The sequence below is a fragment of the Bacteroides caecimuris genome (assembly GCF_001688725.2).
Taxonomy (GTDB): Bacteria; Bacteroidota; Bacteroidia; order Bacteroidales; family Bacteroidaceae; genus Bacteroides; species Bacteroides caecimuris.
Map to the genome: position 1 here is coordinate 3,572,754 of NZ_CP015401.2, position 212,247 is coordinate 3,785,000.

At 44.6% G+C, this 212,247-nt stretch carries 183 protein-coding genes, 2 tRNA genes and 15 pseudogenes (2 of these 200 running past the window's edge); 76 read left to right on the forward strand and 124 right to left on the reverse strand.

Going from position 1 to position 212,247, the window contains the following annotated elements; genetic code table 11:
* The 3 genes in view from A4V03_RS15360 to A4V03_RS15370 are tightly spaced (at most 17 nt apart) and all read left to right on the forward strand, a layout consistent with a single transcriptional unit that may run on beyond the window.
* Positions 1 to 751: the 3' portion of a RagB/SusD family nutrient uptake outer membrane protein gene (locus A4V03_RS15360; RefSeq protein ID WP_065539537.1), read on the forward strand. It extends 716 nt beyond the left edge of the window; the window shows 751 of its 1,467 coding nt (coding positions 717–1,467); its start codon lies off the left edge, out of view; the stop codon is at positions 749 to 751.
* Positions 752 to 758: 7 nt separating this feature from the next.
* On the forward strand, positions 759 to 1,664 hold the full coding sequence (locus A4V03_RS15365; RefSeq protein WP_065539538.1) for a hypothetical protein: 906 nt from the start codon (positions 759 to 761) through the stop codon (positions 1,662 to 1,664).
* 17 nt (positions 1,665 to 1,681) lie between these two features.
* Positions 1,682 to 4,222 (forward strand): zinc-dependent metalloprotease, encoded by a 2,541-nt coding sequence (locus A4V03_RS15370; RefSeq protein WP_065539539.1) that lies wholly within the window; start codon positions 1,682 to 1,684, stop codon positions 4,220 to 4,222.
* Positions 4,223 to 4,702: 480 nt separating this feature from the next.
* Here A4V03_RS15370 and A4V03_RS15375 read toward each other — a convergent pair whose 3' ends face one another.
* Positions 4,703 to 5,854 (reverse strand): ISAs1 family transposase, encoded by a 1,152-nt coding sequence (locus A4V03_RS15375; protein ID WP_065538162.1) that lies wholly within the window; start codon positions 5,852 to 5,854, stop codon positions 4,703 to 4,705.
* Positions 5,855 to 6,283: 429 nt separating this feature from the next.
* Between A4V03_RS15375 and A4V03_RS15380 the strand changes: the two genes are divergently transcribed.
* Together A4V03_RS15380 and A4V03_RS15385 are read left to right on the forward strand one after the other, a co-directional pair.
* Positions 6,284 to 7,507, forward strand: a complete 1,224-nt coding sequence (locus A4V03_RS15380; RefSeq protein WP_065539540.1) for a site-specific integrase — start codon at positions 6,284 to 6,286, stop codon at positions 7,505 to 7,507.
* A 22-nt stretch (positions 7,508 to 7,529) separates the two neighbouring features.
* Positions 7,530 to 8,837 (forward strand): site-specific integrase, encoded by a 1,308-nt coding sequence (locus A4V03_RS15385; protein ID WP_065539541.1) that lies wholly within the window; start codon positions 7,530 to 7,532, stop codon positions 8,835 to 8,837.
* A gap of 59 nt (positions 8,838 to 8,896) precedes the next feature.
* Here A4V03_RS15385 and A4V03_RS15390 read toward each other — a convergent pair whose 3' ends face one another.
* From A4V03_RS15390 to A4V03_RS15485, 19 genes and pseudogenes are all read right to left on the reverse strand, one after another.
* Entirely contained in the window at positions 8,897 to 9,208 is a 312-nt protein-coding gene (locus A4V03_RS15390) for a helix-turn-helix domain-containing protein (protein WP_008766701.1), read from the reverse strand.
* Entirely contained in the window at positions 9,205 to 9,498 is a 294-nt protein-coding gene (locus A4V03_RS15395; RefSeq protein ID WP_008766700.1) for a helix-turn-helix domain-containing protein, read from the reverse strand. Before A4V03_RS15395 ends, A4V03_RS15390 begins: the two co-directional genes overlap by 4 nt.
* A gap of 5 nt (positions 9,499 to 9,503) precedes the next feature.
* Positions 9,504 to 9,833: a helix-turn-helix domain-containing protein gene (locus A4V03_RS15400; RefSeq protein WP_008766699.1), complete on the reverse strand. Its 330-nt coding sequence runs from the start codon at positions 9,831 to 9,833 to the stop codon at positions 9,504 to 9,506.
* 214 nt (positions 9,834 to 10,047) lie between these two features.
* Complete coding sequence (locus tag A4V03_RS15405) at positions 10,048 to 10,464, reverse strand: hypothetical protein (protein ID WP_008766698.1); 417 nt, start codon at positions 10,462 to 10,464, stop codon at positions 10,048 to 10,050.
* A 304-nt stretch (positions 10,465 to 10,768) separates the two neighbouring features.
* Positions 10,769 to 12,085, reverse strand: coding sequence for a sigma-54-dependent transcriptional regulator (locus tag A4V03_RS15410; protein ID WP_008766697.1), 1,317 nt, complete (start codon positions 12,083 to 12,085; stop codon positions 10,769 to 10,771).
* A pseudogene (locus tag A4V03_RS15415) lies at positions 12,060 to 14,384 on the reverse strand (ATP-binding response regulator). The gene A4V03_RS15410 and the pseudogene A4V03_RS15415 overlap by 26 nt, the downstream one beginning before the upstream one ends.
* Positions 14,385 to 14,505: 121 nt before the next feature.
* Positions 14,506 to 15,864 (reverse strand): efflux transporter outer membrane subunit, encoded by a 1,359-nt coding sequence (locus tag A4V03_RS15420; protein ID WP_005809240.1) that lies wholly within the window; start codon positions 15,862 to 15,864, stop codon positions 14,506 to 14,508.
* Positions 15,865 to 18,978, reverse strand: a complete 3,114-nt coding sequence (locus tag A4V03_RS15425; RefSeq protein ID WP_065539542.1) for an efflux RND transporter permease subunit — start codon at positions 18,976 to 18,978, stop codon at positions 15,865 to 15,867. It lies immediately after the preceding gene.
* Positions 18,975 to 20,096 carry an efflux RND transporter periplasmic adaptor subunit gene (locus A4V03_RS15430; RefSeq protein WP_005809248.1) on the reverse strand — a complete coding sequence of 374 codons (1,122 nt, stop codon included), beginning with the start codon at positions 20,094 to 20,096 and terminating at the stop codon, positions 18,975 to 18,977. The genes A4V03_RS15425 and A4V03_RS15430 overlap by 4 nt, the downstream gene beginning before the upstream one ends.
* A 43-nt stretch (positions 20,097 to 20,139) precedes the next feature.
* Positions 20,140 to 20,679: a GNAT family N-acetyltransferase gene (locus A4V03_RS15435; protein WP_084081210.1), complete on the reverse strand. Its 540-nt coding sequence runs from the start codon at positions 20,677 to 20,679 to the stop codon at positions 20,140 to 20,142.
* Positions 20,680 to 20,940: 261 nt separating this feature from the next.
* Positions 20,941 to 22,734: an LTA synthase family protein gene (locus A4V03_RS15440; protein WP_032560190.1), complete on the reverse strand. Its 1,794-nt coding sequence runs from the start codon at positions 22,732 to 22,734 to the stop codon at positions 20,941 to 20,943.
* A gap of 155 nt (positions 22,735 to 22,889) precedes the next feature.
* Positions 22,890 to 25,175 carry an outer membrane beta-barrel family protein gene (locus A4V03_RS15445; RefSeq protein WP_065539544.1) on the reverse strand — a complete coding sequence of 762 codons (2,286 nt, stop codon included), beginning with the start codon at positions 25,173 to 25,175 and terminating at the stop codon, positions 22,890 to 22,892.
* 266 nt (positions 25,176 to 25,441) lie between these two features.
* Complete coding sequence (locus A4V03_RS15455; protein ID WP_007655485.1) at positions 25,442 to 25,717, reverse strand: hypothetical protein; 276 nt, start codon at positions 25,715 to 25,717, stop codon at positions 25,442 to 25,444.
* 294 nt (positions 25,718 to 26,011) lie between these two features.
* Entirely contained in the window at positions 26,012 to 26,584 is a 573-nt protein-coding gene (locus A4V03_RS15465; protein WP_007655484.1) for an Ig-like domain-containing protein, read from the reverse strand.
* Between the two features lie 204 nt (positions 26,585 to 26,788).
* Positions 26,789 to 26,941 (reverse strand): hypothetical protein, encoded by a 153-nt coding sequence (locus tag A4V03_RS21050; protein WP_167371343.1) that lies wholly within the window; start codon positions 26,939 to 26,941, stop codon positions 26,789 to 26,791.
* Positions 26,942 to 26,946: 5 nt separating this feature from the next.
* The gene (locus A4V03_RS15470; RefSeq protein WP_016270803.1) at positions 26,947 to 27,765 is read right to left on the reverse strand and encodes a hypothetical protein; all 819 of its coding nucleotides are present in this window, start codon (positions 27,763 to 27,765) and stop codon (positions 26,947 to 26,949) included.
* 43 nt (positions 27,766 to 27,808) lie between these two features.
* Complete coding sequence (locus A4V03_RS15475; protein ID WP_032934843.1) at positions 27,809 to 28,474, reverse strand: DUF5034 domain-containing protein; 666 nt, start codon at positions 28,472 to 28,474, stop codon at positions 27,809 to 27,811.
* 15 nt (positions 28,475 to 28,489) lie between these two features.
* On the reverse strand, positions 28,490 to 29,164 hold the full coding sequence (locus A4V03_RS15480) for a porin family protein (RefSeq protein ID WP_016270801.1): 675 nt from the start codon (positions 29,162 to 29,164) through the stop codon (positions 28,490 to 28,492).
* 30 nt (positions 29,165 to 29,194) lie between these two features.
* Positions 29,195 to 29,842: a hypothetical protein gene (locus tag A4V03_RS15485; protein WP_032934842.1), complete on the reverse strand. Its 648-nt coding sequence runs from the start codon at positions 29,840 to 29,842 to the stop codon at positions 29,195 to 29,197.
* 325 nt (positions 29,843 to 30,167) lie between these two features.
* Here A4V03_RS15485 and A4V03_RS15490 point away from each other — a divergent pair, with 325 nt between their 5' ends.
* Together A4V03_RS15490 and A4V03_RS15495 are read left to right on the forward strand one after the other, a co-directional pair.
* Positions 30,168 to 31,259 (forward strand): sensor histidine kinase, encoded by a 1,092-nt coding sequence (locus tag A4V03_RS15490; RefSeq protein WP_065539545.1) that lies wholly within the window; start codon positions 30,168 to 30,170, stop codon positions 31,257 to 31,259.
* On the forward strand, positions 31,240 to 31,995 hold the full coding sequence (locus A4V03_RS15495) for a LytR/AlgR family response regulator transcription factor (RefSeq protein ID WP_008766690.1): 756 nt from the start codon (positions 31,240 to 31,242) through the stop codon (positions 31,993 to 31,995). The genes A4V03_RS15490 and A4V03_RS15495 overlap by 20 nt, the downstream gene beginning before the upstream one ends.
* Positions 31,996 to 32,082: 87 nt before the next feature.
* On the opposite strand, the gene A4V03_RS15500 is transcribed toward A4V03_RS15495, so the two are convergent.
* The 10 genes from A4V03_RS15500 to A4V03_RS15550 form a co-directional block, all read right to left on the reverse strand.
* Positions 32,083 to 32,871 carry a PRTRC system ThiF family protein gene (locus tag A4V03_RS15500; protein WP_008766689.1) on the reverse strand — a complete coding sequence of 263 codons (789 nt, stop codon included), beginning with the start codon at positions 32,869 to 32,871 and terminating at the stop codon, positions 32,083 to 32,085.
* Complete coding sequence (locus A4V03_RS15505) at positions 32,868 to 33,587, reverse strand: prokaryotic E2 ligase family D protein (protein ID WP_008766688.1); 720 nt, start codon at positions 33,585 to 33,587, stop codon at positions 32,868 to 32,870. The genes A4V03_RS15500 and A4V03_RS15505 overlap by 4 nt, the downstream gene beginning before the upstream one ends.
* 3 nt (positions 33,588 to 33,590) lie before the next feature.
* A complete protein-coding gene (locus A4V03_RS15510) occupies positions 33,591 to 34,679 on the reverse strand; it encodes a hypothetical protein (RefSeq protein WP_008766687.1) in 1,089 nt (362 codons plus the stop codon).
* Positions 34,680 to 34,728: 49 nt separating this feature from the next.
* Positions 34,729 to 34,950 carry a PRTRC system protein C gene (locus tag A4V03_RS15515; protein ID WP_008766686.1) on the reverse strand — a complete coding sequence of 74 codons (222 nt, stop codon included), beginning with the start codon at positions 34,948 to 34,950 and terminating at the stop codon, positions 34,729 to 34,731.
* A 4-nt stretch (positions 34,951 to 34,954) separates the two neighbouring features.
* Positions 34,955 to 35,935: a PRTRC system protein E gene (locus A4V03_RS15520; protein ID WP_008766685.1), complete on the reverse strand. Its 981-nt coding sequence runs from the start codon at positions 35,933 to 35,935 to the stop codon at positions 34,955 to 34,957.
* Positions 35,936 to 35,966: 31 nt separating this feature from the next.
* A complete protein-coding gene (locus tag A4V03_RS15525) occupies positions 35,967 to 36,188 on the reverse strand; it encodes a hypothetical protein (protein WP_025076690.1) in 222 nt (73 codons plus the stop codon).
* A gap of 367 nt (positions 36,189 to 36,555) precedes the next feature.
* Positions 36,556 to 36,792 carry a hypothetical protein gene (locus A4V03_RS15535; protein WP_008766683.1) on the reverse strand — a complete coding sequence of 79 codons (237 nt, stop codon included), beginning with the start codon at positions 36,790 to 36,792 and terminating at the stop codon, positions 36,556 to 36,558.
* A 196-nt stretch (positions 36,793 to 36,988) separates the two neighbouring features.
* Positions 36,989 to 39,085, reverse strand: coding sequence for a type IA DNA topoisomerase (locus A4V03_RS15540; protein WP_032585083.1), 2,097 nt, complete (start codon positions 39,083 to 39,085; stop codon positions 36,989 to 36,991).
* 96 nt (positions 39,086 to 39,181) lie between these two features.
* Positions 39,182 to 39,442, reverse strand: coding sequence for a DUF4099 domain-containing protein (locus tag A4V03_RS15545; RefSeq protein ID WP_008766681.1), 261 nt, complete (start codon positions 39,440 to 39,442; stop codon positions 39,182 to 39,184).
* A gap of 40 nt (positions 39,443 to 39,482) precedes the next feature.
* A complete protein-coding gene (locus A4V03_RS15550; protein ID WP_008766680.1) occupies positions 39,483 to 41,252 on the reverse strand; it encodes a DUF3945 domain-containing protein in 1,770 nt (589 codons plus the stop codon).
* 885 nt (positions 41,253 to 42,137) lie between these two features.
* Here A4V03_RS15550 and A4V03_RS15555 point away from each other — a divergent pair.
* A complete protein-coding gene (locus A4V03_RS15555) occupies positions 42,138 to 43,379 on the forward strand; it encodes an AAA family ATPase (RefSeq protein WP_065539546.1) in 1,242 nt (413 codons plus the stop codon).
* Positions 43,366 to 44,460 carry an RloB family protein gene (locus A4V03_RS15560; protein WP_065539547.1) on the forward strand — a complete coding sequence of 365 codons (1,095 nt, stop codon included), beginning with the start codon at positions 43,366 to 43,368 and terminating at the stop codon, positions 44,458 to 44,460. The genes A4V03_RS15555 and A4V03_RS15560 overlap by 14 nt, the downstream gene beginning before the upstream one ends.
* Before the next feature lie 197 nt (positions 44,461 to 44,657).
* Here A4V03_RS15560 and A4V03_RS15565 read toward each other — a convergent pair whose 3' ends face one another.
* From A4V03_RS15565 to mobA (A4V03_RS15595), 7 genes are all read right to left on the reverse strand, one after another.
* Complete coding sequence (locus A4V03_RS15565; RefSeq protein WP_065539548.1) at positions 44,658 to 44,951, reverse strand: DUF4120 family protein; 294 nt, start codon at positions 44,949 to 44,951, stop codon at positions 44,658 to 44,660.
* A gap of 10 nt (positions 44,952 to 44,961) precedes the next feature.
* Positions 44,962 to 45,459 (reverse strand): hypothetical protein, encoded by a 498-nt coding sequence (locus tag A4V03_RS15570; RefSeq protein WP_065539549.1) that lies wholly within the window; start codon positions 45,457 to 45,459, stop codon positions 44,962 to 44,964.
* Positions 45,460 to 45,470: 11 nt separating this feature from the next.
* Positions 45,471 to 45,725 carry a DUF6926 domain-containing protein gene (locus tag A4V03_RS15575; protein WP_008766675.1) on the reverse strand — a complete coding sequence of 85 codons (255 nt, stop codon included), beginning with the start codon at positions 45,723 to 45,725 and terminating at the stop codon, positions 45,471 to 45,473.
* 11 nt (positions 45,726 to 45,736) lie between these two features.
* Positions 45,737 to 46,000, reverse strand: coding sequence for a hypothetical protein (locus A4V03_RS15580; protein ID WP_065539550.1), 264 nt, complete (start codon positions 45,998 to 46,000; stop codon positions 45,737 to 45,739).
* A 221-nt stretch (positions 46,001 to 46,221) separates the two neighbouring features.
* Positions 46,222 to 48,249 carry a conjugal transfer protein MobC gene (gene mobC / locus A4V03_RS15585; protein ID WP_065539551.1) on the reverse strand — a complete coding sequence of 676 codons (2,028 nt, stop codon included), beginning with the start codon at positions 48,247 to 48,249 and terminating at the stop codon, positions 46,222 to 46,224.
* 39 nt (positions 48,250 to 48,288) lie between these two features.
* Entirely contained in the window at positions 48,289 to 49,542 is a 1,254-nt protein-coding gene (mobB, locus tag A4V03_RS15590) for a conjugal transfer protein MobB (protein ID WP_065539552.1), read from the reverse strand.
* Position 49,543: 1 nt separating this feature from the next.
* Positions 49,544 to 50,002, reverse strand: coding sequence for a conjugal transfer protein MobA (mobA, locus tag A4V03_RS15595; protein ID WP_065539553.1), 459 nt, complete (start codon positions 50,000 to 50,002; stop codon positions 49,544 to 49,546).
* A gap of 649 nt (positions 50,003 to 50,651) precedes the next feature.
* Here mobA (A4V03_RS15595) and A4V03_RS15600 point away from each other — a divergent pair.
* The 21 genes and pseudogenes from A4V03_RS15600 to A4V03_RS15700 all read left to right on the forward strand — a co-directional run bounded on the left by A4V03_RS15600 (position 50,652) and on the right by A4V03_RS15700 (position 67,607).
* Positions 50,652 to 51,407, forward strand: coding sequence for a ParA family protein (locus tag A4V03_RS15600; protein WP_055300002.1), 756 nt, complete (start codon positions 50,652 to 50,654; stop codon positions 51,405 to 51,407).
* 5 nt (positions 51,408 to 51,412) lie between these two features.
* Positions 51,413 to 51,853: a DUF3408 domain-containing protein gene (locus A4V03_RS15605; protein WP_025076702.1), complete on the forward strand. Its 441-nt coding sequence runs from the start codon at positions 51,413 to 51,415 to the stop codon at positions 51,851 to 51,853.
* A 2-nt stretch (positions 51,854 to 51,855) separates the two neighbouring features.
* Complete coding sequence (locus A4V03_RS15610; protein WP_025076703.1) at positions 51,856 to 52,278, forward strand: DUF3408 domain-containing protein; 423 nt, start codon at positions 51,856 to 51,858, stop codon at positions 52,276 to 52,278.
* The gene (locus A4V03_RS15615) at positions 52,268 to 53,044 is read left to right on the forward strand and encodes a DUF4122 family protein (RefSeq protein WP_065539554.1); all 777 of its coding nucleotides are present in this window, start codon (positions 52,268 to 52,270) and stop codon (positions 53,042 to 53,044) included. Before A4V03_RS15610 ends, A4V03_RS15615 begins: the two co-directional genes overlap by 11 nt.
* Before the next feature lie 152 nt (positions 53,045 to 53,196).
* The gene (locus A4V03_RS15620) at positions 53,197 to 53,529 is read left to right on the forward strand and encodes a hypothetical protein (RefSeq protein ID WP_065540464.1); all 333 of its coding nucleotides are present in this window, start codon (positions 53,197 to 53,199) and stop codon (positions 53,527 to 53,529) included.
* A 300-nt stretch (positions 53,530 to 53,829) separates the two neighbouring features.
* Positions 53,830 to 54,126: a DUF4134 domain-containing protein gene (locus tag A4V03_RS15625; protein ID WP_008766654.1), complete on the forward strand. Its 297-nt coding sequence runs from the start codon at positions 53,830 to 53,832 to the stop codon at positions 54,124 to 54,126.
* Between the two features lies 1 nt (position 54,127).
* Entirely contained in the window at positions 54,128 to 54,460 is a 333-nt protein-coding gene (locus A4V03_RS15630; protein WP_032559767.1) for a DUF4133 domain-containing protein, read from the forward strand.
* A pseudogene (locus tag A4V03_RS15635) lies at positions 54,457 to 56,541 on the forward strand (TraG family conjugative transposon ATPase); the annotation flags it as partial. The gene A4V03_RS15630 and the pseudogene A4V03_RS15635, both read left to right, overlap by 4 nt.
* A gap of 559 nt (positions 56,542 to 57,100) precedes the next feature.
* Complete coding sequence (locus tag A4V03_RS15640) at positions 57,101 to 58,912, forward strand: reverse transcriptase/maturase family protein (protein WP_065539555.1); 1,812 nt, start codon at positions 57,101 to 57,103, stop codon at positions 58,910 to 58,912.
* Positions 58,913 to 59,013: 101 nt separating this feature from the next.
* Positions 59,014 to 59,457 (forward strand): annotated as a pseudogene (locus tag A4V03_RS15645) (TraG/VirB4 family ATPase); the annotation flags it as partial.
* A 20-nt stretch (positions 59,458 to 59,477) separates the two neighbouring features.
* On the forward strand, positions 59,478 to 60,098 hold the full coding sequence (locus tag A4V03_RS15650) for a hypothetical protein (protein WP_065539556.1): 621 nt from the start codon (positions 59,478 to 59,480) through the stop codon (positions 60,096 to 60,098).
* A 41-nt stretch (positions 60,099 to 60,139) separates the two neighbouring features.
* Positions 60,140 to 60,769, forward strand: coding sequence for a DUF4141 domain-containing protein (locus A4V03_RS15655; protein WP_008766651.1), 630 nt, complete (start codon positions 60,140 to 60,142; stop codon positions 60,767 to 60,769).
* Between the two features lie 19 nt (positions 60,770 to 60,788).
* Positions 60,789 to 61,793: a conjugative transposon protein TraJ gene (traJ, locus tag A4V03_RS15660; RefSeq protein WP_022140289.1), complete on the forward strand. Its 1,005-nt coding sequence runs from the start codon at positions 60,789 to 60,791 to the stop codon at positions 61,791 to 61,793.
* A 27-nt stretch (positions 61,794 to 61,820) separates the two neighbouring features.
* On the forward strand, positions 61,821 to 62,444 hold the full coding sequence (gene traK, locus A4V03_RS15665; protein WP_008766649.1) for a conjugative transposon protein TraK: 624 nt from the start codon (positions 61,821 to 61,823) through the stop codon (positions 62,442 to 62,444).
* 11 nt (positions 62,445 to 62,455) lie between these two features.
* Positions 62,456 to 62,761: a TraL conjugative transposon family protein gene (locus tag A4V03_RS15670; protein ID WP_022140287.1), complete on the forward strand. Its 306-nt coding sequence runs from the start codon at positions 62,456 to 62,458 to the stop codon at positions 62,759 to 62,761.
* Positions 62,754 to 64,052, forward strand: coding sequence for a conjugative transposon protein TraM (traM, locus tag A4V03_RS15675; RefSeq protein ID WP_065539557.1), 1,299 nt, complete (start codon positions 62,754 to 62,756; stop codon positions 64,050 to 64,052). Before A4V03_RS15670 ends, traM begins: the two co-directional genes overlap by 8 nt.
* A gap of 20 nt (positions 64,053 to 64,072) precedes the next feature.
* Positions 64,073 to 65,053 carry a conjugative transposon protein TraN gene (gene traN / locus A4V03_RS15680; protein ID WP_065539558.1) on the forward strand — a complete coding sequence of 327 codons (981 nt, stop codon included), beginning with the start codon at positions 64,073 to 64,075 and terminating at the stop codon, positions 65,051 to 65,053.
* Between the two features lie 2 nt (positions 65,054 to 65,055).
* Entirely contained in the window at positions 65,056 to 65,628 is a 573-nt protein-coding gene (locus A4V03_RS15685) for a conjugal transfer protein TraO (protein ID WP_065539559.1), read from the forward strand.
* 13 nt (positions 65,629 to 65,641) lie between these two features.
* A complete protein-coding gene (locus A4V03_RS15690) occupies positions 65,642 to 66,517 on the forward strand; it encodes a toprim domain-containing protein (RefSeq protein WP_065539560.1) in 876 nt (291 codons plus the stop codon).
* 29 nt (positions 66,518 to 66,546) lie between these two features.
* Positions 66,547 to 67,098 (forward strand): DUF3872 domain-containing protein, encoded by a 552-nt coding sequence (locus A4V03_RS15695; RefSeq protein ID WP_065540465.1) that lies wholly within the window; start codon positions 66,547 to 66,549, stop codon positions 67,096 to 67,098.
* Positions 67,089 to 67,607: a glycoside hydrolase family protein gene (locus tag A4V03_RS15700; protein WP_065539561.1), complete on the forward strand. Its 519-nt coding sequence runs from the start codon at positions 67,089 to 67,091 to the stop codon at positions 67,605 to 67,607. Before A4V03_RS15695 ends, A4V03_RS15700 begins: the two co-directional genes overlap by 10 nt.
* Positions 67,608 to 67,683: 76 nt before the next feature.
* Here the strand turns inward: A4V03_RS15700 and A4V03_RS15705 are convergent, their stop codons facing one another.
* From A4V03_RS15705 to A4V03_RS21695, 26 genes and pseudogenes are all read right to left on the reverse strand, one after another.
* On the reverse strand, positions 67,684 to 68,607 hold the full coding sequence (locus A4V03_RS15705; RefSeq protein ID WP_065539562.1) for a DUF932 domain-containing protein: 924 nt from the start codon (positions 68,605 to 68,607) through the stop codon (positions 67,684 to 67,686).
* A 57-nt stretch (positions 68,608 to 68,664) separates the two neighbouring features.
* Positions 68,665 to 68,955 carry a DUF4120 family protein gene (locus A4V03_RS15710; RefSeq protein ID WP_016270778.1) on the reverse strand — a complete coding sequence of 97 codons (291 nt, stop codon included), beginning with the start codon at positions 68,953 to 68,955 and terminating at the stop codon, positions 68,665 to 68,667.
* Between the two features lie 243 nt (positions 68,956 to 69,198).
* Positions 69,199 to 69,717, reverse strand: coding sequence for a hypothetical protein (locus tag A4V03_RS15715; RefSeq protein ID WP_065539563.1), 519 nt, complete (start codon positions 69,715 to 69,717; stop codon positions 69,199 to 69,201).
* A gap of 11 nt (positions 69,718 to 69,728) precedes the next feature.
* Positions 69,729 to 70,439, reverse strand: coding sequence for a hypothetical protein (locus A4V03_RS15720; protein ID WP_065539564.1), 711 nt, complete (start codon positions 70,437 to 70,439; stop codon positions 69,729 to 69,731).
* Positions 70,440 to 70,485: 46 nt separating this feature from the next.
* On the reverse strand, positions 70,486 to 71,508 hold the full coding sequence (locus tag A4V03_RS15725; RefSeq protein ID WP_065539565.1) for an LPD29 domain-containing protein: 1,023 nt from the start codon (positions 71,506 to 71,508) through the stop codon (positions 70,486 to 70,488).
* Positions 71,509 to 71,521: 13 nt separating this feature from the next.
* Positions 71,522 to 71,731 (reverse strand): hypothetical protein, encoded by a 210-nt coding sequence (locus A4V03_RS15730; RefSeq protein ID WP_065539566.1) that lies wholly within the window; start codon positions 71,729 to 71,731, stop codon positions 71,522 to 71,524.
* A gap of 1 nt (position 71,732) precedes the next feature.
* On the reverse strand, positions 71,733 to 72,344 hold the full coding sequence (locus tag A4V03_RS15735; protein WP_065539567.1) for a hypothetical protein: 612 nt from the start codon (positions 72,342 to 72,344) through the stop codon (positions 71,733 to 71,735).
* Positions 72,341 to 72,931 (reverse strand): hypothetical protein, encoded by a 591-nt coding sequence (locus tag A4V03_RS15740; protein ID WP_065539568.1) that lies wholly within the window; start codon positions 72,929 to 72,931, stop codon positions 72,341 to 72,343. Before A4V03_RS15740 ends, A4V03_RS15735 begins: the two co-directional genes overlap by 4 nt.
* A gap of 37 nt (positions 72,932 to 72,968) precedes the next feature.
* Entirely contained in the window at positions 72,969 to 73,898 is a 930-nt protein-coding gene (locus tag A4V03_RS15745) for a hypothetical protein (protein WP_065539569.1), read from the reverse strand.
* A 90-nt stretch (positions 73,899 to 73,988) separates the two neighbouring features.
* Positions 73,989 to 74,276, reverse strand: coding sequence for a hypothetical protein (locus A4V03_RS15750; RefSeq protein ID WP_008766248.1), 288 nt, complete (start codon positions 74,274 to 74,276; stop codon positions 73,989 to 73,991).
* Between the two features lie 17 nt (positions 74,277 to 74,293).
* Complete coding sequence (locus A4V03_RS15755; RefSeq protein WP_008766247.1) at positions 74,294 to 74,662, reverse strand: hypothetical protein; 369 nt, start codon at positions 74,660 to 74,662, stop codon at positions 74,294 to 74,296.
* A 16-nt stretch (positions 74,663 to 74,678) separates the two neighbouring features.
* Entirely contained in the window at positions 74,679 to 74,993 is a 315-nt protein-coding gene (locus A4V03_RS15760) for a hypothetical protein (protein ID WP_008766246.1), read from the reverse strand.
* Between the two features lie 13 nt (positions 74,994 to 75,006).
* Positions 75,007 to 75,504, reverse strand: a complete 498-nt coding sequence (locus tag A4V03_RS15765) for a hypothetical protein (RefSeq protein ID WP_032559782.1) — start codon at positions 75,502 to 75,504, stop codon at positions 75,007 to 75,009.
* A 225-nt stretch (positions 75,505 to 75,729) separates the two neighbouring features.
* Positions 75,730 to 78,732, reverse strand: a complete 3,003-nt coding sequence (locus tag A4V03_RS15775) for an N-6 DNA methylase (protein ID WP_065539570.1) — start codon at positions 78,730 to 78,732, stop codon at positions 75,730 to 75,732.
* 79 nt (positions 78,733 to 78,811) lie between these two features.
* On the reverse strand, positions 78,812 to 79,750 hold the full coding sequence (locus A4V03_RS15780) for a hypothetical protein (RefSeq protein ID WP_065539571.1): 939 nt from the start codon (positions 79,748 to 79,750) through the stop codon (positions 78,812 to 78,814).
* A 19-nt stretch (positions 79,751 to 79,769) separates the two neighbouring features.
* Positions 79,770 to 80,588 carry a DUF4121 family protein gene (locus A4V03_RS15785; RefSeq protein WP_055300058.1) on the reverse strand — a complete coding sequence of 273 codons (819 nt, stop codon included), beginning with the start codon at positions 80,586 to 80,588 and terminating at the stop codon, positions 79,770 to 79,772.
* A gap of 1,144 nt (positions 80,589 to 81,732) precedes the next feature.
* On the reverse strand, positions 81,733 to 82,209 hold the full coding sequence (locus A4V03_RS15795) for a lipocalin-like domain-containing protein (protein WP_065539572.1): 477 nt from the start codon (positions 82,207 to 82,209) through the stop codon (positions 81,733 to 81,735).
* Positions 82,210 to 82,227: 18 nt separating this feature from the next.
* Entirely contained in the window at positions 82,228 to 83,043 is an 816-nt protein-coding gene (locus A4V03_RS15800) for a DUF1573 domain-containing protein (protein ID WP_065539573.1), read from the reverse strand.
* Between the two features lie 15 nt (positions 83,044 to 83,058).
* Positions 83,059 to 85,152, reverse strand: coding sequence for a S8 family peptidase (locus tag A4V03_RS15805; protein ID WP_065539574.1), 2,094 nt, complete (start codon positions 85,150 to 85,152; stop codon positions 83,059 to 83,061).
* A gap of 36 nt (positions 85,153 to 85,188) precedes the next feature.
* Positions 85,189 to 87,177, reverse strand: coding sequence for a BACON domain-containing protein (locus A4V03_RS15810; protein ID WP_065539575.1), 1,989 nt, complete (start codon positions 87,175 to 87,177; stop codon positions 85,189 to 85,191).
* 15 nt (positions 87,178 to 87,192) lie between these two features.
* The gene (locus A4V03_RS15815) at positions 87,193 to 89,901 is read right to left on the reverse strand and encodes a DUF4458 domain-containing protein (RefSeq protein WP_065539576.1); all 2,709 of its coding nucleotides are present in this window, start codon (positions 89,899 to 89,901) and stop codon (positions 87,193 to 87,195) included.
* A 48-nt stretch (positions 89,902 to 89,949) separates the two neighbouring features.
* Entirely contained in the window at positions 89,950 to 91,596 is a 1,647-nt protein-coding gene (locus A4V03_RS15820; protein WP_084081169.1) for a DUF5003 domain-containing protein, read from the reverse strand.
* A gap of 20 nt (positions 91,597 to 91,616) precedes the next feature.
* Positions 91,617 to 92,519, reverse strand: a complete 903-nt coding sequence (locus A4V03_RS15825) for a DUF4984 domain-containing protein (protein WP_065539578.1) — start codon at positions 92,517 to 92,519, stop codon at positions 91,617 to 91,619.
* 18 nt (positions 92,520 to 92,537) lie between these two features.
* Positions 92,538 to 94,064 carry a RagB/SusD family nutrient uptake outer membrane protein gene (locus A4V03_RS15830; protein ID WP_065540466.1) on the reverse strand — a complete coding sequence of 509 codons (1,527 nt, stop codon included), beginning with the start codon at positions 94,062 to 94,064 and terminating at the stop codon, positions 92,538 to 92,540.
* A 17-nt stretch (positions 94,065 to 94,081) separates the two neighbouring features.
* Complete coding sequence (locus tag A4V03_RS15835) at positions 94,082 to 97,018, reverse strand: SusC/RagA family TonB-linked outer membrane protein (RefSeq protein ID WP_065539579.1); 2,937 nt, start codon at positions 97,016 to 97,018, stop codon at positions 94,082 to 94,084.
* Between the two features lie 493 nt (positions 97,019 to 97,511).
* A pseudogene (locus A4V03_RS21695) lies at positions 97,512 to 97,747 on the reverse strand (response regulator); the annotation flags it as partial.
* Positions 97,748 to 98,408: 661 nt separating this feature from the next.
* On the opposite strand from A4V03_RS21695, the pseudogene A4V03_RS15840 reads away from it, so the two are divergent.
* From A4V03_RS15840 to A4V03_RS15855, 5 genes and pseudogenes are all read left to right on the forward strand, one after another.
* Positions 98,409 to 100,067, forward strand: a pseudogene (locus A4V03_RS15840) (FAD-dependent oxidoreductase); the annotation flags it as partial.
* A gap of 45 nt (positions 100,068 to 100,112) precedes the next feature.
* Positions 100,113 to 100,844: pseudogene (locus A4V03_RS21700) on the forward strand (DsrE/DsrF/DrsH-like family protein); the annotation flags it as partial.
* A gap of 31 nt (positions 100,845 to 100,875) precedes the next feature.
* Positions 100,876 to 101,229, forward strand: coding sequence for a winged helix DNA-binding protein (locus tag A4V03_RS15845; RefSeq protein WP_065539581.1), 354 nt, complete (start codon positions 100,876 to 100,878; stop codon positions 101,227 to 101,229).
* 224 nt (positions 101,230 to 101,453) lie between these two features.
* Complete coding sequence (locus A4V03_RS15850) at positions 101,454 to 102,089, forward strand: DUF4136 domain-containing protein (RefSeq protein WP_065539582.1); 636 nt, start codon at positions 101,454 to 101,456, stop codon at positions 102,087 to 102,089.
* Positions 102,090 to 102,104: 15 nt separating this feature from the next.
* Complete coding sequence (locus tag A4V03_RS15855) at positions 102,105 to 102,731, forward strand: porin family protein (RefSeq protein ID WP_065539583.1); 627 nt, start codon at positions 102,105 to 102,107, stop codon at positions 102,729 to 102,731.
* A gap of 103 nt (positions 102,732 to 102,834) precedes the next feature.
* On the opposite strand, the gene A4V03_RS15860 is transcribed toward A4V03_RS15855, so the two are convergent.
* The 3 genes from A4V03_RS15860 to A4V03_RS15870 are packed head-to-tail and all read right to left on the reverse strand — an operon-like array spanning position 102,835 to position 107,487.
* Complete coding sequence (locus A4V03_RS15860; protein ID WP_065539584.1) at positions 102,835 to 105,846, reverse strand: glycoside hydrolase family 3 N-terminal domain-containing protein; 3,012 nt, start codon at positions 105,844 to 105,846, stop codon at positions 102,835 to 102,837.
* Positions 105,843 to 106,676: a bifunctional metallophosphatase/5'-nucleotidase gene (locus A4V03_RS15865; protein ID WP_065539585.1), complete on the reverse strand. Its 834-nt coding sequence runs from the start codon at positions 106,674 to 106,676 to the stop codon at positions 105,843 to 105,845. Before A4V03_RS15865 ends, A4V03_RS15860 begins: the two co-directional genes overlap by 4 nt.
* Before the next feature lie 25 nt (positions 106,677 to 106,701).
* Positions 106,702 to 107,487, reverse strand: coding sequence for a 5'-nucleotidase C-terminal domain-containing protein (locus tag A4V03_RS15870; RefSeq protein WP_065539586.1), 786 nt, complete (start codon positions 107,485 to 107,487; stop codon positions 106,702 to 106,704).
* Positions 107,488 to 107,644: 157 nt separating this feature from the next.
* Here A4V03_RS15870 and rplS point away from each other — a divergent pair, with 157 nt between their 5' ends.
* Positions 107,645 to 107,998: a 50S ribosomal protein L19 gene (gene rplS / locus A4V03_RS15875; protein WP_008026232.1), complete on the forward strand. Its 354-nt coding sequence runs from the start codon at positions 107,645 to 107,647 to the stop codon at positions 107,996 to 107,998.
* A gap of 256 nt (positions 107,999 to 108,254) precedes the next feature.
* Here the strand turns inward: rplS and A4V03_RS15885 are convergent, their stop codons facing one another.
* Positions 108,255 to 109,235, reverse strand: a complete 981-nt coding sequence (locus A4V03_RS15885; RefSeq protein ID WP_065539588.1) for an ROK family protein — start codon at positions 109,233 to 109,235, stop codon at positions 108,255 to 108,257.
* Between the two features lie 179 nt (positions 109,236 to 109,414).
* On the opposite strand from A4V03_RS15885, the gene A4V03_RS15890 reads away from it, so the two are divergent.
* The 5 genes from A4V03_RS15890 to A4V03_RS15910 are packed head-to-tail and all read left to right on the forward strand — an operon-like array spanning position 109,415 to position 115,150.
* On the forward strand, positions 109,415 to 110,131 hold the full coding sequence (locus A4V03_RS15890) for an ABC transporter ATP-binding protein (RefSeq protein ID WP_024987890.1): 717 nt from the start codon (positions 109,415 to 109,417) through the stop codon (positions 110,129 to 110,131).
* A gap of 9 nt (positions 110,132 to 110,140) precedes the next feature.
* Entirely contained in the window at positions 110,141 to 111,400 is a 1,260-nt protein-coding gene (locus A4V03_RS15895) for an ABC transporter permease (RefSeq protein WP_065539589.1), read from the forward strand.
* A 4-nt stretch (positions 111,401 to 111,404) separates the two neighbouring features.
* The gene (locus A4V03_RS15900) at positions 111,405 to 112,646 is read left to right on the forward strand and encodes an ABC transporter permease (RefSeq protein ID WP_065539590.1); all 1,242 of its coding nucleotides are present in this window, start codon (positions 111,405 to 111,407) and stop codon (positions 112,644 to 112,646) included.
* A gap of 56 nt (positions 112,647 to 112,702) precedes the next feature.
* Complete coding sequence (locus A4V03_RS15905; RefSeq protein WP_065539591.1) at positions 112,703 to 113,803, forward strand: efflux RND transporter periplasmic adaptor subunit; 1,101 nt, start codon at positions 112,703 to 112,705, stop codon at positions 113,801 to 113,803.
* 9 nt (positions 113,804 to 113,812) lie between these two features.
* On the forward strand, positions 113,813 to 115,150 hold the full coding sequence (locus tag A4V03_RS15910; protein ID WP_065539592.1) for a TolC family protein: 1,338 nt from the start codon (positions 113,813 to 113,815) through the stop codon (positions 115,148 to 115,150).
* Positions 115,151 to 115,389: 239 nt separating this feature from the next.
* Here A4V03_RS15910 and A4V03_RS15915 read toward each other — a convergent pair whose 3' ends face one another.
* From A4V03_RS15915 to A4V03_RS15925, 3 genes are all read right to left on the reverse strand, one after another.
* On the reverse strand, positions 115,390 to 116,457 hold the full coding sequence (locus A4V03_RS15915) for a hypothetical protein (protein ID WP_065540467.1): 1,068 nt from the start codon (positions 116,455 to 116,457) through the stop codon (positions 115,390 to 115,392).
* 104 nt (positions 116,458 to 116,561) lie between these two features.
* The gene (locus A4V03_RS15920; protein WP_065539593.1) at positions 116,562 to 117,239 is read right to left on the reverse strand and encodes a DUF4476 domain-containing protein; all 678 of its coding nucleotides are present in this window, start codon (positions 117,237 to 117,239) and stop codon (positions 116,562 to 116,564) included.
* 115 nt (positions 117,240 to 117,354) lie between these two features.
* Positions 117,355 to 118,194, reverse strand: a complete 840-nt coding sequence (locus A4V03_RS15925) for a CvfB family protein (RefSeq protein WP_065539594.1) — start codon at positions 118,192 to 118,194, stop codon at positions 117,355 to 117,357.
* 387 nt (positions 118,195 to 118,581) lie between these two features.
* Here A4V03_RS15925 and A4V03_RS15930 point away from each other — a divergent pair, with 387 nt between their 5' ends.
* From A4V03_RS15930 to A4V03_RS15975, 10 genes are all read left to right on the forward strand, one after another.
* On the forward strand, positions 118,582 to 119,817 hold the full coding sequence (locus A4V03_RS15930) for a site-specific integrase (protein ID WP_065539595.1): 1,236 nt from the start codon (positions 118,582 to 118,584) through the stop codon (positions 119,815 to 119,817).
* A 22-nt stretch (positions 119,818 to 119,839) separates the two neighbouring features.
* The gene (locus A4V03_RS15935; RefSeq protein WP_065539596.1) at positions 119,840 to 120,238 is read left to right on the forward strand and encodes a hypothetical protein; all 399 of its coding nucleotides are present in this window, start codon (positions 119,840 to 119,842) and stop codon (positions 120,236 to 120,238) included.
* A 699-nt stretch (positions 120,239 to 120,937) separates the two neighbouring features.
* Positions 120,938 to 121,135: a helix-turn-helix transcriptional regulator gene (locus tag A4V03_RS15940; RefSeq protein WP_065539597.1), complete on the forward strand. Its 198-nt coding sequence runs from the start codon at positions 120,938 to 120,940 to the stop codon at positions 121,133 to 121,135.
* Positions 121,136 to 121,165: 30 nt separating this feature from the next.
* Positions 121,166 to 122,722, forward strand: a complete 1,557-nt coding sequence (locus A4V03_RS15945) for a type I restriction-modification system subunit M (RefSeq protein ID WP_065539598.1) — start codon at positions 121,166 to 121,168, stop codon at positions 122,720 to 122,722.
* Positions 122,719 to 123,960, forward strand: coding sequence for a restriction endonuclease subunit S (locus A4V03_RS15950; RefSeq protein ID WP_065539599.1), 1,242 nt, complete (start codon positions 122,719 to 122,721; stop codon positions 123,958 to 123,960). Before A4V03_RS15945 ends, A4V03_RS15950 begins: the two co-directional genes overlap by 4 nt.
* 1 nt (position 123,961) lies before the next feature.
* Positions 123,962 to 125,086, forward strand: coding sequence for an AAA family ATPase (locus A4V03_RS15955; RefSeq protein WP_065539600.1), 1,125 nt, complete (start codon positions 123,962 to 123,964; stop codon positions 125,084 to 125,086).
* Between the two features lies 1 nt (position 125,087).
* Entirely contained in the window at positions 125,088 to 128,195 is a 3,108-nt protein-coding gene (locus tag A4V03_RS15960) for a type I restriction endonuclease subunit R (protein WP_065540468.1), read from the forward strand.
* A 27-nt stretch (positions 128,196 to 128,222) separates the two neighbouring features.
* Positions 128,223 to 130,112, forward strand: coding sequence for a hypothetical protein (locus tag A4V03_RS15965; RefSeq protein WP_065539601.1), 1,890 nt, complete (start codon positions 128,223 to 128,225; stop codon positions 130,110 to 130,112).
* Between the two features lie 2 nt (positions 130,113 to 130,114).
* Positions 130,115 to 131,791, forward strand: coding sequence for an RNA-binding domain-containing protein (locus A4V03_RS15970; RefSeq protein WP_065539602.1), 1,677 nt, complete (start codon positions 130,115 to 130,117; stop codon positions 131,789 to 131,791).
* A gap of 408 nt (positions 131,792 to 132,199) precedes the next feature.
* Positions 132,200 to 133,201, forward strand: coding sequence for a malate dehydrogenase (locus A4V03_RS15975; RefSeq protein ID WP_065539603.1), 1,002 nt, complete (start codon positions 132,200 to 132,202; stop codon positions 133,199 to 133,201).
* A gap of 98 nt (positions 133,202 to 133,299) precedes the next feature.
* Here A4V03_RS15975 and A4V03_RS15980 read toward each other — a convergent pair whose 3' ends face one another.
* The 9 genes from A4V03_RS15980 to rpoN form a co-directional block, all read right to left on the reverse strand.
* Positions 133,300 to 133,722, reverse strand: a complete 423-nt coding sequence (locus A4V03_RS15980; protein ID WP_065539604.1) for a Fur family transcriptional regulator — start codon at positions 133,720 to 133,722, stop codon at positions 133,300 to 133,302.
* A gap of 6 nt (positions 133,723 to 133,728) precedes the next feature.
* Positions 133,729 to 135,675, reverse strand: coding sequence for a heavy metal translocating P-type ATPase (locus A4V03_RS15985; protein ID WP_065540469.1), 1,947 nt, complete (start codon positions 135,673 to 135,675; stop codon positions 133,729 to 133,731).
* Between the two features lie 82 nt (positions 135,676 to 135,757).
* The gene (locus tag A4V03_RS15990; RefSeq protein WP_024987901.1) at positions 135,758 to 137,029 is read right to left on the reverse strand and encodes an ATP-binding protein; all 1,272 of its coding nucleotides are present in this window, start codon (positions 137,027 to 137,029) and stop codon (positions 135,758 to 135,760) included.
* Positions 137,030 to 137,149: 120 nt separating this feature from the next.
* Entirely contained in the window at positions 137,150 to 137,779 is a 630-nt protein-coding gene (locus A4V03_RS15995) for a porin family protein (protein WP_024987902.1), read from the reverse strand.
* 899 nt (positions 137,780 to 138,678) lie between these two features.
* Positions 138,679 to 140,517: a 4-hydroxy-3-methylbut-2-en-1-yl diphosphate synthase gene (locus A4V03_RS16010; protein WP_065539606.1), complete on the reverse strand. Its 1,839-nt coding sequence runs from the start codon at positions 140,515 to 140,517 to the stop codon at positions 138,679 to 138,681.
* Entirely contained in the window at positions 140,517 to 141,026 is a 510-nt protein-coding gene (gene purE, locus A4V03_RS16015) for a 5-(carboxyamino)imidazole ribonucleotide mutase (protein ID WP_004296231.1), read from the reverse strand. Before purE ends, A4V03_RS16010 begins: the two co-directional genes overlap by 1 nt.
* A 52-nt stretch (positions 141,027 to 141,078) precedes the next feature.
* Positions 141,079 to 141,459, reverse strand: a complete 381-nt coding sequence (gcvH, locus tag A4V03_RS16020; protein WP_065539607.1) for a glycine cleavage system protein GcvH — start codon at positions 141,457 to 141,459, stop codon at positions 141,079 to 141,081.
* A 29-nt stretch (positions 141,460 to 141,488) separates the two neighbouring features.
* Positions 141,489 to 142,160 (reverse strand): phosphatase PAP2 family protein, encoded by a 672-nt coding sequence (locus A4V03_RS16025; protein WP_065539608.1) that lies wholly within the window; start codon positions 142,158 to 142,160, stop codon positions 141,489 to 141,491.
* Between the two features lie 46 nt (positions 142,161 to 142,206).
* The gene (gene rpoN, locus A4V03_RS16030; RefSeq protein WP_065539609.1) at positions 142,207 to 143,691 is read right to left on the reverse strand and encodes an RNA polymerase factor sigma-54; all 1,485 of its coding nucleotides are present in this window, start codon (positions 143,689 to 143,691) and stop codon (positions 142,207 to 142,209) included.
* Between the two features lie 138 nt (positions 143,692 to 143,829).
* Here rpoN and A4V03_RS16035 point away from each other — a divergent pair, with 138 nt between their 5' ends.
* Together A4V03_RS16035 and A4V03_RS16040 are read left to right on the forward strand one after the other, a co-directional pair.
* Entirely contained in the window at positions 143,830 to 145,203 is a 1,374-nt protein-coding gene (locus A4V03_RS16035; protein WP_065539610.1) for an aminopeptidase P family protein, read from the forward strand.
* Between the two features lie 16 nt (positions 145,204 to 145,219).
* A pseudogene (locus A4V03_RS16040) lies at positions 145,220 to 146,528 on the forward strand (acetylxylan esterase).
* Between the two features lie 305 nt (positions 146,529 to 146,833).
* Here the strand turns inward: A4V03_RS16040 and A4V03_RS16045 are convergent.
* On the reverse strand, positions 146,834 to 148,507 hold the full coding sequence (locus tag A4V03_RS16045) for a nucleoside kinase (protein WP_065539611.1): 1,674 nt from the start codon (positions 148,505 to 148,507) through the stop codon (positions 146,834 to 146,836).
* 82 nt (positions 148,508 to 148,589) lie between these two features.
* Between A4V03_RS16045 and A4V03_RS16050 the strand changes: the two genes are divergently transcribed.
* Positions 148,590 to 150,287 carry a Na/Pi cotransporter family protein gene (locus A4V03_RS16050; protein ID WP_065539612.1) on the forward strand — a complete coding sequence of 566 codons (1,698 nt, stop codon included), beginning with the start codon at positions 148,590 to 148,592 and terminating at the stop codon, positions 150,285 to 150,287.
* 158 nt (positions 150,288 to 150,445) lie between these two features.
* Here the strand turns inward: A4V03_RS16050 and rd are convergent, their stop codons facing one another.
* A complete protein-coding gene (rd, locus tag A4V03_RS16055) occupies positions 150,446 to 150,610 on the reverse strand; it encodes a rubredoxin (RefSeq protein WP_004306971.1) in 165 nt (54 codons plus the stop codon).
* A gap of 227 nt (positions 150,611 to 150,837) precedes the next feature.
* Between rd and A4V03_RS16060 the strand changes: the two genes are divergently transcribed.
* The 4 genes from A4V03_RS16060 (at position 150,838) to A4V03_RS16075 (ending at position 156,078) form a co-directional block, all read left to right on the forward strand.
* Complete coding sequence (locus A4V03_RS16060) at positions 150,838 to 153,522, forward strand: calcium-translocating P-type ATPase, PMCA-type (protein WP_065539613.1); 2,685 nt, start codon at positions 150,838 to 150,840, stop codon at positions 153,520 to 153,522.
* A gap of 10 nt (positions 153,523 to 153,532) precedes the next feature.
* Positions 153,533 to 154,156: an HAD family hydrolase gene (locus A4V03_RS16065; RefSeq protein WP_065539614.1), complete on the forward strand. Its 624-nt coding sequence runs from the start codon at positions 153,533 to 153,535 to the stop codon at positions 154,154 to 154,156.
* A gap of 10 nt (positions 154,157 to 154,166) precedes the next feature.
* On the forward strand, positions 154,167 to 155,147 hold the full coding sequence (ribF, locus tag A4V03_RS16070; RefSeq protein WP_065539615.1) for a riboflavin biosynthesis protein RibF: 981 nt from the start codon (positions 154,167 to 154,169) through the stop codon (positions 155,145 to 155,147).
* 139 nt (positions 155,148 to 155,286) lie between these two features.
* Positions 155,287 to 156,078: a CPBP family intramembrane glutamic endopeptidase gene (locus tag A4V03_RS16075; RefSeq protein ID WP_065539616.1), complete on the forward strand. Its 792-nt coding sequence runs from the start codon at positions 155,287 to 155,289 to the stop codon at positions 156,076 to 156,078.
* Between the two features lie 71 nt (positions 156,079 to 156,149).
* Here the strand turns inward: A4V03_RS16075 and A4V03_RS16080 are convergent, their stop codons facing one another.
* From A4V03_RS16080 to A4V03_RS16090, 3 genes are all read right to left on the reverse strand, one after another.
* The gene (locus A4V03_RS16080) at positions 156,150 to 156,572 is read right to left on the reverse strand and encodes a SufE family protein (RefSeq protein ID WP_008644950.1); all 423 of its coding nucleotides are present in this window, start codon (positions 156,570 to 156,572) and stop codon (positions 156,150 to 156,152) included.
* Positions 156,573 to 156,594: 22 nt separating this feature from the next.
* Positions 156,595 to 157,590 (reverse strand): M20 family metallopeptidase, encoded by a 996-nt coding sequence (locus A4V03_RS16085; protein WP_065539617.1) that lies wholly within the window; start codon positions 157,588 to 157,590, stop codon positions 156,595 to 156,597.
* Positions 157,591 to 157,660: 70 nt separating this feature from the next.
* On the reverse strand, positions 157,661 to 158,569 hold the full coding sequence (locus tag A4V03_RS16090; protein ID WP_065539618.1) for a S66 peptidase family protein: 909 nt from the start codon (positions 158,567 to 158,569) through the stop codon (positions 157,661 to 157,663).
* 217 nt (positions 158,570 to 158,786) lie between these two features.
* On the opposite strand from A4V03_RS16090, the gene A4V03_RS16095 reads away from it, so the two are divergent.
* Positions 158,787 to 159,746 (forward strand): phosphate acyltransferase, encoded by a 960-nt coding sequence (locus A4V03_RS16095; protein ID WP_065539619.1) that lies wholly within the window; start codon positions 158,787 to 158,789, stop codon positions 159,744 to 159,746.
* Between the two features lie 25 nt (positions 159,747 to 159,771).
* Entirely contained in the window at positions 159,772 to 160,833 is a 1,062-nt protein-coding gene (gene buk / locus A4V03_RS16100) for a butyrate kinase (protein WP_065539620.1), read from the forward strand.
* Between the two features lie 594 nt (positions 160,834 to 161,427).
* Here buk and pnp read toward each other — a convergent pair.
* A complete protein-coding gene (pnp, locus tag A4V03_RS16105; RefSeq protein ID WP_065539621.1) occupies positions 161,428 to 163,554 on the reverse strand; it encodes a polyribonucleotide nucleotidyltransferase in 2,127 nt (708 codons plus the stop codon).
* Positions 163,555 to 163,750: 196 nt separating this feature from the next.
* Between pnp and A4V03_RS16110 the strand changes: the two genes are divergently transcribed.
* The 3 genes from A4V03_RS16110 to A4V03_RS16120 all read left to right on the forward strand — a co-directional run bounded on the left by A4V03_RS16110 (position 163,751) and on the right by A4V03_RS16120 (position 165,992).
* A complete protein-coding gene (locus A4V03_RS16110; RefSeq protein WP_065539622.1) occupies positions 163,751 to 164,902 on the forward strand; it encodes a TlpA disulfide reductase family protein in 1,152 nt (383 codons plus the stop codon).
* A gap of 181 nt (positions 164,903 to 165,083) precedes the next feature.
* Positions 165,084 to 165,548 carry a transcription elongation factor GreA gene (gene greA / locus A4V03_RS16115; protein WP_065540470.1) on the forward strand — a complete coding sequence of 155 codons (465 nt, stop codon included), beginning with the start codon at positions 165,084 to 165,086 and terminating at the stop codon, positions 165,546 to 165,548.
* A gap of 51 nt (positions 165,549 to 165,599) precedes the next feature.
* Positions 165,600 to 165,992: an HIT family protein gene (locus A4V03_RS16120; protein ID WP_008026146.1), complete on the forward strand. Its 393-nt coding sequence runs from the start codon at positions 165,600 to 165,602 to the stop codon at positions 165,990 to 165,992.
* A 199-nt stretch (positions 165,993 to 166,191) separates the two neighbouring features.
* On the opposite strand, the pseudogene A4V03_RS21705 reads toward A4V03_RS16120, so the two are convergent.
* Positions 166,192 to 166,380: pseudogene (locus A4V03_RS21705) on the reverse strand (MFS transporter); the annotation flags it as partial.
* Positions 166,381 to 167,200: 820 nt separating this feature from the next.
* On the opposite strand from A4V03_RS21705, the pseudogene A4V03_RS16130 reads away from it, so the two are divergent.
* Both A4V03_RS16130 and glsA read left to right on the forward strand, forming a co-directional pair.
* Positions 167,201 to 168,590 (forward strand): annotated as a pseudogene (locus A4V03_RS16130) (glutamate decarboxylase).
* Complete coding sequence (gene glsA, locus A4V03_RS16135) at positions 168,587 to 169,552, forward strand: glutaminase A (RefSeq protein WP_065539624.1); 966 nt, start codon at positions 168,587 to 168,589, stop codon at positions 169,550 to 169,552. Before A4V03_RS16130 ends, glsA begins: the two are co-directional and overlap by 4 nt.
* A gap of 212 nt (positions 169,553 to 169,764) precedes the next feature.
* Here glsA and A4V03_RS16140 read toward each other — a convergent pair whose 3' ends face one another.
* Positions 169,765 to 170,544 (reverse strand): potassium channel family protein, encoded by a 780-nt coding sequence (locus A4V03_RS16140; protein ID WP_065539625.1) that lies wholly within the window; start codon positions 170,542 to 170,544, stop codon positions 169,765 to 169,767.
* 217 nt (positions 170,545 to 170,761) lie between these two features.
* Between A4V03_RS16140 and gadC the strand changes: the two are divergent.
* Positions 170,762 to 172,452, forward strand: a pseudogene (gadC, locus tag A4V03_RS16145) (putative glutamine/gamma-aminobutyrate antiporter GadC).
* Between the two features lie 577 nt (positions 172,453 to 173,029).
* Positions 173,030 to 173,102 (forward strand) — tRNA-Phe (locus A4V03_RS16150).
* 399 nt (positions 173,103 to 173,501) lie between these two features.
* Here A4V03_RS16150 and A4V03_RS16160 read toward each other — a convergent pair.
* Together A4V03_RS16160 and A4V03_RS16165 are read right to left on the reverse strand one after the other, a co-directional pair.
* Complete coding sequence (locus tag A4V03_RS16160) at positions 173,502 to 174,485, reverse strand: ISAon1 family transposase (protein ID WP_236588617.1); 984 nt, start codon at positions 174,483 to 174,485, stop codon at positions 173,502 to 173,504.
* Positions 174,478 to 174,849 (reverse strand): ISAon1 family transposase N-terminal region protein, encoded by a 372-nt coding sequence (locus A4V03_RS16165; RefSeq protein ID WP_065537581.1) that lies wholly within the window; start codon positions 174,847 to 174,849, stop codon positions 174,478 to 174,480. The genes A4V03_RS16160 and A4V03_RS16165 overlap by 8 nt, the downstream gene beginning before the upstream one ends.
* Positions 174,850 to 174,909: 60 nt before the next feature.
* Between A4V03_RS16165 and A4V03_RS16170 the strand changes: the two are divergent.
* Positions 174,910 to 175,593 (forward strand): annotated as a pseudogene (locus A4V03_RS16170) (phage integrase SAM-like domain and Arm DNA-binding domain-containing protein); the annotation flags it as partial.
* Between the two features lie 183 nt (positions 175,594 to 175,776).
* Here A4V03_RS16170 and A4V03_RS16175 read toward each other — a convergent pair.
* From A4V03_RS16175 to A4V03_RS16205, 7 genes and pseudogenes are all read right to left on the reverse strand, one after another.
* A complete protein-coding gene (locus tag A4V03_RS16175; protein ID WP_065539626.1) occupies positions 175,777 to 177,099 on the reverse strand; it encodes a sigma-54-dependent transcriptional regulator in 1,323 nt (440 codons plus the stop codon).
* A pseudogene (locus A4V03_RS16180) lies at positions 177,092 to 179,388 on the reverse strand (hybrid sensor histidine kinase/response regulator). Before A4V03_RS16180 ends, A4V03_RS16175 begins: the two are co-directional and overlap by 8 nt.
* Before the next feature lie 4 nt (positions 179,389 to 179,392).
* Positions 179,393 to 180,772 carry an alpha/beta hydrolase gene (locus A4V03_RS16185; protein WP_065539627.1) on the reverse strand — a complete coding sequence of 460 codons (1,380 nt, stop codon included), beginning with the start codon at positions 180,770 to 180,772 and terminating at the stop codon, positions 179,393 to 179,395.
* Between the two features lie 7 nt (positions 180,773 to 180,779).
* A complete protein-coding gene (locus tag A4V03_RS16190) occupies positions 180,780 to 181,580 on the reverse strand; it encodes an META domain-containing protein (RefSeq protein WP_084081172.1) in 801 nt (266 codons plus the stop codon).
* A gap of 1 nt (position 181,581) precedes the next feature.
* Positions 181,582 to 181,926, reverse strand: a complete 345-nt coding sequence (locus A4V03_RS16195) for a DUF3795 domain-containing protein (RefSeq protein WP_084081213.1) — start codon at positions 181,924 to 181,926, stop codon at positions 181,582 to 181,584.
* Positions 181,927 to 181,930: 4 nt separating this feature from the next.
* Positions 181,931 to 182,347 carry a DUF3795 domain-containing protein gene (locus A4V03_RS16200; protein WP_236588616.1) on the reverse strand — a complete coding sequence of 139 codons (417 nt, stop codon included), beginning with the start codon at positions 182,345 to 182,347 and terminating at the stop codon, positions 181,931 to 181,933.
* Between the two features lie 165 nt (positions 182,348 to 182,512).
* Positions 182,513 to 183,664, reverse strand: a complete 1,152-nt coding sequence (locus A4V03_RS16205; protein WP_236588615.1) for a M56 family metallopeptidase — start codon at positions 183,662 to 183,664, stop codon at positions 182,513 to 182,515.
* Positions 183,665 to 183,692: 28 nt separating this feature from the next.
* Here A4V03_RS16205 and A4V03_RS21365 point away from each other — a divergent pair, with 28 nt between their 5' ends.
* Complete coding sequence (locus A4V03_RS21365; protein WP_236588614.1) at positions 183,693 to 183,875, forward strand: hypothetical protein; 183 nt, start codon at positions 183,693 to 183,695, stop codon at positions 183,873 to 183,875.
* Here A4V03_RS21365 and A4V03_RS16210 read toward each other — a convergent pair.
* The 19 genes from A4V03_RS16210 to A4V03_RS16310 form a co-directional block, all read right to left on the reverse strand.
* Positions 183,856 to 184,221, reverse strand: a complete 366-nt coding sequence (locus A4V03_RS16210) for a BlaI/MecI/CopY family transcriptional regulator (protein ID WP_065540471.1) — start codon at positions 184,219 to 184,221, stop codon at positions 183,856 to 183,858. The genes A4V03_RS21365 and A4V03_RS16210 overlap by 20 nt on opposite strands.
* A 165-nt stretch (positions 184,222 to 184,386) precedes the next feature.
* Positions 184,387 to 184,782, reverse strand: coding sequence for a VOC family protein (locus A4V03_RS16215; protein WP_236588613.1), 396 nt, complete (start codon positions 184,780 to 184,782; stop codon positions 184,387 to 184,389).
* 62 nt (positions 184,783 to 184,844) lie between these two features.
* Positions 184,845 to 185,651 (reverse strand): 4Fe-4S binding protein, encoded by an 807-nt coding sequence (locus A4V03_RS16220; RefSeq protein WP_065539631.1) that lies wholly within the window; start codon positions 185,649 to 185,651, stop codon positions 184,845 to 184,847.
* Positions 185,648 to 186,277, reverse strand: a complete 630-nt coding sequence (locus tag A4V03_RS16225; protein WP_065539632.1) for a hypothetical protein — start codon at positions 186,275 to 186,277, stop codon at positions 185,648 to 185,650. Before A4V03_RS16225 ends, A4V03_RS16220 begins: the two co-directional genes overlap by 4 nt.
* Positions 186,274 to 186,876, reverse strand: a complete 603-nt coding sequence (locus tag A4V03_RS16230; protein ID WP_065539633.1) for a TetR/AcrR family transcriptional regulator — start codon at positions 186,874 to 186,876, stop codon at positions 186,274 to 186,276. Before A4V03_RS16230 ends, A4V03_RS16225 begins: the two co-directional genes overlap by 4 nt.
* A gap of 82 nt (positions 186,877 to 186,958) precedes the next feature.
* Positions 186,959 to 187,759 carry an AraC family transcriptional regulator gene (locus A4V03_RS16235; protein WP_065539634.1) on the reverse strand — a complete coding sequence of 267 codons (801 nt, stop codon included), beginning with the start codon at positions 187,757 to 187,759 and terminating at the stop codon, positions 186,959 to 186,961.
* 148 nt (positions 187,760 to 187,907) lie between these two features.
* Positions 187,908 to 188,588: a zinc ribbon domain-containing protein gene (locus A4V03_RS16240; protein WP_065540473.1), complete on the reverse strand. Its 681-nt coding sequence runs from the start codon at positions 188,586 to 188,588 to the stop codon at positions 187,908 to 187,910.
* Positions 188,589 to 188,629: 41 nt separating this feature from the next.
* Complete coding sequence (locus A4V03_RS16245; protein ID WP_065539635.1) at positions 188,630 to 189,079, reverse strand: DUF6194 family protein; 450 nt, start codon at positions 189,077 to 189,079, stop codon at positions 188,630 to 188,632.
* A 2-nt stretch (positions 189,080 to 189,081) separates the two neighbouring features.
* The gene (locus tag A4V03_RS16250; protein WP_065539636.1) at positions 189,082 to 189,684 is read right to left on the reverse strand and encodes a uracil-DNA glycosylase family protein; all 603 of its coding nucleotides are present in this window, start codon (positions 189,682 to 189,684) and stop codon (positions 189,082 to 189,084) included.
* 23 nt (positions 189,685 to 189,707) lie between these two features.
* Positions 189,708 to 190,340 carry a hypothetical protein gene (locus A4V03_RS16255; RefSeq protein WP_065539637.1) on the reverse strand — a complete coding sequence of 211 codons (633 nt, stop codon included), beginning with the start codon at positions 190,338 to 190,340 and terminating at the stop codon, positions 189,708 to 189,710.
* Positions 190,341 to 190,349: 9 nt separating this feature from the next.
* Entirely contained in the window at positions 190,350 to 192,134 is a 1,785-nt protein-coding gene (locus A4V03_RS16260) for a DUF4303 domain-containing protein (protein WP_065539638.1), read from the reverse strand.
* On the reverse strand, positions 192,124 to 192,912 hold the full coding sequence (locus A4V03_RS16265; RefSeq protein WP_065539639.1) for a hypothetical protein: 789 nt from the start codon (positions 192,910 to 192,912) through the stop codon (positions 192,124 to 192,126). The genes A4V03_RS16260 and A4V03_RS16265 overlap by 11 nt, the downstream gene beginning before the upstream one ends.
* A gap of 66 nt (positions 192,913 to 192,978) precedes the next feature.
* Positions 192,979 to 193,611: a hypothetical protein gene (locus tag A4V03_RS21165; protein WP_201442234.1), complete on the reverse strand. Its 633-nt coding sequence runs from the start codon at positions 193,609 to 193,611 to the stop codon at positions 192,979 to 192,981.
* Between the two features lie 11 nt (positions 193,612 to 193,622).
* Complete coding sequence (locus A4V03_RS21710; protein WP_236588612.1) at positions 193,623 to 194,189, reverse strand: zinc ribbon domain-containing protein; 567 nt, start codon at positions 194,187 to 194,189, stop codon at positions 193,623 to 193,625.
* 9 nt (positions 194,190 to 194,198) lie between these two features.
* A complete protein-coding gene (bla, locus tag A4V03_RS16285; RefSeq protein ID WP_084081174.1) occupies positions 194,199 to 195,095 on the reverse strand; it encodes a class A beta-lactamase in 897 nt (298 codons plus the stop codon).
* A 19-nt stretch (positions 195,096 to 195,114) separates the two neighbouring features.
* Entirely contained in the window at positions 195,115 to 195,750 is a 636-nt protein-coding gene (locus tag A4V03_RS16290) for a CatB-related O-acetyltransferase (protein ID WP_065539640.1), read from the reverse strand.
* A 129-nt stretch (positions 195,751 to 195,879) separates the two neighbouring features.
* The gene (locus A4V03_RS16295; RefSeq protein ID WP_065540477.1) at positions 195,880 to 196,251 is read right to left on the reverse strand and encodes a BlaI/MecI/CopY family transcriptional regulator; all 372 of its coding nucleotides are present in this window, start codon (positions 196,249 to 196,251) and stop codon (positions 195,880 to 195,882) included.
* Positions 196,252 to 196,551: 300 nt separating this feature from the next.
* Positions 196,552 to 196,971, reverse strand: a complete 420-nt coding sequence (gene mobA, locus A4V03_RS16300) for a conjugal transfer protein MobA (protein WP_065539641.1) — start codon at positions 196,969 to 196,971, stop codon at positions 196,552 to 196,554.
* A gap of 279 nt (positions 196,972 to 197,250) precedes the next feature.
* Entirely contained in the window at positions 197,251 to 197,718 is a 468-nt protein-coding gene (locus tag A4V03_RS16310) for a DUF3408 domain-containing protein (RefSeq protein WP_065539642.1), read from the reverse strand.
* 409 nt (positions 197,719 to 198,127) lie between these two features.
* On the opposite strand from A4V03_RS16310, the gene A4V03_RS16315 reads away from it, so the two are divergent.
* A complete protein-coding gene (locus tag A4V03_RS16315) occupies positions 198,128 to 198,439 on the forward strand; it encodes a helix-turn-helix domain-containing protein (protein ID WP_065540478.1) in 312 nt (103 codons plus the stop codon).
* Between the two features lie 53 nt (positions 198,440 to 198,492).
* Positions 198,493 to 198,798, forward strand: a complete 306-nt coding sequence (locus tag A4V03_RS16320) for a helix-turn-helix domain-containing protein (protein ID WP_065539643.1) — start codon at positions 198,493 to 198,495, stop codon at positions 198,796 to 198,798.
* Between the two features lie 43 nt (positions 198,799 to 198,841).
* Here A4V03_RS16320 and A4V03_RS21055 read toward each other — a convergent pair whose 3' ends face one another.
* Genes A4V03_RS21055 through A4V03_RS16335 form a run of 5 tightly spaced genes read right to left on the reverse strand, consistent with a single transcriptional unit; the run spans position 198,842 to position 201,403 of the window.
* The gene (locus A4V03_RS21055) at positions 198,842 to 199,153 is read right to left on the reverse strand and encodes a hypothetical protein (protein ID WP_065539644.1); all 312 of its coding nucleotides are present in this window, start codon (positions 199,151 to 199,153) and stop codon (positions 198,842 to 198,844) included.
* The gene (locus A4V03_RS16325) at positions 199,150 to 199,524 is read right to left on the reverse strand and encodes a hypothetical protein (RefSeq protein WP_065539645.1); all 375 of its coding nucleotides are present in this window, start codon (positions 199,522 to 199,524) and stop codon (positions 199,150 to 199,152) included. Before A4V03_RS16325 ends, A4V03_RS21055 begins: the two co-directional genes overlap by 4 nt.
* A 2-nt stretch (positions 199,525 to 199,526) precedes the next feature.
* Complete coding sequence (locus A4V03_RS16330) at positions 199,527 to 200,468, reverse strand: site-specific integrase (protein WP_236588611.1); 942 nt, start codon at positions 200,466 to 200,468, stop codon at positions 199,527 to 199,529.
* Entirely contained in the window at positions 200,396 to 200,869 is a 474-nt protein-coding gene (locus A4V03_RS21375; protein ID WP_236588610.1) for an Arm DNA-binding domain-containing protein, read from the reverse strand. Before A4V03_RS21375 ends, A4V03_RS16330 begins: the two co-directional genes overlap by 73 nt.
* Before the next feature lie 3 nt (positions 200,870 to 200,872).
* Positions 200,873 to 201,403 carry a tyrosine-type recombinase/integrase gene (locus A4V03_RS16335; RefSeq protein ID WP_236588609.1) on the reverse strand — a complete coding sequence of 177 codons (531 nt, stop codon included), beginning with the start codon at positions 201,401 to 201,403 and terminating at the stop codon, positions 200,873 to 200,875.
* A 189-nt stretch (positions 201,404 to 201,592) separates the two neighbouring features.
* On the opposite strand from A4V03_RS16335, the gene istA reads away from it, so the two are divergent.
* A complete protein-coding gene (gene istA, locus A4V03_RS16340; protein WP_065539646.1) occupies positions 201,593 to 203,158 on the forward strand; it encodes an IS21 family transposase in 1,566 nt (521 codons plus the stop codon).
* On the forward strand, positions 203,148 to 203,921 hold the full coding sequence (gene istB / locus A4V03_RS16345; protein ID WP_065539093.1) for an IS21-like element helper ATPase IstB: 774 nt from the start codon (positions 203,148 to 203,150) through the stop codon (positions 203,919 to 203,921). Before istA ends, istB begins: the two co-directional genes overlap by 11 nt.
* A gap of 106 nt (positions 203,922 to 204,027) precedes the next feature.
* On the opposite strand, the gene A4V03_RS16350 is transcribed toward istB, so the two are convergent.
* The gene (locus A4V03_RS16350) at positions 204,028 to 204,642 is read right to left on the reverse strand and encodes an ISAs1 family transposase (RefSeq protein WP_065539647.1); all 615 of its coding nucleotides are present in this window, start codon (positions 204,640 to 204,642) and stop codon (positions 204,028 to 204,030) included.
* A 291-nt stretch (positions 204,643 to 204,933) separates the two neighbouring features.
* Positions 204,934 to 206,091, reverse strand: a complete 1,158-nt coding sequence (locus A4V03_RS16355) for a site-specific integrase (protein WP_065539648.1) — start codon at positions 206,089 to 206,091, stop codon at positions 204,934 to 204,936.
* Positions 206,092 to 207,565: 1,474 nt separating this feature from the next.
* On the opposite strand from A4V03_RS16355, the pseudogene A4V03_RS16365 reads away from it, so the two are divergent.
* The 3 genes and pseudogenes from A4V03_RS16365 to A4V03_RS16375 all read left to right on the forward strand — a co-directional run.
* A pseudogene (locus A4V03_RS16365) lies at positions 207,566 to 208,666 on the forward strand (DUF3945 domain-containing protein); the annotation flags it as partial.
* Between the two features lie 552 nt (positions 208,667 to 209,218).
* Positions 209,219 to 209,291 (forward strand) — tRNA-Pro (locus tag A4V03_RS16370).
* 107 nt (positions 209,292 to 209,398) lie between these two features.
* Complete coding sequence (locus A4V03_RS16375; RefSeq protein WP_065540479.1) at positions 209,399 to 211,036, forward strand: alpha-galactosidase D; 1,638 nt, start codon at positions 209,399 to 209,401, stop codon at positions 211,034 to 211,036.
* A 93-nt stretch (positions 211,037 to 211,129) separates the two neighbouring features.
* Here A4V03_RS16375 and A4V03_RS16380 read toward each other — a convergent pair.
* Together A4V03_RS16380 and A4V03_RS16385 are read right to left on the reverse strand one after the other, a co-directional pair.
* Positions 211,130 to 211,875: pseudogene (locus A4V03_RS16380) on the reverse strand (hypothetical protein).
* A gap of 21 nt (positions 211,876 to 211,896) precedes the next feature.
* Positions 211,897 to 212,247 (reverse strand): annotated as a pseudogene (locus tag A4V03_RS16385) (PstS family phosphate ABC transporter substrate-binding protein); it runs 592 nt beyond the window's last position.

Below are 212,247 nucleotides of genomic sequence, written 5' to 3' on the forward strand. Positions count from 1 at the left end.
AGACTATCCCCAAACCATATTGTATAGTGATTCTGTGATCAAAAATGCTCCCCAAAGGCTCAACAAACTTCCGGAAGAAAAGAGCAATAATAGTGTTTTCCTGTCCTACTCCAATAAAGAAATATTGTTCTCCTATGGGACTACAACCCTTGAATCATACATGCAAAAAGATTTCACTTATAAAGGAAATCTAGTAGTAACCACCGACTTGATAGCACAATATGATGAGGCAGATCTACGTCTCTCACATTACTTCCATCACACCAAAGGAAGTCAAAGGAGACCAGTTAAAAAGGATATTGAATTCTATATCCCGGCCAAATGGAGCAAAACCTCTCCTACCGTATATTCAAATGCTTTCCGATTGGCAGAAGCCTATTTGAATCGAGCAGAAGCCTACGCAGAACTAGGAAATGCAGAAAAAGCATTAGCGGATATCAACACCCTGCGTGACCACCGGATAAAAACAGGAACTCCCCATCTAACGGTTGACAATGACGGAATCGTAGCCACTGTCCGTAAAGAGCGACGTCGTGAACTGGCATTCGAAGGATTTCGCTGGTTTGACTTACGCAGATACGGATGCCCGCCTTTAGAGCATACATATTCATCCACAGAAACTGAAGGAGCAGGTGACAAGTTCAAGTTAGAGAACAAAGAATTATACATACTACCTATTCCTAAAAGTGAAAGAGACAGAAATACAATGATTGAAATTTTTAATCGTCCGACCAATGGTCCTATTAAATAGAATTATTATGAGAAAAATTATATTATTAATAAGTTTGATAGCAGGAATCAGTTCCTGCTATCAAGAAGATGCACTAAATGTACCCGACCAAGCAGATAAATATGGAGTATTGGAAGATACCCCCGCAGACCCTACCCGTCACTTCATATATCAATTCTATCAACAATATGAAACCGTAATAATAACCAATCCGACAGAAGCTGATTATAAATTCAATTTCACTTCGGACAATGGCATAAAAATCACTTCTCCCGAACAAAGCGAGGAAGTCATAAACGCAGGAATCGACTTTCTAAAAAAATCATTATTGAATTTGTATCCGGATAATTTCTTGAAAAAGAACTTACCTTTCTCAATTATCTTGGCAGAACAGGTTCAAATGGATGCATGGGGAGAAACCACTATACTAAACAGTTATGCAAGCGGCAACTTTATTGCTGTAAGCAATATAACTTCCGCTTTAAAGACAATGTCGCAAAAAGACTTTATTAAAATCAGAGCAGACATTAATGCCAGCTTCTGGGCTAAATACATGTCAGAAGTAAGAGGTGTATTTACTATTCCTGATACATTTTATAAAGAAAGCGAAACTATTGAACCAGATATCTATAGCGGTTATTTCTATCTAGGCTATCAGTCACCTGCTGAAACAGATTTTTATCATTATGGGCTGATCAGTTATAATACCGATTCTTCTTATGTCGATGAAGAAGATCCCGATTTTCCTTTCTATTCACTCTATGCACCAACCAAAGAAATGGACTTATTGCAATGGATGAACTTCGTTTTTGAGAAACCCCAGGAAGAACTTCAGGAAATATTCGACGATTACCCCATTATGAAGAAGAAATACGACATCATCAAAAAAGCCATGTTGGTCAATGGCTTTGATTTATCACAGTTAAAACTATAATTTTAAAACAATATTATATGAATAAAATTTTTAATGCATTATTTACAGGTATGTTAGCCTTAGGGATTATGACTGCAAATGCAGAGTCCCAAATCTTTAAAAAGAAGAAAAAGAAAAACAACATTTCGACGGAGCAAACCGACTCTGTCAAGAAAGACAGTGCAGCAAATTACAAGAAGTTATTGAAAGGAGCCAAAACTACTGAGGGAATGTTCAAAATACATCAAGTAAAAGACAAATACTATTTTGAAATTCCTAAAAAGCTGATGACACGAGATTTTATGATTTCATCCAGAGTCTCGAGTACAAGCAACAACAAAGACGTAGCTGCCGGACAAATGCCCCGCAATCCGGTAGTAGTAACGTTCTCTGCAGATAATAAGAAAGTATATATGCATAGAAAAATGTTACGCAATTTATGTGATACAACTTCCAACATGTATAAAGCCTTTCAACGTAACTATTCCGATCCTATATGGGAAGCATATAAAATTGAGAGCATTTCGCCGGACTCATCAGCCTATGTCATTGACATGACGCCTCTTTTCATCACGGATGTTTCTGAATTCAGTCCGTTCCGTTCCGGAAATATAATGGATGTACTAATGAAAAGAAAACCTTTGTCCGGTAGCCTGTCCCCTGCCAAATCCGCTATATTAGGGATAAAATGTTTTCCTCTGAACATTAATATCAAATCATTAATGAATTATACCGTCAATGGTGGTCCATTCACAGTGACAATGACACGAAACATCATTCTTCTGCCGGAAAAAACAATGCGTCCAAGATATAGTGATTCACGTATCGGATATTTCGACGAGAACAAATATCTATTTACCGAAAAGCAGGACGGTTTACAAGAGCTGTCATATATCAATCGTTGGGACTTACAGCCGAAACCGGAAGATGTAGAACGCCATAAACAAGGTCAGTTGGTTGAACCGCAAAAACCAATCATTTATTACGTAGACACAGCTATTCCCGATAAATGGAGAGAATATATAAAAAAAGGAATAGAAGACTGGCAGATAGCTTTTGAAGAAATAGGGTTCAAGAACGCCATTATAGCGAAAGATTACCCCAAAGATGATCCCAATTTCGACCCGGACGATATCCGTTACAGCTGTTACCGTATGATTACTACGCCCGAAGAAAACTCAATGGGTCCTTCATGTGTAGACCCTCGTTCCGGAGAAATCATACAAGGAGACGTACTCTTCTATTCGAATGTTGTAAAGCTGCTACATAACTGGCGTTTTGTACAAACTGCAGCAGTAGATCCCAACGTTCGGAAAGCTGTATTTGATAATGAAACAATGGGAAGTTCCCTACGTTATGTGGCAGCACACGAAATCGGACACACTTTGGGACTAATGCACAACTTTGGAGCCTCATATTCATACCCTGTAGATTCGTTACGTTCCGCTACTTTCACAAAAAAATACGGTACTACTCCTTCCATTATGGATTATACCCGTTTCAATTATGTTGCCCAACCCGAGGATAAAGGGGTTTCCTTGATGCCTCCCCACTTGGGAGTATATGACAAATATGCGATAAAATGGGGATATAAGCCTATATATGAAGCCACTTCACCGGAAGAAGAGAAGGAAGTTCTGTATGCATGGATCAAGGAGAAAGAGAACGATCCGATGTATAAATATGGTCCACAGCCTTTCATCAATGAATTAGACCCTTCATGTAAGGCCGAAGATCTTGGTGACGACGCAGTAAAGGCAGGCAAATATGGCCTTAAGAATCTGAAAGTTATCATGAAAAACTTATCGGAATGGACAAAAGATGATGACTTCCAATATACCCGAATGTCAGAAGCCTATAAAGAAGTAATTATGCAAATGCAACGTTATTTGCTACATGCTATGGTATCAATAGGAGGTATCTATTTGGATGAGCCAAGACGTGACAATACTAAAGAAATAATAAGATTTGTTCCGAAGAAAGAACAGAAGGAAGCCTTAAACTTCGTCCTAGAAACAATGATGGAGCTGCCGGAATGGATATTTGACAAGAAGATCATTGATTGCATAGGTCCCACCTATTCTCCCAGTACCTTACAATCAATTATTGTCAGCCGTTTATTTTTCAACTCAATTTCCTCCAGTCTTGCCTTATTTGAAGAATTACATCCACAACAAGCTTACCGTTACAGCGATTTTATGGATGATTTCTATAACTTTGTTTGGAAAAAGACCAAGAACGGAGCTAAATTAAATATGTATGACTGTAACTTGCAAGTTGCCTATGTAGAAAAGCTGTTAGATGCCGGAGGATTATCCAATAAAAAGGCCTCCATGTTCTCATTCAAGAATCTAAATGAAGTGGAAGAACAACTGTTAACGGACAATATAGAATGGCAAAAGGCTGGTTTTGAATTGAATACTTTAGGAACGATTGAGATGTTAAAAAATCCGGTAATTCACCAAAAACTTATAGACACTTACAATCTAATAAAAAGTAAAACAGGAAGCGGAGATGCATTTACCCGAGCTCATTATCGCAGTCTGGAATTTAAAATCAAGCGAGCTTTAGAAAAATAAAAAAATACTTTTTCTAGTTATAAGGTAACCTCAATTAATGCCCCTGTTTATTGTACAATTCATTAAATTAATGAATTGTACAATAAACAGGGGCTATTTTATCCATATATCGGTTTATCTAAAATGGCTCCGTAACTCCTTTAACAACAGGGGTATTGGGATTAATGCAAATATCGGAATTATTATTGATATTGTAATTGATAAGTAACTCATCAAATTTAAGCTAAAGTCAAGAGCCTGTTTAAATTCTCTTCAGTCATAATTTTATAGCTGATATTTCAACTTACCCCGGCTCTTCTTGTCGCGTCCGTCTGTAGTTGGCGGAAGGGGTATTAACAGTTGCGCTCTTGGCTATTAATAAAAAACTTCCCGCCCATTAAGTATAAAGTTCCTTCGGACAGGAAGGAAACTTTCTTTTCATTCGATGCAAACTATAAACGAAAGCTTTGATTATATAATTGCAAGCTCAGGGCAAACGCATTATATTTTTATCTTATTTAATAGTTTGAACAAATATTCATCATTCCATCCTGCGTTTTTTCTTTTGGCTGCTACACTGCCCTTTGTTTCATCTTGTTTGATGATATAAAGGGCCATCTTATTAATTAAAGAAAAATTTTGCGCAGCATTACCTACTTTCCTTCCTGCGTCTTCTCTAAACGATACGTCTAACTGCCAATGTAGCCTGTTTTCTATATCCCAATGCGATCTTATAGCCTCTGAAATTTCTTTCGGTTTTAGCCCTAGTGAAGTAATGTAATATCTTTTTTCTACGGAAAGTTTTTTAGTGGCTACCTCCAGTCTTTCGGTACTAATTCTTACGATGGACTTGACCCCCTCAAATTTATCTTTCAGCATTGATTCCATAATCTTTCCCGGGCTATAAACCAGACATTCACGAGTCTCAATTCTCCCATGAGAAACCTCCTCTGTGACATATTTTCCATAGTGTGAACGGTATACCGGCCGATCAATATCAACACCATCCATCTCGTCTAGCCAGCGTTCCACATCCATTAACCTGTTTTTTTGATTGGCCTTTAATGCCAGAATATAGTCTGCATTATTTTCTATTATTACTTCGGCAATATCTGTTTGGCATGCAATAGCATCAATTGTCACTATGCAATCCTGCAAATCCAGAGATTTTATAAGAGAAGGAATAGCGGTGATTTCATTGCTTTTATCATCTACTTTTACCTGACCCATACTGATTCCATTGGAAACAGCCCAGGCACTAACCATATGAAGCTTGAATCCTTTTTTGCCAAAGGGATTGTCTTTGCTGCACTTACTTGCTCCACGAAGCATTTTACCGTCTATAGCAACAACCCCTTCATACTTACCACAAAGCTCAGATACCCAATCACGAAAGACCAATTCAAAATAACCGGGTTTGAGTAAACTGAAAAAACGATTGAAAGTGTCATGACTTGGGATCTTTACTAAATCAGGAAAACGACGTTTAAAGAAGTCAAACTTACAAATACCGAACCGTTCTATTTCATTCCAGCTTTCACTTCCACAGATTACAGCACACAAGGCTATATAAACGATGACTTCCAAAGAGTGTTCTTTTTTTCGGTCAATACGAGGATCTTCAAGTTGTTTACAAAGACTAATTAAGCTCATTTTAGGGTTTATTTTTGTTTAAATTCAATACAACAAAAATACGAAAACTCGCTCACATACGGATGGATTTCGCAGGAATAATGCAAACTATTGGAATAAAAGGGAGATATGTAGGTTTTACCTATATTCGTCCATTATATGGTTTTGCCCCGTTTTGGAGGAGTTAGGAAAATAAATTGCTACTTATCCGTTGCCTGTTCAAGGTCGAAAACAATATTGGAAAAAGGTCTTTGTATTATCCTCTGACATCACCGTAAAGAACGCTGTTTCACTCATATTTTGCGAGTACAAAGTTAATACTTTTTTCGCTAAAGGGAGAAAATATAGGTTCTGGATGTTACGCATGGAGCTTCTTTCCATATTCCGCTATATTCGTCATGCCGTTCATTTGCTCGATATCCGGTAATTTTGCAAACAAAGTAAAAGGTTATGGAACAAGCGAATGTAAAGGTGTCGTTCTACCTCAAAAAGAGCGAGGCGGATGCCGATGGTATGTGTCCTGTAATGGCAAGGCTGAACATCGGCAAGTATTCTGAAGCGGCTTTCAGCGTGAAACTCCGTGTGCCGCAGGCAATATGGAGTTCGGGGCGTACTTCAGGCAAAAGTGTGAAGGCGAAGGAAATCAACAACCGGCTGGATGAAATCCGTGCGATGGCATTGGGAATCTATGCTGAACTGTCAGCTGTTCGTGACAGTGTGACTGCGGATGATGTCAAAAGTCTGCTGCTGGGTATGGCCGGTGAACAGACAACGTTATTGAGCTACTTCCGCACGTTTATTGAGAACTTCGCGAAGCGCGTGGGTGTAAACCGGACCGAAGGCAGTTTGAGAAGCTATCGGAACGCCTACAACCATGTGGAAAGGTTCATGCGGGAAAAGTACAACTTGTCGGATATCCCGTTTTCGGCATTGACCCTCTCCTTCATACTGGATTACGATTCGCACCTTCGGACGGATTGTCGCCTCTCTCCGGGAACGATTATCAACCTGACCGTGCAGTTGAAAATCATCGTTGGTGAAGCCGTAGCGGACGGCATCATCACCACCTACCCGTTTACCGGCTATGAACCCGTACGCCCGAAACAGAAACGGAGGTATCTCACATCCGAGGAACTGCAACGGCTTATGACCATGCCTCTTCACAGACCGAACCTTTATCTCACACGGGATTTGTTCCTCTTCTCATGCTACACCGGCATCCCGTACAGTGATATGCGGCTTCTGTCGAAAGAGCATCTGTCACTTGCCGATGACGGCACATGGTGGATCAGAAGCTCGCGCCGGAAAACCGGAGTCGAGTTTGAAATCCCCCTGCTAGACCTGCCGTTACATATCATGGAGAAATACAGGGACACAGCGCCGGACGGGAAACTGCTACCCATGTATTCCAACAGCACGATGAACCTTAACTTAAAACGTATCGCAAAACTCTGTGACATAGACTGTCCGCTGGTTTTTCATGCCGGTCGCCATACCTATGCGACCGAAATCACGCTCGGACATGGGGTTCCACTTGAAACGGTCAGCAAGATGTTGGGACACGCCCGGATTGAGACGACCCAAATCTACGCCAAAGTGACTGATGACAAGATAAATGCCGACACCCGTGTGCTGAATGAGAGGATAGCGGAACATTTCTCCGTGGTTATTTGACAAACGATAAAAAGCCAACGACATGAAAAAGAAATCAGAACATACAGACAATACCATCAAGCATCGCAGCACGTTCGCGATATTGTTTTATATCAACCGTACCAAAATGCGCAAGGACGGAACGTGCCAGTTATTGTGCAAGGTGAGCATTGATGCCGAATGGGAACAGATTGGCACGAAGGTATCCGTCAATCCCGACATCTGGAATCCGGAAAAAGGCCGTGCCAACGGACGCAGTGCGAATGCCGTGACGGTGAACCGTGCCATAGATGAATTGACGGAAGAGATTACCGGACATTACAACACAATCAAACATAATCTCGGCTTCATTACAGCAGAACTGGTAAAGAACGCTGTCATGGGTGTCGGCCAGAAACCGCTTACCTTGCTGGCCCTGTTCAGGGAACATAACGAGGATTTCAGCAAGCGGGTCGGATTGGACCGCATCAAGGAAACGCTTGATTCTTACTTGAGATCGTACAAGCACCTTTCCGCTTTCATCAAGGATAAGAAAGGCGTGGAAGATGTCACGCTGCGTAGCCTCGACAAGAATTTCTATGATGATTTTGAACTGTTCCTTTGCAAGAACTGCCATATGATGCCCAAGACCGTGCATGAGCATCTGTACCGCCTGAAAAAGATGACCAAACTGGCAGTCAGCCAGGGAACGCTCCGCCGTGACCCGTACTGCCGTCTCCACCCTGCGTTGCCACGACGGAAGAGCCGCCACATGAAGCTGGAAGACCTCAAGAAACTTATGGAGACTCCCGTGGAGAAACCTCAACTGCAATTCGTGAGGGACATGTTCCTGTTTTCGACCTTTACCGGACTGGCTTACGCGGACTTGAAAAGGTTGAAGACAAGTGACATCACACAGTCCGAAGACGGCGCATGGTGGATTCACATACGCCGTCAAAAGACAGACACGCTTTCATCCGTCCGCCTGTTGGATATTCCCTTACGAATCATTGAAAAATACCGGAACCAGCGACAAGGGGATAATGTGTTCAATGTTTACCGCCGCGGCTATTTTATCCTGCTGACGCGGGAACTGGGAAAGGTGTACGGTTTCGATTTGACCTTCCACCAGGCCCGGCATAATTTCGGAACCCATGTCACACTCTCACTCGGAGTCCCGATAGAGACGGTTAGCCGCATGATGGGACACATGTCGATTTCTACAACGCAACTTTACGCGCAGGTGACGGACAAGAAAGTGGACGAGGACATGAAGGCTTTGAAAGCAAGCGGTTTCAGCAGCACGACTGAACTTTGCGAGGAGGATTTCACCGCTCGGAAAGGCAGAAAAAGGCCCCCCCGCGCTATCTGAAAATCAAGAACGGAGAAACGCATGTCCCTATGAACGGGCCGTTTCTCCGTTTTGTCATGTCACACCCACCGCATATCTTCCTTGCACCGCTTGTAGGAATCTTCCAATATTTTAAGGATGTCCGATTCCTTGTAGAGAGCCTTGCCCTGTACCAGATAGTAAGGGACAACACCAAGTGTGCGGTATTCCTGCAATGTCCGTCTGCTGACCCTCAGAATTTTGGATAGTTCCTCGTCCGTCAGGAAACGTTCGCCGTGGAATACGGATTTAGGGGTGTCCTCCATCGCTGCGATTAACCGCTCCATATTGTCAAGTCCCTGAAACAGGACATCGACACGCGGGTCTTTCCGTTCTAAAAAATGATAGCTCATAGTTCTCGTTTTAAGTGGTAGTAATTCGATTCCAATAGTTTGTGTACGTCTTCGGTTTTGAAGAAAATCTTGTGCTTGATGCGTGAGTAAGGCAGGATACCCTTGTCACGGTACACCTGAAGCGTCTTTTTGGATATGCGCAATATCTCGCACACCTCCTGGTTGTCAAGCCACTTTTTTAAGCCGAGGTCTTCCACCGGACGGCACATACCCATTACCTTTTCCTCCAGTTTGCCGAAACGTACCCGAAGTTCATCGAACGTCTGTTTGTCGATACATACTATTTCCATACCAGTCATTTTTTGAGTTGAACATCCATCCGATTTTTCAGTTTTGGGGGCAACACCTTCCCTTTTTGGTTGAGGAACGCTTCCACTTCGGAGGCCTTGTAGTAAGTCCGTCCGTCAATCATGTAATAGGTGACATACTTCTTCTGGCGGTAACGTGCCAGCGTGCGTTTGGTGATACCGAGCAATTGGCAAAGGTCATAGTTATCCAGAAGTGTGTCGCCTTCCAGACACTCTTTCAACTTGTTCATCCGCTCCAGGGTACGGTCGATCCTATCAAACCGTTCCATGATTTGCATGAGCATTATTTGGACACTTTCGCTGTTTATCTGTAGCATAATGCATTCTGTCTTTAGTGTAAATAATAGTTTTGCTTACACCTTGTCGCGCAACAGGTTATACTACATATAGGGCTAATGGCGTACCAATGACCATGTATTTCACTGAATGGCATTGGCATTCCATTGAAATACAGCGGAATAAAAATTTTTAGTATGAAAAGTGGAGATGAAAATGTTCTTGCAAAATGCAAGTTTTTTCGCAAAATGCAAGTTACATCTTGCAAGATTTGCGGTAGATCAGACGGCAGATGCCGTTGGAAAAAGAGGTGGTTTTATGCAGTTCCCAATGTTGTGGTCGGAATGTATTCAACACGGGAATCCCTTGTCCGGCAGAAAACGGCAGCTGGTAAACCACAAGTTCATCAACAAGATCATAGAGGAAAAGCCCGCGAAGCAGCTCCACCGATTCCGGTTCTATGATTTCAGCAAGGTAAATGAATGAATCGTCCCTGTTGTCTTTCTCGCAAAGCAAATCAAGGATGGAATGGGGCAATATAAGGGCCGAGCAGCGTTCACGCCAAAAGGGGAAACCCCGCCTGTCGTTTCTTACCCAGGACACAAGTGCTCCGGCCGGTTCCGGAAGGAAACCGTCCAATGTTATTGCCGTCACAACTTGAATCCTTGCCATAGCTTTAATTCTTTTTCAACCGGAAACTGTAAAAAAGAAGCGTGCAATCCACGCTATTTCTAATGGAGGCTCTGGAATGCCCTTAACAGGAATAGGTGAATGCACGCTATGCCAAGGCATAGCATAAGCAATCACGCAATAGTTCCTGTTAATGTTCATTTTCCAGATTCCCATTAGGACGCTTGCGGTCTTATGTCTATATATAAACGGCAACTGCCCATTAGACAGCACGCCGCATTTTTCGCTATTTAAATGCAAAAGTACACATATTCAGTGACATTTGCACTATTTTTAGTCGTCAAATTCATTTCAGCCCGTATTTCTTCATCTTCCTGTACAGTGTTGCCGGGTTGATGTTCAGCATTCCAGCCGCTTGTTCCCGGTGACCGTTGCAGGCTTTGAGAGCCCTGATAATGCTTTCTTTCTCAAATGCTTCACCTTTCAGAGGCAGGATTGCAAGTGTGTCTGTTTCTTCATTTCTACATACACAGACAGTTATTTCCAATCCATCCACGTCAAGCATCGGAGACTCAGAGACCAGTACGGCACGCTTGACACGGTTTCGGAGTTCACGCACGTTGCCCGGCCACCGGTAGGCAAGCATCCTCTGTTTGGTCTCTTCGGTAAATCCTTGCGTAGTCCTTTTCAGTTCTTTCGAGAAACGTTCACGGAAAAACTCCGCCAACGGAATGATATCTTCCGGGCATTCCTCCAGGGAGGGCTGCCGGATCTCAAACTCGTTCAGACGATGGTAAAGGTCTTCCCTGAACCGTCCCTCCTTGATGGCCTGTTCCATATTCTCGTTTGTCGCGGAAATGACCCTGACATCCGAAATCCGTTCCCTGCCGCTTCCTATCGGGGTATATACATTCTCCTGCAATACTCGTAACAGCATGGATTGGATTTCATGCGGCATCGTGCCTATCTCGTCAAGGAACAGTGTGCCGCCTTTCGCCAGGTCAAAATATCCGGTCTTTGCCGTGTCCGCCCCGGTGAACGCGCCTTTCTCATGCCCGAAGAACAGCGAGGCTGCCAGCTCACGGGGTAACGCGCCGCAGTTTACGGCGACAAAAGGCTTGCCGTATCGTTCGCTATTGTCATGGATGGTCTGCGCCACCGACTCCTTGCCGGTCCCGTTGGCCCCGAGTATCATCACGGACATATCGGACGGGGCGACCAGTCTGGCGAATTTCTCCACTTTCAGGATCATGGGACTTATACGGCGGAACAACTGCCGTTCCTGCTTTCTCACGGTGGCTACCGGGTGGAACACATCTTCCGCCAGTTCCAACAGATGTTCCCGGTGTACCGGTTTGGGCAGGTAGTCCCTGGCTCCCAGTTTGATGGTACGCACAACGTCCGGGACGGAAACGAATTCGGTCGTTATGATGAACGGGATGTCTTTCTTCTCCTTGCGCAACCATTCCAACAGGGAAATGCCGTCGCCTTCCGGCAACCGCACGTCCGACAATATAAGGTCGAACTGCGTTTTGCGTATCAACGAGCGGGCTATCGGCTCGCTCATGGCTGTCACAGCGTCATAACCGGCCCGGGAAAGCCAGTCTTTCTGTATTTGCGACAGCCCCACGTTGTCTTCAACTATCAGTATCTTCCGTTTCATTTGTCAGTCTTTTTATCTCGGCTTCCGCCGCCTTGATGAGCATGGCGGTGCTGTCTATTATCTGCCGGGTATATTCTTTTAACTCTTTGTCGCTTGTTTTACTGTCTTTCAACAAAGCACGGTAAGCCAGCAGGGGCTCTTCCATCCGTAGGAACTCCCACATCGGTTGCATACGGTGGGTGATTTCACGCAACTTATGCCTGTCGCCGTTTTTCATGGCGGCATCAAGTTCTTCTCGGTCTTTCTCTGATTGGGATATAAGAGAAAGCAGTGCCTTGTGCTTGTCATTGACCTCTGAAAGGACCAAACTGAAATCAACCTCCGGTTTTTTCTCCCGCCTGTCTGTCTTCATCCTCGAAAGCAGGCCGAGCAGTTCCGAGGATGAAAACGGTTTATAGATGTAGTCCGTAAATCCGGCATGGAGAAAAGCTTCCTTGTCCCTGTCTCCGCGTGCGGTCATGGCTACAATAGGGATGGTACGGGAGTTTCCGATGTTCGAGTTGCGCAATAGGGTTAATAAATCAATACCGTTGGTACCCGGCATTTGAATGTCGGAAAGCAGCAGGTCATAATCCTTGCCCCGCATCGCCTTGACCACGTCCTTGGAGGTTACGCAGGTAGTACAATTCATCCCGTTACGCTCCAGCATTTCCTTTATCACATTCAACAGCATCGTGTCGTCATCAATGACAAGTACATTCCGAGGCAAATGTGCCGGATGTGGAATTATCAAGTTCTCGCTCTCTACCGTTTCATCCGTGGTTTTCAATGGAAGTGTAACACGGAACGTGCTACCCTGGTCAATGCCGCTCGTCACGTCTATTGTCCCGCCAAGCAGGTTGACAAGACCTTTTGTTATCGGCAGGCCCAATCCGAAACCCTCCGCGTTTCTGACGGAACCCAATCGTTCAAACGGGCGGAAGATACGTAAAAGCGCATCTTCACTCATGCCAATGCCGGTATCCTTGATTTCCAACACCAACTCCCCTTTGTTATAACGAGCATTCAAGCTGATTGTGCCGGTTTCTGTAAATTTGACGGCATTGCTAAGCAGGTTGTCCAGAATCTGTTCGATACGGTCCACGTCACCGCAAAGCTTGACATCGGTACCGGTAAAATCGTGATTGAATAGGATGCCTTTGTTATTGATTACGTGGGAGAAGCCGAAGGCAATGCGTTCCAACAGGGCATTCAGGTTGAACGGCACATCGTTGCGGGTTTCCTTGGCCTCGTTCAGGCGGTACACGTCCAGCAGGTTGTTAAGCAGGTGTACAACGTGCCGGCACACGATCCTGATGTTGTTCAGGTGCGTGTTCCTGCGTTTCTTTTCACGGGTATCCACGGCAAGTTACGCACTGCCGCTGATTACGTTCAGAGGGGCGCGGATGTCATGAGAGATTGTCAGGATGATATTCTTCCGCATTTCTAACAGCGCGATGTTCTGCTCTATCGTTTCTTCCAGATGCTTCCTGTTTTTTGCCTTGACCTTAATATCCCGTTGTATGACAAGATACGAAATGAACAACAGGATGATTGAGAATATAATCAAGCCGGTAATGACCAAAGTCGAATGTTCGTAGGAAGCTTTCAGACGCTCTTCCTTGCTCCTGAAGGCGTTCCATGTCTGCTCATCCAGACTTGTAATAAGTAAACGCAATTTCCGGTTGAGTTCCCTATTGCACAACCGCAGGCTGTCCGTATAAGTTTCTATGTCCCGTTTCCGTTTATTCAACAACGAGATCAGTTCCTTATCCGGTGCGGTTTGCCTGGTTGTAACAACCGGCATCTGTACGGTTTCCTTGCCACCGAAGAATCCGGCGATACCTTTCTTCTTTCGGGTAACGGTCCGGGTGGTTGTCTGTGTCGTTACAGTCGGTTTTTGATGAAATAGAAGGCTATCCGTTTTCTTTTGTTCTCGGGTCGCTTCCATTATTTGAAACAGATGGTCTTCTTTAGCTGCTAACAATGTACGAAGAGAATCTATCTGTTCGGGTTGTATGAAATCCTTACATTGTGTACGTAATGTTTGCAGCATGGAATCAGTCCGTACACGTCGTTCCCGGTAAGCCCCAGAATCCTCATCATTCCATACCATGACGGATTCACCATAAGTTACTAACGTGGTCACATAGCGGTGTGTGGTATTGATATTGTGCTGGGTTTGAAAAATAGCGATTGATTCATTCTCTATTTTCTGTACACGACTACGCTCGTGCAGAACAATAGCGACCATGCTGCCAATGATCGCCATTAAAAGAAAGTATCCTATAAATATTTTATGCTGCAAAAGTATTTTCATTGGCTTGATATTTTACAATCCAAATATTGCTTTCGTACAATATCTACATGCGGCAGAATCACGAAAAATATCCAAGATGAATAACACTAATAATAATTTCAAATTTTTCTATTTATTGCAGTTACATTCCTCCTCCCAACACATGATAAAGTTTGATTACACTTTGTATGCGTTCAAAACGAGTTTGTAGCTGTTGCACTTCCGCTTCGAGAAGAGACTGTTGGGCGGTCAACACTTCCAGATAGGTGGCATTGGAATGACGCATAAGCGATTCTGTCTTTCGCACAGCATCGCATAATGTTTCAACCTGTCGAGCATTGATTTCAATTTGCGATTTTGCCGTCTGCCATGCAGTCAGAGCATCGTTCACTTCTTTTCCAGCGTTCAGCAATGATTGCCGGAACAACAGTTTGGCTTCTTCCTGACGGCTTTTGGCTATCTTCAAGTTGGCGATGTTTGTGCCCCGGTTGAATAAGGGCTGTGTCAGGGAACCGATGGCATTGAGCAACCATTGTCCGGGATTTACGATTACGCCACCGCCGTTATTAGTCCATCCAAGAGTCCCCGAGAGGGTAATATTGGGATAGAAGGCGGCACGAGCCGCATTGGTGGCGTAGAACGCCTGCGCCAGTTCCATTTCAGCCTGACGCACGTCGGGACGGTTGGAAAGCAGTTGCAAAGGGACTCCAATCGAGACAGTATCGGGGAAAGCAGCCTCGGCCAGATTACTTCGTCCAATCGAGTGTGACGGCATGGCAAGTATCGCAGACAGGGCATTTTCTGTTTCGGAAATACTCTTGCGTATGGATAACAGGGATGCTTCGAGTCGCATCACGTTCGCCTTTGCCTGCAATACGCCGGCTTCGTTTGATTTCCCCACTTTTTTCAACGCTTCAAGAGTACGTACGGTAGTCCGCCAGTTCTCCAAAGTCCGGTTACTTATTGCCATTTGTGCGTCAAGCATGGCAAGGGTGTAGTAACTGTCTGCAATAGTGGCGACAAGCTGTGTCTGTACGGCCTGCCGGTAGGCACGGCTTCCTTGTAACGCGGCGGCTGCACCACGCTTTGCCGCCGTAAGTTTGCCGAAGATGTCCAGTTCCCAGCTTGCCGACGCTCCCACATTATATGTCTTTGCCGTTGCTCCGTCATGTTTATTGGCATTACCTTCGGCAGTCAGTCCCAGTGATGGAAGATATGATAGTCTGGCAGTCATCAGGACGGCTTCTGTCGCTTCCACGCGTAACCGTGCCACATTGAGGTCTGTGTTCCGTTCAAGTCCGGTTTCAATCAAGGACTGGAGTTTCGGGTCGGTAAACATTTCCCGCCACGACAGGGACGCGATGGTCGTTGTATCAATGTCCGCCGGTACGTCCCGATACAGATTCTCCGTTGAGAGGTCAGGACGATGATACCGGCTGTATGTGCCACAACCGGCAAACATCCATCCCGACAATATGATATATATTACTGTCTTCTTCATTTAATTATGCTTAACACGTTCTTGAATATATTGGAATACAATAAACAATGACGGCACAAGGAACAACAGAGCCAAAGTACCGACAATCATTCCACCGATTACACCTGTGGCAAGCGAACGGCTGCCGTTGGCACCCACTCCGTGCGCCATCATCAGCGGGACAAGACCGAACACCATGGACAGCACAGTCATCAATATAGGGCGCAGGCGGACTTTTGCCGCACTGTATGCTGCCTGTGCCAGCGTCATGCCTTCCGACCGCCGCTTGCCGGCGTATTCGGTAAGCAGGATGGCGGTCTTGGCAAGCAGGCCGATAATCATGATTAATCCGGTCTGCATGTAGATGTTGTTCTCCAGACCGAAGAGCCACGCAAACAGGAAACTGCCCATTAGTCCGCAAAGCACCGACAACAGAACCGCGAAGGGTATGAACACGCTCTCATACAAGGCGCACAGAATCAGATAGACCAGAACCATGCAGAGCAGGAATATAAGCGTGGCATTGTTGGTCGTCTTGCTTTCCTCACGCGAAATGCCGCCAAACTCGTATGTGTAATTTGACGGAAGCACTTCACGTGCCGTCTCGCCGATGGCTTCGAGCACCTGCCCTGAACTGTAACCCTGCGCCGGCGACCCGCTAATCGAGATGGCGTTGAACAGGTTGAAACGGGTGAGGTCTGACGGGCCGTTGGTCTTGGTCAGGCGCACGAACCGGCTCAAAGGCGACATGCCGCCATCGGAGGCGCGCACATACATGTGGTGCAGGGATTCCGCATTCACACGATATTCCGCCGGAGCCTGCATGGTCACATGGTAGAGCTTGGAGAACCGGTTAAAGTCGGAAACATATTGTCCGGTATAATAGCCCGACAATGTGGAAAGCACATCTGCGGGCGACACACCCGACTGCTCACATTTGGCGGCATCGATATCCACCCAGTATTGCGGATAGTCCGTGGCAAAGGAGGAATAGACTTCGCCGATTTCGGGTCGTTGCGACAAGGCTTCGACAAACTTGTCCGCCTCTTCCTTGAAAGCGGCGATGTTTCCGCCCGCCTTGTCCTGCAAATAAAGCTCGAAACCGTTTCCCATGCCGTACCCGGCAATCATCGGAGGCGACATGGCGAACACCGTGGCATCGGGAATATCTGAAGTGGCGGCATAAATCTTTCCGATGACATCATTCACCGACTGCCCCTCTCCCTTACGATCCTCCCAGTCTTTGAGTGTCACGAAATACATCGCCTGCGAGGGACCGGAACCGCTGAAAGAGAAACCGGCTACCGCACCGCTGTATTCAATCTCGCCGATGCTGTCGAGACGGCTGTTGATACGCTCCATCACCTTACTTGTCTGAGCCATGGATGTGCCGGGCTTCGTGTTCATGCTCACCATGACCGTCCCGGTGTCCTCTTCGGGAATAAGTCCCGTCTTTGTGACATTGACCAGCAGCACCAGCAACCCGAAAGAAATGCCTATGATGCTCCACAACAGCCATCGGCGATGGATAATGAACATCACTCCACGTACATAGCGTCGGCTCAGACTGTCGAAGACGGCATTGAACGCTTTACGGAAACGGGCTGCAAAATTGTTCTTAGTGTTGCCCTGCTCATCGATATAGGGTTTCAGCAGCAGCGCGCAAAGTGCCGGTGAGAGTGTGAAGGCATTGACTGCCGAGATTCCCACGGCAACAGCCATCGTGATACCGAACTGCGTGTAGAACGCTCCCGAAGTCCCGCCCATCATGGCTACGGGGAAAAACACTGCCATAAAGATTATGGTAGAGGTCAGGATAGCCGACGAAACGCCTTTCATGGCATCATCAGCCGCGAGAACTGCTGATTGATAGCCCTCATCGAACTTCGCCTGCACCGCTTCCACCACCACAATGGCATCATCGACCACGGTTCCGATGGCAAGCACAAGCGCGAACAGGGTGAGCAGGTTGATGGAGAATCCAATCATGGACATCACGGCAAATGTGCCGATGATGGAAACGAAGATGGATATGGTAGGGATAAGCGTTGACTTGATGTCCTGCAAGAACACATACACCACCACGATGACCAGAAGTATCGCTTCCAATAAGGTGCGGAGGACAGAGTGGATGGAGGCATACAGGAACTTGTTGGTATCGGTAAGCACCACGAATTCCGTCCCTTCGGGCAAGTCCCGGCTAAGGTCGTCAAGCACTTCGTGAATCTCCTTGATGGTGCTTGATGCATTGGACCCAGCTTTCTGGTTGATGAGCATCATAGCTGCCGGATGCCCGTTCACCTCGGAGGAATAGTTGTAGTATTCATCGCCCAGTTCCACATCGGCAACCTCTTTCAACCGAAGCACATTGCCGCCCGGCAGTGACTTGACGACCAGCTCACCGAACTCTTCCGCTCCGGACAAGCGTCCGCGGTATTTCATCGTGTATTCATTGGCGGTAGGATGATTGGCACCGAAGGAGCCGGTGGCGGCCTCGATGTTCTGTCGTGCAAGTACGGCAGAGATGTCATCGGGGATAAGCCCGTATTGCGCCATCTTGTCGGGACGCAGCCAAAGTCGCATGCTGTAGTTGGAACCGAACAACTGTGCCTTTCCCACGCCGCTGATACGTTTCAGCCTCGGCTCGACATTGATTTTCACGTAATTGTTCAGGAAGGTCTGGTCGAAGCGGTCATCGGGCGAATAGAGCGCGAAAGTCATCAGTTCGGCATTCTGCTGCTTTTCAGTGGTGACACCGGTCTTGGTGGCTTCCGCCGGAAGTTGGCTCAGTGCGCCGTTCACGCGGTTCTGCACGTTTACCGCCGCCATGTCCGCGTTGGTTCCCTGTTTGAAATAGATGTTGATGGAAGCATCTCCCGTATTCGATGCCGTGGAAGTCATATAGGTCATGTCTTCCACTCCGTTGATGGCTTCTTCCAGAGGGGTTATCACTGCCTTCTGCACGGTTTCAGCGTTTGCTCCCGGATAAGTTGCGAATACGTTGATGGTCGGAGGTGCGATGTCGGGGTATTGTTCCACCGGCAAGGAAAACATGGAAATCATGCCCAACAGTACAATCACCACCGAGATAACGCCCGAAAACACCGGGCGGTCTATAAAAAATCGCAGGTTCATTTCGTTTCGTTTTTAGGGGTTATGCTCATGCCTTCTCTCACCAGTCCCACGCCTTCGGCGACAATGGTGTCACCGACCGAAAGACCTTCTTTTACGATAAACCGGTTGCCGTCGTTCAGGCGGTCCACCGTGAGATAGGCGGCTTCCGCCTGTCCGTTTTTCAGACGGTAAGCGATAATCTTGTCCTGCAGTTCCACGGTGGCGGTCATGGGAATGGTTACGGCCTCCGTTTTCGGGTTTTGAAGGATGACATTGCCGATGCTGCCACTCAACAGTTCGCGGTCGGGATTGGGGAACAGGGCTTTGATTTGTACCGTTCCGGTAACAGGATCCACCACGCCGCTTACGGTTTCAATACGTCCTTTCGCCTTGTACAGGCTGCCGTCGTTGAGTTGCAGGCCCACTTCCGGCGTCCCGGCTATCATGCTGTCAATCGAGCCATAGCGAGCCGAATATCGCCGTAGCATATTCTCCGAAATGGAGAAATAGGCATACATCTCCGCATTGTCGGACACGACCGTGAAAGGCTGTGCCATATTGGGACCGACAAGCGCACCGATGCGATAGGGCAATGTGCCTACTACTCCGTTGCTCGGGCTTTTGATTTCCGTATAGGAGAGATTGTTGCGTGCATCCGATTCTTGTGCCTTTGCCTGTTCGAGTTCAGCACACGCCACTGCCAGTTGGTTCCGGGCGAGAGAAAGCTCGTAGTCGGATATGACCTTCTCGTCAAACAATGCCTGCTTGCCCCGCAGCTCGATTCTTGCCGTTTCCACTTTTGCCTGTGCCGCGCTGACATTGGCCTGCGCCGTGCGTAATGCCGCCCGATAGGGCACTTGGTCAATTACAGCCAATACTTGACCGGTCTTCACCCGTTCACCCTCTTTCACTTTCAGACGGATAATGCGCCCGGATATTTGCGGCAGGATGTCCACATCCTGCCGTCCGCGTATGGCGGCGGAATAGGACTCGGAGATTTCCACCGGACTTGCCGCGACCTTTATGACCCGATAACTCTGCACCGCATCCTGCTTGCCGTCCGCCTGCCTGCATCCGGTCGGCAGGAACAGCATGAGAGCAAATGCGGCGAAATTCGTGATAATGAATTGCTTGTTCATATTTTCTTCTTGTTTTGTATTAATTCATAATAGGTTTGGTGTGTCACCACTGACGGATGGTATTCCACTCTTTTTCGAGAATGGCATAAACACAGGTATCTTCATATTTTGGGGAGCCGTCAGGATTGTTTACGAATGTCACAAACTCTTTGAAACATCCTTCGCGGCGCATACCAAGACGTTCGCATAAGCGTTTGGAGTGGATATTGTCATCTTCCACAAATCCATAGATACGCCGTGCGCCCGCCTCCCGGAAAAGATAATCCAACAATCCGGCTGCCGCTTCACAAGCGAATCCTTTGCCTTCAAAACGTTTGTTGAAATGCCACCCCACATTATAAGTGTCCTCATTCTCACGCAAAGCAAACACGTCACCGATAATAAAGTCATCTTTTTTCAGACTCACCGCATAGCGCAGCATGTCTTTCGGGGAATACTGCATATATGCCCATGCCGCCTCTTCGGAACAAAGGCGGTCTCCGGCAAAGCAATTCACACGAGGATTAGAAAGATACTCCAACAATCCTTCGGCATCCTTCTGCTTGAAATTTCGAATGATAATTCGTTCGGTTTCGATATATATTTCCTTTTGCTCCATGTCCTGTGGGATTATTTGCAAAACGTACCAATCAAAAGCGACAAAGCGATTGCCGCAATGACAATTGCTTCAATCGCCATGATTGCAATGAACATATCTATTGACAGCCGTTTAATCGTTTCGATAATCATGTTATTCATTTTTTAGGTGCAAAATTATTTCGTATCCGAGGTCGTAGCAATCGGAATACAATCGAAACAGAGAAAAACACGCCTGAAACAACAAAAATGACTTCCGAAGTATCGGCTATCGTAGATCTTTCAATTTATCGAATCGTATTATCCGGTCAGAGATTACTTGAGATTGCTGCATCCGTAAAAGTTCATCCGCAGATATATGCAAGGTATCACCTTCTATTTTTCTTTTCGGACTGATGGCAATGCCCGGCTTTCGAGGGTCAAGAATGCTTTGACCAATACCGCTCCATCGGAATTTTTCCAGACCGAGTAAATTCAGAAGAGTAGGATATATGTCAATCTGTCCCATAACTTTGAGATAGTGCATCGGAACAGGAGAGTTCAATACTATGAATGGTGTGAACTCGTCTTCGGAAATTATTCCTTTCCCAGCCTTTGTATGGCACAGTTCTTTCCGGTGGTCTGCCAAGCCCTCGTGGTCACCGGTTATTACAACCATTGTACGTTCATATTCGGGACGGTTTTTCAGATATTCCACGAATTTCCCGATAGCTTCGTCTGTATAATGCGCCACTGTCATATAGTCTGCCATGATTTCGGGAACCCGATTAGAGAAATGAACGGTTTTAAGCGATTCGGGCATCTTGAACGGTGAATGACCGGAATAAGTGACCATCTGGATAAATACGTTTTCACCGGAGTGCCAAACTTCTCCTTTTTCAATCTTTTCCATGCATTGGGCAAAAAATGCCTTATCACCCAGTCGCTTCCGATTTCCGAATGTTTCTGTCATTCGGAAATCGGGATAAGAGATAATTGTGTCTATCCCGAAACTCCGTGCCACTGCTCCTTGGTTCCATGTCTTTGTCTTGTCCACCGTGAGAAGATAGTTACGTGCGCCTTTCAGCTCCTTCATAGCTTTGGGCAAAGTGTGGTATGTATTGAAAGGGAAACGGCAACTGTATGCGCCGGTCTGCAATGGCAACAGACCGGCAAGCATAAGCAACTGGGCGTCAATGGAACGCCCTCCGTTGACTTGTGTAAGCACATGGGGCGCATACAGCGTGGATGGCTCTTTGAGGAGCTTGTTAAGGTAAGGTGTGATTTCCTGATTTTCGACCGTAAGATTCAACACCCAACTTTCCAGTGATTCAGCCAAAATAAGGATGCAGTTGTCCCTGCATTCAATGTCCGGTACGGGAACAAGCGGCGGTCTTCCGGAGAGCCAGATATGAATCTCACGCTCCTGTTCTTCTGTAAGTTCGGGCAACTCCTCCGCATAATCAAAATAAAGTGTGCCGAACAGCGTGTAGAGTGGCGGGCCACTGGCGTGTTGATGTGCGGATGACCTCAATGCCCTGTATATCGCAATGAAACCTCCCCGGACGGATAAATTGATACTTAACAGGGCACATGAAAAAATCAGCAATACGAAATATGTCCGTCTGCTAAATCGCAATGTGATTTTCTGCCGGCAACCTATCCGAAATGTAAGGAATACGGTGACGACTGTCGAAATTGGGAACAATAAATCACACCATCGTAACGAAGCGGTCACGCTTGGCAGGAAGTCTGCAAGATTTCCCGCCAACATATAACTTGACAGAGGAATGGCTGAAAAATAGGTACGGTAATACATCAGGTTGGCAACCATCCATATATCCAGCACAGACATGACAAGCACGCCTGCCGCAATATGCCTTGTCAATATATAAGGGACAGACAACAGAAGGGTTGCCACAAAAGCAGTGGCATACGATTCCCAGCATGAAAAAGGTGTAAAGGTGGTGTAATAACACCATATTGCATTGAACAGGAGAAACTTGAAAAATATTCCTGCTACTGGAATGACGGACAGCATCTTGTTGTCCGTGACATCCCTTTCTTGTTTACCAACAGTCATTGGCTAATTCAGTTTAGCGATTCTTCCTAATTATTTTTCACTACACAGAGAACGATAATATCTTGTCTCATAAGATAAAATATATCACCATCAATTATTTTAATCTGGGTTGCTCTCAAAACAGTCCGGATAGTTGCATTCATGCTAAATACGATTCATAATTTTCCTCTTCGTTTTGTCTGCTGTTTTACGATACGACTGTCCCCCATTTCAAATGAATCCGATACGGTTTTTTCTGTATATTTCCTACTTTTTCCACCAAACGTATAAGTGATACCTATGGTGATGTCCTGCATGGGTTCAATGAATCGTGATATATTCGTGAAGTCCTTGGTGCGAGATACCGACTCCCAATACATTTTACCACCATGACCTAAACCGCTCATGCCACTGATAGCCACATCCAGTTTGTCATTGAGGAAGGAGCGTGCGAGTGTTGCGCTTATCATCATCATACCCGAATCGTAACCTTGGAGAGAGTACCGACGCGACATCCATTCCAGATTACTGCTCCATTTCAACTGCCAAGGCAGATTCTGTTGCCACCCCAGATTCAGGTTACCATGCCAACCATAGTTACGGGCATCAATCTCCCGGCTTCGCATGTCACTATAGCCCACCTCTCCATTCAGCATCAAGCGGGTTGAACGTGTCGCATTCCATGAGGCATAAGCATTCAGCGATGTCTTGCGATTTCTGGCTATATTGCCAAAGGTGGTATTTATACGCCCGTCCTTCATTGATGAATACCGGACAATACCATCGTTACTCCATGAATGATTGAGGCTGATTCGCATTGCTAACGTATTTGCCCTCAACGTATGTACAATAGCCAGATTATTTAGATGTTGTGCTTTCAGGTTGGGATTGCCATACGAAAGCTGGGTAGGGTCGGACTTATTGACATATGGGTCGAGTTCATTGATTCTTGGCCGACGTATACGCATGGTGTAGCTCACGCCAAATGTGCTGTTCTCCTTAGCTTTGGCAGTAAGAGAGACGGATGGTACGAGGTCGCCATAGTGAAGCGAGAATTTACTCCCTTCTCCCTTCAGATAGCGTGATTTCTGCCAGGTATGTTCATAGCGAAGGCCCTCCTTCAAGCCCAGCCATCCCCATTGAGCCTCCCATTCGGCATACAGGGCGGCTATGTTTTGAGATTGTCGGTAGTGCATGGCAGCCGCCTTTTGTTCCACGAAACCGCCATTCAAAAAGCGCATTTCGGTAGCCTGACTCTCTCCACGGTCGAAGGAGAACTTCACACCGGTGTTGAGTTGTTGATGCCGGGTAAGCGGAATGGTAAGGTCGGTGGATAGGTGGTGTTGTGTGGTGCGATCACAAATTTCTGTCCGGATGTCCTTCACAGTGGAAGTGATTTCGGGGTGCAAGGAGGTGTCAAGACCATCGTATCTGTTCTCTGTATCATTTCGGTTGGGAGCATGGCTTATCTGATAACTCGCAAACAGCCTGCCCCTGTCACCCCACTGACGTTGGTAATCGATGCCTCCATCTACCGAAATCTCGTTCATATTCATCTTCTGACTACCACTGAAAGCCATCTCCTGTCCCCACATACCGCCTGAGTAAAGATAGGAGGGACGGCTCTTTTCTTTTGTAGCAAACCAAGTCGTGGACATGGAAACATGGAGTGATTGGACGGAATCAATCTCGTATCCCACACCAACTTCGCCCATTGAGAATGGCATTTTCGATGAGGACTTTTGTCGCATCCATTGACGTGTCCCGTTGCCGGTCACCTCCGATTCTACAATGATACCCGTTGAATACATATATTCTCCGTTCAAATTTACGTCATACGACCATTTGCTTTGTTGACCGGAGAGACTGGCGTCAACTCCGTTGCTCAGAATACCTGTCAGAAGGTGTACGGAGCCACTTGTGGCTCCGTCATACCCGTCATCTTCTAATGCCAATGCTTGTTTGGCACCACCTTTCTTGGTGGTGATGCAAAGGACACCTCCAGTTCCCTCTGCATCATACTGGGCACCTGGATTGGTGATAACTTCAATGTTCTTCACGTGACTGGCAGGCATACTGCGTAACGTCTGTTTTGGATTGCGAGTGATGACAGTACTCAATCTTCCGTCCACATAAACCTTGAACTGTGCGGAGCCGTTTACCATGATATTGTTTCGTCCGTCCACGGTCACCATAGGAACCTTGCGCAGTATGTCCAATACACTGCGTGTCTTTGACTCCACATCATTACTCACCTGATAAGTCACCTTGTCGGTTTTTAGTTTGACTATCGGGATCTGATGCACGATGACAACCTCCTCAAGGTGCTGTGTCGGATAAACAACTATCGTATCTGCCTTTTCCTCGATTACCCCCTGTGCACTTACCCCCATAGGTAATCCTATAGCTGTTAGCAGGAATGCCTTTGCCGCCATGCCAATATTTGATTTCTTACTATGCATTTTTGCCAAAATATTTATGTTATCAAAATAACGAACCGTATCCGATTGTCAGCCATATTCTTTCCCCATTTGCTGCTGCCATTAATGTTTGCATTCCAGTAATTTATCCCCAGATAAAACGCAAGATTATCCCACTTCATAATAATTTTCAGAAAACATAAGGATGAAGTGAATACACCGAGCCCACATGTAAATGCAGTCATTAATAATTAATTGGGGGCAACATGATGATCTGAATAAAGACAACGCCTCACAGTATGTCAATATTACTTATTATCCTCTCCGTTTTTATTGACTTTATTTGCTTTTCCTTTGAGGATCTCAGGTTGGTTGGCAAGTATCCACAAAAAATGAGGGAAAGGCAATACCAATTTTACAGTGTTCCCATCTTTTGTTGTTTCCATCTTTTTCTTAAATATAATGTAACTATTATCTTTTGAAAATCGTCCTTTGGGAGAATGCGTTGATAAAACCAGAAGTTCCAACAGTTTTTCAAATAACTCTTGCTCTTCTATGAGTTTCAAAGGAAGTGGATTTTCCATTTTGAACTATTGACGTTATTTAATAGTATATCCAAAACTTAGGTAAGGATACAATAACGGGGTCTTATATAATCCATGTTTATCTCCAAAATTATTACTGACCCTTATCCGTAGCAGCATGAACGGCAATTTGTCATGCAAATAACTAATAAAAAGACAATTGTCAATACGACTCCTTTTTCGATATCCCATTACTCCATTCATTTTTGTTAGCAAACCATAATACATAACAATCCTATTGGAAAGAAAAAATACATGCGTTTCTTCTTCCTTCCCAATAGGATTTTTAACACTTTATTTTACTGTAACTGAAATAGTTCCAGCTTTCTTATCCTTATCAGTAACAGTCACTGAAGTGCTGCCAGCCTTGACACCTTTGATAATAATCTTTCCATCTTTGATTGTGACTGTGGCAATTTTCGTGTCCTTGGCGGTTGCTGTAAAAGGAGCGGAACCACCTTTTACAGTGACAGTCTCTTCCTTCCCGGCAGTTACGGATATAGACTTTTTATCGAAATCAAGTTCGGATGCCATATCTTTGACCATCACAGGAACCTTTCCTGTAAGTTTCTTTGAGTCGGAGATGAGTATGGTCGCTGTACCATTTTTGACACCGGTAATTGTAATAGTGTTCTTGTCTGCTTTAGCTGTTGCAATCTTGCTATCACTTGAGGTCACTGTAAATGGAGCCGTGCCACCGCTTACAGTCACCGTTGCTGTTTTACCGGGAGCCACTTCTACCTTAGAAGGGGTGCACTTGAGATCTGGAACTTTGGGGTCATCGTTCTTATCGCAGGAACCCATGGTTACTGCAAGAACACAGGCGAAAAACGCCATAGTGAATTTGATAAATTTTACTTTTTTCATTGTTCTTTTTTTTAAACCTTGTTGTTTTGTTGAACGCTCTTTTATGCAATTGCAAAACAAAAGTAGTACTTCAGTGTAAGCTCTTCAATTACATTTTATCTAAAACGGCGAAAACAGCATCCGAAACGCCGTATTCATTATTTGAAATAACTTTCTTACGGGTTTTGCAATCTTGTTTTAGATTATCACATAATCATATGAACTTTATTTTATGGGCTGTTTAATAGTCACCGTCACTTGTTCTGCCTTGTTGGACGGATTGTATAGCAAATGGCTGCACGAACTCATACATACCACGCACCCGCATAGCAGAATCCATACTGCAATAATCGTTATTTTGCTTTTTTTCTGTTTCATACTTGTCAATGATTAAAGAATAAACCTTTCAGGATTTGCTGGAACATCCCACCAAAATCAGCGTTTATTTCGCTGCCGTTATGCTTATACGACGGACGTATAATCGGCACAGTCCATTGCTGGTGGAACAAGTTGTTTCCATAACGTCTCATGCCCACATCCATTGACCATCGTTCTGCCAAATCAAAAGACAGATAACCGCCATAATGATAGCCGTCTAAACACCTCTTCGGTTTCATATCCAACAGATAGTATGTACCAAAGAGATGAAGCGATGTTTTGGGATAGAATTTATAGGAAACATCGGCTCCCATTCCGAATGTATTGCTACTCGAACGAGGAATACTCAGTTTGTGCGCATAGAGGCTTATGCCCAATTTCCATCTCTCGTTTGGAGAATATGCCGTTTTAACTTCAGCATAGTTCGATACGCCAACTCCTATGATGTTCTCCTGTCTGCCACGACCCCAAACATTCACCTTGTCAAACCGATGAATAACTCCGCCAACGCGATATTCGCCTTTATGTAAGGATGAACGGTCAACAGGGATTCCTAACGTGTAATCAGGGCGAAAATTCAAAAGCATTTCAGGCTTCTTGTGAATGATACCAAAATGTGGAGACAGAAATGACTTTCCATATTCAAAAGACGGCAGTTTGGTGGTGTCAATGCCCGGTGCAATCCGTTTGGTATGTTCAGGGGACAACATTGGTTTTTCTTGCCCGTACAATCGGGAGCAAACGGACAACATAGCCATGATAATGAGAACCACAATATATGCCGCCAGATTAATACCGCAAATTTTCAATTTCTGTTTCCACATAATGATACTTTAAATCTTAAAGCTAAACTTGAATAGTTTTATATTAAAATTCATATTCAATGGAATCTTTTATTTCTTTTTCTTCCAAATGAAAGACTAAATTGAATTGGAATTTTCCTTTATTCTCTGGCTCTTTTTTGAATTTTAAAACAAGGGTTGGTGCAATAAGCTTCGTATTTCTATTATTTATTTTCGTAAGTTCATCTTTCAGCATCTTTGCTCCTTCAATTCCCCAATATTCTGTCATATCTATATATTGTCCAACATCTTTATCTTCTTTCTTATAACCACTTTGTATGTAATCATAATAAGAAATATACCTACATTCTATCAAATCTGAAATATCACTTCCAGCAGGATGCGATGCATCAAAATTCTCGACAGTGTAGACTTCAATCTTGTATATACTATCATTAATTGCCGTACGTGGTCCATCAATAGTATATCTATTATAAGATAAATCATTGTAATATATTGATAAAGCATCAAAACTCCTACCAGAAGTAATCAAATCCCCCTTAAACGTGATTTTAATTCCTGAATTCATTTTTGATATGACAATAGATTCGGGTGTCAAATAACCAGTAACAAATGTTTTATTGAATGTAGCACCTGTTGGTGCATCTTCTTTTTCTTTAGAGTAGCAGAACAAACAACAGAGTGCCCCAACCATCATGATATACGTGAAAACTTTCATGGCTTTTGTCATTTGCGAATACCTATTTCAGAACATATAAGCGCAAGATGCCACAAATGTCCTGTTCTTGTTGTCCACACCACTCTTGTTTATATTCTTCATCCCCCAATCATACCCAATGGAAAGCTGGATATGGCGGGCAATCTCCGTTCCGGCACGGAATCCCAGCCCCCAATCGAAGCGATTAAGCATCTTGTCACTGAACACATTGCCTACCATCTCTTTTGTCGTGGCAGTTCCCTTATCGGGAGTGATGGTTTCTTTTGCTTTACCAAACAGGCCGATGTTAAAATATGGTCCAGCGTTGATGAACAAACTGACGTTCCGTCCTACGGGAAACTTGTAACCGATATGGATGGGAATATTCAGGTAGTAAGGGGTACACTTATTGTCTGAAGTATAGCCAGATGATGGTTTGTCCGGTTTTTCGCCTGCAGAGGGGTTATAGTTACCGTCGTAATAGTATCCCGGACTCTTCCAGCCATGTGAAGAGAGCATCAATCCGAAGTCCATGTAAAGGCCTTTTGTCACTATAGGAAGACCAAGTTCTCCCTTTACACCGACATGAAAACCGGACTGAGATTTGTAACCACTTGGAGAACTGAGATTGTAACCTCCCGTTATTCCCACTCTGAAATCTTGTGCTTTCGCCACCATGCAGAATGGCAGGGCGAGAAGCAATGTCAATAGAATTTTCTTCATACAAAAATCATTTATAAAAAAACAAATAAGTTACTTTTCATGCCTCATGGTCTCATTATGTGCCAATATGTACATACAATATAACTGGCCGAATGTACGCTTGGACAAACGTAAATCATCTTCGTTCTCAACATCTAATTTATGGAAGCCTTGGCTATCTTTTACTATATGCTTTATAAAGCGTCGTTTTGCGATTTCCCATTTAAGGAACAGGCCATCGTCCAAAGAAGGGGGCAAACTCAATTTCTTCTCAATATTCCAAAAATCAATATCAATATAGATGCTATCATTCTTTCTGATACGTTCTTGGAAACTGTGATTATGTATAGCTATTGCTTTCTTCTCTTTCTCTTGTGACGTATGAGGATAATGTAAAGTTATGCTATCTCCTTTCTGGATAGAATACAGATCAAAATCATACCTGTCATCCAACAAATAAATTTTCACCTCATCATCACTAAAGCTGTATCCGACAATCGCAGACGTTGCAATGTTCCTCTCTTCATATTTTTTTTGCAAATCCGTTGTTAAATCGACATTTGCAATAGCTAACACATAGCAAGTATCTAAAGAATTGTTTTCAAACAATTCTTTAGATTCAGCTCTCTGATAGACAAGACACAAAAGTAAGCAGAATACTATATTGGCATGTCTTCTCAAAAAACTTAAATGTTTCATGCTACTTAAAAATTTGGTTGATTCAGACTTTATCATGCGGTATTTACCCTATATGGATGCAAAATTACCCGTGTTGCTTTGGCTGTAACAGTAAAATTCGGCTGAAACGGATAAATTTATATCTGAACCGCCCAAATAGGCGGTTTATTTTGAAAAACAGATTTTCTAAATGGTATTTCGGCAAACATAAAGTGCAACTCCATCCGTTTCAACATTCATTTTCATCACTTCAATGGTGATTTTATCCGTTTCAGTCGGTTTTATCCTATCAACTAAAGATGTAAATCCCTATTTTTGCGGAATATGAAGTAACTTTGTATCTGATATGGCCAACGAGAATATAAAAATAATGAATTGGAAGAACGGTCTGTTGTTATCAACCGTTTCCTATATGCTCTACCTCATTCTGTGGTTTATACTCGATGATGAAACCGCCGGCCAATTACCGGAGATGGCAATAGCCGATTATATCATCGATTATCTGTTGTGTATGCTGTTTACCTACATCTCTTTAGGATTTTCCTTTTTGGTCTTTAGGGTATTGCCATTTAGGACATCTTATGTGTGGGTGATTGTCTATGCTTCCTGCCTTTTTACCCTGAACAACGTTGTCGCATTCGGCATGATTTCTTTGTTCAACTTCTTATGGGGTGAAAACGGCAACGGGCTTCTTGACGAGCTCCTCAACATGAAAGGCGCATATACTTTTGCCATGATTTCCACATTCTTGTCAAGCGTCTATGCCAACACGTTCTATCTTCAGTCTTACATCAAGGCACGCAACGAGAAACAGGCACTTGAAATGGCACTGATGAAAGAAAAGGAGATAGCCTTGCAGTCACAGCTCAATTCCCTGAAACTGCAAATCAATCCGCATTTCATGTTCAACAACTTCAACAATCTGCTGGAGCTGATTGAGGAGGATAGCGGACTTGCCGGAAAATTCCTGAGCAATCTGTCGAAAGCATACCGATACATCATCACCAACTTGGACCGAAACCTGATACCTGTCGCGGACGAAATCAAGTTTCTTGATTCATACTTGTACTTGATGAAAGTGCGCCACGACGAAGGTGTCATTGCAAAAGTAAGTCCGGGCGTCAGACAATGCAAAGGTTTTCTTCCACCGGCTGTATTGCAGCTTCTTGTGGAAAACGCAATAAAACATAACAGCTTTTCATCTGAACATCCGCTGGTCATCGACATAAAGCTGTCCGATGATTATATAACAGTCAGCAATCTTAAGTCACCTTTGATGTCCCCAATCGAATCAACCGGTTTAGGACTTAAAAATATCACAGAACGATACGCTTTGCTTTGTGATAAAAAGGTCAAGATAGAGAATGCCGAAAACTTCTATTCGGTAAGTCTGCCCATCATAAAAAACACCATCCCCTATGAACATACTGATTCTTGAAGACGAGCCACGCAATGCCAAACGCCTCATAAGGCTGCTGAACGACATTGACAGAACATTTATTGTCGAAGGCCCTCTTGCCAGCATCAAAGAGACGGTCGAATTCTTTCAATCCGGCAAAACCACAAACCTCATTCTGGCGGATATCCGTTTGACTGACGGTTTGAGTTTCGAAGCTCTAAAATATGCCCCGGCAACCATACCCATCATATTTACCACCGCATACGACGAATATGCGGTACAAGCATTCAAGTTCAACAGTTTCGACTATCTTCTGAAACCGTTGGATTCGGATGAACTTGAAGCGGCCATTGACAAGGCGGCCAAAGCCGGTAAGAATTACACCGACGAAAACCTACAGCAGCTTTTCGATGCCTTACAGAAGAACAAGTTCCGTTATCGGGAGCGTTTCTTGCTTCCTTACCGTGACGGATATAAGACCGTGCGCGTTTCGGACATCAACCACATCGAAACAGAAAACAAGATTGTATATCTCCGTCTTAACAACGGCACTTCCGAAGTGGTCAATGTGTCAATGGATGAACTTGAACACCAACTGAATCCCGACTATTTCTTCCGGGCAAACCGCCAATATATTATCAATGTAGAGCACGTTTTGTTCCTCGGTAATTATTTTGGAGGAAAGTTGATTGTCCGTTTGAAAGGTTATCCGAAAACGGAAATACAAGTGAGTAAGGAAAAGGCGCAGAGGCTTAAGGAATGGATTGACAGGTAATTATTAACATGTGCGTAAAGTGAAATTATGTTCGTTTAGATTTGATTCTTACAAAATTTGCATTTGGCTCATCCTCTTTTAAACAAGTTATATCATTATCGGATTCACTTTCATCGTTTCTAAATTAAGGAACAGCCCGTGATGTTCCAACATCCCGTTACGGAACATCTTCCAAAGGATATTGCATCCGAGTTGTGCCAGTGTGGAGTTGATGAACAAGTCCTGCTTTTCCAACGCCTCCGCCAAGGAGCAGCTCGGTCCTGAATCCGCCTCCTTCACCCTCGCGTATTTCACGAACCGGGTAATGACCTTCAACGAATCGACAGTCTTGTACAACTCGGAAGCGGGCTGTTTTATTTTCTTGGGTATGGTTCCCAACACAACCTGACCCGTACTTTGTGTGTTCCCGAAATCCATCCAGTAAAGCGGTGTTTCGTAATCACGGTAATTCGAGGTGGGCACGGCTTTCAATACGTTCCATAAGTCAAGCCGTGACTTGATGTTGTCGGTACAGGTGACGGTGATATTCGCCATGTCATCCCGTCTGGCATCTTTCAGCACGGTCGGGAAAATATCCGGTACCGCTTTCCAGTCATTGCCGAAGAAATTGTTCACTCGGGTAATCAGGCATTGCGCCTTGTTCAGTCCAAGGTCGGAACAGCCGAAAAGCTGGCGACCGATGTTGGCATCCGTCACTATGTCCGGGTCATAAAGTGTCACGAACAATCCCGGATGTCCGAGTGCCCGCAATGTCACGTCCAGCCGTGCCAGACAGGTCAATACCTGCGAGCCGGTTCCTCCCGCGCCGATCAGGTTCACCGTGACCGGGTGCTGCGGGTTCAGCAGATAGTTATCTATGTAGTGTACTCTTTTCATTTCAATATATCTTTCAATTTCAAGTTATTCAAAGGTTTCAGTTCGTCGAGGTTGAAAGGCTTGTCCTTTGCGGCCTTTGTCACCAATATCAGGTTTGATCTGGTCGGGTTGCCCCCTCCGCCCAGGTGTGAAAACTCCGTCAGCCAGAACTTCTTCTCCCAATACTCCAACAGGTTTTTGTAGGTCAAATCTCTCGGCTTGTCTATTTTAGCGGAACCCAGACAGACATTTGCCCCTGTCACGTTGAAGAACGGTGCGGCATAAAGCTCCGTCTTTTCCGTCAGTTTCTTGTCCTTGTAAGCATATATACTCAACGAACTGCCACCTGCCACGTAAATGACTCCCGGCAGGTTGTATTTTGCATTCTCTACTTGAAGGGATTCCTTGAAAAACATCATCCGTTTCTGTGGGGAGTTGTACCAGATATACCTCTCACTGCCCTTGCGCGGGTCGCACCACAGCATATTGGGCGGAATCCTTCCGTATGGCGTGGTGCTGTGGCTTTCGGAATAACCGCGCACCAGTTCGTTCATGAAATCCACCGTGACGGGCCGGCCTTCTCCCATCATTCCGTTATCGTCTATATCCCTTATCTCAACAAAATAGTTGTTGTCAGAGGCATAAGAGTTGTCTTTCTCGCCTGAATAGGCAATCAACGCCGCCCTCGGATGGAGCAGCGTCCTCAATTTTTGGGTAAGTTCATTCGTTTCCAACATAATTCAACTGATTAAAGATATGAATTCGTCCGCCCACCGAAAGAACCGTTCCGGGTAATCGTCCATGCTGAACAGTTCTTCGGTATCGGGCGACAGGTCAAGGGCAGTCACCGGAGTGATGTCGTAGGTCTCCCTGCTACAGGAATTGTAATAGTCAACGAGATAGTCGGATACAATGTCGTTGATGTCATACACGACCCTTATCTGCTGTTGCAGGTACATCGGGTGGAAGTCCGGATTCTCCGAGTAATAGGCGTCATAAGCGTATTGCATGATGCCCCGTGCAGGCGTCAGAAACGGGAGACCCCGTTTCATCGCATCGACCAAAGGCTGTTCAAACCCGTTTTGGGGTTCGTATGTATCCAGTGCTTTCGGCAGGTTCTTGTAGTAGGATTTCGATTCCACCCGTTTGAGCAGCCTGCCGATTTTCCCTTCCTGATAGGAGTCCAGCAGTTTCATGCGTTCTTTCCACTCCTCCGGGTCGCTGCCGTCATCCTCCGAAAGCATTTCAAACAAAAAGTCCGATTCTTCGTAATCCACGAATGTATCAATGCCGTTTGCTTTCATCAGTTTATGGATAAAGGTAATGGCAATCCTCCTTAAAATGGGATTGAGCGATTCCAGAAACTTCACCGGGAAGTAGTACAGCGTGAAACTTCCCCACTTGTGGTATTTCCACAGCCGGAAGAAAAGCCTGCCGGCTTCCTGCTCGATGTTGACATGCAGTTCGTCACCGACAAGCGTGTTCATTTCATCGTACAGATTGGCGATGCCTTCCCCGATACTGTTTCCTGGCATGTGTACGCCCTCCTTCTGCAATAGCAGGGAATACCTGAAATACGAATCACGCAGGAATTCGTAGTTATCCCGCGTGATTACGTTTATACTGTTGCATTCGCCGCTGTCGTAACAATCCACGGTAAGATTATTCTGTGCCAGCGGTATGAAGGCTGTGCTTAGAAAAGAATTACGGCCCCGCTTGGAGCCGCAATCCGTTCTTCCCTGTTCACGCCGTACCGTACATTCCTCCGCGTCTGGCCGATGATGAGCCTCGCCAGCTGCCTTGACTGTTGTTCGTCCAATGGTACACATGGTTTCCTTTTCTTGTTGTTCTTTTTCTTTCGTTCCTTCTTCATGCTTCCTATCCTTTGGTCCCGATGGTGGTCTTGAACTCGTACACGGCTTTGTCGTCCTTGATGACCGGTCCATGTACCGTTGCCGTTGTCAGCTCCGGGTAGAAGTTGGAGTAATAGCTCATGACCATTTCGGGGCTGTCCGACGGGTTGGGATCATCGAGCGTTACCATTCCGCTGCCTTTCTTGAATGTGAATGAGCGTGCCATTCCTGTTACTTCGAGTGCCATAATCTTATACTGCTTGATATTGTGAGACATGATTTTCTAACATGGACTGCGGAAAATCGGGATATTCCTCGTAATCCTCCGGACGGTAATTGGGTTCATCCTCTCCGGCGTGATAATGTGGGGAGAGTTCTTCAGGGTGCTGTACCGGCTCCTGCCAATGTGTCCCATGGTATCCCCCGTGTGCGGGTTGTGGAGCCTGTTGCGGTACTGGCTGCTGTCCCATATAGGGTTGCGGTTGTGGCTGGGCGTAATATTGTGCCGGTCCCTGCGGCGGTTGTTGCGGTGGCCACATTGTCTGCTGTTGCTGAGGATTGGCTGCCGGTCTCTGCTGTCCGCCAGGAGCCTGAGCCGCCATCGGTCTCTGTGCCTGCGGTTGCTGAGGATACTGTGGAGCCTGCCGCGGTTGTTGGACTGGTGCGGCTGCCGGTTGTGCCTGCGGCTGTTGTGGCTGCGGAGCCGGTTCTTCCATCAGTTCAAACAGACTGCCCTTGTTCATCGCCTTTGTCTGTTCCGCCACCATCTCGTCAATCTTCTTCTGGTCCTGCGGTTTGGCGTAAAGACGTGCCTGTCCGAGTGCGGTAACCGCCTCCTTGTGGTTCTTGGCAGCGATCAGTTCCTCCGCTTTCTTGAAATGTTTCTCGTACTTCTCCCGCTTCTCCTTTTCCTCCTTCGTCTCCTTCGCTTTGGTCTCCTTTGCCGCCTTGCTCTCGGACGCTGCCTTCTCAGCCTGCGCCTCGAACTGCGCCATGTTGGAAATCAGTCCGGTAGTCTTCTGTATAGGACGTGCTACGGCTTGTAGGAAGCCTGCGTCCAGTTCCTGCGGATGCCCGCTGACGGTCAGTGGTACGAGGTGGTTCTGGGCTTCGTCCTTCAGCCCGTTCGACTTCGGCAGTAAGGATACTGTCAGTTGTCCGTTCGCTTTGCGGATGACAAGCGTGAGATCCACGCCTTCGGTCATCATCTGGTGGATTGCTGTAAAAAACATAATTTGATGTATTAAAAGTTATTACTGGGTTTTATTCTTCACTGAACAGTTTGGCCAGCAGCCTGTTCCTGTCGGGATGGCGGCTGATTTCCAGAATCGGGTTCAACAGGGTGGAGATGTGTACCGGCCCTGTCGTCCCCCGTGGCGGGAACTTGACGGCAGGTTCGGGTTCCACCGTCCTTTTTCTTCTCGTTACCGGCATGGGCATCCTCATGGGAGCCGGCGGTGCGCTTGTTGCAAATGCTTGGTTCATGTCTCTTTATTTTTTTTAATTGTGAATATTCGGGCTTTGGCAGCCCGTGAACTACAAGGGCCCGACGGCAGATGCCTTCGGTAAGGCAAGGTTTTCGGGAAAAATACCGCAAGCCTCCGGCGAGGATGATTTTTTCCGAAACCGCAAGGCTTGACCTTGCCGTCCGAACAAAGGCATTTGCCAACTTTGCCCGGTAGTTTCCGGTATGCCAAGTCTGTGTTTTCATCCCTTTTCCTTTTATTCCTGTCGTTATGGTTTCCGGTTCCACAGAGGGCGGAAAACAAAAAGAGCCGTCCCGGAAGACAGCTCTGTTCTGTAAGGTTCCACTTGATTTTGTATGGCAGTTATGTTTCATGGTCAAATATTGTCAGGATACCAGAAAACTGAGTATGCAGAAAAGTATGGCCGCAGCCACCAGAAGGCAAGCTATCCGGTACAGGAACCTGAAGAATCCCCTAAAACACACGATGGCTACCGCAGCCCACACGGGGGATATGCCCCGTGTGTACATATAACTGAACACGATGAAGGCTGCAAAGCCCAATGCGATGGTCCGTACCCATCTGTTCGCTTGAATCTTGTCGATATATTCCCTTGTTTTCATGACATTCCGGTATTAACGGGTGAAACAGTCTTTTCCAATTTCAAGGGCCGGGATGCGTACCGCCTCCACAGGCAAGGTTTTCGGAGGAAAATACCGGAGCGGCGCGAGGATGATTTTCCCCGAAACCCGGAGGGCCTGACCTTGCCGGTGGAAAAAGGCGGTGCGCTACCTTTGCCCGCGAATTGGAATGACGGTGTTATTTTTTCTTTCCGTTCCCGGTTTTCGGGAACGAGAATACCGTGTTGTATTCCGCATCGAAGGTGACGGCGGCATCGAACGGTACACCTTTCTTTCCCTTGAACCCCTTGATGAGTCTGGTGGTGCCGGAGGAGAAAAGCTGTTCCATGTGGGTGTCGGTCAGTTCCTTGTTCAGAATACGGCGGAACACCAGCAGCCCGCACCCGTCATGGTCGCACCTGGCCACTTTGGAACGGAGGATGATTTTTCCCGTCTTGCACTTGGGGCAGGTGAATGCCCTTTCCTGCATCGCCGGAAAATCCAGACGCAGGATCTCTTCGGTTGCCCTGCGGGTGTAATCCAGGATGGACTGCATGAAGGTTTCCGTATCGAGGGTATGCCTCTCCACCTGCGCCAGGGTCTTCTCCCAGCTTCCCGTCAGTTCCACGTCCGCCACACGCATGTCCTTCACCGCCTCATAGATATACATCCCTTTTTCGGTCGGGATGATGCTTTTGCCGGAGCGGGCGATATAGTCACGTTTGATAAGGGTGGTAATGATGGCGGCACGGGTGGCGGGTGTGCCTATGCCCAATTCCTTGATAGCCTCCTTTGCCTGTTCGTCCGTGATGTTTTTCCCGCAGGTCTCCATCGCCGCCAGCAGGGTGGCCTCCGTGTACAGCGGCTTGGGTAGGGTCTTCTTCTGCGCCATCCCGTGTCCCATGACCGGAACAGTCTCGCCTTCGGCAAACTCCGCCGTCCCCCCGTCACGTTCCGGCTCGTCCTTCTCCCTGTCCTCCTTTCTGGCGAACACGCCGCGCCAGCCCGGTCTGACAATGGAGGAAGAGCGGGAACGGAACGCCATTCCCTCGCAGGCACATTCCATGACCAAAAGTTCCTTCTCGCAGGGTGGCGAGAATGCTTCCAGCATCCTTCCGGCTATCAGGGTGTAAACGGTAGATTCCGCCTCGGACAACCCTTCGGGTGAAATGCCCGTGATAATCAGGGCATGGTGGTCGGTCACTTTCGTGTCATCCACGCTGCGGGTATTCAGATCGGACATGTCGAAAGACTGTCCGTATTCCCTGAATTCCGGCATGGAAACCACTTTTCCCAGCAAGGAAGGAATGTGCCGCATGACATCCTCCGGGATATGGCGGCTTCCCGTCCTCGGATAAGAAATAAGCTTCTTTTCATACAAGGATTGGGCGATGGAGAGGGTCTTCTCCGCTGTCAGGTCATAATGGACGTTGCAATCTTTCTGGAGCGTGGTCAGGTCGTACAGAAGCGGGGCCTGTTGGAAAGTCCTCTTGTGTTCCGACCCAGTGACTGTCGCCACAGAACCGGAAGTGATTTTCCGGTATGCCGCCTCTGCCGCATCCTTTTCCTTGAACTCTTCCGTGTGGATGAACATGCGGTGCGCGTCCTGCCGTTTCAGCGTGAGGTGCAGCTGCCAGTAAGGGGTGGAGACGAAATTCCGGTTCTCCTTGAAGCGGGCACAGACCATGGCGAGCGTCGGGGTCTGTACACGTCCTATGGAGTTGTTCGCCGAGCCGGAGGCTACCGCCAGGGCACGGCTCGCGTTCATGCCCACCAGCCAGTCCGCCTTTGCCCGGCAGTCGGCGGCGGCATACAGGCTGTCGTAGTCGCTGCCGTCCCGGAGGTTCGCCAAACCCTCGCGGATGGCCTCGTCGGTGAGAGAGGAGATCCACAGGCGTTTGAACGGTTTGGTATAGCCTAAGTAGGAATATATCCAGCGGAAGATAAGTTCCCCTTCACGGGCACAGTCGGTAGCCACGATGATGCTGTCGCACCGGTCGAACACGCTGTCGATGATTTTCAGTTGTTTGGCGGCGGCGATGTCCGTCACCATCCCTTTGTCCGTCCTGACCTGGCGGGACACCAGACGGAACGGGTCCGGCAGCATCGGGAGGTTTTCGGCGGAGGTTTTCGTGTAGCCATACGCACCGGGCATGGCGAGCGACACCAGGTGTCCCAACGCCCACGTGACCATATACCCGTTACCTGTACAGTAGCCGTCTTTCTTGTCGGTAGCCCCGACCACACGGGCTATATCCATGCCGACACTCGGTTTTTCTGCAATGATTGCTTTCATGTTCGGATAAAATTTAAGCCGTTCCCCGCTACCGGAACCGGAAAACGGGAAACGGCGGTTTGACATTTTTTACTTGTTATAATGGATGAGCGTTTGTCAGGCCACCGGCTTGACACCGAGGATTTCAATCAGTGCCCCGTCGTCCTTGCGCACCAGTTGCAGGGTGGCGTCCATCACCACGTCCACGCCCAGCAGCACGAGGCTGAGTGACATCACTCCTGTCTTTTCTCCCTTGAGCAACGTATCAAGTTCCCCCGACATTTCCAGCTCGTCCTTCAGGATCCCGATTCCCGCGAGTTCTTCCCAGTTCACGTCTTCCGCCTTGAATGGCGTGTTGTTTTTATTGTTTACGTTCATATTTCTGTTTTTTTGATTTGACATTCATTCTGATTCACGCTCAGGCAATGCTTGCCCCCTTGGACTTGCGGCCAGCCTGTTCCTGTCCCTGCTTCTGGGCGTTCGCCACCACGTTGCGCTGCGATGCGTCACGCTTGCGGTCCGGGTTCTCGTTATAGAAGTCCAGCCTGCCCTGGTTGAAGTTCGCCTTGACATACTGCGAGATGGTCTTTCCATCGTAGCCTTTGATGCCCTCGACCAGTACCGCCTTGCCGCTCTGGAGGTCGGCACGCTGGTTTCTCGTCAGTTTTACGTCCCATACCTTTTCCGGTATCTTGAACTCGGCACGCTGCTCGAAGCCGTCCGGCGTGCGTGAGTAGCTCAGGCGTCCCGTTTCCAAATCCGCCTTGATGAAGGAGGAGAACTCCTCGCCCTTGCGGTTCACCATGTCGTTGAGGAAGATGACTTTGCCCTCGCGCAGTTGTTGCTGTTCCTCGGCGGTGATTTTCACGCCGCCTATTTCATTCGGGATGTAAATTTCACGCGCTCCCTCCGGGGAATCGGGATTGTAGCGTGTGTAGGAAGGTCTGCCCGTGGCCTCGTCCAGCTTGACATACGAGGAGAACAACTCACCGTCCTTGCGCTCCATACCCTCCACGAAGATGGCCTTGCCCGCGTTGAGGTCTTCAATCTGCTGCTTGGTAAGTTCCACTCCGCCCAGCGACTGTCGGTTGAAGAGTTTGTCGTTCTCGAAGATGTATTCGATGCCCCTGCGTTCGGCGTTGACCTGGATGTGGGCGTCGAACTCCTTGCCGTTATTGGAAATCATGCCTTCGATGAACACTTTCTTGCCTTCCCGCAGGTCGTTGATTTCCTGGTCGGTCAGTTTCACACCTTTGATTTCTTGCGGGATGTAGGCGTTTTCCGCGCGCATGGCGACCACCTCGTTGGTGAGCTTGTCGATGCTGATGAAAGAAGGGATGTATTCGCCGTTGCGCCCTTTCAGTTCCACCACACGCCCCATGTTGCCTGTCTCCAACAGGTTCTTCTTGTCCTCTTCGGAGAAGATGTGACCGAAGTACGGGCGTTCGAGTTCGGGTTTCTGGCGGATGCCGTGGATACCTAATACGATAGGGCCTCCCACGGACTGCTGGAATGACAGTCGTGCATCGGTACGTAATACGGCGGAGCCGAAATTCATGCTGATGGGTACCACCTGGTTGGTCTTGTAGCCCCTGAGCATCTGGTCAAGGAGACCGCGCTCCATGAGGTATTCACGGGAAAGTCCGAAATTCTTCAGTTCCTCCCAGTTGATCATGGACTCGTTGTAGCGGTACTTGGGTTGCTGCGTGCCGTCACCTTGGGTGGCCTGCTGCTGTGTCTCATTTTTCTTTGCCATTTCTTCTTGATTTTGATTGTTGATACTTTGGTTTTCCTTGTCGCGTGGAACGATTTCGTATTTTTTGAGGAAGTCTTCCACGGCTTTTGTCTGCTTTCCGGCGGCGAGGTCTTCGATGGCCTGCTTCACTTCCGGGCTGTCCAGCGTATCCGCCTTGACGGAGAGGATGCCGAAACGGGTCGGGTCTTTGAGCTGGCTCCAGAAGTTTTTCACGAAATTCTCGAACATGTTGGCGTACCGGTCGATTTTCAGGAAGGAGTTGCTGTGTTCCTTGTCTGCCGGAACGGTGCTGTATTTCCCGTCCTTTCCGATTTTTGACACCGCCTGTAAAATCAGTTCCATCTTGTCGAGTATGAACACGATGTCACTCATCTGTTCGTTCTCGCTCACTTGCGGCTTCAGGGGTTCGTCCCTCACATTTTTCTTTGCCATAACTTTGAGTTTTTAGAGTTGATAACTACTATTGTCACCGCAAATATATATAGCAAAATTTGATAAATAATTGGTTTACAACACGTTGTACTACACATTACATCGCTTGTCATCACGTTTCACCGCAGGGGTGACAGCACGAGGACAAAAAAAGGGAAAAACGGAAGAAAAAGGGCGGAACAAGGTACGGGGAGGCATAGAGAAACCGAGGCAGGGAAAGGGGACGAAGTAGAAAAAAGGAAACCTGTATTATGCAGAGTTGAGAGCGAGCTGCTTTTGTCCCCACTTCCTTGTATTTTTCATAAGACAGGCGGCTGAAAGGAAAATGATTTAGTAATTAGAAAAATGTTCCAATTGAGACGGCCTGATTTTGTAAAATACCGCCATCAGTTTTTGTCTTGACCTTGTCCTATGCGTCGTAGGTCGCTTCGCTTGCTAAGTCCCGACCTTTTCACCCAACTCGGACGGCGATACCGGAACGTTTTTTCGAAGAAAAATTACCGCAGGGAATTTTTTGCGCGAAAACCGGAGGCCTGAACGTGAAAGGTATCGTCCTCCGAGTTATCTTCTCAAAGGGACTTAGTGAGTGAAGCGTGACTTAGGATGGTTATTTATAGAAGAATATGGAAACAAGCTCTTGCATGATATGGAAAAGTGTAACGGGTGCATATAAATAGTCAGAAAATCATTACTTTCGCATAATCATTGCATGGAAGCGGTACTTTTCATGTTCATTTTTATGGTATAGTTCATTTTTAATGAACATGGCTTAGAAATGAACATCCCCGATTTAAGTCTTATTTTTACGGATTATCCGTAAAAATCGGATAAAAAAGTTGTCCATGAGAAATTAAAACGCTATTTTTGCAGAAAAGTAGCAGAATTATGATATTAAACTTAGAATTTAAGAATTATCGTTCGTTCAAGGGCACATGCTCGTTTACAACCGAACCGACCTCTTCAAAAGCAAAGGTCGAAAATCTGTGTGAGGTTGAAACTAAAGCGGAGGGTAACAAAAAGGCATTGAAAATTTCCTTGATTTTTGGTGCCAACGCTTCAGGAAAGACCAACATTATAAAATTCCTGTACGGTTTCAGGCGTTGGGTATTGAATCTGGATAACCGTGTCGGTGAAGATATCGCTTTGTACCAGCCTTTCAAGTTCGACAGTGCAACGGCAGACGCACCGATAGAATTCTCTATGGAGTTTATTGCACAAAGAGTAAGGTATAAGTATGAAGTCTGTTTTTCCAGACTGCAAATCGAATCTGAGTCATTGATATCCTATCCTAACGGCAAGCAGACGTTACTTTATGAACGCGCATTGCTTCCGAAGGATAAGGAATCGGACACCATCAAGTTCGGTTCAAGTCTTTCCACGTCCAAACCGTTCAACGTATTCAAGAACCAGCTGTTGATTTCAAAGTTCTTGAAGGATACGCCCTGCGAGCCTATAACCAATGCCGCAAAGTATTTGGCGGATATGGTTATTTCCAACGGTTTCCATGAAGATACCGTACTTGGGGAAGACAAGGAAATACTCAGGTGGCTCTATTCCCGTCCTGACAACAAGAAGATGCTTGCTGAATTTCTGGCTTTCGCGGATACCGGACTGGCAGATTTTCAATTGGAAAAGCGAAGCGGCGATGTGGAAGTAACAAGCCAGCATGGGTTATACAAGGATGGCGAAAACATCGGAAAGACTGATTTGCCATTGAAGGAGGAATCCTTTGGAACAAGGGCGTTGTTCATCATCGGTTGCCATATATTGCAGGCGTTGCAGAGTGGCAGTCCGTTCTTTGTGGACGAGATGGACTCCGGTCTTCACTCTTACATTACACAGTTGATTGTTGATATATTCAGGAATGGACGGATAAACAAGAAGGATGCGCAGTTGGTTTTCACTACGCATGATGTAAACCTTCTTGACCAAAATACCATCCGTAAGGACCAGGTCTGGTTTACGGAGAAAGACAAGTTCGGCGTATCGGAAATGTTCACACTTTCGGACTTTGATGATGTGAGGGAAGATACCCTGTTTGCCAAATGGTATTTGAACAACAAATTTGGAGGAGTGCCTTCATTGCAATCATTGGAAAAACTCTTTGTGGAGGATGGCAAGAAATAACGAAAATACACGTCACAGCAACTATGTAATCAGGATAGTGTGCGAAGGGGACAAGACCGAGCCGCTATTCTTTACGAGCCTGTGCGACCTGTATTGTAAAGACAATGACGGCATGGATGTCCGCACCATTCCACAGCCTCACATTCCACAGGATGAAGAAACGGATAATTCCCCCAGAGGCAGTTACAAAGGGAAAAAACGCAAAATCAAGACAGACGGGAAAGACGCCGCTGAAGATGTGGTAATAACCGGAGCCCCACCGTTAAAGTGGGTCTTGTACGCACGGCAAATCTTGTCGGAAGGGGTTGACGAATCTTGGGCTGTCTATGACAAAGACAAGCATCCGAAGCATGAAGAAGCCTTGGCTGAAGCCGATAAGGTAATTGACGGGAAGAAAGTCAATATCGCATTTTCCAGCCGCAGCTTTGAATATTATCTGCTTCTCCATTTTGAGTACATTTACTATTGTTTCAATGAGACGGAATGCGGGGAAAAGATCCGGGGCAAGAAACACATATTTGAATGCGGCACTGGAAAAGAGCCCGAAAAAGACTGTGGCGGCAAGAACTGCATAAACGGTTACGCAAGAAAACAAGGATATTGGCAGGAAACCAAATCTTCAGAATCAACATTCCCTCTTGTCAAGGATAATCTGTTGAAAGGGATGGTCAATGCTTGCAGGTTAAGGGCTGAAAGTGACGCGAACACGGAAGAACCTGTTTACAACAGAAATCCATATACAAATGTGGATATCCTTATCGGCAGGCTGATTGGCAAGGAAACCGTCAGTTATGACAGCACATTTGAATATAAAGAACATGGCTGTGACTGGTCTGTCAGGTTCGGCAAAGATGGTTTGATTGTGACAAATAGCAAAGACGGGGTTGAACTTTTTAGAAAGGGAATGTTCGTCATATATGATTGGGAAGAAAAACTTGGACGTGAATTAAATGACAATGCGCTTTTGATTCAATCTGGTGAAATGAAACTGCTACCTTGCCAACTGGAACCTACCCAAGTCATTTCCATCAAAGTCACACCCGAGAAAGAGATATTGCTGTTACCTAAATTTGCTATATAGGAATTTAATAGTTGAATTTTGTGGTTTTTCTGCAAAAATTGAATTTTAATTTCGTTAATAAGAATTTTTGGTTTTCTGATTTTTGAAATCATGAAACAGCCATTAAAAATAAAGCGAGTCAAAAAAGTGCAGAGGTAATCAGTTTATGATTACCTCTGCACTTTTTTGACTCAATACTGTGTATGGTACTATACAATTTAGGTATGTATGCTCCACCCGTGAAACGGTCCTCCAATCATTACGGCAAAGGATCGGTCCGGCTTGCCATGATAGAGCAGCCCTCCGACAATTCCTTTTGTCCCATCTTTCGCCACTTCTGCGAAACCGAATGAATATGGCGAGGAATCATAGTACAATTCTATTTCGCACCTGCCATTGGAATTGGCTTCCCATTGCTTGAGCCGCTCGATACATTTATTCAGCGTTTCGTCACCGATGCTCTCAGCATACTTGACGGTCTTTTCATAATGTCCCTGACATTCGATTCTCATATCCGATGTTTTAAGTTGTTAGTAACAGTTCTTCGTATATCCCGAAACCAATGCATCCGGCTATGATGAAATCCTCCTTACCTTTGTCCGCCAGTGATTTCAAATCTTCCAAGCTGTCGCAGTAGAAGAATATCTCATCATCCTTCTCGTTGTCGGAATCCATCACCAGCGCAATCCTCACTACTTCCGTTTCCAACGTGTCGCACCACCGGATAATGCAGTCCGCATAATGAGGTTCACATTCTTGCTCGCTGTAGAATTTCAGGTAATGACTACCTATTTCTTTCTTGACTTCCTCCGGCTTTTTCCAAGTGCTATCGTCTACGATTTCAAATCCGAGTCCTTCCACCAACAGGCACGTTCCCTTGTCATACACCATCATGGTGCGCTTTCCCATGTGTTTTTCGCGTATTTCCCCCCAATTGGGTAAGTCCCAACGCTCCACAGTCCAAGTCCCGCGATAATCCTTCGGGATAGAATTGTATTCGCTTAATGTTATCTTTCTCATAGCAGGTAGTTTTAGTTTGTTACAAAAGTCACCTTGTGAGTCTTGCACGGTTTCCCGAATGCCGGACGTGGGTTGAACTCCGTGCATGATTCCCAATCCACACTCATCGTGTAGCCGTTCGGGAAATTCTCGCCGATGAACCGGCTTATCATTTCCAAATCCTCGTTCGGCAGGAACAATTCTTCCTCGATGCCGTACTCCAATGCGAAAATCGCCCATTCAGGAATGTTATCCCAAACGAGCGTCTGTCTGTTTTTCTTGTGCATAATGTCAATGTTTATTGCGGTGATACCATAAGGCTGTTGATGATTCCTTCCAGTTCCGTTTCCCATTTGTCCGTACCGTCCATGACCGACGGATAGGTCAGTTGCTGCCACTGCCGGTAATCAAACAGTTTCATTCTCAGCGGATAGTAGTCGAACAATTTCCGGTTGCCAAAAAATACTCTCAGGTGGTTGGTTCCCACCTCCATCAGTTTCAGACCATAATTGTCAAGAATCTCATGGAATCTTTTCATCGGTGTGAAGTTGCTTCTGCCCATAATTTCTTTTTTTAAGTTAAACATCCACGGCTCGGCGAGCCGGTATTTTATTTCTCGCCTGCCTTACCGTTCCGTGTCGGATTGTGCAAGGTTTTTCGGGAAAATACCGCAAGCGAAGCGCGGAAGATTTTCCTCGAAAACCCGTAGGGCTCGACCTTGCTCAATCCAAAAGGCACGGGACGACCTTTGCAGGCTGAAATAAAAAAGCGGCCTTTCAATGGCTATTCATTATCCTTGTCATTTTCTTCCTGTGGTATCAGGTGTTTCAAATCAGGGTCGTTCTTTATACGGGTTATCTCATCCTCGATTATCCGCACCACGTCCGCTTTTATCTGGGAATAGTTTCGGTCTATCTGCTGTTGCATGATGTCGTTGCCGTCCGCATCCCTGAATTCGTTGATGACGGGTATTTTCTTGTAGGCTTTGGTTTCCGCCGCTACCTTCTCGTTATCGACAATAATGCGGGCATGGAAAATCTTCTGGTCAATTTCTTCCCCGAAGTTGTCCGCTACGCTGCCCACGAACGTACCCTGTGAGAGGTTGGCGATTTTCGATGCCGGAATGAGGGAGTCCATCTGTGTGTTGATGGAGGTGGAGGTGTCCTGCCGGTTGATGGAAATGGACTGCCGCTGTTGGAGTATCTTTCCGAAGCGTTCCGAAAGATTCTTTGCTGTTTCTCCCACAACCTGACCGCTGAAGATATTGCCCACTGTGTTTTGGATGACCTTCGCTTCTTTCTCACCGTAGTCACGGGTCAACTGCGAGAAGTCCTGAAAGCCGAGACAGACCGCCACCTTGTTACTACGGGCGGTGGCAATCAGGTTGTCGATGCCGCGAAAATATATGGTCGGCAGCTCATCTATGATGATGGATGATTTGAGTTGCCCCTTCTTGTTCACTAATTTCACGATACGGCTGTTATACAATCCGAGGGCTGCGGAATAGATGTTCTGCCTGTCGGGATTGTTGCCGACACACAGGATTTTGGGGTGCTCGGGGTTGTTCAGGTCGAGTGTGAAATCATCGCCGGTCATCACCCAGTAAAGCTGTGGGGAAATCATTCTTGAAAGCGGGATTTTCGCACTTGCTATCTGGCCTTGCAACTGGTCTTGTGCGCCCCCTTGCCAGGCGTCCATGAACGGGGATAGGTAGTTTTCCAAAGACGGATACGAGGTAAGAATAGTGAAAATATCGGCATACGGCTTGTTCAGAAATTCTATCGCGTGAGGGAACGTGCAGTATTTACCGTCCTGATAGATGCGCAAATACCATATAATAGCCGCCAAAAGAATAATCGGGGATTCCACGAAGAAATCACCTTGTTTCTGTATCCAGGTCTTGTTCAAATTTAAGAGTATGGTGTATGCCGATTCGTAGGCATCACTGATATCCACCATGAATTTCGGGTTGATGGGATTGCACCGGTGGCTGCGTCGCGGGTCGTCGAAATTTATGACATAAAATTCCGGTTTGACCTTGTATTTATCAAGATTTTTCAGCAGTTCGTTATAGGCTATAATGGAAAGGTCATCGAATTTATAATCATACAGATAAAGAGAGAATCCTTTGGAAATCTGCTGTTTGATGTAATTGTTTACTACCGCGTAGCTCTTGCCCGAACCGGGCGTTCCAAGCACGATGGTAGCGCGGAAGGGGTTGATTATATTGATCCATCCGTCCCATTCCCTGCCTTGATAGACAAACTTTGTCGGCAGGTTGACGGAATACTCATTCTCCATGAGCCGTGTCTCCTGCATGAAGCTCTCATTGGCCGTGTTGAACACATCTTCCATGAGATTGTTCTTCAGCATCCGGCTTATCCACACGCCGGACATCAGCAGCAGGATATACCCGGCTGTAAGTGTTGCCGTGTACAAGGCGGCATTGACCATCGGACTGAGCGGCAGGTCGAGCATCCACCAGTTCATGAAAAACAGCACCAGTCCGGCAAGGAAAGAGGCATATATTTTCTGCCATGTCATCTTTTGGTTCTTTACGCCTTTTGTACCCAAGCACGAGAGGGCGAGGAATATGACGGCAAAGACCTTTGTTATGAGCAGGTTGCTGAAAAGCCCTGCCGTCCGCTGGAAATTCAGGAGTATCCTGTCGACTACCCCGATATTGATACCCATATCCACGAATGAACGGTAGCAGTACCAATAGACGTGGATGACAATAAACACGATGGATATGGCACGCATGAACTCCATGACCTTGGCCAGTCCTCTCAAATCATCTTCTTGTTGCATAATGATATAATTTTAATGGTTCGTTTATAAATTCTGTAATCAGGATACTCCACGGGAGCGGCGCTTCTTTTTCTTCTTGCGTTGCAGCCTGCGGGCAAGAGCCTCTTCCTGCGGGTCGGGACCGTTGGTTTCAATGCCGAAGATTCCGAAAGCCTGCTCGATGGAACTTTCCATATCGGAGGAGAAACCGCCTTGCCGGTCAAGGTCAGGCACAGGCGCGTCCAAATCGGGAATATTGACCGGACTGTTGAACAACCGCTCGAAGGCATTTGCCGAGAACTCCTTGCCGAGCCGGGAGCCGTTGTACACCTCCCGGTTCTTGTGGTCGATGAAAGTCGCTCCATAGATACGTCCCTCGTCATTTTCACGGAATACCGCATCAATGCCTTTTCCGGCAAGCAGACGGACGAACTCGTCCCTGTCTCCACGGCATCCGTGCATGGCAAGTGCCACCTCGTTCCGTATCTTCGGTTGCCATTTCTTGTTCCTGTATTCACGGGCGTTGTACCCGATACGCTTTTCCAGTCCCTCGTAACCGTACCGTTTCCCGATAAGGGAAGACTTGACAGGAGTACATACCGGCTTTCCCGTATCGTCAGTCATGGTATAGACGATGCCGTTATAGGGTGTACCATCGAACTCGCCCCTGACCTGTTTCGCCTCGATATTGAAACAGGAAAGCAAGGCGCTGAATTCGCCAAAAGACTGGAAACGGTACGAGCCGAACACGCTCTTCACGATATTGGAAACCTGCCGTTTCACATCACCGCTTTGGTAGTCCGCCTTCTTCATGTACGGCTCCAACAACTCCTTCCGCTTGTCCTCCACCTGCTTCAACCCGAATTTCTTTTCCAGCTCCCGGCAGGCTTTCATCGAGCGGTTCCACTCGTAGGTGTCGTCTATCTTTTCCCCTTTCTCGTTCACGCAGGTAGAAACGATATGGATATGTCTCCTGTCTATATCCTCGTGTACATATACAATGTAGGGCTGGTCACCGTAGCCCATTCGCTGCATATACTCTTTTGCCAATTCCGCGAATTGGGCATCAGTGAGGCGGTCATCTACAGAAGGGTTCAGGGAAATATGCAGGATGGGCTTTTCCGTGTTCTTGTTGGCGAGGAGGTAGTTGTCAAACGCCCAAAGGGTCTGCTGCATGACACGATCCGGATTGCCTGCCACATCGGTAATCATACGGTTTCCCGCAATGATACGCGCGGTGGTGTCATTCACTTTCTGCTGGTTGTAGGTGATTGCTCCGTAGAGCGAGACACCCCTGTTGATTTTCGCCACCATGTCATTCCTCCTCCCTTTTCCTCTTTATCAGATAGGCATCTTCAAATTCACGGGTGAGCATGATAATCCGCTTGCTCAGCAGCACCAGGTCTATCGTTGCCTTTTCAAGATTGCGGAGCAAGGCGTAGGCCCGTTTCTCCCCGAAGTTGGTCTTTACGGCTTTTACCGTCTGGTTGTAATTGTTTCCGATACTCTGGAACTGATGGTAGAAATTGGTCAGACGGATGTAATAGTCCATCGTTGCCTTGTCGATTTTTACTACCTTGATTTCTTTACCGAAAATCATTGTCTTGATAAACTTGGAGCGTTCCTTTAATCCTGATTTTTGGAATTGAATGTCAAAACGTCCGTTCTCTTCCGAGTTCAACCGCACTACATAACGATGCACGGCAGGGTCGGATTTTGGTTTTCTACCCACTCCTTTTTTTGATTTTTTCCTCTTGTTTTCTTCCATATGCATTGATATTTTCTGTTTCTGATTTTCCGTCCCGGATTCACGACTTTGGAGTGAATCCCTCCCGAGCCGTCAGGCGAGCGGCAAGTTGTTTTGAGTGCCCGAATTTATTTCGGGTGCCTCAAAACACAACTTGCTATGTTCGCTTGAACATGAATTTTCCTTCCGTCAAATTGTGTTTGACCCTCCGGCCTCATTCTTCGGCTTCGGGAAAGCCCCGCAGCGGTGTCCGTTCCGTTGTCGGTGCAAAGTTACGGCGGTATATACTACTGTAAAATAGTGAGTTATATGTAATGTGATGACAAACGATGACACAGGTCGTCACCTCCCTTGAAACATGATGCCGGTATGAAAAAATACCCTTTTATTTGCAGCGTGAACGACGGGATATGTGCAGTAAAGAGTGCCTGAACCACTTACTGACTGACTGTCCGAATGGGTGAATGGATGACTGGAATAATGCACGAATGGAGTACTGCACACAGGCAGTAAGGAATGTATGAGTGACAGACTTGTGACGTGCAGTAATGACCGTCGGACTGAATGGAGTAAAGACCGTATTACGGCACATGTCCGGTCATTCATTACTGACTGAAAGACTGAAACCAATTGATGTTTAATATACAATTGATGTTTAATATAAAAAAGAAAAGCAATGAAAAAAGACACAGTTTTAGTTGCCGTTTGCAACCAGAAAGGCGGAGTCGGCAAATCGACCATGACGATTATGCTCGCCGGGTATTATCATTACCTGAAAGGACTGAACGTGGCTGTCATCGACTGCGATTATCCGCAGTACAGCCTGGTACGTATGAAAGAAAGGGATATGCGCACCGTTGAGCATAGCGAGTATTTCAAGCAACTGATGGTTTCCCAATATGAGCGCATCAATAAGAAAGCCTACACGATTGTCGGCTCAAAAGCGGAGAACGCCCGTGATGCGGCTGAAAAACTGAAGAAAAATGGTGACTACGACTTGATTGTCGTGGATTTACCCGGAACCGTGAACTCTTCGGGCGTGATCAACACCATCGTGAATATGGACTATGTGATTACACCGATTATTCCCGACCGTATTGTAATGCAGAGCAGCCTCTCGTTCTCCACCACTGTTTGGGACTATGCCAAAGCGAATAAGGATACTCCATTGCAGAAATTCCTCTTTTTTTGGACCCGTAAGGATACCCGTGCTTCCACGGAGGTCTTTGATGCATACAATATCATCCTGCAAAAATTGGAGTTTACGGTATTAGATACCGTCATCCCGGAGACCAACCGCTACAACAAGGAACTGTCCTTGGCTACCCGGAACTATTTCCGTTGCACCCTGTTTCCGCCTCCCGCCAAACTGTTGAAGGGAAGCGGACTGGCAGAGCTGGCAGAAGAACTATTGACAAAATTAAAACTATAAATACCATGGCAAAGAAACAAGTAACCGTGAATGAAGAGATGATCAGAGGCATTATGGCCGGGGATATACCCAATTATGGGAAAGAAGACATATCCGTGGATGATGCAATGACCACTGATGAATCCGACAGGAATGAGTGCGGATCGGGAAATCCCGAACCTGTACCTGCCGAGAAAAGCACTGGCAGACAAAAGAGACGGAAAGACGGTACGGATTCGTACCGCAAGCAGTTCCTCATGGGAGGAAATGTTCTGCAAAGGCAGCAGGCTTATATAGGTATCAACAATTACCTGTTCATACAGAAGTTCCTGTCGGTTGTAGCCCCCAAGGTCAGTATGTCAAAATACATTGATGATGTACTTACCGCCCATATAGAACAATACCAGGAGGAAATAGACAGCCTCTATCACAATCAAATCAATAATGAACCTTTATACAAGAAATGATTATGGAACAGTCTTTTGACATTTTGACTACCGTTGTCAGCGGTACTGCGGTATTCCTTTTAGTAGTAACAGCCATTCATGCTTCTGCAAGGCTTTTACAAATGACTTTCGGCAAAAAATCCGGTTTGAACCGAAAGGATACAAAACCGGAAAATCATCCTGAAAAAAAGGAAGAGCCACCCGGCATTGATAAGCAGTGTGCCATTTACAAAGAAAAATACCTTACTTGTAAACCTTTGGCAAAGCGGGCACATGTCTGTATCGAGCAGGAGAATGTCAGCCTGATCAAGCAGTTGCTTCTGGTCATCGAACCCAAAGCGAGCATATCCGGCTATATCAATAATATAGTGAACGAGCATTTGGAAAAGTGCAAACCGGAGATTATAAAGTTGTACAAAGAAAAGAAAGCTGATTATGGAAACTAAAATTCATTTCACTGTCAAAGCCTTGTGCGCAGCCTTTATCTTTTACCAGTTGTGGATATTCATCTTCAGCCGGCAAATGTATGACGCATGGGAGAAGGTCTGCCGTATGATGCGTATAGCCCGTATCAAGTTATGGAAATGCCGTAAAGAGTATCGGATATACCGGGAAGAGAAGGCTGAAAAAGCCAGAAAAAAGGCAAGGCGTAAGAAAAAGATGGCAGAAACCAAAGTGGCACAAGAGAGCCACGGAACAGTAATGCAGCCCTCTCCGACGGACGATAACGATGTTATCGGCAAGACCAAGATTGTCTATTTGGAAGACCCGGAAGTGGCAAGAAAAAAACCTACACGTTCCGAACCATTGGTTAAGGAACCCATAGAGGAAGATGAAGAAATCAGACCGGAAGATGTGGCGCATGAGGACAGGGGGCTGGCCAAAGAGGAGATGGAAGCATTGATGGCTCCTGTTAATTCCGAACCTGACCCTGAATTCAATACGGCAATGACATTCGAGGAAATGAACAATGTAGTGGAAGTGCTGACTTCTGAAACCGGGGATGAACAGAAAGATTTCCGTGCGAGCATGACAATTTATCACAAGTTATCCGGTACGGAAATATTGAACCTTTTGGAAAATGAAATCGGCTGTCAGCAGAAAATAGAGTCTTTGCTCAACGAATATCTGGATGAAACGGGCAGACCGTTGGCAAAACGAAAGGCCGCATCCAAGAAGGTGGAGGCTTTCAACATAGATAAATTCGTTTAATTGTTTCTTTTTGCTGTCATAGTTTTTGAAGGCACGTCGATGTGATATCGGTGTGCCCTTTTCATTTTCAGAGAATATCACCGGATAAAATTCAAACAGTCATATCGTTATCATAATGGCAAGATTCGTACCTTTGCAAAAAATGAATGATTATGGCAGTGACAAAAGCGATATTGGAGAAATGGATGGTGGCGCAGAAACGTCACCGCCTTTCCGACAAACAAGTGCAGATGGCCCGTGAGCTGGGATTGAACCCTGACAAGCTCGGAAAGATAGACAACCACAAGCAGGAACCGTGGAAAGCCCCGCTTCCGCAGTTTATAGAGCACATCTATTTCAAGCGGTTCAAGCGTGAGAAACCGGAAACGGTCAAGCCGCTGAAACAGATTCTGAAGGAAATGGAGACCAAGAAGAAGCTGCAAAAAGAGAAAAAGGAGGAACGGAGGAAACAGCGTGCCCTCTCTTCCGATTCCGCAGCAGAGTAAACAGCGTTCACATGACATGAAGCGAAGTCTGAAAGCCGTCCGGTTTTCAGGCTTCGCTTTTTTGGTGATTCGAACCAATTGTCGCTTTTTCATTCCTCATGAAGAGTGCCCGTTTTTATTTTCTGTTTTTCCCATCCTTCCCTGCCCAAAATCCTCTTTTTTATCGTTTGGAAAATCCTTGCTGATGTAACGTGATGACATACGATGACACGCATCGTAAGGTTTGTAAATCAATGAATTAAACGCTATATATTCGCTGTCGAAATGATTTTTTGTTTCACCAATTAAAATTTTCGACACATGAAAAAAAGATTCTTTTCGGCAGCTTTCATGCTGCTTGCGACAGTCGGGGCTTTCGCCCAGGGTAACGGTATCGGCGGCATTACGGAAGCCACCAACATGGTCACTTCCTACTTCGACCCCGGCACCAAGTTGATTTACGCCATCGGAGCCGTTGTCGGCCTGATCGGGGGCGTGAAGGTCTATTCCAAGTTCTCGTCGGGCGACCCTGACACCTCGAAGACCGCCGCCAGCTGGTTCGGAGCATGTATCTTCCTTATCGTGGCTGCTACCATCTTACGCTCATTCTTCCTGTAACATGGCGAAGTATCCGGTCAATAAGGGGATAGGCCGCAGCCCGGAGTTCAAAGGGCTCAAAAGTCAGTACCTGTTCATCTTCGCGGGCGGGCTGCTCGCCCTGTTCGTGGTGTTCGTCATCATGTACATGGTGGGTATCGACCAGTGGGTCTGCATCGGTTTCGGTGTCGTTTCCGCTTCGGTGCTTGTCTGGGCAACATTCCGAATGAACGCGAAGTACGGCGAATGGGGGCTTATGAAACTCCACGCGCTGCGCAGCCATCCCCGCTACATCATCAACCGGAGGAAGTTCCTTCGGTTGATTTCTCCAACCTCAAAAAAAGGAAAAGTATGAGAAACGTAATGAAAACAGCGACGCTGGAAAGCAAATTTCCGTTGCTCTCGGTAGAGCACGGGTGTATCGTCAGCAAGGATGCGGACATTACCGTGGCCTATAAGGTGGAACTGCCCGAACTTTTCACGCTCACAAAGGCGGAATACGAGGCCGTCCATTCGACATGGGCGAAAGCGGTCAAGGTGCTGCCGAACTACAGCATCGTGCACAAGCAGGACTTCTTCATCGAGGAAAGCTACCGTCCCGACATTTGCAAGGACGACCTGAGTTTTCTCAGCCGCAGTTTCGAGCGGCATTTCAACGAACGTCCGTATTTGCAGCACACTTGTTACCTGTTCCTGACCAAGACGACCAAGGAGCGTAGTCGCACTACCAGCAGCTTCAACGCCCTCACGCGGAATTTCATCATCCCGAAGGAAATGACGGACAGGGAGACTGTCACCCGTTTCATGGAGAGTTGTGAGCAGTTCGAGCGTATCGTCAACGACAGCGGCCTCCTTCGCATGACACGTCTGACGGATGAGGAAATCACGGGAACGGACACCTCTGCGGGAATCATCGAGAAATACTTCTCGCTCTCGCAGGAGGACACCGCCTGCTTGCAGGACCTGTCACTCGGTGCCGGGGAGATGAAGATAGGCGACAACTACCTCTGCCTGCACACCCTTTCCGACCCGGAGGATCTGCCCTCAAACGTGGCTACCGACTGCCGCTACGAACGGTTGTCCACCGACCGGAGTGATTGTCGTCTCTCCTTCGCCGCACCAATAGGCATCCTGCTCACGTGCAACCATGTCGTGAACCAGTACCTCTTCATTGACGATTCGGCGGAGAGCCTGCGCAAGTTCGAGCAGACCGCGAGGAACATGCACTCGCTTTCCCGTTACAGCCGTTCCAACCAGATCAACCGCGAATGGATTGAGGAATACCTGAACGAGGCGCACAGCAAGGGGCTGACTTCCATCCGGGCGCATTGCAACGTCATGGCATGGAGCGATGACCGGGAGAAACTGAAGCGCATCAAGAACGATGTCGGCAGCCAATTGGCACTCATGGAGGCGAAGCCGCGCCACAACACGGTAGATGTCCCGACGCTGTTCTGGGCGGCGATACCCGGCAATGCCGGTGATTTCCCATTCGAGGAGAGTTTCCACACCTTCATCGAGCAGGCGTTGTGCCTGTTCATCGGGGAAACGTCCTACAAGGATTCGCTATCGCCGTTCGGCATCCGCATGGTGGACCGGCTGACGGGCAAGCCCGTTCATCTGGATATTTCCGACCTACCGATGAAGAACGGTACAATCACGAATAGGAATAAATTTATACTCGGACCCTCCGGTTCGGGCAAGTCTTTCTTCACCAACCACATGGTGCGCCAATATTATGAACAAGGGACCCACGTGCTTTTGGTGGATACCGGAAATTCCTATCAGGGACTGTGCAACCTTATCCATGCGCGGACACACGGTGAGGACGGCATCTACTTTACCTACAAGGAGGATGACCCGATAGCCTTCAACCCTTTCTACGTGGAGGACGGTGTGTTCGACATTGAGAAGAAGGAATCCATCAAGACGCTTATCCTCACTTTGTGGAAACGTGACGATGAACCGCCCACGAGAGCTGAAGAGGTGGCGCTTTCCAATGCAGTGAACCTCTTTTTAGCGAACATCCGCAACGACAGGGACAACAGACCTTCCTTCAATACCTTCTACGAGTTCATCCGTGACGAGTACCAGGACATTCTGAAGGAGAAGCGCACCCGCGAGAAGGATTTCGATGTATTCAACTTCCTGAACGTGCTTGAACCTTACTACCGGGGCGGCGAGTATGACTACCTTCTGAACAGCGACAAGCAGCTTGATTTACTCGGTAAACGTTTCATTGTATTTGAGTTGGACAATATCAAGGACAACAAGGTACTGTTCCCGATTGTGACCATCATCATCATGGAAACCTTCATCAACAAGATGAGAAAATTGAAAGGAATCCGCAAGATGATATTGTTGGAGGAGGCCTGGAAAGCCATCAGCAAGGAGGGCATGGCGGAATATCTGAAGTACCTCTGTGCGCCCGTAAAGGTTGCATCGTAAATATCTCTTTGGCAAGAGATTAGGAACGTATTCTTTGAAAAATAACCTATCATCAGCCGACTTATCTGTTTCGGGAAAACTTAACCGAGCAGGGAGTGTAGCATGTCGGAAAAGTCATAAGTCAGTTAGTTACCAAACTGCGACTGAATGGCGAGATGAAAAGATAGATATGAGGATAAAGTCCGAATTGATTGAACGATAGTCTGAGTGGTCCCCCTTGAGGCTATGGCGTAAGGTAACTATCAACCGCCATATCGTGATACTACTTCAGTGAATAGGTATGAATGTAGCAAGAACTTATCACGACACAACCGCAGTAAGCGAGTAAAGGACGGAAGTCGTATCCGACAATCTATCATGCCAACAGTTACGATGTGATAAACGGGGATTACCTATCCCGAAGTGCCGAAAGGCTATTAGGTTCGACCTATGAAAATTCGGAGTGGTAACGGAGCTTCCATAGTAGTTTGAGCAAGGTAACGCCTTGTACATGGCGAAGGGAAGCAGCTAATTATTAATACAATTAACGGAAAATGTGAGAGACATTATGAGAAGTCCAGAAAGAGTATTAAACAGTCTATCAGAACACAGTAAGGATGCAAGCTATAAGTTTGAACGTCTTTACAGAATTTTGTTCAATGAGGAAATGTTCTATGTTGCCTATCAGCGTATTTACGCTAAAGAAGGTAACATGACTAAAGGTTCGGACGGTCAGACCATTGACAACATGAGCCTGAAACGAATTGAAAAGTTAATTGATATGTTAAAAGACGAAACGTATCAACCCCAACCGTCAAAGAGAGTGTACATACCGAAGAAAAACGGTAAGAAAAGACCTCTTGGCGTGCCGACTTTCAATGACAAGTTGATACAGGAAGTGGTAAGAATGGTATTGGAAGCCATATACGAGGGAAGTTTTGAATATACCTCGCATGGGTTTCGTCCCAATCGAAGCTGCCATACTGCATTAACTCATATCCAAAAGGAGTTTAGCGGTGCAAAATGGTTTGTAGAGGGAGATATAAAAGGCTTCTTTGACAATATAAACCATGATGTATTGATAAACATTCTCTCGGAGCGCATTGCGGATGAACGATTCATCCGACTGATACGCAAGTTTTTGAAAGCTGGATATGTCGAGGAATGGCGATTCCACAATACTTACAGTGGCACACCGCAAGGGGGTATCATCAGCCCGATATTGGCTAATATATACCTTGACAAGCTGGATAAGTATATAAAGGAATACATAGCCAAATTCGACAAAGGGAAGAAACGAAGATTCAGTAGAGAAAGTATGGACTTTGGCAATGCAAGAAAACGTATTGTGCGAAAATTGAAATCCGTAAAAGATGAAAGGCAAAGGACAAAGCTAATCCTTGAACTGAAAGCAATAGAAAAAGGACGGGCTAAATATCCCAACGGCGAAGAAATGGACGCCGATTACAGAAGAATGAAATATGCAAGATATGCAGATGATTTTCTTGTGGGAATTATCGGAAGCAAGCAAGATGCACAACAGATAAAGGAAGATATTAAAAACTTCCTTGCTGATAAACTGGCATTGGAGCTGTCCGATGAAAAGACACTTGTCACTCACACGGAAAGACCAGCCAAATTTCTCGGATATGAAATCACTGTAAGAAAGTCCAACGACCAAAAAAGGGATAAACGGGGTAGATTAAGAAGAACCTATGGTAAAAGGGTCTGCTTAAATGTCAGTATGGAAACTGTCCGTAAAAAACTTTTCAATTTGGGAGTCTTAGAACTGACAAACCGTAACGGAAAGGAAATATGGAAACCGAAATGCAAATCGGGACTGATATTCAATGACGACCTTGAAATCCTTGATAGTTATAATCGAGAAATCGTGGGTTTCTATAACTATTACTCCATAGCCAACAACTGCGCCCATGCCTTGAATAATTTCAAGTACATCATGGAATACAGCATGTACAAAACGTTTGCAGGCAAATATAAATGCCGTACACGTGAGGTAAACAAAAAATATCGTAAGAACGGTAGGTTTATCATAAAACACATGACTAAAACAGGTGTAAAGGAAAGATTCTTTTACGATGGTGGCTTCAAACGAAAGAAACCCACCTATAAATCGGAATGTGACACTATGCCACGAACAATTTATACTGCGGGACGGACAAGTCTTGTTGAAAGGCTGAAAGCCCGTGAGTGTGAACTATGTGGAGCGACAGACGACCTTGTTATGCATCATGTAAGGAAGCTAAAGAACTTGCAGGGAAAGGAAAGCTGGGAACGACACATGATTGCCCGCAAACGCAAGACGATTGCAGTGTGCAGGAGTTGTCATAAGAAGATACATGACGGAAAGATAGACTGAAATTAGTGGAGAGCCGGATACGCTGAGAGGTGTAAGTCCGGTTCGGAGGCGAGCATTTGGAAACCTGCCATAGAAATATGGTAAGGCGCCGGGTGCTTAGCCTACTTAAGACCGTCAGAAAGTTCTTCGGCGAGGCCGTTGTCGTAACTCAGGAGGTCGAGGACATCATCTCATCGCCGATTGTGAAGGGTACCATCATCAACAACAGCGACTGCAAGATTCTCCTTGACCAAAGGAAATATGTCAACAAGTTCGATGAGATACAGGCGTTGCTCGGTCTGACCGACAAGGAACGTGCGCAGATCCTTTCCATCAACATGGCGAACAATCCTTCCAGAAAATATAAGGAGGTCTGGATTGGTCTGGGCGGTACACAGTCGGCGGTATATGCCACCGAGGTATCGCTTGAAGAATATGTGTGCTACACAACCGAGGAAACGGAAAAATTGGAACTGTTCCGTCTTTCCGAAAAGTTGGGCGGCAATATCGAACTTGCCATCAAGCAGTTGGCGGAGAGCAAGCGAGAAATGAAAACAATAATATAAACAATTTAAAATCAATAGCTATGTATAGTGATTTGGAATCAGACCAACGGAAACGCGAGGAGATCATTACCGTCCTTTACGATTCCTTGATGATTGGCTGGGACATTCCGAAAGGCATCCGTGATTATTTCGGATTCACAGAGGATTACCGGCTGTTCCACCAGCTTGAAGATATGGACGACAATGAATACAAACAGAAAAGACAGACAGGAGAAATACCTGACTGTCTGGAAGTCAATGCCAGGCTGACACACCGTGCAGAAGAGCTTCTTGAGAAGCTTTGCCCCCATCCACCTGTGGACTATCTTGAAAAACTGAACGAGGAGTTGGAATATTTGGGATGGATTGCAGCTTCACCGGATACAGTTCACGACATTATCCACATAAGTCCGGCATTTCTCGTCAAGTACGGCATAGACAAAAATGCCTCTGCCACGGAACGCTCCTGTCAGGCGGAGAAAGCATATCGGGAACTGGATGCCAGGTTTGTGAAGATGACAGGACGCGAACCGTATGCCAATGAGTTTTTCGCTTCCCTCAGACAAGGGAAGGAAAAGACGCCGGAGGCGAAACGTCCGAAGCAGGTACACAAGCCTATCCTCCGCAACCCGCCGTCCAAGGGGCGGAAAATGGGACTTTGAATTTCAACAGAATTTTATTCACCAATTAAAACAGTTACATCATGAAAAAGAAAATCCTCATGCTGTGTATGGGCTGTTTCTTCATCAGCCTTACAGCGAAAGCGCAATGGGTCGTGAGCGATCCCGGCAATCTTGCCCAGGGTATCATCAATGCCGCCAAGAATATCGTTCACACATCTTCCACCGCGAGCAATATGCTCAACAATTTTCAGGAGACCGTGAAGATTTACAAGCAAGGCAAAGAGTATTACGACGGGCTTCGCAAGATCAAGAACCTTGTCCGTGACGCGCGTAAGGTGCAGCAGACCATCCTCATGGTCGGTGACATCACGGACATCTATGTGAACAGTTTCGAGCGTATGCTCAGCGACCCTTATTTCACGCCGGAAGAGCTGAGTGCCATCGCGATCGGTTACACGAAGCTGCTGGAAGAGAGTGCACACCTGCTGAACGACCTGAAAACGGTGGTCAACGAGAACGGACTTTCGATGAACGACAAGGAGCGGATGGATATCATCGACCGCTGCTACACCGATATGCTGCAATATCGCAGCCTGGTGCAATATTACACCAACAAGAACATCGGCGTTTCCTACCTGCGTGCCAAGAAACGGAACGACCTGGACCGTGTGATGGCCCTTTACGGCTCACCGAATGAACGTTACTGGTAATTCCTAATCCGATTCGCTTATGGTATTGTTGGCAATAAATTTCGACAACCTGCATCAGATCCTGCAAAACCTCTACACGGATATGATGCCGCTTTGCTCGCATATGACGGGTGTGGCGAAAGGACTCGCGGGGCTTGGTGCCCTGTTCTATGTGGCCTACCGGGTATGGCAGTCTCTGGCAAGGGCGGAGCCCGTGGATGTCTTTCCCCTTCTCCGTCCGTTTGCGTTGGGGTTATGTATCATGTTTTTCCCGACCATCGTGCTGGGCACGCTGAACAGTGTCATGTCGCCTATCGTGAAAGGTACACATTCAATACTGGAGGCACAGACCTTCGACATGAACGAGTACCGGGCGCAGAAGGACAGGCTGGAGTTCGAGGCGATGAAGCGCAATCCCGAGACGGCCTATCTGGTCGACAAGGAGTCCTTCGACAACAAACTGGACGAACTGGGGGTGATGGACGCGATAGAGGCCTGCGGGATGTATGTGGACCGGGCAATGTATAACATGAAGAAGGCGGTTCAGAATTTCTTCCGCGAACTCCTGGAACTCATGTTCAACGCGGCCGCCCTTGTCATCGACACACTGCGGACGTTCTTCCTGATCGTGCTTTCGATACTGGGACCGATTTCGTTCGCCCTGTCCTGCTGGGACGGTTTCCAGGCCTCGCTCAGCCAATGGTTCGTCCGTTATATCAGCATTTACCTGTGGCTTCCGGTGAGTGACCTCTTCAGCAGTGTGCTGGCACGGATACAGGTGTTGATGCTCCGGCAGGACATCGAACAGCTTTCCGACCCGAACTTCATCCCGGACGGCTCCAACGGGGTTTACATCACTTTTCTGATTATCGGTATCATCGGGTATTTCACCATCCCGACAGTGGCCAACTGGATTATCCAGGCAGGAGGCGGTGCAGGCAATTACGGCAAGAACGTGACCCAGACGGCATCCAAGACCGGTTCCGTGGTGGCAGGAGCGGGCGGTGCGGCGGTAGGCAACATCGCAGGAAGGCTTATCAAATAGTAATAACCATCTTAAAACGACATTGGAATGGAATTCAAATCATTAAAGAACATCGAGACCAGTTTCAGGCATTTGCGCCTGTTCGGTATCGTCTATCTCTGCGCGTGTACCCTGCTTGTGGGATATTCGGTGTGGAAGGCATACGGCTTTGCCGAGGCGCAGAGACAGAAAATCTATGTGCTGGACGAGGGGAAGTCGCTCATGCTCGCCCTCTCGCAGGACCTGGAGCAGAACCGTCCCGTGGAGGCGAGGGAGCATGTCAGACGCTTCCATGAGCTATTTTTTTCGCTGGCTCCTGACAAGAGTGCGATAGAGGGCAATATCCAGCGTGCCATGTTCCTGAGCGACCGCTCTGCCTATGCCCATTACCGGGATCTGGCGGAACAGGGCTACTACAACCGGATCATCTCCGGCAACATGAGCCAGCGCATCGGGATTGACAGCGTGAAATGCGACTTCAACAGCTACCCGTATGAGGTAGTGACGTATGCCCGCCTTTCCATCATCCGGGAGAAGAGCGTGACGGAGCGCAGCCTCGTCACGCGGGGCAGGCTGCTCAATTCCACCCGCAGCGACAACAATCCGCACGGCTTCATCCTCGAAGCCTTCCGTGTGGTGGAAAACAGGGACATCAGAGTATATGACCGTTAAATTTTGAATGTATGAAAAAGATGCTTGTAAAAATCAGGGACTTGGCCGAAGAAAAACTGCGCGGTGTCTGCGCCGGGCTGAGTCCTGAAAAGAGAGTGATAACCATCGTCGTGCTGACCGTCCTGTTCGCGCTTGGGAATTTCTACATGATTTTCCGCGCCATATACGACATTGGACGGGAGGATGCCAAACGTGAGGTCATCGAGATAACCCCGCTGGATATCCCGGACTTTATTCAGGCGGACACCCTTACGGACAGTAAAATCCGCGAGATGGAAGAGTTTTTTAACCAGTTCAACAAAGAAGACAATGAGTAACGATGCAAACAAATTGAGACAGAGGCAGGAAATCAGGAAATACCTGGTCTTTGCCGGAATGTTCCTCCTGTTTGTCGGCTGCATGTGGCTGATTTTCGCGCCGTCCAAGGAGGAACGGCAGAGGGAGGAAAGGAATGCCGGTTTCAATTCCGAACTGCCCGACCCGAGAGGGGCAGGTATCGAGGCGGACAAGATTGCCGCCTACGAGCAGGCGGACATGAAACGCAGGCAGGAAGAGAAGATGCGCACGCTGGAGGATTTCTCCGCGCTTGCCGATGAAAACAGGCAGAATGAAACAAGCAGTCCTGTCGTGGAAATACCGCAGGAGCGGGAATCCGAAAGTGCATCATCCTATCGTGGCAGCGGAAACCGCAGGAATGGGGCCATATCTTCGTCCACATCCGCCTATAACGATATCAACTCCACGCTCGGCAGTTTCTATGAGGCACCGAGAGAAGACCCCGAAAAGGAGGCATTGAAAGCCGAGGTGGAGCAGTTGAAGCAGGCTGCCGCGGTACAGCAACCCGCACAGATGACCTACGAGGAGCAGGTAGCATTGCTGGAAAAATCTTACGAACTGGCCGCCAAATATACGCCGGGCAAGGATGGCGCAGGTACGGAAAAACGGGAAGAAACCGAACCTGCCGCCAACGGCAGGAAGGCAAGAGCCGTTCCCGTGGGACAGGTCTCCACACCGGTGGTGTCATCGCTTCCGCAACCCGTCAGTGATTCCGTACTGTTGGCACGGATGGCACAGACCGGACATGCTGGATTCCATACCGCCGTGGGAAAGACGGCTGACGGGCATACGAGGAATACCATCCGTGCCTGCGTGCATGGTGACCAGACCATAAGAAGCGGGCAGAGCGTTAGGTTAAGGCTTTTGGAACCGATGCGTGTCGGCAGGTATGTCCTTCCACGCAACTCCCTTGTCACGGGCGAGGGGCGCATACAAGGCGAAAGGCTCGGCATTGGAATCATACAGGTGGAGCACGACGGCATCATCATTCCCGTGGAGCTTGCCGTGTATGACAATGACGGACAGGAGGGCATCTTCATTCCCGGCTCGATGGAAGCGAATGCCGCCAAGGAGGTAGCGGCCAACTTGGGACAAAACCTCGGCACGAGCATATCCATCACCAACCAGTCAGCCGGAGACCAGCTGCTCTCCGAACTCGGCAGGGGTGCCATACAGGGAGTGTCGCAATACATATCCCGGAAGATGCGGGAGGAAAAAGTACACCTCAAATCCGGTTATACCCTGATGCTTTACCAGAACGATAATCAATAACCCATTAAAATTCACAAAGTATGAAAAAGATTTTTGTAATGTTTGCCCTCATGACGGGCGCAGTGAGTGCTTTTGCACAGAATGCAGCCGATTCTATATCGGCAGAAACAGGCAGAGTCACAATGACCAGGGAACTCTATCCCGGGCAGGAGGATGGCGACCTCTACCACGGTCTGACCCGGAAGCTCACCTTTGACAGGATGGTTCCCCCGTATGGGCTGGAAGTGACCTACGACAAGACCACGCACATCATCTTCCCCTCCGCCGTCCGCTATGTGGACCTCGGTTCCCCGAATCTTGTGGCGGGAAAGGCCGACGGTGCGGAGAATGTTATCCGCGTAAAGGCGGTGGTCAGGAATTTCCGTGACGAGACGAACATGTCGGTCATCACCGAAAGCGGCAGTTTCTACACGTTCAATGTCAAGTATGCAGACGAGCCGTTGTTGCTGAACATCGAGATGAAGGACTTCATCCATGACGGCAGCAAGGTGAACCGTCCGAACAACGCCCTTGACATCTACCTGAAGGAGCTGGGCAGTGAATCCCCCAAGCTCGTGCAACTGATCAACAAGAGTATCCACAAGGAGAACAAACGCCATGTCAAGCACATCGGCAGCAAGGCTTTCGGCATACAATATCTTTTGCGTGGAATTTATACCCACAACGGGTTACTCTATTTCCACACGCAGGTACGCAACCAGTCGAATGTGCCTTTCGAGGTGGATTTCGTGACGTTCAAGATTGTGGATAAGAAGGTAATGAAGCGTACAGCCATTCAGGAGCAGATTGTTTTCCCTCTCAGAGCCCATAACTATGCCACAGTGGTAGCGGGAAACAAGGACGAGCGTACCGTGTTCACCTTTGACAAGTTCACCATCCCTGCCGACAAGGTATTGGTCGTGGAACTGAACGAGAAAAGCGGCGGGCGTCACCAGTCGTTCACCGTGGAGAGCGAGGACATCGTGAGAGCCAAAGTGATCAACGAACTTAAAGTGAAGTAGCCATGCGTAAGGTCATCTGTATGTTAGTAGCGGTCGTGTCGCTTGCCCTGTTTTCAGGGCAGGCATACGCCCAACGCTATCTCCCCGGCATGAAAGCCGTGGAGTTGCGGGGTGGGTTTGCCGAAGGCTCGAAATCGCCCTTGAACCATTATGCGGGATTCGCGGTATCGGGATATACCAAAAAAGCCAACCGCTGGGTTGTCGGCGCGGAATACCTGCTGAAGAATTACGGGTACCGGAACGTGTCCGTTCCGCGCGCGCAATTCACCGCCGAGGGCGGTTATTACCTGAAATTCCTGTCCGACCCATCCAAGACACTTTTCCTTTCCATCGGCGGATCGGCTTTGGCCGGTTACGAAACCGTGAATTGGGGCAATAAGATGTTGTATGACGGCTCTAAGTTGCTCGCCAAGGATGCCTTTATCTATGGCGGGGCGATAACACTGGAGCTTGAAACCTATGTCACGGACCGTATCGTGCTGCTCGCCAGTGTCAGGGAACGTGCCCTGTGGGGAGGTTCATTATCCGTGTTCACTACGCAATTCGGGCTGGGCGTGAAATTTATCATCAATTAAAACATCACGGATTATGAATATAGAAGATATAAGGAAGATTCCCATTACGGATTTTCTGGCACGGATGGGACATGAGCCGACGGCCCGGAAAGGGAATGAATGGTGGTATTCCGCCCCTTATCGGGAAGAACGGACACCGTCGTTCAGGGTGAATATTCTAAAGAATGTGTGGCAGGACTTCGGCATCGGGCGTGGCGGGGATATATTCTCGCTTGCAGGAGAAATCATTGGCAGCGGTGATTTCAAGTCGCAGGCTAAATTCATTTCGGAATCATTGGGTGGTATTGTTCCGGAAATAGTTTTCCGTCCGAAAGAAAAATGTTTCGACACCACACTTGGTGAAGAGAATTGCTTCGTGAATGTACGCATTGAGCCATTGAACAACAAAATCCTGCTCAATTATCTGAAAGAGCGTGGCATTTGCAGCGATGTGGCATTGCCAAACTGTGAGGAAGTCAGATATACCTTGCATGGCAAGCGGTATTTCTCCATCGGATTCAGAAACATCAGCGGTGGGTATGAGTTGCGCAGCCGCCTGTTCAAGGGCAGTATGTCGCCGAAGGACATATCGCTCATCGACAACGGTTCGGACACCTGTAACATTTTCGAGGGGTTCATTGACTATCTCTCATGGATGGTGCTCGGCCTGGGATGCGGCGATGACTACCTCGTGCTGAACTCGGTGGCTTTATTGGAACGCTCGTATGGTTTCCTTGACAAGTACGACCGGGTCAATTGTTACCTGGACCGTGACGAGGCGGGGCGAAGGACACTGGAAGCCCTCCGCAAACGCTACGGCAACAAGATAGAGGACTGTTCCTCCCTGTACAAGGGATTCAAGGATTTGAACGAATACCTGCAACATTGGGAAGGAATTATTGAACAATAGAAGCAACAACCATTAAAATGACAATGAACATGAAAAAAAGAAATAAACAAAATGCGTTTGCCGCTATCTTTTCGGCAATGCTTGCGACTGTAGTGGCAATAGCCTTGGTATCCTGTGACAATGAGCTGGATGTGCAGCAGGGATATCCCTTCACGGTGGAAACAATGCCCGTACCCAAACGTATCGTGAAAGGCGAGACCGTGGAAATACGGTGCGAACTCAAACGTGAGGGACGGTTCTCCGATGCACGGTACACCGTCCGCTATTTCCAGCCTGACGGCAAAGGCTCGCTCCGCATGGACGACGGGATGGTGTTGCTGCCCAACGACCGTTATCCGCTTGACAGGGAGGTGTTCCGGCTGTACTACACTTCCGAGTGCGAGGACCAACAGAGTATTGACATATATTTCGAGGACAACAGTGCCCCTGCACAATTATTCCTGCTTAGTTTTGATTTCAACAACGAGAAAAAGGATGACGCGGAAGATGATACGGGAGGAACCGGCAGAATTCCCCGAACCGGTGGGGAACTTGTGAAAAATCCTTTGGTGAACATTGAAACGGTTACGGTATGCGAGTGATTGTTGCGGCTATATGCCTGATTCTAACCTGTAACTGTCTGGTGGCTCATCCACGGGGAGGCGGTGGCTCGCCTCCCACTGCCACGGAAATCCCTGATTCGCTTTTCGAGAGGGCCATCGCCTGCATCAAGCGGTTCGAGGGTTGGCATGGAAACCATCTGCCCTATGTAGGTTGGGGTCACAAACTTTTGCCGGGAGAAAAGTTCAGACCGGATATGAGCAAGGCACAGGCGGATTCATTGCTCAGAGCGGATTTGAGGAAATTGTGCAGGATGTGCAGCCGTTTTGGAAAAGATGCCCTTTTAGTCGCCACCTTGTCTTATAATGTGGGATATTACCGTGTGGTCGGCTATGGCAAGATACCTAAGAGCAGGCTTATTCAAAAGCTGGAAGCCGGGGATAGGGATATTTACAACGAGTATGTCTCATTCCGCTGCTACAAGGGGAAAGTGGTACCGAGCATTGAACGGAGAAGGGAAGTGGAATACATGCTGCTGTTTAAGAAGTAAAAAACAAGAGGGAGAATCTTTCGGCACCGGGCCGTCAGGTTCTCCCTCTTTTGTGATTTCAATGGTATCCATCCGCTCAGCCTACCGGTATGACGCCCACGATTTCCGCCTCTTCGGGCAGGCGTGACAACAATAGCTCCGCCATCGCACCGTTCTGCGGAATCAAAGCCGGAAAGTCCGTCTTACCGGGTTTGTATATCTCCGTAGCGACATTGTAGAGATCCCAGGCGGTAATCTGTCCCTTTGTCATTACCAGCTTCAGCACCTCTTCCGTGAATACCGATATCTGCCCCTGATTCAAAGGATAGGTTTCCACGGAAGAAGAAAGGTTCTTGTCCGCGCTGTCGTGGGAAACACGCAATGCCGTCAACAGTCCTATATACATATATATTTCTTCCAAAGAGATAACTCTGCGTTTCAATCTCTGTATCCGTTCGATGTCCTCGTTCATGTTCACCTCGAAGTTTGCCATCCAGCCATCCACGGTGTCGAACAACTCTTCTGTAGTCACCTTTTTCTTTCCATAATTGCATACGCTTCTTTCCGGAGAAAGGATGCACTGGTTATGGCAGATTTTCACACAAGGGCCTATGGCCGCCTGTACCCCGTCCTGGTGGTAGGCTACGACAAGCGTGGTCGTCAGCTCGTCGGTTTCCCAGTCCTTGATGCGGATGGTGGTGAAGATACGGCGGAGTATATGCGCTTCCACCGCCTTTTCCCCGTGGATTTGTTCTACTTGCGGGAGTATGCTCACGCCGGGTTGTGTCTTGTTCCGGTTCTGGGCGGCGAAGATTTCTTCCACTTCGAAGTCAAGGTTGTGCTTCTCGCAGATATCCATCATGCGTTGGATGACCTGGTAATGGTAGATGCCCTGTACCGGGTTGTTGTAGATGTCGTTCTCCTTGTAGGTACGCTGCAATGTATCGAAGTCCATCACTTCGATTCCGTTCTGCTGGAAATCAAACTGCTGTTGTCTTTCCAATACTGCCAGATTTGCCATAATCTTGAAGTTTATTAAGTTAATACTATGTTGATGTTACTTTTCCTTTTGTTCCGGTCAGGTATGTATCTGCCATCCGTGGAACGGTTCCAGTGTGACGGCAAAAGACCTGTCCGGTATTCCGTGATAAAGCAGGCCTCCCACGATGCCGGTTCTTCCATCGGGATAGCGTTGCGTGAAGCCGAACGAATACGGGGCATGGTCGTAGTAGAGCGATATTTCATTGGGATGGTCGGGATTCTTCTCCCAGCTTTCCAGCCTGTCCAGGCACTTCTGGAATGAGGTGTCACCGATGGACTCGGCATAGCGTTTTACATTCTCGAAATGTTCTTCATTCAGGATTTTCATGATTTTTACTTTTTATCTGTTAAACACGTCCGGCTCCGGGAGCCGGTATTTTTATTTCTCGCCTGCCTGACTGTCCCGTGCCCGTATCCGGCAAGGTTTGGCGAAAGAAAATACCGCAGCCGCAGCGAGGATGATTTTCTTTCAGCCAACCCCGCAGGGGCCTGACCTTGCAGGATACACAGGGCACGGGGCTACCTTTGCAGGGTGGGAAATAAAATAATAGCCCCGTTGTTGCTTGTTCTGTCAGGTTCTATTCAATTTTTGCATGAATTCCACCTCAGAACGGATTTTATGCTCCAATGCCGTGTATTTTTCTTTTTTCATCCGCAGTTTTTCACGGAACCGTACCAACTGCTCATCCATGCTTTCATCAAAAAACAGATTGTTTGTACGTTGGTATTGAATATACTCCCGTTCTTTCCGCTCAGCGATGGAGATTTGGGCTTTGGTGGCTGACAGCCTTGACAGAGCGGAGTTGAAATCGGTACGTAGTCCGGTGCGCCTGTCATAATAGCTGTAATAGGTATTGATTTGTCTTTTGGGGTACAGGCATTGTAACCTGGCTTCACGCCAGCGGACTACCCAACGGTAACGCTCGTGCAGTTCCCTCGGGAGGTCATAAGAATGAAGCCGGACAGGGTTGCCGGCATCATCCTTGCATTCGATGGAAATGAATACCCAGCGTTCAACCCGCAGTTCACGCTCGGCACGTGCCAGTTCCCTGGCATATTCCATCCAGTCGTCCATTCGTTCCTGTGCCATATCGAGAAAGGTCAGCTTTCGGTAACTGTTTCCAGAAATGTCAGGTAAGCGGCAATAGCCTTGTGGCAGCCGGAAAAATCAGGCGTGCGACAACCGCTCTTCTTGTAGAAACGAATGCTCCCGGACTTATTCAACCCGCATACATGACGGTTCAATGTCCCTTTGGTCCGTATATGGATTTCAAAGCCGTCTCGTTTGGTTATTTCAAGGAACATATTTGCCGGGATATATTCCCCGTTCAGAAATTTCAGTTTCTCCCCGTCCAGTTCCTGTTGCCACTTCACTTCCTCCTGTCTGCGCTTCTCTTCTTCCTGTTCTTTTTGCTCCAACCGTCTTTGTTCCTGCTTCTTTTGGTACGCTTCACGGGCTTGCAGCAAACGAGCTGTATCAAGTCCGAGCTCTTTAAAAACACGGATAGACAATAGGGTGACATGGTTCCCGTTTTCCGCATCCTGAAGTGTGTTCGCGATCCAGTTTTTGCAATACCCGACAAGTCTTTCTTTTTGTTCCTCCCTGCCAAGCGTTTCCCGGGAATACTGTCCGCAAGAGAAATAGACGTTCTCGACTTTGCAGACCACATGGAAATAATCATAGTTTTCATTCCCGTATTCATTCTTGTCCGATAACGAGAGATAGACGTTTTCCGCAAACGCTTCCAGCTCCATATAAGGAGCCACGACGGTATTCCCGTCAAACTTGTATTTCAATACTTTTGCTTTCATGACTCATTCTTTTTTTTGACTATTCGTATATACAATCGGTAGTGTTTTAATTGGTTTGTATTTGCTTTGCCTGCCATGCCTGATGCGCGATAACGACCTCTTTCCGTTCCTGTTCCAGCAAAGCCTCCGTCTCCGGGGTATATCCGAGGAACCGGATGTAACCGCCATTATACCCCGTGAGTTTGCACCTCACTCCGGCCTGTTCCAACTTGTCAATCCGTTTTTGTGCGTTTTTTGCGCTTGAATACTCTTTCGGCCAGAAATAGTGCTCGCCCTGTGAGCCATAATGGTCTTCCCCGAGTATCATCTCGCCGATATGCCTCCTGTGTTCGATGAAGCCGAACCGTGCCGTACCCAATGCCTGCCGCAGAGCCTTGTGCGCCGTGCCTTCGGGATGCTTGAACACATCCGGCTTGTCCTTTCCCTTGCAGGCGAGTTTCGGCAGTTCCACCTTGTAAGGCTTCCGGTAGCTGCCTATGCCCAATGTCAGGTAGAAATTGGTGTGGAAATAGTCCGTCATGGCATCGCTGTCATCGAAGTTATACGACATGACAAAGTCGCAGACATTCATCATCACCTCCTTCGCACGGTCTGTAAGGTCAGGATTCCGCTCTATGCTGTAGTGGTTGATGGTGTCCTGCACCTTGCCGGATTCCTTGGTGAACGCCTCGAAGTCCGCGCTCATCAGCTTGATGTAAATGGAATTGTAATTCTCCCGTCTGACGGAGAACCTGTATCTGGGATAGGTTTCCTTGAGCCAGGTCCGCACCAGTTCCACAATCTCGGGAGCGTGCTGTCCCTTGTAATTGCGACCTTTCCACCGGTATTCGTTATATACATACTCGGCATATTCCTTTGCCGTGGCCCCGGAATAGTCATATTCGTAGCCGGTGGTGTCGGCGGACATATTAGTGGAATCCTTCCACACATCATAAAGTTTTTCAAACTCGACGTTCACCTGCTGCATGACGGCAGTGTCACCACCCTTGTCTGGGTGGTGCTGCAATGCCAGGCGGCGATATTCCTTCTTCAAGTCCGCCAGACTGTGTATGTTCTGAAAATAAGTCATAACCGTAAATTTTTTATGCCCCTGCAAGGCGATTGATAAAATATTCCTGATAATCGAGGTCAAGGCCGAGATTGCTGCAAGCGAGTTCAATGTCGCCTTCCCTCAAATCGTCCAGTTCCTGTAACTCACGCAAATGTTGAAGTTCGGAATCCAGATACTCCTGTGCTTCTGTCTTGTCGCAACCGCATGAGTTGCAGATCAAGGTGATGATGTTTTCTCCCATACTATTCATTGTTATATTCTTTATAGATATTCCGCTTTTCATCATAGTCCCGATTGTTCCACCATTCGTTAGCAGTATTGACAAACGCCTGTGAATTATCGTCCAGCGAATAATCACACTCTTTCAATCCCGTAATCCGTTGCATGGTCATGGAATCACAGGATTGCCACCAAACCTGCATTTTTTGGATGAATTCGGCTTTGGAACAAAAATGTATATGGCTCTCACACTCGATACACCATTTTCCGTTACAGGCATCCTCCACATCGCTGTGATATTCTTCCGTGTTGGCATCCGCCCAAACCTGTATCTCAATCTGTTGAGAACCACATTCACAACAGACATATACTTCCGAATCATCAGACCTTTTCCTAAAAGCCTTGCCGTCATAAAGCGATACGGCACGTTCCACCAGCAACGTCCGGCTGCATTCCGATAATTCGGTATAGAACCGTTCCGCCGCACCATAAATGGAATTTTCAGCCTGTGCGTTCCATTTTTCCCAAAAGTGCAGGTAGTCACCTCCGAACACGACTTTACATTCCTCCTTGCTCCATGCGTTCCACATATAGTAGAAGAAGCTGGAGACTGCATTTTCTGCGTGGTATTTCATGATTTTTCAGTTTCAGGTTCAACATTCTCTTCGCCTTCCAATTGCCTCCATACGGCATCATACATTTCGTGGAGCCAGTCGATGTTCCTTGCGCCGAGTTCAAACGGGCTGTGACATTCCACTTCATAACCGCCTTCCTTCTCTTCGGCAACAACCCTCAGACTGCTGTCTGTCACATGAAGCCCTGTCACTCGACACTCGTATGGATCACCGTTTTTGTCGAACCATATCACCCAAACCGGATCGCTCTCCTCTTTTGGAAATCGTATCTCGTTCATGCAGTGGGAATGGAGCAGCTGTCGTATCTCGTTTATGATGTCCTCACGCAGTTCCTCGATCCTCCCGCTAAAATAAATGGATGCCGAAGACTCTTTTCCGTTTCTCTGAGTCACGGAAAGCAACTGCATGTTGGGATGAGTCCCGAATTTCCAGTCCACATCTTCATCATCGAGGATCGTGTGTATATTACCGCCCAGAACCAGCCCGCACTCTTCAGACACCATTTGTATTGCTTCCTCTTGGTCTTCAGCCACTACCGTGTAAGTGCCCTCGAAGGCATACCTTACTCTTACATCATACTTTGCCATAATTCTTATGATTTGATTGTTTGTAATTGATTTAACATTAAGAGACTATGCTGACCGTGTTGTTGAAAAACGAATCGTCCACGCCATACACATGCTGTATGGAACAGTCATACTTGGAGCGTTCGTCATCCAGACGAAACCGGAAGCCGTTACAGCCTTTGACCTCCAGCTTGAGCTTCACATCCTGTTTCAGTTCCATTTCAAGAAGACTTCCGCCGCCATACGTGGAACTGAACAGCCCGCAACAGTTCCCTTTGGGGATAATGACCTCTTTCAGCGAGAAGTCTGCATCATACAACTCTTTCAGACTTACCTTTCCGATATAGGTCAGCAGGTTCGCGCCGCAACAGGAATTGATAAGTTCCTCGTAGAATTGCTCGTATGAGACCTGTTCTTTCCCGTTCCTTCTTTTCCGGTTCGGGAAACGCCCGTAAACTTTGTAGCCGTGGCTCGTCAGCAGTTTCTTTACTTGCGCCGGATTGAGGTTCAGGCTGTCTACCATGTCCCCGAAATAGGATTCCTCGTAACTGTAACCGCCCTGCGATTCAAACCAGTTGGAGTTGATGCAGTCGTAGTCGGAAAGCATCTCCACCCGGATGGGAATGTCATCCGTGTACCTTATCAGGTCTTTCACTACGTCCGAATCGTTCCTGCTGTAAATCTCGTCCCGGATTGCATCCTCATGTTCATCGAAAAAGGCATCGACCTCGTGTTCGTCAAAGTCGTTGAATACAAAGCATTCTTCTTTCAGCTTTTCCATAATCCCATGAACAGCTTCATATTCCGCATCGCCATACCATTCGCCCGCCTTTTCCCACAGGCAATCGCAATTCCGCCTGTCCAGACATTTCCGGATGATGTCAAGGTGGTTGTCAAGGTTGTCGTTATAATCCGTCCATACCAGCGTGTAGGATGGTTCCATGAGGGATTTCACGAAATCCAACGTAAGCGTTCTCTGTTCTTCCATTTTTCTTTACCTGTGTACGGCAGGGTTCTGTTTCCCGTACATACCGTTATAAATGACAGAAGCGACCTTCCGGCCGCCTCCGTATTACTATTACCCATACAGTTCTTTCACTATCTCGTCATACCTTTCCTTTACCATCTCCGTCTTACGGTTGAAGTGAAAATATGCGGTGTACCTGTAACCGGTACTTGGCTCTCCGCCGCATTGTCGTATTGCCGTGTCAATATCCCAGTCAATATCACCAATGCCGAGTGATATGCTTGTGCCTTGCAACAGACAACGGGCAAGCCGGAGCGCGGAATCCTTCTTGTTTTCCTTGCGAAGCCTGTCGAAAGCCATCATTGCAATTTGCCGGTTTGAAATCTTCAACTCTTCCATATATTCATCTGTTTGGGTCAGACAATCCCGGCCAGTTGTTTGAACCGCGCTACGATCTCATTGCACTTGCTTTCGGCAAGCCCTTCATGTTTTCGGCAAATAGCACAATATTCCTTCCAGGGCCTGCCTTCAAGCTCGTGTTCGTATGATGACATGACCAATTCCGGATATTCCTCAAAAAGGATATTGAACGCTTTTCTCCATTTGCGAACCTGCCACGAACCGCTTGCTACCAATTTTATGAATTCAAACATCTGTTTGTCCGTTTTTACATCCAAGTCATAAAAATGGTCTGTTTTCGGCCATACGTTGTTGGAATGCTGCCAGGTCTCAATCTGCTTGTTTTTGGCATTGTATGCCATTTTTGTGATTATCTGGTAACTCATGTTGATATATATGTTTTCAGTTCATTATCATATTGTTCCTTTTCCTGTCGCGGCTTGCCAGCATACCGAAATGGATGCTGAATATGCGCTGTCCGAAGCAGATTGGTGAATTGTACTCCATGCGCTGCCACAGCGTGAAATGGTCGTTTGCGTAAGACCAGCGGAAATGTCCCGACAGCGAGCCGAAGGTGGGATTGACGTTTCTTCCGATAAGCATCCGGTTCACGTCCACGATGTTGTCGGAGGTCAGGATGATGTTCAGGATTTCCACGAAAGCCATCTGCGTGAAACTGTCTGTCGGTAAGACCGGTCCGAGAAAATTGATGTTCATAAGCGTTTGTCTTTTAATCGTAATTGTCATCGAATACTTCAAAACGAGGGAAACAGTTATCGAAATAGTTGCCTGATATGCCCGGATAATACAGCAGGCTGTCATCCCCGCTGTCCGGGCAGGAGTCATCGTCGATATAGGTCACGTTCCCGAACAGTTCCAGGTAATGCGCTACCAGCAGGTGCGGGTCTTCCGTACTGATATCGTGTCCGTAACGGTCGCACCAGTCGAAGAAAAAATCCTTGTCGGGTTCCTCCAGCTGCTCCATTGCCTCCCTTATATCAAAGAAGTTGGGACAAAGCCATTCCCTGTTGATAAGCGGGTCCGGGATTTCCTCCCATTTCGTATACCTGTACTCCGGTGTTTCCTCTTCGGGAAACAATTCGGAGCAGGTGCATAGGAATTCTCCCATGTCGCCGAAATCGGACATACGCAGCAGGCTGTCCCTTTCCTGCCGGATGTCGATGAGATGCTGCGTGGTCACTGCCACTTCTGCCTGATTCAAGTCCATAATCTTTTTCATTACAGTTATTGATGCGGAACCGGGGATTTTATTCCACAGGCTCCAAAAGGTCCGGGCCCCGGCTGTGCAGGGTTTTTCGGGGAAATACCGGAGCCTCCGGCGAGGATGATTTTCCCGAAAACCGCTTGCGGCTTGACCTTGCCCAGCCGGTAAAGGCGCGGAGTTACCTTTGCCTGTGGAATGGAATCTGCGGTTATTCATGTTTTTTCATTTTTAGCCGGTTATGCGCTGGCTTCCCCAGCTGATATGTATCTTGCCCTCCCTGTCACGTTCCCTGACCAGCAGGCTCTCGATGACGGACATAGTGACGTCAAACTCCTCGAAGATGTCTGACTGTTCTTTCACCTCACCACTTTTGATGAACTCGTTCAGCCGCTCCTTGGTAAGTACCAGTGCCATCAGGTTCTGCTCCACGGAATCCTTGTAGGTGACATAATGTACGTCCTTCAGTTCTTTGGAATCAAGACGTATGAAGCGGAAGTAGAACTGCTCCATCTTCGGGATATTCCATTGGAGCGATTCCAGAATCACATCGTTACAGGTCGGGATGTTCACCGAACTGCTCAGACTCTGCTGTGTGCAGACCAGTATGCCGTTGACGGTGGAATCGAACTCAGTCACGATGCTCTGCCGTTTCTTGAAGGTCACGTCGCCTTTGACCACAAACACCGGACGGTTCGGAAAGCATTCGCGGAGATGATTCTCGTAAAGGTCGAACGCCGCTATGGAGGTACAGCCGACAGCCACCTTGCCGGGAATCTTCCGTATCAGTTTCTCGATATATCTTGTCTTGTTCGGAATCCCGTCGCCGAAATAGCCATCTATCAGGTACGGGACGGAGCACGCCTTGATGAGCAGCTTGATCTGTCGCATGAGCCTAAGCCCGGCATCCTTCTTCGCGTCTCCTGTACTGTTGTAATACAGCTCGCAAATGCGGCAGAATTCCTCGATAATGACGCGGTAAACCTCGTGCTCGCCTTCAGCCGGGCTGACCGTATGGGTACGTATCTTGTACTTCTCGCCTGCGAAGTCCCTGAACTTGCGGGTGATGATAGTCTTTCCGATAAGCTCCGCCAGTTCCTCCTTGTTGTACACGTCCTGGTTCTGCTTCTCTATGCCGAATACGGTGGATTTTCCGGGGCAATGACAGGAACGGAAAAGCACATGGCCTCTGAAAGCCGGGAACGGCTCTCCGTAATGCCGGTTGCTTTCTTCCTCTATCTCCTTGTCTCTGTTCTCGTGGTATATCCGGTCGCACCAGCAGACCATGTTGACGGAATTGTTGTACAGCAGTTCAAATTGGCTGTACAGTTCCGCGATGTTGTTCCGCGTGGTGGTTCCCGTGTCGAGTATCTTGTATTTGAGACGGCGGAAAATACTCAAGACAAGCCTTGTCCGTTGTGAAGACGGGTTGGTTATCTCATCGGATTCATCGAAAACAAGACAGAGTTTCCCGGATGTGCGTCTGACAAATTGTGACAGCCCACGCTTCAGTTTGGAGAGCATAGAGGTGGAAAGGATAAGGAACACATCTTCCGGTACTGTTTCCAAATCGGCATTACTTCTGACTATACGGAATTTCTCCCGGTTGATTGTCAGAAACGGTATCCAAGTCATATTGGTGGCTATGGCTGGAGCCAGAATGACGGCATTGCGTACCTTATGGAACTTGAGCAGGTATTTGGCGCGGTGATAGACGGCGGCTGTCTTGCCGGAGCCTTGCTGCCAGTTCAGCAAAGCGTAGCGTTTCTGCAAGACAAGGTTCAGGTCGTGTTTTTGAAGTAATGTAAACTCGCATACCTCTCCGTCTTTGTTTCTGAAAGTGGTGCGGTCGAGGTATTCTTGCAGAAATGGGACCGGTTGCATATCTGCAAACTGCCGGTTCTGGATTTCGTATTGCCTGCGTTTCTTGCGTATCAGTTTTTCCGCCGCACGAATCTGACGCATATTCTTTTCTGTCAGCAGTTCCGGCATGGGCAGTTCTGCTCGTTCCAGTACAAGATCGTTGATGCTTGCCACCTTGTGCGAAACCTTGTCTAATAATCGTGGGGCATATTGCTTCAATTTGAAGCCGTATGAGGTCTTCACCAGGGCCACTTCCTTGCGTGGAACGATATTCTGCGAGGTGATATACCTGCGGATGATACCGAGGACTTTGGTCGTGGTCAGCTTGTTCTTCTCCCATTGGTTTACCTGTTCCCGGGTGGCATTTTCCGGTGGTTTCTGGTTACGGAATTTCGTGACCAGTGCCTCTGCCTTGTCGATATGCCTGTTCAGCTTGGCGTGAGCTTTCAGCTCGTACATGTACTTGGCGAGTTTGTACTCGAACACCTCCAGCTCCTCCTTGTCAATCCGGTTGGTCTCCCGCATCAGGTCGAAGCGTATTTTGTGTTTCATCAGCCTTGCCTCGCGGATGCGCTCTTTCAACTCGGCCATGGAGATGAACTCTTCCGCATTGTAGGCCTGCATCTCGATATGCAGCGACTTGCGCAGGAATACCATCACCTTCGTGTTGAAGTTATGGACTCCGGTGGATGCGAAAGCATTGGGGTTCAACTTTATCTGACCGATGAATGAGAAGCGGCTGTTGATGCCCGTTATGCGTGTCTTCTCCCAGAACTCGCTCTGCATGAATGAGCTGGGAACAATGACCATCAGGATGCCTGCCGGGTTGAGCACATCGTAGGCTTTGTCCAGATAGTATTCCTGTGACAGCCTGTAGTCGAACTTCAGATTGAAAGGCGGATTGCCGATAATGGCGTCAAAGCGTTGTTCTGGGTAATACTGCCGGATATCGCACTTTTCGATATGGGCATCCGGGTAGAGATACCTGGCAACGGCCACCGCCTTTCCGTCTATGTCGAAACCGTAGGCATTATGAAGGTTCGGCAGGTGGTTGAAGAAATTGCCCATGCCGCAGCACATGTCGAGTATCATCTCGGAAGAGGCCGGGGACAGCATATCCACCATGTCTCTGCATACTTCATGCGGGGTGAAGAACTGTCCCATCTCATACTCTTTCTTGGCCTCCGCGTACTCGTTGTAGTTGGCAAAGTCGGACTGTTTCAGGTTGTGCAGCCCGCCAATGCCGGTATAGCAGTTGTAGATGCTCTCCGCCGGAATCAGATCCTTGCCGGAGTCTATGGCGAAAAGAATTTTTTCGTTGACCTCGGCCCGCCTGTCCTGCGGTATCTGTTGAGGGATGATGGCATACATATCTTTAATCGTTTACGGTTGGAAATGAAGACACCCCGCAAGGGTTGTCTTACGGGGTGCAGTGGATTTTGTCTCATGATCAGTTCTCAGGTAATGTGATTTCATCAAGCCGGAGGCGTTTGAAGCAGCTTTCGGCCGTCGCGCTGTCCTTGAATTTGACGTCGATACGTCCGTTCTTGTAGAATCGGATTTGCTCGGCGTTGGTGGTCGTGAGGTCGTACCAGTCATTGACAGACACATTGTTGCGGTCGAAACGGATAATCATGTCTGAACTACCGCACAGTACGTCATCCGCACCGTAGGCAATACCCGCACATAGGGTTTCCAACTCTCCACTGTAGTTGTAATTGATTTGACACTTGTTGTATTGCAAGTAAAAATCGTCAAAACGGATGATTTCGGGAAAGACAATCTTGTCCTTCTTAAGCTCCGTTTTGACCTTGCTCCAGCAGGAAGGCTTGACTACCTTTGCGACTCTGGCAAGCAGTTCTTCCACTGCCGTTTCCCGGAAGCTCTTGCCTCCCAGATGCTCGATGACCGCATCCACGTATGTCCCATAGACCGGACGGAAGCCCATGCGGAGTGTCTTTTCGTCTATCCTTTGTTCCGGCACCGACACGTTGTACGTCCTGTTGAAGTAGGCGATGATACGGTTGGCGAAGTTAGAGTTGGCGTTGTGGTTCTTGTCTACCAAATCGTTCAGCACATCGAACGGCTTGAACTCATTGTGTGAATAGTCGTCCTTCCCGTTTCTGAGCGAGTAGAAGTCGCGCATGGAAATTTTTCCGTTGTCATCGTATGAGAAGTTCCGTTCCGCTCGGTATTGTTCTGCTTCTTCCTTGAAGATGGCATACCAGCGGTCTATCCGGTCAAGCGTCTTGTAGAGCATGTCCTGCTGGTTCTGGCAAAACAGGCGGTCTTGCTCGGTAATCTTGTCCTCGTTTCTCACTTCCACGCTCAATATTCCTGAAAGCAGGTCGGGAGCGTTGCCGGGGTTGAATGATGTTGTCGTTTGCATATCTGTTTGATTTTTAGTGTTAGAAATCCTGTGATTTGATACGGTGGAAATAGGTGATGTGCTTCTCCATGTCCTTGACAATCTTCACCTGCTCGGGATGAAAATTGAGTCTGCGCTCCACCGCCGGGGCATCTATCTTTTCCCATTCCGACAATGGCAGGAATACATATTCCCTGCGGAAGCACCATACCACGATCTGGTTTTTCCAATTCCCCTTGAATACCGTTCCCTCGTAGTCTTGCAGGAATTGCCGGAAGTCCTCTTCATTGTGAAAAGCGATATCAAGACTTTGGTAGAGGTTTTTCGCTTCCGGGTCTTTGTGAAGATAAAAACGGCGGTAGGTCTCTGTCGTGAAATCACCATAGAGCGGTTCCGGCTCACGGTAAATCCATTGTGGGACTTTTGCCGTGAATGTAACTGATCCGTGAGCGCACGATCCGCAATGTCCCCAGTCTTTGAATGCTCCTTCCGTCCAACCGTTGAATTTCAGATCATCCGTTTTTACATGGTGGAAAGCTCCACCGCTGACGCTCAGACGGATATTATCCTCAGATTGCCATACGAACGGAACATACGGCTGTTCGCAGATGGAAAGCAGGCCTTTCTTTTCATCCATACTGTCTATGAGTGCATTGCCGTAATAGTCCCCATGACGGCTGAGATAAATCAGCCTGTCACCGATTTGCGGTGTGGTTTCCGAGCGCGTCCGCTCTATAAGTTCGACATAACGGTTGGCCATATCCACATCCTCCTGCGTCAGCCAATGTTCACGGTCGTACAAAACATTCAGTGTCTTGAGCGTTTCAATACCGTACTTGTTCTTTGTTGCCTGTAACATGACATTGTTTTTTTGTTAGTCCGGCTTTTCGGGGCCGGAGTTCCCGTAACTACAGGCTTTAAAAGGTCGTGTTCCGTACATGCAAGGTTGGCGGGAAAAATACCGAAGCCCCCCGGGGCGAGGATGATTTTTCCACGCCACCCGGAGGGCCTGACCTTGCTTGTACGATAAGAACACGAGTTACCTTTGCCTGTGAGTTACGTGAACTCGGCTACGGTACAGATGTCATTCTTGATTTGGATTATTTTTGAAATCACCTTAAAGATTATACCCGGAAAATTCCGGTATTCAGAGGAAAAACACTATCTTTGCAGAAAGATAAAGAGTTATTTGACAGCATGAGGAATATAGTGATTCTAAACAGTTTGCATTTTTCTTATCCGTTGCCCATTCTCATGCGAGTTTCATATAATACACTGATAGTCAAATAAAATACTTCTGACTATTACAAATATACGAATAAATAATTAATATACAAAATATTAATAGATTAATAATAAGACAAATAATAAAAATGAAATATAGATAATAGTTGACTAATTGATAGACAAAATATAATGCGTCTGCCCTGATTGCAAGCTTCGTTTTTATAATCAAAGCCTTTGTTTTTATAAATAAAGCTTGCAATTATAGATTACGGTTAACGAAGAATAAGTTTACATGCTGATAATAAGAAGTTTACAATTAATGAAAGAGAACTTTTTTATTAATGAATGAAAAGTGGGTTATTAAGAGCCTGCTCCGAGTTTTGCCCGACACAGTTTTGAGAGTTGCTTTCGAGTATATTTTCTGTTGTTGTGAGGAGCATGACGGAGACTATATGACGAATAAAAACAGGTCGGTAAAGCCTATCTAACATAATCTCAGGAAAATTTAAACAGGCTCTAATATTCAACGCCTGTTTAAAAATGACTGAAAAGTTACGCCTATTGGGATTCAAAATAAAAACAGACTGTATATCTTTGCAATCCCCAATAAAACCATTATAAATCAAGTTCGTGTAGGATTACGCGATGGATTTAGTATTTTATTCTCAAATGGCTATTGATATACAGTCTGTGATCAGAGTATCAAGTTATCTTTTAGAGAACACTCTCTTTTAATAAATGCTGTACTTCGTAGTATGATTAAAGGAATATACGCCTTATTCTTGGTCTGCTTTGACTTCTTCAATAATCTCGTCAGGGATTCTGTCACAACGCACATACTTATTTATATCGCCTTTATCCTCCGTAGCCGTCCACACCATTGAACCGCTTTCCAGCAGGTCGGTGACGATGTATTCATTATTCCAGTCACCGTTGCCGTAGTCGTAGACACCAGCGATGACTGCACCCAAGTAAGGGTCTTTACGGATGCTGAAACTACCGGTAATGTAACGGGCATACATGCTGTCGAATTTTTGATACATCTCGAACGTTTGGTCCTTGCGGTTAAACTTTATATAGCAATAAGTGTCCTCAGCCAAGGGCTGACCATTCCATTCGGCAAGTTGCCACACTCCGTTCAGATTGGCGGTGGTGACTTCCAGACGAGCAACGGTTAACTCTTCATCATCACTGCAGGACGAGCCGCAGAACAGAAGAGCAAATAAAACCATGAGTTTGAAAATATTCTTCATGTCGAATTTATTTTTTTATTAATTGATACGTTTAACTTTTATATTCAATGTACGGTCCAACGGGCGAGCACTGACGCCTTCGATGATAATCGGGAAGGTGAATTCTGCTTTCGCACCGACAGGAATCAATGAAGCGTCTACTGTGACTACGATATCACCTTCTCCGCCCGGCGGAATCACTGCCGGCTCGGTGTGGAAGGTGACGTAGGCAGGAAGTATCGGGGCAGTCAGCTGCATAGGTTTACTGCTGCTGTTGCCGCAGAAGATACGTTCCGTAGACCGATGTCCGGTTCTCACCTCACCGAAGGTCATTGTGTTTTGCTTTAGCCGTAACTTCCCCATTGAATATGGGAAACGTGCCCATTCATCCTTACCCGGAAGTACGTCTCCCGTCAGGGTAAGCCGTGCTACGGGTGTCTTGTCCGAAGAGGAGAGGTAGACAAACACATGGGTGTCTATCGTGCCGGGATGATTCTTCGGGTGAAACGTCAAGTTGACGACCTGTTGCTTGCCGGGCAACAGTTCCTTGCTGTCGAACCCGACGGTGACGCAACTGCACGTCGGTGTGGCACGCTTGATGAGGAGAGGACGGTTGCTTACATTGGTGCAGACAAACCGATAGGTTACAGGAACATCGTCTTCAGTCAGTGTACCTATGTTCTGCACGCTCTTTTCGAATCGCAGTACTCGTTCCGCCTGTTTCATCAATGAAGGATTCAGCAACGAATCTCTCCTTGCTTGCAGGGAAGCGGGGCTGTTCTGTGCGTGTAGTGCTCCGAACAGCCCTGTTCCCACAAGGAATACAACTATTCTTATTAGACTAAAGAACTTCATTGTCTCATCAGGTGATTACAGCCAACCGTTGTCATTAGCTTTCTTCCGAACGGTCACGACGATGGTCTGTTCCATTCCGACACTTGGTTTTACGGTGATGCGTGCCGTTCCGGTGGCAATGCCGGTCACCTCCATCAGAGTACCGTTGACTACCGTTACTTTAGCGATGTTGGCATCAGACGACGTACAGGTGTAAGTGAGTTTCTCACCATCCACGAAGTAATACGCCAAGTTGGTGGTCGACGTTGTGTTTTCCGCTACGTAGACGTTGGGTACTTTCATCTCCGTTCCGTTGCCTTCGATATTGTTGAGCAACAAAGCGGCATTGGCTACTCCGGTTCCCATTTTGCCGATATACTTCGACAGTTCCAGCTGTGCAGGCGAAGCCCCTGGCGATGTATGGTTGCGGTAATAAGTTTTCTTTTTGCCACCGCCATACCAAGTATCTACCGGTTTGACAGATTCTTTCAGCAGACCGATGAACTCGGACGCTTTGAAGTGGCGGCGCAGTTTCACTGCATACGACAAGCCTAAAGCGGCTACTCCCGACACGTGCGGACAAGCCATCGAAGTACCGTCCATGTAACCGTAGGCGGGGGTACCGTTCTTCATCATAGTGGAAAGAATGGAACCGGCATAAGGACCGTTTTCTTCCCAAAACTCGGGCGATTCCTTGCCGATAGCAGCGTAGTATTCCGTATCACCTCCGGGTGCGCAAATGTCTATTTCCACACCATAGTTGGTGTAAGACGCCGGTGTGAAGTCGGCCGCTGTAGAACTTACAGTGACACATTTGGAGTATGCGCCTGGATAAGCAGGGATACCTGCATACTCGTTGCCGGCAGCGAAGATGGCGAGTCCGCCTTCAATGACACCGTTGGGCGAACCTGCGTTGTGGATGAAGTAGTCCAAGGCCTCTTTTTCGAGTGGATAGGTTGTTTCCCATTCCTTTTGCGTAGCTGGACCGGGGCTGAATCCTTCGGCAATGTTGGCATCTGCTGAATTGTAGCCCCAACTGCACTGCAAAATGACAGCCCCGTTGTCTGCCGCATATTTGATGGCTTTGGCTTCAGCGGTGAGTGTAACGCCTGCGTCGCCTGCAAATACTTGGCATGCCATGATTTTCACGCCCGAGCCGGGAGTGCCGTTACCTCCGGCGATACCGCATACACCTACTTCGTTGCCGTTCATGGCAGCGATGGTCCCTGCCACATGCGTGCCGTGACCAGTGTCGTATTCCGACGACCATGTGATGTTTCCGGAATTTTCTACGAAGTTGTAGCCGTGTTTGTCGTCTACATAACCGTTGTTGTCGGCGTCTTTTCCGGCGTTAAACTCTTCGCCTTCGTTTACCCAAATGTTGTCTTTCAAGTCAGGGTGGGTAAGCATCACTCCCTCGTCCAATACGGCAACAATAATGGAGGGGTCTCCTGTGCATTTCTTCCACGCTTCGTAACAGCCTACGTCGCATCCCTCTACGGCTCCGTTGTTGAGCGGATTCTGGTTCTCAAAGTCGTACGTACCTGTATTGTTGTAATGCCATTGATAGATCAGTCCCGGGTCTGTGAACGTAGCCGATGCTCTGCCGGTGCGGGTTGCAGCATGGCGTTGCAATGCCGATTCATTGACGTATACCCGATGTGCATCGGTCTTGTAGGCGCGCTTGATGTGACTATTTCCTTGCACCTTGGAAATTTCTCCTAATTGAGAGATACGTTGGGCAGCTTCTTTCAGGTCGGTATCCTTGTCGAACTTCACTAAATACCACAGATGCAATCCTGCAGCACGGGTACGTTCTTCGTTCTTGGCGTCTGCCGGGAAGATGCGCTCGAAGTGATACCCGCCTAAGATGTCGAGTATCTCATCGGTCGAAGGAATCCCCGAGCGGGTGGACACACCGCCGTTTCTGGCGGCACGGGTCAGTGCGCGGTCAAGGATTTCCGTCATTTCGGGTTTGAATTTGATGATAAGTTCGCCTGCTGTTACGTCAGCGGGAAACCGGATTTCCGTGTCTCCTGCCGAAACAGGCGTCTGCTCTGCCTGCTCGTGGTCCGAGCAGGCGGTCAGCGCCAATCCCAACAGAAGTGTATATAAGAATCTATTTCTCATGTTTACTTGTTAGATAATTGTTCTTGTAAATGATTACTACTCTGCGTTTTCCGTCGAGGAGTTGGCTACAAAACGACGGTAGTAGAGCGGATAGGCAACTCCCGATACGGTTGTGTTGCTGCCGGGGTCTTCTGCTCCGTAATAATACGTAAAGTCGAAGTTGTCCGCGTCTATGTTGCTGAATCCTACCAATTCTCCAGCGGAGTTCTTACCTCTTTCCTGCTGGATAAAGAATCCGATTTCCGGATACCATGCTGCAAAGTAAGGATGGAAAAGCACCCAGTTGGGCAGTTTTCCGGTGAGGAAGTTCAGGTTGATAGAGAGATAGCGGGTCTTGGGCAATACACGCGGAATTTCCTGACCAGTCACGGTTTCCGTTGTCTCATCGGTAGCTGTGAATGTTACTGGATTGTCATCCGTGAGCAACCAACGGCACGTGTCGCCTACCAATTTGTCGAGGTAGTCTGCCTTTTCGGTCGAGAAGTCGTCAGACGTGTAGTGTGTCGGTCTGCCCGCTCTCTCGAGTGCCGTTTCCATCTCTTCGTCTGTCGGCAGTTCACCTTCAATGAAGTTGTAAGCAAGCGTCAGCGATTGCAGATTTTCCCACAGAAGCAGGCTAAGAAGAGCGTCTCTTTCGTTTCCTCTCGAAACATTGACAAACAGTCCGATGGGGCGTCCGTTGTACTTACCGCCTTGTACCAGTGTCAGGTCGGAGAGTGAGTCGGTACGACGCGAACCATTCAGTGCGAGCGAAGTCAAGTACGGGAAATTCTCTTTGTTGACCACTTTCGTAATAGTCGACAGAGTAGCAAAGTTGGTTGCCGACAGACTCAGTGCTTTCAGTCCTGCATAGCCTTCGTTCGTGGCGCCTCCCAATTTGGCGAAGTTTGCCGGCAGAGAGGTGATACCGTACGAATAGAGAACCAACTCTTTCAGATGCTTCAACTCGCAGATTTCCTCGCCCAAGTGAATGTCGCGGATTTGTGAGTTGGCGTTGCTGCGGATGGAGAACGACTCCAAATATTTCAGGTAACGCACTTCCTTCGGCAAGGATTCGCCCTCTTTCATGTCAATCATAACAAAGTTTACCGAACGTATGCGTCCCACCGCTTCTTCGCACGGCAAGTCCTTGTCGGTAGCTTCCCACAGCGTCACGTTTTCCCAGTTCTGCATATTTTCGCTGGTTTCAAATTTAATCATGCTCTGCACCTTCTCGTTGATGGTGATGACTGCCAGTGAGTCGCCCGCACGGTTGTCTTCAATCTTGAGGGCAGGTTTTTGTCTGACGGTGAGCACAACATCCTCTATCGGGTTGCCGTTGTCGTCTACCAACTGATCGTTTGCCGGGTCCATCGGCACGAGGTGAATCTTTGCTACGCGAACGAAGGGAGCTGTATTCATTTCCCAACGGAAGTTGGCTTTCACCGTACGCGGACGGGCTTTTCTGTCCAAGTCCACCGCCAAGTCATCCTGCCGGGGTTGGGTGAGCCATCCGGTGCGTTCGGATTCGTATTCGGCTTTCTCCTCATCCGACTGTGTGCCGTCGAAAGCATATTCGACGCTCCCGATTTTGAAATTGATATTAGTAGATACCACCATCTCGAACGTACGTTTCTCATAACGCGCCGAGTTCTCGATTTCCACATCCGTTTCGTTCAGCAAAATCTGTTTGCCGAAACCGAATTGCGTGACGGTGATAAGTTTCTGTCCCGCCTGCTCGGAAGAGAAACGGATTTGCGCCGTGCGCGCCGTATTCTCTAACGTAGAGTCGATGGTGAGCTGACATTCGGCCGCTCCCAATCCGTTTGCTGGAGAGACGGCAATCCAGGGTTTGGATGCGCCTGCCACCCAGCTTATGTCTGACAACACGGCAATCTTCTCCAGTCCGCCTTCCGGGCCGATTGCAATTTCTTCTTTGTCCGTCAGCAATCCACCGGGAAGTTCCGTCTTGTTGTCGTCCTTGCATGAGGTGATGCACCCTGTGCAAAGTACCAGTCCTGCTATGACTTTATGTAAATATTTCATTTTCTATCTATCAGTTTATTGTTTAAGAGTGTCGCAACCTCGGATATCCTGGGTCTTGTCGTAAATCAGCATATACATACCTGCCTTGATGTAAGGGCAAAGATGTGTCACGTCGAGCGAGATGTTGGGGTTATCCTTAATCTCCAGTATCCATAGTCGTGGGTTGATGGTTTCGTTCACCTTGCGGATGTCGTTGGCTCCGATTTGCAGTTGGAGCAGGCTCGGGCAAGTACTGATGCCTTCGGGCCATTCACGCAGGATGCGGTTACCGTCGGCATCGCGCTGGTGGCGGATACCGAAGGCTTTCAACTGGCTGCTGTTCAACGGTTCGGTGGGAAACTTGGAGAAACAGTTGTAGCTCACGTCCATGTTGGAGAGGTAAGGCAAGGTCGTTGCCCGGAAGTCGTCCGACAGGGATTTCAGTTTGTTGAAACGCAGGTCTATCGAAGTCAGCAGATACGTGTTCTTGTAGTTGCCGTTTTTGCCTTTGAGCGAGTATTCTGGAATTTCGGTCATCCGGTTGTTGCTCAAGTTGATGGTTGAAATTGGCGAACCGGTTCTGAACAGATCTGACGGAAACTTGGAGATACTGTTGTATGCCAAGGATATGGTGGAAGCATTGATGCCCTTGAATGTTTCCGGGTTTTCAACGTTTTTGCCGCCTACGGAGCCAATCTGATTGTAAGAGAGGTCGACCGCCCCCATGACATGAACGGAGGATGCATCGAAGATGTTGGGGATGTACTTCAGTTCGTTGTGCGAGAAGTCCAGTGTCTCCACGTCGTTGGTGAATCCGCAGAACTCTTCCGGTATCTCCTGTATTTTGTTGTAGGCAAGAGTAAGTGTGGCAAGTTTCACCTCTTTCCCGAAGGGAGCCAATGTCTCGATTTCATTGCTGTAGCAGTCCAGCATTCCCATTTTCTTCATGTAGCGGAGCGAACCGTCAGTAGGGAATGATTTCAGATTGTTGTAGCTCAGGTAAAGAATCTGTAACTTCTTGCCTACGGGCGACAAGGCGAGTTTCGACCAGTCGTTTTTCAGTTGCTCACCGCTGATGCCTGTGTTGGAAGCAACGTTCAGCAATTGCATTTCGGGCAGAGCGAACAGGAAGTCGGGGAATCTGTCCAATTGTGCACAGTTGTAAATCTCGATATCCGTCAGTTCGGTCATGCTTTTCCAAGTCAAGTTCTCTTTTTCGTATGCTTTGGCGTATTCTGAGGCGGGGTTTTCCCAGTCCGTGCAGATATCTTCCGCCTTTATCGGAGCATTGCCTATGTAGAACAATTGCAATTGTTTCAAGCGCATGACAGCTTTCGAAACAAATGTAATCTGATTGGTATATTTGCCTGTTTGTACATCTTTCAATGAGATGCGGTTGCTCTTCCGGATGGGCTTTTGGGTAGCGTCGTCGTTGATGCTTTTCTGTATCATTTCAGACAAGCCTTCGCGCACATCATAGTCGAGGAATGTGTTCCGGTAGTGCATACGCAGATTGGTGCGTTGTGTTTCACTCATGTTGGCGCTCCAGTTAGTCTGGTCGAACATATTTCTGCCGAGCTTTTCGCTGTGCGAGCCTAAGGCGAGCAGTTTCAGTTCGGTCAACTGTCCGATGGCGTCGGGCACTCTTCCTTTAGCACCGAATCCCTCAAGCGTCAGACCTACCACGCGTCCGTTGCTGTTAAGCGTCACGCCCGGCTGGTCGCCCCACATATCCATTTCCTTGTTGAAGTTCCAGTTGGCTCCCGGTGTTTCGCCCGCTCCGTAGTAGCCCCATTCCGTTCCGTTCAGTGCTTCCCATATTTCCTTTAGTGCGATGTAGTCTTTGATGTACTCTTTCGTTTCGGAGAGCAGGATGGGCACATTGGCGTGTTTGGTCAGGCGGTTGTCTTCGATAGCAAACTGTTCACCTGCCACTTCCTGTGTTTCCAGACTGGTTTCTACTGCACCGCTTTTCCGGTAAGTGGTGTAAGCGGTCACACGGTAATTGCCGGTGGGCAACCATACGGCGGAGTCGGTGGTTGCCACGCCTATGTCCATGTACTTGTCGTTCGGGTCGTCGGGGTTCTCGTGTTCTTTGTATTCCTCCTTATAGGCTACTTTCAGTTTCTTGAATGTAGTCGATTCGCGGGTGAACGTGTTGGTTACCGTAACGTCAATCAGTTTGATGTCCTTGAAAAGATACGAAGCATCACCGGCTGCGCGTGTTTCGGGAAGTCCGGTCTTTGTAAGTTTGAATGTTACCGTTCCGCGGCTTTGCACATCTACAGTGAGGTCTTTCACTGTCAGTCCGCGCGAAACGACCGCAAAAGTCTCGTCTGAAGAGGCAGAGATACTGGTTATCACTTCATCGAGCTTGTCCAGCAGTTTGTAGCCCACAACTTTATAGTCGCCTACTAACAGTTGCAGTTTGTCGCTGCGCATACCGTATTCTGCATTGGATTCGTTGTAAGCGTTCAAAATCAATGTTTGCGTGATGCTGGCACCATTGTACAGCATTTCTATTTCTACTTTCTGTGCTTCACCCAATTTGTTCAGGTCGCCCGCACGTGTTGTCCCACCTTTGGCGTAGGATGCCGATTTGTAGAGTTTGAACTGCACGTAGCCGTACTGGCTGCCTTGCAGTTCCTCCTTGTCATCGGAACATCCGCCCGTCACCATGCCGAAAAGCATGGTGAAAAGGGGGATAAGAAACAGTTTCCAATATGTTGTTCTTTTTGAGTTCATTTATTTCTGTATTATTAAACTAAAATTGTCAAATGTCGGTATTGGAATTTAGAATGGATTCTCACCGATGTTGATAATCAGTAATGCCAGCACTTCTCCATTGGAAGACTTCACTTTAATCTGTTTGCCTTGTTGCAAAGGAAGAGTTTCTGCATTTGCTGTTGACAGAACGATGTAGTCTTTTCCTGCCTTGTTTGTCAGTCCTGCTGAGAATCCGTCAAATTCGTCGTTTTCAAGAATCATTCCATCTTCACCGTTTTTGATTTCATAGTAGACTTTGCCGTCCTCAGAAGTAGAGAAAAGCATACTGAAGATGTTAGAAGTATAAATATTGTCGGTTCCGGCACCTTCTATTTCTTCCCCGTCATATTTGGTTGTGCAGTCTTCACCAATCATATTGGCAATCGGGAATAATTCTCCATCCATTGCTATACATGTAGTGAAAGACATTACCACATCTTCTGTTTGAACCGGAGCTCCCAATACATAACTTTGATAACGGGGATTGATATAATCATCAACGATAATGTTCTTTTCCAAGTCGTTTTTGATTTTTTCATATTCTTTCTTTGGGAAAGCCATTACAACAACTCCACGATTGTCATAATTGTAAGAGAACACATAAGGTTCGAATGTTATTGTGCATTTGGTTCCGTTTGTTTTAACATCAACCCAGTCTGTCACCGCATCTTCACCAAAGATAAAGCCGTCTGCCTGATACACAGGTTCCATTCCGGGGAAAACCATGAATGAACCTACTTGTTCGAATGTTACAATTTCGAATTCATCATCACGGGTAATGATCTCTGTTTCTATTTTATCTTGATAAACTGTACTTTTGTTATTGGCATCAGTGCTGATGATTTTCTTTCCGTCTTGACTGATTCTCAAATTGGGATATGCAGGACTGCTGACCAATACTCCTTCTTTTAATCCTTCATAAGCAACAGGGATTTCTGCTGTGCCAATGATGGAGTTATCTGAAGTCATTACAGAAAATATGATTTTGCCACCTTTGTCGGTACCAAATGAATATTTGGGGTCAAGGTCTTTTTTATCTTTGTTGAAAGCCAATTTATATTTATTATTGTCTTTCTCTATTTTTATCCAATCCGGATTATCGCCTTCTTTGATACCAACAGTCAAATTTGCATCTTCAATATTGGTTTCAATAACAAGATATTCATCTCTATTTGTATCGATATCACATCCTTTGACAACAATCGGATTTTCTGCGCTATATTCTACCGCTTCTTCGCCTTCGGCTTCGGGAACAGATTTGATAGTCAGTCCGCTAAAGGCTTTCTTCGAACGGGTAATCTTGTAAATCACCTGTTCTTTATCGCCCATCTTCAATGTGATTTCCGTTGTATTGTCGTTGATGTAATCTTGTCCGTCTCCCAAAATCTTGGCTGTTACCGTCTGGTTGCCGGCTTTTCCACTTGTAGTGGCGTCTTCAAAATCACCATTTACGAACTTACACCATGCTGCCTTGCTGGTCAACTGCCAGTCTACGGGTGCATTAAATGAAATTTCTATCTCGTCACCTACTGCGTGAGTCTCCTCCTTCAATTCAGGAAATGTGATATTCACACCTTCTTTTTCATCGTCCGAACAGCTGGCAAACGCAACCATGCACATCATTGCCGATATAATCAAGCTCCAGCTTATGTTTTTCAAATTTAACGCTTTCATTACTATATTGTTTTAATGTTTTAATAACCTTGTTCTTTTAGTTTTTCCGCTTCCGCCTCACTAATCCACTCGATGAGATTGATGTAAGTGCCTACTACGCCATATTCGGAGCCGTCTTTATTGTCTACGCTCAGCGTGACGTATTGGAAAATGAAGTCCTGGCAACTGCTGTAGTAGGATGTATAGTTTGCCGACTGGCTCAACCGCAGATTTCCGTCTCCGTGGATGGTTCCGAACGGCTCGCTGGTAAGTCCGCATACGTGCTTGTCCATATCTATCAACGGACGGAGGATATCTTTGCGGTCGAACTTGATTTTGGTGTCGTAACCGTCAAAGTAAAGTCCGTGCAACACTATCGTGTTCTCTTCTCCTTCTACTACATCCGAAGTAATCAGACGTATGCCAACATTTTGCATATAGTCTGAAGAAAGGAATGTGGAAGTGACGCGGCAGTAGCCCGTAAAGTTGTGAATATCAAACGGACACGACTTCTGCATGACTACCTTTGCTTTGGTGGTATAAAGATCCCATTGTTCAGACTCGGGTATAATCAGGTGCAATGCAAATCCCAATGAGTCGGTGATTTCAATATTCTCATAGATACCTTGCACTTTTACATTGGCAGCCATTTCACCGGCCTTGATGGTAACGGTGTTCGAAAGCAATCGGTAATGTTTGCCTTCTACTGCATTACTTTCCTTATCTATGATTTCCACAGCAAGGTTGCGGTCGTAATCAACAGCTTTGGTAGCCGAAACGGGAATTTCGAATATCTCGTTGGTTTCCTGAACGGCATACTGATAGATTGTATCGGAAAACATCAGATAATTCGGACCGCTATAAAGCGCTTTGTCCTGTTCACATCCGACAAAACTGATGATGGCAGCTATTCCCGCCATGCATCCGATGATTAGTTTTTTCATTATCGTATGTTTTTAATCTTATTTGTTACTTTCATTTGGTTCCACTATCGAGCCAGGAGCATCCAGTTCGTGTTGTGGGATGGGCCATACAAACATTACATCGTCTTTTTCCACCTTCAGGCTGCTGCCGTTTTCCAACGATTGTGCCTGTGGCTTGCGTTCGAATCCTTTGTGCCAGCGTTTCAGGTCGTGCAAGCGGAAACCTTCCATGTAGAGTTCTTTCACACGTTCCTGCTCGATGATGTCCATCGCATTGTCCTTGTTCATGGGAGTAGTACCGCTTCCGTAGGTTGAATAGCGTGCCAGGCGAAGTGTAGAGATGTCCGTTCCCGCTTTGCCATATTCGGGCTGCTCTTTCTGCACATAGGCTTCTGCACGAATCAGGTATTGTTCCGACAGGCGGAAGACTTTGGGCATACATACGTGGAGGATGCGGTTCTCTATAAAACTTTCGTTACCGAAATATTTGATCAGCAAGGGCCAGGTGAGACCGTAGCTTGTTGTCTGGTTCTGGAAGAACGTAGTCACGCGCAGGTCGTTGTTATCATATAGGTTGATAACCCATTCGGCAGGCACGTAGTCCGGGCGGAGGCTCACATAGTCGTAGTTGGCAAAGATACGTCCTAAGGCACCACCATAGGAGGTGACGGTGAATCCTACTTGCCAAATGGTCTCTGTTGAGAAATCGTTGGTCCACATATATTTGTAGTGGCTCACACCGTTTGTAATCGCATTGGTGCAGCTCGACAGACGGTATCTGTTGCTTTCGATGACTTTAGTCGAATATTTGATGGCATCATCCCAGTTCTTCATATATAATGATACACGCGCACGCAAGGCGTGAACAGTATATTCATTGAAGTAGGGAGAGTGGTTGTCGTCATACAAATTTCCAGGATAGTCCTCCTCTATTTTCAACAGCTCTTCGGCACGATCAAGGTCTTCGAGGATAAAGTCATACGAATCTTTCAGCGAAGCGCGCTTCATCTTTTCGTTACCGCCATAATGACAGGTCAGGATGACCCCCAACTGTTGGGCAGCGTCTTCATCGCTTTCGTAGGCTTTGCAGAAGAGTTTCACCAATTCGGAGTAAGCTAATGCACGGGCAAAATAGGCTTCACCACAACATTGGTCGAGTTTGTCCAGTTGTTCATCATTGGTGACGTTCTTTCTTACATTGTCCACTCTGTCGAGCAGAAAGTTGCAACGGTTGATAACCATATAGAGCGAACCGTAGACGGCCTCAATGTCTGTATTAGTGGCGAGGATGTTCTTCCACCGCCAGATATCCCCGTACACGTTTGTATTTCCATTTACTCCATATACAAAGTCGGTTTGCAAGTCGGGCAACAAGGTAAGATTGCCCGAATAAAGGGCACTGCTCTTGAATGCGTCGTAGATGCCGATTACTGCGAGGTCTACGTCCTTTACCGTCTGGATTGCCTTGTCAAAGGGTATCGAGTCTTCGGGAAATTTGTCCAGACAAGATACACAACAGAGTGCCAGCGCAACCGATGTAATATATAATTTGAATTTACTTATCATTTTTGTTACTATCATATTTAGAATGAAACTTCAACACCTAACGTAAACTGACGCGAAGCTGGGTATTGTGCTCGATAGATATTGCTTGCCACTTCAGGATCGAGCCCTTTGAATCCGGTGAAGGTCAGCAAGTTCTGCCCTTGCAGGTAGATGCGGGCGGAAGAGAAGAAATTACTTTTCTTGAACCATGCCTGCGGCAATACGTAAGCTAATGTTAGATTTTTCAGACGAAGGAACGATGCGTTTTCAAGGAAACGATCATCAAGTTGTGCTACTACGCCATAGCGCGGGATGTCTGTGACGTCTCCCGGTTTTTTCCATCTGTCGTACAGAAGTCGTTTGGACTGGTTGTAGGAACTGTACAATCCGTTACTCTCTTCGAAGAAACGGTCGTTGTTCATCACCCAGCGGTTCGCCATCCAGCTGAACTGTGCCGACAATGAAAGCCCTTTCCATGCAAGGCTTGTCCCAAAACCGCCTGCCCAAGGAGAATCGAAGGTTTTACCTGTCATTACTTTGTCTTCTTCGCGGAATTCGGTGGTCAGTTCGCCGTCTTTTGTGTACCACAGAGCGTCGCCGTTGGCGGGGTTCACTCCGGCATAGCGATTGAGGAAGAACTCGTGTACGGGATGTCCTACAACGAACTTAAGTCCGGTGGTAGATTGCACATACTCCGTCACGCCATTGTAGAGTTCCACCAATTTATTCTTGTTGTAAGAAACGTTGGCACTAACGTTCCAGGTGAAGTCTTTCGTACGGATAATGTCTGCATTAGCTGAGATTTCTACACCTCGGTTCACCATTGCTCCTATGTTTTCCCAACGGTTCTTCTCACCAGTCAATGCGTATGATTGCGGTACGAGCATCAGTATATTGGTCGTCTTCTTGTGGTAGAAGTCAACATCCAGACCGATACGGTTGATAAAGCTCAAGCGTAGGCCGACGTTGTTGGTCCATGTCTGTTCCCAACCCAAAGTCGAATTACCGCTTTGCATAGGATAGATTCCGGCTTGCCCAAGATAGTTGGGACCTCCTGATACCAATGCAAGATGGTCGTAGTTAGGTATTTCCGAGTTACCGGACGTACCAGTGCTCAGAGCTATTTGTGCGCCCGATAACCATTTAACATCTTTCAGGAACGCTTCGTTCTTGATGTTCCACATGAAGCCAAGCGACCAAAAGCCCCCCCAACGGTTCTGTTTACCAAAACGCGAAGAAGCATCTGTACGTACTGCCGCTTCGGCATAATATAAGTCCTTAAAATTGTATTCGCCACGGAAGAAGAACGACAGATAGTAATAGGAACTATTGTTGTCTACCCAACTGGTAGCGCGCGTACCGGAACTTAGAGTTGTGAGCATATCGTGTGCTTGCCCTACTGCGATTGCCTGGAAACCTGTAGACTGATAGTTTACTGCTTCTTGTCCCAGCATGAAGTTGAATGAATGGTTGTCGTTCAGTGCCCAACGGTAGTTTGCCGTGGTGGTTTCGCTCAAACTGAGGATGTCCGACGAACTGCGACCGGCAGAACCCGATTCGTTGTTGATGATATAGCTAGGGAAAGACTGCATGAAGGCTGTCGAATGTGTATAGTCTACACCAAACTGAGTATGGATGGTCAGGTTTTTAACTGGCGTAATATCGGCAAATACGGTAGACAATAATTTATATTTCTTATATTGCACGGGATTATTAGCCATCCATTCAATCGGGTTTTGTCCCGTTCCCGTCCATGTCCCGTTATTTTCAGAAGCTAGCGAGCCGTCTTCATTGTAGGGATTCCAATAGGGGAGCATGAAACGTGAGCCGGCAATCGGTGTATAGAGTGCCATAGCACCTTCTTCCGCCTGCTGCACTTCTTCGTAAGTGGTCATCGTGCTAGTACCTACCTTGAGCCAGTTGCTTGCTTTTACTTCAGCATTGGCACGCATGTTGAAACGGCGGAAATTGGAACTTTGTGCAATACCTTCCTGATCGAAGAATCCGCCCGAAACATAGTAGTTCAGACGATCGGTGGCACGGTTAACCGAGAGTTCGTAGCTCTGCAACGGTGCGCTGTCGTTGAATACTTCGTTCAACCAGTTGACATTGGTGCGCGAGAGCAGTTCATAATCCTTTCCTTTATCTATTCCGATTTCCTGCTCAAAGCGGATACGTTCGGGAGTATCCATCAGCATCCATTTATCATCAGATGCGAGTTGAGAAATACCATACTGCGCACGTAAGGTGACTTTTGCTTTGTCGATAGACAGTCCTCGTTTGGTTGTAATCACTACCACACCGTTGGCCGCACGTGCTCCGTAGATAGAGGTGGACGATGCATCTTTCAGCACGGAGATAGATTCAATATCCCCCGGGCTGATGGTGTTGAAGTCTGAACTGGAGATAGGGACTCCGTCAAGAATAAACAGTGGAGATGTTCCCGAATTGATAGAGTTCGTACCGCGAATCTGGAAAACTGCCGCCTTGCTGGGCTCTCCGGAATTGGAGATGACCTGGAGTCCGGGCGTCTGTCCTTGCAGCGATTGGTCGAAACCTGCTGCCGGAACATTTTCCATCTTTTCTGCTTTCACGGTAGCTACGGAACCGGCAATGGTTCCTTTCTTACGAGTACCGTAGGCTACTACCACTACTTCATCTATCAGTTCTGCATCCGATTCGAGCACAACGTTCAACGTACCTGTTCTGGCGTTGACTTCATGCTTTTGCGACTGCATACCGATATAAGAAAAAATTAATGTGGCTTTTGCCGTACCTTTAATTTCAAGAGTATAGTTACCGTAGATATCAGTAACTATACCATTGGTACTTCCTTCTTGTAATACTGACACGCCAATCAATGGTTCATTATCCTCATGGGAAATGACCTTACCCTTTACCAGGAAATCTTGTGCATGGAGAGATTGGGCAGTCAGCACTGCAAGAAAGACAAACCAAAGAATAAACTTTCTCATTTTTGTCTTTAAACTATTATTGATTTTAATTGAAATTAATTTATTTCGTGTATATACATGTCTTTTAATGATAGTTCTGAAAAAGAAGAAAAGTCATCACGTTTTTTAATATTTTTCCAAATAATAGGTAACATTTTTCTGTTATTGAATTTAATTATCATTTAATACGATATATTGCATAATATTTTGCAAATATAATCAATATTATCAAGCACAAACCTCTATAAATAAAAAATAAATACATATAGCCATTTGATTAATTTATATCATACAAGACAAAGCGTCAAAACGAAACAAAGCACACAAATACAACAGAAAAAAACATATATTCACCAGCTATAATATTATAAAATTAGACTTATTTATGTCATATTGAACAAAATATTAATTATACTAAAAACGCCAATATCATATATAAAAAATTACAATAAAAGACTGCATTGTTTGGATAATTATGTCCGAACATCTTGCTTTCGAGCAGTTCTTTATTGAAAGACAAACATCTGACTTCCACAAAATTCTGTTTACTCTGCTTACTATTATGTATGGCTTGCACTCCGTCGGGGAGAAAAACATCGCATAAATCTACGTCAGGCGATTGAATTTCCAGTTATTTGACAGCAGTTCTTCATTCACCTGCCTGACACACTTCATAACCCCAAGTTCCAGTATAAGAGTTCAAAAGCTGTGAATCTGGACTTCATCATCAATAATAAAAATTTTATTCAAACAATTTGTCTACATTAAGAGCCTGTTTAAATTTTCCTGAGATTATGTTAGATAGGCTTTACCGACCAGTTTTTATTCGTCACATAGTCTCCGTCATGCTGCTCACAACAACAGAAAATATACTCGAAAGCAACTCTCAAAACTGTGTCGGGCAAAACTCGGAGCAGGCTCTTAATAACCCACTTTTCATTCATTAATAGAAAAGTTCTCTTTCATTAACTGTAAACTTCTTATTATCAGCATGTAAACTTATTTTTCATTAACCGTAATCTATAAACGCAAGCTTCGTTTATAAAAACAAAGGCTTTGATTATAAAAACAAAGCTTGCAATTATATAATCAAAGCTTGTGTTTATAGTTTGCATCGAATGAAAAGAAAGTTTCCTTCCTGTCCGAAGGAACTTTATACTTAATGGGCGGGAAGTTTTCTATTAATAGCCAAGAGCGCAACTGTTAATACCCCTTCCGCCAACTACAGACGGACGCGACAAGAAAAGCTGGGGTAAGAGCTATAATATTATGACTGAAGAGAATTTAAACAGGCTCTAATATAGAAGAATGGAAAACAGGATGCGCAAATATATTTTTTTATCTGAATCCATGAACATTTCTTCGACACTGTTTGTTATTTCCATAGGAAACTATTTACACTATAAAAAAGATGAAAATAATTATTATAGGGGGAGTTGCAGGAGGAGCCACCACTGCTGCCCGAATCAGACGAGTAGATGAAACAGCAGAAATTATCCTTTTGGAAAAAGGAAAGTATATATCATACGCCAATTGCGGTCTTCCTTATTATATAGGAGGAGTGATAGAGGAACGGGATAAATTGTTCGTGCAAACGCCCGAAGCCTTCTCTACACGCTTCCGTGTGGATGTACGTACAGAAAACGAAGCGATTTTCATTGACCGGAAAAGAAAGACAGTGACCATCCGGCAAAGCAATGAAGACACTTATGAGGAGAGCTACGATAAATTAGTCATCTCCACCGGAGCCTCCCCGGTACGTCCTCCTCTTCCGGGAATCGACCTTAGTGGAATCTTCACACTAAGGAATGTCACCGACACGGATCGGATCAAAGAATATATCAGGAACCACACTCCGCGAAAAGCCGTTATCGTAGGAGCCGGATTTATCGGTCTGGAGATGGCGGAAAACTTACATGCACAGGGAGCAAAAGTATCGATTGTGGAAATGGGCAACCAAGTGATGACTCCTATCGACTTCTCGATGGCATCGCTCGTTCACCAGCACTTGATGGATAAAGGAGTCAATCTTTATCTGGAACAAGCTGTCGCCTCTTTTAGCCGGGACGGAAAGGGATTGAAAGTAACGTTCAAGAATGGTCAGTCCATTTCTGCCGATATCGTTATCCTGTCGATCGGAGTACGCCCGGAAACCAGTCTGGCACGAGCTGCCGAACTGACTATCGGTCCCGCAGGAGGTATTGCCGTGAATGATTACCTGCAAACGTCTGATAAATCGATTTATGCCATCGGTGACGCAATCGAGTTCCGCCATCCGATCACCGGAAAACCCTGGCTCAACTATCTTGCCGGACCTGCCAACCGTCAAGGACGCATCGTTGCAGACAACGTTCTCGGGGCAAAAATACCTTACGAGGGTTCTATCGGCACTTCAATTGCAAAAGTTTTCGACATGACCGTTGCTTCAACCGGTTTACCCGGCAAGCGTCTGCGTCAGGAAGAGATAGATTATATGTCATCTACCATCCATCCCGCCTCTCATGCCGGCTACTATCCGGATGCCATGCCGATGAGTATCAAAATCACTTTCGACAAAAAGACGGGAAGATTGTACGGCGGGCAAATCGTCGGTTACGACGGAGTGGACAAACGGATTGACGAACTCGCGCTTGTCATCAAACACGAGGGAACGATCTACGACCTGATGAAAGTGGAACAAGCGTATGCTCCTCCGTTCTCTTCGGCCAAAGATCCGGTAGCACTGGCAGGATATGTAGCGGAAGACATCATTACCGGCAAAACCAATCCGGTATATTGGAGAGAGTTACGGGATATCGAAATGGAAAATAAGTTCCTTCTGGATGTCCGCACTCCGGACGAATATTCTTTAGGCAGCTTACCGGGTGCCGTGAATATTCCGCTGGATGAACTTCGTGACCGGCTGGCCGAACTGCCGAAAGATAAAATGATTTATACCTTCTGTGCTGTCGGGCTACGAGGCTATCTTGCCTACCGGATATTGACCCAGCATGGATTTGACAAGGTGCGTAATCTCTCGGGAGGGCTGAAAACTTATCGAGCTGCCACTGCTCCGATTATCATACACGAAGAAAATGGTGTCACGGCTACCGTCACCGCCGATGCCCTTGCAAGCCCCGCTAAAACAGTTCGGGTAGATGCTTGCGGGTTACAATGTCCCGGCCCGATTTTGAAAATGAAGAAAACAATGGATACACTGGTGTCAGGCGAACGGGTAGAAATCACCTCAACCGATCCGGGATTTCCGCGTGACGCTGCCGCATGGTGCAGTTCGACGGGCAATCAACTGATTTCGAAAGACAGCTCCGGAGGAAAATCTATTGTTGTCATAGAAAAAGGAGAACCAAAATCGTGCAATATTGTTACTTCATGTGAGGGCAAAGGAAAAACCTTTATCATGTTTAGTGATGATTTGGATAAAGCTTTGGCCACTTTTGTACTAGCAAACGGCGCAGCAGCTACGGGACAAAAAGTCACCATCTTCTTTACGTTCTGGGGACTGAACGTTATCAAGAAGTTGCACAAACCGGAAACTGAAAAGGATATTTTCGGAAAAATGTTTGGCATGATGCTACCTTCCAGCTCTAAAAAACTGAAACTTTCTAAGATGAGTATGGGCGGAATAGGCGGAAAAATGATGCGGTATATCATGAACCAAAAAGGGATTGACTCACTGGAATCCCTGCGCCAGCAAGCGCTGGAAAACGGTGTGGAATTTATTGCTTGCCAGATGTCAATGGACGTGATGGGAGTCAAACAAGAAGAGCTTCTGGACGAGGTGAGCATTGGCGGTGTAGCAACATATATGGAACGGGCGGATAACGCAAACGTCAATCTATTTATTTAAAAAATGAACAAATGAAATATTTAAATAGTGTATGAAAACAATATGTGCAATGCGTGATGTATTCAAAGCAATGGGAAACTTTGAAACAGCATTTGAAAAAATGTACCAGATAACGCTTAATGAAGCAATGATATTGTGTGCCCTTAAAGAGGCTTCGGACAAAGTGACGGCTACCAACCTGTCTAAACAAACCGAACTAAGCCCCTCACACACATCCAAAATGCTGCGGATACTAGAAGAAAAAGGACTAATCGTCCGATCACTCGGAAGTGAAGACCGGAGGCAGATGTATTTCCATCTGACTCAATTGGGTAAACAACGGGTAACCGAACTGGAACTTGATAAGGTAGAAATACCGAATCTGCTAAAACCCTTGTTTCGATAAACGGATTTTTCAAATAAATATCTGTAGATAACAAACGGTGGGCAAACTCCCTATACATAGGGCAGAGTGCCCGCCGTTTTTCTTTCCGTTGTCACAAAGAGAGATGTTAATTCTCCGGCAAAATCAATCTCCAAGCGAACCTTTTTCCGACATTTCTTGTTACTTGTATCAAAAGCTCAAGGTACCTGGGCATGATTTTATATAACCTAAACATTATAAAAGATATGAAGAAATTAATTCCTATTTTATTGGCGGTCTTTGCACTCACTTCATGCGAAAAAGATCCGGACATGAGTAAACTGGATGACAACTATCTGGTATACACTAACTACGACAAGAAAGCCGATTTCAAAGTTCCTACATTCTACCTGGCACCACAGATTCTGGTCATCAACGATAGCAAAGAGCCGGAATATCTCGAAGGTGAAGGCGCAGCACAAATTCTGGCCGCCTATACAGACAATATGGTAGCCAGAGGTTACCAAGCAGCAGCCGACCGGGAAAACGCAGATCTTGGCATCCAAGTAAGTTACATCGAAAGCACTTACTATTTCACCAGCTACACACGACCTGAGTGGTGGTGGGGATATCCCGGTTATTGGGGACCTGACTACTGGGGTGGCAACTGGGGCGGTGGATGGTACTACCCGTATGCAGTAACATATAGTTATAGCACCAACTCCTTCCTGACAGAAATGGTGAACTTGAAAGCCGAACAAGGAGACAATAAAAAACTACCTATTGTATGGACAAGTTATCTCACCGGATTTGAAACCGGTTCCAAAGAGATCAACCGTACTCTTGCGATAGAAGCTGTCAACCAGTCATTTACACAGTCACCTTATCTTACTAACAAATAAACAACTACAACTGTTATGAAAACAATAAAAAACATATACCTCAAGGTAGTAGCCTTAGCGGCTATTGCCATCGCCTTCGCTATGCCGGCTAAGGCACAGCTATCAGACAATGGATATGCGAATATCGACTGGCAGTTCAACGCTCCGCTAAGTAACAATTTTGCTGATAAAGCAAGCGGTTGGGGGATGAACGTCGAAGGTGGTTATTTCGTGACCCCTAACATCGGTTTGGGTCTTTTCCTCAACTATCACAGTAATCACGAATATGTAGGTCGCCAAACTTTCCAAATGGGTAATGGCGAAGTCACTACCGATCAGCAACATACCATTTTCCAATTGCCTTTCGGTGCTGCCGCACGTTACCAATGGAACCGCGGTGGAACTTTCCAACCTTACATCAGTGCTAAACTAGGTGCTGAATATGCTAAAATCCGCTCTAATTTCAGCATGCTGGAAGCAAGAGAAAACAGTTGGGGATTCTATGCTTCTCCGGAAATCGGTTTCAATATATTCCCATGGGCTTACGGACCAGGACTACACGTTGCTTTATACTACAGCTACGGTACCAACAAGGCTGACGTACTGCATTACAATGTAGACGGATTGAGTAACCTCGGCTTCCGCGTGGGTGTATCGTTCTAAAAAGAAACGGTAACTATCATAATATTACATTAATAACAAAGTAAAAGGTGGCTTGTTTATACATCCACCTTTTACTTTCTTTTTTAAATACGGATCATCTTTCCTATTTGTTCTGCATCGCATCGTAAATAGCTCCCTGTATCCGCTCACGAATGTGCAATTGATTCAATTTTCGATTGGTTACGTCCGGATAAATCCGGTTGCTGAGAAATACATAAACCAGTTCATTCACCGGGTCTGCCCATGCACATGTACCGGTAAATCCGGTATGACCGTACACTCCGACAGGTGCGGAAGGAGCACAATTTCCTTTCTTCGGATCATCAGCATCCGGTTTGTCGAAGCCTAATCCACGTCGACTGATCTTCGATGTTTCCGTAGTAAACAACTGGCAGGTTTCTTTACTTAGATAGCGTCGACCGTCTATTTCTCCTCCATTCAGCAACATCTGATAAACGCAGGCTACCTCACGGGCTGTAGAGAAAAGTCCGGCATTACCTGCCAACCCGCCAAAGAAAGCGGAAGCCTCATCATGCACAAATCCCTGCAAGGTCTCTTTACGCAAAAAACGGTCTTTGTTGGAAGGAATAATTTCCGATTTGGCAAAACGGCGTAAAGGCAAGTAGCCTGTATGCTCCAACCCCATCGGTTCGTAAAACTCATGTTGCAGATAGGCTTCCATAGGCATACCTGCCAGTCGTTCTACCAACATACCCAACAGAATGAATCCGACATCACTATATACATAGCGTTTCTGCCTTAACGGAACTTCTATTATTTTCTCTTCCACCACCTTCCGGAAGGAACGGTTTAGCCACAAGCTATCGCAGATTTGAACAGTGTAATCACCGGTCTTGACGGGAGAGACGTATTCACTTTTGAATTTGAACTTCGGATTCGCCCATGAAACCGTTCCCAACTGTAACGGATGCTGGGCATCTTTGCGTGCGCTGAACAATCTTCCGTCATAACTATCTTTATCAATGGCTTCTTGGTAGAAAGGAATCCAGGAAGGTAAACCGGACTGATGGTACAGGATTTCCTGAATCGTTATATCTTTCTTATCGGTATGTTGCAAAAACGGTAAATGATCTGAAATCTTATCTGTCAGATTGAAACGTCCCTTATCGTAGAGTTTCATGATGGCAAGCAAAGTGCCCGTCGTCTTTGATAGGGAAGCTAAATCGTAGATACTGGTAGATTCGACACGCGGACTTCCTTTACCCGCATAAGTACCGAAAGATTTGTCGAACATGATATGACCGTTTTTCAACACTACCACCTGGCAACCGGGATAAGCCCCCTGGCGAATACCGTCTAATGCGATAGAATCGATGCGCTTCAGATGAATGGAAGAAAACCCATATTCTTCCGGCACGAAATGCAACGGTGTCTTGGGAGTAATAATCACCCCTGCACCCGTTGGAAACAATTTTCCCAAGCTTGCCGACAACTGTCCGTCTGCGGATGCCTTGGCAAATAACACATCTGCGACCTGACGCTGCACGTCTACATTATAACTATGTCCCAACACGACCGCCGAAGCATGAGACACAGCCCGCTGAATCTGCAACATCATCTTCCCGGGAGTGAAGAACAGATAAATAGCCGGACTTTGAGGAGCAAACTTCGCAAAGAAAGGCTGATAAGAAGCCAGCCGCTGTTCGCTAATGGCTACAATGATTCGTTTATAGGCAGACAGAGAATCACGCAACCGTCGGTTTTGCTCTTCTGTCTGATTAGCGCGAAGGCAAAAGCGGGTCAAAGAGGTATAACGGGAAAGCTGTTTGGCCAACACATCAGTTTTCCCGGGATTTCCCACTTCGAGCAGTGCAATCTTCTGTTCCTTATCTGCATGTAGAGGGAGGATATGATTCTTGTTATTCAAAACGGTTATTGCCGCTAAATTCAACCGACGAATCAGGTCACGTGTCTGCGGACTGTTAATGCGTTGTTCCAAACCGGATAATTGTACATACGATTTCTTCTTAAGTCCCAACACATATTTATAAGTCAAGACTTTGCGGCATTTGTTTTCAATCTCTTCACGGCTTAGTTCTCCTTTTTCAACAGCAGCCAGTACGGCCGATATCTCGTACTTCAGGTTGCGGGGAGACAGTATCATATCATTACCTGCTTTCAAAGCCTGCAAACTGACATTTCCATTTCCTGCCACACCTTTCATGGCAAGCGCGTCGGTAAATATCAGCCCTTTGAACGCCAGTTCATCGGTCAGCAAATCATACACAACATTACGAGACAAAGAAGACGGAAGCCCGCCAATAGGTTCAATCACAGGAACTTGCAGATGCCCCACCATCATACCGCCCAGTCCGGCACGGATGGCCTCTTTAAAAGGATAAAGTTCCACACTATCCAGACGCTCGCGGGTAAAAGGAAGTATGGGAAGCGCTTTATGCGAATCGACATCGGTATCCCCGTGTCCGGGAAAGTGCTTGCATACAGATAACACCCCGCCACCTTCCAAACCGGAAGCATAAGCAACTACCTTATTTGCCACCTGTTTCGGATCTTCGCCAAAAGAACGGGTATTGATGACGGGATTTTTAGGGTTTATATTCACATCCGCCACGGGAGCAAAGTTTACCTGTACTCCAATCTGCCGGCATTGGCGGGCAACTTCACGTCCGTACTCATAAAGCAACCTGTTGTCGCGGATACATCCCAGCACCATATTTCGCGGGAAGACAGGCGTACCGTGCAAGCGCATAGACAATCCCCATTCTCCATCAAAGGTAATCATCAAAGGGACTTTAGCTTGTCGCTGCGCACGGTTCGTCAGTTCAACCTGTTTTTGCATCTTCCCACCGGAAAAGAGAAGGCCGCCTACTTTATAAGTGTCGATGACTTCGCGCAGCAGATCCAGGTTTTGTTTAGTGTCTACCGGAGCAATGGTATAGATGAATAACTGACCTACTTTTTCTTTAAAAGAAAGTTTATCCATCACCGAATCAACCCAGTGCCGGCAGTTCTTTTCCTGAAGGGCTTTGTACACCAGCAAAGGTTCAACGGTGGTAGCATTCTGCGCCGGACTCGAAACTGTGCCGGCCGCAATAAGAAATAAAAACGTTACTATTAAGGGAATTATCTTCATTTATGTTTCAATGTAAAATCAAGACGGCCTACACGAACACCACTTTTTCCAGTGTGCATGACAGGCACCTCTTTTCCGTCCATATTCAAGTATGTTTTGGGACCTTCCATAAACGTATGGGAGTGTCCGCCCAGAATCACGTCGATATTGTGTGTTCTGGCAACCAGATGTTCATCCATCTGAATGCCCAGATGAGACAGGCATACGACCAGATCACAGCCTTCTTCCTCTTTCAACAAGGTAGCTATCTCGTTGGATACACGGATAGGATCTTCATAAACGACTCCTTCGCATTTATTGGCCTGAATCATTCCTTCCGGCTGGGTTCCGAGACCGAACACACCAATTCTCAAACCATATTTCTCCAGAACGACGTAGGGCTTGACTATATCTTTTAACACCGTAGCATCCAGATTGTAATTGGCACAAACAACCGGGAAATCAGCCATCTTGAAAATGCGGACCATATTATCCATATCGAAATCAAACTCATGATTACCGACCGTCATTGCGTCATAACCCATTTCATTCATCAGTTTGATTTCTACCTCTCCGCGGAACATATTATAATAAGGTGTTCCCTGAGAAATATCTCCGCAATCGAAAAGCAATACATTCTTATGATCTTTGCGGAACTGTTCGAGAAAAGCAGCCCGGCGGACAAAACCACCTTTGTCATAATATCGGTCGCCTTTCTGATTGACAGGTTCGATACGGCTATGCACATCGCTGGTTTGTAAAATGATCACTTCTTTGGTTTCCTGCGCAAAGATTGAAAAAGTGAAGCCCAATGCAAGACATAGCAGGAATAATATCTGAAATCTTTTCATATTCAATATTTTTAGATTCTCCTTTTTATTTTATGGTAATACGTCCGTCCAGTTTGGAGGTAATCACTTTGCCTTCGGCTGTCTGTTTGCGTACATAATCAAGAAATAGTCCGCGCAAGGTAGCATTTTCGGGACAGACTCTCTTTTCTGCCTGCAGGAAAGCATCCATCTGTCCGTTTCCGTCTGCCAGATAGTCGATAGTAGCTACTGTATAAAGCTGGTCATCTTTTAGCGGTTTTCCGGCAATAAATGCATTCAGCAGCTTTCCGTCTTTTGTGATTTCGAGACGGGCACCGCTCACTCCTTCGCCATGCAAAGATGCAATTGCTTCAAACAGATGTCTCAAATCTGTCCCTTTCATAGTCAACACACAAAGTGAATTCTCGAAAGGAAGAATTTCAAAAATATCTCCTACTGTGATATCTCCTTCAGGCAAGATATTACGCAGACCGCCCATATTTACCAATCCCATATCAGCCGGTTTCCCCAACACCTGAACAGCCGCTTGTTGCAAAACACCTGCAACAAGATTGGAAAGTAAACTTTCGGGACCTCCTTTGTCCATTTTCATCGCACTGGTGCCGATGACTTCATACATCATCGCATCCACCTTTTCCTTATAAGGTTTTAAAATTTCGGTAGCTTTCACGTCAGGAGTGGTGTCCCAAACAGAATCAATCGTTATCATGCCACCCTCTACTTTGGTTACTTCGTACTGTGCCGTATTCTCGCGTGCGGTTCGGCAGGAAGTAAACAGAAAACCTCCTGTCAACGCTACCACCATCAGATACTTTACATAAGTCTGTTTCATGTTCGCTCTTTTTTAGATATGCTACAAATATACGAAAACATTTGGCTATCTGGCAAATAATTCGTTACTTTGCACCGCTTTCGCGCAATCGCTGTCAAGAGAAGAGATACTTGGTATGTTGCGTTGTAACGATGAAACAATTTAATAATAAACAACAATGGATTTAATTAAAATTGCAGAAGAAGCATTTGCTACCGGAAAACAGCATCCGAGCTTCAAAGCAGGAGACACTGTAACAGTGGCATATCGTATTATCGAGGGTAACAAAGAACGTGTACAGTTGTACCGTGGTGTTGTTATCAAAATCGCCGGTCACGGAGACAAGAAACGTTTTACTGTACGTAAAATGTCAGGAACTATAGGCGTAGAAAGAATTTTCCCAATCGAATCACCGGCTATTGATAGCATCGAAGTGAATAAGGTAGGTAAAGTTCGTCGCGCTAAATTGTACTACCTGCGTGCTCTTACTGGTAAGAAAGCTAGAATCAAAGAAAAAAGAGTTAACGGCTAAGCGCCGGACCTTTCGATTCGAAATAAAAAAGGGGAACCTCATAATAAATGAAGTTCCCCTTTTTTATTGCTGCCATTCCCGCAAACATTTTCTCAACCATTTTACCTCTATGAGAAAAAATTCTCATACCTATGGGAATAAAATCCTTTCCGAATAGGCCGTAGATGACTTTAAATAGCGGAAAGGAATCATAAAACAAAGCCCCGAAAGTCATAGACTCCCGAGGCTTCATTACCTTTATTATAATAATGATATATTATTCCTTCAAATCTTTCAGTTCCCAAGCCAATGCACTGGCACCCAATACAGCAGCATCGGAGTCTTTCAGCTCGGAAACGAGCAATTTCGTCTTGCCTTTATAGATATTCAACACATTGTCGTCAATTGACTTCTGAATCGGTTTCATGATATAATCCCCCGATTTAGCCAACCCACCGAACAATACAATGGCTTCAGGGCTGGAGAATGCAATAGCATCCGCCAAAGCTTCACCCAAGATATTACCTGTAAATTCGAAGATTTCCTGTGCCAGTTTATCCCCTTGTACAGCTGCGTCATATACATCTTTTGAAGTAATGTTTTCTGCAGGAATGTTACGAAGCAAGCTGGCATCCGTACGAGCGGCAAGGAATTCGCGAGCTGTGCGAGCCACACCGGTAGCCGAACAGTAAGTTTCCAGACATCCCTTACGGCCACAACCGCAGATACGACCGTCGCGACGAGCGATCACGTGACCTAATTCACCTGCAAAACCGTCATGTCCATACACCATCTGACCGTTGATAACAATACCACTACCCACACCGGTACCCAGTGTGATCATGATAAAGTCTTTCATACCACGGGCAGCGCCATAAGTCATTTCACCGATAGCGGCAGCATTTGCATCGTTTGTCAAAGCAGTGGGGATACCCAGTCTTTCTTCAAACATGGCAGCCAACGGAAGAATTCCTTTCCAAGGCAAGTTCGGAGCAAATTCAATTGTTCCCGTGTAATAGTTACCATTCGGAGCACCGATACCGATACCTCTGATTTTATCAACGCCACCATTAGCAATAATCAATGGAAGCAGGTTTTTACACACTTCATCAGCGTATTCTTCTACTGTAGGATAACCAGATGTTTTGATTGAACTGCTGGCAATAATAGTTCCGCGTGCGTCTACAATTCCAAAGACGGTATTCGTTCCGCCTATGTCAATACCTACTACGTAGGGCTTTTCCATGTTTGAATTCATGATACTTTTATTTAAAAGGGTTAGTTAATCATTAAGTTTACTGCACACAAATTACGTAAAGAAGATTGAGTCTACAAAATGTTTTTCAAAAAAAGTTCAACCTCTTTGCAACTTTTCGTGTCTTGCAGTCGTCTAATAGTAGAAAATTATTAGAAAACAGAATCTAAATACAGAAAATTGTGATACTACTAACAAATGTCAACAAGACCTACAACAACGGAGCGCCTCTCCATGTGCTTAAAGGTATCAATCTCAATATCGAACAGGGAGAATTTGTTTCCATCATGGGAGCATCCGGGTCTGGGAAATCAACTTTACTCAATATATTGGGAATTCTCGACAACTACGACACCGGAGAGTATTATCTGAATAACGTACTCATCAAAAACTTAAGCGAAACCAAAGCTGCCGAATACCGGAACCGCATGATCGGATTTATCTTCCAGTCATTCAACCTGATTTCTTTTAAAGATGCCGTAGAGAATGTAGCACTTCCTTTATTTTATCAAGGGATAAGCCGCAAGAAGCGAAATGCACTTGCCTTGGAATATCTCGACCGTCTGGGTTTAAAAGACTGGGCACATCACATGCCCAACGAAATGAGTGGCGGTCAGAAACAACGTGTGGCAATCGCACGGGCTTTAATCACCCAACCGCAAATCATTCTGGCAGATGAGCCTACGGGAGCTTTGGACAGTAAAACTTCCGTGGAAGTGATGCAAATTCTGAAAGATCTTCATAAACTGGGAATGACGATTGTAGTTGTCACCCACGAAAGCGGAGTTGCCAATCAGACAGACAAGATTATACATATCAAAGACGGAGTCATCGAACGTATTGAAGATAATATCGACCACGATGCCTCTCCGTTCGGCAAAAACGGTTTCATGAAATAAGTATTAAAAATGATTGATATTTGGCAAGAAATATACAGTACCATCAAGCGTAACAAGCTAAGGACTTTTCTTACAGGATTTGCTGTGGCATGGGGTATCTTTATGCTGATCGTCCTGTTAGGCGCTGGAAACGGATTGATCCATGCATTCGAGCAATCGGCTTCCGAACGTGCCATGAACTCCATCAAGATTTTTCCGGGATGGACCAGCAAATCATACGATGGACTGAAAGAAGGAAGACAAGTGCAACTGGATAATAAAGACGTGGATGCTACCGGCCATTATTTTCCGGACCATGTCATTAAAGCCGGAGCAACCGTGTGGCAAGGAAGCATTAACTTAAGTTTCGGACAAGAATACGTCAGTTTGAATCTTTCCGGTGTATATCCCAACCATACGGAAGTAGAAGTGGTGAAACTCTTCAAAGGACGTTTCATCAATGAAATTGATATTAAAGAGCGCCGGAAAGTAATGGTGCTCCATAAAAAGACAGCAGAGATTCTTTTCGATAAAACGCATACCGAGCCTATCGGGCAGTTTGTCAATGCCGGTAATGTGGTTTATCAGGTAGTAGGGCTGTATAATGATAAAGGAGACAGCGGAGACAGCGATGCTTACATCCCCTTCACCACCCTGCAAACGATTTACAACAAAGGAGACAAGCTGAATAACCTTGTCATGACTACCAAGAACCTGGAAACGATAGAAACGAATGAAGCATTTGAAGCTCATTACCGCAAGGTGCTGGGGGCCAATCATCGCTTTGACCCGACAGACCATAGTGCTATCTGGATTTGGAACCGGTTTACCAACTACTTGCAACAGCAGCAAGGCTCGAACATGCTACGCATCGCTATCTGGGTGATCGGTATCTTTACGCTGTTAAGCGGGATTGTAGGAGTGTCCAACATCATGCTGATTACCGTAAAAGAACGTACCCGTGAATTCGGTATCCGCAAAGCTCTGGGTGCCAAGCCGCTTTCTATCCTCTGGCTGATTATCGTAGAGAGTGTCACCATTACCACGATATTCGGATATATAGGTATGGTGGCGGGCATCGGAGTGACCGAATGGATGAATAACGCCTTTGGCAATCAGACAATGGATACCGGAATGTGGACGGAAACTGTTTTCCTGAATCCGACAGTAGATATAAGAATCGCCATACAGGCTACACTCACATTAATAATAGCTGGTACGTTAGCCGGATTATTCCCTGCCCGAAAAGCAGTCAGCATCCGACCAATCGAAGCACTTAGAGCAGATTAAGACTATGAGAATAGATATGGATACTTGTGAGGAAATCCTCATTACCATTACAAGAAATAAAACGAGAAGCCTGCTGACTGCATTCGGTGTTTTCTGGGGAATCTTTATGCTCGTCGCCCTGATCGGCGGCGGACAAGGACTGGAAGGCATGATGAAAAAGAACTTTGAAGGATTCGCGACCAACTCCGGCTTCCTTGCCGCGCAGAAAACGGGCGAAGCTTACAAAGGTTTCCGCAAAGGCAGATGGTGGAATCTGGAAGCTATCGACATCGAGCGCCTCCGTTCACAAGTCAAAGATGTGGAGGTCATTACTCCTTCCATTGCCCGTTGGGGTTCCAAAGCTGTATACGAAGATAAGAAATACGATTGCAGCGTGAAAGGATTATATCCGGAGTATCTCCACATCGAATCACAGGAAATGGCCTACGGCAGGTTTATCAACGAAGTGGATATACAGGAAGCGCGTAAAGTGTGTGTCATCGGAAAGCGTATCTATGAAAGCCTGTTCAAACCGGGAGAGGATCCTTGCGGAAAATACATACGTGTGGACGGAATTTATTATCAGGTAATCGGCATGTCTTCCTCCGAAGGGGATATGAACATACAGGGACGGGCTTCGGAAGCTGTCACCCTGCCCTTCACCACCATGCAGCAAACGTACAACTTAGGGGGACGGATCGATGTCATCTGCTTCACCGTGAAGCATGGCATCAAAGTGTCCGACGTACAACCGGAAATGGAGCAGATTATTAAAGCTGCGCATTATATCGCGCCTAACGACAAACAAGCACTTATGTACCTGAATGCGGAAGCAATGTTCTCGATGGTAGACAATCTGTTTACCGGCATCAACATACTGGTTTGGATGGTAGGATTGGGAACTCTGCTGGCAGGTGCCATCGGCGTATCTAATATTATGATGGTAACCGTGAAAGAACGTACCACCGAAATTGGCATCCGCCGGGCAATCGGCGCACGCCCCAAAGATATCCTGCAACAGATTCTATCGGAAAGTATGGTGCTTACCACTATTGCAGGAATGTGTGGAATCTCTTTTGCCGTCATGGTGTTGCAACTGGTAGAAATGGGAGCAAACGCCGACGGAGGAGACGTCTGTTTTCAGATTACCTTCGGACTGGCAATCGGCACTTGTGCTCTTCTGATCGCATTGGGAATGTTGGCAGGTCTGGCACCTGCTTACCGGGCTATGGCTATCAAACCGATTGAAGCTATCCGCGACGAATAAAGAGGTGCGAGGGATTTCAATTATTAATCGTAAACAATAGAAATATAAATAAAGTCATGAAAAAGTATCTGAAAATCACATTATTGGTAGTCATTGCTATCCTTCTTGTCGGAACATTCGTATTCCTTTATCAGAAGTCTAAACCCAAGGTAATCACTTACGAAATAGTAAAACCGGAAGTCACCGACCTCCAAAAGACCACAGTGGCTACCGGAAAGGTGGAACCGAGAGACGAAATTTTAATCAAACCGCAGATTTCGGGTATCATCGACAAAGTGTATAAAGAAGCCGGACAAGCTGTGAAGAAAGGGGAAGTGATTGCCAAAGTAAAAGTAATCCCAGAACTCGGACAACTGAATTCTGCAGAAAGCCGTGTGCGCCTGGCAGAGATTAATGCAACACAGGCAGAAACGGATTTTGCCCGTGTAAAGAAGTTGTACGAAGATCAGCTGATTAGCCGGGAAGAATATGAGAAAAGTGAAGTAGCTTTGAAGCAGGCTCGTGAAGAAAGACAAACGGCTAAAGATAATCTGGAAATCGTAAAAGAAGGGATTACTAAAAATAGCGCATCGTTCAGTAGTACGATGATTCGTTCTACCATCGACGGGTTGATTCTGGATGTACCTGTAAAAGCCGGTAACTCTGTAATTATGAGTAACACGTTCAATGATGGAACCACAATTGCTACGGTAGCCAACATGAGCGACATGATTTTCCGCGGTAATATTGATGAAACGGAAGTGGGACGTATCCACGAACAAATGCCGATCAAGCTGACAATCGGAGCTTTGCAGAATCTGACATTCAACGCCATTTTGGAATATATCTCTCCGAAAGGGATAGAAACCAACGGTGCCAACCAATTTGAAATCAAAGCTGCAATTACTATTCCGGATTCCGTTCAGATTCGTTCCGGATATTCGGCTAATGCGGAAATCGTGTTGCAAAGGGCAAGTCAAGTATTGGCAGTGCCCGAAAGCACTATCGAGTTTAATGGCGACTCTACATTTGTGTACATCATGACAGATTCAGTGCCCGAACAAAAGTTCCGGCGTACACAGGTGACTGCCGGAATGAGTGATGGAATCAAGATAGAAATCAAGAAAGGAATAACTGCACAGGACAAAATACGGGGTGCAGAGAAAAAAGATAAATAATTGAATTCGATGAAAACAATTCGTAAAACCATATCAGCCCTTCTGCTTGCCGGGGTCGGAATCACTTCTATCCAAGCGCAGAACAACTCTCCGCAAGCATGGACATTGCGGCAATGTATCGACTATGCCATCGAGCATAATATAGAGATTCGTCAATCCGCCAACAGTGTTGAAGCCAATAAAGTGAGTGTAAACACTAGCAAATGGACACGTCTTCCGAATTTGAGCGGTAGCGCCAGCCAAAACTGGAGTTGGGGACGTGCTGCTTCTCCGATAGATAACTCGTATAGTGACATTAACAGTGCCAATACCAGCTTCAGCTTGGGAACCAATGTACCTATATTTACCGGTTTGCAACTGTCTAACCAATATTCACTTGCCAAGTTGGATTTAAAAGCCGCTATAGAAGATTTGAATAAAGCCAAAGAAGACATTGCAATCAATGTCACTTCCGCTTATTTGCAGGTTTTATTCAACCAAGAATTAAGTAAGGTAGCCCATAATCAGGTAAATTTAAGCAAAGACCAGCTAAAGCGTATCCAAGGGCTCCACGGAGTAGGTAAAGCGTCCCCTTCTGAAGTGGCCGAAGCACAAGCCCGTGTCGCACAGGACGAAATGACTGCTATACAATCAGACAATATGCACAAGTTGTCATTATTAGACCTCACCCAGCTTTTGGAATTACCTACGCCTGAAGGATTCGTGCTCGAAAGTCCTAAGGAAGAACTTGAGTTCGAATCTCTCACTCCACCGGATGATATATATACACAGGCTCTTGCTTACAAGCCAAGTATTAAGGCTGCAGAATACCGTTTGCAAGGTAGCCTTAATAGCATTCGTATTGCTCAAAGTGCATTCTATCCACAACTCTCTTTCAGCGCCGGTTTGGGTAGCAATTACTATACGGTGAGCGGAAGATCAGGAAACAGCTTCGGCAGTCAGATAAAGAACAACCTGAATAAGTATGTAGGGTTCAACTTGAGCATTCCGATCTTTAATCGTTTTTCTACACGAAACCGGGTACGTACCGCGCGTTTACAACAAATAGACTTATCTTTGAGATTGGATAACGCAAAGAAAGCACTCTACAAAGAGATTCAGCAGGCTTGGTATAATGCTCTAGCTGCAGAAAGCAAATACAATTCCAGTGAAGTGGCAGTGAAAGCCAACGAGGAGTCTTTCCGCCTGATGAGCGAAAAGTTCAATAACGGCAAAGCTACCTTTGTAGAATATAATGAAGCCAAACTTAATCTGACTAGGGCTCTTTCGGATAAGTTGCAAGCAAAATATGACTATCTGTTCCGGACTAAAATTCTGGATTTCTACAAAGGACAAGTCATTGAATAAAAAGAAATATATTTGAGTTTAGTATAGTAGTTCCTTAAAACATATCCGTTTGCGACATCAGATAGATTACAAAACGTTTCGCACAGCAAGGAGTAATAAGTAAAATCGAGGCGGATAGTATCCGCCCCGACATCCAAGTTACGGGCGACGCCCGAAATAGTCTAGCCAGTGAAAAACCGGAGTCTAGTTCTCCTACCACTGAGGAGCAATGAGATTGATATAAATAATAAAGGAATAGGTTATCTTCTTGAACTGCTGCTTCTTTCAGAGGAACGGGAAGAGCTTTGAGTGTTATTACCTCTCGTACTTCCGGAAGAAGAACGTCTTTCTGTTTGTCCGCTGGAAACATTGCTCCGGGTAGAGCTAGAACTACTACGGCTAGAATTACCACGACTGGAAGAACGATTGTTTCTTTCGGAACTGTTATTTCTATTATAGGAACCACTACTATTGTTTCGCCTGCTTGAACTTTCCCTTGAGCTGCTACTTGTTTTTCCACTTTCACGGTTCGGACCGGAACTTGCTTCCGGACGGGGACGAGTCGACGTCCCAGGTCGCGTTGTTGTTCCGGGACGAGACGTATTAGGACGAGACGTATCAGGACGAGTAGATGTGCTTGGACGAGATGTTCCGGGACGTGTTGCCGATGCCCCCGGACGGGAAGAATGACCCGGACGCGTCGGTGCATTATGCGGACGCATGGAAGTATTGGGACGGAACCGGACAGAACCGAAGTCCGAACGACGGTAGGAGTGATATACTCTCTGATCTCTCACCCGGTGCGGTGCAGAGTAATGGTTGAAATTAGTATATCTTCCCCGATAGTAGCTTGCATGGTGAAAGTGCGGACGATAATGCGCTCCACAATAAGTACGGTAATGATAAGGCACACCAAAATAAAACAAGCTATGGTTCGGGTAATTGATGTAAACCCTGAAACTCCATTTCCCTCCGGTTACATAAATCGGTCGATAGAAATACTCGGCACCCAGAAACCGGCGATACTGTGCATCGCTCAATACCCAGCGAAGATCGTCGTTACGGATATCCAAAGCTTCATAATAATCATCCAATGCCCATTCGTAACCACGTGCTACGTAATCCATTATATTACGGACAGAATAAATAAAGTCGTAATTAATCTCATACGCATCATTATATTGCTGTGTACTCAAGCTCAATTCATACGCCATCTTATCGGTAAGAAAACGTGTCTCCTTACGTACCTTGCCGGTGCTCATTCCAGCCATTACGGTCATATTGGCAGTCAGACCGACCGCAAAGAGTAAAAACAGTATTCGTTTCATCATTCAATCTCCTATCATTTATTATTCTGATAATATTCCTCAATAAACATGCTTAACATATCTCTATAATCGTACAGTTCTATAACCGTACAGTCAATATAGTATCAATGCTCACTGTATTCCTTCACAAAATCATACATCTTTTTTTTGTTAGAAGAAAATGTCAGACTATTAATCACCATAAAGAAAGCCTCTTTATCCACAATCCGCGGATATATCATTTTCATAATCTTCATTCGCTCATTATCGAACGCATAGAATTTCACCAACTGAAGACATTGATCGGCCGTAAAATCAGAACTAGCCAATGCAGCATTGATTAACGCAATGCGATCTTTCTCGAAAGGCTCATTCTTGACATTATCAAAAAACGCTTGAAAAAGCTGTTTGTTCATTACCCTGTCATACCGATCATAAACCGGGCGATGTCCACCGTGTTCCGGACGTCCGGGTCTGTTGTCCGGACGCATCTCATCACGTCCATTCACCATTATTTCCATTACACCGCTTCCTTTGAAATAAACACGTTCATTGTACAATCTTTCCCCTTTCCATACTCGTTCACCGGGCCGGGTAAACCGGGTGGCATACACTTCGACGGTATAATAGCCCGATTTCAAATTAGCAACGAAACAAGTGGTAGTTGGCAAACAGATTTGGTTTCCTCCCAGGTAAACAAGTATCGGAGTATTCCCACCGTCAATGCGGATTCCGTTAACAGACTGTGCTTGTAAGGAAAGGGCAGCGAACAGGATGCAGAAACTTATTATAATCTTACGCATAACTTATTTGGTTTTTATTATTTATATCTTTAATCTGATACCACAAAAATAGGGTGAGGAAACTCCCCACCCCAATGATTCTCTCTATTCGTATGTAGGGAAATCCCTATTCTGTTTAGGAATCCGCCAAAACAATGCCATCCTCGTGCAAGGTAATCAGACGTTTCTTATACAAGTCGCCCACTCCTTTCTTAAAGGTTTTCTTGCTGACACCAAACGTGCCGTAGATATCTTCCGCAGGGCTTTTATCATTCAAGTTGATTCGTCCCCCGTGCTCTTTGATATATTCTAGCAGCGTTTTCGAAAAATCGTCAATCTTTTCAAAACCGGGTTTCTGAAGAATCAAATCTACCTTGCCATCTTCACGCACCTGTTTCACAAAAGCTTTCATCTCCATCCCTGTCTCCAACGGACAGAATATTTCATTTTCATACAACAAACCGCTATACATATCATCTATAATTGCCTTAAAGCCTAAGTCCGTCTTCTGCCAGATAAGAATATTCACCTCTGCTCCCGAAGCATATTCCGGCTTTTCTTTCGACAGATAACGTTCCACTTTTGCCGAAGCTACAATACGATAACTCTCTTCATCCACATGTGCATGAACCACATACTTCCGTCCAACCTGCATTTTCATCTTCTGCTCACGGAACGGCACAAACAGGTCTTTCATCAATCCCCAGTTCAGGAAAGCTCCGTATTGATTTACCCAGGAGACTTCCAGACAAGCAAACTGTCCGACTTGCACTAACGGGGTCAGTGTCGTAGCAATCAGCCTCTCATCCATATCCAGATAAAGAAACACATTCAAAATATCCCCTATCTTACAATCCTCGGGCACATAACGGGTAGGCAACAAAATCTCACCTTCTTCCCCACCGTCGAGATATACGCCGAAATCGACTTCTTTCACGACTTCAAGCTGGTTGAACTTTCCTAATTCGATGCTCATATTCTTATCTATTTATTATATAAGATACAAAGATACAACAAAGAAGCGAAAGTGAGTGCGAAATGGGGAAAGAATGTTGTCTGTTAGCGATTTAACAGTATTTGCCAAGATGTTACAATACCATCAAATGCCAATGAAAAGCCAAGAAATGACAAAGTTTCGTTACTATACCATTACTTTGATTCTTGATTTCAATGGAGTATATTGGTTGCTGTAACTGATTGAATAGCAATGTTTGTTAAGCGATTGCAGTTGCAAATATAGGAAAATTTCTCATATCTTCGTTCCTGTTTCGCTTCGGCTGATTCTTTTGCACCGATACGCTGTGTTTTGCCTATCGTCACTCAACTCTACAAGTAATAATTTCGCAAACAAAAAAGTAGAGTTATGAACAGAAGCACTTTCAGAGTATTATTCTATCTCAAACGCAATGCCCCGAAAAAGAACGGGCTTGTGCCTGTGATGTGCCGCATCACCGTAAACGGCAAGATTTCCCAATTCAGTTGCAAACTGGATGTAGAGGAAAAGTTATGGAATGTCAGTCTCGGCAGAATGTCGGGAAGAAGCATTGTTGCACAAGAAACCAACCGAATGTTGGATAAAATCAGAATAGGCATCAACAAGGCTTATCAAGAAATTATGGATAGGGATGGTTATGTGTCTGCAGAGAAGGTCAGAAATGCTTTCTTGGGTATGGGACAAAACCATAAAACCCTGCTTGCTGTATTTCGACAGCACAATGAAGATTACGCCAGACAAGTGGGCAAGATGAAAAGCCAACGCAGTTATTGGAAGTATTGCACCGTTTACGACCATTTGGAAGAATTCATCAAGCATCGCTACAAGGTAAGCGATATTGCCTTGCGTGAGCTGTCCCCGGCATTCATCACCGACTTCGAGTTGTTCCTCCGTACTGAGAAGAATCATTGCACCAATACCGTATGGTCGTATATGATGCCGTTCCGCAGTATTATATATACAGCCATCAACAACGGTTGGTTACAACGCGACCCGTTTTATGCTTATCGTATTACAAAGGAAGAAACCAAAAAAGGATTCTTAACCAAAGAAGAAATCACGATGCTTATCAACGGAACATTCAAGAAGAAAAGTTACGAACTGATTAGAGACCTTTTCATTTTCTGTTGTTTCAGCGGATTGAGTTGGAGGGATATGTATAATCTCACAACCGACAATTTACAAACATCATTCGATGGGCATTTATGGATTAAGACCAATCGACAAAAGACGGGAACGGAAACCAATATCCGATTGCTCGACACTGCCAAACATATCATCGAGAAGTATCAAAGTCTGGCGGAAGGCAATAAATTGTTGCCTGTACCCTGTTATGCCAATTGCCGACATGGGATAAAGGCTGTGGCTAAACTATGCGGAATTCAAAAGAACGTCTGTTGGCATCAAAGCAGGCATTCATACGCCACGACCATTTGCTTATCCAATGGAGTGCCCATTGAAACGCTATCCAAATTGATGGGGCATACAAGCATACGAAGCACTCAAATTTATGCAAAGATTACAGCCGAGAAGGTAAGCAATGATATTGAGAATCTATCCAAGCAAATAGAATCGCTGGAGACTTTTATTTGTAAAGCCATTTAACAACCTCTAAAACCAAGAAACGATGAAACAAGAAAGAAACATCATAACAATGGGTGAATATGGAAGAATCCATTTCCCGAGCACAACGAACAATGACATTTGGATGAACACAAATGAATTGATTGAGCTGTTCGGTATCAAATATTCGATTTTAAGAGGTAATATCAAAGCCATATACAAAAGCGGAATCCTTGATGAATGTGAGGTACAAAGATGTATCAAATTATCCAATGGAATAAGCATAGATGTTTATGCACTCCTGATGATTGTTGCTCTATCTTTTCGACTAAATACATTGGGAGCATACAAGGTTAGAGAGTGTGTAATGAACAAACTCGCAACCAAGCCAAGAAACGGCGTACTGTTTTTGAATGTGCATACGCACGAATGTATGAATGAAAATAAGTATGGACATAACTAAATGCGTATAGATGTGGGTATGATGCTACATTCAAATGTACCCATGTATGAAATTCCCATCATACGTTCATTCCTCTATGGTTACAAAGGTATGTGCGAACACCTTATGAAATCTGCAAGTTCAAGCGGCAAGCCGTTTTCGGAACAATCTTCCTCTCATACTTCGAATGTATTGATCCGAAAAAACTTGCATATTTCAAGGTCGCACAGGTAAAGTACCCATAGAGGAGATGACCGACCGATGGGAAACAGGAAACTCAGACGGATAGTAGAGCATAGATAGCTCTGCTATCCGTTTCTTTTTTAGAAGGAAGAATCCCTCCCTCAAAGAAACAGCAATTCTATGTTTGCCACAGACCGGTCGGCTTGCTGTCCTGCTGGCTATACGGCAGGCACACATGCGGGCTGTATAGCTTTATTGCCCACAAACTTGACAACCGCCATATTGCTTACCTATGTTATGGCAGTCCCAATTACAAGCCAAGAGTTGAAACTTTAGACTTGTATTCTTCTGGACACAGCAAGGTATGTTTTGAGTAACTCAAAACCTTTCGGGTTACTCCCGAAAACCTTGCCGCATTCTGCGAACTTATCCCTCCGAAGTCGGGATAATTAGTAAGTTGGGAATTTTTCTTGGCTATTATTCTTTTATTCCCGATAAAATAAATACCTTTGCGTTAAATTCAATAGATTGATTATAATGGAGGATATAAATCGTCTTAAAATAGTGCTTGTCGAAAAGAAGAAAACAGGCAAATGGTTGGCAGAACAATTAGGTAAAAATCCGTCAACTGTATCTAAATGGTGTTCCAATGTGGCACAACCTGATTTGGCAACATTAGTAAAGATTGCGACCTTATTGGAGGTTGATGTGCAGAATTTGATAAATAAAGCGTAACTCTACCATAAGTATAAATCGAAAGTTTTTATGACAAGCAATACACAAAGAGCTCTATTACAGGCTCAGATATGGAAAATCGCCAACGAAGTACGTGGAGCGGTTGATGGATGGGACTTTAAGCAGTTTGTCCTTGGTACATTGTTCTACCGTTTTATTAGTGAGAATTTCTCGAATTACATTGAAGGTGGAGATGAGAGCGTTGATTATGCTAATCTGCCTGATAGCATAATCACTCCCGAAATTAAAGACGATGCGATTAAGACCAAAGGATATTTCATATACCCAAGTCAGTTATTTGTAAATATCGCTAAAACAGCGAACAAGAATCCAAATCTAAACACAGACCTCAAAGCTATATTTACAGCAATTGAGGGTTCTGCGGTTGGTTATGATTCAGAGGGAGACATCAAAGGCCTATTTGCAGACTTTGATACCACAAGCACTCGATTAGGAAATACCGTAGAGGATAAGAATAGTCGTTTGGCAGCTGTTATAAAGGGTGTTGAAGGATTGAACTTCGGTAATTTTGAAGACAATCATATCGACTTGTTTGGCGATGCCTATGAGTTCTTGATACACAATTATGCTGCTAATGCTGGAAAATCAGGTGGTGAGTTCTTTACTCCTCAATGTGTATCAAATCTTATTGCGCGCTTGGCAATGCATAACCAGAGTTCCATAAATAAGATTTATGACCCTGCTGCAGGCTCTGGTTCATTATTGTTGCAGGCGAAAAAACAGTTTGATGAGCATATTATTGAAGAAGGTTTCTTTGGTCAAGAGATTAACCATACTACATACAATCTTGCTCGTATGAATATGTTTCTGCATAACATAAACTACGACAAATTTAACATTGCGCTAGGCAATACTCTGATGGATCCTCAATTTGGCGATGACAAGCCTTTTGATGCGATTGTATCCAATCCTCCGTACTCCGTAAATTGGATTGGTTCTGATGACCCAACACTGATTAACGATGATCGATTTGCTCCTGCAGGTGTGTTAGCCCCTAAGTCAAAAGCGGACTTCGCTTTTGTACTGCACGCATTGAGTTATCTTTCAAGCAAAGGTAGAGCTGCGATAGTATGTTTCCCTGGTATTTTCTATCGAGGAGGTGCAGAGCAAAAGATTAGAAAATATTTGGTAGATAACAACTTTGTAGAGACTGTTATTGCACTGGCACCTAATCTATTCTACGGAACTACGATTGCGGTAAACATCTTAGTTTTATCTAAACATAAATTAGATACAAAGACTCAATTTATTGATGCTACCAGCAATAAGTTTTATAAAAAAGGAACAAATAACAATGTTCTTGAAGAGGAGCATATAAGTGAGATTATAAAAATCTTTGATAGAAAAGAAGATAAAGAAGCTATTGCAAAATCTATTGACAACAAACAGATTGCAGAAAATGATTACAATCTATCCGTCAGTAGTTATGTAGAAGCAAAAGAGACCCGAAAAGAAACCAATATTAAGGAACTCAATGAACGCATCCGCAAGATTGTGGCACGAGAGAATGAATTGAGAACAGAGATTAATAAAATCATCGCGGAATTAGAGGAGGATGAGCTATGAATAAGTTGAAAAGATTGATAGAGGAACTTTGCCCCAATGGTGTTAAAAACAAGAAGCTTGGGGAGGTATGTGATTTTGTGAATGGCTTTGCTTTTAGAAGTAGTCTTTTTAGAGAAGATGGAGAAAAGATTATACGTATAACTAATATCAATGGTCGTACTGTTGATATAGATGATGTTAAATATTTTTATAAAGAGGATTATAAAACAGACCTAGAACAATTTTCAATCAAAAATGGAGATATTTTGATTGCAATGTCAGGTGCCACGACTGGAAAAATAGGATGTTATAATTATGATGATATCTCATATTTAAACCAACGAATCGGAAAGTTTAAGCCTCATAGTGGTATCCTATCAAGAAGATACTTATATCATGTACTTCTTGCGAATACAGGGACTTTATATGTACTTGCTGGAGGTGGAGCCCAACCCAATTTAAGCTCTACTAAACTAATGGAAACTTTTGAGATTCCAGTTCCTCCTTTTGTTGTGCAAGAAGAAATTGCAAACATTCTCGACCGCTTCGCAGAATATGCAGCGGAGCTGCAAGCGGAGCTGCAAGCGAGACAAGAGCAATATGAATACTATCGAAATAAGTTGCTGACATTCAATAAAATAGGGGGGCAAGGCGTAATATGGATGAAAATGAGTGAGTTAGGTACATTCATAAGAGGCAATGGCTTGCAAAAAAAGGATTTTACAGAAAGTGGAATCCCTTGTATTCATTATGGTCAGATATATACACACTATGGGACATTTGCAACAAAGATCAAATCGTATGTAAACAGTGAAACAGCCAAGAAGTGCAAAAAAGCTCACTATGGCGATTTGGTATTTGCAACCGTAAGTGAAAATATTGATGATGTTTGCAAATGTGTTGCTTGGCTTGGGGATGAAGAAATTTGTATTAGTGGAGATAGTCTAGCTTTTTCTCATGATCAAAATCCCAAATACATAGCGTATTATTTTCAAACATATGCATTTGCAAAATACAAAAGGAGTAGAGTTACAGGGACAAAAGTCATTAGGTTGCATCAATCACAATTAGAACAATTTGAGATACCTATACCTCCCCTAACAGAACAAGAGCGTATAGTTTCTATTCTTGATAAGTTTGAAGCATTGGTTAGCGACCTAGTACAAGGGCTGCCAGCAGAAATAGCAGCAGTAAAAGAACAATACGAATATTATAGAAATAAACTACTATCATTTCCAAAGTATAAATTAAGTGCTTGATATGGGAAAGACATTGACCGAAATTGCCCAAACGCTTAAAGATGCCAATAAGAAGGTACAATTGATTTATGCCTTCAATGGTGTTGGAAAAACTCGCCTTTCTCGTGAGTTTAAGGAGTTGGTTGCACCCAAAACTGAAGGTGAAGAGACAGAAGAAGAGAGGCCATTAAAAGTTCTCTACTATAATGCCTTTACCGAAGATTTGTTCTATTGGGATAATGATTTGCATGAAGATACCAATAGAAAGTTAATCATACACCCAAACAGTTTTACAGATTGGATATTCAAAGATCAAGGTCAAGAGTCTAATATAATTACGCACTTTCAGCGTTATACGAATGACAAACTTACTCCATCTTTTAACAAAGACTTCAATGAGATTTCTTTTTCATTAGAGCGTGGAGATGATAATACGATAGACAATATTAAAATCTCCAAAGGAGAAGAAAGTTGTTTGATTTGGTGTGTCTTTTTCAGCTTGATAAAATTAGTTATAGATACATTAAATGAGTCAGAGCCTGCAAATCGTGATACTAATCAATTTGATGAGTTGGAATATATTTTTATCGATGACCCTGTCAGTTCTTTGGATGAGAATCACCTAATAGAGCTTGCTGTTAATATTGCAGAATTAATAAAGTCGAGTCAATCTGATATTGAGTTTATCATTACAACTCATAATCCGTTGTTTTATAATGTGCTATACAATGAGTTGGAGCTAAAGAAGAAAAATAGACAGGGAAACGAGTGCTGCTATCTATTAGATAAAGAAGACGATGGCACATATGAGTTGAATGGGAAACTTGGAGATTCAAATAAGAGTTTCTCATACCACTTGTATTTGAGGTCAGTCCTCCAAGAAGCAGTTGATGATAATAAGATTGAAAAGTATCATTTCATGCTCCTTCGAAATCTTTACGAAAAGACCGCAAACTTTTTAGGCTATCCACAATGGTCAGATTTGTTACCTGATGACAAGAAGACATATTATAACAGGATTATTCAGTTCACGAGCCATTCCACATTGTCAAATGAGGTAATTCCTGAGCCAACAGAACCTGAGAAAAACACTTTAAAATTGCTCTTGAAGCATCTTGTCGATAATAATTATTATACCGAAGAATAAAATGGCATACTATAACACCATAGCAGAATCGAACAACTTTATCGTACTTGATGAGTATGAAAAGTATTCAGTGTTAAATGAGCCTTCTGTTGTGTATCAAACAGAGGCATCACTTGAACATGAGTTTATTCAAGATTTAAGGAATCAGGGTTACGAATATTTACCTGATTTAAATACTCCTGAAGCATTGTTTGCTAATGTCAGAACGCAACTGCAAGTACTCAATGATGTTGAATTTACTGATAGCGAATGGGCGAGATATTTAGAAGAATATCTTGATAAACCAAGCGATTCTCTCATCGAAAAAACAAGAAAAATCCAAGATGATTACATCTATGATTTTGTCTTTGATGATGGTCATATTAAAAATATCTATTTGGTAGACAAGCAGAATCTATCAAGAAACAAGGTTCAAGTTATCAGGCAGTTTGTGCAAGAAGGATCACATCTTAACCGTTATGATGTGACAATTTTGGTTAATGGACTACCTTTGGTTCAAGTTGAGTTGAAGAAGCGAGGTGTTGCGATTAGAGAAGCATTCAATCAAGTACATCGCTATTCAAAAGAGAGTTTTAACACAAAGGACTCTTTATATAAGTACATTCAGCTATTCGTTATATCCAATGGCACTGATAGCCGATATTTTGCCAATACTGTAGAACGAAACAAGAATAGTTTTGACTTTACAATGAATTGGGCCAAAGCAAACAATTCGTTGATTAAAGACTTGAAGGATTTTACTGCAACATTCTTTCAGAAGAATACTCTGCTGAATGTAATACTAACATATTCAGTATTTGATTCAAACAATACATTGTTGATAATGCGACCATATCAGATTGCAGCAACGGAGAGAATACTATGGAAAATTAGGAGTTCATATCAGGCAAAGAAATGGTCTACTACAGAAGGTGGTGGATATATTTGGCATACAACAGGTTCTGGTAAGACTCTTACGAGTTTTAAGGCTGCAAGGTTGGCTACTCAACTCGATTTCATAGACAAAGTATTCTTTGTTGTTGATAGAAAAGATCTTGACTATCAAACGATGAAAGAGTATCAGCGATTCTCTCCCGATAGTGTGAATGGTTCAGAAAGCACTGCCGGACTGAAACGAAACATAGATAAAGACGATAACAAGATTATCGTTACCACTATTCAGAAATTAAATAATCTGATGAAGAGCGAAAACGATTTGCCCATTTATCAGAAACAAGTTGTCTTTATCTTCGATGAAGCACATCGCTCACAGTTTGGTGAAGCGCAAAAGCAATTAAAGAAGAAGTTTAAGAAATACTATCAGTTTGGATTTACAGGAACTCCAATCTTCCCAGAAAATGCACTTGGCTCTGATACCACTGCGAGTGTGTTCGGAAGAGAGTTGCATTCGTATGTTATTACAGATGCCATTCGTGATGAAAAAGTCTTAAAATTCAAGGTCGATTATAACAATGTTCGTCCTCGATTCAAGGGAATCGAAACGGAACAAAATGAAAAAAAGTTAAGTGCGGCAGAAAACAAGTCTGCACTGCTTCACCCTGCACGTATCAAAGAAATATCTCAATATATATTGGATAATTTCAAGATAAAAACTCATCGAAGTATAGGTGCTAATAAGGGTTTTAATGCGATGTTTGCAGTTAGTAGTGTAGATGTAGCTAAGTGTTATTATGAGGAATTAAACAACCTTCAGCAAGGCTCTGAAAAGCCATTGAAGATAGCAACAATCTTTTCATTTGCGGCCAATGAAGAGCAATCGGCAATCGGTGAAATTATGGATGAGAATTTTGAGCCTACAGCAATGGATGTTAGTGCAAAAGAGTTCTTGACTAATGCCATTAACGATTATAATGCTATGTTTAAGACAAGTTTTGGGGTTGATAGCAGAGAATTCCAGAACTATTATAGAGATCTTGCCAAACGAGTAAAGAAAAAAGAAATAGACCTTGTCATTGTTGTTGGCATGTTCCTTACTGGTTTTGATGCTCCAACACTTAATACTTTATTTGTTGATAAGAATTTACGTTATCACGGACTTATTCAGGCTTTCTCTCGTACGAATAGAATTTTTGATGCAACAAAAACATTCGGTAATATCGTTACATTTAGAGATTTAGAGCAACACACTATTGATGCTATAACTCTATTTGGAGATAGTAATACTAGAAATGTAGTGCTCGAAAGGAGTTACAAAGAATATTTGGAAGGATTTAAGGATATTGTTACGGGTGATGCCCGTAGAGGATATATTGAGGTTGTAAAAGAGTTAAATGAAAGATTCCCCGATGTCGATAAGATAGAGACAGAACAAGATAAAAAAGATTTTTCTAAACTCTTTGGTGAGTACTTACGTATTGAGAACATTTTGCAGAACTATGATGAATATACTCATCTTAAGGCTTTGCAAGGGATAGACTTGGACAATCCTAATGCTGTTGAGGAATTTAAAAATACATATTTCGTAACAGATGAGGATATTAAGGAAATGCAACAGGTAGAAATGTTGTCTGAACGAGCCGTTCAAGATTACAAATCTACTTATAACGATATTAGAGATTGGTTAAGACGTGAGAAGGATGGTTCTGCTGCTGAAAAATCTAAGATTGATTGGGATGACGTTGTCTTTGAGATTGACCTGCTTAAATCTCAAGAGATAAACTTGGACTATATACTGGAGTTAATCTTCGAGAAGAATAATAAGACCAAAGATAAAACTGCATTGATTGAAGAGATACGAGGTGTAATTCGTGCAAGTGTAGGTAACAGAGCGAAGGAAAGTCTTATCGTTGATTTTATTAACGATACAGACTTGGACACTATTACTGATAAGGCTAGTATTATTGAGTCGTTCTTTGAATATGCACAAAGTAAACAGAAGCAAGAGGCCTCAGAGTTAATTTCTTCTGAAAACTTAAATGAAGAAGAAGCCAAGCGATACATTACTGTTTCCTTAAAGCGTGAGTTTGTTAGTGAGAATGGAACCGACTTTAATAGTATCTTACCAAAGATGAGTCCGTTGAATCCTATGTACTTGACCAAGAAGCATAAGGTGTTCTTGCTAATTGCAGCATTTGTAGAGAAGTTCAAGGGAGTAGGTGGAAAATTATAAATTAAAGTTTTAAATAAATACAGTATTATGAGCGAACAATTATTAACAACATATTCCTTTTTTGCAGCCTTAACAGAAAATAGCACAGATATTTATAGTGCTGTATATGTTCCTATATGCAAAAGAGCATTGTCTTTATACGCTAAGAACAAAACTATTGGTAGCGACCAAGACATATGTAATTTGATATCCTCAGAATATGGAATTGATGTGCCATTGCTAATTATTCGTAAACTTATAAAGTCTGTTGTTAATGATTTGTCTCGAAAGGATAAAACAAAATTTGATTTTCAGATTATAGAAAATGGTAATAATTTTTCATTCTCGTTTAAATCATTCTCGTTCTGCGACATCGAAGAATCGTATAACGTAGAGAGACGCAAATCAAATGCACTACAACAGGCATTTGAAATATTTGCCAAAGAACAAGGAGAAAATATAAACAACATTCCGTCCTTTTCAGATTTTATAAATAAGAATAAGAATAAAATCTCATCATTCCTTTCGGGAAGAGTTAATGATATTACAGATTGTTCTGAAGTTTCTTTTATGCCTCATGTACGTTTCCTTCAATACATAGAACAAAATAATGACAACCTATATAAGGCTACAAAACAAATTTTTATAGGTTCTGTTATTGCGTCATATTTAGAATCTGATTTTGATTTAGAGGCGAAATTAGAAAAAGGAACATCGTATTATCTTGACACCCAAATAGTGTTGGAACTTTTAGACTTGCAAAGAGCAGAAGATACGCCTCCAACAAAAGAATTAATTAAATTAATTCATGATACTGGAGGCAATATCAGATTGATGGACATAACATTAGATGAGATAAAAACTAATATACAAAATGCTATACACAATTATGATAGGAATCATCCAACGACAACAATTAATGAGGCATGTGTTCGTTTAGGAAAAAATAAAACTTGGCTTATCGCTTTGCATGGAAATTTGGATAATTTACTACAAACAGACTATAAAATTAATATAGACAAGGTTCCCGAATCTGATATTGAGAAATTTGCAAATACTGACGATGCAACGCAATTAAAAGAAATTTGGTTTAGAAAACATTCTGCAGTACATGATGTTGTTGCATATTTACATGTTCGGGAAAAGCGCAAATATGATCCAAATAAAAAGTTGCTACAAAAGGCTAGTTATTGGTTTGTAACTGCCAACAGAAAACTTTGTGAATTTAACATTACAAAGAAGGTTAATGGCAACATAGGTGAAATCATTATGCCTGATGAACTAACGAGTTTATTGTTTTTACAGAATCCTAAGAAATTATCAGGAAGGGTTTCTTCAATTGGATTAAACGAATTGATTGCGCAAACTTTATCAGAAGAATACCCTAGCAGGGATTTAATTAACGAATTTGATAGTGTCGTTTCATCTTTGCAAAATATATCTGCTGATGACTATAAAATATTGTTATCTTCTATATCTCAAGAATCTACCATCAAGATTCACAAATTATTGCATGGTTCTATTTCTGAGCCTGAAAAGTTTAACAAGGATATACATGCAATTATTGAAACAGAACGCAACAATAAACTGAAAACAGATAATAAACATAAGATTGAAATACAGAAGAATAATGAACTTCAAGAAGCCAACAAGAACTTATCAAGACAATTATCTGATATATCCCAACAGATTGCAGATATTCAAGAGAGTCAGCATTTAGAGAAAATTAGACAAGAAGAAAAGGATAAGATAAATAGGCGTTGGATTTGGATGTGTATATCTATTATAGTTGCATTAGCAGCAATAATAGTTTTACAAAGTTTTCCCAATATAACAAAATGTATACAAAAAAGCATTCAGATTATTGGTGGATTAGGGGGATTTTGGGGATTTTGCAATTTAGCACTAAATCTTTGGTCAAAATTTAAATCGCATTAATTATGACTTCAAAAGAACTTCAACAATACTTACTTCGCGAATTTCCACAGGAGAACGCCTGTTGTGAATGGAAAGAGATGAAGAATTTGAAAAACTCCTTTGCTGGAGACGAAAAAAATGATGTTGTCTCTTATGTGTCAGCCATTGCCAATATGGAGGGTGGACATCTTGTAATTGGAGTACAGGACCAAACATTGGAAATTGTGGGTACTGACCTTACGAAGTTTAACTTGAATGCACAATCTGCTGTTTGGAAATTAGTTGAACATTGTACAAACCTTTCTTCAGAAGGGCTTGACATCAGCGAATATATAACGGAAGACACGCAAAAGGTTGTGTGGGTTATTCATATCCCTAAGCATCTCCCACGCCGTCCTGTGTATGCTCATAAAAAGGCATGGCAACGAGTGGAAGATTCGTTAGTGGAAATGACTCAAGAAAGACTTTCCGCTATTCTTGAAGAACCGATATTTGAAGCAAAGGATTGGTCTGCCGAGATTGTCCTTAACGTTACACTGGCTGACCTTGACGAATTGGCTATTGCCAAGGCACGTGTTATGTTCAAAAAGGTTCATGCTTCTAAAATCCCGTCAGAAGAGATTGATGCATGGTCGGTAGAAGAATTGCTTTGTAATAGCGGTATCATGATTGATGGAAAATTGACACGTGCTGCTATTATTCTTTTGGGTAAACCTGTATCAGTTTTTAAACTTCGCCCAGCTATGGCGGAGGTAACTTGGACATTACGCGATGAACATCAAGAGGTAGTGGATTACGAACATTTTACGGTTCCCTTCATTTTGACTGTGGATCAAATATTGGGTAAGATTCGTAACCTGACAATGAGAGAACTGCCTGGAGGAACATTATTCCCCGATACAATGAAACAATATGATGACTACACGATTCGTGAGGCACTTCATAATGCCATTGCACATCAAGATTACACCTTGCAACAACGTATCAATTTTGTAGAAAATCCGAGCTATCTGTATTATGAAAACGGAGGTAGCTTCATTCCTGGCACTCTGCAAAAAGCATTGGCAACCAAAGGGCCACAACGACATTTCAGAAATGAATGTCTTTGCCGGGCAATGGTAAACTTCAACATGATTGACACTGTAAGTAGAGGAATCAAGAAGATGTTCAATGAGCAGTGGCGTCGCCATTTCCCAATGCCCGATTATGAAATAGATGCAACGAATAAGGAGGTCGGTGTGAAAATATATGGTAATTCCATCAATGAGAAATATACCAAACTCTTAAAGGAAAATGACACTTTGACATTGGAAGATTGTATATTGTTGGATGCCGTACAAAAAGGGCATCGTATTTCGGAGGACAATGTAGTGGCACTACTGGAAAGAGGCTTGTTAGAAGGAGATAGTTCTGAGTATCGTATTTCGCTTGATGTAGCAAAGAAGACACACCAATTACCTGAATATACACGTAACAAAGGTCTTGACAAATCTAAAATTCAACAAATGATTTTGCAGTATTTGCAGAATGCAGGTTCTACAGGAGCAAAACGTGATGCCATATTCGATTATCTGAAAGAAGTCCTGCCGCAAAATAAGACACATGAGCAACAAGAGCGAATGTTGGGTAACATTCTTTCAGAAATGAAAGAAAAAGGATTAATCATTCCTGAAGGTCGAACTTGGTTCCTGAAGTCGTAATCCATAAATTATGACTGAAATATGACCTATTACGACTATTTATAACTATAAAAGGGGATTATAACTGAAAAAGTAGCCCAATTCTTTGCTCAATCAAGGAATTTGGCTACTTTTGTATCAGAGTTGTTTGACAAAGCAGAACGCAGAAGATTGGTGCAATCTCGAAATCGCCAAATCGTTACCAACAACTTTCTACCATAGCATTCGCTATTTGTGTATCAATCAGATACGGAATAATTGATTATCCGATACAAAGATAATCTATTTTGAACAGATCTCTCAACGAGTCAGCTATAACTTTTCGTTATCAGGCAAAACTATTTGCAATGAACAATCTGCTTTCTAATATGTTAACTTTGTAGCGGCAAAAAAGAAAAAGTAAATTATTCACCTTTTAAACATATAAGTATGGAATTTCTAACCAACGAGAAACTTACAATTGTGGGAGCTGCCGGAATGATCGGCTCCAACATGGCACAAACAGCCATGATGATGAAACTCACTCCGAATATCTGTCTCTATGATCCATTCGCACCAGCTTTGGAAGGAGTGGCAGAAGAACTGTATCACTGCGGTTTTGAAGGTGTCAACCTCACCTATACTTCCGACATCAAGGAAGCGCTGACCGGAGCTTCTTATATTGTTTCTTCCGGTGGAGCAGCCCGCAAGGCAGGTATGACCCGCGAAGATCTGTTGAAAGGAAATGCAGAGATTGCCGCCCAATTCGGTAAAGATGTCCGTCAATATTGCCCGAATGTGAAACATATCGTTGTCATCTTCAATCCGGCAGACATCACCGGTTTGATTACCTTATTATATGCAGGCTTGAAACCTTCACAGGTTTCCACATTGGCTGCCCTTGACAGCACTCGCTTGCAAAACGAGCTGGTGAAATACTTCCACATTCCCGCTTCCGACATTCAGAATTGCCGCACCTATGGCGGTCATGGCGAACAAATGGCTGTATTCGCATCTACCACCAAAATAAAAGGAGAACCTTTGACCGATTTCATCGGTACTACCCGCCTTCCGTTGACCGAATGGGAAGCGCTGAAAGTACGTGTCATCCAAGGTGGAAAGCATATCATCGACCTGCGCGGCCGTTCTTCTTTCCAAAGTCCGGCTTATCTTTCCATTGAAATGATTGCTGCCGCTATGGGCGGACAACCTTTCCGCTGGCCTGCCGGAGCGTATGTTTCCAATGGCAAATTCGACCATATCATGATGGCAATGGAAACTTCGATTACCAAAGACGGTGTTACTTATAAAGAAATAGCCGGAACTCCTGCCGAACAGGAAGAACTGGAAAAGAGCTACGAACATCTGTGCAAACTTCGTGACGAAGTGATTGAAATGGGAATCATCCCAGCCATCAAGGACTGGCACACGCTGAATCCTAACATCAAGTAAACATACAATATTAGCGGAAAGCCGGAACTCAACGATAATTCAGTTATCAGAGTTCCGGCTTTTTTTTTATAAACTAAGAGCCTGTTTAAACTGTCAAGCTATTTTCGAGAAGAACACTCCGGACAAATCCCCTTCAATACATAGTTCATACTATGCAAAGCAAACCCCTCCGGCAAATCAATAACAGGAATATGTGTACCTTCCAGGCAGAATGTCCGATGACATTTCTCACAATAAAAATGCGAATGTAAATCCTGTACTACACAATTACAAGAGTTGTCGCAAACGGCATACTTCAACGAGCCACTTCCATCGTCTATGCTATGTATGAGGTGATGAGACAAGAAGAGAGCGATAGTACGGGATATGGTCGATTTATCGACTGTATCGAGCAATGTTTCGAGGTCAAGCAATGACACTGCACGCTCTGCCTGCATCATCTCTTTTATCACCAAAAGCCTTATTGCAGTTGGCTTGATATCTCTCCGCGCCAACTTATCCAAATAAATATTCTCTTCCATAATCTCTTATTTTATCATTTTCTGTATTCTGACGGCGTTCATTATGGCAAGTAACGCAACGCCTACATCTGCGAAGACAGCTTCCCAAAGAGTAGCGATTCCACCGGCTCCCAATATCAATACAAGCAGTTTCACTCCGAATGCCAATGAAACATTTTGCCAGATAATCCTGCGTGTCAGCTTTCCTACTTTGATAGCTTCGGCTACTTTTGAAGGCTGGTCTGTCTGTATCACGACATCAGCAGTTTCAATAGCCGCATCGCTACCCAATCCGCCCATGGCAATACCAACGTGACTTAAAGCAAGTACCGGCGCATCATTCATTCCGTCGCCGACAAATGCAATCCGGTTTGCCTCATCCTGACGCAATTCTTCCAAGTGTTTCACTTTCCCTTCCGGCAGCAAGTCGCCATAGGCTTTCGATATGCCGAGCTTCTCCGCAAAGTTAGTAACAATACTCTGTTTATCACCGGATAATATCTGAATGTTTTTGATATGCAACATTCTTAAATCATCAATAGCTTTCTTTGCATCCTCTTTTAGAGTATCAGCCAATAACAAATAACCTGCATAGTCGGTTCCAATGGCGCAGACTACCATCGTATCGGTAATCTGTAATAACTCTGCCGGATATTTGATATTAAATTTGGATAGTAAACGACAGTTTCCAACCCATACCGGAGTTCCGTTAATCATTGCCTCCAAACCGAATCCGGCAAATTCTTTTGCACCGGTGACCGGCAGCAGTTCTACGTTTTGTAGCTTTGCATAGTTCACTATGGCTTTAGCAACCGGATGGGTACTGTTGCTTTCTACCGAAGCAACCAGCTTAATCAATTCTTTTTCTTTAATACCGGATGCGGATTTACACTCTTGCACTTCAAAAGTTCCCTGAGTCAGAGTTCCCGTTTTATCAAATACAACCGTATTGATTTTAGTGATTGCATCCAGATAATTACCGCCTTTAAATAAGATTCCCAACCGGGAAGCAGCTCCGATGCCACCAAAATATCCCAACGGAATACTTACTACCAAAGCACACGGGCACGAAATCACCAGAAAGACGAGAGCCCTGTACAGCCAGTCATTAAACACATACGCAAACTGAGTATCAATGAATGAATAAACAAACGGAAAGAGTACGATTAATACCGCCAGTCCTATAACAATAGGTGTATAGATACGTGCAAATTTACGGACAAACAATTCTGCCGGGGCTTTTCGTTCCGAAGCATTTTGCACAAGTTCCAATATCCGGGCAAGCGCACTCTTATCGAATGGTCTTGTCACCTTGATTCGAATCACTTTATCCGTCACAATCATTCCGGCAAGCACTTCTTCGCCTTCGCGAATATTACGGGGGACACTTTCACCTGTCAATGCCGCCGTATTAAAAGCGGCAACTTCGTTGAGCATCACTCCGTCCAAAGGAACTCTCTCGCCCGATTTTATCTCTATAATCTCACCGACCTTTACGTTCTTCGGGCTTTCCGTAATCAGACCGTTATCTCTCAACACCAAAGCCTTCTCCGACCTTACATCCAATAAAGCACCGATATTGCGTTTCGCCTTATCGACTGCCCTGTCTTGAAACAGTTCGCCGATGGTATAAAACAGCATCACGGCTACCCCCTCCGGGTATTCGCCAATATAGAAAGCCCCGATTGTGGCAACAATCATTAGAGTAAACTCACTGAAGTAGTCTTTCTCTTTCATGCTCTCCCACGCTTCTTTCATAACAGGGAATCCGACCGGAAGATAAGCTACCATATACCAAATTAAAGCTACATACTCTTTATGAAAAAAAGAGGAACCCAGGGCATTTATTATAATACCGCTAATCAGCAATATAAATGAAAGCCCTGCTTTCCAGTATTCTTGAAATATAGAATTTTTAACTTCAACTTCCTTTTCAGATGCACATCCGTGTGCACAGCAACTACAATGTCCCATATCTTTCATCTTTTAGTTGCTACAAAGGTAGTGAATGATTCGTGCAACAAAGTTGCAAAATCGGTTTTAGCACCTTTCAATGTCAGCAATACCGCAACAGCCATTTCCAAACCGGCACGACTTCTATATCCAACTCATTCCCTGAAATTGTCCTTTCTTCATCCCAAGTAATAATAAAAGTCTTTTTTAAGCCAAAAACTTCCGACATTTTATATAAAGCCCTGACCTCCCGTTCCCGGGTAATCGGATCATCAATGCTATATGATACTTGTATAGCCATTCCTTCATCAGGAATATAAAAGTCTACCTCAATACCCTTATTATAAAAGAACACTCTATCTTCTTTTCCGTATCGTTCTATTAAATTTACAGCAACGATATTCTCCAATAGTTTAGTTTCGGCATTTATCAGAAAATTACTAAGCAACCCGTTATCATAAAAATACCTTTTACAACTAGACATGCGTTCAGCTACTGAATCTGTAAAATTAGGAATGTTAAAAGTCAAATAAACATCATTCATATAGGTGAGATAATCTGCCAATGTATTACGGCTGATACCACTACCTGAGGATTTTACAATATGCAATAGTCGTGTCTGCGTAGTTGGCTGCATGACACTTTCAGCAAGCTTCTTTGCCAATAGCCGGATGGCACCGCTATTGCGAATCTCGTTGCGTGCTATAATATCTCCTAGTAAAATCTTTTGATATAACGAATTAATCCATTCCCGTTTATCTATCAAAGAGAACGTTTCGGCAAATCCTCCGAAATGAAAATAGGTATTGAACTGCTTAATGACTTCCAACCGTTGTTCTGGTTCAAATTCCCAGTTTGCTTTCAAGTGAATCTGATGAAAAGTGAGATACTCTGCAAATGAAAAGGGAAATACTTCCCGTATGATATATCGTCCACCCAAAGTAGTGGCAATATCCCTACTAAGCATTCGCGCATTACTTCCGGTAATGAAAACCCTATATTTAGAATCAGCCAGCCTACGAACAAATTTTTCCCATCCGTCAATATTCTGAATCTCATCAAGATATATCAAAGGCTTACGGTTATCATACATTTCAGCATAACACTCCAACAGAAGTCCTAGTTCCGAAGCTTCAATAGAAGAGATACGCTCATCCTCAAAATTAATATAAAGACAGTCTTCAAAAGTCACTTTGCCCAATTTTACAAGATTCTGTATATCCTGATACATTTGATAAGACTTACCCGCACGACGAATACCAACCAGAACATAATTCGCCTGCTCCTCAAAATATATCGGTCTTTCAACCAGCTGAATCTTACTAATTTCTTGCTGACGCTCGACTATAATTGCCTTTATTATTCGTTTTTCCATAAAATATGCTCTTTATATTGCACAAATATAGCAAAATTATGCTCAATATATTAAGCAACGTCCTCTTTTTCTCTATCGTAACAATCTTTCCTAGTTCTGTTTCGACCTTCAACCTATTTTTCAGAACATATATCCCAATGAAATCATCAGGTTTCTGTTCTTCATTCCTAAATCTTTTGCCACTTCTACCAAACCGAAATCATAGCTTATAGCAAACTGATATTTCTTACTGAACTCAACACCGGCTTTCAAACCAAGACCAAAATCAAATCGTTTTAATCCGTCATTTCCAAATATATCTTCGGATGCAGAGTCAGTGTCCAACTCTTCTAAATCGGCAATGCTACCGTCTACTTTTGCTTTTACCTTTCCAAACAAGCCGACAGCAATATAGGGTCCCACACTACCAAATAATGCAAAGTCGTCATTTACTGCATATTTATAACCAACATGCACCGGAACCTCCAAATAATACGGATTAAATTTAATACTTGCAAGTGAACCACCATCAACCTTCGCACCTTTTAATGTCAGTAACGCTGCAAAATCCATATATGCCCCGCTCGCTTCCTGAGACAACCCTAATTCGGCTTTTACACCTGCATGAAAACCGATCCTGCTGTCAAAGCCGGTAATAGTGTATTTGCTGACATTCATACCTGCCATCACACCCCATTTCAGGTTATCTTGCGCGTTGACACTCACTACACTCATCGCCACTAAAACGAAAAATAACAAAACTTTTTTCATAAGAATAAACAATTTAATTATTAGTTAGAAATTATATGCTGCAAATATAATGAAACAAGTTTGATCTATTACGGAAAATCAATAATTTCTCAACAATCAGGCAATGGTGGACCGCTTACGAGAAATCACCAATGAAAATATCCAAGAATGTGTTTTCAAAGATTTCGGATTATGGAAACCGGAGATCTTGAACGAGGTAAGTGATATATCAAATAAAAGGTATGCCATATACATTGAATTTCTACCGATTGCCTGGAAAGCTCCATGCGACGGTGTACAAATTTCTCATACATCAAAAATAGTATTCTCATAGTCTAATCATCAACGCTTAATAAGCTACAGCAAAGCCGCCGTCCGCCTTCATCATAACCAACTGATTATCAAAGATTATATTACTATAATCAATAGATTTTCAATAAGACATCTCTATCGTTCCACTCCAGTGAACAGATTCGCGCACTCGAGTGCAAAGATCTATTCACTGGAGTGCAAAGATCTGTTCACTGGAGTGGAATAATACGGATGAAGGCAGGAAAACACAATAATGTCGGTTGCAAAAATACGAAGACAAGAATATGTAGTATGAGAAATGCGAAATAAAGTATGAGAAATACCTTCTTTTAAAAGCATTTTATAGCTATAAACCATGAGAAATGCATGTAAACAATTTTATTCTCATAATATATAAGACTAGTAATCAGGTGAATATACCTTTTTATGAGAATATGAGAAATGATTTTATTTTTTCTTATAGGAGAGCGTTACACGTTATTAGCGAAAAAAGAGAAAAGAGAAGGCATGCGAAGTATTTTCATATAAAAACGTTTCTTTCAGCAACAACGGTTACAGTAACTGTCGTTGCTGAAAGAAAACAACTGATTATGAGGTTTTACATACGATTAGGAATTTTCTTCCCTGTCATTCCGTATAAACTCTAGCAATCTTTCCACTGCCTCTTCTTCAGGAATATTCTTTTCTACACAGACCTTGCCTTTATAAAGACTGATTTTTCCTCGTCCGGCACCTACATAACCGTAGTCAGCATCTGCCATTTCACCGGGGCCATTCACGATACAGCCCATGATACCGATTTTCAATCCTTTCAGGTGTGAGGTAGCAGCCTTGATGCGGGCAATCGTTGCCTCCAAGTCGTAGAGCGTACGACCGCAACCGGGACAAGAGATATATTCTGTCTTAGAGGTACGGGTACGTCCGGCTTGCAGGATTCCGAAAGCAGTGGCGTCGACAACAGCATGGCTCAGGTTACCTTGATTGAACAGGAAGATGCCATCGCAAAGTCCGTCAAAAATCAATGCGCCCATATCGGCGGCAGATTTTATTTGCAAATCCTCTGCATTATCTTCTGCATAATGTTGGAAGAAAACAACCGGATTCTGCAAACCTTCCGTTGTCAGTTGATGCACCAATGCACGGTGTTCGCCCAAACGGTTCGGGTGATTGCTTTGGGAAACAATGACCACTTCCGGATGTTGCTTCAGACAGGCGATTACTTCTTCTGTCTGTGCCATATAAGGCATGAACAGGAATTTGAGTTCCGCATTGCATCCGCCCATCAGCGGTAATTGCACATGATTAAAGGCAGGCCAAGTTCCGGTTTCCCCTTGCCATACGTCTGCATCGAGGATATATTCCACGCCTTCTTCCCGTTGCTCGGGCAAGGCTCTTCCGGCATAAATATAGTCCGGAGTGAATTGCGGATTTACTTCCGTCTTTCCATCCATGCGGTCGGCAATGACTACGGGCACATGTTCGCCTCCGATGTTACGGACCGCTTTTGTCTTCCGGCGTTCAGGAGACAGGTAATTGAAATCCGGTGCTTCCAAGCCCGGAATATAGGGATGTCCCTGCCTCAACAGAACATAATCCACCAATTTACGGGCTACCGGAATTTCAGCTTCGGGTGCTTCACTCAAAGATACGCGGATGGTATCGCCCAACCCGTCGCTCAACAATGCTCCGATGCCGAGAGCAGACTTGATACGCCCGTCCTCACCGTCTCCGGCTTCTGTCACTCCGAGGTGCAGTGGGAAAGCCATCCCCTCTTTTTCCATGACGTCCACCAACAGACGGACGGTTTTCACCATCACGACCGTATTGGACGCTTTGATGGAAATCACTACGTCAGTGAAATTCTCCTCGACACAGATGCGGAGAAATTCCATACAGGATTCCACCATCCCCGCAGGCGTATCACCATAGCGCGACATGATGCGGTCGGACAGAGAACCGTGGTTCACCCCGATACGGATGGCCGTGTGGTTCTCCTTGCAGATATTCAGAAAAGGGACAAACCGGTCGTGAATCTTGCGTATCTCCTGAGCGTACTCCTCGTCTGTATATTCCAGTTTCTTAAAAGTACGCGCAGCATCTACATAGTTTCCCGGATTGATACGCACCTTTTCTGCATATTGGGCAGCTACATCCGCCACTTTCGGATTGAAATGCACATCGGCAACCAAGGGAACCATATATCCCTGACTGCGCAGCCCGATATTGATATTCATCAGGTTTTCGGCTTCTTTGACACCCTGGGTTGTGAGGCGGACATACTCGCCACCTGCGTCAACAATACGTTTCGCCTGTTCCACACAAGCCGACGTGTCCTGCGTAGACGTATTAGTCATCGACTGGACACGAATAGAATTGGGGCCGCCCAACGGCACAGCCCCAATATTTACTTCTGTGGTTTCTCTTCGAAAATAATTGAATAGATCCATTAGTTCGTTTTATATTCAAACTTAACTTCTTTCAGTTCTTCGTTTGCTTTTACGATTTTCTTTTTCAGTCCTTCTTTGTAAGCAGCAAAAGCTTCTGCCAATTTCTCGTCACTCAATGCCAACATCTGAATGGCAAGGATAGCGGCATTCATCGCTCCGTTTATAGCAACCGTTGCCACAGGAATGCCCGGAGGCATCTGAATGATAGAATAAAGTGCGTCTACACCATCGAGCACGGAACCTTTTACGGGTACCCCGATCACCGGCAGTGTAGTGTTGGCTGCAATTACACCGGGAAGGGCGGCAGCCATTCCGGCAGCGGCGATAATCACTTTAATGCCGCGGTTGCGGGCATTCTTGGCAAATTCTTCCACAGCCTCAGGCGTGCGGTGAGCAGAAAGCGCGTTCATTTCGAACGGTACATGCATATCATTCAGCAGTTGCGCAGCCTTCTCCATTACAGGAAGATCGGACGTACTGCCCATGATGATACTTACAATTGGAGTCATTTTGATTTACTATTTTACGATTTACTATTTACAATTTAAAGTGAGGTAAGAATTATCCGTTTACCACAGCTTTATACGCTTCGGCATCCAGCAGGTCCTCAACGGCTTTCGGGTCTGCCGGTTTCATTTTAATCAGCCAGCCTTCGCCATAAGGATCTTTGTTCACCAATTCCGGATTTTCTTCCAATGCTTCATTTTGTTCGAGTACTTCACCTGCTACAGGTAGGAAAAGGTCGGAAATGGTTTTCACTACTTCGATGGTTCCGAATGTCTCACCGGCTTCCAACGTTTCGCCAACAGTCGGTATGTCTACGAACACGATATCACCCAATTGTTCTTGAGCATAATCAGTGATACCTACGTATGCAATGTCTCCTTCAATGCGAATCCATTCGTGTTCGCTTGTGTACTTCAAATTCTGTGGAAAGTTCATAATAATTAGTTTTTAGGATTTATACTGTTTTAAAACAAAAATACTCGAAATAATAGGTTCATCATCGGATGGAGCACCAAAAGAGCACATATCAGTCCGACAGCAAAACCGGAAAGCACCTCACCCAACGTGTGATGTCCCAATACAATTCGCGCAGAACCTAATATACCGGCAATCAATATAAACAGACATAACCATCCGACCGGATTGTAACCGAACAAAGCACTGAAAGAAACCAGTCCGCCGATCACTCCGCCTATTCCTGCCATGTGTTCACTCAATTTCCATTTCAAATTCACTGCAATGCAGATAATAGATACTACCAAAGAAACGAGGATGATACCTGTCATATACCAAGGTATATTCAGCCGGCGCATCATCAACAGGCAGAACACATACGAGATGATAGTCAGCAGAATCGGTACATAACGTTTCTTACGCTCACTCAACTCCTGACGGGCAAAGCCATTGATTTTACGAAACAGGAAAATGGTAATGGTAGGTGTCAGTATGGTAAAGCAGTAAACAATTCCCAACACGATCAACTTATATTGTATCGGCATGATACGAAGATAAGAAAACAGGAATAACACCAGAAACGATAAAAACGGAATAGAAAATGGAGTAAAGACCATCGAAGTAGCTCTCGCCACCTGCAACATTGTCTTATCCGCTATGATATGCTCTCTTTCTCTGTCCATCAATACTAATACTTAATACTTTATACTTAATACTTTATATTCGTTCTTATTTTCGAAGTCGCGCAACCGGAATATTCAACTGCTGACGGTATTTGGCTACCGTTCTACGAGCAATGGGATAACCTTTCTCTTTCAAGATGTCTGCCAATTCATCATCTGTCAGCGGTTTCTTTTTGTCCTCCCCGTCAATACACTCTTTCAGAATCTTGCGTATCTCACGGACAGACATTTCTTCGCCGTCCTCTGTGGTATACCCGTCGCTGAAAAAGAATTTGAGCGGATAGATGCCGTAATTTGTCTGCACATATTTACTGTTGCTCACGCGGGAGATCGTTGAAATGTCCAGTCCGGTACGTTCAGCCACATCTTTCAAAATCATCGGTTTCAACAGTGATTCGTCTCCTTCCAAGAAGAAAGGACGTTGTAAGTCAATGATAGCCTGCATGGTAGTCATCAGGGTATTCTGACGCTGCCGCACAGCATCGATAAATCCTTGTGCCGCATCCATTTTCTGCTTCAGGAACATCATCGCTTCTTTGGATTCTTTTGATTGATTAGCCCTGTTTTTGGTATGCTCTTCCACCATTTCCGTGAAGTCGCGACTCATACGAAGTTCGGGAACATTACGGTTATTGAGGCTTACATTGATGGTTCCGTCATCATACGTTTCCACGATAAAGTCGGGAACTATCTGTTGAAGATTCCTGCCAATCGTTTCTCCCAAAGAAGCACCCGGACGGGGATTCAGCTTGGTTATCTCATTAAGAGCTTCCTGGAAAGTTTCTTCATCAATGTCCAGTTTCTTTATAATCTTCTCCCAATGTTTACGGGTGAATTCTTCATAACACTCTCTGATGATACGTTCTTCCAGCTCCAGTATCGGGTTGGGCTTCTTCTCTTCATCCTTCTTCCGGCAAATCTGTATCAACAGACATTCCTGAAGGCTGCGGGCACCGATACCAGCGGGATCAAAATCCTGCAAGATACAGAGTGCTTCTTCCAGTTCTTCTTCTGTCGATTCGATACCGGCATAAATTGCCAGTTCATCACAGATGCTCTCCAATGACTTACGGAGCAGTCCGTCGTCGTCCAATGAACCGATCAGATATTCCACCAGATCACTCTGATGTTCGGTCAGGTTGCGTTCACGCAACTGTTCTTTCAGAATTTCATAAAAAGAGGTGGAATCAGAGAACGGGATATCCTCCGCCTGTTCATCTTTCGAACGGTTGTTCTCTTGTAATTTATAATCGGGAATATCGTCTTCATTCAGATAATCACTCAAAGAATCATAATCGTTGGTATCGCTATCCATGCCATCTTCTGTAATGTCGGAATCAGCATACTCATCCGCAGCGTTTTCTTCTTTACCTTCTTCAAGTGCCGGATTTTCAAGCAGTTCAGCATGGATACGGTCTTCCAGCTCTACTGCGGGAAGCTCCAACAGTTTCACGACCAGAATCTGCTGAGGCGAAAGCGTTTGTACCTGCTGTTGCGCCTGAGATTGTATTTGACGGGAACCTTGTGCCATATTCGTTTTTGCTTTCTACTATTTCTCGCTACAAAAGTAACTTTTTAACGAGAGATTACACAGATTAGTGAGATAATTTTTAATCCTATAACACAAAAATCGTTATCTTTGTTGCACGAACTTAAAAATAAGGACAATATGTTTGCCAAAGAAACGTATATGCAGCGAAGAGCCCTGCTAAAAAAGAATTTAGGCTCCGGAGTATTGTTATTTCTCGGAAATGACGAGTGCGGACTGAACTACGAGGATAACACCTTCCGTTATCGTCAGGATTCCACTTTCCTTTATTATTTCGGACTTTCATGTGCCGGTCTTTCGGCTATTATTGATATTGATGAAGACAAAGAAATCATTTTTGGAGATGAACTGTCTATCGATGCCATCGTATGGATGGGATCGCAACCTACATTACACGAAAAATGTGAACGTGTGGGCGTAAAAAATCTGATGCCTTCCGCAGAAATTACAAGCTATCTCCACAAGTGCGTCCAGAAAGGGAAAGCGATTCATTACCTGCCACCTTACCGTGCCGAGCATAAGTTGAAACTGATGGATTGGCTGGGTATTCCCCCTACACGTCAGGAAGGTTCTGTTCCATTCATCCGTGCCGTTATCGCCCAACGTAATTACAAATCAGCCGAAGAAATTGTAGAAATAGAGAAGGCTTGCGATGTAACTGCCGATATGCACATCACCGCCATGAAAGTGCTCCGTCCGGGCATGTATGAATACGAAGTGGTAGCGGAAATGAACCGGGTGGCCGAATCTAACAACTGCCAGCTTTCGTTTGCTACCATTGCCACTATCAACGGACAGACTTTACACAACCACTATCATGGAAATAAAGTAAAACCGGGTGATCTGTTCCTAATCGACGCAGGCGCAGAAGTAGAATCAGGCTATGCAGGCGATATGTCGTCTACCATTCCTGCCGACAAAAAGTTTACAGCCCGCCAGCGCGAAGTATACGAGATTCAGAATGCGATGCATCTGGAATCTGTAAAAGCTCTCCGTCCGGGTATTCCTTATATGGATGTATACGAACTGTCTGCCCGTGTCATGGTAGACGGTATGAAGGCACTCGGATTGATGAAAGGAAATACGGAAGATGCGGTCCGCGAAGGTGCTCATGCGTTATTTTATCCTCACGGATTAGGTCACATGATGGGATTGGACGTACACGACATGGAAAATCTGGGAGAGATATGGGTAGGATATAACGGCCAACCGAAGAGCACACAGTTCGGTCGCAAATCGCAACGTCTCGCCATTCCGTTGGAACCGGGATTTGTACACACGGTAGAACCGGGTATTTATTTTATTCCGGAACTGATCGACATGTGGAAAGGAGAAAAGAAATTTACCGATTTCATCAATTATGATGTAGTGGAAACTTATAAGGATTTTGGTGGTATCCGCAACGAGGAAGATTATCTGATTACAGAAACCGGCGCCCGCCGCTTAGGAAAGAAGATCCCTTTGACACCGGAAGAGGTAGAAGCTTTAAGATAAACCAATGAATAACACCATGAAGAGACTACTTTTATCTGTATGGCTATTGTCACTTACCTTGCTGTCCGCCGTAGCTGAAAACTATCCTTATAAAAGCGATGTGCTTTGGGTCACCGTTCCCAATCATGCCGACTGGCTTTATAAAACGGGAGAAAAAGCAACTGTGGAGGTACAATTCTATAAATACGGTATCCCCAGGGATAACGTAACCGTCACTTATGAAATAGGGGGTGATATGATGCCTGTTGCCGATACCAAAGGAAGTGCAACTTTAAAGAATGGCAGGGCTGTGATTCCTGTGGGCACAATGAAAGAGCCGGGATTCCGCGACTGCCGCCTGAAAGCAACTGTAGATGGAAAGACCTATTCACATCATATCAAAGTAGGATTTTCACCGGAGAAACTTCGTCCATATACCACCATGCCTTCCGATTTCAAGGAATTTTGGGAAAAGGCTAAGGCGGAACAAAAGGAGTTTCCCCTAACGTATACCAAAGAACATGTCGAAAAATATTCCACTGATAAAATAGACTGTTATCTCGTAAAATTGCAACTGAACAAACGTGGGCAATGCGTCTACGGATATTTATTCTATCCGAAAAAAGAAGGAAAGTTTCCGGTTGTCTTGTGCCCTCCGGGAGCAGGTATCAAAACCATCAAAGAGCCTCTACGCCATAAATATTATGCGGAGCAAGGATGCATCCGTTTTGAATTCGAGATACACGGTCTGAATCCGGAAATGACTGATGAAGAATTTAAAGAAATCAGCAACGCTTTTAATGGCAGAGAAAACGGCTATCTGACCAACGGGCTCGACAGCCGTGATAATTACTATATGAAGCGGGTATATCTGGCTTGTGTACGCGGCATCGACTTTCTAACTTCCCTACCGGAATGGGATGGTAAGAATGTGATCGCACAAGGAGGTAGCCAGGGAGGCGCCCTAGCATTAATCACCGCCGGACTGGATGAACGGGTGACAGCTTGCGTCGCCAATCATCCTGCCTTAAGCGATATGGCAGGCTATAAAGCCGGACGTGCCGGTGGCTATCCGCATTTCTTCAGAAATTCGGTGGATATGGATACCCCCAAAAAAATAAAGACAATGGCCTATTATGATGTAGTGAACTTTGCTAAATTGATAAAAACAGACACCTATATAACGGGGATTCAACGATGATGTATGTCCTCCGACTACCAGCTATATAGTATACAATGTATTAAACTGTCCGAAAGAAGCCCTGATTACTCCTATTAATGAGCATTGGACCTCCAATGATACGGAATATGGGCATCTGCTTTGGATAAAGAAGCATTTGAAATAAAGAATCAATCATTCCATTCGGATATGGGCAACTACTCTTTTTTTCCTTATATATACTCACTATGCTGGATATATATGTCCAGCAAGCGGGGTATATATATTCACCACGTGGGCAAAAGTAAGGTGAAACGTGGGCTTATGATTGCTTGCATGTGGGCTGGAACCCGCCAACACGTGGGCTGAACAAAACAGAGCCTGTATCTAGGTAAAACAAAGCCTCTGTTACAATGCAATGCAGGCTCCGTTTTGTTACTGACAAACTAGATTTCAAAGTACACCTACCCCATGGCAAACTGAACACCCTACTTAATATTTAAAGCTACTACCTCCTAAGAATTCGCGCAATAAGGACGTAGGCGGAATCTCCTTATCCTGTACAGGAACAAAATATTTGATAAACTTCAGCAATCGGTATGCTTCGCAATATTCAGGACAGTTGCGCGGAACTCCCATCAGAATAGGTTCGGCATGCAAACGGAGAACTGCAAACTCAAAAAGCAGCGCCGAATTAAACATTACGTCGGCATTCTCTTGATAGGGGAAAATCCATTTATCTTCACCGGCACGTACACTCGGCCAGCGTAATATCGTTTCACGTGCCGAATATCCCCGATAATTGAAGTCACGGATAATGCGACGCAACAGACGGTTGTCAGTTGTCGGAATCCAGTTATGGTCATCCAAAGAGATGGTGGTTAATGCCGAAACATAAATCTTGAATTTCCGTTCAGCCGGTATATGCGGTGTCAGTTCCGGATTCAGGGCATGAATACCTTCCAGAATCAGAATCGTATTATCTTCTATTTTCAGTTTATCGCCTTTATACTCCTTCTTGCCAAGAGAGAAATTAAAACGAGGCAGTTCCACCTCTTCACCGCGTAGGAGTGCCTGCAACTGTTGATTGAACAGTTCCAGATCAAGTGCATACAGTGATTCATAATCATAATTTCCGTTTTCATCCAAAGGAGTCTCTTCACGATCTACAAAGTAATTATCCAAAGAGATCGGGAATGGTTTCAGTCCATTAGTCATTAGCTGGATAGAAAGCCGTTTACTGAAAGTTGTCTTTCCCGAAGAAGACGGTCCGGCAATCAATACCAGTTTTACCTGGTTACCGTTTTCACCACGATGGAATATAGTATCGGCTATCTGAGCTATTTTCTTCTCCTGCAGTGCTTCTGCAACATTTATCAGATCGGTTGCATGTCCCTCTTCGCAGGCCAGGTTAAAATCTCCGGCATTGTTAAGCCCCATGATATAACTCCAGTTTAGGTATTCTTTAAAGACATCCAGCATTTTTTCCTGCTTCACCACATCTTCAAGCACATTCGGATTTTCCCGGCTCGGAATCCGGAGGAGCAATCCATCGTAATATTTCACGATATCGAATAATTTAAGATATCCGGTACTGGGTAGCAGGTTCCCATAATAATAATCAATGGTATCACCCAATGTATAATAATAGGTATAGAGCGAACCGGAAGTTTCCAGCAACCTCACTTTATCATTCATTCCTCGCTCGCTGAAAACACGCACAGCTTCAGCCGTGTGACATTCAATACGGTGATAGGAAATATTCTCCGCGATAATCTCCTGCATCCGTTGCTTGATGCGTGTCACATCTTCCAGTTCGATGGGGCGTCCAATCCGCAAATTGCAGAAATAGCCTTTTGAAACAGGATGTTCTACAAACAGTTTACCATCAGGAAACAGTTCCGTGACTGCCTTAAACAATACAAAGCAGAGCGAACGGACATACGTACGCATACCGGACTGATCTCTCACATCCAGAAACTCTACATCCTTATTATTATAAACTCTGAAGTTAAGCCCCTCGGAACGATTATTGACCTTGGCACTTACTACCTGATAAGGAAAATTAAGATTAAAACCGTAATAAATATCCAAAAGTGAGCTTCCGATAGGGAATTCTTTGGAAATATTGTTATTTTTGCAACATATTTGTAACATCTGTTTCATCGAGTTCGTTAAAAGGTGAATAATTTGGAACTAATATACTTATAATCAGATAGAGAACAAATAACCATTAAAAATATTATAGATGGAATATTCTTTTTATGATTTTTTAAAGCTTATAGGCTCATTAGGACTCTTCCTTTACGGAATGAAGATTATGAGTGAGGGCTTACAAAAGGTCGCGGGTGACAGATTGCGAAGTATTCTAACGGCAATGACTACCAATCGGGTAACGGGAGTTTTAACAGGAGTGTTAATAACAGCTCTTATCCAGTCTTCTTCAGCAACGACAGTGATGGTCGTAAGTTTCGTAAACGCCGGATTGCTCACACTTGCCGAATCCATCAGCGTCATTATGGGTGCTAATATCGGTACTACCGTGACTGCCTGGATCATTTCAATTTTCGGATTTAAGGTTGATATGGCTGCCTTCGCTCTCCCGCTCTTAGCCATCGCCCTTCCGCTCATCTTCTCCGGCAAAAGCAACCGCAAGTCCATCGGCGAATTCATTTTCGGTTTTTCTTTCCTTTTCATGGGGCTTTCTTATCTGAAAGCAAACGCGCCCGACCTGAACGCCAACCCGGAAATGCTTGCCTTCGTACAAAACTACACGGACATGGGATTCTTCTCCATCATCCTGTTCTTACTCATCGGTACTATATTGACGATGATTGTACAGGCCTCCGCCGCCACCATGGCAATTACATTGATTATGTGCGCCAACGGATGGATCAGTCTGGAACTGGGAGCAGCACTCGTTTTGGGAGAAAACATCGGAACCACTATCACGGCCAACCTTGCCGCACTTACAGCCAACACACAGGCTAAGCGGGCAGCATTGGCCCATTTTGTTTTTAACGTGTTCGGTGTTATCTGGGTCTTGATTGTCTTCCATCCTTTCATGGAACTGGTAAACTGGGTAGTAGATACCTTTTTCCAAAGTAACAATCCGGAAGTTGCTATTTCCTACAAATTATCGGCTTTCCACTCAATCTTCAATATCTGTAACGTATGTATCCTGATATGGGCGATTAAACTGATTGAACGTACCGTATGTGCTCTTATCCACCCCAAAGAAGAGGACGAAGAGCCCCGTTTGCGGTTTATCACCGGTGGTATGCTTTCTACCGCTGAACTTTCTATTCTTCAGGCTCGCAAAGAAATCCATCTTTTTGCAGAACGTATACACCGGATGTTCGGCATGGTGCAGGATTTGCTACACACAGAAAAGGACGACGATTTCAACAAGCTGTTCAGCCGAATTGAGAAATATGAGAATATCAGCGACAACATGGAACTTGAAATAGCCAACTACCTGAATCAAGTATCTGAAGGCCGGTTAAGTTCTGAAAGCAAACTACAGATACGCGCCATGCTACGTGAAGTGACGGAAATTGAAAGTATCGGCGACAGCTGTTATAACCTAGCACGTACCATCAACCGGAAACGTCAGACTAATCAGGATTTTACCGAGAAACAATATGAACATATCCACCTCATGATGAAGTTGACCAACGATGCACTTGCCCAAATGATTGTGGTTGTAGAAAAGCCGGAACATCAGAACATTGACATCAATAAGTCCTTCAACATCGAGAATGAAATTAACAACTACCGTAACCAACTGAAGAATCAGAACATTCTGGACGTAAACAACAAAGAATACGATTATCAGATGGGAGTTTATTACATGGATATTATCGCCGAATGTGAAAAACTAGGTGACTATGTGGTGAATGTAGTAGAAGCCAGTAGTGATGTAAAAGAGAAAAAAGCTTCTTGACAGAGAGCCTAATTGAATGATAAAAAAGGAGAACCAGCTAAAATATATTTATAGCCGATTCTCCTTTTAAATTAAATCATCCTCCAGAAAAACAAAAAAGACCGGGCATATATCTATACACCCGGCCATTCTCCTCTTAATAATTCTCTCTCTTGTTTTTATCCTTCGTACGGTTCAAAATCTTCTTTGCCGACTCCGCATAACGGACAAGTCCAATCATCTGGAATGTCTTCAAAGGCTGTTCCTGGTTCAATTCCGCTTTCCGGATCTCCTTGTTCAGGGTCGTAAATATATTCACAGACCGTGCAAATGTACTTCTTCATAACGTTCGTATTTTTAATTGGTTTTCTAACTAATATAACACAAATAGCAAGATATTTGTTCAACACTATTTTCCAAACTAAAGAAATTTCTCAAACCATTGTCCGTTCCTTATCGCACATGTGGTAAACGACGGTAACAAATTCAACTTCATAAAAAGTTTTAATTAAACAATTTATCACAATTTTATGTTGTATTTTTGCGGTTCAAACTAAACGCATGTATCTGCATGAGTACAAATAAAAATGACTATTATCACTTAGGACTTACGGATGACGAAGTCCTACAAAGCAGGGAGAAAAATGGTATTAACCTGTTAACACCTCCCAAGCGTCCTTCCCTGTGGAAGCTTTATCTCGAAAAATTTGAAGACCCGGTGGTGCGTGTACTATTAGTAGCAGCCGTTTTCTCGTTAATCATTTCCATCATCGAGAACGAATACGCTGAGACTATCGGAATTATTGCCGCCATCCTGCTGGCTACCGGAATCGGTTTCTTTTTCGAGTATGATGCCAGCAAGAAGTTTGATCTGCTGAATGCTGTCAATGAAGAAACATTGGTTAAAGTGATCCGAAACGGACGTGTACAAGAAATTCCCCGCAAAGACATAGTGGTAGGTGATATCGTAATTCTGGAAACGGGTGAAGAAATTCCCGCCGACGGAGAACTGCTGGAAGCCATCTCTTTGCAAGTAAACGAATCTAATCTGACTGGAGAACCTGTTATTAATAAAACTACTGTAGCAGCCGATTTTGATGAAGAAGCCACTTATGCCTCCAATCTGGTGATGCGTGGCACTACAGTGGTGGATGGACATGGTACCATGCGCGTACTGCATGTGGGAGATGCTACTGAAATCGGGAAAGTAGCCCGACAGAGTACAGAGGATAACCTCGAACCCACCCCGCTGAACATACAGCTCACCAAACTCGCAAATCTGATTGGAAAGATCGGTTTCACCGTTGCCGGTCTGGCTTTCCTTATTTTCTTGGTGAAAGATGTAGTGCTATATTTTGATTTCGGTTCACTGAACGGATGGCATGAGTGGCTTCCGGTTTTCGAACGGACACTGAAATATTTTATGATGGCAGTTACACTGATTGTAGTAGCTGTGCCTGAAGGATTGCCAATGAGTGTTACGCTTAGTCTGGCATTGAATATGCGTCGCATGCTTTCCACCAACAATCTAGTGCGAAAAATGCATGCTTGCGAAACAATGGGAGCCATCACCGTGATTTGTACGGATAAAACCGGTACACTGACTCAAAATCTGATGCAAGTGCACGAACCCAATTTTTACGGCATCAAAAATGGCAGTATTTTGTCCGACGATGATATCAGCACACTCATTGCAGAAGGAATAAGCGCTAACTCAACCGCTTTCCTTGAAGAATCAGCCAAGGGAGAAAAACCCAAAGGCGTAGGAAATCCAACCGAAGTGGCTTTATTGCTCTGGCTTAACAAACAGGGAAAAAATTATCTGGAACTTCGCGAGAAAGCACATATCCTCGACCAACTCACTTTCTCTACGGAACGGAAATTCATGGCAACCCTTGTTGAGTCGCCACTGATCGGAAAAAAAATACTCTATACAAAAGGAGCCCCGGAAATTATTTTGGGCAAGTGTAAAGAAGTAGTCTTGGACGGACGACGAGTGGACGCCGTAGAATATCGTTCCACAGTAGAAGCACAACTGTTGAGCTATCAGAATATGGCTATGCGTACACTTGGATTTGCGTTCAAGATTGTCGGAGAAAATGAGCCAAACGATTGTACAGAACTGGTTTCAGCCAACGACCTGAATTTCTTGGGAGTAGTTGCCATCTCCGACCCGATTCGTCCGGACGTACCTGCTGCGGTTGCTAAATGCCAATCCGCAGGTATAGGCATCAAGATTGTAACTGGTGATACACCGGGAACGGCAACGGAAATCGCACGTCAGATAGGTCTTTGGAACCCCGAAACTGATACCGAACGAAATCGAATCACCGGTGTTGCATTTGCTGAATTGAGCGATGAAGAAGCATTGGATAGAGTAATGGATTTAAAAATCATGTCCCGCGCCCGCCCGACAGACAAGCAACGCCTGGTGCAGCTGCTTCAGCAAAAAGGAGCAGTCGTAGCCGTAACCGGAGACGGAACCAACGATGCCCCGGCTTTGAATCATGCCCAAGTAGGTTTGTCAATGGGTACAGGTACTTCTGTAGCCAAAGAAGCCAGCGATATTACCCTGCTCGATGACTCCTTCAACAGTATCGGAACTGCCGTTATGTGGGGACGCTCCCTGTATAAGAATATCCAGCGTTTCATTGTTTTCCAGCTGACGATCAACTTCGTAGCACTGCTCATTGTCTTGTTGGGTTCTGTGATCGGTACGGAACTTCCGCTGACTGTCACACAAATGTTATGGGTGAACCTGATTATGGACACTTTTGCCGCTTTGGCCCTCGCTTCCATTCCGCCCAGCGAAACCGTGATGCTTGAGAAACCCCGCCGAAGCACTGATTTTATTATCAGTAAGGCAATGCAGTATAATATATTAGGTGTGGGCTCCATCTTCCTCATCGTACTGCTCGGAATGATTTATTATTTCGACCACAGCACGGAAGGCATGGATATACACAACCTGACCATTTTCTTCACCTTCTTTGTCATGCTACAATTCTGGAATCTGTTCAATGCCCGTGTATTCGGCACTACCGATTCGGCATTCAAGGGACTTTCCAAATCGTATGGTATGGAACTTATTGTATTGGCTATTCTTGCCGGACAATTCCTGATCGTACAGTTCGGTGGTGCTGTATTCCGTACGGAGCCGCTTGACTGGCAAACTTGGCTTTTAATTATAGGCGTTTCGTCCACGGTGTTATGGGTTGGAGAAGTTGTTCGCCTTGTTCAACGTATTATTCACTAAGAGAGTAGAAATGAAAAGTAAAGGAATAAAAAACCTTCTTATTGATTTAGGTGGTGTACTTATCAATCTCGACCGCCAACGTTGCATTGGGAACTTTCAGAAATTAGGGATCCGGAACGTGGAGGACCTATTGGATATCCATAATCCGAACGGACTCCTGCTGCAACAGGAAAAAGGATTGATTACACCCGCCGAATTCCGTGACGGAGTTCGTCAGATGATAGGCAAAGCAGTGAGCGACACACAAATAGATGCAGCCTGGAATAGTTTTTTGGTAGACATACCGACACACAAACTCGATTTATTATTAAAATTACGCGAGAAATACGTCGTCTATTTATTGAGCAATACCAACCAAATCCACTGGGACTGGGCATGTATTCACCTGTTTCCCTACCGCACATTTAAGGTGGAAGACTATTTTGAGAAAACGTACCTCTCTTTTGAAATGCAAATGGCCAAGCCCGAACCGGAGATCTTCAAAGCAATCATAGAGGATGCCGGTATCGAGCCGAAAGAAACACTCTTCATCGATGATTCTGAGATGAACTGTAAGGCAGCCCAGAATTTAGGAATTTCCACTTATACAGCAAAAGAAGGCGAAGACTGGAGTCATCTTTTCAACAGCAAATAATTCTAGAGATATGCAGATTATACGTGACACATCGGCTATTAACCCGGAACCCAGTGTAGCTACCATCGGTTTTTTTGATGGAGTACATGCAGGACATCGCTATCTGATTCAGCAAGTGAAAGAGATAGCCGCCGCCAAAAGTCTACGCTCTGCATTGGTTACTTTCCCCGTTCATCCCCGCAAAGTGATGAACACGAATTATCGTCCGGAGCTTCTGACTACCCCGGAAGAAAAAATAAGGCTGCTGGCAAACATCGGAGTAGATTACTGTCTGATGCTTGATTTCACCCCGGAAGTTTCCCGGCTTACCGCCCGAGAATTCATGACACAGCTGTTAAAAAAACGTTATCAAGTAAAACACCTGGTTATCGGCTATGACCATCGTTTTGGGCACAACCGCAGCGAAGGTTTCGAAGATTATGTACGCTATGGGAAAGAAATTGGTATAGAAGTGATCCGCGCCAAAGCATACACCAGCAATATAGAAATAGAGAACGTACCCAATGTTCCGGTAAGTTCTTCCCTGATCCGCAAACTTCTTCATCAAGGAGAAGTAGACCTAGCTGCCGATTGCCTGAAATATGAATATTTCCTGGACGGGATAGTAGTAGGCGGCTATCAGGTAGGCCGCAAAATAGGTTTTCCAACGGCCAATTTAAGCGTGGATGATCCTGATAAACTGATCCCCGCGGACGGTGTATATGCCGTATGGGTGACATTCGATAAAAAAACATATATGGGAATGCTGAACATAGGTGTCCGCCCGACGATTGATAATGGCCCTAACCGAACCATTGAGGTGAATATCCTTCACTTCCATTCGGACATATACGATAAATTCATCCGGCTTACTTTCGTAAAACGGACGCGTCCCGAGCTGAAATTCTCTAGTATCGACGAGTTAACAGTGCAACTCCATAAAGATGCCGAAGATACGGAAGCTATTCTTCTTGCCAGCAAGGCAGGCGATAACAGTAGAGAGACAAAATAAATAACACAATAACCGAATAATAACAACTTAAAAATAGATTCTTATGCAAAAGTCATTTATGAGCATCTCTTTGGTGGTAATAGCTATTTCGATGTTAGCTATGTTTATCTATAATTTCTTTACAACTAACTAAAGAGCAATGAAAACAGCTATCAAACTGATATTAATAGACCTTCTCATTGCACAGATTGTCGCCCCTATCCTGATTACGATTCCCTGTACGCTCTATTTGTTAGTCACCACAGGAGATTTGGATAAGGTTGCTCTGACGCAAATGATTATGATTCCGGCCCAATTAGCCGGTCAGATTATGATGGGTATTTATCTATGGAAAGCCGGCTATATCAGTACACAAAAGGCGACATGGTTGCCTGTATCAGCGCCATTCCTAATTTGTAGCGGGCTAGCTATTCTCACCGCCGGCTTTTTGGTATCTGCACTTATGGGACTGCTAGACTGGATACCCAACATCATGGAGCAATCTTTCGACATCCTCCAATCCGGTTGGGGCGGTATTCTTGCAATAGCTATCATCGGTCCTGTACTTGAAGAAATCTTGTTTCGCGGAGCCATTACCAAAGCTTTGCTTCAACAATATAATCCGACTAAAGCCATTCTGATTTCCGCACTTCTGTTCGGTGTCTTTCATATAAATCCGGCCCAGATCCTTCCGGCATTTCTAATCGGTATCCTGCTGGCATGGACTTATTACAAAACAGGTAGCCTGATACCGTGTATACTCATGCACGTGCTCAATAACTCGCTATCTCTGTATCTTAGTATTAAATATCCCGAAGCCGAAAATATGGATGACCTGATTAACGGTACTCCTTATCTCATCGCTTTGGTCGGTTCAGTCCTGCTACTTATTTGCACCATATCAATCATGAATTCTCACCACAGAGGACACAAAGGTTTATACCAACAATAGGGATATATAATAATCGCAAAATGTGTGATGGTAAAAAAGCTCTGTGTACTCCACGTCCTCTGTGGGGAATTTTATCTCTCTTTTGCTTTAAATGCCAATGCATACATTCGTATCTGTTTCACCATCGACAGCAAACCATTGCTACGCGTTGGCGACAGATGCTCTTTCAACCCGATCTTGTCTATAAAATAAAGATCTGTATTCAAGATTTCATCAGGAGTATGTCCTGAAAGGACTTTAATCAATAAGGCAATAATTCCTTTGACTATCAAAGCATCACTTTCCGCTTTAAAAACGATTTTACCGTCTACATCATCCGCTTGAAGCCACACCCTACTTTGGCATCCTTCAATCAGATTTTGTTCCGTCTTATATTTTTCTTCAAGTGGTTCCTGCTCATTTCCTAAGTCAATAAGTAGTTGATAACGGTCCATCCAATCGTCGAAGTCACTGAATTCTGCAATCACTTCGTCCTGTAATTCATTAATTGACATTATAAATAATTATTTAATCCTGTTATTTCTCATTATAAATCACTTCCAATACCGTTTGGCCTACTGCTTTCAACGTATTCTTATCTATATGTTCCATATTATCATTGACCGTATGCCATGTAGGAGTAAAGTCACCCTCCTGATTATATGGAATAATATCAATTGTTTTAATACGTGCCAAGCGATTAATGAACAGATGGTCATCGGTAACAAATCCTCCGTTACCATCCATAAAAGTGTTCCCGTTGCCAATCTTCTTCGCCGCTTTCCAGACTTTCTGATTTATATCGGGAGCAAACTCTTCAGAATATCCCTCTTTCATAAACACGCTACTTTCCCCCCCTACCATATCGAGCAAGATGCCAAAACGTGCATTATATCCCTGCACATGAGGATTGCGTGCCCAATACTGTGAGCCGAGACACCAGAATTCTTCTTTATGCTGCCCCGTATAAAACTGAGGCGCACCATAATCCTCTGCATCCAGCAAAATAATATCAATTCCTAGTTCCGGTTGTTGCTGATTGAGCAGGCGAGCTATTTCCAACAAAGCACCTACACCACTGGCACCATCATTGGCACCCAAGATCGGAGTTTTATGATTCTTCTCGTCAGAATCGTTATCAGCCCACGGACGTGTATCCCAATGCGCAAACAGAGCAATTCGTTTTTTGCTTTCCGGTTTATAAGAACCGATAATGTTTCTCGCTTTCAACAAGGTTCCGTCATAAGCAATCAAATCTGCATATTGATTAGTCACTTGAGCACCGAAAGCCTCCAACTGACTGGCAAGGTAATTTCCACAGGCAACATGTCCTTTTGTGTTAGGAACACGAGGTCCGAAATCCACCTGATTCTTTACATACAAATAAGCACTATCCGCATCAAATTGAGGTACATTCACTGCTGTCTCTTCGCTTTGTTCACTCGTACTATTTGCTTTATTACCTCCTCCGCAAGAGAATGCTGATAATAACAAAAAGGCACTCATTAATACTATCATAGTTTTCTTTTTCATCGTCCTTTCATCTATTAAGGCTTCAAAATTAGTCATTTTCATCACAGCATCGTTCAGATGGAATGGTTTATTAACATATAAACTTCAGTTCTACATTTTTCTTTCCGACCATAAGTTCCACTTTTGCGCCGTTTATAAGCGGCAGATTATGAGTCACGTGTCCTACCGGAAAATTAAAACAGACCGGATAATCATACTCTTTTACTAAATCCGCCAAAGCTGCATACAATTCCTTACCCAACGAACAGTCTTCTTCATACTCTGTAAATTGACCGATAATCAGTCCGGACAGTTTTTCGAGTACGCCTCCTAATTTCAAATTATACATCATACGCTCGATAGCATGCGGACGTTCGCTGACATCTTCAATAAACAATATCGTCCCTTCTGCCGGAATATCGTATGGAGTTCCCCGCAAACCGTATGCTACCGCCATATTGCCACCATGCAAAACGCCTTGTGCAGCCCCCTGCTTATTCAGTTTGTGCTTCTCGCATGTATAAGAAGGGATATTTCCAAATAAGATATCCTTCAGATAGTTCGTACAAAGATCATCTTCCGGTTCTACCGTAAGATGACGGGCCATCAACGAATGTAGGGAAGCATATCCATTTTTCTGAAACAGATTGTGCAACGCTGTGATATCGCTAAAACCCAGTAACCATTTAGGATGTTCACGAAAAGCTGTAAAATCAATCTTATCAATCAAATGTACCGCCCCGTACCCTCCACGACTACACAGGATAGCTTTCACCTCAGGGTCGTCCATCGCGTCCTGCAAATCTTGCAGCCGTTGCCTGATTGTTCCGGCATATCTCCCGGATGAACTTCCGGCATATTTTCCCATAGCCACTTTCAAGCCCCATGATTCTAAACGTTTCTCGGCTCCTTTCAGAAATTGTTGGTCTATCTTACTCGAAGGTGATACAATAACCACTTTATCACCTTTCTGCAAAAAGGAAGGAAATTGAATATCCATATATATTCTTATTTAATTGACTTTCGTTGATAAAATACCAGACTGCCCGGATGCATTTGTTTTCATCTGCAAAAATACAGGAAAAAACGGTTCCATACACATCCAACAGTCAAAACAAACAAAATATAGCAAAATGTTACATAACAGATGCATTTTTTCGGATTATAATCGTTATTTTTTCAATCATTTTTCTGATATTTGCTAAAAATCTAACGTTATGGAACCTATTCTAAATTTTGCCCAACTAACGGCCCATCTCAAAAAACTAAATCATAGAAAACGAATTGCCGTGGTCTGTGCCAACGATCCTAACACAGAGTATGCCATCTCTCGTGCGCTGGAAGAGGGAATTGCAGAATTTCTTATGATTGGAGATTCAACAATTCTGAAGAAGTATCCCACGCTCAAACAATATCCCGAATATGTAAAAACTATCCATATCGAAAATCCGGACGAAGCGGCACGCGAGGCTGTCCGTATCGTTCGCGAAGGGGGAGCCGATATTTTGATGAAAGGGATTATCAATACAGACAACTTACTGCACGCCATACTCGACAAAGAAAAAGGGTTGTTACCGAAAGGAAAAATCCTCACGCATCTGGCAGTGATGGAAATTCCGACCTATCATAAACTGCTTTTCTTCTCGGATGCTGCGGTCATTCCACGTCCCACGCTACAACAACGCATAGAGATGATTTGGTATGCTATCTGTAGCTGTCGCCATTTTGGCATCGACCAGCCGCGTGTCGCCTTGATTCACTGTACGGAAAAAGTGAGTGCCAAATTCCCTCATTCACTAGATTATGTGAATATCGTAGAGCTTGCCGAAGCGGGAGAATTCGGAAATGTGATTATTGACGGCCCGCTGGATGTACGTACTGCGTGCGAACAGGCAAGTGGTGATATTAAAGGGATTGTATCTCCTATCAACGGACAGGCAGACGTACTGATATTCCCGAACATTGAATCGGGCAACGCATTCTACAAATCTGTCTCCCTGTTTGCAAAGGCAGAGATGGCAGGATTGCTTCAAGGTCCTATTTGTCCTGTAGTTCTTCCGTCGCGCAGCGATTCCGGCTTATCCAAATATTATAGCATTGCGATGGCATGCTTACAAGTGTCAGGAGATTGCGAGTGCAGAAAACAGGCTAGCCAGATCGCAAACTCATCATTCTAAATTCACCACTTAAAACTCACTAGTCATGAAAATACTGGTTATCAACCCCGGCTCTACTTCTACAAAGATTGCGGTTTACGAAGACGGAACTCCGCTGTTTATCAGCAATATAAAACATTCCGTAGAAGAGCAGTCCGCTTTTCCCGAGGTAATAGATCAGTTTGAATTCCGGAAAAATCTGGTATTACAAGAATTGGAGAACAACAAGATCCCTTTTTCTTTTGATGCAATCATCGGACGCGGAGGTTTGGTGAAACCGATACCGGGCGGAGTGTATGAGGTGAACGATGCCATGAAACGTGATACAGTGCATGCCATGCGTACCCATGCCTGCAACTTAGGAGGACTGATTGCCAGCGAACTAGCTGCCACCCTACCCGATTGCCCGGCTTTCATCGCTGATCCGGGAGTGGTGGATGAACTGGAAGACGTAGCCCGCATTACAGGTTCTCCGTTAATGCCGAAAATTACCATCTGGCACGCCTTGAACCAAAAAGCAATCGCACGGCGTTTTGCCAAAGAGCAAGGGACGCAATACGAAGATTTGGATTTAATCATCTGCCATTTAGGAGGAGGCATTTCTGTTGCAGTCCATCACCATGGACGTGCTATTGACGCCAACAATGCGTTGGACGGCGAAGGACCTTTCTCACCGGAACGCGCCGGCACACTTCCTGCCGGTCAACTGATCGACCTTTGTTTTAGCGGTCAGCATACCAAAGACGAATTGAAGAAACGTATCTCCGGACGTGCCGGATTGACTGCTCATTTAGGTACGACTGATGTGCCCTCCATCATCCATTCGATAGAAGAAGGGGATAAAAAGGCGGAACTGATACTGGACGCCATGATTTATAATGTTGCAAAAGCGATAGGAGCCAGTGCTACTGTACTTTGCGGGAAAGTAGATGCTATCCTTCTGACAGGAGGAATCGCTTATTCGGACTATGTAGTTTCAAGGCTCAAAAAAAGAATTTCTTTCCTGGCTCCCATCTATGTTTATCCGGGAGAGAATGAAATGGAGTCGTTGGCTTTTAATGCCATAGGAGCGTTGAAAGGAGAATTGCCGATACAAGTTTATAAGTGACATAAGCTATTGATTTATCGATTCCATCGCTTGGTTTTAAAGGTAGAAAACGACTTTATTAACAGGTATATTTGCCTGTATCATAAACTTTTTAAATAAAAAAGCTCTTTCAAAGAAATTTTTCTCATATCTTTGCGACGTGTTAAGTTAATAAATTGATTAAGGTCGATTTTTGACTGTTTCGAATCGGGAAGTATGGGGGTACTTTCCGATTCTTTTTTTGGAGAGGATATAACAAAGCGTCTTCATCTTTTTAAGGGTTTTAATAAACTGGATAAATCTAATATATACTAATTCTCTATATAAAACAGTTCAACTCCGGATGATACTAATAAGAAATCTTGTTTTTTTAGGATATACAGAAATCATCTCCTGCAAAACCTAGTTTTAGGCGGGAACCTCATGCTTGTTTCATAAATGAACTATTTCACCACAGAGGACACGGAGGACACAGAGTTCTAGTTTAGAGATAATTATAACCTCTGTGTCCTCTGTGGTGAAAAGCCTAAAAGAAGTATGCTGATAGAAAAAAAGAAGGCTGTTTCAAGATTAAATTTGAAACAGCCTTCATTATATATAGAAGCTATCGCTTTCTTACTTCTTTTCCGGCCTTGGCAACAAAACTTTTCTTGAAAGTTTGAATTTACCAGTTTTCGGATCAATATCAATCAGTTTTACTTCGATTTCATCACCTTCTTTGATTCCGGCTTCTTCTACTGTTTCCAGACGTTTCCAGTCAATTTCGGAGATGTGCAGCAAACCATCCTTGCCCGGCAAGAATTCGATAAATGCACCATAAGGCATAATAGAACGAACTTTACCTTTATAAACTTCGCCTACTTCAGGAACAGCAACGATTGCTTTAATCATGCGCATTGCATCATCAATACATTTCTTGTTTGTTCCGGAAACTTCGATGCGTCCCATACCATCAATTTCTTCGATAGTAATCACAGCACCAGTTTCTTCCTGCATACCTTGGATGATCTTTCCACCAGGGCCGATCACAGCACCGATGAATTCTTTAGGAATTGTCATCGTTTCGATACGTGGAGCATGTTCTTTCAGGTCGGCACGTGGTTCGGCAATTGTTTCAGTAATCTTATTAAGGATATGCATACGTCCTTCTTTAGCCTGGTTCAAAGCACGTTCCAAAATGTCGTAAGACAGACCGTCTACCTTGATATCCATCTGTGTAGCAGTGATACCGTCTTTTGTTCCGGTCACCTTGAAGTCCATATCTCCCAAATGGTCTTCGTCACCCAGGATATCAGACAATACAGCATATTTTTCTTCGCCCGGATTCTTAATCAATCCCATAGCGATACCCGATACCGGTTTCTTGATCTTCACACCTGCATCCATCAATGCCAATGTGCCGGCACATACGGTAGCCATAGAAGAAGAACCGTTAGATTCGAGGATATCTGAAACCACACGTACTACATACGGATAATCAGCAGGAATCTGTCCTTTCAAAGCACGCCAAGCCAAGTGACCGTGACCGATTTCACGACGACCTACACCACGTTGTGCTTTTGCTTCGCCTGTAGAGAAAGGAGGGAAGTTATAGTGTAACAAGAAACGTTCTTTTCCGTGTTCCAAAACATCGTCGATAATCTTCTCATCCAGTTTTGTACCCAGAGTAACAGAAGTCAATGACTGTGTTTCACCACGAGTAAAGATAGCAGATCCGTGAGGGCCAGGCAGAGGACTAACCTCACACCAGATCGGACGGATTTCAGTAGTCTTACGACCATCCAGACGCTTACCTTCGTCCAAAATAGAACGGCGCATGGCTTCTTTTTCTACATCGTGGTAGTAACGGTCGATCAATGCAGCCTTTTCGTCCAACTCTTCTTCAGAGAATTGAGCTTTGAATTCTTCGCGGATTGCTTCGAAAGCAGCAAAACGTTCGTGTTTGTTATTGTTTCCGGAAGCGGCAACTGCGTAAGCCTTGTCGTAACATGCTTCATGAACAGCCTTGCGCAAGTCTTCGTCGTTTACTTCGTGGTTGTATTCGCGTTTTACAGTTTTACCAACCTCTTCAGTCAATTCCATCTGCGCTTTGCAATGAATCTTGATAGCTTCGTGAGCTACCTTCATTGCTTCCAGCAATTCAGCTTCGGATACTTCATGCATTTCACCTTCTACCATCATGATGTTCTCATAAGTAGCGGCTACCATCAAGTCCATGTCAGCTTTTTCCAGTTGTTCAAAAGTAGGATTGATAACGAACTGACCGTCAACACGTGCTACACGTACTTCAGAGATCGGTCCGTTGAAAGGAATATCTGAAACGGCAAGTGCTGCAGAAGCGGCAAGTCCTGCCAATGCATCCGGCATGTCTACACCATCAGCAGAAAAGAGGATGATGTTCACATATACCTCTGCGTGATAATTATCGGGGAATAAAGGACGGAGAGCACGGTCGACAAGACGGCAAGTAAGAATCTCATAATCAGAAGCCCTACCTTCTCGCTTGGTGAAACCACCAGGGAAACGGCCGAATGCCGCAAATTTTTCTTTGTACTCTACCTGTAAAGGCATAAAATCTGTTCCGGGAACTGCATCTTTAGCGGCACAAACAGTAGCTAACAACATGGTGTTGCCCATGCGAAGCATTACAGAACCGTCTGCCTGTTTTGCCAACTTTCCCGTCTCGAGTGTGATGGTTCTTCCATCAGGTAACTCGATTGTCTTAACAATTGGGTTAATCATAAAAATTGTTTTATCTATACTTTTTCTTTCAAAATTCCTGCAAAGATATACATTTATCGTGGTAATCAGGTGGGAATGAGGTAAAAAGTTAGTGATGAACTGATTTTTTTTCAAAATTAGAATGAAGAACCCGGCAAAATGCTTTGACTAATCTCGAAAAGAAGTATATTTGCATCTCGTTAATAACACACACTATATGAAAAAGGTTACTTTTGCAGCGCTCGCCGCACTTACTATTACCGCTTGTAGTTCCGGTCCTAAATTTCAGGTGAACGGGAATGTATCAGGAGCCGATGGTAAAATGCTTTATCTCGAAGCTTCCGGTCTGGAAGGTATTGTTCCGCTCGATTCAGTGAAACTGAAGGGAGAAGGTACATTCAGTTTCAAGCAGCCTCGTCCCGAATCACCCGAATTTTATCGCTTGCGGATTGACGACAAAATCATCAATTTTTCTGTAGATTCTATCGAAACGATTCAGATCAAAGCGCCGTATGCGGATTTCTCCACGACTTACACGGTGGAAGGTTCGGAAAACAGCAACAAGATAAAAGAACTAACGATGAAGCAGATCCGCCTTCAAAAAGAGGTGGACGACTTGCTGGCAGCTTTACGCAGTAACAGAATGGGGCATGATGTATTTGAAGACAGTCTGGCAACGTTGCTCAACAATTATAAGGAAGACGTCAAAGTGAACTATATTTTCGCTGCTCCCAACACGGCAGCCGCTTACTTTGCCCTGTTCCAGAAACTCAATAATTACCTGATATTCGATCCGTTGAACAATAAAGATGATGTGAAATGTTTCGCTGCTGTCGCTACGAGCCTCAACAATGCGTTCCCTCATGCCGTACGTTCCAAGAACCTTTATAATATTGTAATTAAGGGAATGAAGAACACGCGCCAGCCACAGGCGAAAGCATTGGAGATTCCTCAAGAGAAAATAGTGGAAACCGGAATTATTGACATCGCCTTGCGTGACGTAAAAGGAAATGTACGCAAACTGACCGATCTGAAAGGAAAAGTTGTATTGCTCGACTTCTCTGTATTCCAGTCGCCTGCCGGATCTCCTCATAACCTGATGCTTCGCGAACTATATAATGAATACGCAAAACAAGGGCTGGAAATATACCAGGTATCTCTCGATGCGGACGAACACTACTGGAAAACTGCGGCAGACAACCTTCCCTGGGTTTGTGTACGCGATGGAAACGGAGTGTATTCTACCAACGTAGCTGTATATAATGTTCGTCAGGTTCCATCTATCTTTTTGATTAACCGTAACAACGAATTGAAGCTTCGCGGCGAAGATATCAAGAATTTGGAAGCAGCTGTCAAGTCATTGCTCTAAGTTGTTATAATTTAGCATATTTCATTTAAATATGTTACATAGCATCTTTTTTCACTTGACACGTATCACTTAAAAGTCTATCTTTGCAAAGAAATAATGATAAGAGGGTTCCAACATGGCTCATGTTGGAATTCTTTTTTGTTTATATGACCATTTAAAACAATTAAAGGAGGAAAACATCATGGCTTATATGTCAGAAGAAGGTTACAAGAAACTGATGGCGGAACTGAAGGAACTGGAAACAGTGGAACGCCCAAAGATCTCTGCGGCAATAGCCGAAGCAAGAGATAAAGGAGACTTATCGGAAAATGCAGAATACGATGCTGCCAAAGAGGCGCAAGGTATGCTTGAAATGCGCATCAACAAATTGAAAGCTACCATTGCAGACGCAAAAATCATTGATGAATCTAAACTGAAAACAGATTCTGTACAGATCTTAAATAAAGTGGAACTGAAGAATGTAAAGAACGGTATGAAGATGACTTATACCATCGTTTCCGAAAGTGAAGCTAACCTGAAGGAAGGAAAGATTTCCGTTAACACTCCGATTGCACAAGGTCTGCTTGGCAAGAAGGTGGGTGATATAGCCGAAATCACTGTCCCACAAGGTAAAATTGCATTGGAAGTAGTAAACATATCAATTTAACGTAAAGGCAGGTCTCCTTGTGGGGCTTGCCTTCATTTATCAATAAAAGTTATGGCAACAATATTCAGTAGAATCATCGCAGGCGAAATCCCCTGCTATAAGGTGGCGGAAAACGAAAAGTTTTTTGCGTTTCTTGATATCAATCCGTTGGTAAAGGGACATACATTGGTGGTGCCCAAACAGGAAGTGGACTATATTTTCGATTTGAGCGATGAGGACCTGGCTGCGATGCATGTATTTGCAAAGAAAGTGGCCCGTGCCATTGAAAAAGCTTTCCCCTGTAAAAAGGTAGGCGAAGCGGTTATCGGACTGGAAGTTCCTCATGCACATATTCATTTAATTCCTATTCAAAAGGAATCGGATATGTTGTTCTCGAATCCGAAACTGAAATTGTCGGATGAAGAATTCAAGTCCATAGCACAAGCAATCAACTCCTCTCTATAAAACATGATGATGAAATAAGCAAGAGCGTTCTAAGAAGGACGCTCTTTTTTATTTTAATTGGTCAATTGGTCGTTAAACAAAAAGCTATGACGGCGCCGGCATGCCCAGAAAAGAGTCACAATGGTAATCAACAGATTAAAGATAAACGGAAACTCTTGTGATTGGGTATGAAATATCCATTGGAGAAATGATGCTTTTCCATCAGGAAAGGCAGATGCCAACTGACTTCTGCCAGATAACCTGTCACGGCAGTTGCTATCCCTAACGTGAAATTAGTTATGGCGGAACTCAACCCGAACTGTTTCACCCGATAAGTTCCCACAAAATATCTGGAAACCAATCCGGTAGATAAAGGGATAATAAGTCCGGACCCGATGCCGAGCAAAGCATAATGCCACTATAGGATTATTGCCATTCATCGATTTCACCTGATTCCTGAAATGCCGATGAATAAGGAGATAGCGGGTGAAAGCGAGGGGTGAAATCAGGTGAAACAGAACATTATCGGTTTCACCTTGTCTTTTCAAAATATCCTTTGAGCTAAAACCAATATCATTATAGCTAATCCAGATATCATTATAGCTAATGAAAATAGGCTGATAGCAAATTCATTGTCAGGTATTAATAGATGAACTGTCAGATGTTAATAGCCTAGTCGTCAGGTGTTAACACCTTGGTTCTCATCTGTTAATACTTGAATTGGTACATCTATAGATTCAACAGATTGCATCTATGTATTCAGCACGATGGCTATATATGTCCAGCACGGTGGCTATATATGTCCAGCACGGTGGCTATATATGTCCAGCAATCGGTATAAACAAGTAAGCGTCTCCGCGATGCCGTTACATTCAAAAGGTGAAAGCGATAATGGAAGACTTCACCTGTTTTTTTCCTACGCTTTCACCCGCTATCTACTTATTCATCGATGTTTCAGTTATAAGGTGAAACGGGTGGAACTTATAAATCAAAAGTTCATGGTATACTTATGCAAATCAGTTATTGAAAACAAAATCTCATTCATTTCCGTGCATGGTCATGAGTTTTTCAACCCAATCACAAAAGCTCCGTTTCAATAAGGGCGTCCTCCTCCTTGATAAACGCCCAATAATGCAAAACCGGGAAACTTTAAAAACTATCCACTGTTGTTGTGGGAAATTCGACGGGGAAAATCCCCATCGCCCTAAACCTTAAAAAAACAAATTAGTATGGAAGATTTAAATTTCAGAAAAGGTGATGCAAAGACCGATGTATTTGGTTCGGACAGAATGTTACAACCCTCCCCGGTAGAGAAAATACCCGATGGACCTACTACTCCTGAAGTCGCCTATCAAATGGTGAAAGATGAAACATTTGCTCAAACCCAACCACGATTGAATCTGGCTACGTTCGTAACCACTTATATGGATGAATATGCCACTAAGCTGATGAATGAGGCCATTAACATCAACTACATTGATGAAACAGAATATCCGCGTATCGCAGTGATGAACGGTAAATGTATCAACATCGTTGCCAACTTGTGGAACTCTCCTGAAAAAGACACTTGGAAAACCGGTGCGCTGGCTATCGGTTCTTCGGAAGCATGTATGCTAGGTGGCGTAGCTGCCTGGTTGCGTTGGCGCAAAAAAAAGACAAGCACAGGGCAAACCATTTGATAAACCAAACTTTGTTATTTCTACCGGTTTCCAGGTTGTTTGGGAAAAGTTTGCACAGTTGTGGCAGATTGAAATGCGTGAAGTGCCTTTGACACTCGGAAAAACCACTCTCGACCCCGAAGAAGCTTTGAAAATGTGTGATGAAAACACCATCTGTATCGTGCCTATCCAAGGTGTTACATGGACTGGACTGAATGATGACGTCGAAGCATTGGACAAAGCACTGGATGCTTACAATGCCAAGACCGGTTACGACATTCCTATCCACGTAGATGCCGCCAGTGGTGGTTTCATCCTTCCGTTCCTGTATCCGGAAAAGAAATGGGACTTCCGTCTGAAATGGGTACTTTCCATCAACGTATCCGGCCATAAGTTTGATTTGGTATATCCGGGACTCGGATGGGTTTGCTGGAAAGGCAAAGAATATCTGCCCGAAGAAATGTCATTCAGCGTAAATTATCTGGGTGCCAACATTACACAGGTAGGTTTGAACTTCTCCCGTCCCGCCGCACAAATCCTGGGACAATATTATCAATTCATCCGTTTAGGATTCCAGGGATACAAAGAAGTGCAGTACAACTCCCTGCAAATTGCTAAATATATCCACAGCGAAATAGCCAAGATGGTTCCGTTTGTCAACTACTCTAATGATGTTGTGAACCCATTATTCATCCGGTATCTGAAACCGGAATATGCAAAGAACGCCAAATGGACTTTGTACGATTTGCAAGACAAACTATCTCAACGCGGTTGGATGGTTCCTGCTTATACCTTGCCTTCCAAACTGGAAGATTATGTAGTGATGCGTATCGTTGTCCGTCAGGGATTCAGCCGCGATATGGCAGATATGCTGCTGGGCGACATCAACAACGCTATCACCGAACTGGAAAAGCTGGAATATCCTACTCCTACCCGTATGGCTCAAGAAAAGAATCTATGAATAAAAAAGTAACACTCGCTCAATTGAAAGAAGTGGTACAGGAGGCATACGATCAGGTAAAGACCCACACCAGCGGCAAGAACGCCGACTATATCCCCTACCTGGCAAATGTCAACAAAGATCTCTTTGGTATCAGTGTCTGCCTGCTCAACGGGCAGACCATCCATGTGGGAGATACTGACTACCGCTTCGGTATAGAATCCGTATCCAAAGTACATACAGCTATTCTGGCACTGCGCCAATATGGTGCCAAAGAAATCCTGGACAAGATTGGAGCCGACGCAACAGGCTTGCCTTTCAATTCAATTATCGCCATCTTGCTGGAGAACGACCATCCGTCTACTCCGTTGGTAAACGCCGGAGCTATCTCCGCCTGCAGCATGGTGCAGCCCATTGGCGACTCTGCCAAGAAATGGGATGCCATTGTAGGAAACGTAACCGATTTATGCGGCAGCGTCCCACAATTGATTGATGAACTGTACAAGTCCGAATCGGATACCAACTTCAACAACCGTTCTATCGCATGGTTGCTGAAAAACTATGACCGGATTTATGATGATCCGGATATGTCATTAGACCTTTACACCCGTCAGTGCTCTTTGGGAGTGACTGCATTGCAGCTTTCCATTGCAGCCGGCACAATCGCCAACGGTGGTGTAAATCCGGTGACTAAGAAAGAAGTTTTTGATGCCGCGCTAGCTCCTAAAATCACTGCCATGATTGCCGCAGTAGGTTTCTACGAACATACCGGCGACTGGATGTACACTTCCGGTATCCCCGCCAAGACAGGTGTAGGCGGCGGTGTGATGGGTGTACTGCCCGGACAGTTCGGCATTGCTGCCTTTGCTCCTCCTTTGGATGGATCGGGCAACTCCGTGAAAGCGCAACTAGCTATTCAATACATCATGAACAAGCTGGAATTAAATGTGTTTAGCAACAACCATATCACCGTTGTTGACTAAAACTCTCTCTCGATCTCTTTTATAAGTAGGTAAAGAGGCTGTCTAAAAAGTCGTCAGTAACTCTAACTCCCCTCCTTCAGGGAAGGAGGAGAATTATAATAGAACCGACTTTTTAGACAGCCTCTTTTTCTTTAAGAAAAGTAATCTACTATTGCTTTTCAACATTTTACGCCCGACGTCGCTCTCTCAGTTTTTATCCCCACCCAAGCATATTATGTATTAACCTTCTGTACGACTGCTTTTTCTGCCGATTCCTTTTGGGCAGAAGCCTTTTTCTGTTGTTCCTCCTCTTCGTAATATTGCTTCCTACGCTCGTTGGATTGTTGAATCAGATTTGTAATATAAACCGTGAAGATGGGAAACATCATCATACCCAAGGCGGCGAGCAGAACGGAAAGCACACGCCCGGTCACGGTCTGCGCTGTAATATCCGACCCCACGGTAGTGACATCCATAAAAGCCCACCACAAGGCATCTCCATAATCATTTACCAATGGATTCACCCGATGCTCGAGCACAAAAAATGCCAAACTAGAGAAATAAACTGTTACCAGCAACATCGTCAGATAAGAGACGAACAAGCTAGAAGCCCGGTTGTAAGTCAGCCAGCCGACCACAATAGCAAGCGCATATCCTCCCCTCAACAAAGGAATGAAACGAAGCAAGTAGGTGATCTCCTGCGAAAATGTCCATCCATAATATGCAATAATATTCTGATAAGGGATGGCCACCAATAAAAAGATAAAATGTGTCCGCAGATAGCGTCCTTTATGCTTTGCCAAAAAGAACTCCAATACAAAATCGAAAAGAAACCAAAGGCAGATACATAGCTGTACCTTCATGTAAGAAGACTGTGTATAGAAAGGGATTCCCTTAAAAGTATCCACCGAGATACTGATAACCAGAAACAGGGACATCACCAATATAATAATGTGAAGAATACCGTAAATCCCCTTTTTCCCGGAAATAAAATCTGAAAACGCTGATTTCATAACTACTTAATTGATAATAAAATGGTTGATGTATAATTTAGATTGTTTAGAAACAATCGAGAAAAGTAATTGTTTCGAAACAGGCAAACCGGGGTTTACAGTATCCCAATTCCGGCGATGTTAATTAACGAACTTTGAAAGAGATTGCGGAAACATCTCGCACAAAATGTTGTTATAACACTGACTTTAAAATATTTTTCACTTAAAACCTTAACTTATGGCAAATATTAAAAATGCAGTGAAGCTGGGGGTGTTTACCCTTGCTATCATGAATGTTACGGCAGTAGTATCCTTGCGTGGACTACCAGCCGAGCCGTATATGGAATGAGTTCGGCCTTCTATTATCTTTTTGCAGCTATTGTCTTTCTAATCCCTACATCGCTCGTTGCAGCCGAGTTGGCAGCGATGTTTCAGGATAAGCAGGGCGGTGTGTTCCGGTGGGTAGGCGAGGCTTATGGCAAGAAGTTGGGATTCCTCGCCATCTGGGTGCAATGGATTGAAAGTACGATCTGGTATCCGACAGTATTAACGTTTGGTGCCGTATCTATCGCTTTCATCGGAATGAATGACGTACATGACATGTCACTGGCAAACAATAAGTATTATACGCTCGTCGTCGTACTTATCATCTATTGGCTGGCCACCTTCATCTCTCTGAAAGGTATGAGCTGGGTAGGTAAAGTAGCCAAAATCGGTGGTATGGTCGGTACCATTATCCCGGCCGGACTGTTGATTATCTTAGGAATCATTTACCTGGCAACAGGCGGACATTCCAATATGGATTTCAACAGCAGCTTCTTCCCCGACTTTACCAACTTTGATAACGTCGTTCTTGCTGCCAGCATCTTCTTATTTTATGCCGGTATGGAAATGGGCGGTATCCACGTAAAAGACGTAGATAACCCTTCTAAAAACTATCCGAAAGCCGTATTTATCGGTGCGCTTATCACAGTGTTGATCTTCGTTTTGGGTACTTTCGCATTGGGTGTGATTATCCCTGCCAAAGACATCAACCTGACTCAAAGCCTGCTTGTCGGTTTCGACAACTATTTCAAATATATTCATGCTTCCTGGTTGTCACCCATCATTGCCGTCGCTCTTGCTTTCGGTGTATTGGCTGGTGTATTGACATGGGTTGCCGGTCCGTCCAAAGGTATATTTGCCGTAGGTAAAGCCGGTTATATGCCTCCGTTCTTCCAGAAAACAAACAAGCTGGGTGTACAGAAGAATATCTTGTTCGTACAGGGTATCGCTGTAACCGTATTAAGTTTGTTGTTTGTTGTTATGCCTTCCGTACAGAGCTTCTATCAGATTCTGTCACAGCTGACAGTTATTCTTTATCTGATTATGTACCTGTTGATGTTCTCCGGAGCTATCGCATTGCGTTATAAGATGAAGAAACTCAACCGTCCGTTCCGTATCGGTAAGTCCGGCAACGGTCTGATGTGGTTTGTTGGCGGTCTTGGCTTCTGCGGATCATTGCTTGCCTTTATTCTTAGCTTCATCCCGCCCAACCAGATTTCTACTGGTAGCAACACCGTTTGGTTCTCCGTACTAATTATCGGTGCAATTATCGTTGTCGTTGCTCCGTTTATTATCTACGCTTCCAAGAAACCGTCTTGGGTAGATCCTAATTCTAATTTCGAACCGTTCCATTGGGAAGTTCAGGCTCAACCTGCCACTGCAAATGTTAGTGCAAGCAGCGCTAATGCCTCCCGTCCTGCTAATGCTACTTCTGCACATGCAGGAGGAATAACCGGGGCAAATACAGCTACCCCTGGGGCAACCGCTTCTAATGCAACAACTTCAGGTACAGCATCCTCCGGTTCAGCTTCCCTCGGAAGTTCCTCTGCCAGCAAAGCATCTCCGGGAACCGGAAACAAAGATAAGGATGCACGTAAGTCGTAAAGGCTAAACATTCATCCTGTTCATCAAGAAATTCAAGAGAATTTAAGAAGCCTTGAATTTATAAAATCACCCTTACTACAATCAAGTGAAGCCCCCAAAAAAGTCAGACTTAACACTTTTGAGCTACACTTTACAACTGTGGTAAGGGCGATTTACTTTATGGGCTGAGCTTAATCAATTCTACCAGCGAGTTATTCTATTTTGTCTTAAATATTCCGTCCAACTCTCTACAAATCATTGGTATCAGACTCCGTATAAACGAAATCTATCGTCCCGGATTCTATTTGAGAAAGATCGAAAAAGTGACTAGCACTTTGCCCACACATAAATGAGGGTAGCTGCTAGAACTATTATAATAATAATTGCCAGTGATGACATAGGATTAGAGTGTTTATAATATTTTGATAGTTTCAGTGCATAAATTTATAAAACATGTTGCATAAATAATAAGTTATCTACATATTTGTTCTAACAAAAATACATTCATATTTTCACTGGTCAGAATTTGACGAAATTTTCCCGCAAAGTTATTGCAGTATTAAAAAATATACTTATCTTTGCACCCGCAAACGAGAAAGGTGCCATAGCTCAGTTGGTAGAGCAAAGGACTGAAAATCCTTGTGTCCCCGGTTCGATTCCTGGTGGCACCACTTTTTAAGAAGGCAAAACGATGTAAATCCCTGAATTTCAAAGAAGTTCGGGGATTTTTCTTTTCCAAGAGTAAGCAAAATTAGTGGGATTGAAGCAAACTATACGTCCTTATTCAAGGGACTGTTTTTAAAAGCCCGAAATGTTCCACTACGAGGTATTTACTTCATTCTTTTACAGCACGTTGCATTATCTTACATAACAGGGTTCTCGGTTCGATTTCCTAACTTTGTATCATTAAAAATTGAGCCGTATGGAAAGAAAAAGATTCAGCGTGTTGTTCTTCATCAAGCGCAGCAAACTGTTAAAAAACGGGGAAGCGCCCGTGCGTGTGCGTGTCACTTATGACCGCTTATAGGCTCAGTTGTAATTCTTGGGGGATTAATATTTGTAACTTCCATTTATGCATATACCTTTGCTAGCCTAAAAAGGAAGAATCTCATATCCACGACTCCTCTAAATGATGCCCTAAATGCTTTGATTTTAGCATTAAATGCTTCTGCAGCTGCATTTGTGCTCCTGTTCACAAAGAAGTTTAAAATCCTTTCGTAATGGTTCTCAATAGAGTTTGCTACTGTTGTGAATGTATCGTATCCATATTCTTCAATCTTATTATACCATAGTGCCAGCTTTGCTCTTGCCACATCCTTGTCATAGTTTGTGGAAAATATCTTTCCCAACTCCAATGAGTAGTAATATACGTGCTTAATATCTTCAAACTGCTTGAAAAGTAATTCTGCCCTGATTTTCTGACTCTTGGTCCATTTATCAGGTGATTTAAATAATAAATATCTGCTTCTGGCCAATAATTGCCTGAGTGTATCTCCGTTTTCGAGTTCTTCCGCTTTATATACTTCCCCCTTCTCTTTTGCCGCTTTCATGGCTTTATTCTCCTCTTTTATCACTTGCCATCTATATGTAATGCGCAACTCTTGTACAGCTTCATATACAAGTTTTTGTACATGAAACCTATCAATCACCTGCATGGCACGTGGAAAGCACGTTTTCGCAATCTTTTGCATGCTCCCTGCCATATCCAGTGTGATTTCTTTGACTTGATTCCGCAGCTCCTGTGGCATCTTTGTAAGTACCGCAATGATATCATCGGTTTTAGTGCCCTGAATTACAGCTATAATAGAACCTTTCCTGCCTCGCTTATCTCTATTTATTAAGATGGTATAAAGATCTCCCTTGCTTAAAGCCGTCTCGTCAATACATAGGTGATAACCCATATTCTTTGGATAAAGGATATACTCTTGGGCATGTGCTCTCTGATCCCAATTCTGGAAGTCACTCAGGTGGTCTTTATATTGGCTTTGAAGATGTTTGCCATCCATGCAGTAATGCTCGGCTACACTTTGGCAGCTAACAGCGTGATTATCCAAGTAATTCTTTTAAAAAAGCACCGAACTCAGCGGTTATGCGAGTACCGGTGGCTACCAAACTCCAGTCACGACTATACGTCTGCCCGGTGGATGGATCTTCCCAGCGACGACGCTTGATACGTAAATAAACGGCTTTACCACGGATAGGGAAGTCCTGAACTTCAATCTCAGGGAGGAAACCTTTTGAGTGAAGATGGAGATCAGAGTACTCGGAAGGAATAGTGGCTTTCTCCTCTAAATAAAGAATAAAGCAAGTATCCTGAGATACATGATTGACTAGGGTGAAGTAATCAAGGATTCCTGAAGGCAAGAACAAGCTTAAAGAAGCAACAGGATCAATCGTTTGGGAAGAGGATGTTTTCATGATGCAAAAATAAGAATTTTAACGCAATCCCCCAAATTTTCAGACTGAGCCCGCTTATACGTGGAACTTCAACTGAAACGGAGTATCAAAGTCCCACTTTGGTCGCAGGAAAAAGAGAAATCGACAGGCAAAGACCGAAATTCTGTCGAACTTAACCATTACATTGACGCCCTGCGTGTGAAATTCTATCAGATTTACCAAGACTTGGAACTGGAGGGAAAGATTATCTCCGCACGTGCCATAGTGAACCGCTATCAGGGAAAGGACGAAACGTTCAAGACATTGTATAATGTATTCAAGGAACATAACGACAACTGCCGGAAGCTAATCGGGACGGACTATGCCGACATCACCGTAAGACGTTACGACAATTGCCTTAAATACCTCATGGAACTGGTTAAACGGGATTACAAGGTAGATGATATGTTACTGCGTGAGGTAAACGGGGAACTGGTACGCAAATTCGATTTATACCTAAAGACGGAGAAGCATTGCGCACAGAATACCGTTATCCGGTACATGAAATGTTTTAAGAAAGTGATAAACCTTGCCATTGCCAACGAGTGGCTGGCAAAGAACCCGTTTGCAGGAATCAAGTTTCACGAGGTGGAGGTAAACAAACAGTTCCTAAGCCAAGCCGAGATAAACCGGATATGGCAGAAAGAGTTCAGGATTGAACGGCTGGAACTGGTACGGGATGTTTTTATCTTTTGCGTTTTCACATTTGTTGCACTAACTAATGTATGCTTGATTATCAATAAATTGCAAACTAATAATAGAGGTATAGGTAATGGGTTAGAAACCACCTGTCTTCATCATTTTGCATGATTCCCAATCATTTCAAATAGCTCAATGCGAAGATAATATTATTTTGAGAATTAACCAAATTCTGATAATCAAAATCATACAAATTCAGCGAATTACCGGCTATGGTTGCTGAAATTTATACTTCAATCCATATTCTTCCAGTTTGTTGTACAGTGTCGTACGTCCTATCCCGAGCAGTTCGGCGGCAACCTTGCGGTTACCGTTCGCCTGCTTCAACGCGCGTAAGACACGCTCCTTGTCTTCCGCATCGCTGCGCAGGGCGAAGCTGACAGGTGAGGTCGCCCTCGTCACGGCAAGTTCCAGATGCTCTTTCGTGACAAGACCCGTCTGTGCCTGCAACACCGCGCCCATGATTTTCTGACGAAGCTCGCGGACATTGCCCGGCCACGCATGGGTCAGCAATGTCTTGCGGGCTTCTCCGTCAAATCCGATGACATCACACTCCAGTTCCCGGTTCGCAATTTCACGGAAGAACTCAGCCAGCGGCATGATGTCCTCCTGACAGTCGCGCAACGGCGGGACGGTTATCTCGAAGTCATGCAGGCGGTATAATAGATCCTGCCGGAAACGCTTTTCATGGACCGCCTTCTCCAGATCCTCGTTGGTGGCGGCGATGATGCGCACATTGAAACTCCGGTCAGATTTGTCGCCAACGGGACGGAACCTACGTTCCTGTATGGCGCGGAGTAGCATCTGCTGGGTTTCCGGTGCGAGGTTGCCCACCTCGTCCAAGAACAGCGTGCCGCCTTCGGCTTCATGGAAATAACCTTTCTTGGCACTGTCCGCACCCGTGAATGCGCCTTTTACGTGTCCGAAGAAAGCCGACGGCGCAAGCTCTTTGGTGAGCGAACCGCAGTCCACAGCCACAAACGGCTTTCCTGCCCGCTTGCCCTTGTCGTGCAGCAGGTGGGCGATATGCTCCTTGCCCGTGCCGTTCTCCCCGAATATCAGCACGCTCATGTCGGTGGGGGCTACCAGCCTTATCCGCTTCATGATGGCTTGGAACGCCGAGCCGTCACGCGAGAACAGGGGCATACGGCTCCGTCCGACATTGCATTCTTTCAATATGGTGCGGAGTAATGGGACAAGTTTGTCCTCCACAAGCTGTTTGGGTATATAGTCCAGCGAGCCGAGTTTCATACTTTCAACTGCCGTATGTACTTCGGCATAGTCGGTCATGATGATGAACGGTTGCATCATGCCCTCCTTGCGCATCCAGCGCAACAAGTCGATGCCATCGCCTTCAGGCAAACGTAAGTTTGAAACTATGATGTCGTTTTCTGTCGCTTGTAGCAGAAGCTTCTTTGCTGTCGAGAGGTGGAATGCTTGCACGGTGCGGAATCCCTCACGTGCCAGCAGGTTGCAGACAAACTCACAATATACGATGTTATCCTCCACCACGATAATTTTTGTTTTATCCATTTTCGTATTTTCTCCTTTCTTCTTTTGCCAGCTGGATTATCTCCGAACCCTTATCCAGCACAGCTTTTACAGCATTGCCAATTGTTTTATCGTCAGGTGTGCCATCGCAATGAAGCAATTTGTATAGTTCCCTTAACGGCTGGTCGGCACGGAGTATCTCCCATGAACTTCGCAGGTGGTGTGTAAGTGCGTCCAGTTCCTGAAGGTCTTTCTTTAGACCCGCTTCCCTGATTGCCTGCATTTCCTTTTCGGTTTCCGTTATCAGTTTATCCAGCATGACGGATTCATTGCCGTATGACAGCAGAGAAGTGAAATCCGGCTTTTCATTCCGGTTGCCTTTCATGGCGCATTTGTCTGAAACCTCCATCAGTTCCGATATGGAGAACGGTTTGAGCAGGCAACCGGAGAAACCACGTTCCATAAGTTCCTCCTTGCTGCAACTGCCTGAAGCGGTTGTCACGACTACCGGGATAGTCTTTGAATTGCCAACGTTGGAGGTGCGCAGCAGTTCCAACAGCTCGAAGCCGTTGATTTCCGGCATGTTCAAATCCGTCAGAAGCAGGCTGTATTCTTTCCGGCGTATCATTTCCATCAGTTCCGCAGCATCGGTGCAGGTGTCGCAGTGTACGCCTTCCTGTGCATACATTTCTTTCAACATCAATAGTAACACCTCGTCATTGTCGATGGCGATGACATCATGGAATGTACGGTCATGATGAATCTGTGTCTGATTTATCCGTTCCGGCAGTTCCCCGGCTGTATGCATGGGTATTTCCACCGTGAAACGGCTGCCTTTGCCTTTCTCGCTCTCCAGCCGGATTGTACCTCCGAGCATTGACACGATACGCTGAATGATGGACAGTCCCAGTCCGAAGCCGTCTTTTGCGGCGGCGTTTGACAGACGCTCAAACGCACCGAATACCCGTTGTTGTTCCTCTTCGGTCATACCTGTACCCGTATCTTTGACGATAAGTTTCAGGACGTCGTTATCATAGTCCGTTGTCAGAGAAACGCCACCGTTCTCCGTGAACTTGATGGCGTTTGACAGCAGGTTGTTGCCGATTTGCAGGATACGTTCCTTATCGGTCAGGACAATAGTATCCGTCTGATTGGTTATGATAAGAGCCAGCCCCTTATTCATGGCGATTGGCATAAACTCCGTTTCAAGAATGTGCGTGATTGCCGAAATCCGGCAAGGAGAAGTGTTCGGCTGCTCCTTGCCGTTATCCAGACGGAAAAAGTCAAGCAGTGTGTTAAGCATTTCGCGCATACGGTCGGAAGATTGCCGGATATTACGGACATATTGCTCTTTTTTATCCGCATCATTCCCTTTTTCCATCAACGCGGTATAACCGATTATTGCGGTTAAAGGTGTGCGCAGTTCATGCGTGATAGTATGCACGGCTTTCTTGCGAGAATTTATCAGTGCCTCGTTTTTCTCTACCGCTTGTTGTAGCTGTTTGATTAAATTTGTCGTTTCCCGTTTGTACCGCTTGATACGGTTAGTATTCCGGTGAATTATGATATATGAAATGATTAACAGAAGGAGGACGAATCCTGTCAAGCCACCTATCTGAATAAACGATTTTTCACGCATGGTGGCTATCTCGTCCTCTCTCTTTTTTGCAGGTCAGCTTGTATTTTTCCATCTATTTGGCGAATCAAACTTTGTAACTGACGGTTAACAGCAAGACTGTCAGCGTGTTCCGATAAACGGCGGCTTTGTGCTTGTTGTTCGGCTATCATATTCCGGCTAAGAGAATGGAGCATCGTGGTAGTCACGGTGGGCTTTGCTTCCTCCTTTTTACCAAAGATGCCCAAGAAGCCCTTTCGCTTCAGCTTCTTGGGTTGTTCTTGCGTACTTTTATATACGATTGCAGGCACTTGACGGGCTATCCTTTCTTTGATGCTTTTCTGTTCATCAAGCATCTGTACAATTCGTCGCATTTGTTTTTCTTTATCCTCTAAAAGATAGTGTACACTGTCAATGCGTTCAAACGGGTAGATAGACGTGAAATAATAAAGCATACTATCCAAAGCCATACGCTGCAAATGATAATTTGCAATATCTTTATCTTCCCATTCCAATATTGTTTCTCCTAACAGAGAAAATCCTGTTAAGCGAAAGTTTAATTCATTAACATGTCGGCGCAACTCATCAGTGGTTCGGTTCTCCTTCTCTAATACTTCAAGCTTTTTCCATTCATACTGATAGCAATATATAATCATTCCTATTAGTATGAATATTAGAATATAGCCACATGATATTAGCTTGCGGATTGAAATCATAAATTTAATGAGGTTTGAAAGAGATAAAATCAACAATGTCCTGAAGGACTTCGGGGGAGATCGTTTCCTCAATTGTGCCGTATTCCTGTACTGCGCCCGTTTGAGCGTGCTGGAAAAGGTGATTAAGTCCGGGATAAAGTTTCACGGTCGCTTTCGGGGCGAGTCGTTGCATTTGAGGCATATTCAGTTCCGGGCGAACTTGTATATCTTTTTCTCCGTATAGTGCGAATACAGGGCAATCCGTATCTGCAATGCTTTCCGCCGGTGAAAAACCGATATAGAAATTTAACCACGGGTTATTGTCGGCTGCAATCTTTTTCAGATTGGCTTTCAAAGATGTGTGAACGGGAGTATTCTTCCAATTTGCACATATAGCTTCAATACTGTCAACGGTCATATTGTTACCCTCCCTTATTTTCAGTTCATACATCTTGCGCAATGCTTCAACATAATCAGACACAATATCCGCCGGCATGTTACCTTGTTTCAGCATTGTTGCACTTTGGTCTATTAGAACCGAGTCTCCACGAACCGTCTGTGCGCCAATGGCAATAATGAAATTCGGATTTGAGAATAATCCCGAATTGTTCTCTGCTCCCAGTATAAATGCCACTGCCGCTCCCTCGCTATGCCCCAATATTCCGACATTTTTGAATTTCATTTCTTTGCGCAGGTATTCCATTGCCGTTTTCGCATCTCGTGCAAAATCTTCAGTGGTGGCATTTTTGCCGTCGCCGGTTGATTCTCCATATCCTCGGTCATCATATCGTAAGGTTGCAACGCCGTTTCGGGCAAGGTAATCGGCGATGACAGCAAACGGCTTATGTCCGTATATTTCTTCATCGCGGTTTTGCAATCCGCTACCGGTAATCATTACGATAACCGGAGTTGTCTCATTAAAACCTTCAGGTAAAGTAAGTGTCCCAGCGAGAGTAACACTATCTGATAAGTTATTGAAACGAACCTCCTTTGTAGTGTATGGATATGGTGGCTTAGGTGTTTGAGGTCGCTTTAATTCCACAATGCCCGGCGATAATTCAAGGGCGGCACTCATTGCTCCTTGTGTGCATTTCCCAATGAGTTTCCCATCTTGTTTCCGTCCTGTAAACGTCAATCCGATGCGTCGAACTGTCACATTTACAGAATCAGCCGAAATGAAATTCACTTCTCCGGCTATTCCGTATGCTCCTTGATCCGGAGAATCAAGCGTGACTGACGGTTTGCCATCTTCTTCTATCTTGAATTTGAACACAATCTTTAATGCCACTTGCGGAGTTATCTTCAGCGTACCATGCCATGCACTCGAAATATTATCCTCGGAAGCCATAATGTTTAATATGGAACAGGTGGCTAAAATAGTTGCAATTATTATTCTTTTCATCATTGTAAAACTATTGCTTTATTAGCTCCATTAATATATGACCATACGTATCTTTCAGATACAGAACGGTGTTGTTTTTTAGCTCGTATGACTTGACACAGTGTAGATTTGCCTCTATACTTCTTTCCAATTCCATATCATCACAAGATACTATACCCTCTACTGCCTTTTCAGTCATGGATATGTTGGAGAAGCCCAAAATATTATTATCCTCGACAAAATTGCCTGATATTATGTTACAGTCAGTGGTGCAGACAAATCCGGTGTTATTCAACTGTAAAACGCAGTCCGATTCCTCGTTTATGTCAGTTAGTTCGTTTGAAGTTATAACGATGCTGTTGTATTTTTCAAGTTGCCATTTCCCACACAAACTTTCATCCGGTAAATCATACCTGATTAGTTCCATCAGGATATGACCTTTATCATCTTTCAGCACTAAGATAGAATCGTCTGTGATTTCGTATGATTTGATACAAGGTAGATTATACACGATACTCCTTTCCACTATCATGTTATCGCAAGCCAGTTCGGTAAAGGATATATCGGAGAATTTCAAAGCGTTTTTGCTTTTTTCAAAACAGCCGGAGATGGTATTGCAATCGGTGGTACAATAGAATACTCCGGTTTTATCCATCTGCAATACATAATTACAATTCTCATTTACCTGTGTCAGCCCGTATGAAGAAGTGGCGATACAGTTGTATTTCTCAAGTCGCCATTCCCTGTACAGGGCATTATCTGACGGGGCATTGCATGAGCCAACCAATATGGCTAATGCAAGCATTATTGCTGTAAGAATGTTTGTTTTCATATCATTTGCGTTTTATGGTCTGGCATTTTCGCTTGCTCATTTCCTCTGCATACGCTATTTCTCCTTGTTCCCGTATATAGCTGATACAAGCCGGACGGTCGGAGTTAAAGAGCAACGCGAACACTTTGCTTATGAAGTTGGAATAGGTTTTACACTCTCTTACGTCACACTCGCATTCGGCACAAGTATGATAGCCTTTGTTTATGCAGCATTTGCGGATTTTACACCATGATGCTTTCTCGTTATTCCTGCATCCGGGGCATTTCCCAGACAAAAATTTGCGACACGCGCCACAATACAGCCCACAGGCGGCTATATTGTTTATATCTGTTGTTATATTTCCCATATATTCAATATTTTCTATTTGTATAATTTTTGCCACAGCCATAACATTTTCCGTTATGCACGGATATGACACCACCGCAATCGGAGCAAGTCCAACGTTCTTTTTCCCTTTGTAAGAACTTTTTAAGACCGTTCTCTCCAATAAAGGCGAGATTGCCCATCAGCGATTCTATCATCGGATAGGCGTTGGCATACCAACACTCCTTATTGACAATCTCCCGGCAAGGGTATTGAGGGCATTTGTCACAGAATCCGTCCGGCAGACTTTTTCGTATCTCGCATTTGACAATCTTGCATAAATTGGCACAATACTCACCTTTATTGCCCTCACTACGGCAACCCACGCAGGGACTATCTTCTCGCAATGCTTCGCTGCAAACAGCGCAGTTTAGCCCACATAGGGCAATCATATTCCTGTCCATAAAACTGATTAATTCAACTTGTCGGAATCATCCCGACTATAAGACCTTTATATCGCAGTCTATCTCTTAGAGATAACTAAGGCTACTAATGATACAAGGTATGCCGTACTGCAAAATACGGCACACTCCAAGTATCAGATAAGATATATGTATTTTTTAGAAGTTTTATTGCTGTTTGTTGACCGAATAGTTGAAAGCCAGTGTGTAACTTGATTCCGCAGGCAGTCCTCCATTGAGACCGGGGTGGAATTTTGGAAGCATACGAGCCACACGCAGAGCTTCGGCATCCAGCACTTGGCCTGAGCTTTTTACAATTCGGGCATCTTTTACTACGCCGTCTTTAGCGATTGTGAGCTGAACCACCGCATCCATATCAAGAATACCGTTGACGTATGTGCTTTCAGGGAAAGATATATTCTTGTTGGCAAACTCCGTCAACTTATCTTTACCTCCGGGAAAGTTTGGGGCGGTTTCTGTCCTGATGAATGGCACGGCATCGGCCGCGTTCGCTTTCTCCGTGACCACCACATCGGAATTTCTTTCTGTCACTCGAATGGTGGAATCGGATTTTTCGCTAATTTTGTAACGCAGATCCTCCACCGGCGTAGCGGCAGATACCTCGTTGATTACTGCTGACACCGCAGGGGTGGCCAGACCGATTAACGCGAGTGCCATTGCAGGCACCATGACAAAAGCACGCACACGGGCTTTGCCTGTCGGTTTGCTTGATAACATCATAGTTATACGTTTTTTAAGTGAACTGTGATTGAGACAGTTAGAAAGAGTTGCGAACCTTGCTCCAACTGTCTTTTTTATTAGAAACATCTGATACTCTTCTCGTTTTACGCCCGATGCAAGCACATGGCTGTCGGCTTCATACTCATGGAGGGTATGAAGCTCATTGCGCAGAAGCCATATAGCGGGACAATACCAAGTGATAATAATCGCAGCCTGCATAAGAAGCAAGTCAATCCAATGGCGACATTCTATATGCGCTTTTTCATGGCATACTATCATCTGCCCGAACTCATACCAGTCACGTCTTGGCATCATGATATATCCGCACCATGCAAACGGGGCGACGCTGTTATGGCGATGAAGTATAATGCGGCAGTCATCCTGTTTTATATGCTCACCTTTGAGAATGAACAGTGCCAACCGTACCAGTGAAACGAGGAAATAGAGAATCATGACAATAACCCCTATAAGGTAAAGTGTGACTATATAATCCCATATCGGAGTGATCTGCTCTGATACCGTATTGGCTATATAGGCAATCTCGACCGGATTAAAAGCGATTTCAATATTATTCTCCATAATATCCGCTACCCAAAAGGGATTAAGTATGAAGATAGGAAAAACGAAAGCAAGCGTTATACAGGACAACAACAATGTCCTGTTGAACCGGAAACATCCGATATTGGCAAGAACGCATTTGTACACCACCCAGACAACAATCAAGAGGGTGCTTGCTAATAATGAATATGCTAAAAATATGCCTGCCATTGTTATTCCTTTCCTCTGTTAGATATTTGCAATATTATTTCCTTAGCCTCTTCATCGCTATATTCCTCGCTTTTAATCAGGAAGTTCACAACATTCTGAATGGAATTGTCGAAATACCGCCTTATGACGCTCTTCAGATTTTGTCTGCAATAATCTTCTCGCTCTATTATTGGAAAATATATGAAGCCTGTGCTTTCAGCCTTGTGGTCGAGATAGCCTTTCTGTTCAAGAAATTTCACGAATGTGACTACCATCGTCCGGCTTGGAAGCGGCTCATTGTGAAGGGCAACGACATCCCGAACCGAGAGTGCCCCGCTTTCCCAAAAGAAGTTCATCACTTCTTCTTCTCTTTCTGTTAATGGCCTCATATCTTCCATTTGCATTTAGTCTAACCAACTTAGACGATTTGATAATGCAAAAATAGTCTAATTATTTTAGACGACAAAATAATCGGGCAGAAAAAATTGATTATAGATACGGATAGTGGAGAGAACCGAGTAGTTCTCTCTACTGTAACCTACGTTTTCGGCTCTTTACTTGTCGCCATAAAGCCCGATGAGGTTGCCGACAGGATCGGCGATGATGGCGAAGTAACCCCAACCGTCAACCTGAATCTTGGTCTTGGGAGTTACGATTGTCGCGCTGTTATCCAACGCAGTTTTCACGCTGGCATCCAAATCTTTTGTCTGGAGATATACCAACACGCCTCCGTTAGAGGGTGCGAAACCGGGAAACGAGGGAGCCGAGGAGATTGAGCATACACTCTTACCTTCTTTCATAAGACAGGCCATTTTCTCATCGCCGAACTGCGACACCTCCAGCTTTTCGCCAAAGAGAGCCTGATAGAACGCCACCGACTTGTCAAAGTCATTGGTGGGGATTTCAAAAAATGCAATCATACTTTTTATTATTTGATTAGTACGCTGCAAAGTTACAGCGATGTAATAGCCTGTGATAGTAAAAAGCGGACATCCGTGTTAGGTTAAAAGACCTAATGATGATTATCCTCTGCTTTATAACTATTCTGCAATTTGTTACTGAATGATTCCCTGAGAGCTATCCGCAATCCATTCAAGAAAGATTCTTGGATATATATTGAGGATGTCGGACAGTTGTCGGCGCATAATCGGCACTGGATACAATTTTTCTCGTCCATCGGCAAAGCCGTATCTTTTAGTGAGAATATGTGCATCGGACAAACGTTGATACATTTTCCGCACTTTATACAAGTAGAGGTATTAAGGAATACCACCTTATCACCTATCACTATATTTGAACCATTGTGCCGTATCGGTATGCCATCTGAATATCCTGCAACAGGATTTTTATGGGCAAGAGCCAACGGATGCAATTTCCATCGAAGCTTTTCCGAGAACAGTCTTGCCTTGAACATATCCCGCTCATCCGGTCTGGCTTTATTGTAGCCGTCCATCAACACCCACGGCCCTGTGCGGTCAAATCCTCGGCAGGAAAACTCTCCGGCTATAATTCCCCCTTTTGTCTCGACGACTTTCCTGAGGGGCTTATGATATGCTCCCAAGAAAGGTCTGCAACGGGTGGAAAATAGAAACACATTTTTCCCTTTAAGATTTTGACTTGAAACAAATCTTTGAAGTCGTATATCGTGAGCGGCAAAGTTAATCGCGGAGCCAAAGCCTATAAGGTCATAATTCGACAGGTCGATTGACGGATTGCTGTCGATAGATACCAATTCGGCAGATAGGGCATCCTTCATGCTTTCCGCAATCTTCAATGTGTTTCCTCTATATGAGGAACGATAGAATATTATTGTCTTCATCTTGCGACTGATATTTTTGTTTCAGGTGTTCTGGGGCCACCGTTTACGCCCTTATACCCCACAAACATCAGAGAACTCGTGTCAAAGTAATAATCACAGCTCCAGAAAGCAGACATAAAGCCGGCAAGACTGACTTCGATTCTTACTGCATTCTTTCCGTCTAATTTCTCATTTCCTTTCTTTACTGCCGACATGGTATATAGTTTTATGTTGTCGGGGCGAAAACATTCGTATTCCACAGACCTGCCATTTTTCAGAGTTAATCCCGCATTATAGGCTATGTTTTGATACCACGGCTTGCCTTTACTTTTCACCTTTTTTGAAATCTGTTTTCCATTGAATTTGCCGGATATGGAGCATATCCCATTATTCAGACTGATTGACAGATTGGTGTTTGAAGAAGTATTTACTATCTTCCAACTCTCGGTTTTATATCCGCTTCCTAAGATATACTCATGCTTCTCACCACCTTGAACCGTATGCAGGTATATCTTTCCATTCTTGCGTTCTTCCGTCCATTTGATGGATGTTTTGGTCTTGCCGCAGATGGAAATGTAGTTTCTTTCCTGCGCCATTGCAAATGCTGCAAGAAATAATGTAAGTACTATTGTAATAATATGTTTCATAGACAGTTATTGTCAAAGATAAAATCCACATATTTGGAAATCATAGCTTCCATTCTTTCCCATGCTTCCGGGTTACTGAAATCTATGCCGTTGATTTTGTGGTATTGCCTTGTGAAAAGAACAATGTAGTTGATTGCGGATATGATTATTGCAATCGACATATTGTTGTCGACACTCTTGCCCAAATACCTGTTCAGTTCCTCCTGCAATTTATGACCGACACGCTCACGTTCTTCTATAATTCCCTTGAAAGATGAATGACCTGAAAGTTCCCATACCAAAAGTTCTTGCATGATTACATTATCTTTTAGATAGTTAAGTTGACACATAAACACATCCTTAACAATCTGCTTTATGTTACCGTCTTTAGCTCGTTTAATGGTGTCAATAAACTCTGAATAGGCAAACGAATAATAGTCATGACGCTTTGCCCATTCCACGAGCAAACCATCCAACCCACCGAAATAGCGATAAATCAAAACCTTATCGCATCCGGCTTGATTAGCTATGCGATTAACTCCGATTTTGGTAAAACCATCGTTCTCTACGATATGGCTCACAGCTTCAAGGAGCCTTTTTTCTGTTTCTTTCAATTCCATCTTATATAACGTCACTAAGTGGTGACAAAATTATAAAAATAATCGGTGACAACCAAATACAAGGCTGTATAAACGCTATTTTTCAGAATGTAAAATAGTCAGAAACAGGAGAGTATCGAGCAATATACTCTTTCGGTGTGTAGCCGGAGAATAGCTTGAATTCTTTAATCATGTGGGATTGGTCGGTGTACCCACATTCGTATGACAGCTGCGCAAAACCTATTCCCTGATTATGCTGCATGACAGATAAGGTACGTTGCAACCTGACTATACGCATGAAATCTTTGGGTGTCGTTCCTATGTTTTCCGAGAAAATCCGGGAGAATTGCTTTTCGCTCAGGCACGCAATATTCGAAAGTGCCCTGATATTTGTTTGAGTGGAATTGTTGATATGACGTACCACTTCCGCCAGTCGTGGCAGATGATAAGGTGTCCCGTACATCAGGCACTTATAGAAATAATTCTCTATCAGTTCAATGCAGATGTCGTGATTTTCACTGTCTTCAACTCTGTGTGCCAAATCACGCAAGGCTGGATTTTCAATGTCCGCAACCGCCACATTCCTGTCACGCAGTAAAGTGACTGGCATATGAAAGAATATTTTTGCCGCATGAGGTTGGAATACCACCACTATCATTTCGATGTCACCGGTTGAAGTCACATCTGAATAACCGCTTTCCTGACCGCAAATAAAACTATGCGGTTGCAATTCATCACGGTTCGTGACTTTGAGCCTTTCGCCTCGATGGAACACAAGTGATATACAGCCTGTCGGCAAAGTGCGTTGCGACACTATGCCTGAGGTACTATCCTGCAATATCCAGTAATACCGTATGAACGGTTTCAGGGCAGGCGTTGGCTGTATGATTCTGAATGTCTGCATCCCGTAAAATTACAACATGACAATTTCCAATGATAGTAAAAAACAGACATTGGTGTTATATGCCTCACTCAACCGTAAATTCCTCTGAATGATAGCTGTTGTAAAAACGACCGGATACATTTGTTCCGAATCTCTCATAATTTATGTGTTATATGGTAATGTGAGCAAACTCGCGGTTTATCCAGATGGTAGCCTCTTTTCCGATAAAATGGATAAGCACATAGTTCGGATCTGCCGGACCGCCGGGGAAATAATTTATAAAATACTCCTGCCACATCCGTTTGCGGGTTACATCATCCGTAATGATTTCGACTGTGCCGCGCAAAGCAACACTGTCGCCATAAAATGAATAGGAAAGCCCGGCTTTGGGATTGAGCCTGAAATCGGCTACCTTTTCGGAGTCTGCTGCGGTCACTACCCAAACTTCATTGCATCCTAACGAGTGAATTTTATCCAATGGCACAGGGCGAGGAAAACCCTCCGCATTGACCGATGCCAGCGTAACCTCTTTGCATTGGGAAAGAAGATGGATCGCTTTTTCAATCAAACTTCTTTCATCTTTCTCTTTCCAGCGTTTGAGTGTTGGGAAGATTTGTTGCATTTGAGCCTTTGCCTGTTGGGGCGTCAGATTCCAACCCGTTTCCTTGTTAATCTGGTCGGTAAACTGAGTGCAGAACTCTATCATCTGGCTCATGTTGAAATCTTGGAGGAAAACACCTCCTTTGTAGCAGTAGCCACAATAGTCCTTACTTTTACTGCCGTCTGAATTTGTGCCGATAATACCCTCAACAAGAGGCATACCACAGCTTTGACAAAGTTTTTGTTCCATATGTTCTATCATCGTTTTCAAATAATCAATTCACTATCCCGTCATCTTTTTTTGAATTTCTCTTTTGCGTATTCGTAGGATTCAAGGATGTAAGGTTTTAATGATTCAAACGTCGCTTCAGATGGGGTTAAAGCGCAAATCCAGCCCATCCACGCATAAACCGGATGCGGCATAATGACATCCTTTGCGGTAAATTCATACGGCATATCTACAATGCAACCTTTACATGGACGTTTGGGCAGTTCTCCGAATAAAGTGCGGAAAGTCTGTTTTCTGACTCCTATATTTATTCGCCACACATCCTTGCGGTCAAGGTGGGAAGCTCGATCATTGTCGCCATCCTTTTCTTTTATCGTCAAGATATAAACCCCACGTTTCAACACTCCATCCGGATTGTAGAAAATCCCACGCTCGCCCCAACTGTTTACTTCGACCGTCCCTTCAAGGTTGTCAAGGCAATATTTCAAAATATCATCAGGTGCAATAGCCATCTTTAATCAAAACATTTAATTAACCTGTACATCGTTTCTATATCCTTCGATGCCATCTCGAATTTTGACTTTTCAATCAGAATGTTCTGGCCGGTCATAATGTAAGAGGGCATAATGCGTATTCCATTATAGAAAATCTCTGTATTACGTAACTTGTAAGTAGATATACTTGGAACGGCATTTTTTTTGGTCGCCTTCTTGCATATCATATTAAAGGCTTTCTTTGCCACATCCCCCATAAGCATGATAACCTTGACGTTTGGAAACAAAGCAAGCTCTTTTTCCAGATAGGGCAGGCTATCCTCTATGCTCTCCTTTGAAACTGCATATTCGGTTTTAGGAGTCTTGACAGCATTAGTAATGTAAATTCCATTATTCAGAATGTCTTGTACTGAACCTATCTCTATTCCTGCTTTTCTGAACATCGGAATTGTCGTTGACATATACGCGGAATCCGGTTTCCCATAGAAATCATCTTCCGGACATGACGGGACAACCTCATTTATCATGATTGCCTGTATCGTTTCCGGCTCAATATTTACGTCATTAAGCCGTAGATTTTGGGTATCCCCACAGAGTTGTTGTAGTTCCGACTTTATATTCATGATTCTCCTGAGGTTAAACGAATTTAGCTGTTTTCAAAGATTTCTTCAAAAAACATTGCAGATTCCTCCGACAAACGCCGGGTTGCAGCTATACTTTGAGCCAACACAACTCCTTTTGAATTGATTCGTAATGGCTTCTCTTTACTCTTCGGATAACCGAATCTAAGAAGTGGCACAACCTCATCAGGAATGAGGCGCGGTTGGATAACACTGCCATTTTCTCCCCATACTGCCCATTCGGCACAGCAATTAAACGGTTCCTGATGCTTGCAATGGGGTTTGTCGCCGGGAATAATCATCGTGAGATTCTCAGGCACACTCTGGAGACTTTTATAAGAAACGTCTTTTGCACAAAAGAATGCGTCAGAGACCTTAACGACAACACCTCCGGGAATAAGAGACCTGTAAGGATTTCCGAGTTCTCTTATGCAATAGTCGAAGGCTCTTTCCTTATGAGTCACTTCCAATCTTGCCATTATGTAGAGATGCCGGTCGAGCAATGAGACCGGAAATACGACATCTCCCTCTTTTATTGATGCTATTGATGGCATCCTTGAGTGGATGCTGCCAAACACTACTTTTATAGGCCCTGTGTCATTTGATTTTCTTAGTTCGTCCAACCAGTCCTGAGGCCAGTAAACAGTATAATATGCCATAATATGATGTTACTTGTTTCTATTCAAAAAAGCTGCTGCCAGTTCGGGGCTGTTCAGTGTCATGGCTGACGAGTCTTCGAGATTTTCAGCATCTTCATCATCCGATATTGAAATGAAGAATGTGATTTCTTCGGTGCCTTCTCCGAATATTCCCGAGCCTTTGACCTGCGCCATCGCTGATATCATTGCGCTGAAGAAAAAGGCTTCGCCCGGCAAAGTGGCGTGGTTTTCCCACAGCGATTTGCTGAGCTTCACCAGTTCGCTGCCATGTCCGTCGGAATATCCCCATTCATCCGGATGCCATTTGCTCTCGTCATCGGGTTCTTCGTCTTCGCTTTGAAGGTACTCCAACGTGTTCACAGCGAGAAAAAGAGAGCAGCAATACCTGTCGGTGACCAAGGCGGCAGTGTATATGTGCTCATCATCTATGCGGCCAAGAATTTCGCGCAGGTCAGTTGTAACCGCATCTCTGATTTTTTCAGTCACTTCCTGCCAGAACGGGGCTACGGGAGTGGCCGGTTCTTCTTTTTTCCGCTCGCGGGCTTCAAAGTCGGGCGAGTTGATATAGCCGATATACTCTTTGGCTTCTTCCGAACCGAGTTTTACAGCATCCTCAAAATACTGGTATCCCAACTCAATATCCGCCTCGGTGCCACATCCGAAGGCATACGCCACGCCGAGTGCGGTGAGCACCTTGACGGTTATTGACTCCCATAGATTGTCGATGTCTTCCCCGGCTTCATGAAGATACTCGAATGCCACATCGTCGTCTTGAACTGTTCCCAGCCCCTCCTGATAGCATAAACCGAGGTAGGCGGCGGTCTGCGTCCGGGTGGTCTCGCTGCATTTCGGGTTTTGGTATGCCTTTTCAAACCATTCCACAGCCTTGGCGTAGTCCTGCTCCACATCACCGAAGCCTTCAAACAGATAATATCCTACCTCAAATTGTCCTGCGGGATGTCCGCATTTGGCAGCCATTTCATAGAGTTGATATGCAAGGTCGATATTCTCATCCACTTCTTCACCGGCTTCGTAGATATGCCCTGCATTGTATGCGGCTTGTGGGTCGCCCCTGCGGGCAGCCTCCACATATCGCAACAGCCCACCGTATGAGTCGCCCTTCTCGGTGCGGAGATAATAGCCGTAGTTGTTGCAGATTACGGGTGAAATATCCGCCAGCTTCAAGTAATATTTCTCATAAACATCTTGCGCAATCTCGCAGAGGCCGGATTTGCGTATGTCGCAGTAATTGCCCCATCCGGCACAAAGCCCGCCGTCGAAACTGCGCTCGTACCACACCTTTGCTATCGGCCAGGCCCATGCGTTATAGTCGCTTTCGTCTTTGAATTGCTTGGCATAGTCTGGCTCGACACGCAGATAGTCGCCCCAATAATACACATTGCCGACCATGTAGCAGCAGAAGGCGTCGCCACGCTCTGCCTGACCGAGAATCTCCTCAAACGCTTCCTTAAACGAGGCGAACGGCATTGCACGTTCCACCGAAGGGGTGAGGTTTGCGCTTCGCGCAGCACAAAGAACGCCCGTGGCACTGCCCATCATCGCGCTCTTCTGCATCAGCTTCGATGCGTTTTCATCGTCAGCTTTGAAGCCTGCCTGCGGCCACACATACGACTCACCCATGAAGCAGCGGGCTATGAATGCCAGCGCATCTGCATCGCCCTTTTGCGCCTCCAGTATAAGTATTGAGTATCCCCGGCGTATTTCATCGCGGTCAAAACTTGACCAAATCAGCTTGACTGCCGTTTTCAACTGCCTGCTATATTTACCTTTCATCTTTCTCTTCGTCTAAAAATCTGAATACCAGTCTTCCAAAATAATCGTTTACGTCAAACTCCTCCCAACAGCTCAGAGGATCGGGCAATCTCTCGCCATCAATCAGACTCCACAGCCAGTTCCGCAGGAGACCGACATCAAAAATAACACCTCTGTAACCAATAGGCACCGGCTCCGACCACCTTACATATTCAACTTTATATCCGGTGGTCGGAGCGGTATCATTGTCACGCCTGCTGATGTTGATATACCCGCCATCGCCTTTAGTGAAATCATAAAGCATCCATAGCGATTTGCCCTCTATGATATCTTCCAAAGCACAGAACACATCCGCCATATCAAAGTATCGGAAATCCTCGCCGTCAACACATAGTTTCGTCTCTGCCTTTTCTTGCTCGGGATGGATTTTCTGGCAGTGCCAGCCGGTCATATCAGGGAGCGATGCGGTGCGGAAGAAGTCACACATGATATCGGCGGCCATGTCGCAATCAACGTCCGACCGCCACATTCGCAGCATATACCCGTTGACCATAAAACATACCGCTATACTGCTATCCTTAAAGTAATCAATTGAGTATGCCTTTGCAGAGCTGACTAACACCACCGGCACGCATTTTTCAAGGTATACGCATTCATTATCCTCAATGTCGTCTATAGCATCAAGGATCTTTTCCTCGGTCACGTTTGATGTGCGTATATCCCCGTTCTTTGTGCCCAGCACATATTGTGGCTTGCGGGCTTTAAGTCCGGAAAAGATGTCTCGTGTATCGTTGCTCATTTTCAATTAACGGTTTTTATGTTCAGCGGTCAGTTTGCCGCTCTCGATTGATATGTATGGCATAATTTAATTCTTTGCAATTACCCACTTGTCACTCTTGGATTTTCGTTGTGCACAATAACCAAGAGGTAAATCATTCAGGTTGCTGATAGTCGGATCTAAATTCAATACATACTTTAATGAAACTATCCTTGCGTCGCTTTCATTATGTTCTTTGTCACAAAGAAATTGCCATGCTCCATCATCCGTATCGTGTGAAACAAATAATATATCTTCTCCACTGTCCAATATGTGACTACATATAAAAACAGCGGTATTTGGCGCGTCTGAAAACGGGTATATATCATTTCTCTTATTTGAGCTATTTATATATTTGTTTATAGCCATTGCTATCCAACCTATTGCAAGATATACTATTGCATAGACGACAAACCATAATTCATGTATGTCAAAGAAAATCCATGTCCCGGCAAGAAACGCTACGGCTGACACCAATGGAAGATTCCACATTTTCTTTATGTCTTTCCCGCAGCGATAACCAAGAATCGCAGAATAAATAGGATTCACAATTAAGAAAAGCATCATGCACAGTGCCATTCCGGAACATTCAGACGCAAGCCGGGCAACGGCAAAAGGCAATGCTAACATCACAAGGATTGTGATTGCCAGCCAAATAATTATAGATCTTTTATTAACCATCAGTATAATACTTATTTTAGTATGTCGGAAAGGCTTGATTCTACAAACATTGTCGGAGTAAACTCCACAATCCGGTAGTCAGCAACACCATTGATGTTGAACGGATCTTGCTCTATGATAGAATCAACCACTGCACGGCTTTCGGCCTTTATCAATATTACACCGCCCACGCGGGGAGCCTGCGGACCGGATGCGATGAAATCGCCAGCCGCATAGTGCTCAGCAAGATAGTCACGATGTGCCTGAAGGAAACGGTCGACTTCTTCAAGCGGTTTTTTATATGTCAGAATTGCAATAAACATGGCTGTCCGGTTTTTCCAGCGTTTGAGTTGTGGAAAGAATTGACGCATCATGTCTTTTGCCTGCTCCTGTGTCAAGGTCTGTCCTGACTCCTTGTTTATCTCGTCGGTAAACTGAGCGCAATGTTCAATCATCTGCTCCATAGTGAAGTCTTGTGTGAATCTGCCATCCTTATAGCAGTAGATACAGTAATCCTCGTTGCGACTGCCATCAGCCTTAGTACCTTTGTTGTCTGTAGTCAGCGGCATTCCGCAGCTTTGACAAAATTTATGTTCCATATTCTTATCTTATTTTTGTTTAATCAAACCTTCCAAGACAATCTTAGAAACCTCAGTAATGATGGCTGAGGTCGTTGCTATGTCGTAATTGGAATCAGCAACAAACACGGCAATAGAATATCTTGTACCATTAGGCAAATTCACATATCCACAATCATTTACTGCGGATATGCGACCTTCGGGTGTCGGAAATCCCGTACCTGTCTTATGTCCTATCAGGGCATTAGTAGGCAAAAGGGGGAACGCAAGCCTGTCAAGCCCCGTGCGACACTGTTCAAGCATGACGGATATTTCAGAATATGACTGTGATGCGTTTCTCAATTCGTGGTAAAACCTATCAAATAGCTGCGCCATTGCCAAAGGTGTGGTACGGTTAAGATAGCTTAGGTATGGATCACGGTGCATATCTTCTTCCGAGGCTCCGATTACAATCTCATCAGAGATACCCATTTGCCTCATTATTGATGTTACTCCCGATGTTCCACCGACGCGATGCAGGAGTATGTCTGCCGCATTGTTGTCACTCTCAACCAAAGACCATTCAAGCAGTTCTCTTATAGTTATGGTATTTCGGTTCTTACCATACTTTTTGAGCATCGGGCTATAGGTATCCTCTTTCATAGCCTTCTCGCTGAATGTTACGGTATCGTTCAGGGACATACCGTTAGTATTTATCCAGTGCGCTACCGTCAGAGCCAGCGGAAATTTGACTACGCTCATCATAGGGAAATCCCGATTGCCGTTGACAGATACGGTGTCTTTGCCATTGATAATGACCGCGACACCTATACGGGCATCTTTCCCTTTGATATACTCGTGCAAAGCATTCTCTATCGCCTTGTTTCCACCAGCGAAAGCAGGCGATATAAAAGTCAGAAATGTTATTATAATCAGTAATATCTTCATTTTGAATGCGTTTTGTCCCTCATATAAAATGACAGTCTAATGAACCTAAATCCCCGTCTTGAATAGCTTTGATTGAATTACGAATTATATCTGCGTCCCAGTTCCACCATTGGAGTTCTTGCAATCGGGCTATAATATCTGTAGAGAATCGTTTTCGTATTTCCTTTGCAGGAACACCGCCAACAATCGAGTATGGCTCGACATCCTTTGTGACAACAGCTCGTGTGCCAATTATAGCACCATCACCGATGGTCACTCCAGCCATTATTATAGCGTCATATCCAATCCACACATCATTGCCAATTACAATATCGCCCTTGTTATCCCAAGCAGACACAACATCAGATTTCGGTAAGTCCCATTCCTCAAAGAAAAGTGGGAACGTGTATGTAGAAAGCGATTTCAGGGTATGGTTGGCGCAATTGAATATAAACTTTGCTCCGCAGGCTATTGAGCAAAACTTTCCGATAATCAAACGATCATGATTTATAGGATAATGATACAGCACGTTATTCTTCTCAAAGTCACGAGGGTCATTCACAAAATCATTGTAAATGGTAAAATCTCCGACTTCAATATTCTGGTGCGTTATGACTGATTTAAGATAGACAGTCTGATTATCACCAGAACGAGGATATATCTCTGTTTGGTTCATATCTAAAACTATTTGAGCCGTTCTATTTCATTTATATTCAATATGTGCAAATAATGATAAATATTGCCATCTTCCTGCGCATCACCATTAATGCCAATAACGCTCTTGACTTCCATATAATAATCAGTTCTATTCTTGGCGATTGCCTTCTATCACCTGATTTATCAACTCCAGGACTTCATCGTCTGACATTTTCCTGTCCCTTACAAGAGTGCTTATCACTCCACGAATGGAATTGTTGAAATATCGCTGAACGACATTTTTCAGATTGTTACCACAATACTCCTCTCTTTCTATAAGGGGATAGTAGATGAATCCGTTGTTTCCTGCCGGCTTGTGGTCTAAAAAGCCCTTATCAACAAGAAACTTCACGAATGTAGATATGGCGGTTCTGCTTGGACGAGGTTCGGGATAAGTGGCGATAATCTCCTTAACGGTAGCTTCGCCCTTCTCCCAAAACTTATTCATCACTTCTTCTTCACGCTTGGTAAGTTGTTCCATCATAAAATGAAATTTGGTATATGCAAAATTAGTCTAAATAAATTAGTCAGCCAAGCAAATACGGCTATTTTTATGATTTATAAGCAAACGTTATTATTACGACAATGAAATTTATAGATTAATAAATGAAAATGAAGCAAGAGAATGTAGATAATTATTCCGCTTACTTCATTTTTTTATATACATTTTTATCCCTTTCGGATGGTTTTCATCCTTGAATTGAAACCCCGGCCGCCGATGATGACATGATCGGCAATGAAGTTGTTTGACGAACTTTGTTCATTTATCAGGCTACTTTCTTCAATTCTGTTGTTCCCACCTAGCATACATCTTCCTTGAAAGTTCCACAATTTCTTTGCTCAACTTCACAAGGTCGATGGTATGTTTCTCCAACTTGTAGAGCAACGCCATCGCCTTTTTCTCCGAAAAATGGATGCGCAACTCTTTAACGACCTGATTGTAGTTCGTACCGATGGCACGGAAATGGGCGTGGAAGTCCGACAGTTTGGTGTAGTAGTCCACCAGCGTCTTGTCCACTTTCAGCACCTTGAACTTCTGCCCGAAGAAATGCGCCTTCAGAAAAACAGCTTTCGCATACACCTGTGATTCTTCGTACATCGTGAGAAATTTGTTCCATTCCTCATCATCGAAGCGCACCATCACGCAGTGCGTCTTCGGGTTCAATTTGGGATTTCTCCCGTACTTGCTCTTCTTTTCCATTCTCTTGTTCTTTTAATTTAATGGTTCATCCATTGTTTAATCTTTGATTAAGGAACCCCGAAATTATCCGACTGCGGAGGATAATTCTACCCACGGCGGTGAAGGTGTTTTCAGTTACTTAGAATTATTCGGGTAACTGAAAATATACCTTGCTGTGTCTTTGAAGACACAAGAATCCTCCGCCTGTCGGATTGGTTTGTGAGTATAATAACTCATTTGGAATATCGGTCAAGCCGATGGAGTATATCCACCGACTTGATTGGTTCTACCGTAATTCGCTCAGAGTTTGCGCCACTGCTCGATGTCCTCCCGGTAGGTTTCAAGGTGCAGGCGGGCGAGGTTCTCGATAAGTCCCGATGCGCTCATGCCACGCCCGCCGAGACGGCGGACAATCCCGTCCAGCCGGTCACGCACCTCACCGCTGACGAACACGGGCTTGCGGTCGGTTATCTTGGGAACTTGCAGGTAAGCGGTACGGTACTCGTCCAGCGACAGCCTGCGTTGTTTGCTGCTGACACGCTTCTGTGGCACTGCCACTTCTTCGGGCGTTCTGCCTGACGGTTCATCCACCGTAGCTGTTTCCGCTTTTTTCGTGATGGTCTTGCCGGGTTGTGCCAGCTGTCCCGAATCCAGACCGATGTTCTTGTAGAAGTCGTCCATAGACTTTTCACTACGGGATTCCCTGCGTCCCATTCTTTCCACGATTTCACGAGCCTGCTGCTCACTGATACTTGGTTCTCTTTTCATTGTCATAAAACAGGTTGATTAAGTTATTACTGTGGTCTTGGTCTGTGCCTTGACCGATTATCGCAAGTAAAGTAAGATACTTTAGTGCAGTCAGTCAACGACTTGGATTCAATCAGGCAGTATTGTGAGACTTTGCTTTATGGTGACAGAGATATTGGTGAGGACTTCACAGATTTGCCGGACGTGAATAGCCGGAAGAACAAAGGTGCGATTACAGTCAGGTTTGAATTAAGCCCTTGTTTTCAATCTTGATACATTGCTGATTTCCGGGATTAAGAATATACTCCAAATCTGTGCCAACCTCTACCAACCTGTGCCACATGCTTCCACTTCCGGGAAATCCATTGCCGGATAACAGATTATGTATTCCTTTGCGGCAAAAGAAACAGTAACAATAAAAAGTATGTATATGGAAATCGTATCAATTGAAAGAAAGACCTTTGAGGCGATGGTCGCCAAGTTCGACCGTTTCGTCAGTCGCATGGATGCCATCTGCCGGCGGCACGGAGAGAAGACAATGGGCGAGTGGATGGACAATCAGGACGTGTGCCGGATGCTCAACATCAGCCCACGCACATTGCAGACGCTTCGGGACAACGGGACGCTGGCTTACTCGCAGATAAGCCACAAGACGTATTACCGTCCCGAAGACGTGCAGCGTATTGTTTCCGTTGTGGAGGACAGGCGCAAAGAAGCAAAGTTCAAAGGAAGAACTATATAAACTTGATGAAATGAACGAAGTAAACTAACAATACCCACTAAATCCAAAGTAACATGAATGAACTGATTAACAAGGACAGCGAGTGGATAATCCACTTCATGGGCAGTCTCGACCGTCTTTTGGACAGCTTCGAGCATCTGACCGCCAATTACCGCCCGACACTGAACGGAGAGCGTTTCTTCACTGACAAGGAAGTGTCGGCACGGCTGAAAGTGAGCCGCCGGACACTTCAGGACTACCGGAACGAAGGGCGCATAGCCTATATCCAGTTAGGCGGTAAAATACTCTACCGTGAATCTGACATCGAAAGGATGCTGGCTGGCTGCTACCGCTCCGCTTACCGACAGACGGCAACCTGATTTTCTTGAAGGAGCGCAGTTTGCCGTCTGCCCTGTGATTGCGTCAGCAATGGACTTTCGGCAAAAAGAGAAAGGAGCGGCTTACAGACGGAGCATCAAAATTCCGCTTCGTCTGTAAGTCGCTCCTCTCTTCTTTCTTCTGATTTCCCGCCAGTCGCTCGCTTGTTTCCGTTGCCGGATGCTCTTCAAGCGAGTGGCAGGCAGTGACAAGGTTTTCGGGTTGAATACGCTCAAACTCGTTTGAGGAAGATTCTGCCCGAAACGGCTTGCCGCCCGACCTTGCCGCTGCCATCAAGCCATACGCTACCTTTGCATCCGTGCATCGGGAACGAGTGGCTGACGGAATGAACCTCAACTATACCATCGGTTATTACCTCTGACGCTGGCAACAAACAGTGTAATCGGTGTAGCTTTCTTAATAGTGCTAATTTCATTTATTATAAACCGTCTGAACAAGACACTCTCTTTACTGCATATCCTGAATGCAACGGCTATAATCACTTCAATGTTATAGACATCGTAACTTATGCCATCCGGTTGCTTGAGATACTTCATCGTGTCAAGTTCGTTCAGTTCCTTGTGCTTGTAAATGGTATGAATCGCCTTACGGACATCGCATGAGAACACCCCGAACAGGTCGGCTATCTCTTGTTGCGTCATACATACGGATACGGTCGGCATCGTGACCGCACCCGTTTCACTGATTGTTATTATTCCTCTATTCATTGTCACTTGATTTTAGTTTCATCATTTGATGCACACTCCTTTTTCCAACCGCTGTAATTTCTGCATTTGAACACCCGTGACGCCATACCGTCATCGGGCAACGCATATTTGCCTTTGGTATTTTCAGACAGGGTTTCCAAATCCCTGCTCACTTTGTGGTTGGTTATCTCGGCATATATCTGGGTGGTGCGTATGGAATAATGTCCCATCATCTTGCTGATGGTTTCTATCGGAACCCCGTTGCTCAGGCAGATAAGGGTCGCAAAACTGTGCCTCGCCTGATAGAATGTCAGGTGACATCCCAGACCGCACTGTTCGGCTATGATTTTAAGGCTGCGGCACAGGTTACAGGTCTGCGGGACGTAAAACAATCTTCCGTCCTTGCCTTCCCCTTTGTATTTTTCGATAATGCGGAGAGGTATGTCAAGAAGTTTGATATGGCACTCCGCCTTGGTCTTCTGCCGTGCGATGTGAATCCATTTGGAACCGTCTTCCTTTGTGACGATGTTGTCTTCCGTCAGGTTTGCCAGATCTGCCCTTCCGATGCCAGTGAACACCGAAAAGACAAACAGGTCGCGCGTGTGGCACAGGCGGTAGGTGGGCAGTTTGGCATTGAGCAGCTTTTCAAACTGTTCCCTGTTCAGGTGGCGATGGTTGACAGGCACTTTCTCAATCTTATGCCCTGCAAACGGGTCGCGCTTGAGTATGTGCTTCTTCAACGCCAGCCGTGTCATCTTGTGTAGCAGGATAAGGTAGTCATTGTAGGCAGACACCTTTAACCGCAGTACGGTAGAGAAATAGAACGTGAAGTCGGTCATGAACTTCATCGTCAGTGAGCGTAACGGAATATCCTCCAAATCATACTTGAATTTCAAAAAGTTAAATATATGCTTGCGGGTGATAAGATAACGGACGTAGGAATGCCTTGTCCGGTCAATGCCCACACGTTTGGCGTATTCCCCGTTATGTCCGTCAAACAGGGACAGCAATGTCTCTTTGACATCGATTTCCCGGTGACGGCATTCTTGATGATTTCTGCCGAGACGAAGCCATAAGAGTCCACGTTTCTTTTGTAGGCGGCCTTCGCTTTCTCCTCCAAAGCCTCCAATAATGAGTTCAGCCTGTTCAACTCATTTCTTTTTTCGCCGGTGATGTTTCCGGTCTTACGGCCGTCCGTGAATGCCTTGCCCACTTTTGCATCCCATAAGTCAGGCTCTATTTCCAACCCTGTGGAATACTGGCTTATCTTCCCGTCAAGGGTGACCCGTCCCATAATCGGACATCTGCCGTTTTTCTTTATTTTCCGGCGGTTGATATAGAACAACAGTTTGAATGTGCTTCGCATGGCTTACCCCTCCATCATTTTGGTTATGTACTCTCTTTGCTTCATGCTCGGATTGACTTTACGTTGGCTATAATCCTTCAGAATTGGAGACGGAGCAGTGTCAATGCCCGATAAGGTAAACTTGCCCCCGATAATATCGTTCAGACCGTCCATATCCTTGTCTATTTTATCCTGCGTGACTTTCGCATACCGCTGTGTGGTGGTGATATGCCGATGCCCCATGATTTTACTGACGGTCTCTATCGGAATCCCCTGTGACAGACAGATGATGCTTCCGAAGGTGTGCCTTGCCTGATGGAAAGTGATAGGCTGTGCAAGGAAAAGCGGACAGGTGAAGATAAAACGTAAACCGTTTGAAATGAGCTTTGTTTCAGCATTCTGCCAAGTGGAGAAAATGCAAATAATAACGGAATATTGAGGTTGTTCAGTTACCAAACCGTTAGCCGGGCAGTTACCGAAACGGGAATAGGTAACGGCAGGCAATGAAAAGAAACCCTCACCGTTTTGTTTGCGCTCATACACAGTGTTTTGCATATCAAGTGGAAAATTTAAAGTCGATTGACCCACTATTATAAAAGTCTTCTGACCCACCTTTATAACCGAAACTGATCCGCTGTGATTATAATAAAAATTGCCCCTATATAATTACCATATTTCAGTCTTGTTTTCGTACTTTACAAAGCATTTTAACCCGGTATTATTAACCGAATAAAATTTTAAAGAATGAAAATAAGAATCAAGCACATACTGCGGTGTTATCAGTCAGGAATGAGTATCCGCGGTATCAGTTCTTCTCTCCTTGTTTCACGTAATACAGTCAAACGTTATATCCGTATATACGAAGATATGGGTATAGAACTTGAGCGTCTGTTGAAAATGGACGAGCAGCATCTGCATGAGCTTTTCGGTACGGAGACTGACAAAGAATCGTCTGGATCTGCAGAGTATAAGTATCTTCAAGAACGTATACCTGATTACATGAAACGACTTAAGGTCCGTGGGACAACAAGAAGGTCCTTGTATGAGGAATATCTTAAAAATCGTCCACAAGGTTACAGCTACTGTTCTTTTTGTTTGTATATCAGACGAGAAAGGGAAGTAAAGATTCCTGTTGGACGCATAGATCATATAGCCGGTGATCAGATGTATGTGGATTTTGCCGGTGACAAACTTTATCTCTCATACGAAAGAACAGGCAATAAGGTTCCCGTAGAAGTATTTGCCGCCATACTTCCATGCAGCCAGATTACCTATTACGAGGCTGTACCATCACAAAAGAAAGAACACCTTATCCAGGCATGTGAAAATGCTTTCCATTATTTTGGAGGTGTCCCCAATGCCATAGTTCCAGACAACCTGAGATCAGCCGTAACAAAGCCTGGAGGTATTGAACCTGTAATCAATGACGACTTTGCTGCATTTGCAGACCATTATGGATGTGTTGTCTTCCCGGCAAGAGTACGAAAGCCTAAAGACAAAGCTCTGGTTGAGAATGCTGTAAGACTGCTCTACAGGGAGGTGTATTCAAAGATGACGGGATTGAAATTCAATGATCTTGAAGCCTTGAACATAGAAATAATGAAGCATACGGATGCGTTGAACAGCCGAAAGATGTACAATCGCAACTACAGCCGTCGGGAACGTTTCCTCGAAGTCGAGAAAGACAGGCTGCATACATTGCCGGCAACAAAATTTATATCAAAAAGCCGGAAAACGGCAACTGTCATGAGAAACAGTTATGTATCGCTTAACAATCACTATTACAGTGTTCCTAAAGAGTATATCGGCGATACTGTAGAATTACTGTATGATGGGGACACAGTGGAGATATATCATAAGTTCAGACACATAACGACACATCGAAAGGATGATACACCTTTCACTTATTCAGAAAAACCGTCCCACAAACTTTCGGGAGTGCTACATGAATACAGAATCAGAATGGATGATATATACCGCAAGGCATGTGGAATTGATCCGGTATTGGAAGAGTACATAAAGCGTGTGGCCGTTGCCAAGAAATATCCGGTCCAGGCCGTACGTTCAGCCGATGGCATATTAAGTCTTGTGGAGCGTTTCGGACATGACAGGGTGGTTCTTTCATGTCAGGTGGCAATGGAATTCGGTATGTTCGGATACAACGAACTTGAAAGTATTCTGGTAAACAGGGAAGATGAGAAGTATCATGTACAGATGGAGGGACAGGCTCCAGAACTTACCCCCAAACACAGAAATCTCAGAGGCAAGGATTATTTTAACTCTAAAAACATGGATAAAAATGACAAGTAATAATAAAACAAGCAGAACTGTCGGAAAAAATATGGACAGAATAATGGAACTACTCTCCAAGTTACGTTTTTACGGTATGCTTGAAACATATAGAAATGACTGCAGGACCACATCCTCTGATGGTATGACAAACGATGAGTTTCTTAAATGGCTTCTTGAAAGCGAATATGATTACAGACGCAATGTAAGCATTGAGAGACTGATAAAGTCTGCAAACTTCAGATATAAGGCATATATGGAAAAAATAGACTATACCATAAAACGTAACCTTGACCGTAACCAGCTTGAGAGACTTGCATCTCTTGATTTTATAAGAGACGGACAGAATGTTTTCATCACGGGAAGCTCCGGTACAGGTAAAAGCTATATAGCTTCAGCCATAGGATATGAGGCATGTAAGAATGGAATAAAGACTTTGTATTCAAATGCGTCAAAGCTTATGGGACAGCTTAAAATTGCCAAAAACAAGGGCACTATAGAATCTGAGATGAAAAAAATAGAAAAGTGTCAACTGCTGATTCTTGACGATCTGTTTCTTATAGGACTGGATGCCAGGGAAAGGTCAATCCTTATGGAAATAATAGAAGACAGACACGGATTAAAATCAATCATAATAACATCACAACTTCCTGTCGAAAGCTGGTATGATGCAATTGGTGATCCTACAGTAGCTGACGCAATCCTGGACAGAATTGTACATACAGCACACAAGATTGAACTTACCGGGGATTCTGTAAGAAAGATTAATGCTAAAAAGAAATAGTATATATTGTAGATTATTATAATTGAAAATGACCCGGGTTAAAATGCATTTTCTTTATTTAAATCTAATATTTTTTTGATGGGTCAATTTAGAGTATAATAGTGGGTCAATCGACTTTAAATTTTCCATTTAATGCCAGAATATAGTCTGCATTATTTTCTATTATTACTTCGGCAATATCTGTTTGGCATGCAATAGCATCAATTGTCACTATGCAATCCTGCAAATCCAGAGATTTTATAAGAGAAGGAATAGCGGTGATTTCATTGCTTTTATCATCTACTTTTACCTGACCCATACTGATTCCATTGGAAACAGCCCAGGCACTAACCATATGAAGCTTGAATCCTTTTTTGCCAAAGGGATTGTCTTTGCTGCACTTACTTGCTCCACGAAGCATTTTACCGTCTATAGCAACAACCCCTTCATACTTACCACAAAGCTCAGATACCCAATCACGAAAGACCAATTCAAAATAACCGGGTTTGAGTAAACTGAAAAAACGATTGAAAGTGTCATGACTTGGGATCTTTACTAAATCAGGAAAACGACGTTTAAAGAAGTCAAACTTACAAATACCGAACCGTTCTATTTCATTCCAGCTTTCACTTCCACAGATTACAGCACACAAGGCTATATAAACGATGACTTCCAAAGAGTGTTCTTTTTTTCGGTCAATACGAGGATCTTCAAGTTGTTTACAAAGACTAATTAAGCTCATTTTAGGGTTTATTTTTGTTTAAATTCAATACAACAAAAATACAAATAAATAATTAATATACAAAATATTAATAGATTAATAATAAGACAAATAATAAAAATGAAATATAGATAATAGTTGACTAATTGATAGACAAAATATAATGCGTCTGCCCTGATTGCAAGCTTCGTTTTTATAATCAAAGCCTTTGTTTTTATAAACGAAGCTTGCGTTTATAGATTACGGTTAATGAAAAATAAGTTTACATGCTGATAATAAGAAGTTTACAATTAATGAAAGAGAACTTTTCTATTAATGAATGAAAAGTGGGTTATTAAGAGCCTGCTCCGAGTTTTGCCCGACACAGTTTTGAGAGTTGCTTTCGAGTATATTTTCTGTTGTTGTGAGGAGCATGACGGAGACTATGTGACGAATAAAAACTGGTCGGTAAAGCCTATCTAACATAATCTCAGGAAAATTTAAACAGGCTCTAAGTAAAAGAAGTATAGCTTTATTTCTAATGGCAGAGGGAGTGTTACCATCATAAAAATGAGAGATTCGATTAAGGTCATTCTCGTTTGGAGAAACAGATAGAATCTCACATGTATAAATTCGGGGGCTTATGAGGTATGATGACATGTCTGTTTTAATGATACTTCTGTTATATAGATATCTGAGAAAAGTCCTCAAAATTGACACCTTACTGGCCACAGTCTTACGTGCGAAACATGCGGATTGATAAGTTTCAATATATCCGTCGATACAAGCCGCGGTCAATAAGTTGATCGTTACGCTTTTTGAGTTGATATAAGCAAAGAATCTATCTAATTCCTGACATATATGTACCGTAGCGCCGACAGAGCTTCCTTTGGAGGTGAGATGCCATTCACAGAACATGTCCACATAGTTAGAGCCGGGATAACTCTTATCTTTTCCTGTGATAACTTCCATGAATGAGAACCAACTCATACAGACAGCTCTGAAACGCTGATATCTACTGCGAACAGATATCCCATTTGATAACTCTCCAAAACAACGGGCCGCATCAATGATTTCATCAGTGGAGAAGCTATGTCTTATAGGCTTTTGTTCAAGTTTAAACTGCTTGATGACATTAAGCTGTTGCTCTGCATATTCTCTAATGTAAGCCTTCGGTACTCCATCCTTTTCCAAAGTCTCCAGATGCCTTTTCCTTTCTTCATAATGTGGAGCTGCAATATATTTTAGCCTAAAGTGGATGCTTGTAAATAACCTACAAAAGATAGAATCCTTATCCATGAACTTAGGCTCTAAAAGTTTTAAAGAGAAAAGCCATGAATAAATAATGCGAAAAGCATCTGTAAATTCATTTAATTCACTCGCTATGCAGACTTTATGGAAATGATCTGAATAATGCATCCGATAATCATGGCATACTTTGGTGATATTCTCAATAGGAACTATATCATTTTCCCCGTCGTGTAAATGCAAAGCATGCGTAGCGTAAAAATATAGGACGCTAATATCCGTAACCGGTCTTTAGATTTACCCATGTTCGCATTTTCTTCTAAAAATACTCTGCGTTCTTTTAGCAATGGAGAATCAAGATGCACCCGCAACTTGGATTCTGTAACATAAAGTCTTTCGTACATGTGATTGATGCTGCCGCTAGTGGCAGTTCCTTGACATAAAGATATGAAACATGCAAGATTATTATGTTGTGATAAAAAAACTTTAGTATTTCTATTTAAAGATATTATAGGTCAATACCAACATAATTTTGTTGTCAACATAAAAAATGAATATATTCCCTGAAACCAATGAAAGTATAGGATGGATATAAACCGATTTGGAAAAAACATCAATACCACAACTCATGCGGACAGGTTCTGGAAAGAAAAAGTACTGGTTGTTTTCTGATAGTTCAAATATAATTGGGAGTATATATTTTCGTCTTTGGTCTTTATCATAAGTGTATAGAAGTACACAATTCAATAACGGAACATTCCTCCACATGAATGCTCTTCCCATCAGGACAGCTGATAGTCACACCTCTAAACATATCTGAGCGAGGGCCTCCATTGAACCAAAACTGAACCATGAACATGGAAGATTATCGGGGAATTTTCGTATTGAATCTTACGCCTTTTACAATTGTCTGACAATAACCTTCATTAATCTCATCCAGCGTGACATATCACAATAATTTATTCCCATTCTGGTGCAATGAACTTTCAGCGAATAACATGGATTGGAATCCAGTTATTTTCGGTATTTATCCAGTGTCTTCCCGAGTCTTGCTTGTGCCTTGTCCCCGTTGAAAGGAGGAGGAATATAAGGTTAGCTGTTGTCCTTGGGAATCTCTATGCCTTTGACAGCGCATATTTGCCCCATATATAGAAAAAATACATATTGTTAGTTACCAGCCTATTCACCATTCCCCTATAATCGATATTGTGCCTTTCACAAAAATCAACGAGACATAGATTAATATCATTATTCAGTTCAGTCTTCAATAATTCGGAGCTGTTTAAGTACAATTCATTTGAATTTGGAGACTGGCCAGCCTCCAGGCATACTTCATTACATAGTCTATTCTGAGGGGGCAAAACCATCTGTTGAAATGATCATTTATTGAATGTTTTTCACAGAATGATACCAAAGACTTTTTAGGATTCTGCGTCAGCTCTTTTTAGGAACTTCCAATAACGTAAGATATTTTAAGGGAACCGGATCAGAATTTTCTATTATCATAATTCGTTTTTTACTGATCTATGTAAAAGTCGTTTTTGAGATGCGCTATATGCTATCGCAGAGACGCTTACCATCATCTTTCCCCTTTGACTGACATCTGCTGACATCTAACGACACGTGATGTCACCATTTTGAGAATCAGCATTTTATTCAATTTCAGCCATTATTTTTGAGCTGTCAAACGAAAACATTAATCTCAAAATGATGGATCATGGCACAAGAAAAAGAAGTGAAAGAAAAACCGAAGCGGACACGCAAAACGCAGAAATCCGCCAAAGAAAAGCCCTATGTGGAACAAATCAACGAACTACTGTTTGTCCACAACAAGGAGGACCCCAAAGCCGGTGTGCAAGCCGTCAGCGAAATTGACGGAGAAGGAAAAGCTCAAACGGTTCCTGCCGAAGAAAAGAACGAAAACTCCTTTCTGAAATTCGAGAAAAACTCCAGTATCCTCGAAAACTTCATCAAGAACTTCTGGAGCCAGTTCAAGGAACCGACACATTTCCGGCTCATACGAATGACCGTCCATGATTACAAGCAGAACAAACAGTCAATCAGGGATTTGTCACAAGGCAAGGAAACGGACGTAGTAAAAGAGTTCCTCAAACGCTACGAAATCCGGCCGAGAGAAAACAAGGAACAGAGTAAGAACGAAAAAGAAACAGAAACGATGGCAAAGAAACAAAAACAAAACCCGCAGGAACAGGTACCACAGCAAGCACCACAACCGACAGTTTCAACAGGACAACCACAGGAACAGCAGGCACCACGCTACCGTTATGACGAGAACATGGTAAACTGGGACGCACTGGAAAAGATGGGCGTCTCCAAAACTTCCCTCGAACAATAGGGACTGCTGGATTCCATGCTGAAAGGATACAAAACCAACAAACTGGTTCCCCTGACACTGACGCTGACAGGTGCCAGGGTCAAACTGGACGCACGCCTCTCATTCATCACCATGCCGGACGGGCAGATCGGTCTGGGTATCCACGGCATCCGCAAGGAACCGGAGCTAGAAAGACCCTATTTCGGGCACATCTTCACGGAAGAGGACAAGAAGAATCTCCGTGAGACAGGAAACATGGGACGGGTGGCGGAACTGAACCTGAACGGGGGATCCTATACACCCTGTCTCATCTCCATTGACAAGAATACCAACGAACTGGTTGCCGTACGGCAGGAAAACGTATACATACCAAGTGAAGTGAAAGGCATCAGGCTGACAGCGGATGAAATAAACGCGCTGAAGGAAGGACAACCAGTATATGTGGACGGAATGACCTCAAAAAACGGAAAGCCGTTCGACTCCGACCAGATAAGAAGAGGTGACCGGAAAATTATAGTCGAGATAATCACCAATATGAACTACTGGAATTATATACCATAAGCAATGTAGAAAAAAATTTCAGCTTATCTGCTCCGAATTAAATTAAGAGCAGATAAGCTATTAATTTAATTCGGAACAAGGAGCACCAAACCTTTTAACCGTATCATGCTGTGTTCGAGTATCTTTATTCATGTTGGATTTCGTAATTTTCACAGTAAACAAATTACATATTTAAATTCATCTTGCAACGAGATAAGTTCATTATATTTGAATGGTGTACATCAATAACATATTGGGGGCAAACTGAATTTTTACATGTACATCGCTGAAAGTCTAAAAAATAATAGTTCACAAGTATTGCGTATTTAAAATAATAATAATACCTTTGCACCGTTGAAATAAAAAGAGCTCCTATAACAGAGTGTAGAGTGATACATTTAAAGTTATTAGGTTTAAAAATCTTACTGATTTTCAACTAACTTAAGATACTAAGCAAGTGGTTTTTCATTGCTCCACTTATTAATCTTGAGCAATCGGAATGTAGCGCAGTTGGTAGCGCACTACGTTCGGGACGTAGGGGTCGGGCGTTCGAGTCGCCTCATTCCGACAGAACAAAGGGTAGCTTTCTGGAATACAGCAAGTTACCCTTTATTTTTATTTAGTCACCGGGACGAAATCGGGACGGCAATGCAAGAAACACCAACCTATTATATCATGAAAAACAAGATTTATTTCTTTACAGTAGCAATAGCTTCTTTTATGTGCATCAGTTGCACAAAAACTCAAACCACTCTTTCAGAAAATGAAAAGGCAATCAATCCTCCTATCATGGGATGGAGTTCATGGAATGCGTTTCGCGTAGACATCAATGAAGACATTATCAAACACCAGGCTGACCTGATGGTAGAAAAAGGTCTGAAAGATGTCGGATATCATTATGTCAATGTTGACGATGGTTATTTCGGAAAACGCGATGAAAACGGAATAATGCTTGCAAATGAGAAACGTTTCCCGAACGGTATGAAACCGGTGGCGGAACATATTCACAGCTTGGGAATGAAAGCCGGCCTTTATACCGATGCGGGTAATAGTACGTGCGGCTCCATGTGGGACAATGATACTGCAGGTATAGGAGCAGGTATCTACGGACATGAACCGCAAGATGCCCAGTTATACTTTGGCGACTGGGGTTTCGACTTTATCAAAATTGACTATTGCGGAGGAGAGGAGCTGGGACTTAATGAAAAAGAACGCTACACTTCAATCCGGAACAATATAGACAAAGTGAACAAAGATATTTCCATCAATATCTGCCGATGGGCCTTCCCGGGCACTTGGGCTAAAGACGCAGCAACCTCCTGGCGTATCAGCGGTGATATTAATGCACATTGGGGCTCATTAAGATATGTAGTCGGCAAGAATCTTTACCTGTCTGCCTATGCCGGCAACGGACATTACAATGACATGGATATGATGGTTATCGGATTCCGCAACAACAGCAAAGTGGGCGGACAAGGTCTTACCCCGACAGAGGAAGAAGCTCATTTCGGTTTATGGTGTATCATGAGCTCTCCTTTGCTTATCGGATGCAACCTGGAAAACATACCGGAGTCTTCCCTCGAACTGCTGAAAAACAAAGAATTGATTGCCCTCAACCAAGACCCGCTAGGTTTGCAGGCATACGTAGCACAACATGAAAATGAAGGTTACGTTCTTGTGAAAGATATCGAGCAGAAACGTGGCAATGTGCGCGCTGTGGCTCTCTACAATCCTTCCGATACTGTATGCAGTTTCTCCGTCCCGTTCTCTTCACTGGAATTTGGAGGAAACGTAAAAGTGCGTGATCTCGTCAAACATAGCGATTTAGGCAGCTTCTCCGGCATATTCGAACAAACGCTTCCGGCACACAGTGCCATGTTCCTTCGCATGGAAGGCGAAACACGCCTGGAACCGACTTTGTACGAAGCGGAATGGGCTTACTTGCCTCTTTTCAACGACCTAGGCAAAAATTCTAAAGGTATTCTTTATGCCCATGACAAAGAAGCTTCCGGCAAAATGAAAGTAGGTTTTCTGGGTGGACAACCGGAAAATTATGCCGAATGGAAGGAAGTGTACAGCGAAGATGGCGGACGCTACAACATGACTATCCATTACTTATACGGTAAAGGACGCCAAATAGAACTGGATGTCAACGGCATTATTACCCGAATAGATTCTTTGGGAGAAGATAATAACCATCACGAAATTACAGTTCCCGTTGAACTAAAAGCCGGTTACAACACCATTCGCATGGGTAATAGTTACAACTGGGCACCGGATATCGATTGTTTCACTCTGACAAAAGCGTTGTAACAACCATATAGAGAAAGGAAAAAAGTGCAAAAAAAGGAGGAGCTAAGATCACTCTCCACTCCTCCTGTCACGACAAACAGCTAAAATTATTCACTATTTGATGCCGTCCAATGCCCTTTTAGCAGTAGCATTAGCGGGGTCTATAGCCAAATTTTATTCCAGTATTCTATGGATTTATCTTTGTTAGCCTTTGCTTCGGCCTTCAATGCCGGATTCTCGATCGCTAACAAATAGTAATATCCAAGATAACTGTAACATTCAACCAAAGCCGAATTGTAATGAGGATCGTTTTTGCTTTCCAATAAAGCAGCCACTTCCTCATAGAAAGGTTTCGCAAGTCCTTGAGTGGTTTCAGGATCCAGTGCAGAATTGGCACGAGCTCTCCAAAAGTTACCCAAGTAGTTGTCCGGTGCTGCTTCCGCAATTGCGTGGAAAACAGAATCGGCAGACATCAACGCCTGCTTGCGTTCTTCAACAGTGATTGTCAATGAATCAGGTTGCGTACCAGCACCGTAATAAAGTCTGCCAACTTGGAACTGTAAGTCAGAAGCAAGAGCCGATTTACCATTCGCTTTTCTGGCAAGAGTTGCATATTCTTGCGCTTCGGGAAGTTTGTCAGCATCCAGATACGCATTTCCGATAGCTACCAAAAGTTCCACATTCTTTTTATTCTTACCCTTTATCAGATGCTCGGCTTCTTCAGCAGCCTGTGCCGGATTCGTCTGGATAGTTCCTTTCAATTTGGCAACTTCCGCCCGCCATTCGGCATCAGATGATTGCGCATAGAGCGCCCCAACAGCTATAAACGCTCCAGCTAAAAACATTTGTACTCGTTTCATGATAGTCTCTAATTTTAGTTATTATTCGTCTTTCACATGGACAATACGCACCGGCTGTGTAGCCGGAACAAGTCCGGATTTTAATATAATCCTCTGCCCCTTGTCGGATGTCATAAAAGAAGCAAATCCCCAAGGCAGCCCACTTCGAGGATCGTTCAGTAATGCATAGATGGATCGCGCCAGCGGATAATTACCGTAGAACAGATAGGCCTGGTAAGGCTTATAGCTATTCGCAGGAGTTGCCACATCTTCAGCACTGACTGCCATCACTCTGATCTCTTCACGAAAAGAAAGATTGGTCGTATCACTGCGGTTGCCCAACCAGTTTACTCCAATAACTCCCATGGCATCAGGATTCTTCGCTACATAGTC

Excerpts from the sequence above, each read along its gene's own strand:
- A4V03_RS15600 (WP_055300002.1), top strand. The coding sequence starts at position 50,652 with ATGAAAAAAGACACAGTTTTAGTTGCCGTTTGCAACCAGAAAGGCGGA.
- A4V03_RS15525 (WP_025076690.1), bottom strand. The coding sequence starts at position 36,188 with ATGAACCAAGCATTTGCAACAAGCGCACCGCCGGCTCCCATGAGGATG.
- A4V03_RS15820 (WP_084081169.1), bottom strand. The coding sequence starts at position 91,596 with ATGAAAGCGTTAAATTTGAAAAACATAAGCTGGAGCTTGATTATATCG.
- A4V03_RS15485 (WP_032934842.1), bottom strand. The coding sequence starts at position 29,842 with ATGAAACATTTAAGTTTTTTGAGAAGACATGCCAATATAGTATTCTGC.
- rplS (WP_008026232.1), top strand. The coding sequence starts at position 107,645 with ATGGATTTAATTAAAATTGCAGAAGAAGCATTTGCTACCGGAAAACAG.
- A4V03_RS16260 (WP_065539638.1), bottom strand. The coding sequence starts at position 192,134 with ATGAAAGGTAAATATAGCAGGCAGTTGAAAACGGCAGTCAAGCTGATT.
- A4V03_RS21050 (WP_167371343.1), bottom strand. The coding sequence starts at position 26,941 with ATGAAACAGAAAAAAAGCAAAATAACGATTATTGCAGTATGGATTCTG.
- A4V03_RS15800 (WP_065539573.1), bottom strand. The coding sequence starts at position 83,043 with ATGAAGTTCTTTAGTCTAATAAGAATAGTTGTATTCCTTGTGGGAACA.
- A4V03_RS15410 (WP_008766697.1), bottom strand. The coding sequence starts at position 12,085 with ATGAAACGGAAGATACTGATAGTTGAAGACAACGTGGGGCTGTCGCAA.
- A4V03_RS15995 (WP_024987902.1), bottom strand. The coding sequence starts at position 137,779 with ATGAAAAAAGTTTTGTTATTTTTCGTTTTAGTGGCGATGAGTGTAGTG.
- traM (WP_065539557.1), top strand. The coding sequence starts at position 62,754 with ATGAGTAACGATGCAAACAAATTGAGACAGAGGCAGGAAATCAGGAAA.
- rpoN (WP_065539609.1), bottom strand. The coding sequence starts at position 143,691 with ATGGCACAAGGTTCCCGTCAAATACAATCTCAGGCGCAACAGCAGGTA.
- A4V03_RS15425 (WP_065539542.1), bottom strand. The coding sequence starts at position 18,978 with ATGAACCTGCGATTTTTTATAGACCGCCCGGTGTTTTCGGGCGTTATC.
- mobC (WP_065539551.1), bottom strand. The coding sequence starts at position 48,249 with ATGCAACAAGAAGATGATTTGAGAGGACTGGCCAAGGTCATGGAGTTC.
- A4V03_RS15940 (WP_065539597.1), top strand. The coding sequence starts at position 120,938 with ATGGAGGATATAAATCGTCTTAAAATAGTGCTTGTCGAAAAGAAGAAA.
- A4V03_RS15925 (WP_065539594.1), bottom strand. The coding sequence starts at position 118,194 with ATGAGCATCGAATTAGGAAAGTTCAACCAGCTTGAAGTCGTGAAAGAA.
- A4V03_RS15860 (WP_065539584.1), bottom strand. The coding sequence starts at position 105,846 with ATGAAGATAATTCCCTTAATAGTAACGTTTTTATTTCTTATTGCGGCC.
- A4V03_RS15455 (WP_007655485.1), bottom strand. The coding sequence starts at position 25,717 with ATGGAAAATCCACTTCCTTTGAAACTCATAGAAGAGCAAGAGTTATTT.
- A4V03_RS15915 (WP_065540467.1), bottom strand. The coding sequence starts at position 116,457 with ATGAAACGAATACTGTTTTTACTCTTTGCGGTCGGTCTGACTGCCAAT.
- A4V03_RS16120 (WP_008026146.1), top strand. The coding sequence starts at position 165,600 with ATGGCAACAATATTCAGTAGAATCATCGCAGGCGAAATCCCCTGCTAT.
- A4V03_RS15845 (WP_065539581.1), top strand. The coding sequence starts at position 100,876 with ATGAAAACAATATGTGCAATGCGTGATGTATTCAAAGCAATGGGAAAC.
- A4V03_RS15480 (WP_016270801.1), bottom strand. The coding sequence starts at position 29,164 with ATGAAGAAAATTCTATTGACATTGCTTCTCGCCCTGCCATTCTGCATG.
- A4V03_RS16200 (WP_236588616.1), bottom strand. The coding sequence starts at position 182,347 with ATGGACAGGAATATGATTGCCCTATGTGGGCTAAACTGCGCTGTTTGC.
- A4V03_RS16035 (WP_065539610.1), top strand. The coding sequence starts at position 143,830 with ATGTTTGCCAAAGAAACGTATATGCAGCGAAGAGCCCTGCTAAAAAAG.
- traJ (WP_022140289.1), top strand. The coding sequence starts at position 60,789 with ATGGTATTGTTGGCAATAAATTTCGACAACCTGCATCAGATCCTGCAA.
- A4V03_RS16325 (WP_065539645.1), bottom strand. The coding sequence starts at position 199,524 with ATGAATAGAGGAATAATAACAATCAGTGAAACGGGTGCGGTCACGATG.
- A4V03_RS15390 (WP_008766701.1), bottom strand. The coding sequence starts at position 9,208 with ATGAGCTATCATTTTTTAGAACGGAAAGACCCGCGTGTCGATGTCCTG.
- A4V03_RS15755 (WP_008766247.1), bottom strand. The coding sequence starts at position 74,662 with ATGAGTTACCAGATAATCACAAAAATGGCATACAATGCCAAAAACAAG.
- A4V03_RS16050 (WP_065539612.1), top strand. The coding sequence starts at position 148,590 with ATGGAATATTCTTTTTATGATTTTTTAAAGCTTATAGGCTCATTAGGA.
- A4V03_RS15515 (WP_008766686.1), bottom strand. The coding sequence starts at position 34,950 with ATGGCACTCGAAGTAACAGGAATGGCACGCTCATTCACATTCAAGAAA.
- A4V03_RS15810 (WP_065539575.1), bottom strand. The coding sequence starts at position 87,177 with ATGAAATATTTACATAAAGTCATAGCAGGACTGGTACTTTGCACAGGG.
- A4V03_RS21710 (WP_236588612.1), bottom strand. The coding sequence starts at position 194,189 with ATGGAACATAAATTTTGTCAAAGCTGCGGAATGCCGCTGACTACAGAC.
- A4V03_RS15990 (WP_024987901.1), bottom strand. The coding sequence starts at position 137,029 with ATGGAAAAACGAATAATAAAGGCAATTATAGTCGAGCGTCAGCAAGAA.
- A4V03_RS15700 (WP_065539561.1), top strand. The coding sequence starts at position 67,089 with ATGCGAGTGATTGTTGCGGCTATATGCCTGATTCTAACCTGTAACTGT.
- A4V03_RS16250 (WP_065539636.1), bottom strand. The coding sequence starts at position 189,684 with ATGAATATAAAGTCGGAACTACAACAACTCTGTGGGGATACCCAAAAT.
- A4V03_RS21165 (WP_201442234.1), bottom strand. The coding sequence starts at position 193,611 with ATGGTTAATAAAAGATCTATAATTATTTGGCTGGCAATCACAATCCTT.
- gcvH (WP_065539607.1), bottom strand. The coding sequence starts at position 141,459 with ATGAACTTTCCACAGAATTTGAAGTACACAAGCGAACACGAATGGATT.
- A4V03_RS15395 (WP_008766700.1), bottom strand. The coding sequence starts at position 9,498 with ATGGAAATAGTATGTATCGACAAACAGACGTTCGATGAACTTCGGGTA.
- A4V03_RS16140 (WP_065539625.1), bottom strand. The coding sequence starts at position 170,544 with ATGAAATCAGCGTTTTCAGATTTTATTTCCGGGAAAAAGGGGATTTAC.
- A4V03_RS15725 (WP_065539565.1), bottom strand. The coding sequence starts at position 71,508 with ATGACTTATTTTCAGAACATACACAGTCTGGCGGACTTGAAGAAGGAA.
- A4V03_RS16255 (WP_065539637.1), bottom strand. The coding sequence starts at position 190,340 with ATGGCATATTATACTGTTTACTGGCCTCAGGACTGGTTGGACGAACTA.
- A4V03_RS15715 (WP_065539563.1), bottom strand. The coding sequence starts at position 69,717 with ATGGCACAGGAACGAATGGACGACTGGATGGAATATGCCAGGGAACTG.
- A4V03_RS16010 (WP_065539606.1), bottom strand. The coding sequence starts at position 140,517 with ATGGATCTATTCAATTATTTTCGAAGAGAAACCACAGAAGTAAATATT.
- mobB (WP_065539552.1), bottom strand. The coding sequence starts at position 49,542 with ATGGTGGCGAAAATCAACAGGGGTGTCTCGCTCTACGGAGCAATCACC.
- A4V03_RS16065 (WP_065539614.1), top strand. The coding sequence starts at position 153,533 with ATGAAAAGTAAAGGAATAAAAAACCTTCTTATTGATTTAGGTGGTGTA.
- pnp (WP_065539621.1), bottom strand. The coding sequence starts at position 163,554 with ATGATTAACCCAATTGTTAAGACAATCGAGTTACCTGATGGAAGAACC.
- greA (WP_065540470.1), top strand. The coding sequence starts at position 165,084 with ATGGCTTATATGTCAGAAGAAGGTTACAAGAAACTGATGGCGGAACTG.
- A4V03_RS15735 (WP_065539567.1), bottom strand. The coding sequence starts at position 72,344 with ATGAAATACCACGCAGAAAATGCAGTCTCCAGCTTCTTCTACTATATG.
- A4V03_RS15510 (WP_008766687.1), bottom strand. The coding sequence starts at position 34,679 with ATGTGTACCATTGGACGAACAACAGTCAAGGCAGCTGGCGAGGCTCAT.
- A4V03_RS15965 (WP_065539601.1), top strand. The coding sequence starts at position 128,223 with ATGAGCGAACAATTATTAACAACATATTCCTTTTTTGCAGCCTTAACA.
- A4V03_RS15905 (WP_065539591.1), top strand. The coding sequence starts at position 112,703 with ATGAAAAAGTATCTGAAAATCACATTATTGGTAGTCATTGCTATCCTT.
- A4V03_RS16195 (WP_084081213.1), bottom strand. The coding sequence starts at position 181,926 with ATGGGAAATATAACAACAGATATAAACAATATAGCCGCCTGTGGGCTG.
- A4V03_RS15955 (WP_065539600.1), top strand. The coding sequence starts at position 123,962 with ATGGGAAAGACATTGACCGAAATTGCCCAAACGCTTAAAGATGCCAAT.
- A4V03_RS15910 (WP_065539592.1), top strand. The coding sequence starts at position 113,813 with ATGAAAACAATTCGTAAAACCATATCAGCCCTTCTGCTTGCCGGGGTC.
- A4V03_RS21375 (WP_236588610.1), bottom strand. The coding sequence starts at position 200,869 with ATGCGAAGCACATTCAAACTGTTGTTCTATATCAACCGCCGGAAAATA.
- A4V03_RS15545 (WP_008766681.1), bottom strand. The coding sequence starts at position 39,442 with ATGAACGTAAACAATAAAAACAACACGCCATTCAAGGCGGAAGACGTG.
- mobA (WP_065539553.1), bottom strand. The coding sequence starts at position 50,002 with ATGCATATGGAAGAAAACAAGAGGAAAAAATCAAAAAAAGGAGTGGGT.
- A4V03_RS15465 (WP_007655484.1), bottom strand. The coding sequence starts at position 26,584 with ATGAAAAAAGTAAAATTTATCAAATTCACTATGGCGTTTTTCGCCTGT.
- A4V03_RS15710 (WP_016270778.1), bottom strand. The coding sequence starts at position 68,955 with ATGAAAATCCTGAATGAAGAACATTTCGAGAATGTAAAACGCTATGCC.
- A4V03_RS15565 (WP_065539548.1), bottom strand. The coding sequence starts at position 44,951 with ATGAGAATCGAATGTCAGGGACATTATGAAAAGACCGTCAAGTATGCT.
- A4V03_RS16085 (WP_065539617.1), bottom strand. The coding sequence starts at position 157,590 with ATGAAAAAGAAAACTATGATAGTATTAATGAGTGCCTTTTTGTTATTA.
- traN (WP_065539558.1), top strand. The coding sequence starts at position 64,073 with ATGAAAAAGATTTTTGTAATGTTTGCCCTCATGACGGGCGCAGTGAGT.
- A4V03_RS16060 (WP_065539613.1), top strand. The coding sequence starts at position 150,838 with ATGAGTACAAATAAAAATGACTATTATCACTTAGGACTTACGGATGAC.
- A4V03_RS16315 (WP_065540478.1), top strand. The coding sequence starts at position 198,128 with ATGGAAATCGTATCAATTGAAAGAAAGACCTTTGAGGCGATGGTCGCC.
- istB (WP_065539093.1), top strand. The coding sequence starts at position 203,148 with ATGACAAGTAATAATAAAACAAGCAGAACTGTCGGAAAAAATATGGAC.
- A4V03_RS15540 (WP_032585083.1), bottom strand. The coding sequence starts at position 39,085 with ATGAAAGCAATCATTGCAGAAAAACCGAGTGTCGGCATGGATATAGCC.
- A4V03_RS15920 (WP_065539593.1), bottom strand. The coding sequence starts at position 117,239 with ATGCGTAAGATTATAATAAGTTTCTGCATCCTGTTCGCTGCCCTTTCC.
- A4V03_RS15570 (WP_065539549.1), bottom strand. The coding sequence starts at position 45,459 with ATGAGAAAGATAACATTAAGCGAATACAATTCTATCCCGAAGGATTAT.
- A4V03_RS15605 (WP_025076702.1), top strand. The coding sequence starts at position 51,413 with ATGGCAAAGAAACAAGTAACCGTGAATGAAGAGATGATCAGAGGCATT.
- A4V03_RS15400 (WP_008766699.1), bottom strand. The coding sequence starts at position 9,833 with ATGCTACAGATAAACAGCGAAAGTGTCCAAATAATGCTCATGCAAATC.
- purE (WP_004296231.1), bottom strand. The coding sequence starts at position 141,026 with ATGACTCCAATTGTAAGTATCATCATGGGCAGTACGTCCGATCTTCCT.
- A4V03_RS16350 (WP_065539647.1), bottom strand. The coding sequence starts at position 204,642 with ATGAGCTTAATTAGTCTTTGTAAACAACTTGAAGATCCTCGTATTGAC.
- A4V03_RS15750 (WP_008766248.1), bottom strand. The coding sequence starts at position 74,276 with ATGGAAGAGTTGAAGATTTCAAACCGGCAAATTGCAATGATGGCTTTC.
- A4V03_RS16080 (WP_008644950.1), bottom strand. The coding sequence starts at position 156,572 with ATGTCAATTAATGAATTACAGGACGAAGTGATTGCAGAATTCAGTGAC.
- A4V03_RS16025 (WP_065539608.1), bottom strand. The coding sequence starts at position 142,160 with ATGGACAGAGAAAGAGAGCATATCATAGCGGATAAGACAATGTTGCAG.
- A4V03_RS15690 (WP_065539560.1), top strand. The coding sequence starts at position 65,642 with ATGAATATAGAAGATATAAGGAAGATTCCCATTACGGATTTTCTGGCA.
- A4V03_RS15870 (WP_065539586.1), bottom strand. The coding sequence starts at position 107,487 with ATGAAACAGACTTATGTAAAGTATCTGATGGTGGTAGCGTTGACAGGA.
- A4V03_RS15365 (WP_065539538.1), top strand. The coding sequence starts at position 759 with ATGAGAAAAATTATATTATTAATAAGTTTGATAGCAGGAATCAGTTCC.
- A4V03_RS16235 (WP_065539634.1), bottom strand. The coding sequence starts at position 187,759 with ATGCAGACATTCAGAATCATACAGCCAACGCCTGCCCTGAAACCGTTC.
- A4V03_RS15865 (WP_065539585.1), bottom strand. The coding sequence starts at position 106,676 with ATGAAAAGATTTCAGATATTATTCCTGCTATGTCTTGCATTGGGCTTC.
- A4V03_RS15740 (WP_065539568.1), bottom strand. The coding sequence starts at position 72,931 with ATGGCAAAGTATGATGTAAGAGTAAGGTATGCCTTCGAGGGCACTTAC.
- A4V03_RS15375 (WP_065538162.1), bottom strand. The coding sequence starts at position 5,854 with ATGAGCTTAATTAGTCTTTGTAAACAACTTGAAGATCCTCGTATTGAC.
- A4V03_RS15625 (WP_008766654.1), top strand. The coding sequence starts at position 53,830 with ATGAAAAAAAGATTCTTTTCGGCAGCTTTCATGCTGCTTGCGACAGTC.
- traK (WP_008766649.1), top strand. The coding sequence starts at position 61,821 with ATGGAATTCAAATCATTAAAGAACATCGAGACCAGTTTCAGGCATTTG.
- A4V03_RS15670 (WP_022140287.1), top strand. The coding sequence starts at position 62,456 with ATGAAAAAGATGCTTGTAAAAATCAGGGACTTGGCCGAAGAAAAACTG.
- mobA (WP_065539641.1), bottom strand. The coding sequence starts at position 196,971 with ATGGAAAAGAAGAGCAAGTACGGGAGAAATCCCAAATTGAACCCGAAG.
- A4V03_RS16245 (WP_065539635.1), bottom strand. The coding sequence starts at position 189,079 with ATGGCTATTGCACCTGATGATATTTTGAAATATTGCCTTGACAACCTT.
- A4V03_RS15850 (WP_065539582.1), top strand. The coding sequence starts at position 101,454 with ATGAAGAAATTAATTCCTATTTTATTGGCGGTCTTTGCACTCACTTCA.
- A4V03_RS15795 (WP_065539572.1), bottom strand. The coding sequence starts at position 82,209 with ATGAAGAATATTTTCAAACTCATGGTTTTATTTGCTCTTCTGTTCTGC.
- A4V03_RS15405 (WP_008766698.1), bottom strand. The coding sequence starts at position 10,464 with ATGGCAAGGATTCAAGTTGTGACGGCAATAACATTGGACGGTTTCCTT.
- buk (WP_065539620.1), top strand. The coding sequence starts at position 159,772 with ATGAAAATACTGGTTATCAACCCCGGCTCTACTTCTACAAAGATTGCG.
- A4V03_RS15930 (WP_065539595.1), top strand. The coding sequence starts at position 118,582 with ATGAACAGAAGCACTTTCAGAGTATTATTCTATCTCAAACGCAATGCC.
- A4V03_RS15960 (WP_065540468.1), top strand. The coding sequence starts at position 125,088 with ATGGCATACTATAACACCATAGCAGAATCGAACAACTTTATCGTACTT.
- A4V03_RS15825 (WP_065539578.1), bottom strand. The coding sequence starts at position 92,519 with ATGAAAAAACTAATCATCGGATGCATGGCGGGAATAGCTGCCATCATC.
- A4V03_RS15370 (WP_065539539.1), top strand. The coding sequence starts at position 1,682 with ATGAATAAAATTTTTAATGCATTATTTACAGGTATGTTAGCCTTAGGG.
- A4V03_RS16310 (WP_065539642.1), bottom strand. The coding sequence starts at position 197,718 with ATGAAAAGAGAACCAAGTATCAGTGAGCAGCAGGCTCGTGAAATCGTG.
- A4V03_RS21365 (WP_236588614.1), top strand. The coding sequence starts at position 183,693 with ATGAAGATAGGAAAAACGAAAGCAAGCGTTATACAGGACAACAACAAT.
- bla (WP_084081174.1), bottom strand. The coding sequence starts at position 195,095 with ATGAAGATATTACTGATTATAATAACATTTCTGACTTTTATATCGCCT.
- A4V03_RS15970 (WP_065539602.1), top strand. The coding sequence starts at position 130,115 with ATGACTTCAAAAGAACTTCAACAATACTTACTTCGCGAATTTCCACAG.
- A4V03_RS16220 (WP_065539631.1), bottom strand. The coding sequence starts at position 185,651 with ATGAAGACAATAATATTCTATCGTTCCTCATATAGAGGAAACACATTG.
- A4V03_RS16230 (WP_065539633.1), bottom strand. The coding sequence starts at position 186,876 with ATGGAATTGAAAGAAACAGAAAAAAGGCTCCTTGAAGCTGTGAGCCAT.
- A4V03_RS15830 (WP_065540466.1), bottom strand. The coding sequence starts at position 94,064 with ATGATAAGTAAATTCAAATTATATATTACATCGGTTGCGCTGGCACTC.
- A4V03_RS16210 (WP_065540471.1), bottom strand. The coding sequence starts at position 184,221 with ATGAGGCCATTAACAGAAAGAGAAGAAGAAGTGATGAACTTCTTTTGG.
- A4V03_RS16175 (WP_065539626.1), bottom strand. The coding sequence starts at position 177,099 with ATGGATAAAACAAAAATTATCGTGGTGGAGGATAACATCGTATATTGT.
- A4V03_RS16205 (WP_236588615.1), bottom strand. The coding sequence starts at position 183,664 with ATGGAGAATAATATTGAAATCGCTTTTAATCCGGTCGAGATTGCCTAT.
- A4V03_RS15445 (WP_065539544.1), bottom strand. The coding sequence starts at position 25,175 with ATGCATAGTAAGAAATCAAATATTGGCATGGCGGCAAAGGCATTCCTG.
- A4V03_RS16240 (WP_065540473.1), bottom strand. The coding sequence starts at position 188,588 with ATGGAACAAAAACTTTGTCAAAGCTGTGGTATGCCTCTTGTTGAGGGT.
- A4V03_RS15620 (WP_065540464.1), top strand. The coding sequence starts at position 53,197 with ATGGCAGTGACAAAAGCGATATTGGAGAAATGGATGGTGGCGCAGAAA.
- A4V03_RS16095 (WP_065539619.1), top strand. The coding sequence starts at position 158,787 with ATGGAACCTATTCTAAATTTTGCCCAACTAACGGCCCATCTCAAAAAA.
- A4V03_RS16165 (WP_065537581.1), bottom strand. The coding sequence starts at position 174,849 with ATGAAAACATCCTCTTCCCAAACGATTGATCCTGTTGCTTCTTTAAGC.
- A4V03_RS15380 (WP_065539540.1), top strand. The coding sequence starts at position 6,284 with ATGGAACAAGCGAATGTAAAGGTGTCGTTCTACCTCAAAAAGAGCGAG.
- A4V03_RS16110 (WP_065539622.1), top strand. The coding sequence starts at position 163,751 with ATGAAAAAGGTTACTTTTGCAGCGCTCGCCGCACTTACTATTACCGCT.
- A4V03_RS15765 (WP_032559782.1), bottom strand. The coding sequence starts at position 75,504 with ATGGACTTGAATCAGGCAGAAGTGGCAGTGACCACGCAGCATCTCATC.
- A4V03_RS15855 (WP_065539583.1), top strand. The coding sequence starts at position 102,105 with ATGAAAACAATAAAAAACATATACCTCAAGGTAGTAGCCTTAGCGGCT.
- A4V03_RS15475 (WP_032934843.1), bottom strand. The coding sequence starts at position 28,474 with ATGACAAAAGCCATGAAAGTTTTCACGTATATCATGATGGTTGGGGCA.
- A4V03_RS15610 (WP_025076703.1), top strand. The coding sequence starts at position 51,856 with ATGGAACAGTCTTTTGACATTTTGACTACCGTTGTCAGCGGTACTGCG.
- A4V03_RS15985 (WP_065540469.1), bottom strand. The coding sequence starts at position 135,675 with ATGGGACATTGTAGTTGCTGTGCACACGGATGTGCATCTGAAAAGGAA.
- A4V03_RS16375 (WP_065540479.1), top strand. The coding sequence starts at position 209,399 with ATGAAAAACAAGATTTATTTCTTTACAGTAGCAATAGCTTCTTTTATG.
- A4V03_RS15720 (WP_065539564.1), bottom strand. The coding sequence starts at position 70,439 with ATGAAAGCAAAAGTATTGAAATACAAGTTTGACGGGAATACCGTCGTG.
- A4V03_RS16045 (WP_065539611.1), bottom strand. The coding sequence starts at position 148,507 with ATGAAACAGATGTTACAAATATGTTGCAAAAATAACAATATTTCCAAA.
- A4V03_RS15470 (WP_016270803.1), bottom strand. The coding sequence starts at position 27,765 with ATGTGGAAACAGAAATTGAAAATTTGCGGTATTAATCTGGCGGCATAT.
- A4V03_RS15640 (WP_065539555.1), top strand. The coding sequence starts at position 57,101 with ATGAGAAGTCCAGAAAGAGTATTAAACAGTCTATCAGAACACAGTAAG.
- A4V03_RS16090 (WP_065539618.1), bottom strand. The coding sequence starts at position 158,569 with ATGGATATTCAATTTCCTTCCTTTTTGCAGAAAGGTGATAAAGTGGTT.
- A4V03_RS15420 (WP_005809240.1), bottom strand. The coding sequence starts at position 15,864 with ATGAAGAAGACAGTAATATATATCATATTGTCGGGATGGATGTTTGCC.
- A4V03_RS15630 (WP_032559767.1), top strand. The coding sequence starts at position 54,128 with ATGGCGAAGTATCCGGTCAATAAGGGGATAGGCCGCAGCCCGGAGTTC.
- A4V03_RS15900 (WP_065539590.1), top strand. The coding sequence starts at position 111,405 with ATGAGAATAGATATGGATACTTGTGAGGAAATCCTCATTACCATTACA.
- A4V03_RS16335 (WP_236588609.1), bottom strand. The coding sequence starts at position 201,403 with ATGCAAAACACTGTGTATGAGCGCAAACAAAACGGTGAGGGTTTCTTT.
- A4V03_RS15440 (WP_032560190.1), bottom strand. The coding sequence starts at position 22,734 with ATGACTGTTGGTAAACAAGAAAGGGATGTCACGGACAACAAGATGCTG.
- A4V03_RS15505 (WP_008766688.1), bottom strand. The coding sequence starts at position 33,587 with ATGTTGGAAACGAATGAACTTACCCAAAAATTGAGGACGCTGCTCCAT.
- A4V03_RS15760 (WP_008766246.1), bottom strand. The coding sequence starts at position 74,993 with ATGAACATCAATTTTCTCGGACCGGTCTTACCGACAGACAGTTTCACG.
- A4V03_RS15650 (WP_065539556.1), top strand. The coding sequence starts at position 59,478 with ATGTATAGTGATTTGGAATCAGACCAACGGAAACGCGAGGAGATCATT.
- A4V03_RS16265 (WP_065539639.1), bottom strand. The coding sequence starts at position 192,912 with ATGAGCAACGATACACGAGACATCTTTTCCGGACTTAAAGCCCGCAAG.
- A4V03_RS15885 (WP_065539588.1), bottom strand. The coding sequence starts at position 109,235 with ATGAATTCAAACATGGAAAAGCCCTACGTAGTAGGTATTGACATAGGC.
- A4V03_RS15895 (WP_065539589.1), top strand. The coding sequence starts at position 110,141 with ATGATTGATATTTGGCAAGAAATATACAGTACCATCAAGCGTAACAAG.
- A4V03_RS15745 (WP_065539569.1), bottom strand. The coding sequence starts at position 73,898 with ATGGAAGAACAGAGAACGCTTACGTTGGATTTCGTGAAATCCCTCATG.
- A4V03_RS15695 (WP_065540465.1), top strand. The coding sequence starts at position 66,547 with ATGAAAAAAAGAAATAAACAAAATGCGTTTGCCGCTATCTTTTCGGCA.
- ribF (WP_065539615.1), top strand. The coding sequence starts at position 154,167 with ATGCAGATTATACGTGACACATCGGCTATTAACCCGGAACCCAGTGTA.
- A4V03_RS16185 (WP_065539627.1), bottom strand. The coding sequence starts at position 180,772 with ATGATGAAAAGAATAATAATTGCAACTATTTTAGCCACCTGTTCCATA.
- A4V03_RS15520 (WP_008766685.1), bottom strand. The coding sequence starts at position 35,935 with ATGTTTTTTACAGCAATCCACCAGATGATGACCGAAGGCGTGGATCTC.
- A4V03_RS15555 (WP_065539546.1), top strand. The coding sequence starts at position 42,138 with ATGATATTAAACTTAGAATTTAAGAATTATCGTTCGTTCAAGGGCACA.
- A4V03_RS15385 (WP_065539541.1), top strand. The coding sequence starts at position 7,530 with ATGAAAAAGAAATCAGAACATACAGACAATACCATCAAGCATCGCAGC.
- A4V03_RS15935 (WP_065539596.1), top strand. The coding sequence starts at position 119,840 with ATGAAACAAGAAAGAAACATCATAACAATGGGTGAATATGGAAGAATC.
- A4V03_RS15535 (WP_008766683.1), bottom strand. The coding sequence starts at position 36,792 with ATGAAAACAAGGGAATATATCGACAAGATTCAAGCGAACAGATGGGTA.
- rd (WP_004306971.1), bottom strand. The coding sequence starts at position 150,610 with ATGAAGAAGTACATTTGCACGGTCTGTGAATATATTTACGACCCTGAA.
- A4V03_RS15835 (WP_065539579.1), bottom strand. The coding sequence starts at position 97,018 with ATGAGAAAGTTTATTCTTTGGTTTGTCTTTCTTGCAGTGCTGACTGCC.
- istA (WP_065539646.1), top strand. The coding sequence starts at position 201,593 with ATGAAAATAAGAATCAAGCACATACTGCGGTGTTATCAGTCAGGAATG.
- A4V03_RS16225 (WP_065539632.1), bottom strand. The coding sequence starts at position 186,277 with ATGAAACATATTATTACAATAGTACTTACATTATTTCTTGCAGCATTT.
- A4V03_RS15780 (WP_065539571.1), bottom strand. The coding sequence starts at position 79,750 with ATGCAAACGACAACATCATTCAACCCCGGCAACGCTCCCGACCTGCTT.
- A4V03_RS15550 (WP_008766680.1), bottom strand. The coding sequence starts at position 41,252 with ATGGCAAAGAAAAATGTGAGGGACGAACCCCTGAAGCCGCAAGTGAGC.
- A4V03_RS15655 (WP_008766651.1), top strand. The coding sequence starts at position 60,140 with ATGAAAAAGAAAATCCTCATGCTGTGTATGGGCTGTTTCTTCATCAGC.
- A4V03_RS16075 (WP_065539616.1), top strand. The coding sequence starts at position 155,287 with ATGAAAACAGCTATCAAACTGATATTAATAGACCTTCTCATTGCACAG.
- glsA (WP_065539624.1), top strand. The coding sequence starts at position 168,587 with ATGAATAAAAAAGTAACACTCGCTCAATTGAAAGAAGTGGTACAGGAG.
- A4V03_RS16320 (WP_065539643.1), top strand. The coding sequence starts at position 198,493 with ATGAATGAACTGATTAACAAGGACAGCGAGTGGATAATCCACTTCATG.
- A4V03_RS15560 (WP_065539547.1), top strand. The coding sequence starts at position 43,366 with ATGGCAAGAAATAACGAAAATACACGTCACAGCAACTATGTAATCAGG.
- A4V03_RS15805 (WP_065539574.1), bottom strand. The coding sequence starts at position 85,152 with ATGAGAAATAGATTCTTATATACACTTCTGTTGGGATTGGCGCTGACC.
- A4V03_RS15685 (WP_065539559.1), top strand. The coding sequence starts at position 65,056 with ATGCGTAAGGTCATCTGTATGTTAGTAGCGGTCGTGTCGCTTGCCCTG.
- A4V03_RS15490 (WP_065539545.1), top strand. The coding sequence starts at position 30,168 with ATGGCCAACGAGAATATAAAAATAATGAATTGGAAGAACGGTCTGTTG.
- A4V03_RS15815 (WP_065539576.1), bottom strand. The coding sequence starts at position 89,901 with ATGAACTCAAAAAGAACAACATATTGGAAACTGTTTCTTATCCCCCTT.
- A4V03_RS15785 (WP_055300058.1), bottom strand. The coding sequence starts at position 80,588 with ATGTTACAGGCAACAAAGAACAAGTACGGTATTGAAACGCTCAAGACA.
- A4V03_RS16295 (WP_065540477.1), bottom strand. The coding sequence starts at position 196,251 with ATGGAACAACTTACCAAGCGTGAAGAAGAAGTGATGAATAAGTTTTGG.
- A4V03_RS16290 (WP_065539640.1), bottom strand. The coding sequence starts at position 195,750 with ATGAACCAAACAGAGATATATCCTCGTTCTGGTGATAATCAGACTGTC.
- A4V03_RS16190 (WP_084081172.1), bottom strand. The coding sequence starts at position 181,580 with ATGAAAACAAACATTCTTACAGCAATAATGCTTGCATTAGCCATATTG.
- A4V03_RS15575 (WP_008766675.1), bottom strand. The coding sequence starts at position 45,725 with ATGCACAAGAAAAACAGACAGACGCTCGTTTGGGATAACATTCCTGAA.
- A4V03_RS15580 (WP_065539550.1), bottom strand. The coding sequence starts at position 46,000 with ATGGGCAGAAGCAACTTCACACCGATGAAAAGATTCCATGAGATTCTT.
- A4V03_RS15495 (WP_008766690.1), top strand. The coding sequence starts at position 31,240 with ATGAACATACTGATTCTTGAAGACGAGCCACGCAATGCCAAACGCCTC.
- A4V03_RS15775 (WP_065539570.1), bottom strand. The coding sequence starts at position 78,732 with ATGTATGCCATCATCCCTCAACAGATACCGCAGGACAGGCGGGCCGAG.
- A4V03_RS15705 (WP_065539562.1), bottom strand. The coding sequence starts at position 68,607 with ATGGCAAATCTGGCAGTATTGGAAAGACAACAGCAGTTTGATTTCCAG.
- A4V03_RS15615 (WP_065539554.1), top strand. The coding sequence starts at position 52,268 with ATGGAAACTAAAATTCATTTCACTGTCAAAGCCTTGTGCGCAGCCTTT.
- A4V03_RS15430 (WP_005809248.1), bottom strand. The coding sequence starts at position 20,096 with ATGAACAAGCAATTCATTATCACGAATTTCGCCGCATTTGCTCTCATG.
- A4V03_RS15945 (WP_065539598.1), top strand. The coding sequence starts at position 121,166 with ATGACAAGCAATACACAAAGAGCTCTATTACAGGCTCAGATATGGAAA.
- A4V03_RS15975 (WP_065539603.1), top strand. The coding sequence starts at position 132,200 with ATGGAATTTCTAACCAACGAGAAACTTACAATTGTGGGAGCTGCCGGA.
- A4V03_RS15980 (WP_065539604.1), bottom strand. The coding sequence starts at position 133,722 with ATGGAAGAGAATATTTATTTGGATAAGTTGGCGCGGAGAGATATCAAG.
- A4V03_RS15730 (WP_065539566.1), bottom strand. The coding sequence starts at position 71,731 with ATGGGAGAAAACATCATCACCTTGATCTGCAACTCATGCGGTTGCGAC.
- A4V03_RS15950 (WP_065539599.1), top strand. The coding sequence starts at position 122,719 with ATGAATAAGTTGAAAAGATTGATAGAGGAACTTTGCCCCAATGGTGTT.
- A4V03_RS15500 (WP_008766689.1), bottom strand. The coding sequence starts at position 32,871 with ATGAAAAGAGTACACTACATAGATAACTATCTGCTGAACCCGCAGCAC.